Annotated in this window: 200 protein-coding genes, 4 tRNA genes and 3 pseudogenes (2 of these 207 cut by a window edge); 111 read left to right on the top strand and 96 right to left on the bottom strand. The window is 61.7% G+C overall.

Annotated features, from left to right (window positions below; all coding sequences use genetic code 11):
- The 11 genes from QCL51_RS01840 to QCL51_RS01790 all read left to right on the top strand — a co-directional run.
- Positions 1 to 1,781, top strand: the 3' portion of a protein-coding gene (locus QCL51_RS01840; RefSeq protein WP_135192458.1) for an LPS-assembly protein LptD. 1,021 nt of this gene lie to the left of the window's left edge; the window shows 1,781 of its 2,802 coding nt (coding positions 1,022-2,802); its start codon lies beyond the left edge, outside the window; the stop codon is at positions 1,779 to 1,781.
- Positions 1,756 to 3,081: a peptidylprolyl isomerase SurA gene (surA, locus tag QCL51_RS01835; protein WP_021782713.1), complete on the top strand. Its 1,326-nt coding sequence runs from the start codon at positions 1,756 to 1,758 to the stop codon at positions 3,079 to 3,081. Before QCL51_RS01840 ends, surA begins: the two co-directional genes overlap by 26 nt.
- Positions 3,078 to 4,067 (top strand): 4-hydroxythreonine-4-phosphate dehydrogenase PdxA, encoded by a 990-nt coding sequence (pdxA, locus tag QCL51_RS01830; RefSeq protein WP_003255557.1) that lies wholly within the window; start codon positions 3,078 to 3,080, stop codon positions 4,065 to 4,067. Before surA ends, pdxA begins: the two co-directional genes overlap by 4 nt.
- A complete protein-coding gene (gene rsmA / locus QCL51_RS01825) occupies positions 4,064 to 4,867 on the top strand; it encodes a 16S rRNA (adenine(1518)-N(6)/adenine(1519)-N(6))-dimethyltransferase RsmA (protein WP_003255558.1) in 804 nt (267 codons plus the stop codon). The genes pdxA and rsmA overlap by 4 nt, the downstream gene beginning before the upstream one ends.
- 140 nt (positions 4,868 to 5,007) lie before the next feature.
- Positions 5,008 to 5,388 carry a Co2+/Mg2+ efflux protein ApaG gene (gene apaG / locus QCL51_RS01820; RefSeq protein WP_021782712.1) on the top strand — a complete coding sequence of 127 codons (381 nt, stop codon included), beginning with the start codon at positions 5,008 to 5,010 and terminating at the stop codon, positions 5,386 to 5,388.
- Positions 5,388 to 6,254 carry a symmetrical bis(5'-nucleosyl)-tetraphosphatase gene (locus QCL51_RS01815; protein ID WP_274101405.1) on the top strand — a complete coding sequence of 289 codons (867 nt, stop codon included), beginning with the start codon at positions 5,388 to 5,390 and terminating at the stop codon, positions 6,252 to 6,254. Before apaG ends, QCL51_RS01815 begins: the two co-directional genes overlap by 1 nt.
- 14 nt (positions 6,255 to 6,268) lie before the next feature.
- Complete coding sequence (gene glpE / locus QCL51_RS01810; protein ID WP_010951742.1) at positions 6,269 to 6,601, top strand: thiosulfate sulfurtransferase GlpE; 333 nt, start codon at positions 6,269 to 6,271, stop codon at positions 6,599 to 6,601.
- 282 nt (positions 6,602 to 6,883) lie between these two features.
- Entirely contained in the window at positions 6,884 to 8,806 is a 1,923-nt protein-coding gene (locus tag QCL51_RS01805) for a PrkA family serine protein kinase (RefSeq protein WP_021782710.1), read from the top strand.
- Between the two features lie 155 nt (positions 8,807 to 8,961).
- The gene (locus tag QCL51_RS01800) at positions 8,962 to 10,233 is read left to right on the top strand and encodes a YeaH/YhbH family protein (RefSeq protein WP_021782709.1); all 1,272 of its coding nucleotides are present in this window, start codon (positions 8,962 to 8,964) and stop codon (positions 10,231 to 10,233) included.
- Positions 10,230 to 11,798: a SpoVR family protein gene (locus tag QCL51_RS01795; RefSeq protein ID WP_010951740.1), complete on the top strand. Its 1,569-nt coding sequence runs from the start codon at positions 10,230 to 10,232 to the stop codon at positions 11,796 to 11,798. Before QCL51_RS01800 ends, QCL51_RS01795 begins: the two co-directional genes overlap by 4 nt.
- 55 nt (positions 11,799 to 11,853) lie before the next feature.
- Entirely contained in the window at positions 11,854 to 12,960 is a 1,107-nt protein-coding gene (locus QCL51_RS01790) for a multifunctional CCA addition/repair protein (RefSeq protein ID WP_319298235.1), read from the top strand.
- A gap of 207 nt (positions 12,961 to 13,167) precedes the next feature.
- On the opposite strand, the gene folK is transcribed toward QCL51_RS01790, so the two are convergent.
- Positions 13,168 to 13,677 (bottom strand): 2-amino-4-hydroxy-6-hydroxymethyldihydropteridine diphosphokinase, encoded by a 510-nt coding sequence (gene folK / locus QCL51_RS01785; protein ID WP_209968398.1) that lies wholly within the window; start codon positions 13,675 to 13,677, stop codon positions 13,168 to 13,170.
- Positions 13,668 to 14,024 carry a dihydroneopterin aldolase gene (folB, locus tag QCL51_RS01780; protein WP_004576188.1) on the bottom strand — a complete coding sequence of 119 codons (357 nt, stop codon included), beginning with the start codon at positions 14,022 to 14,024 and terminating at the stop codon, positions 13,668 to 13,670. The genes folK and folB overlap by 10 nt, the downstream gene beginning before the upstream one ends.
- Before the next feature lie 74 nt (positions 14,025 to 14,098).
- On the opposite strand from folB, the gene plsY reads away from it, so the two are divergent.
- Positions 14,099 to 14,668 carry a glycerol-3-phosphate 1-O-acyltransferase PlsY gene (plsY, locus tag QCL51_RS01775; RefSeq protein ID WP_021782706.1) on the top strand — a complete coding sequence of 190 codons (570 nt, stop codon included), beginning with the start codon at positions 14,099 to 14,101 and terminating at the stop codon, positions 14,666 to 14,668.
- Between the two features lie 17 nt (positions 14,669 to 14,685).
- Here the strand turns inward: plsY and tsaD are convergent, their stop codons facing one another.
- Complete coding sequence (tsaD, locus tag QCL51_RS01770; RefSeq protein WP_021782705.1) at positions 14,686 to 15,711, bottom strand: tRNA (adenosine(37)-N6)-threonylcarbamoyltransferase complex transferase subunit TsaD; 1,026 nt, start codon at positions 15,709 to 15,711, stop codon at positions 14,686 to 14,688.
- A 204-nt stretch (positions 15,712 to 15,915) separates the two neighbouring features.
- Here tsaD and rpsU point away from each other — a divergent pair, with 204 nt between their 5' ends.
- From rpsU to QCL51_RS01740, 6 genes and pseudogenes are all read left to right on the top strand, one after another.
- Positions 15,916 to 16,131 carry a 30S ribosomal protein S21 gene (gene rpsU, locus QCL51_RS01765; protein ID WP_003255575.1) on the top strand — a complete coding sequence of 72 codons (216 nt, stop codon included), beginning with the start codon at positions 15,916 to 15,918 and terminating at the stop codon, positions 16,129 to 16,131.
- A gap of 301 nt (positions 16,132 to 16,432) precedes the next feature.
- Positions 16,433 to 18,415, top strand: coding sequence for a DNA primase (gene dnaG / locus QCL51_RS01760; protein WP_021782704.1), 1,983 nt, complete (start codon positions 16,433 to 16,435; stop codon positions 18,413 to 18,415).
- A gap of 67 nt (positions 18,416 to 18,482) precedes the next feature.
- Positions 18,483 to 20,333, top strand: a complete 1,851-nt coding sequence (gene rpoD / locus QCL51_RS01755; protein WP_021782703.1) for an RNA polymerase sigma factor RpoD — start codon at positions 18,483 to 18,485, stop codon at positions 20,331 to 20,333.
- A 127-nt stretch (positions 20,334 to 20,460) separates the two neighbouring features.
- Entirely contained in the window at positions 20,461 to 24,204 is a 3,744-nt protein-coding gene (locus tag QCL51_RS01750; protein WP_021782702.1) for a bifunctional diguanylate cyclase/phosphodiesterase, read from the top strand.
- A 16-nt stretch (positions 24,205 to 24,220) separates the two neighbouring features.
- Positions 24,221 to 24,297 (top strand) — tRNA-Ile (locus QCL51_RS01745).
- A gap of 57 nt (positions 24,298 to 24,354) precedes the next feature.
- Positions 24,355 to 24,459: pseudogene (locus QCL51_RS01740) on the top strand (integrase); the annotation flags it as partial.
- Positions 24,460 to 24,858: 399 nt separating this feature from the next.
- On the opposite strand, the gene QCL51_RS01735 reads toward QCL51_RS01740, so the two are convergent.
- Positions 24,859 to 25,413: a serine acetyltransferase gene (locus tag QCL51_RS01735; protein ID WP_021782701.1), complete on the bottom strand. Its 555-nt coding sequence runs from the start codon at positions 25,411 to 25,413 to the stop codon at positions 24,859 to 24,861.
- Between the two features lie 187 nt (positions 25,414 to 25,600).
- Between QCL51_RS01735 and QCL51_RS01730 the strand changes: the two genes are divergently transcribed.
- The 10 genes from QCL51_RS01730 (at position 25,601) to QCL51_RS01685 (ending at position 37,205) form a co-directional block, all read left to right on the top strand.
- On the top strand, positions 25,601 to 26,062 hold the full coding sequence (locus tag QCL51_RS01730; protein WP_021782700.1) for an Lrp/AsnC family transcriptional regulator: 462 nt from the start codon (positions 25,601 to 25,603) through the stop codon (positions 26,060 to 26,062).
- 876 nt (positions 26,063 to 26,938) lie between these two features.
- Complete coding sequence (locus QCL51_RS01725; RefSeq protein WP_003255585.1) at positions 26,939 to 28,621, top strand: NAD(P)/FAD-dependent oxidoreductase; 1,683 nt, start codon at positions 26,939 to 26,941, stop codon at positions 28,619 to 28,621.
- A 14-nt stretch (positions 28,622 to 28,635) separates the two neighbouring features.
- Entirely contained in the window at positions 28,636 to 29,430 is a 795-nt protein-coding gene (locus QCL51_RS01720; RefSeq protein WP_338444572.1) for a carbon-nitrogen hydrolase family protein, read from the top strand.
- 141 nt (positions 29,431 to 29,571) lie between these two features.
- Complete coding sequence (gene pqqF, locus QCL51_RS01715; RefSeq protein WP_135192456.1) at positions 29,572 to 31,872, top strand: pyrroloquinoline quinone biosynthesis protein PqqF; 2,301 nt, start codon at positions 29,572 to 29,574, stop codon at positions 31,870 to 31,872.
- Positions 31,873 to 32,031: 159 nt separating this feature from the next.
- The gene (gene pqqA / locus QCL51_RS01710) at positions 32,032 to 32,103 is read left to right on the top strand and encodes a pyrroloquinoline quinone precursor peptide PqqA (protein ID WP_003243383.1); all 72 of its coding nucleotides are present in this window, start codon (positions 32,032 to 32,034) and stop codon (positions 32,101 to 32,103) included.
- 79 nt (positions 32,104 to 32,182) lie between these two features.
- Complete coding sequence (gene pqqB, locus QCL51_RS01705) at positions 32,183 to 33,094, top strand: pyrroloquinoline quinone biosynthesis protein PqqB (protein WP_021782697.1); 912 nt, start codon at positions 32,183 to 32,185, stop codon at positions 33,092 to 33,094.
- 162 nt (positions 33,095 to 33,256) lie between these two features.
- Positions 33,257 to 34,012, top strand: coding sequence for a pyrroloquinoline-quinone synthase PqqC (gene pqqC, locus QCL51_RS01700; RefSeq protein ID WP_021782696.1), 756 nt, complete (start codon positions 33,257 to 33,259; stop codon positions 34,010 to 34,012).
- A complete protein-coding gene (pqqD, locus tag QCL51_RS01695) occupies positions 34,009 to 34,284 on the top strand; it encodes a pyrroloquinoline quinone biosynthesis peptide chaperone PqqD (protein ID WP_021782695.1) in 276 nt (91 codons plus the stop codon). The genes pqqC and pqqD overlap by 4 nt, the downstream gene beginning before the upstream one ends.
- A gap of 1 nt (position 34,285) precedes the next feature.
- Positions 34,286 to 35,416 (top strand): pyrroloquinoline quinone biosynthesis protein PqqE, encoded by a 1,131-nt coding sequence (gene pqqE, locus QCL51_RS01690; protein WP_172402798.1) that lies wholly within the window; start codon positions 34,286 to 34,288, stop codon positions 35,414 to 35,416.
- Positions 35,382 to 37,205 (top strand): S9 family peptidase, encoded by a 1,824-nt coding sequence (locus tag QCL51_RS01685; RefSeq protein WP_021782693.1) that lies wholly within the window; start codon positions 35,382 to 35,384, stop codon positions 37,203 to 37,205. Before pqqE ends, QCL51_RS01685 begins: the two co-directional genes overlap by 35 nt.
- 61 nt (positions 37,206 to 37,266) lie before the next feature.
- Here QCL51_RS01685 and QCL51_RS01680 read toward each other — a convergent pair whose 3' ends face one another.
- Complete coding sequence (locus QCL51_RS01680) at positions 37,267 to 37,425, bottom strand: YqaE/Pmp3 family membrane protein (protein ID WP_009681539.1); 159 nt, start codon at positions 37,423 to 37,425, stop codon at positions 37,267 to 37,269.
- 146 nt (positions 37,426 to 37,571) lie between these two features.
- Positions 37,572 to 38,852 carry an aminotransferase class III-fold pyridoxal phosphate-dependent enzyme gene (locus tag QCL51_RS01675; protein ID WP_021782692.1) on the bottom strand — a complete coding sequence of 427 codons (1,281 nt, stop codon included), beginning with the start codon at positions 38,850 to 38,852 and terminating at the stop codon, positions 37,572 to 37,574.
- Positions 38,853 to 39,062: 210 nt separating this feature from the next.
- Between QCL51_RS01675 and QCL51_RS01670 the strand changes: the two genes are divergently transcribed.
- Positions 39,063 to 39,986, top strand: a complete 924-nt coding sequence (locus QCL51_RS01670) for a LysR family transcriptional regulator (RefSeq protein ID WP_021782691.1) — start codon at positions 39,063 to 39,065, stop codon at positions 39,984 to 39,986.
- Positions 39,987 to 40,261: 275 nt separating this feature from the next.
- Here QCL51_RS01670 and QCL51_RS01665 read toward each other — a convergent pair whose 3' ends face one another.
- The 9 genes from QCL51_RS01665 to bioB form a co-directional block, all read right to left on the bottom strand.
- Positions 40,262 to 42,040 (bottom strand): acyl-CoA dehydrogenase C-terminal domain-containing protein, encoded by a 1,779-nt coding sequence (locus QCL51_RS01665; protein WP_021782690.1) that lies wholly within the window; start codon positions 42,038 to 42,040, stop codon positions 40,262 to 40,264.
- 124 nt (positions 42,041 to 42,164) lie between these two features.
- Positions 42,165 to 43,448 carry a GGDEF domain-containing protein gene (locus QCL51_RS01660; protein WP_021782689.1) on the bottom strand — a complete coding sequence of 428 codons (1,284 nt, stop codon included), beginning with the start codon at positions 43,446 to 43,448 and terminating at the stop codon, positions 42,165 to 42,167.
- A gap of 189 nt (positions 43,449 to 43,637) precedes the next feature.
- Positions 43,638 to 45,443, bottom strand: a complete 1,806-nt coding sequence (locus QCL51_RS01655) for a phenylacyl-CoA dehydrogenase (protein WP_010951720.1) — start codon at positions 45,441 to 45,443, stop codon at positions 43,638 to 43,640.
- Between the two features lie 287 nt (positions 45,444 to 45,730).
- Complete coding sequence (locus QCL51_RS01650; protein ID WP_103443372.1) at positions 45,731 to 46,027, bottom strand: pyrroloquinoline quinone biosynthesis protein PqqE; 297 nt, start codon at positions 46,025 to 46,027, stop codon at positions 45,731 to 45,733.
- A gap of 169 nt (positions 46,028 to 46,196) precedes the next feature.
- Positions 46,197 to 46,877: a dethiobiotin synthase gene (gene bioD / locus QCL51_RS01645; protein ID WP_003255605.1), complete on the bottom strand. Its 681-nt coding sequence runs from the start codon at positions 46,875 to 46,877 to the stop codon at positions 46,197 to 46,199.
- A gap of 10 nt (positions 46,878 to 46,887) precedes the next feature.
- The gene (gene bioC, locus QCL51_RS01640; RefSeq protein WP_021782687.1) at positions 46,888 to 47,706 is read right to left on the bottom strand and encodes a malonyl-ACP O-methyltransferase BioC; all 819 of its coding nucleotides are present in this window, start codon (positions 47,704 to 47,706) and stop codon (positions 46,888 to 46,890) included.
- Positions 47,699 to 48,430 (bottom strand): alpha/beta fold hydrolase, encoded by a 732-nt coding sequence (locus tag QCL51_RS01635; protein WP_021782686.1) that lies wholly within the window; start codon positions 48,428 to 48,430, stop codon positions 47,699 to 47,701. The genes bioC and QCL51_RS01635 overlap by 8 nt, the downstream gene beginning before the upstream one ends.
- A complete protein-coding gene (gene bioF, locus QCL51_RS01630) occupies positions 48,423 to 49,595 on the bottom strand; it encodes an 8-amino-7-oxononanoate synthase (RefSeq protein ID WP_135192455.1) in 1,173 nt (390 codons plus the stop codon). The genes QCL51_RS01635 and bioF overlap by 8 nt, the downstream gene beginning before the upstream one ends.
- A 1-nt stretch (position 49,596) precedes the next feature.
- Positions 49,597 to 50,655 (bottom strand): biotin synthase BioB, encoded by a 1,059-nt coding sequence (gene bioB, locus QCL51_RS01625; protein WP_014589423.1) that lies wholly within the window; start codon positions 50,653 to 50,655, stop codon positions 49,597 to 49,599.
- A gap of 89 nt (positions 50,656 to 50,744) precedes the next feature.
- On the opposite strand from bioB, the gene QCL51_RS01620 reads away from it, so the two are divergent.
- The 4 genes from QCL51_RS01620 (at position 50,745) to rarD (ending at position 54,318) form a co-directional block, all read left to right on the top strand.
- On the top strand, positions 50,745 to 51,476 hold the full coding sequence (locus tag QCL51_RS01620; RefSeq protein WP_028697299.1) for a ComF family protein: 732 nt from the start codon (positions 50,745 to 50,747) through the stop codon (positions 51,474 to 51,476).
- A 49-nt stretch (positions 51,477 to 51,525) separates the two neighbouring features.
- Complete coding sequence (locus QCL51_RS01615) at positions 51,526 to 52,290, top strand: TOBE domain-containing protein (RefSeq protein ID WP_021782683.1); 765 nt, start codon at positions 51,526 to 51,528, stop codon at positions 52,288 to 52,290.
- Between the two features lie 101 nt (positions 52,291 to 52,391).
- Positions 52,392 to 53,366, top strand: a complete 975-nt coding sequence (locus QCL51_RS01610; RefSeq protein ID WP_338444571.1) for a serine/threonine protein kinase — start codon at positions 52,392 to 52,394, stop codon at positions 53,364 to 53,366.
- 64 nt (positions 53,367 to 53,430) lie between these two features.
- Complete coding sequence (gene rarD, locus QCL51_RS01605) at positions 53,431 to 54,318, top strand: EamA family transporter RarD (RefSeq protein ID WP_053870463.1); 888 nt, start codon at positions 53,431 to 53,433, stop codon at positions 54,316 to 54,318.
- A gap of 224 nt (positions 54,319 to 54,542) precedes the next feature.
- Here the strand turns inward: rarD and QCL51_RS01600 are convergent, their stop codons facing one another.
- Complete coding sequence (locus tag QCL51_RS01600) at positions 54,543 to 55,061, bottom strand: ACT domain-containing protein (RefSeq protein ID WP_021782680.1); 519 nt, start codon at positions 55,059 to 55,061, stop codon at positions 54,543 to 54,545.
- Between the two features lie 440 nt (positions 55,062 to 55,501).
- Here QCL51_RS01600 and QCL51_RS01595 point away from each other — a divergent pair, with 440 nt between their 5' ends.
- The gene (locus QCL51_RS01595) at positions 55,502 to 57,679 is read left to right on the top strand and encodes a malate synthase G (RefSeq protein ID WP_021782679.1); all 2,178 of its coding nucleotides are present in this window, start codon (positions 55,502 to 55,504) and stop codon (positions 57,677 to 57,679) included.
- Between the two features lie 45 nt (positions 57,680 to 57,724).
- Here QCL51_RS01595 and QCL51_RS01590 read toward each other — a convergent pair whose 3' ends face one another.
- Complete coding sequence (locus tag QCL51_RS01590) at positions 57,725 to 58,270, bottom strand: response regulator (protein WP_021782678.1); 546 nt, start codon at positions 58,268 to 58,270, stop codon at positions 57,725 to 57,727.
- 116 nt (positions 58,271 to 58,386) lie between these two features.
- Here QCL51_RS01590 and QCL51_RS01585 point away from each other — a divergent pair, with 116 nt between their 5' ends.
- The 8 genes from QCL51_RS01585 to QCL51_RS01550 all read left to right on the top strand — a co-directional run bounded on the left by QCL51_RS01585 (position 58,387) and on the right by QCL51_RS01550 (position 69,760).
- Positions 58,387 to 60,324 (top strand): putative nucleotidyltransferase substrate binding domain-containing protein, encoded by a 1,938-nt coding sequence (locus QCL51_RS01585; protein ID WP_021782677.1) that lies wholly within the window; start codon positions 58,387 to 58,389, stop codon positions 60,322 to 60,324.
- Positions 60,321 to 61,031: a 3'-5' exonuclease gene (locus QCL51_RS01580; RefSeq protein WP_021782676.1), complete on the top strand. Its 711-nt coding sequence runs from the start codon at positions 60,321 to 60,323 to the stop codon at positions 61,029 to 61,031. The genes QCL51_RS01585 and QCL51_RS01580 overlap by 4 nt, the downstream gene beginning before the upstream one ends.
- 369 nt (positions 61,032 to 61,400) lie before the next feature.
- Positions 61,401 to 61,919: an RNA polymerase sigma factor gene (locus QCL51_RS01575; protein ID WP_010951704.1), complete on the top strand. Its 519-nt coding sequence runs from the start codon at positions 61,401 to 61,403 to the stop codon at positions 61,917 to 61,919.
- Positions 61,916 to 62,872: a FecR family protein gene (locus tag QCL51_RS01570; RefSeq protein ID WP_021782675.1), complete on the top strand. Its 957-nt coding sequence runs from the start codon at positions 61,916 to 61,918 to the stop codon at positions 62,870 to 62,872. Before QCL51_RS01575 ends, QCL51_RS01570 begins: the two co-directional genes overlap by 4 nt.
- Positions 62,873 to 63,123: 251 nt before the next feature.
- Positions 63,124 to 65,556, top strand: a complete 2,433-nt coding sequence (locus QCL51_RS01565; RefSeq protein ID WP_103463391.1) for a TonB-dependent siderophore receptor — start codon at positions 63,124 to 63,126, stop codon at positions 65,554 to 65,556.
- Between the two features lie 56 nt (positions 65,557 to 65,612).
- Positions 65,613 to 66,725: a PepSY-associated TM helix domain-containing protein gene (locus QCL51_RS01560; RefSeq protein WP_028697302.1), complete on the top strand. Its 1,113-nt coding sequence runs from the start codon at positions 65,613 to 65,615 to the stop codon at positions 66,723 to 66,725.
- On the top strand, positions 66,722 to 66,907 hold the full coding sequence (locus tag QCL51_RS01555; protein ID WP_011953272.1) for a hypothetical protein: 186 nt from the start codon (positions 66,722 to 66,724) through the stop codon (positions 66,905 to 66,907). Before QCL51_RS01560 ends, QCL51_RS01555 begins: the two co-directional genes overlap by 4 nt.
- Before the next feature lie 66 nt (positions 66,908 to 66,973).
- Positions 66,974 to 69,760, top strand: coding sequence for a DUF6543 domain-containing protein (locus QCL51_RS01550; protein WP_319298818.1), 2,787 nt, complete (start codon positions 66,974 to 66,976; stop codon positions 69,758 to 69,760).
- An 18-nt stretch (positions 69,761 to 69,778) separates the two neighbouring features.
- On the opposite strand, the gene QCL51_RS01545 is transcribed toward QCL51_RS01550, so the two are convergent.
- The 8 genes from QCL51_RS01545 to glnE all read right to left on the bottom strand — a co-directional run bounded on the left by QCL51_RS01545 (position 69,779) and on the right by glnE (position 79,875).
- Positions 69,779 to 71,221, bottom strand: a complete 1,443-nt coding sequence (locus QCL51_RS01545) for a lipopolysaccharide kinase InaA family protein (RefSeq protein WP_319298817.1) — start codon at positions 71,219 to 71,221, stop codon at positions 69,779 to 69,781.
- Positions 71,221 to 71,973 carry a lipopolysaccharide kinase InaA family protein gene (locus tag QCL51_RS01540; RefSeq protein ID WP_021782670.1) on the bottom strand — a complete coding sequence of 251 codons (753 nt, stop codon included), beginning with the start codon at positions 71,971 to 71,973 and terminating at the stop codon, positions 71,221 to 71,223. The genes QCL51_RS01545 and QCL51_RS01540 overlap by 1 nt, the downstream gene beginning before the upstream one ends.
- On the bottom strand, positions 71,970 to 72,704 hold the full coding sequence (locus tag QCL51_RS01535; protein ID WP_021782669.1) for a lipopolysaccharide kinase InaA family protein: 735 nt from the start codon (positions 72,702 to 72,704) through the stop codon (positions 71,970 to 71,972). Before QCL51_RS01535 ends, QCL51_RS01540 begins: the two co-directional genes overlap by 4 nt.
- Positions 72,704 to 73,510: a lipopolysaccharide core heptose(I) kinase RfaP gene (rfaP, locus tag QCL51_RS01530; RefSeq protein WP_103463394.1), complete on the bottom strand. Its 807-nt coding sequence runs from the start codon at positions 73,508 to 73,510 to the stop codon at positions 72,704 to 72,706. The genes QCL51_RS01535 and rfaP overlap by 1 nt, the downstream gene beginning before the upstream one ends.
- Positions 73,507 to 74,631: a glycosyltransferase family 4 protein gene (locus tag QCL51_RS01525; protein WP_003255647.1), complete on the bottom strand. Its 1,125-nt coding sequence runs from the start codon at positions 74,629 to 74,631 to the stop codon at positions 73,507 to 73,509. Before QCL51_RS01525 ends, rfaP begins: the two co-directional genes overlap by 4 nt.
- Positions 74,631 to 75,689 (bottom strand): lipopolysaccharide heptosyltransferase I, encoded by a 1,059-nt coding sequence (gene waaC / locus QCL51_RS01520; RefSeq protein ID WP_003255648.1) that lies wholly within the window; start codon positions 75,687 to 75,689, stop codon positions 74,631 to 74,633. Before waaC ends, QCL51_RS01525 begins: the two co-directional genes overlap by 1 nt.
- Positions 75,690 to 76,739 carry a lipopolysaccharide heptosyltransferase II gene (waaF, locus tag QCL51_RS01515; protein WP_021782668.1) on the bottom strand — a complete coding sequence of 350 codons (1,050 nt, stop codon included), beginning with the start codon at positions 76,737 to 76,739 and terminating at the stop codon, positions 75,690 to 75,692.
- Positions 76,740 to 76,941: 202 nt separating this feature from the next.
- Positions 76,942 to 79,875, bottom strand: a complete 2,934-nt coding sequence (gene glnE / locus QCL51_RS01510; protein WP_338444570.1) for a bifunctional [glutamate--ammonia ligase]-adenylyl-L-tyrosine phosphorylase/[glutamate--ammonia-ligase] adenylyltransferase — start codon at positions 79,873 to 79,875, stop codon at positions 76,942 to 76,944.
- A 383-nt stretch (positions 79,876 to 80,258) separates the two neighbouring features.
- Between glnE and aceE the strand changes: the two genes are divergently transcribed.
- Both aceE and aceF read left to right on the top strand, forming a co-directional pair.
- Complete coding sequence (gene aceE / locus QCL51_RS01505) at positions 80,259 to 82,904, top strand: pyruvate dehydrogenase (acetyl-transferring), homodimeric type (RefSeq protein ID WP_003255651.1); 2,646 nt, start codon at positions 80,259 to 80,261, stop codon at positions 82,902 to 82,904.
- Between the two features lie 13 nt (positions 82,905 to 82,917).
- Positions 82,918 to 84,561 carry a dihydrolipoyllysine-residue acetyltransferase gene (gene aceF / locus QCL51_RS01500; RefSeq protein ID WP_021782666.1) on the top strand — a complete coding sequence of 548 codons (1,644 nt, stop codon included), beginning with the start codon at positions 82,918 to 82,920 and terminating at the stop codon, positions 84,559 to 84,561.
- A gap of 170 nt (positions 84,562 to 84,731) precedes the next feature.
- On the opposite strand, the gene QCL51_RS01495 is transcribed toward aceF, so the two are convergent.
- A complete protein-coding gene (locus QCL51_RS01495; RefSeq protein WP_162149590.1) occupies positions 84,732 to 85,169 on the bottom strand; it encodes a hypothetical protein in 438 nt (145 codons plus the stop codon).
- Here QCL51_RS01495 and QCL51_RS01490 point away from each other — a divergent pair.
- The 3 genes from QCL51_RS01490 (at position 85,069) to QCL51_RS01480 (ending at position 89,223) form a co-directional block, all read left to right on the top strand.
- Positions 85,069 to 87,759 carry a GGDEF and EAL domain-containing protein gene (locus QCL51_RS01490; protein ID WP_021782664.1) on the top strand — a complete coding sequence of 897 codons (2,691 nt, stop codon included), beginning with the start codon at positions 85,069 to 85,071 and terminating at the stop codon, positions 87,757 to 87,759. The two genes, QCL51_RS01495 and QCL51_RS01490, sit on opposite strands and share 101 nt — an antisense overlap.
- A gap of 168 nt (positions 87,760 to 87,927) precedes the next feature.
- Positions 87,928 to 88,596 carry a peptide-methionine (S)-S-oxide reductase MsrA gene (gene msrA, locus QCL51_RS01485; RefSeq protein ID WP_010951691.1) on the top strand — a complete coding sequence of 223 codons (669 nt, stop codon included), beginning with the start codon at positions 87,928 to 87,930 and terminating at the stop codon, positions 88,594 to 88,596.
- 3 nt (positions 88,597 to 88,599) lie between these two features.
- Positions 88,600 to 89,223, top strand: coding sequence for a glutathione S-transferase (locus QCL51_RS01480; protein WP_053870405.1), 624 nt, complete (start codon positions 88,600 to 88,602; stop codon positions 89,221 to 89,223).
- A 149-nt stretch (positions 89,224 to 89,372) separates the two neighbouring features.
- On the opposite strand, the gene creD is transcribed toward QCL51_RS01480, so the two are convergent.
- The 4 genes from creD to QCL51_RS01460 form a co-directional block, all read right to left on the bottom strand.
- Positions 89,373 to 90,701 (bottom strand): cell envelope integrity protein CreD, encoded by a 1,329-nt coding sequence (creD, locus tag QCL51_RS01475; RefSeq protein ID WP_103443361.1) that lies wholly within the window; start codon positions 90,699 to 90,701, stop codon positions 89,373 to 89,375.
- A gap of 107 nt (positions 90,702 to 90,808) precedes the next feature.
- Positions 90,809 to 92,245: a two-component system sensor histidine kinase CreC gene (creC, locus tag QCL51_RS01470; protein ID WP_338444569.1), complete on the bottom strand. Its 1,437-nt coding sequence runs from the start codon at positions 92,243 to 92,245 to the stop codon at positions 90,809 to 90,811.
- The gene (gene creB / locus QCL51_RS01465; protein ID WP_011953261.1) at positions 92,245 to 92,925 is read right to left on the bottom strand and encodes a two-component system response regulator CreB; all 681 of its coding nucleotides are present in this window, start codon (positions 92,923 to 92,925) and stop codon (positions 92,245 to 92,247) included. The genes creC and creB overlap by 1 nt, the downstream gene beginning before the upstream one ends.
- A 147-nt stretch (positions 92,926 to 93,072) precedes the next feature.
- Positions 93,073 to 93,573 carry an ATP-dependent zinc protease gene (locus QCL51_RS01460; protein ID WP_021782660.1) on the bottom strand — a complete coding sequence of 167 codons (501 nt, stop codon included), beginning with the start codon at positions 93,571 to 93,573 and terminating at the stop codon, positions 93,073 to 93,075.
- A 181-nt stretch (positions 93,574 to 93,754) separates the two neighbouring features.
- Between QCL51_RS01460 and QCL51_RS01455 the strand changes: the two genes are divergently transcribed.
- Positions 93,755 to 94,642 (top strand): acyltransferase, encoded by an 888-nt coding sequence (locus QCL51_RS01455; protein ID WP_028697315.1) that lies wholly within the window; start codon positions 93,755 to 93,757, stop codon positions 94,640 to 94,642.
- 85 nt (positions 94,643 to 94,727) lie between these two features.
- Here QCL51_RS01455 and QCL51_RS01450 read toward each other — a convergent pair whose 3' ends face one another.
- Complete coding sequence (locus QCL51_RS01450) at positions 94,728 to 95,303, bottom strand: DUF2780 domain-containing protein (RefSeq protein WP_021782658.1); 576 nt, start codon at positions 95,301 to 95,303, stop codon at positions 94,728 to 94,730.
- Positions 95,304 to 95,646: 343 nt separating this feature from the next.
- Here QCL51_RS01450 and QCL51_RS01445 point away from each other — a divergent pair, with 343 nt between their 5' ends.
- Both QCL51_RS01445 and QCL51_RS01440 read left to right on the top strand, forming a co-directional pair.
- Positions 95,647 to 96,345: an RHS repeat-associated core domain-containing protein gene (locus tag QCL51_RS01445; RefSeq protein ID WP_080671096.1), complete on the top strand. Its 699-nt coding sequence runs from the start codon at positions 95,647 to 95,649 to the stop codon at positions 96,343 to 96,345.
- Positions 96,346 to 96,501: 156 nt separating this feature from the next.
- A complete protein-coding gene (locus QCL51_RS01440) occupies positions 96,502 to 97,431 on the top strand; it encodes an RHS repeat-associated core domain-containing protein (RefSeq protein ID WP_080671095.1) in 930 nt (309 codons plus the stop codon).
- A gap of 224 nt (positions 97,432 to 97,655) precedes the next feature.
- On the opposite strand, the gene fdhA is transcribed toward QCL51_RS01440, so the two are convergent.
- The 7 genes from fdhA to QCL51_RS01405 all read right to left on the bottom strand — a co-directional run bounded on the left by fdhA (position 97,656) and on the right by QCL51_RS01405 (position 106,714).
- A complete protein-coding gene (gene fdhA, locus QCL51_RS01435) occupies positions 97,656 to 98,855 on the bottom strand; it encodes a formaldehyde dehydrogenase, glutathione-independent (RefSeq protein WP_011953256.1) in 1,200 nt (399 codons plus the stop codon).
- Positions 98,856 to 99,160: 305 nt separating this feature from the next.
- A complete protein-coding gene (gene purU / locus QCL51_RS01430) occupies positions 99,161 to 100,018 on the bottom strand; it encodes a formyltetrahydrofolate deformylase (RefSeq protein ID WP_003255675.1) in 858 nt (285 codons plus the stop codon).
- A 12-nt stretch (positions 100,019 to 100,030) separates the two neighbouring features.
- Positions 100,031 to 100,663 carry a sarcosine oxidase subunit gamma family protein gene (gene soxG, locus QCL51_RS01425; RefSeq protein WP_014589391.1) on the bottom strand — a complete coding sequence of 211 codons (633 nt, stop codon included), beginning with the start codon at positions 100,661 to 100,663 and terminating at the stop codon, positions 100,031 to 100,033.
- Between the two features lie 170 nt (positions 100,664 to 100,833).
- On the bottom strand, positions 100,834 to 103,848 hold the full coding sequence (locus tag QCL51_RS01420; RefSeq protein WP_021782656.1) for a sarcosine oxidase subunit alpha: 3,015 nt from the start codon (positions 103,846 to 103,848) through the stop codon (positions 100,834 to 100,836).
- Positions 103,845 to 104,180, bottom strand: a complete 336-nt coding sequence (locus QCL51_RS01415; protein ID WP_003255679.1) for a sarcosine oxidase subunit delta — start codon at positions 104,178 to 104,180, stop codon at positions 103,845 to 103,847. The genes QCL51_RS01420 and QCL51_RS01415 overlap by 4 nt, the downstream gene beginning before the upstream one ends.
- A gap of 14 nt (positions 104,181 to 104,194) precedes the next feature.
- A complete protein-coding gene (locus tag QCL51_RS01410) occupies positions 104,195 to 105,445 on the bottom strand; it encodes a sarcosine oxidase subunit beta family protein (RefSeq protein WP_003255680.1) in 1,251 nt (416 codons plus the stop codon).
- Positions 105,446 to 105,460: 15 nt separating this feature from the next.
- A complete protein-coding gene (locus tag QCL51_RS01405) occupies positions 105,461 to 106,714 on the bottom strand; it encodes a serine hydroxymethyltransferase (RefSeq protein ID WP_021782655.1) in 1,254 nt (417 codons plus the stop codon).
- Positions 106,715 to 107,052: 338 nt separating this feature from the next.
- Between QCL51_RS01405 and QCL51_RS01400 the strand changes: the two genes are divergently transcribed.
- A complete protein-coding gene (locus QCL51_RS01400; RefSeq protein WP_021782654.1) occupies positions 107,053 to 108,093 on the top strand; it encodes a low specificity L-threonine aldolase in 1,041 nt (346 codons plus the stop codon).
- Between the two features lie 34 nt (positions 108,094 to 108,127).
- Here QCL51_RS01400 and mcpH read toward each other — a convergent pair whose 3' ends face one another.
- From mcpH to gbcB, 5 genes and pseudogenes are all read right to left on the bottom strand, one after another.
- Complete coding sequence (gene mcpH, locus QCL51_RS01395) at positions 108,128 to 110,065, bottom strand: methyl-accepting chemotaxis protein McpH (protein ID WP_021782653.1); 1,938 nt, start codon at positions 110,063 to 110,065, stop codon at positions 108,128 to 108,130.
- A gap of 180 nt (positions 110,066 to 110,245) precedes the next feature.
- Positions 110,246 to 110,548 carry a cell division protein ZapA gene (locus QCL51_RS01390; protein ID WP_003255684.1) on the bottom strand — a complete coding sequence of 101 codons (303 nt, stop codon included), beginning with the start codon at positions 110,546 to 110,548 and terminating at the stop codon, positions 110,246 to 110,248.
- Positions 110,545 to 110,775 carry a hypothetical protein gene (locus QCL51_RS01385; protein ID WP_003255686.1) on the bottom strand — a complete coding sequence of 77 codons (231 nt, stop codon included), beginning with the start codon at positions 110,773 to 110,775 and terminating at the stop codon, positions 110,545 to 110,547. Before QCL51_RS01385 ends, QCL51_RS01390 begins: the two co-directional genes overlap by 4 nt.
- Before the next feature lie 605 nt (positions 110,776 to 111,380).
- Positions 111,381 to 111,629: pseudogene (locus QCL51_RS01380) on the bottom strand (RHS repeat-associated core domain-containing protein); the annotation flags it as partial.
- 146 nt (positions 111,630 to 111,775) lie between these two features.
- Complete coding sequence (gene gbcB, locus QCL51_RS01375; RefSeq protein WP_021782652.1) at positions 111,776 to 112,876, bottom strand: glycine-betaine demethylase subunit GbcB; 1,101 nt, start codon at positions 112,874 to 112,876, stop codon at positions 111,776 to 111,778.
- Between the two features lie 295 nt (positions 112,877 to 113,171).
- Here gbcB and gbcA point away from each other — a divergent pair, with 295 nt between their 5' ends.
- Positions 113,172 to 114,464, top strand: coding sequence for a glycine-betaine demethylase subunit GbcA (gene gbcA, locus QCL51_RS01370; RefSeq protein WP_021782651.1), 1,293 nt, complete (start codon positions 113,172 to 113,174; stop codon positions 114,462 to 114,464).
- A gap of 873 nt (positions 114,465 to 115,337) precedes the next feature.
- Here the strand turns inward: gbcA and QCL51_RS01365 are convergent.
- From QCL51_RS01365 to QCL51_RS01335, 7 genes are all read right to left on the bottom strand, one after another.
- Complete coding sequence (locus QCL51_RS01365; RefSeq protein ID WP_016391483.1) at positions 115,338 to 116,534, bottom strand: IS256 family transposase; 1,197 nt, start codon at positions 116,532 to 116,534, stop codon at positions 115,338 to 115,340.
- Between the two features lie 558 nt (positions 116,535 to 117,092).
- A complete protein-coding gene (locus tag QCL51_RS01360) occupies positions 117,093 to 117,863 on the bottom strand; it encodes an electron transfer flavoprotein subunit beta (protein WP_003255694.1) in 771 nt (256 codons plus the stop codon).
- 10 nt (positions 117,864 to 117,873) lie between these two features.
- The gene (locus QCL51_RS01355; RefSeq protein ID WP_021782650.1) at positions 117,874 to 119,106 is read right to left on the bottom strand and encodes an electron transfer flavoprotein subunit alpha/FixB family protein; all 1,233 of its coding nucleotides are present in this window, start codon (positions 119,104 to 119,106) and stop codon (positions 117,874 to 117,876) included.
- Complete coding sequence (gene dgcB / locus QCL51_RS01350; RefSeq protein ID WP_021782649.1) at positions 119,106 to 121,058, bottom strand: dimethylglycine demethylation protein DgcB; 1,953 nt, start codon at positions 121,056 to 121,058, stop codon at positions 119,106 to 119,108. Before dgcB ends, QCL51_RS01355 begins: the two co-directional genes overlap by 1 nt.
- A gap of 179 nt (positions 121,059 to 121,237) precedes the next feature.
- On the bottom strand, positions 121,238 to 123,298 hold the full coding sequence (gene dgcA / locus QCL51_RS01345) for a dimethylglycine demethylation protein DgcA (RefSeq protein WP_003255697.1): 2,061 nt from the start codon (positions 123,296 to 123,298) through the stop codon (positions 121,238 to 121,240).
- 15 nt (positions 123,299 to 123,313) lie between these two features.
- Complete coding sequence (locus QCL51_RS01340) at positions 123,314 to 123,844, bottom strand: DUF5943 domain-containing protein (protein WP_021782648.1); 531 nt, start codon at positions 123,842 to 123,844, stop codon at positions 123,314 to 123,316.
- Positions 123,845 to 123,920: 76 nt separating this feature from the next.
- Positions 123,921 to 124,898: a dipeptidase gene (locus QCL51_RS01335; RefSeq protein ID WP_003255700.1), complete on the bottom strand. Its 978-nt coding sequence runs from the start codon at positions 124,896 to 124,898 to the stop codon at positions 123,921 to 123,923.
- A 285-nt stretch (positions 124,899 to 125,183) separates the two neighbouring features.
- Here QCL51_RS01335 and QCL51_RS01330 point away from each other — a divergent pair, with 285 nt between their 5' ends.
- From QCL51_RS01330 to QCL51_RS01320, 3 genes are all read left to right on the top strand, one after another.
- Complete coding sequence (locus QCL51_RS01330; protein WP_021782647.1) at positions 125,184 to 125,600, top strand: lysozyme inhibitor LprI family protein; 417 nt, start codon at positions 125,184 to 125,186, stop codon at positions 125,598 to 125,600.
- A 138-nt stretch (positions 125,601 to 125,738) separates the two neighbouring features.
- Complete coding sequence (locus QCL51_RS01325) at positions 125,739 to 126,431, top strand: hypothetical protein (RefSeq protein ID WP_003255705.1); 693 nt, start codon at positions 125,739 to 125,741, stop codon at positions 126,429 to 126,431.
- A 73-nt stretch (positions 126,432 to 126,504) separates the two neighbouring features.
- Complete coding sequence (locus QCL51_RS01320; protein ID WP_021782646.1) at positions 126,505 to 127,122, top strand: hypothetical protein; 618 nt, start codon at positions 126,505 to 126,507, stop codon at positions 127,120 to 127,122.
- Positions 127,123 to 127,125: 3 nt separating this feature from the next.
- Here the strand turns inward: QCL51_RS01320 and QCL51_RS01315 are convergent, their stop codons facing one another.
- A complete protein-coding gene (locus QCL51_RS01315) occupies positions 127,126 to 128,073 on the bottom strand; it encodes a GlxA family transcriptional regulator (RefSeq protein ID WP_021782645.1) in 948 nt (315 codons plus the stop codon).
- Positions 128,074 to 128,218: 145 nt separating this feature from the next.
- On the opposite strand from QCL51_RS01315, the gene choX reads away from it, so the two are divergent.
- The 4 genes from choX (at position 128,219) to QCL51_RS01295 (ending at position 131,780) form a co-directional block, all read left to right on the top strand.
- A complete protein-coding gene (gene choX / locus QCL51_RS01310; protein ID WP_021782644.1) occupies positions 128,219 to 129,163 on the top strand; it encodes a choline ABC transporter substrate-binding protein in 945 nt (314 codons plus the stop codon).
- 123 nt (positions 129,164 to 129,286) lie between these two features.
- Positions 129,287 to 130,171, top strand: a complete 885-nt coding sequence (locus QCL51_RS01305; protein WP_043202848.1) for a 3-keto-5-aminohexanoate cleavage protein — start codon at positions 129,287 to 129,289, stop codon at positions 130,169 to 130,171.
- 162 nt (positions 130,172 to 130,333) lie between these two features.
- On the top strand, positions 130,334 to 131,299 hold the full coding sequence (locus QCL51_RS01300) for an L-carnitine dehydrogenase (RefSeq protein WP_021782642.1): 966 nt from the start codon (positions 130,334 to 130,336) through the stop codon (positions 131,297 to 131,299).
- A gap of 10 nt (positions 131,300 to 131,309) precedes the next feature.
- Positions 131,310 to 131,780, top strand: a complete 471-nt coding sequence (locus QCL51_RS01295; RefSeq protein WP_021782641.1) for a thioesterase family protein — start codon at positions 131,310 to 131,312, stop codon at positions 131,778 to 131,780.
- Positions 131,781 to 131,999: 219 nt separating this feature from the next.
- Here QCL51_RS01295 and QCL51_RS01290 read toward each other — a convergent pair whose 3' ends face one another.
- The gene (locus QCL51_RS01290; protein ID WP_021782640.1) at positions 132,000 to 132,251 is read right to left on the bottom strand and encodes a hypothetical protein; all 252 of its coding nucleotides are present in this window, start codon (positions 132,249 to 132,251) and stop codon (positions 132,000 to 132,002) included.
- A 339-nt stretch (positions 132,252 to 132,590) separates the two neighbouring features.
- Here QCL51_RS01290 and QCL51_RS01285 point away from each other — a divergent pair, with 339 nt between their 5' ends.
- The gene (locus QCL51_RS01285) at positions 132,591 to 132,848 is read left to right on the top strand and encodes a hypothetical protein (protein WP_021782639.1); all 258 of its coding nucleotides are present in this window, start codon (positions 132,591 to 132,593) and stop codon (positions 132,846 to 132,848) included.
- 121 nt (positions 132,849 to 132,969) lie between these two features.
- Here the strand turns inward: QCL51_RS01285 and QCL51_RS01280 are convergent, their stop codons facing one another.
- Positions 132,970 to 134,076, bottom strand: coding sequence for a GlxA family transcriptional regulator (locus tag QCL51_RS01280; protein ID WP_021782638.1), 1,107 nt, complete (start codon positions 134,074 to 134,076; stop codon positions 132,970 to 132,972).
- Between the two features lie 494 nt (positions 134,077 to 134,570).
- Positions 134,571 to 135,947: an L-serine ammonia-lyase gene (locus tag QCL51_RS01275; RefSeq protein ID WP_019439081.1), complete on the bottom strand. Its 1,377-nt coding sequence runs from the start codon at positions 135,945 to 135,947 to the stop codon at positions 134,571 to 134,573.
- Between the two features lie 452 nt (positions 135,948 to 136,399).
- On the opposite strand from QCL51_RS01275, the gene QCL51_RS01270 reads away from it, so the two are divergent.
- The 3 genes from QCL51_RS01270 to choV all read left to right on the top strand — a co-directional run bounded on the left by QCL51_RS01270 (position 136,400) and on the right by choV (position 139,452).
- On the top strand, positions 136,400 to 137,347 hold the full coding sequence (locus tag QCL51_RS01270; RefSeq protein ID WP_021782637.1) for a choline ABC transporter substrate-binding protein: 948 nt from the start codon (positions 136,400 to 136,402) through the stop codon (positions 137,345 to 137,347).
- Positions 137,348 to 137,428: 81 nt separating this feature from the next.
- Positions 137,429 to 138,277 (top strand): choline ABC transporter permease subunit, encoded by an 849-nt coding sequence (gene choW / locus QCL51_RS01265; protein ID WP_172402799.1) that lies wholly within the window; start codon positions 137,429 to 137,431, stop codon positions 138,275 to 138,277.
- Positions 138,274 to 139,452 carry a choline ABC transporter ATP-binding protein gene (gene choV, locus QCL51_RS01260; protein ID WP_021782635.1) on the top strand — a complete coding sequence of 393 codons (1,179 nt, stop codon included), beginning with the start codon at positions 138,274 to 138,276 and terminating at the stop codon, positions 139,450 to 139,452. Before choW ends, choV begins: the two co-directional genes overlap by 4 nt.
- 117 nt (positions 139,453 to 139,569) lie before the next feature.
- Here choV and hisF read toward each other — a convergent pair whose 3' ends face one another.
- From hisF to QCL51_RS01230, 6 genes are all read right to left on the bottom strand, one after another.
- Complete coding sequence (hisF, locus tag QCL51_RS01255) at positions 139,570 to 140,340, bottom strand: imidazole glycerol phosphate synthase subunit HisF (protein WP_013970495.1); 771 nt, start codon at positions 140,338 to 140,340, stop codon at positions 139,570 to 139,572.
- Positions 140,341 to 140,350: 10 nt separating this feature from the next.
- Positions 140,351 to 141,088: a 1-(5-phosphoribosyl)-5-[(5-phosphoribosylamino)methylideneamino]imidazole-4-carboxamide isomerase gene (gene hisA, locus QCL51_RS01250; protein WP_003255731.1), complete on the bottom strand. Its 738-nt coding sequence runs from the start codon at positions 141,086 to 141,088 to the stop codon at positions 140,351 to 140,353.
- A 27-nt stretch (positions 141,089 to 141,115) separates the two neighbouring features.
- Positions 141,116 to 141,376: a DUF2164 domain-containing protein gene (locus QCL51_RS01245; RefSeq protein WP_021782634.1), complete on the bottom strand. Its 261-nt coding sequence runs from the start codon at positions 141,374 to 141,376 to the stop codon at positions 141,116 to 141,118.
- Positions 141,377 to 142,015 (bottom strand): imidazole glycerol phosphate synthase subunit HisH, encoded by a 639-nt coding sequence (gene hisH / locus QCL51_RS01240; protein ID WP_176683582.1) that lies wholly within the window; start codon positions 142,013 to 142,015, stop codon positions 141,377 to 141,379. It abuts the gene before it with no gap.
- Complete coding sequence (hisB, locus tag QCL51_RS01235; RefSeq protein ID WP_003255736.1) at positions 142,016 to 142,609, bottom strand: imidazoleglycerol-phosphate dehydratase HisB; 594 nt, start codon at positions 142,607 to 142,609, stop codon at positions 142,016 to 142,018.
- A 184-nt stretch (positions 142,610 to 142,793) separates the two neighbouring features.
- Positions 142,794 to 144,455 carry an OFA family MFS transporter gene (locus QCL51_RS01230; RefSeq protein ID WP_338444568.1) on the bottom strand — a complete coding sequence of 554 codons (1,662 nt, stop codon included), beginning with the start codon at positions 144,453 to 144,455 and terminating at the stop codon, positions 142,794 to 142,796.
- A gap of 268 nt (positions 144,456 to 144,723) precedes the next feature.
- Here QCL51_RS01230 and QCL51_RS01225 point away from each other — a divergent pair, with 268 nt between their 5' ends.
- The 6 genes from QCL51_RS01225 to QCL51_RS01200 all read left to right on the top strand — a co-directional run bounded on the left by QCL51_RS01225 (position 144,724) and on the right by QCL51_RS01200 (position 150,184).
- Positions 144,724 to 146,970: an AsmA family protein gene (locus tag QCL51_RS01225; protein WP_028697318.1), complete on the top strand. Its 2,247-nt coding sequence runs from the start codon at positions 144,724 to 144,726 to the stop codon at positions 146,968 to 146,970.
- Positions 146,967 to 148,034 (top strand): A/G-specific adenine glycosylase, encoded by a 1,068-nt coding sequence (gene mutY / locus QCL51_RS01220; protein ID WP_021782630.1) that lies wholly within the window; start codon positions 146,967 to 146,969, stop codon positions 148,032 to 148,034. The genes QCL51_RS01225 and mutY overlap by 4 nt, the downstream gene beginning before the upstream one ends.
- Complete coding sequence (locus QCL51_RS01215) at positions 148,031 to 148,303, top strand: oxidative damage protection protein (protein WP_003255742.1); 273 nt, start codon at positions 148,031 to 148,033, stop codon at positions 148,301 to 148,303. Before mutY ends, QCL51_RS01215 begins: the two co-directional genes overlap by 4 nt.
- 90 nt (positions 148,304 to 148,393) lie before the next feature.
- Positions 148,394 to 148,469, top strand: a tRNA-Phe gene (locus tag QCL51_RS01210).
- A 169-nt stretch (positions 148,470 to 148,638) separates the two neighbouring features.
- Positions 148,639 to 149,619 (top strand): polyphosphate kinase 2, encoded by a 981-nt coding sequence (gene ppk2, locus QCL51_RS01205; protein WP_021782629.1) that lies wholly within the window; start codon positions 148,639 to 148,641, stop codon positions 149,617 to 149,619.
- Positions 149,620 to 149,740: 121 nt separating this feature from the next.
- Positions 149,741 to 150,184: a hypothetical protein gene (locus tag QCL51_RS01200; protein ID WP_021782628.1), complete on the top strand. Its 444-nt coding sequence runs from the start codon at positions 149,741 to 149,743 to the stop codon at positions 150,182 to 150,184.
- 113 nt (positions 150,185 to 150,297) lie between these two features.
- Here the strand turns inward: QCL51_RS01200 and gabP are convergent, their stop codons facing one another.
- Positions 150,298 to 151,683 (bottom strand): GABA permease, encoded by a 1,386-nt coding sequence (gene gabP, locus QCL51_RS01195; protein WP_321141844.1) that lies wholly within the window; start codon positions 151,681 to 151,683, stop codon positions 150,298 to 150,300.
- Between the two features lie 631 nt (positions 151,684 to 152,314).
- Here gabP and QCL51_RS01190 point away from each other — a divergent pair.
- The 5 genes from QCL51_RS01190 (at position 152,315) to QCL51_RS01170 (ending at position 156,621) form a co-directional block, all read left to right on the top strand.
- Entirely contained in the window at positions 152,315 to 153,088 is a 774-nt protein-coding gene (locus QCL51_RS01190) for an ABC transporter ATP-binding protein (protein ID WP_003255746.1), read from the top strand.
- Between the two features lie 11 nt (positions 153,089 to 153,099).
- Positions 153,100 to 153,852: an ABC transporter substrate-binding protein gene (locus QCL51_RS01185; protein ID WP_021782626.1), complete on the top strand. Its 753-nt coding sequence runs from the start codon at positions 153,100 to 153,102 to the stop codon at positions 153,850 to 153,852.
- 54 nt (positions 153,853 to 153,906) lie between these two features.
- The gene (locus QCL51_RS01180) at positions 153,907 to 154,599 is read left to right on the top strand and encodes an ABC transporter permease (RefSeq protein ID WP_021782625.1); all 693 of its coding nucleotides are present in this window, start codon (positions 153,907 to 153,909) and stop codon (positions 154,597 to 154,599) included.
- Entirely contained in the window at positions 154,599 to 155,288 is a 690-nt protein-coding gene (locus QCL51_RS01175; protein WP_014589362.1) for an ABC transporter permease, read from the top strand. The genes QCL51_RS01180 and QCL51_RS01175 overlap by 1 nt, the downstream gene beginning before the upstream one ends.
- A gap of 127 nt (positions 155,289 to 155,415) precedes the next feature.
- Positions 155,416 to 156,621: a methyltransferase gene (locus tag QCL51_RS01170; protein WP_021782624.1), complete on the top strand. Its 1,206-nt coding sequence runs from the start codon at positions 155,416 to 155,418 to the stop codon at positions 156,619 to 156,621.
- Positions 156,622 to 156,914: 293 nt separating this feature from the next.
- Here the strand turns inward: QCL51_RS01170 and QCL51_RS01165 are convergent, their stop codons facing one another.
- On the bottom strand, positions 156,915 to 157,205 hold the full coding sequence (locus QCL51_RS01165; protein ID WP_021782623.1) for a DUF3077 domain-containing protein: 291 nt from the start codon (positions 157,203 to 157,205) through the stop codon (positions 156,915 to 156,917).
- A gap of 525 nt (positions 157,206 to 157,730) precedes the next feature.
- On the opposite strand from QCL51_RS01165, the gene QCL51_RS01160 reads away from it, so the two are divergent.
- The 3 genes from QCL51_RS01160 to QCL51_RS01150 all read left to right on the top strand — a co-directional run bounded on the left by QCL51_RS01160 (position 157,731) and on the right by QCL51_RS01150 (position 158,754).
- Positions 157,731 to 157,973 (top strand): hypothetical protein, encoded by a 243-nt coding sequence (locus tag QCL51_RS01160; protein ID WP_021782622.1) that lies wholly within the window; start codon positions 157,731 to 157,733, stop codon positions 157,971 to 157,973.
- 98 nt (positions 157,974 to 158,071) lie between these two features.
- Positions 158,072 to 158,147, top strand: a tRNA-Thr gene (locus tag QCL51_RS01155).
- A 283-nt stretch (positions 158,148 to 158,430) separates the two neighbouring features.
- Complete coding sequence (locus QCL51_RS01150; RefSeq protein ID WP_011953230.1) at positions 158,431 to 158,754, top strand: helix-turn-helix transcriptional regulator; 324 nt, start codon at positions 158,431 to 158,433, stop codon at positions 158,752 to 158,754.
- On the opposite strand, the gene QCL51_RS01145 is transcribed toward QCL51_RS01150, so the two are convergent.
- Positions 158,751 to 159,005, bottom strand: a complete 255-nt coding sequence (locus QCL51_RS01145; RefSeq protein ID WP_325950988.1) for a type II toxin-antitoxin system RelE/ParE family toxin — start codon at positions 159,003 to 159,005, stop codon at positions 158,751 to 158,753. The genes QCL51_RS01150 and QCL51_RS01145 overlap by 4 nt on opposite strands.
- A 163-nt stretch (positions 159,006 to 159,168) precedes the next feature.
- Between QCL51_RS01145 and QCL51_RS01140 the strand changes: the two are divergent.
- Positions 159,169 to 159,382 (top strand): annotated as a pseudogene (locus QCL51_RS01140) (integrase); the annotation flags it as partial.
- A 4-nt stretch (positions 159,383 to 159,386) separates the two neighbouring features.
- On the opposite strand, the gene QCL51_RS01135 reads toward QCL51_RS01140, so the two are convergent.
- Both QCL51_RS01135 and QCL51_RS01130 read right to left on the bottom strand, forming a co-directional pair.
- Positions 159,387 to 159,860, bottom strand: coding sequence for a transcriptional regulator (locus QCL51_RS01135; protein WP_021782620.1), 474 nt, complete (start codon positions 159,858 to 159,860; stop codon positions 159,387 to 159,389).
- A 41-nt stretch (positions 159,861 to 159,901) separates the two neighbouring features.
- On the bottom strand, positions 159,902 to 160,378 hold the full coding sequence (locus QCL51_RS01130) for a type II toxin-antitoxin system HigB family toxin (protein ID WP_230849509.1): 477 nt from the start codon (positions 160,376 to 160,378) through the stop codon (positions 159,902 to 159,904).
- A 58-nt stretch (positions 160,379 to 160,436) separates the two neighbouring features.
- Here QCL51_RS01130 and QCL51_RS01125 point away from each other — a divergent pair, with 58 nt between their 5' ends.
- Complete coding sequence (locus tag QCL51_RS01125; RefSeq protein WP_028697322.1) at positions 160,437 to 160,643, top strand: DUF3079 domain-containing protein; 207 nt, start codon at positions 160,437 to 160,439, stop codon at positions 160,641 to 160,643.
- A gap of 164 nt (positions 160,644 to 160,807) precedes the next feature.
- Here QCL51_RS01125 and QCL51_RS01120 read toward each other — a convergent pair whose 3' ends face one another.
- Positions 160,808 to 163,105: a TonB-dependent siderophore receptor gene (locus QCL51_RS01120; RefSeq protein ID WP_103443312.1), complete on the bottom strand. Its 2,298-nt coding sequence runs from the start codon at positions 163,103 to 163,105 to the stop codon at positions 160,808 to 160,810.
- Between the two features lie 140 nt (positions 163,106 to 163,245).
- On the opposite strand from QCL51_RS01120, the gene QCL51_RS01115 reads away from it, so the two are divergent.
- The 3 genes from QCL51_RS01115 (at position 163,246) to QCL51_RS01105 (ending at position 167,112) form a co-directional block, all read left to right on the top strand.
- Positions 163,246 to 163,965, top strand: coding sequence for a response regulator (locus tag QCL51_RS01115; protein WP_021782617.1), 720 nt, complete (start codon positions 163,246 to 163,248; stop codon positions 163,963 to 163,965).
- Between the two features lies 1 nt (position 163,966).
- Entirely contained in the window at positions 163,967 to 165,334 is a 1,368-nt protein-coding gene (locus QCL51_RS01110; RefSeq protein WP_338444559.1) for an ATP-binding protein, read from the top strand.
- 107 nt (positions 165,335 to 165,441) lie between these two features.
- Positions 165,442 to 167,112, top strand: a complete 1,671-nt coding sequence (locus tag QCL51_RS01105; RefSeq protein WP_021782615.1) for an FMN-binding glutamate synthase family protein — start codon at positions 165,442 to 165,444, stop codon at positions 167,110 to 167,112.
- Between the two features lie 151 nt (positions 167,113 to 167,263).
- Here QCL51_RS01105 and QCL51_RS01100 read toward each other — a convergent pair whose 3' ends face one another.
- The 3 genes from QCL51_RS01100 to aguA all read right to left on the bottom strand — a co-directional run bounded on the left by QCL51_RS01100 (position 167,264) and on the right by aguA (position 170,775).
- Positions 167,264 to 168,583, bottom strand: coding sequence for an OprD family porin (locus QCL51_RS01100; RefSeq protein ID WP_176683635.1), 1,320 nt, complete (start codon positions 168,581 to 168,583; stop codon positions 167,264 to 167,266).
- A gap of 695 nt (positions 168,584 to 169,278) precedes the next feature.
- Positions 169,279 to 169,476, bottom strand: a complete 198-nt coding sequence (locus QCL51_RS01095; protein ID WP_080671093.1) for a hypothetical protein — start codon at positions 169,474 to 169,476, stop codon at positions 169,279 to 169,281.
- Positions 169,477 to 169,668: 192 nt separating this feature from the next.
- The gene (gene aguA / locus QCL51_RS01090; RefSeq protein WP_021782613.1) at positions 169,669 to 170,775 is read right to left on the bottom strand and encodes an agmatine deiminase; all 1,107 of its coding nucleotides are present in this window, start codon (positions 170,773 to 170,775) and stop codon (positions 169,669 to 169,671) included.
- Positions 170,776 to 171,052: 277 nt separating this feature from the next.
- On the opposite strand from aguA, the gene rfbC reads away from it, so the two are divergent.
- From rfbC to QCL51_RS01070, 4 genes are read left to right on the top strand one after another with little or no spacing between them, the layout of a single operon-like run.
- Positions 171,053 to 171,598: a dTDP-4-dehydrorhamnose 3,5-epimerase gene (rfbC, locus tag QCL51_RS01085; RefSeq protein ID WP_021782612.1), complete on the top strand. Its 546-nt coding sequence runs from the start codon at positions 171,053 to 171,055 to the stop codon at positions 171,596 to 171,598.
- A gap of 42 nt (positions 171,599 to 171,640) precedes the next feature.
- Positions 171,641 to 173,455, top strand: coding sequence for an ATP-binding protein (locus tag QCL51_RS01080; RefSeq protein WP_021782611.1), 1,815 nt, complete (start codon positions 171,641 to 171,643; stop codon positions 173,453 to 173,455).
- Positions 173,452 to 174,858: a sigma-54 dependent transcriptional regulator gene (locus QCL51_RS01075; protein ID WP_103443309.1), complete on the top strand. Its 1,407-nt coding sequence runs from the start codon at positions 173,452 to 173,454 to the stop codon at positions 174,856 to 174,858. Before QCL51_RS01080 ends, QCL51_RS01075 begins: the two co-directional genes overlap by 4 nt.
- Positions 174,858 to 175,313, top strand: a complete 456-nt coding sequence (locus QCL51_RS01070; RefSeq protein WP_103443308.1) for a YiiD C-terminal domain-containing protein — start codon at positions 174,858 to 174,860, stop codon at positions 175,311 to 175,313. Before QCL51_RS01075 ends, QCL51_RS01070 begins: the two co-directional genes overlap by 1 nt.
- Before the next feature lie 160 nt (positions 175,314 to 175,473).
- Here the strand turns inward: QCL51_RS01070 and cysQ are convergent, their stop codons facing one another.
- Together cysQ and nudE are read right to left on the bottom strand one after the other, a co-directional pair.
- Positions 175,474 to 176,292 (bottom strand): 3'(2'),5'-bisphosphate nucleotidase CysQ, encoded by an 819-nt coding sequence (gene cysQ / locus QCL51_RS01065; protein WP_103443307.1) that lies wholly within the window; start codon positions 176,290 to 176,292, stop codon positions 175,474 to 175,476.
- Positions 176,289 to 176,855, bottom strand: a complete 567-nt coding sequence (gene nudE / locus QCL51_RS01060) for an ADP compounds hydrolase NudE (RefSeq protein ID WP_003255794.1) — start codon at positions 176,853 to 176,855, stop codon at positions 176,289 to 176,291. Before nudE ends, cysQ begins: the two co-directional genes overlap by 4 nt.
- A gap of 64 nt (positions 176,856 to 176,919) precedes the next feature.
- Here nudE and yrfG point away from each other — a divergent pair, with 64 nt between their 5' ends.
- Positions 176,920 to 177,582 carry a GMP/IMP nucleotidase gene (gene yrfG, locus QCL51_RS01055; protein ID WP_103443306.1) on the top strand — a complete coding sequence of 221 codons (663 nt, stop codon included), beginning with the start codon at positions 176,920 to 176,922 and terminating at the stop codon, positions 177,580 to 177,582.
- 99 nt (positions 177,583 to 177,681) lie between these two features.
- Here yrfG and lysM read toward each other — a convergent pair whose 3' ends face one another.
- Positions 177,682 to 178,122, bottom strand: a complete 441-nt coding sequence (lysM, locus tag QCL51_RS01050; protein WP_021782607.1) for a peptidoglycan-binding protein LysM — start codon at positions 178,120 to 178,122, stop codon at positions 177,682 to 177,684.
- A 173-nt stretch (positions 178,123 to 178,295) separates the two neighbouring features.
- Here lysM and fdhD point away from each other — a divergent pair, with 173 nt between their 5' ends.
- From fdhD to QCL51_RS01035, 3 genes are all read left to right on the top strand, one after another.
- Complete coding sequence (gene fdhD, locus QCL51_RS01045; protein ID WP_021782606.1) at positions 178,296 to 179,126, top strand: formate dehydrogenase accessory sulfurtransferase FdhD; 831 nt, start codon at positions 178,296 to 178,298, stop codon at positions 179,124 to 179,126.
- Between the two features lie 5 nt (positions 179,127 to 179,131).
- A complete protein-coding gene (locus QCL51_RS01040) occupies positions 179,132 to 181,477 on the top strand; it encodes an FdhF/YdeP family oxidoreductase (protein ID WP_021782605.1) in 2,346 nt (781 codons plus the stop codon).
- Positions 181,478 to 181,673: 196 nt separating this feature from the next.
- A complete protein-coding gene (locus QCL51_RS01035; RefSeq protein ID WP_274101471.1) occupies positions 181,674 to 182,153 on the top strand; it encodes a glycine zipper domain-containing protein in 480 nt (159 codons plus the stop codon).
- A 53-nt stretch (positions 182,154 to 182,206) separates the two neighbouring features.
- Here the strand turns inward: QCL51_RS01035 and QCL51_RS01030 are convergent, their stop codons facing one another.
- The 3 genes from QCL51_RS01030 to hslO form a co-directional block, all read right to left on the bottom strand.
- Positions 182,207 to 182,647, bottom strand: coding sequence for a thioesterase family protein (locus QCL51_RS01030; protein ID WP_176683646.1), 441 nt, complete (start codon positions 182,645 to 182,647; stop codon positions 182,207 to 182,209).
- Positions 182,648 to 182,801: 154 nt separating this feature from the next.
- Positions 182,802 to 184,343: a phosphoenolpyruvate carboxykinase gene (locus QCL51_RS01025; RefSeq protein WP_003255806.1), complete on the bottom strand. Its 1,542-nt coding sequence runs from the start codon at positions 184,341 to 184,343 to the stop codon at positions 182,802 to 182,804.
- A 179-nt stretch (positions 184,344 to 184,522) separates the two neighbouring features.
- Entirely contained in the window at positions 184,523 to 185,422 is a 900-nt protein-coding gene (hslO, locus tag QCL51_RS01020; RefSeq protein WP_021782602.1) for an Hsp33 family molecular chaperone HslO, read from the bottom strand.
- Between the two features lie 119 nt (positions 185,423 to 185,541).
- On the opposite strand from hslO, the gene QCL51_RS01015 reads away from it, so the two are divergent.
- A complete protein-coding gene (locus QCL51_RS01015; protein WP_021782601.1) occupies positions 185,542 to 186,336 on the top strand; it encodes a phosphatase PAP2 family protein in 795 nt (264 codons plus the stop codon).
- Between the two features lie 27 nt (positions 186,337 to 186,363).
- On the opposite strand, the gene QCL51_RS01010 is transcribed toward QCL51_RS01015, so the two are convergent.
- Positions 186,364 to 186,765, bottom strand: a complete 402-nt coding sequence (locus QCL51_RS01010) for a S4 domain-containing protein (RefSeq protein WP_338444554.1) — start codon at positions 186,763 to 186,765, stop codon at positions 186,364 to 186,366.
- 109 nt (positions 186,766 to 186,874) lie between these two features.
- Between QCL51_RS01010 and QCL51_RS01005 the strand changes: the two genes are divergently transcribed.
- The gene (locus tag QCL51_RS01005) at positions 186,875 to 187,357 is read left to right on the top strand and encodes an ATP-dependent zinc protease (protein ID WP_028697326.1); all 483 of its coding nucleotides are present in this window, start codon (positions 186,875 to 186,877) and stop codon (positions 187,355 to 187,357) included.
- Positions 187,354 to 188,259, top strand: a complete 906-nt coding sequence (gene rimK / locus QCL51_RS01000) for a 30S ribosomal protein S6--L-glutamate ligase (RefSeq protein WP_021782598.1) — start codon at positions 187,354 to 187,356, stop codon at positions 188,257 to 188,259. Before QCL51_RS01005 ends, rimK begins: the two co-directional genes overlap by 4 nt.
- 90 nt (positions 188,260 to 188,349) lie before the next feature.
- Here the strand turns inward: rimK and QCL51_RS00995 are convergent, their stop codons facing one another.
- Entirely contained in the window at positions 188,350 to 189,663 is a 1,314-nt protein-coding gene (locus QCL51_RS00995; protein WP_103443304.1) for an ATP-binding protein, read from the bottom strand.
- A gap of 13 nt (positions 189,664 to 189,676) precedes the next feature.
- On the bottom strand, positions 189,677 to 190,417 hold the full coding sequence (ompR, locus tag QCL51_RS00990; RefSeq protein ID WP_012270052.1) for a two-component system response regulator OmpR: 741 nt from the start codon (positions 190,415 to 190,417) through the stop codon (positions 189,677 to 189,679).
- Between the two features lie 217 nt (positions 190,418 to 190,634).
- Here ompR and QCL51_RS00985 point away from each other — a divergent pair, with 217 nt between their 5' ends.
- The 4 genes from QCL51_RS00985 (at position 190,635) to QCL51_RS00970 (ending at position 195,705) form a co-directional block, all read left to right on the top strand.
- Entirely contained in the window at positions 190,635 to 192,959 is a 2,325-nt protein-coding gene (locus QCL51_RS00985; RefSeq protein ID WP_338444551.1) for a Tex family protein, read from the top strand.
- Entirely contained in the window at positions 192,959 to 193,342 is a 384-nt protein-coding gene (locus tag QCL51_RS00980) for a PaaI family thioesterase (RefSeq protein ID WP_021782595.1), read from the top strand. The genes QCL51_RS00985 and QCL51_RS00980 overlap by 1 nt, the downstream gene beginning before the upstream one ends.
- Before the next feature lie 138 nt (positions 193,343 to 193,480).
- Positions 193,481 to 195,073 (top strand): glutamate--cysteine ligase, encoded by a 1,593-nt coding sequence (gene gshA / locus QCL51_RS00975; protein ID WP_103470266.1) that lies wholly within the window; start codon positions 193,481 to 193,483, stop codon positions 195,071 to 195,073.
- Positions 195,073 to 195,705, top strand: coding sequence for a TetR/AcrR family transcriptional regulator (locus QCL51_RS00970; protein WP_021782593.1), 633 nt, complete (start codon positions 195,073 to 195,075; stop codon positions 195,703 to 195,705). Before gshA ends, QCL51_RS00970 begins: the two co-directional genes overlap by 1 nt.
- Before the next feature lie 141 nt (positions 195,706 to 195,846).
- On the opposite strand, the gene QCL51_RS00965 is transcribed toward QCL51_RS00970, so the two are convergent.
- The 10 genes from QCL51_RS00965 to epsC all read right to left on the bottom strand — a co-directional run bounded on the left by QCL51_RS00965 (position 195,847) and on the right by epsC (position 206,605).
- The gene (locus QCL51_RS00965; protein ID WP_003255829.1) at positions 195,847 to 196,062 is read right to left on the bottom strand and encodes a molybdopterin-binding protein; all 216 of its coding nucleotides are present in this window, start codon (positions 196,060 to 196,062) and stop codon (positions 195,847 to 195,849) included.
- A gap of 27 nt (positions 196,063 to 196,089) precedes the next feature.
- Positions 196,090 to 196,902: an aliphatic sulfonates ABC transporter ATP-binding protein gene (gene ssuB / locus QCL51_RS00960; RefSeq protein WP_003255830.1), complete on the bottom strand. Its 813-nt coding sequence runs from the start codon at positions 196,900 to 196,902 to the stop codon at positions 196,090 to 196,092.
- On the bottom strand, positions 196,899 to 197,696 hold the full coding sequence (gene ssuC / locus QCL51_RS00955) for an aliphatic sulfonate ABC transporter permease SsuC (protein ID WP_003255831.1): 798 nt from the start codon (positions 197,694 to 197,696) through the stop codon (positions 196,899 to 196,901). The genes ssuB and ssuC overlap by 4 nt, the downstream gene beginning before the upstream one ends.
- A 10-nt stretch (positions 197,697 to 197,706) precedes the next feature.
- On the bottom strand, positions 197,707 to 198,855 hold the full coding sequence (ssuD, locus tag QCL51_RS00950; RefSeq protein WP_274118641.1) for an FMNH2-dependent alkanesulfonate monooxygenase: 1,149 nt from the start codon (positions 198,853 to 198,855) through the stop codon (positions 197,707 to 197,709).
- A gap of 59 nt (positions 198,856 to 198,914) precedes the next feature.
- Positions 198,915 to 199,880 carry a sulfonate ABC transporter substrate-binding protein gene (locus QCL51_RS00945; RefSeq protein ID WP_325949856.1) on the bottom strand — a complete coding sequence of 322 codons (966 nt, stop codon included), beginning with the start codon at positions 199,878 to 199,880 and terminating at the stop codon, positions 198,915 to 198,917.
- An 84-nt stretch (positions 199,881 to 199,964) separates the two neighbouring features.
- Positions 199,965 to 200,558 (bottom strand): NADPH-dependent FMN reductase, encoded by a 594-nt coding sequence (gene ssuE / locus QCL51_RS00940; RefSeq protein ID WP_084850419.1) that lies wholly within the window; start codon positions 200,556 to 200,558, stop codon positions 199,965 to 199,967.
- 219 nt (positions 200,559 to 200,777) lie between these two features.
- On the bottom strand, positions 200,778 to 201,416 hold the full coding sequence (locus QCL51_RS00935) for a peroxiredoxin (RefSeq protein ID WP_003255836.1): 639 nt from the start codon (positions 201,414 to 201,416) through the stop codon (positions 200,778 to 200,780).
- A gap of 165 nt (positions 201,417 to 201,581) precedes the next feature.
- Positions 201,582 to 202,913: an OprD family porin gene (locus QCL51_RS00930; RefSeq protein WP_021782587.1), complete on the bottom strand. Its 1,332-nt coding sequence runs from the start codon at positions 202,911 to 202,913 to the stop codon at positions 201,582 to 201,584.
- A gap of 484 nt (positions 202,914 to 203,397) precedes the next feature.
- Entirely contained in the window at positions 203,398 to 205,359 is a 1,962-nt protein-coding gene (betT, locus tag QCL51_RS00925) for a choline transporter BetT (RefSeq protein WP_172402802.1), read from the bottom strand.
- A 313-nt stretch (positions 205,360 to 205,672) separates the two neighbouring features.
- Positions 205,673 to 206,605 carry a serine O-acetyltransferase EpsC gene (gene epsC / locus QCL51_RS00920; RefSeq protein WP_021782585.1) on the bottom strand — a complete coding sequence of 311 codons (933 nt, stop codon included), beginning with the start codon at positions 206,603 to 206,605 and terminating at the stop codon, positions 205,673 to 205,675.
- 307 nt (positions 206,606 to 206,912) lie between these two features.
- Between epsC and tcyJ the strand changes: the two genes are divergently transcribed.
- From tcyJ to QCL51_RS00875, 9 genes are all read left to right on the top strand, one after another.
- Positions 206,913 to 207,707, top strand: a complete 795-nt coding sequence (gene tcyJ, locus QCL51_RS00915) for a cystine ABC transporter substrate-binding protein (RefSeq protein WP_021782584.1) — start codon at positions 206,913 to 206,915, stop codon at positions 207,705 to 207,707.
- The gene (gene tcyL / locus QCL51_RS00910; RefSeq protein WP_003255849.1) at positions 207,704 to 208,372 is read left to right on the top strand and encodes a cystine ABC transporter permease; all 669 of its coding nucleotides are present in this window, start codon (positions 207,704 to 207,706) and stop codon (positions 208,370 to 208,372) included. The genes tcyJ and tcyL overlap by 4 nt, the downstream gene beginning before the upstream one ends.
- 2 nt (positions 208,373 to 208,374) lie before the next feature.
- The gene (gene tcyN / locus QCL51_RS00905) at positions 208,375 to 209,133 is read left to right on the top strand and encodes an L-cystine ABC transporter ATP-binding protein TcyN (RefSeq protein ID WP_021782583.1); all 759 of its coding nucleotides are present in this window, start codon (positions 208,375 to 208,377) and stop codon (positions 209,131 to 209,133) included.
- A 317-nt stretch (positions 209,134 to 209,450) separates the two neighbouring features.
- Positions 209,451 to 210,692, top strand: coding sequence for an SfnB family sulfur acquisition oxidoreductase (locus QCL51_RS00900; protein ID WP_274118642.1), 1,242 nt, complete (start codon positions 209,451 to 209,453; stop codon positions 210,690 to 210,692).
- Between the two features lie 141 nt (positions 210,693 to 210,833).
- On the top strand, positions 210,834 to 212,015 hold the full coding sequence (locus QCL51_RS00895) for an SfnB family sulfur acquisition oxidoreductase (RefSeq protein ID WP_021782581.1): 1,182 nt from the start codon (positions 210,834 to 210,836) through the stop codon (positions 212,013 to 212,015).
- The gene (locus tag QCL51_RS00890; RefSeq protein ID WP_028697330.1) at positions 212,015 to 213,400 is read left to right on the top strand and encodes an LLM class flavin-dependent oxidoreductase; all 1,386 of its coding nucleotides are present in this window, start codon (positions 212,015 to 212,017) and stop codon (positions 213,398 to 213,400) included. Before QCL51_RS00895 ends, QCL51_RS00890 begins: the two co-directional genes overlap by 1 nt.
- On the top strand, positions 213,393 to 214,193 hold the full coding sequence (locus QCL51_RS00885; protein ID WP_103470269.1) for a MetQ/NlpA family ABC transporter substrate-binding protein: 801 nt from the start codon (positions 213,393 to 213,395) through the stop codon (positions 214,191 to 214,193). The genes QCL51_RS00890 and QCL51_RS00885 overlap by 8 nt, the downstream gene beginning before the upstream one ends.
- 1 nt (position 214,194) lies before the next feature.
- On the top strand, positions 214,195 to 215,304 hold the full coding sequence (locus QCL51_RS00880) for an ATP-binding cassette domain-containing protein (RefSeq protein ID WP_021782578.1): 1,110 nt from the start codon (positions 214,195 to 214,197) through the stop codon (positions 215,302 to 215,304).
- Positions 215,294 to 215,944, top strand: a complete 651-nt coding sequence (locus QCL51_RS00875) for a methionine ABC transporter permease (protein ID WP_021782577.1) — start codon at positions 215,294 to 215,296, stop codon at positions 215,942 to 215,944. Before QCL51_RS00880 ends, QCL51_RS00875 begins: the two co-directional genes overlap by 11 nt.
- Positions 215,945 to 216,228: 284 nt before the next feature.
- Here QCL51_RS00875 and dibA read toward each other — a convergent pair whose 3' ends face one another.
- The gene (dibA, locus tag QCL51_RS00870; protein WP_021782576.1) at positions 216,229 to 218,124 is read right to left on the bottom strand and encodes a phosphodiesterase DibA; all 1,896 of its coding nucleotides are present in this window, start codon (positions 218,122 to 218,124) and stop codon (positions 216,229 to 216,231) included.
- A 146-nt stretch (positions 218,125 to 218,270) separates the two neighbouring features.
- Here dibA and desA point away from each other — a divergent pair, with 146 nt between their 5' ends.
- Positions 218,271 to 219,455, top strand: coding sequence for a delta-9 fatty acid desaturase DesA (gene desA / locus QCL51_RS00865; protein WP_010951599.1), 1,185 nt, complete (start codon positions 218,271 to 218,273; stop codon positions 219,453 to 219,455).
- 99 nt (positions 219,456 to 219,554) lie between these two features.
- Complete coding sequence (locus QCL51_RS00860; RefSeq protein WP_103443295.1) at positions 219,555 to 220,583, top strand: sensor domain-containing diguanylate cyclase; 1,029 nt, start codon at positions 219,555 to 219,557, stop codon at positions 220,581 to 220,583.
- A 102-nt stretch (positions 220,584 to 220,685) separates the two neighbouring features.
- On the opposite strand, the gene QCL51_RS00855 is transcribed toward QCL51_RS00860, so the two are convergent.
- The 4 genes from QCL51_RS00855 to QCL51_RS00840 form a co-directional block, all read right to left on the bottom strand.
- Positions 220,686 to 221,945, bottom strand: coding sequence for a response regulator (locus QCL51_RS00855; protein ID WP_338444536.1), 1,260 nt, complete (start codon positions 221,943 to 221,945; stop codon positions 220,686 to 220,688).
- Positions 221,946 to 222,083: 138 nt separating this feature from the next.
- A complete protein-coding gene (gabT, locus tag QCL51_RS00850) occupies positions 222,084 to 223,361 on the bottom strand; it encodes a 4-aminobutyrate--2-oxoglutarate transaminase (protein WP_003255866.1) in 1,278 nt (425 codons plus the stop codon).
- Positions 223,362 to 223,543: 182 nt separating this feature from the next.
- Positions 223,544 to 224,986: an NADP-dependent succinate-semialdehyde dehydrogenase gene (gabD, locus tag QCL51_RS00845; protein ID WP_103443294.1), complete on the bottom strand. Its 1,443-nt coding sequence runs from the start codon at positions 224,984 to 224,986 to the stop codon at positions 223,544 to 223,546.
- Between the two features lie 167 nt (positions 224,987 to 225,153).
- Positions 225,154 to 225,429 (bottom strand): aryl-sulfate sulfotransferase, encoded by a 276-nt coding sequence (locus tag QCL51_RS00840; protein WP_258036306.1) that lies wholly within the window; start codon positions 225,427 to 225,429, stop codon positions 225,154 to 225,156.
- 24 nt (positions 225,430 to 225,453) lie between these two features.
- Between QCL51_RS00840 and QCL51_RS00835 the strand changes: the two genes are divergently transcribed.
- The 3 genes from QCL51_RS00835 to QCL51_RS00825 all read left to right on the top strand — a co-directional run bounded on the left by QCL51_RS00835 (position 225,454) and on the right by QCL51_RS00825 (position 228,029).
- Positions 225,454 to 225,530: transfer RNA gene (locus QCL51_RS00835), tRNA-Arg, on the top strand.
- 162 nt (positions 225,531 to 225,692) lie between these two features.
- Complete coding sequence (locus tag QCL51_RS00830) at positions 225,693 to 227,423, top strand: dipeptidase (RefSeq protein ID WP_338444532.1); 1,731 nt, start codon at positions 225,693 to 225,695, stop codon at positions 227,421 to 227,423.
- A gap of 168 nt (positions 227,424 to 227,591) precedes the next feature.
- Positions 227,592 to 228,029 carry a CBS domain-containing protein gene (locus tag QCL51_RS00825; RefSeq protein ID WP_021782571.1) on the top strand — a complete coding sequence of 146 codons (438 nt, stop codon included), beginning with the start codon at positions 227,592 to 227,594 and terminating at the stop codon, positions 228,027 to 228,029.
- Positions 228,030 to 228,035: 6 nt separating this feature from the next.
- Here QCL51_RS00825 and QCL51_RS00820 read toward each other — a convergent pair whose 3' ends face one another.
- The 3 genes from QCL51_RS00820 to QCL51_RS00810 all read right to left on the bottom strand — a co-directional run.
- The gene (locus QCL51_RS00820) at positions 228,036 to 228,674 is read right to left on the bottom strand and encodes a hypothetical protein (RefSeq protein WP_021782570.1); all 639 of its coding nucleotides are present in this window, start codon (positions 228,672 to 228,674) and stop codon (positions 228,036 to 228,038) included.
- 69 nt (positions 228,675 to 228,743) lie between these two features.
- Positions 228,744 to 228,986 carry a DUF2789 domain-containing protein gene (locus tag QCL51_RS00815; RefSeq protein WP_021782569.1) on the bottom strand — a complete coding sequence of 81 codons (243 nt, stop codon included), beginning with the start codon at positions 228,984 to 228,986 and terminating at the stop codon, positions 228,744 to 228,746.
- Positions 228,987 to 229,047: 61 nt separating this feature from the next.
- Positions 229,048 to 229,312, bottom strand: the 3' portion of a protein-coding gene (locus QCL51_RS00810; RefSeq protein WP_021782568.1) for a YbaK/EbsC family protein. 194 nt of this gene lie beyond the right edge of the window; the window shows 265 of its 459 coding nt (coding positions 195-459); its start codon lies beyond the right edge, outside the window; it ends in the stop codon at positions 229,048 to 229,050.

The raw sequence follows: 229,312 nt of genomic DNA, 5'->3' as shown, positions 1-229,312 counted from the left end.
CGCCAAACTACGACGCCACGTTGTACCCGCGTTACATGGCCAAGCGCGGCCTGCTGATGGAAGGCGAGTTCCGCTATCTGACGCCTTCCAGCGAAGGCCAGTTCGGCGGCGCCTACCTGAACGACAAGAACGACGACCGCAAAGACCAGACTGATTACAAAGATCAGCGCTGGATGGTCAACTGGCAGCACAAGGGCGGGCTGGACGAGCGCCTGATGGCCGAGGTGGACTACACCGACATCAGCGACCCGTTCTACTTCCAGGACCTGGAGTCCGACCAGATCGGTGTTGAGAGCAAAGACCTGCTGGACCAGCAGGGTGCGCTGACCTACCGTGGCAACGGCTACACCGCAAGGTTGAACGTGCATGCCTACGAAATGGCGACCATTTCGAAGATCACGCCGTACGACCGCCTGCCGCAGATTACCCTGAACGGTAAGCTGCCGTTCGAGCCGGGTGGCTTGAACTTCGGATATGAAACCGAAGCCGTTCGCTTTGATCGCGACCTGAAAAACGACTTCGTTCTGGACGAGGACGGTAACCCGGACTTCTCTGCCGGTGCAGCAGGCCGCCGTCTGGACGAGAACGTCAGCGGTATTGCCCGCGCCAACGGCAACCGCTTCAACGTTGCACCGTCGATCAGCCTGCCGATGGAAGCCAGCTACGGTTTCCTGACTCCGAAGCTGAAATACGCGTACACGCACTATGACCTGGACCTGGACAGCCAGGGCAAGGCCCAGGCCGTCACCCAGTCGGCCAATCCTGCGTACGGCAGCTACAACAGTTCGCTGAACCGGGACGTACCTATTTTCAGCGTGGACAGCGGCCTCTACTTCGACCGCAAGACATCGATGTTCGGTACCGACTACAAACAGACTCTCGAACCGCGCCTGTTCTACCTCTACGTCCCGTACAAAGACCAGAGGGACATCCCGCTCTTCGACTCGGGCGAAACGCTGTTCAGCTACGATTCGCTTTTCCGTGACAACCGCTTCAGCGGTACCGACCGTATCGGCGACGAGAACAAACTGTCGCTGGGCGTGACAACCCGCTGGATCGAAGAGAATGGCTTCGAGCGGCAGAACTTCAGCATCGGCCAGGCCTATTACTTCAAGGATCGCAAAGTCCAGTTGCCGGGTATCGACTACCGCACCCGCACCGACTCGCAGTCCGACGTGTCGCCGTACGCGCTGATGTACAACTACTACTTCAACCGCGACTGGCGCTTCAATTCGAACTACAACTGGGACCCGGACACCCGCAGCCCACGCTCGGGCGCCGCGATGTTCCACTACCAGCCTGAAGACAACCCGAACAAGGTGGTCAACCTCGGTTATCGCTACCGTAACGACACCATCGCCTATGACTCCGCGACCGGTACCTGGAAAGTGGGCGGCGGTGACTATGGCACCCCGGGCAGCCCTAACTACGTGAAGGACTACTACAAGATCCAGCAGCATGACTTCTCGGTCATCTGGCCGATCGTTCCACAGTGGAACGTTATCGCCCGCTGGCAGCATGACTACAACCGCAACCGCACCCTGGAAGCCATGGGCGGTTTCGAATACGACAACTGCTGCTGGAAGCTGCGCCTGATCAACCGTTACTGGATCGACTACGACGATTTCAGCCAGGCCCTTCCACAGAACGAAAAAGGCGACCACGGTGTCTTCCTTCAGATCGTCCTGAAAGGCCTCGGCGGCGTAGTTGGCAACAAGGTCGAGTCTTTCCTCGACCAAGGCATTCAAGGTTACCGTGAACGTGAAGACCAAGCTTATTGATCGTCTGCGCCCAGTGTTGCTGGGCGCCGCTTTGCTGAGTGGCGCGGTGCATGCCGCGGTGCAACCTCTTGATCGCGTGGTGGCTATCGTCGACAACGACGTGGTCATGCAAAGCCAACTGGAACAGCGTGTCCATGAAGTCCAGCGAACAATCGCCAAGCGCGGCGGCGGCGTACCGCCGACCAGCGCCCTGGAACCGCAGGTACTGGAACGCCTGATCGTCGAGAACCTGCAGTTGCAGATCGGCGAGCGCTCCGGCATCCGCATCACCGACGAAGAGCTGAACCAGGCCATTGGTACCATTGCCCAGCGCAATGGTATGTCGCTGGACCAGTTCCGCGCGGCGCTGGCCCATGACGGCCTGTCGTTCGACGACGCTCGCGAGCAGGTCAAGCGCGAGATGATCATCAGCCGCGTGCGCCAACGCCGCGTTGCCGAACGCATTCAGGTGTCCGAGCAGGAAGTGAAGAACTTCCTGGCCTCGGATCTGGGCAAGATGCAGATGTCGGAAGAGTACCGCCTGGCCAACATCCTCATCCCGACCCCGGAAGCCGCCAACTCGGACGATATCCAGAAAGCGGCCCGCAAGGTCGGTGACGTGTACCAGCAACTGCGCCAGGGCGCGGACTTCGGCCAGATGGCGATTGCCAATTCCGCCAGCGAAAACGCACTGGAAGGCGGCGAGATGGGCTGGCGTAAAGCCGGTCAGCTGCCACCTGACTTCGCCAAGATGCTCAGCAGCATGCCAGTGGGCGAAATTACCCAGCCTATTCGCATCCCCAACGGCTTCATCATCCTCAAGCTCGAGGAGAAGCGCGGTGGCAGCGAGAACGTGCTGCGTGACGAAGTGCATGTACGCCACATCCTGATCAAGCCAAGCGAGATCCGCAGCGAGGCGGCCACCAAGCAGCTGGCCGAGCGCCTGTACGAGAGGATCAAGAGCGGCGAAGACTTCGGCGAACTGGCCAAGAGCTTCTCGGAAGACCCGGGTTCGGCACTCAACGGTGGCGACCTCAACTGGGTCGACCCGAACAGCCTGGTACCGGAGTTCCGTGAACAGATGGCCAATGCCCAGCAAGGCGTAGTGACCAAACCGTTCAAGACCCAGTACGGCTGGCACGTTCTGGAAGTGCTGGGCCGCCGCGCCACCGACAGCACCGAGCAGGCTCGCGAACAGCAGGCACTGAGCGTACTGCGCAATCGCAAGTACGACGAAGAGCTGCAAACCTGGCTGCGCCAGATCCGCGACGAAGCCTACGTTGAAATCAAGCTGCCTGGCGCTGACCAGGCCGCCCAGTGAAGCCCCTGCGCTTCGCCGTCACCCCCGGCGAGCCGGCCGGCATAGGTCCCGACCTGTGCCTGCTGCTCGCCGCAGACGCCCAGCCTCACCCCCTGATCGCCATCACCAGCCGTGACCTGCTCGCCGAGCGGGCCACGCAGCTGGGGCTGGCCGTCAGCCTGCTGCCGGTAGCCCCGGGCCAATGGCCTGACCTCCCGGCACCCGCAGGTAGCCTGTACGTCTGGGATACCCCCTTGGCGGCCCCGGTGGTGCCAGGCCAGCTCGACAAGGCCAACGCAGCGTTCGTGCTGGAAACCCTGACCCGCGCCGGGCAAGGCTGCCTGGACGGGCACTTCGCCGGGATGATCACGGCCCCGGTGCACAAGGGTGTGATCAACGAAAGCGGTATCGCCTTTTCCGGGCATACCGAATTCCTTGCCGAACTGACCCGCACCGCACAAGTGGTAATGATGCTGGCCACCCGCGGCCTGCGCGTGGCCCTGGTGACCACGCACCTGCCACTGCGTGATGTTGCCGACGCTATCACTGCAGAGCGCGTCGAACGTGTAACCCGTATCCTGCATGCCGACATGCGCGACAAGTTTGGCATTGCCAACCCGCGTATCCTCGTGTGCGGCCTCAACCCGCACGCGGGCGAGGGCGGCCACCTGGGCCGCGAAGAAATCGACATCATCGAGCCGACCCTGGCCCGCCTGCGCACCGAAGGCATGGACCTGCGCGGGCCGCTGCCGGCCGATACCCTGTTTACCCCCAAATATCTGGAGCACTGCGATGCGGTGCTGGCGATGTACCACGACCAGGGCCTTCCCGTACTCAAGTACAAAGGCTTCGGCGCTGCAGTGAACGTGACCCTGGGCCTGCCGATCATCCGCACGTCGGTTGACCACGGCACCGCCCTGGACCTGGCCGGCACAGGCAAAGTCGACACCGGCAGCCTGCGCGTCGCACTGGAAACCGCCTACCAGATGGCCGAGAACCGACCATGAACGAGCAATACCAACACCGGGCGCGCAAGCGCTTCGGCCAGAACTTCCTGCACGACGCCGGTATCATCGACCGCATCCTGCGCGCCATCAACGCCAAGGCCGGCGAACACCTGCTGGAAATCGGCCCGGGCCAGGGCGCCCTGACCGAAGGCCTGCTGGGCAGTGGCGCACAGCTGGACGTGGTGGAGCTGGACAAAGACCTGGTGCCGATCCTGCAGCACAAGTTCGCCGATCGCAGCAACTTCCGCCTGCATCAGGGCGACGCCCTGAAGTTCGACTTCAACCAACTGGGCGTGCCGCCGCGCAGCCTCAAGGTGGTTGGCAACCTGCCCTACAACATCTCCACCCCGCTGATCTTCCACCTGCTCAGCCATGCTGGGTTGATCCGCGACATGCACTTCATGCTGCAGAAGGAAGTGGTCGAGCGCATGGCCGCCGGCCCTGGCGGTGGTGACTGGGGGCGCCTGTCGATCATGGTGCAGTACCACTGCCGCGTGGAGCACCTGTTCAATGTCGGCCCTGGTGCCTTCAACCCGCCGCCGAAAGTGGATTCGGCGATCGTCCGCCTGGTGCCGCACGAAGTGCTGCCGTTCCCGGCCAAGGACCACCTGCTGCTGGAGCGCGTCGTTCGCGAAGCGTTCAACCAGCGCCGCAAGACCCTGCGCAACACCATGAAAGGCCTGCTGGACAGCGCCGCCATCGAGGCTGCCGGCGTTGATGGCAGCCTGCGCCCTGAACAGCTCGACCTGGCAGCCTTCGTGCGCCTGGCTGACCAACTGGCTGATCAGCAACAAGCCTGATTTAGCCTGTACCGGCCTTATCGCGGTTAAACCCGCGAAGGGGCCGGCATAGTCAACACCCCAAGCCCGATCACTGCTGGCCCTCCCCCCTCCCAATGGCCTAGACTGCATTATTGCGTCAGTTCGCCCAAGGCCCTTGCATGTCCGACCCCCGCTATCAAATCGACGTCAGCGTCGTGACCCGCTACCTGAAAGAACAATCCGACCCCGAAAACAGTCGTTTCGCTTTCGCCTACACCATTACCGTGCAGAACAATGGCTCGCTCACGGCCAAGCTGCTATCGCGCCACTGGCTGATCACCAACGGTGACGGCGAGGTTGAGGAAGTACGCGGTGCCGGTGTGGTTGGCCAGCAACCCAACATCGACCCTGGCCAGAGCCATACTTACAGCAGTGGTGCCGTCATCAGCACCCGCGTTGGCACCATGCAGGGCAGCTACCAGATGTTCGCCGAAGACGGTAAGCGCTTCGACGCCGAGATTGCCCCCTTCCGCCTGGCAGTGCCCGGGGCGCTGCACTGATGGCTACCTACGCCGTCGGTGACCTGCAGGGCTGCCTGCAGCCACTCAAATGCCTGCTCGATCGCGTCAGTTTCAACCCCGCCGTCGACCGCCTGTGGCTGGTGGGCGACCTGGTCAACCGCGGCCCCGAGTCACTGGAAACCCTGCGCTTCCTGTACTCGATCCGTGATTCACTGGTCTGCGTGCTGGGCAACCATGACCTGCACCTGCTGGCCGCCTGGCACAACGTCGAGCGCCTCAAGAAAAGCGACACACTGCGCGAGATCATTGAAGCGCCGGACGCCGACCAGCTGCTCGACTGGCTACGCCAGCAAAAGCTGCTGCATTACGACGAGCCCCGCGGCATCGCCCTGGTTCACGCCGGCATACCGCCACAATGGACCCTTGGCAAAGCCCTGGAACTCGCCGCCGAGGTCGAGGAAGTGCTGCGTGACGACACCCGCCTGCAGCTGTACCTCGAAGGCATGTATGGCAACGAGCCGAACAAGTGGCGCAAGAACCTCGCCGGCGTCGAACGCCTACGGGTCATCACCAACTACTTCACCCGCATGCGCTTTTGCACTGCCGATGGCAAACTCGACCTCAAGAGCAAGGAAGGCCTGGGTAGCGCGCCCAAAGGCTACAAAGCCTGGTACGCGCACAAAGACCGCCGCTCACGCCACGTGAAGATCATCTTTGGCCATTGGGCCGCTCTGCAGGGTGAGGTCACCCAGCCCGACGTCATCGCCCTGGACACTGGCTGTGTATGGGGTGGAGCCATGACCCTGTACAACGTTGACAGCGGTGAATACCACCGCTGCGACTGCGCCGACGACGGCACCCTGCGCCAACCGGCACAACCCACTACACTCAACGACCACACCTGAAGGAAGTAGTACCCATGAGCGAATTCAAGCGCATCCCTCCTGAGCAGGCCTTGGAGCTTCGCAAGAAAGAAGGTGCGGTCGTGGTCGACATTCGCGACCCGCAGGCCTTTGCCGCCGGCCACATCACCGGCGCCCGGCACCTGGACAACCACTCGGTCGCCGATTTCATCCGCAACGCCGACCTCGACGCGCCAACCCTGGTGGTCTGCTATCACGGCAATTCCAGCCAAAGCGCTGCCGCCTACCTGGTAGGCCAAGGTTTCTCCGACGTTTACAGCGTGGACGGCGGCTTCGAACTGTGGCGCGCGACCTACCCGGCCGAGACCGCTCAGGGCAACGCTGAATAATTTTTTATTTTCCCCTGCAGCCCGTGCCCCGCGCGGGCTTGCGGCTTATCTGACGAACGGTCGTTCGTCACTTCTGCCTTTCTCGCCCCTTGATCTTGCAGATAACCAACTACGCTTAAGCTCAGGCCATCCAAAAAGGGGAGAGCCGGTACACCGGCGTGCGGGTCATCGGTAGCGTTACAGGGTGTTCTGGGGGGTATACAGCAATCGGCCAACCCGGTTGCATGCCAGCATCAGCTGACTGATCCGGCGTCGTCTCCACGTATCGAGCGAGGTGACGTCATGAGTATTTTTAGCCACTTCCAACAACGTTTCGAGTCTACGCGCCAGGAAGAACTCTCGCTGCAGGAGTACCTCGAGCTGTGCAAAGAGGATCGCAGTGCCTACGCATCGGCGGCCGAACGGCTGTTGCTGGCCATCGGTGAGCCAGAGCTGATCGACACCTCTACCAACTCCAGGCTGTCGCGCATCTTCTCCAACAAGGTTATCCGCCGCTATCCGGCCTTTGCCGACTTCCATGGCATGGAAGAGTGCATCGACCAGATCGTGTCGTACTTCCGCCACGCCGCCCAAGGCCTGGAAGAGAAGAAACAGATCCTCTATCTGCTGGGCCCGGTAGGCGGCGGCAAGTCCTCGCTGGCGGAAAAACTCAAGCAGCTGATGGAAAAGGTACCGTTCTACGCGATCAAGGGCTCGCCGGTATTCGAGTCACCTCTGGGCTTGTTCAATGCCACCGAAGATGGGGCCATTCTCGAGGAAGAGTTCGGTATCCCACGGCGCTACCTCAACACCATCATGTCGCCTTGGGCCACCAAGCGCCTGCAGGAATTTGGCGGTGACATCTCCAAGTTCAAGGTGGTGAAGCTGTACCCGTCGATTCTTAACCAGATCGCCATTGCCAAGACCGAACCCGGCGATGAAAACAACCAGGACATTTCTGCCCTGGTCGGCAAGGTCGATATCCGCAAACTTGAGGAATACCCACAGAACGACGCCGATGCTTATAGCTACTCGGGCGCGCTGTGCCGGGCCAACCAGGGCCTGATGGAATTCGTCGAAATGTTCAAGGCGCCGATCAAGGTCCTGCACCCCTTGCTCACCGCCACTCAGGAAGGCAACTACAACAGTACCGAAGGCCTTGGGGCGATCCCCTATACCGGTATTCTGTTGGCGCACTCCAACGAATCGGAGTGGCACACCTTCCGCAACAACAAGAACAACGAAGCGTTCATCGACAGGATCTATATCGTCAAGGTGCCGTACTGCCTGCGGGTCAGCGATGAAATCAAGATCTACGACAAGTTGCTGATCAACAGCTCGCTGTCCAAGGCCCACTGTGCGCCAGACACGCTCAAGATGTTGGCTCAGTTCACTGTGCTTTCGCGCCTGAAAGAGCCAGAGAACTCCAATATCTATTCCAAGATGCGCGTTTACGACGGGGAAAACCTCAAGGACACCGATCCAAAGGCCAAGTCGATTCAGGAATACCGGGACGCCGCGGGTGTCGACGAAGGCATGAACGGCCTCTCGACTCGCTTTGCCTTCAAGATCCTGTCCAAGGTGTTCAACTTCGACCCACACGAAATTGCCGCCAACCCGGTGCACCTGCTGTATGTGCTCGAACAGCAGATCGAACAGGAACAGTTCCCGGCTGAAGTGCGCGAACGCTATCTGCGCTACCTGAAGGAATACCTGGCGCCGCGCTACATCGAGTTTATCGGCAAGGAAATCCAGACCGCCTACCTCGAGTCCTACAGCGAATACGGCCAGAACATCTTCGACCGCTACGTGCTGTACGCAGACTTCTGGATCCAGGATCAGGAATACCGCGACCCGGAAACCGGCGAAATTCTTAACCGCATTGCGCTCAACGAAGAACTGGAGAAGATCGAGAAACCGGCAGGTATCAGCAACCCGAAAGACTTCCGCAACGAGATCGTCAACTTCGTACTGCGCGCACGCGCCAACAACAATGGCAAGAATCCAAGCTGGCTGAGTTATGAAAAGCTGCGGGTCGTGATCGAGAAGAAAATGTTCTCCAACACCGAAGACCTGCTGCCCGTCATCAGCTTCAACGCCAAGGCCAGCAAAGAGGACCAGAAGAAACACAACGACTTCGTCACCCGGATGGTGGAGCGTGGCTATACCGACAAACAGGTGCGCCTGCTGTCGGAATGGTACCTGCGGGTCAGGAAATCGCAATAAAGCGGCAAGCTACGAGCCGCAAGCTGCAAGCTGCCTGGCGTTGGCATTGCCGCCCGCGTCACAGCTTGCAGCGGCGGTGGCTGCTCTTTCTTGCAGCTTGAAGCTTGTGGCTTGCAGCTTGTGGGTTGCAGCTGCATCCAGTCACCGGAGGGACCATGAGCTACGTTATAGACCGACGCCTGAACGGCAAGAACAAGAGCACGGTCAACCGCCAGCGCTTCCTGCGGCGGTACCGCGAACATATCAAAAAGGCCGTCGAAGAGGCGGTGAGCCGCCGTTCCATCATGGATATGGAACACGGCGAGCAGATCAGTATTCCCGGACGCGACATCGACGAACCGGTCTTGCATCATGGTCGTGGGGGCAAACAGACCATCGTGCACCCTGGCAACAAAGAATTCACGGCAGGTGAACACATCCCACGGCCGCAAGGCGGTGGAGGTGGTGGCGGTCGCGGCAAGGCCGGCAATTCCGGCGAGGGCATGGACGAGTTCGTCTTCCAGATCACCCAGGAAGAATTTCTCGAATTCATGTTCGAGGACCTTGAGCTACCCAACCTGGTCAAACGTCACCTGACTGGCGCCGACACCTTCAAGACCGTTCGGGCCGGCATCGCCAACGAAGGCAACCCGTCACGCATCAACATCGTGCGCACCCTGCGCTCGGCCCATGCCCGGCGTATCGCCCTGACCGGCAGCAGCCGCGCCCTGCTGCGCGAAGCACAAAAGGAACTCGACCGCCTGCGGGTCGAAGAGCCGGACAATTTCACCGATATCCAGGAAATCGAACAGGAAATCGAGCGCCTGAAAGCGCGTATCAACCGCCTGCCCTTCCTCGACACCTTCGACCTCAAGTACAACCTGCTGGTCAAGCAACCCAACCCAAGCTCGAAGGCGGTGATGTTCTGCCTGATGGACGTATCCGGCTCGATGACCCAGGCCACCAAGGACATCGCAAAGCGCTTCTTCATCCTGCTGTACCTGTTCCTCAAGCGTAACTACGAGCGCATCGAAGTCGTTTTCATTCGCCACCACACCAGCGCCCGGGAAGTCGATGAAGAAGAGTTCTTCTACTCGCGGGAAACCGGCGGCACCATCGTTTCCAGTGCCCTCAAGCTGATGCAGGAGATCATGGCCGAGCGCTACCCGGCCAGCGACTGGAATATTTATGCCGCGCAAGCTTCCGATGGCGACAACTGGAACGACGACTCGCCGATCTGCCGCGACATCCTCTCCAAACAGATCATGCCGCATGTGCAGTACTACACTTACGTTGAGATCACCCCCCGTGAACACCAGGCGCTGTGGTATGAGTACGAGCGTATCGGCGATGCTTTCCCCGACACGTTCGCCCAACAGCAGCTGGTATCGGCCGGCGACATCTACCCGGTCTTCCGTGAACTCTTCCAGCGCAGGTTAGCCACATGACCGCCAGAGCACAGAGACGCCAACCCATTTCCACTGGGTCCGAGTGGACGTTCGAGCTGATCCAGACCTACGACCGGGAAATCAGCCGTCTGGCCGAGCGTTACGCCCTGGACACCTACCCCAACCAGATCGAGGTAATCACTGCCGAACAGATGATGGACGCCTACGCATCTGTCGGCATGCCGCTGGGCTACCACCACTGGTCCTACGGCAAGCAGTTCCTCAGCACGGAAAAGTCCTACAGCCGGGGCCAGATGGGCCTGGCCTACGAGATCGTGATCAACTCCGACCCTTGTATCGCTTACCTGATGGAAGAAAACACCATGTGCATGCAGGCACTGGTGATTGCCCACGCTTGCTACGGCCATAACAGCTTTTTCAAGGGCAATTACCTGTTCCGCACCTGGACTGACGCCAGTTCGATCATCGACTACCTGGTGTTCGCCAAGCAGTACATCGCCCAGTGCGAAGAGCGCCACGGTATTGATGCAGTGGAGGACCTGATCGACTCCTGCCATGCCCTGATGAACTACGGTGTCGACCGCTACAAGCGGCCCTATCCTATTTCTGCCGAAGAAGAGCGGCGCCGGCAACAGGAGCGCGAAGAGCATCTTCAGCGTCAGATCAACGACCTTTGGCGGACAATTCCGAAGAACGCCGAAAAGGGCAACGACCGCGATGAGGGGCGCTTCCCCGCCGAACCGCAGGAAAACATCCTGTATTTCATCGAAAAAAACGCCCCGCTGCTTGAACCCTGGCAACGTGAGGTAGTGCGCATCGTGCGCAAGATCGCCCAGTACTTCTACCCCCAGCGCCAGACCCAGGTGATGAACGAAGGTTGGGCAACCTTCTGGCACTACACCCTGATGAACGACCTGTACGACGAGGGGCTGATTACCGAAGGCTTCATGATGGAGTTCTTGCAGTCGCACACCAGCGTGGTGTTCCAGCCCGGCTTCGACAGCCCGTACTACAGCGGCATCAACCCCTACGCGCTGGGCTTTGCGATGTACACCGACATCCGCCGCATGTGCGAAAACCCCACCGAAGAAGATCGCCACTGGTTCCCCGAAATTGCCGGCAGCGACTGGCTTTCTACCATCAAGTTCGCCATGAGCAGCTTCAAGGACGAGAGCTTCATCCTGCAGTACCTGTCGCCCAAGGTGATGCGCGACCTCAAGTTGTTCAGCATCCTCGATGACGACCAGCGCGACGACCTGCTGGTGCCTGCCATCCATGATGAGGCCGGCTACCGGGTGATTCGGGAGCAACTGGCAGCGCAGTACAACCTGGGCAACCGTGAACCGAACGTACAGATCTGGAGCGTCGACCGCCGCGGAGACCGCTCACTGACCCTGCGACACCAGCAACACAACCGCAAACCGCTGGGGGACTCGACCGACGAAGTGCTCAAGCACCTGCATCGCCTGTGGGGCTTCGATATCCACCTGGAGACCGTGCAAGGCGAGCAAGTGATGAGTACTCACCACATGCCGCCGCGCGGCGAGCATAGCGAAAGCGCCGACTACGGCCGCATGGACCTGGCCGTTATCCACCACCTCTGATGCAACTCCATGACCGCCGACGGGTTATCCTGTCGGCAGTTATGGAGAGCTGCACATGCACATCTACAAAGTTGGCGGCGCCGTGCGCGACCGCCTGCTCGGCCGCCCTGTCAGCGATATCGACTGGCTGGTGGTGGGCGCCACAGTCGAAGAAATGCTCGCCAAGGGCTATCGGCCGGTGGGCGCCGATTTCCCGGTGTTCCTGCACCCGAAAACCGGCGAGGAATACGCCCTGGCGCGCACCGAGCGCAAGAGTGGGCGAGGCTACGGCGGGTTCACTTTTCACGCCAGCCCCGACGTAACCCTGGAAGAGGACCTGATCCGTCGCGACCTGACCATAAATGCGATGGCCGAGGATGAAGCCGGCACGCTATACGACCCCTACCAAGGCAAGAAAGATCTGGATCAACGCCTGCTACGCCATGTTTCCCCGGCATTCGCCGAAGATCCTCTACGCGTGCTGCGTGTTGCCCGCTTTGCTGCCCGCTATGCGCCACTGGGTTTCCGGGTTGCCGATGAAACCTTGACGCTGATGCGCCAGATCAGCGCCTCGGGCGAACTGCAGGCACTCACTGCTGAGCGCAGCTGGAAGGAAATCGAGCGCGCGCTGATGGAAGTGCAACCACAGGTATTCTTCAAGGTGCTGAGCGCGTGCGGGGCCCTGCAGGAGCTGCTGCCTGAGCTCGATGACGGCTCCCGGACACTGTCGGCGCTGGAGCAGGCGGCGGCGCACGAACAACCGCTGCACGTGCGCTGGGCCTGCCTGTTGCGCGGGCTGGCACCGACATCGATCAAAACCGTCAACCAGCGCCTGAAGGCACCGCGTGAATGCCAGGAACTGGCCATGCTGACAGGGGAGTGCCTGGCGCAGGGCAATCAGGCGCTCGACCTGCCGGCCACGGCACTGCTGGAGCTGTTGCAGAAGTTCGATGTCTACCGACGGCCGCAGCGGTTCGAGGATTTTGTGGTCGTTTGCGAAATGGCGGCGTTGGGCGATGGCGAGCAGGGTTATCCACAGGCCGATTACCTGCGAGGCGCAGCAGCGGCGGCGCGAGCGGTGGATGTGAAGCCGTTGGTGCAAGCCGGGCTGACGGGTCAGGTACTGGGCGAAGCACTCAAAGGTGAACGGCTGAAAGCACTCGAGGCTTACCAGCGCGGCTAGACCTACCGGCCTCTTCGCGGCTGAAGCCGCTGTAGGAGCGGGTTCACCCGCGAAAGGGCCGGGCCTGCTGGCCAATTTCCGACCGCTGTTCACCGTCGCAGCCACCACCGTATTCGCGGGTAAACTCGCTCCTACAGGGGGCACACATCAGAGGTTGGGCACAGGCCGTGTAGGGGCGGGTTTACCCGCGAAGAGGCCGATACAGGCTTAAGCGGGCGTCAACTGCAACCCGCGCCACTCAAAGGCGACTGGGGCGAGTACCTGATCGATCTGCGCTTCCTGCCACAGCTGCGCCATGCGCTTGCCCACCCCTGGATGCACCAGGTCGGGCGCCAGCAACGAAAGCGGCCACAGCACAAAGGCGTTCTTCAGGATCTCGGCCCGGGGCAGTACCAGCCCATCGAAGGTACCGTGCAAATCGCCATACATCAGCACGTCGATATCCAGCGGCAACCCTTTGCGGTCCGGTGCATAGCGGCCATTGTCGGCCTCGATGAACTTCAGCCGGCGGTCCAGCTCGATCAACGGCAACGCGGTTTGCCCGGTCACCACGAAGTTGATGAACGGCCCGCTCTTGATGCCCACCGCCTGGCTTTCGAAAGCCGGCGAACAGCGCATGTCGGTCAGGATGCCAGCCAACGCATCGAGCCCGGCGCACAAATGCGCCTCACGGTCGATATTGCTGCCCAGGCCCAGGTAAACCGTGCTCAAAGACATCCGCGCTCGATCTCCACGCCTACACCACCACGGGCCGCCGGCACCGCGCCCGGCTTGGTCAGCTTCAACCGCACCCAGGGGATGTGGAACTCGTCCATCAAGGTGGCCACCAGGCGCTCGGCAAATGTTTCAACCAGCTCGAAACGGGCCTGTTCGGCAAACGCCTGGATGCGCGCCGACACACTGGCATAGTCCAGCGCCAGGTTCAGGTCGTCTCCGGCGGCAGCCGGGCGGTTGTCCCAGGCAAAGCTAAGGTCCAGGCGCAAGCACTGGCGAATATCCCGCTCCCAGTCATAGGCACCGATGACGGTATCGACTTCCAGGCCTTCGATGAACACTCTGTCCAAGCACTTCTCTCCACAGCACGACAAGGGCGACTGGCGCCGTTAGAATCAGGGCGTCCTCGCCCGGAATAGTTAGCATGTTTTGGTTACTGGCGTTGCTCGCCTACCTGCTCGGCTCGCTGTCCTTCGCCATTGTTCTCAGCCGCCTTTCGGGCAGCCCGGACCCGCGTTCCAGCGGTTCAGGCAATGCCGGCGCCACCAACATGCTACGCCTGGCAGGCCGTAAACTGGCGATCCTGACCCTGCTTGGCGACCTGTGCAAGGGCCTTTTGCCGGTATTGCTCGCCCGCGCTGCCGGGCTGGACCTGCACGCGCAGGCCTGGGTGGGCATATGCGCGGTGCTGGGCCACCTGTTCCCCCTGTACTTCCGCTTCAAGGGCGGCAAGGGTGTGGCGACGGCTGCCGGCATGCTCATGGGCCTGTATTTCCCGGCCGCGCTGCTGGCCATCGGCGCCTGGCTGCTGACCTTCTACCTCACGCGCACCAGCTCACTGGCGGCACTGATTGCCACGCCACTCACCCTGCCATTGCTGGCCTGGCGCGAGCCCGAGGCCCTGCTGCCGATCAGCGTACTGACTTTGATGATCGTGTGGCGCCACCGCAACAACCTGCGCGACTTGTTTGCAGGGCGCGAACGGCACTTCTGAACCTTCGACGCCCTACCTTACAGCGGCGGCAACTGCTCCATCGGCCAGCGTGCCTGCACGCTGATCGCCAGGTCTTGCTGCTGCCCGGCCAACAGGCGCTGGCAACCGGCGTAGGCGATCATCGCACCATTGTCGGTACAGAATTGTGGGCGCGCGTAGTACACGTTGCCCTTGATGCTACCGAGCATGTCCTCCAGGGACGCGCGCAGGGCCTTGTTGGCACTCACGCCACCCGCGATGACCAGGCGCTTGAGGCCGGTCTGCTTGAGCGCCCGCTTGCACTTGATGGTCAAAGTCTCCACCACCGCCTGCTGGAATGCCAGAGACAGGTCGCAACGGGTTTGCTCACTGTCGTCGCCAGCATTCTTGCATTGCTGCCAGGTGTTCAGGGCGAAGGTCTTGAGGCCACTGAAGCTGAATTCCAGGCCTGGCCGATCGGTCATTGGCCGCGGGAACACGAAGCGCCCGGCCACACCCTGTTCGGCCAGACGCGCGATTTCCGGACCACCGGGATAATTGAGGCCGATCAGCTTGGCGGTCTTGTCGAACGCTTCACCGGCAGCGTCGTCCAGGCTCTCGCCCAACAGTTCGTACTGACCGATGCCATCGACCCGGACCAGCTGGGTATGGCCACCGGAAACCAACAAAGCGACGAACGGAAACTCGGGCGGGTTTTCTTCCAGCATGGGCGCCAGCAGGTGGCCTTCCATGTGGTGCACGCCGATCGCCGGGATGTCCCAGGCAAAGGCCAGCGCCTGGGCGCAGGAAGCGCCCACCAGCAAGGCGCCGACCAGGCCGGGGCCCGCGGTGTAGGCGATGGCGTCGATTTCGGTGGCAACGCAGCCTGCCTCGTCCAGCACCTGGCGGATGAGCGGCAGCATGCGCTTGACGTGATCACGCGAGGCAAGCTCGGGCACCACGCCACCGAAGACGCGGTGCAGGTCGATCTGGCTGAACAGTGCGTCGGCCAACAAACCGCGTTCACTGTCGTATAATGCGACGCCAGTTTCGTCGCAGGATGTTTCCAATCCCAGTACTAGCATGGGCTCGTCCCTTGTGGGGGCTGAATTCGAAGCCGCGCATGATAGTCCCCGTGTCGGGTGCCGACCAGCGGTTTTCGATCAGAGGCTTTGCATTCCGGCTTGCTAAGGGTTAACATCCGCAACCCTTGAAAACCGACGTTCTCCAGCACACCTTTGTTTTGCCAGGAGCACGTCTACCCCGGTAATGAATTAAGGTAGCCCTGGATGCCAGCCGTCAAAGTTAAAGAGAACGAACCCTTCGACGTAGCTCTGCGTCGTTTCAAGCGCTCCTGCGAAAAAGCCGGTGTACTGGCTGAAGTTCGTAGCCGCGAGTTTTACGAGAAGCCGACCGCAGAGCGTAAGCGCAAAGCAGCTGCTGCTGTTAAGCGTCACGCCAAGAAAGTTCAGCGCGAACAGCGCCGCGCCGTTCGTCTGTACTAATACAGGCGTTCAACGCAAAGCTTCTGCCCTGCCCGGCTAACCCCCGGGCGATGGCAGTGGTCGCTTCAAACTTGAGCAGCTAGCTCAAGGCCCTGCACAAGCTTCATGCGGACTGCACATGGGCAACCTGCCTGAAACGTCAGAGCTGGTCCTCCTTGCTGTATGACCAGACGTGCACGTCCGACTGACGAGCCCTTAGGGGCTGGCGACGAGCACATTCCCTCGCACTTCCCCAAGCAGCACTCGCCCCATTCGGCGCGTGAGCGATTAGACTTGCCAGTTGCCAGATTACGAGACTGCCATGGCCGGGCTGATTCCCCAGAGTTTCATTGACGACCTGATCAACCGCCTCGACATCGTCGACGTGGTAAGTTCGCGCGTCCAGCTGAAAAAAACCGGCAAGAACTACTCCGCCTGCTGCCCGTTCCACAAAGAAAAAACACCGTCCTTCACGGTCAGCCCCGACAAGCAGTTCTACTACTGCTTCGGCTGTGGCGCCGGTGGCAACGCCTTGGGCTTTGTCATGGACCACGACAACCTGGACTTCCCCCAGGCCGTCGAGGAACTGGCCCGCGCCGCCGGCATGGAAGTGCCCCGCGAGCAAGGCCGCCGCGACCAGAAGCCGCGCCAGCCAACTGACTCGCCACTGTACCCGCTACTGGACGCCGCCTCGGAGTTTTACCGCCAGGCTCTGCGCAGCCACCCGTCACGCAAGGCAGCGGTGGACTACCTCAAGGGCCGCGGCCTGTCCGGGGAAATTGCCCGCGACTTCGGCCTGGGCTTTGCCCCACCCGGCTGGGACAACCTGCTCAAGCACCTGGGTGCCGACACCCTGCAGCAGAAGGTGATGATCGATGCCGGCCTGCTGATCGAGAACGCCGAGAGCGGCAAGCGCTACGACCGCTTCCGCGACCGGGTAATGTTCCCGATACGTGACAGCCGCGGGCGCATCATCGCCTTCGGTGGCCGGGTGCTCGGCGACGACAAGCCCAAGTACCTGAACTCCCCGGAAACACCTGTGTTCCACAAGGGGCAGGAACTGTACGGGCTGTACGAGGCGCGCAAGCACAACCGCAACCTTGACGAGATCATCGTCGTCGAGGGCTACATGGACGTCATTGCCCTGGCCCAGCAAGGTCTGCGCAATGCCGTGGCCACCCTTGGCACCGCCACCAGCGAAGAGCACCTCAAGCGCCTGTTCCGCGTGGTGCCCAGCGTGCTGTTCTGTTTTGACGGCGACCAGGCCGGGCGAAAGGCGGCCTGGCGCGCACTGGAATCGACATTGTCGAACCTGCAGGACGGCCGTCGCGCGCGCTTCCTGTTCCTGCCCGAAGGCGAAGACCCGGACAGCCTGGTGCGCGCCGAAGGTACCGACGCTTTCATGGCCCGTATCAACCAGCACGCCCAACCGCTGGCCGACTACTTCTTCGAGCAACTTGGCGTCGAGGCCGACCCGCGCTCGCTGGAAGGCAAGGCGCATATGGCGACCTTGGCCGCACCGTTGATCGAAAAGATCCCCGGCGCCAACCTGCGTCAGCTGATGCGCAACCGCCTGAAGGAAATCACCGGCCTCGACCCTCAGCAGGTCGAGCAGCTGGCGCAACAAGCCCCGGCGGCCAGCAGCATGCCGGACTATGACCCTGGCTACGACTACGACGCCATGGCCAGCTACACCCCCGACTACGGCGACATGCCGCAGCACGATTTTGCCCCCGTTCATCAGGAGCAGGCGTGGAAACCCAGCAAGGGTGGCAGCAAGAAGCCGTGGAGCGACAAACCCTGGGACAAGAACCGCAAGGGCGGCAAGCCCTGGCAACAACGCGACGAAGCACCTCCGCGCGTGCCAGCACCGGTCGAGCCACCGACCCTGGCCGCCCTGCGCACCTTGCTGCACCACCCGCTGCTGGCCGGCAAGGTGGAAGATGCCAGCCACTTCGCCGACGAAGAGCACCTGTACAGCCAACTGCTGGTGGCGTTGATCGAAGCCGCGCAGAAAAATCCTGGGCTAAGCTCAATGCAGTTGATCGCACGTTGGCACGGCACCGAACAAGGCCGCCTGCTGCGGGCCCTGGCGGAAAAGGAATGGCTTATCGTAGCCGACAACCTTGAACAACAGTTTTTCGACACTATAACTAGCTTGTCCGCCCGCCAACGCGAGCGCAGCCTGGAACAACTGCTCAGGAAATCACGTCAAAGCGAATTGACCAGCGAGGAAAAAAACCAGCTCCTCGCCCTGCTGAGCCGAAATGTTCCCGCACAAACGCCGACCTCATCTGGCGCGTGAGGCCCATGCTCGGGTATAATCCTCGGCTTGTTTTTTGCCCGCCAAGACCTTCAGTGGATAGGGTGTTATGTCCGGAAAAGCGCAACAGCAGTCTCGTATCAAAGAGTTGATCACCCGCGGTCGTGAGCAGGGCTACCTGACTTACGCGGAGGTCAACGACCACCTGCCTGAGGATATTTCAGATCCGGAACAGGTGGAAGACATCATCCGCATGATCAACGACATGGGGATCAACGTATTCGAGAGTGCTCCGGATGCGGATGCCCTTCTGTTGGCGGAAGCCGACACCGATGAAGCCGCGGCCGAAGAAGCCGCTGCTGCGTTGGCGGCAGTTGAAACCGATATCGGCCGCACGACCGACCCGGTGCGCATGTATATGCGCGAAATGGGTACTGTCGAGCTGCTGACCCGCGAAGGCGAGATCGAAATCGCCAAGCGTATCGAGGAAGGCATTCGCGAAGTCATGGGCGCTATCGCCCACTTCCCGGGCACTGTCGACTACATTCTCGGCGAATATGACCGCGTCACCACCGAGGGTGGCCGCCTGTCGGACGTTCTCAGCGGTTACATCGACCCTGACGACAACATTGCCGCGCCAACCGAAGAAGTGCCGATCCCGGGCGCCAAGGCCGCTGCGGCGAAGGAAGAGTCCGACGACGACGAAGAAGAATCCGAAAGCGGTGACGACGAGGAAGAGGCCGAAAGCGGCCCGGACCCGGTAGTCGCGGCCCAGCGCTTCGGTGCGGTATCCGATCAGCTTCAGGTAACCTCCAAGGTCCTGAAGAAGAATGGTCGTAGCCACAAGGAAAGCATCGAGGCCCTGCAGGCCCTGGCCGACCTGTTCATGCCGATCAAGCTGGTACCGAAGCAGTTCGAGGTACTGGTCGAGCGTGTACGTGACGCCCTGAGCCGTCTGCGACAGCAAGAACGCGCCATCATGCAGTTGTGCGTACGTGACGCCCGCATGCCGCGAGCCGACTTCCTGCGCATGTTCCCAAGCAACGAAACCGACCAGACCTGGAGCGGTGACCTGGCCAAGCGCAACACCAAGTGGGCTGCCGCCCTGGGTGAAAAGAACGCTGCCATCGTCGCTTGCCAGCAGAAGCTGATCGACCTTGAGACCGAAACCGGCCTGACCGTTGCCGAGATCAAGGAAATCAACCGTCGCATGTCGATCGGTGAAGCCAAGGCCCGCCGCGCCAAGAAAGAAATGGTCGAGGCGAACCTGCGTCTGGTGATTTCCATCGCCAAGAAGTACACCAACCGTGGCCTGCAGTTCCTCGATCTGATCCAGGAAGGCAACATCGGCTTGATGAAAGCGGTGGACAAGTTCGAATACCGTCGCGGCTACAAGTTCTCGACCTATGCCACCTGGTGGATCCGTCAGGCGATCACCCGTTCGATCGCCGACCAGGCACGCACCATCCGGATTCCGGTGCACATGATCGAGACGATCAACAAGCTCAACCGTATTTCCCGCCAAATGCTGCAGGAAATGGGTCGTGAACCGACGCCGGAAGAGCTGGGCGAGCGCATGGAAATGCCTGAGGACAAGATCCGCAAGGTACTGAAGATCGCCAAAGAGCCGATCTCCATGGAAACCCCGATCGGTGACGACGAAGATTCGCACCTGGGCGACTTCATCGAGGACTCGACCATGCAGTCCCCGATCGACGTGGCCACGGTCGAAAGCCTCAAGGAAGCCACCCGTGACGTGCTCTCGGGCCTGACTGCACGCGAAGCCAAGGTGCTGCGCATGCGTTTCGGTATCGACATGAACACCGACCACACCCTCGAAGAGGTGGGCAAGCAGTTTGACGTAACGCGTGAGCGGATCCGTCAGATCGAAGCGAAGGCGTTGCGCAAACTGCGCCACCCGACCCGCAGCGAGCACCTGCGCTCCTTCCTCGACGAGTGATGACAAAACCCCGGCCCAGGCCGGGGTTTTTCTTTAGTGGCCCGCCACATAAAGCCCCCCTTCCGTTGCACGCCTGCAGCAATGCCCGTCTACACTCGACTTCAGACCACCTGAGTGCGAGGCTGCCATGTCCTTGAAGCCGGCCATTCTGTTGCTGATCCTGATTCTGTGGAACACAACGGCCGGCGCCCTGACCCTGACAGACGAGGAGAAAACCTGGCTGGCTGCCCACCCGCAGCTCAACCTGGGCGTAGACGCCTCTTGGCCACCGTTCGAGTTTCGCGACCAGGAGGGCCGTTACCAGGGATTGGCCGCCGACTACATTGCCATGATCCAGCAGCGCCTGGGTGTGACGTTCAAACCGGTCGAGCCCAGCAGTTGGACCGAGGTGCTGGCGCAGGCGCGGGAAAGCCGTATCGACCTGCTGCCCGGCATCATGTCCACCCCGGAACGCCAGGGCTTCCTGGCCTTCACTCGCCCGTACCTCGACTTCCCCATTGTCATCCTCGCGCACAAAGGCGGCGCACAACCGCGAAAGCTGGCTGACCTGTACGGCTTGAAAATCGCCGTAGTAGAAAACTACGCCCCGCACGAGTTGCTGCGTACCCACCACCCGGACCTCAACCTGGTTGCCCTGCCAAACGTCAGCTCCACGCTGCAAGCACTGGCGACCGACCAGGTGGATGCCGTGGTCGGTGACCTCGCTTCCAGTATCTGGAGCCTGCGCCAACTCAAGCTCGAAGGCCTCTACGTCAGCGGCGAAACGCCCTACCGTTATCAGCTGGCGATGGCCGTCCCCCGCGACAAGAGCGTGCTGGTCGGCATTCTCGATAAAGTGATGGCCGACATGAGCAGCAGCGAAATCAGCCAGATCCAGCAGCACTGGGTGGGCAATGTAGTCGACCAGCGGATGTTCTGGTCCGACCTGCTGGTGTATGGCCTGCCAGCGGTGCTGTTGCTGATGGCTGTGCTGGCAGTGGTCATTCGCATCAACCGCCGACTCAGCTCGGAAATTTCCCGGCGCATCGCCCTGGAGCAAGAGCTGCGCAGCAGCGAATACCACTATCGCGGCCTGGTCGAGAGCCTGTCAGCCATCGCCTGGGAAGCCGATGCCAACGACTTCACCTACAGCTACGTTTCACCCCATGCCGAAGACCTGCTCGGCTACCCATTGAGTGACTGGCTCAGGCCCGGTTTCTGGCGCAGCATCCTGCATCCGGAGGACGCGCTCTGGGCACAGGCCTACTGCGACAGCGAGACCGCAGCGGGGCGCGACCACAGCCTGGACTACCGAGTGATCCGGGCTGATGGCCAGCCCCTCTGGGTACGCAACATCGTCAGCATGATCGAACACGGCCACCAGCCCGTGATGCGCGGGCTGATGATCGACATCAGCGAAACCAAGCGCACTGAGGACGCCCTGCGCCTGTCCGAACAGAAGTTCGCCTCGGTATTCCAGCAGTGTCCCGATATATTGCTGATCGCGCGCCACAGCGATGGCTGCCTGCTGGAGGTGAACGAGGCTTTCGAAGAGCAGATCGGCCTGCCGCCAGACCAGGTCATTGGCCGCACCGCCACCGACCTTGGCCTTTGGGGCGTAGAAGGCAGTGGCCCGCTCCTGCTTGAAAGGTTGCACCAAGGTGGTATCCGCAACCTGGAAATGAGCTTCCGCCGCAGCAACGGCCAACTGTTCACCGGCCTGACTTCGGCCGAAACCTTCGAACTGGACGGCACACCCGCGCTAGTTGTGGCAGTACGCGACATCAGCCAGCTGAAGGAGACCCAGCAGCAGCTGCAAACTTCAGAAGAAAAGTTCGCAAAGGCCTTCCACGCCTCGCCCGACGGCCTGCTGCTATCGCGCCAGAGCGACGGGTTGCTGCTGGAGGTGAACGAGGGCTTCTGTCGCCTCACCGGCTACGCCCTCAACCCAACCATCGACCAGACCTCGCTAGACCTGGGTATCTGGGTCGACCTCAACGAGCGCAAACACCTGGTTGACCAGCTCAACCGCGACGGCTTCGTGCGCGACTTCACCTGCCATATCCGTCGCAGCGACGGGCAGATCCGCCTTTGCGAGCTGTCCGCCCGCCCCCTGCCGATTACCGGCGTCGACTGCATGCTGACCATCGCCCGCGACATCACCGAGCGTCACCTGATGCAAGAAAAACTGCAGCTGGCCGCCACCGTGTTCGAGAACACCGCCGAAGGCGTGCTGATCACCGACATTGACCAGCGCATCAGTGCCGTCAACCGCGCCTTCAGCGAGATCACCGGCTACAGCGAGATCGAGGCCCTCGGCCAGACTCCGCGCCTGCTCGCCTCGGGCCAGCACGACAGCGCTTTCTATCTGGCCATGTGGCACCAGCTTACAGACGAGGGCCACTGGCAGGGCGAAATCTACAACAAGCGCAAGAACGGCGAGCTTTACCCAAGCTGGCTGACCATCAGCGCCGTGCGCAACAGCGACCGCGAGGTCACTCACTTCGTGGCGGTTTTTGCTGACATCTCCAGCATCAAGCACGCCCAGGCCAAACTCGACTATCAGGCCCACCACGACCCGCTGACCGGCCTGCCCAATCGCACCCTGTTCGAAAACCGGCTACAGGGTGTGCTCACCTGCGCGCAAGTGTCCAACCGCCAGGGCGCAGTGCTGTTCCTGGACCTCGACCGCTTCAAGCATATCAACGACAGCCTTGGCCACCCGGTCGGCGACCTGCTGCTCAAGGGCATCGCCCAGCGCCTGAAAGAACAGGTACGCGACGTTGACACCGTAGCCCGCCTGGGTGGCGACGAATTCATCATTCTGCTGCCCGGCCTGCACAAGCCCAGTGACGCCAGCACTATCGCCAACAAGCTATTGGCCTGCTTCAACGCACCGTTCCAGGCCGGCGAGCACGAGTTTTTCACCAGCGCCAGCATCGGCATCAGTCTTTACCCACAGGATGGCACTGACGTCTCCACACTGATCCGCAACGCCGACGCTGCCATGTACCGCTCCAAAGCCAAAGGCCGCAACCGCGTCGAAGCCTACACCCGCGACCTCACCGCCCAGGCCAGCGAGCGCATCGCCCTGGAGCATGAGCTGCGCCGGGCCGTCGAACGCAACGAAATGAGCCTGTGCTTCCAGCCCAAGCTCAGCCTGAAGACCCAGAGCCTGGTGGGTGCCGAAGCGCTGATCCGCTGGAGCCACCCGACCTTTGGTGAGGTACCGCCGGAACACTTCATCCACCTGGCGGAAGAGAACGGCACCATCCTGCAGCTCGGCGACTGGGTACTGGAGCAAGCCTGCCGGCAGATGCAGGCCTGGAAGCAGCACTATGAACCCTTCGGCCCGCTGTCGATCAACCTTGCCGGCGCCCAGCTGCGCCACCCACACCTGGCACGGCGCATCGAACAACTGCTCAAGCACTACCAGCTGAGGGCCGGTGACCTGCAGCTGGAAATCACCGAGAACTTCATCATGAGCCAGGCAGAAGAGGCCCTGGCCGTGCTGTACCAGTTGAAGAAACTCGGCGTACAGCTAGCCATCGACGATTTTGGCACCGGCTATTCGTCGCTGAGCTACCTGAAGCGCCTGCCGCTGGACATCCTCAAGATCGACAAGTCCTTCATCCGCGGCCTGCCCGACGACCCACACGACGCCGCCATCGCCCGGGCGATCATTGCCCTGGGCCGCAGCATGCAGTTGACCATTATTGCCGAAGGCGTGGAGAACCAGGCCCAGCAGCGTTTTCTGGCGGCCGAGGGCTGCGAGCAGATCCAGGGCTACATCGTCAGCCTCCCTCTACCGCCAGAGGAATTCGCGGCCGCGTTTCTTCGCATAGCACTATCGGATCTTTCAGATGGCACAGGTGCGAAACCCTCGTTATAATCCGCCCACTTACTGAGGGCCTATAGCTCAGTTGGTTAGAGCAGAGGACTCATAATCCTTTGGTCCACGGTTCGAGTCCGTGTGGGCCCACCAGCTTACAAGCCGCGCATTGCGCGGCTTTTTCATGCCCGCAAGAAATAAATGTTCGGGGGCGTGTACATCCAGCGCAGCGGCGCCGGCCGCATGACCTTGGAAGTAGCGCTGAAACGGTATCTCAGCGAAATCAGCCCACCAAGAAGCCGATCACCCAGCACGCCGATAATCGCGGAAAGGTGCCCTATCGATACTTCAAGCCAAACACCCTAGCTTGAGGATCAGACAATGAGCCGAATAGGCGCCATTATCAGCTCACAAAATGAGCCGAATATGCTCGCTAATCGGCTCACAGATGAGCAAGCCCATGAATGAACCTGGGCCTGCCCCGTGACAACGGACGCCAGGAAGCTGGCTACAGAGCCAACTGCCTCAAGCCTTTGCGTATTCGTTCGGCGCGCTTATCACTTGCGCGGCGCCTGGGGATAAACGAAGAAGGCCGCACCACTGCACGATCCAGTCCATCGGGCGATGGCCATCAACCATGGGCAAACCCATAAGAACCCTCCCAGCCTGCTCCACCACCCCCTCTGCCAACGTCCACAAATGTACCGCTGTTGGTTAACCCCCTCCAGGACGCATCTCGACCTGCCGTGGGTTGTAGAAGGTCATGCCAGGCGGAATATCCCGCGTAACCAACGACATCGCGCCAATCACCACGTCATCGCCAATGTCGATGCGATCAGCAACGATGCAACTGTTGGCCCCCATGCTCACGTTGTCGCCAATGCGCAGTGCGTACTCCTGCAACCCCAGGGTCTTGATGCCGATCGAGCAGTTCTGCCGGATGAAGAAGTTGCGCCCGATGCTTACATGCCGGGTAACCACCACCCCCGGCAGGTGTGCGATGCGCAGGCCGGGGGCGATCTGGGCGCCGATGTCGATGTCCACCCCATACTTGAGGTTGAGCCGCTGCTGCATGCGCCTGGCGTGGCGCCGGGCCAGGCCGCCGCGGGCGTCGAGGTACTGGGCCAAGCGATAGGCGAAAAGGAAACGCAGTTTGTTGTCCTTGCGTGCGCGGCGCAGCACGTTGAACAGCAGGCTGATAGGGCGTCCGGGTCTTTTCTTGTTGGAGACTTCCAGTCGCCAGCATTCGAGCAGGTGGTCGAGGTTCACGCTGAGATTTCCGTGGGACTAGCGCTTCATCATGCCGAATTAGTGCCGAAGACGCAGCCTTCGGACATGCACGGCCCTTCTCACCCAAAGTGCCAAGCCGACGCCGTCAACGGTGATCGACTGCACCTGGCCTTGCCCTGATTGGCACAGGCTGGCTAGGCTAGCGGGCCAACCGTAGAGACTCGCCATGTCGGATTCCCGCTCCATCACGCTGGATGAAATCGATCGCCAGCTGATCGCCCTGCTGCAGATCAACGCCCGCGAAAGCGTCGCCACCCTCGCCCGCCAGTTGGGTATCGCCCGCACCACCGTCAATTCGCGCCTGGAGCGGCTGGAGAAAAACAAGGTTATCTCCGGCTATGGCGTACGCCTGGGCCAGGGTGTGATAGGCGGTGGGCTGCAAGCGTACGTGGGGATCAAGGTGCAGCCACGCTCCGGCAAGGACGTGGTGCGGCGCCTGAGTGCCATGGGCCAGGTGCAGCAGTTGTGTGCGGTAAGCGGCGAGTTCGACTATGTGGCCTGGTTGCGTACGGACTCGCCTGAACAACTGGACCAATTACTCGACCAGATCGGCAGTGTCGACGGGGTGGAGAAGACCACCACGTCGATCATTCTCAGCAGCAAGGTGGACCGCGGTCAGCCGCTCTGATCAATCAGGCCTCCTGCTCGTCGAAGGGCTTGTCTTGAGCTTTGGGGGGGCTGTGAGATCGCGCGGCGCATCGCGAGCTGCGCTCGCTCCTACGTTTGTTTCAGGCCAGTGACGCCTGTGACAGCCGCGCGCGACCGCCTTGTTTGTACGACGCGATATCGCGCCATGCGCCAAGGGGATCGCGCGCAATTCCCCCAGGAATAACTGGCCCGAAACAAACGTAGGAGCGAGCGCAGCTCGCGATGCGCCGCGCGGGCGGCGCTCGATCTCACAGGCGACGCACCTCTACCGCCATACAGGCGGCGCTCGATCTCACAGGCGACGCACCTCTACCGCCATAAAGGCGGCGCTCGGTCTCCCAGGCGGCGCACCTCTACCGCCATACCCTCAAGGCTACACCGCCTGGCATAACGTTGCGCAATGGCCGGGTGTGTTTGCCTTGGGTTTTATGGTGTTGCAGAAATCGAGCGCCGCCCGCGCGGCGCATCGCGAGCTGCGCTCGCTCCTACGTTTGTTTCGGGCCAATTATTCCTGAGGGAATTGCGCGCGATCCCCTCGGTGCATGGCGCGATATCGCGTCGTACAAACAAGGCGGTCGCGCGCGCCTGTCACAGGCGTACCTGGCCCGAAACAAACGTAGGAGCGAGCGCAGCTCGCGATGCGCCGCGCGGGCGGCGCTCGATCTCACAGCCCCCCAAAGCCCAAGACAAGCACGTCGTCATAAACAACCTCACTATTATAATTTCGACGAAATAAACTACATTAAGACAACACTCTAAACCTTAATAACGAACACCCCACGCCCTAAAATGACCTCCAGGCATCTCCTATACTCAGGCTCCGCTCCTCGCGCAGCCTCTCTGGCAAGGTCATTTCATGAACAAGAAGAACCGCCACCCCGCCGACGGCAAGAAGCCGATCACCATTTTCGGCCCGGACTTCCCTTTTGCTTTCGACGACTGGCTGGAACACCCGGCAGGCCTGGGCAGCATTCCAGCTGAGCGCCATGGGGAAGAGGTAGCCATTGTCGGTGCCGGTATCGCCGGCCTGGTAGCGGCCTACGAGCTAATGAAGCTGGGCCTCAAGCCGGTGGTGTACGAGGCGTCCAAGCTAGGCGGCCGGCTGCGCTCGCAAGCCTTCAATGGCACTGACGGGATCGTTGCCGAGCTGGGTGGCATGCGCTTCCCGGTGTCGTCCACCGCCTTCTACCACTACGTCGACAAGCTGGGCCTGGAAACCAAGCCCTTCCCCAACCCGCTGACCCCGGCCTCGGGCAGCACAGTTATCGACCTGGAAGGCCAGACCTACTACGCCGAGAAACCCACCGACCTGCCACAACTGTTTCATGAGGTAGCCGACGCCTGGGCCGATGCGCTGGAGAGCGGCGCCCAGTTCGCCGATATCCAGCAGGCCATCCGCGACCGTGATGTACCGCGCCTGAAGGAACTCTGGAACAAGCTGGTGCCGCTGTGGGACGACCGCACCTTCTACGACTTCGTCGCCACCTCGCGCTCGTTCGCCAAGCTGAGCTTCCAGCACCGCGAAGTGTTCGGTCAGGTCGGTTTCGGCACCGGCGGTTGGGACTCGGACTTCCCCAACTCGATGCTGGAAATCTTCCGCGTGGTGATGACCAACTGCGACGACCATCAGCACCTGGTGGTCGGGGGCGTGGAACAAGTGCCACAAGGCATCTGGCGCCACGTACCGGAACGCTGCGTGCATTGGCCGGAGGGCACCAGCCTGAGCACGCTGCATGGCGGCGCACCACGTACCGGGGTCAAGCGCATTGCCCGCGCCGCCGATGGCCGCCTGGCGGTCACCGACAACTGGGGCGATACCCGCCACTACAGCGCAGTACTCGCCACCTGCCAGACCTGGTTGCTGACCACCCAGATCGACTGCGAGGAATCGCTGTTCTCGCAAAAGATGTGGATGGCCCTGGACCGTACCCGCTACATGCAGTCGTCGAAAACCTTCGTCATGGTCGACCGCCCGTTCTGGAAGGACAAGGACCCGGAAACCGGCCGTGACCTGTTGAGCATGACCCTCACCGACCGCCTCACCCGCGGCACTTACCTGTTCGACAACGGCAACGACAAGCCCGGGGTGATCTGCCTGTCGTACTCGTGGATGAGCGACGCGCTGAAGATGCTGCCGCACCCGGTGGAGAAGCGTGTACAACTGGCCCTGGATGCGCTGAAGAAGATCTACCCAAAGACCGATATCGCCGGCCATATCATCGGCGACCCGATCACGGTTTCCTGGGAGGCCGACCCGTACTTCCTCGGTGCCTTCAAAGGCGCGCTGCCGGGCCATTACCGCTACAACCAGCGCATGTATGCGCACTTCATGCAGCAGGACATGCCGGCGGAGCAGCGCGGTATCTTCATTGCCGGTGACGACGTGTCATGGACCCCCGCCTGGGTTGAAGGCGCGGTGCAGACGTCGCTGAATGCGGTGTGGGGTATCATGAACCACTTTGGTGGCCACACCCACCCCGACAACCCCGGCCCAGGCGATGTGTTCAACGAAATCGGCCCGATCGCCCTGGCGGATTGAGACAAGGAGGCACCATGCGCATCGCTCTGTACCAAGGTGCACCCAAGCCACTGGATGTGCCCGGCAGCCTGCAACGGCTGCGTCACCAGGCGCAGTTGGCAGCCGAACGCGGCGCGCAGTTGCTGGTTTGCCCGGAGATGTTCCTGACCGGCTACAACATCGGCCTGGCCCAGGTCGAGCGCCTGGCCGAGGCCGCCGATGGCCCGGCAGCCATGACCGTGGTGGAGATCGCCCAGGCGCACCGCATCGCCATTGTCTATGGCTACCCTGAGCGCGGCGATGACGGGGCGATCTACAACAGCGTGCAGTTGATCGATGCGCATGGCCGCAGCCTGAGCAATTACCGCAAGACCCACCTGTTCGGTGAACTGGACCGTTCGATGTTCAGCCCAGGCGCCGACTATTTCCCGGTGGTGGAACTGGAAGGCTGGAAGGTTGGCCTGCTGATCTGCTACGACATCGAGTTCCCGGAGAACGCCCGGCGCCTGGCGCTGGATGGCGCCGAGCTGATCCTGGTGCCGACGGCGAACATGACGCCGTACGACTTTACCTGCCAGGTGACTGTGAGAGCCCGGGCGCAGGAAAACCAGTGCTATCTGGTGTATGCCAACTACTGCGGTGCGGAAGACGAGATCCAGTATTGCGGGCAGAGCAGCATCATCGGCCCGGATGGCAGCTTGCTGGCCATGGCCGGGTGGGATGAGTGCCAGTTGTTGGCAGAGCTGGAACATGAGCGGGTGGTGCTGGGACGCACGGCGTTTCCCTACCTGACCGATTTGCGCCAGGAGCTGCACCTGCGTAAAGGCTGACAGGGGCCGCTATGCGGCCCATTCGCGGGCACGCCCGCTCCCACGGGATCTGCGCTGCCTTTCATACCGGCGCCATACCCCGCGAATAGGCCGAGCCTGCAAACAAATCGGTTAGCATGGAAAGCCGCCACCGGAGCCCCCATGTCTGACACCACTCGCCAACTCACCCTCGCCAACGGCTTGCAGTTGACCCTGCGCCACGCCCCGCGCCTCAAACGCTCGGCCGCCGCACTGCGGGTGCATGCGGGCAGCCACGACGCAGCTGCCAGATGGCCCGGTCTGGCGCACTTCCTCGAACACCTGTTCTTCCTCGGTACACCGCGCTTCCCGCTGGAAGACGGCCTGATGCGCTACGTACAAGCCGTGGGCGGACAGGTCAACGCCAGCACCCGCGAACGCGCCACCGACTTTTTCTTCGAGGTGCCACCCAACGCGCTCGATGGCGGTCTCGAGCGCCTGTGCCAAATGCTGTCAGAACCGGATCTGGGTATCGAACGCCAACGCCGTGAACGCGAAGTGATCCACGCCGAATTCATCGCCTGGTCGCGCAATCCATCAGCCCAACAGCAGTTCGCCCTGCTGCAGTCAGTCTCAGACAAGCATCCACTGGGCGCTTTTCATGCTGGCAATCGATACACCCTGGCCTTGCACGACGCAGCTTTCCAGCAAGCGCTTGCGGGCTTTCATCAGCGCTTCTACCAAGGCGGCCAGATCTGCTTGAGCCTTTGCGGGCCACAGCCGCTGGATGAACTTGAACGCCTTGCCCGGCAGCACGCCGAACTGTTCGCCGCAGGTGAGCGCGTGCCGCGAGCGCTGCCGCCGCCACTGCCCGCACTGGCTAACGCTCTGACCTTCACTCACCAAGGCCTCCCCAGCGGGGCCGAGCACGCCTTGGAACTGCTGATCGCTTACCTGGAGGACAGCCGCCCAGGTACCTGGCTGGGCGCGCTTCGCGAGCGTGGCTGGCTACAAAGCTTCACGGCCGAAAAGCTGTACGCGTTTGCCGGTCAGCTGCTGTGGCACCTTGACCTGAAGCTAAGTGCCGACGCTTGCCCGGACGAAACCTGCGCCCTGCTGCAAGGTTGGTTCAGGTTCATCCGCCAGGCCGACCGAGACCAGTTGAACCACCAATTCGGCTTGCTGCAGTGCAGCCGTGCGCAAAGTGCCAGCGCACTCGAACTGGCCCGCCGGGACAGCACAGGCCAGCCGTTCGCCAAGCTGGATGCCCAGGGGTTGCAGGCGCTTGGCGCCCTGCTGGAAAGCCTGCCAGGTAGCGACCATGGCAATTGGCAGCGCTTGCCAGTCGACCCATTGCTGAAGGCTGACCTGCGCCATGCCAAGGCGCAGCCGCTGCCGGCAGCGCTGAAGATCAGTGACCAGCTCCCGCCGGCGCGCCAATACGCTGCGCTGTACCTGCGCTGGCATGTACCTTCGCCTTTGCGCCAGCAGCTACAGCGTGTGCTGGAACTGGCCCTGGTACCACTGCAGGAACGCTGTGACCGCGCCTCCGTGCAACTGCAGTACAGCAGCGCCGGAGAATACTGGCAGTTGCGCTGCGCCGGCCTGCCAGCAGCAGTGCTGCGGGCAGTGGAACAAGCCTTGGCATTGATGCTCAAGCCACCTGCCAGTTGCTGGCTGCCCTGCACGGCGCAGCCCCCTGCCCTGATCCCCATCAGGGCCCTGCTCAAGCAACTGCCAGACGCGGTACGGGGTAGCCTGCCCGCAGCGGTGCCCGCCGACACGCTGAACCAGCAGCAACTCGACAGCCTGTGGCTGCACACCGAGTGGCATGGCATGGCTACTGGCTTCGAGGATACCGCGCTAAACGCCTTGGGCACTGCGCTGCAGCAGTGCCCTGGGCAAGGCTCGCGGCCTGCCCCCCTGCCTACATGGGCAAACCACCGCTGGCAGCATGCCCAAGTGCCAGGCAGCGAACATGCCCTGCTGCTGTTCTACCCGTTGCCTGCGGCCAAAGAAGCCGCAGGCCGTCTGTTAGCCCAGTTGCTGCAAGGACCGGTGTACCAACGCCTGCGGGTAGAATTGCAACTCGGCTATGCGGTGTTCAGCGCCTTTCGTCAGGTCGAGGGTGTTGGTGGGCTGCTGTTCGGCGTGCAGTCTCCCCACACCGGTCCGGCACAGGTGCTCAACCACCTGCTCGGCCTGCTGCGCCATGGCGTCACCCTTGACCCGGCCGCTCGCCAGGCATTGGCTGGGCAATTCGACGAGCCCGCCATGGCCAATGCCGATGTCGCCGAATGGGCGTGGCAGACACACTTGGCCACACAACCCGATAAGCTGGATGTGCTGCGCAGGTCTATCCTGACTACGCGGCAGACGGATCTGGACCACCTGCTGAGCGACCTGCTCGCCCCAGGTTTCGCTTGGCTATGTTTGGCCAACGCTGCCGCGCCAGACACTTCCTGGCAGGGTGAAAAACGATGATTATTACGCGAACTGCAACGGCGCTTCTCGAATAATTAACCTTCCGGTTCAAATTTTTCTTGTAAGATAGCGCAATCTCGGTTTCAGGGAACTGCCAGCGCATGGCGGTACCCAAGTAGTAGCTGAACAACCCAACCCTCATTCGGAAGGAGTAATTCCATGTGGACCAAACCTGCATACACTGACCTGCGTATCGGCTTCGAAGTTACCATGTACTTCGCTAACCGCTAAGCCAGGTTTAGGGTTTCACGCCTCGGCCTGCCGGGGCGTTTTCGTTTTTTCCGATCCGGTTTCTGCATAGAGAGTGGCCATGTACATCCAGGTTCTCGGCTCCGCCGCCGGTGGCGGGTTCCCGCAGTGGAACTGCAACTGCGTCAACTGCAAGGGCTACCGTGATGGCACCCTGCAAGCCACGGCGCGCACCCAGTCATCCATCGCCCTGTCCGACGACGGTGTGCACTGGATACTGTGCAATGCCTCGCCCGACATCCGCGCCCAACTGCAGGCCTTTGCGCCGATGCAGCCGGCCCGGGCCCTGCGCGACACCGGCATCAACGCCATCGTCCTGCTGGACAGCCAGATCGACCACACCACCGGCCTGCTCAGCCTGCGCGAAGGCTGCCCGCATCAGGTGTGGTGCACGGACATGGTCCACCAGGACCTGACCACCGGTTTCCCGCTGTTCAACATGCTCAGCCACTGGAACGGTGGCCTGCAGTGGAACCGTATCGAGCTGGAAGGCAGCTTCGTGATCGACGCCTGCCCCAACCTCAAGTTCACCCCCTTCCCCCTGCGCAGCGCCGCGCCGCCTTATTCGCCACACCGCTTCGACCCGCACCCGGGCGATAACCTTGGTTTGATGGTCGAAGACACCCGCACCGGCGGCAAGCTGTTCTACGCCCCGGGCCTGGGCCAGGTAGACGAAAAGCTGCTGGCGATGATGCACGGTGCCGACTGCCTGCTGGTCGACGGCACCCTGTGGGAAGACGACGAAATGCAGCGCCGCGGTGTCGGCACCCGCACCGGCCGCGAGATGGGCCACTTGGCGCAGAACGGCCCGGGCGGCATGCTCGAAGTGCTGGACGGTTTCCCGCGCCAGCGCAAAGTGCTTATCCACATCAACAACACCAACCCGATTCTCGATGAAAACTCCCCCGAGCGCGCCGAAGTCCTGCGCCGGGGCGTCGAAGTTGCCTTCGATGGCATGAGCATCGAGTTGTAAAACAGTCTGTGAGGCGAGACCAGACCCTGTGGGAGCGGGCACGCCCGCGAAAATGCCAACACGGTCTATGGCACCGGCTTCGCCGGTGTTCGCGGGCACGCCCGCTCCCACAAGGGAGAGAGATGTGCCAGGCCAGATAATCGTTCTACAGGAGCCAGCCGAATGAGCGACGCACTGCCAATGTCCCCTGCCGAGTTCGAGCAGGCCTTGCGCGCCAAGGGCGCCTATTATCACATCCATCACCCGTACCACGTGGCGATGTACCAAGGTCGCGCCACCCGCAAGCAGATCCAGGGCTGGGTGGCCAACCGCTTCTACTACCAGGTCAACATCCCGATGAAGGATGCTGCGATCCTGGCCAACTGCCCGGACCGCGAAGTGCGCCGCGAGTGGATCCAGCGCCTGCTCGACCACGATGGTGCGCCCGGCGAGGATGGCGGTATCGAAGCCTGGCTGCGCCTGGGCCAGGCTGTCGGGCTGGACCCGGACCAATTGCGCTCGCAAGAACTGGTATTGCCTGGCGTGCGCTTTGCCGTGGACGCCTACGTCAACTTCGCCCGCCGCGCCAGCTGGCAGGAAGCCGCCAGCAGCTCGCTGACCGAGCTGTTCGCCCCGCAAATCCACCAGTCACGTCTGGACAGCTGGCCACAGCACTACCCGTGGATCGACCCCGCCGGCTACGAGTATTTCCGTACCCGCCTGGGCCAGGCTCGACGCGATGTGGAACACGGCCTGGCGATTACCCTGCAGCACTACACCACCCGTGCGGGCCAGGAGCGTATGCTGGAGATACTGCAGTTCAAACTGGATATCCTGTGGAGCATGCTCGATGCCATGAGCATGGCCTACGAACTGAACCGCCCACCCTATCATTCCGTCACCCAGGAACGGGTGTGGCACAAGGGAATCACCCTATGAGTTTCGACCGTAACCAGGTACCGAACTGGCGCCCCGGCTATCGTTTCCAGTACGAGCCGGCGCAAAAGGGCCATGTGTTGCTGTACCCCGAAGGCATGATCAAGCTCAACGACAGCGCGAGCCTGATCGGTGGCCTGATCGACGGCCAGCGCGACGTGGCAGCAATTATCAGCGAACTCGAACAGCAATTCCCCGGTGTCCCGCAAGTGGCGGACGACATCGAGCAGTTCATGGAGGTGGCCCGTGCCGAACACTGGATCGTCCTCGCCTGAGTTGCCGCCTACCCCCGAGGTCGGCCTGCCGCTGTGGCTGCTGGCCGAACTCACCTACCGCTGCCCGCTGCAGTGCCCTTACTGCTCCAACCCGCTGGACTTCGCCGCCCAGGGCCAGGAGCTGAGCACCGAACAGTGGTTCAAGGTCATGGCTGAAGCGCGGGAAATGGGTGCCGCACAAATCGGCTTTTCCGGCGGTGAACCACTGGTACGCCAGGACCTTGCCCAGCTGATAGCAGAGGCCCGCCGCCTGGGTTACTACACCAACCTGATCACCTCGGGCATTGGCCTGACCGAGGCACGCATCGCCGAATTCAAGAAGGCTGGCCTGGACCATATCCAGATCAGCTTCCAGGCCAGCGACGAGCAGGTGAACAACCTGCTGGCTGGCTCGAAGAAGGCCTTTGCACAGAAGCTGGAAATGGCCCGCGCGGTGAAAGCCCATGGCTACCCGATGGTGCTCAACTTCGTCACTCATCGGCACAACATCGACAAGATCGACCGCATCATCGAGTTGTGCATTGCCCTGGAGGCCGACTTCGTCGAGCTCGCCACGTGCCAGTTCTATGGCTGGGCGCACCTCAACCGCCTGGGACTGCTGCCAACCCGCGCGCAGCTCGAGCGGGCCGAACGTATCACCAACGAATACAGGGACAAGCTCAAGGCCGAGGGCAACCCGTGCAAGCTTATTTTCGTTACCCCTGACTACTACGAAGAGCGTCCCAAGGCCTGTATGAACGGCTGGGGCAACCTGTTCCTCACCATCACCCCGGACGGCACCGCATTGCCCTGCCACGGCGCCCGCCAGCTGCCCGTGCAGTTCCCGAATGTACGCGACCACGACTTGCACCATATCTGGTATGAATCGTTCGGTTTCAACCGCTTCCGTGGCTATGAGTGGATGCGCGAACCTTGCCGCTCCTGCGACGAAAAAGAAAAGGACTTCGGCGGCTGTCGCTGCCAGGCCTTCATGCTCACCGGCGATGCCAGCAACGCCGACCCGGTGTGCGCCAAGTCGACCGAGCACGGCATCATTCTCAAGGCCCGCGAGGAGGCTGAAACCGCCCAGCTCGCGATCGAACAGATGACCTTCCGCAATGATCGAAACTCCCGTGTCATCGCCCGCGGCTGAATTCAGCGCGGCCCAGGCAGTTGCCGCCGGCACCGACTTTGCCGAACTCAAGGTCAGTGCCGACGGGCTGTTCTGGAACGAATTCCGCCCGGCCGACGGTGCTTGCCGTATCTGGCACTGGTTGCACTACCAAGCTCGCTGCCTGACCCCGGACGGCTTCAGCGTGCGCAGTCGGGTCTACGAATATGGTGGCGGCAGCTTCTGCCTGGGCGGCGACGGGCTGGTGTTCGTCAACGAAAAGGACCAGCAGGTCTACACCCAGCCGCTGGACGATCTGTTACCACGTGCACTGACCCAGGATGCCAGCTGCCGCTATGGCGATGTGCAGTGGCACGACGGCCAGGTGCTGGCCGTCGAAGAGCGCCATGCCGAACAGGTAGAGCATCGCCTGGTCGCTCTGGGTAACAGCAGCCGCGAAGTCCTCGCCGAGGGCGCCGACTTCTACGCCTCGCCTGCTGTCAGCGCCGATGGCCAGCGCCTGGCGTGGATCGAATGGGACCGCCCGGCACAGCCCTGGACCGTCACCCGGCTGATGTGCCGCGCGCGCGATGCCAGCGGCCACTGGGGGCCGGCGCAATGTGTAGCCGCCGCAGAAGAATCGTTGCAACAACCACGCTTCGATGCCCAAGGTCGGCTCTACTGCCTTTCCGACCGCAAGGGCTTCTGGCAACCCTGGGGTGAGGTCGATGGCCAATGGCAAGCGTTGCCCGCCGCATCGGCGGACCATGCTGCTGCGCCTTGGCAATTGGGGACCTGCACCTGGTTGCCACTGAGCCCGCAAAGCTACCTGGCCAGTTGGTTCGAAGACGGCTTCGGGCAATTGGGGCTGCGTGGTGAAGATGGCCGTATGGAACGTTTTGCCAGTGCCTACACACGCTTTCGCAGCCTGACCATGGACAGCGAACACCTGTATGCCATTGCAGCGTCGCCCATCAGCCCACCGGCAGTCATTGCCATTGACCGCAACAACCACGAAGTACGCGTGCTGGCCGGCGGTGCCGAAGTGCTGCCGGCAGGGAATATCAGCCTGCCGCAGCCGATCCACTACAACAGTGACGGCGAGCAGGCCCATGGTTTCTTCTACCCCCCAGCGCAGTCGCAAGGCGCCGCACCGCTGGTGGTATTCATCCACGGCGGGCCAACCTCAGCCTGCTATCCCGTGCTCGACCCGCGCATTCAGTATTGGACCCAGCGCGGCTTTGCCGTGGCCGACCTCAACTACCGGGGCAGCACCGGCTATGGCCGGGAGTACCGGCAGGCACTGCATCAGCGCTGGGGCAAAAGCGATGTGGCCGATGCCTGCGCGGTGGTCGAATACCTGGCGGCTCAGGGCTTGGTCGACAAACGCAAGGCATTCATCCGCGGCGGCAGCGCCGGGGGTTACACCACCCTGTGCGCCTTGGCGTTTCAAGACGTGTTCCGCGCCGGCGCCAGCCTGTACGGGGTCAGTGACCCGGTAGCCCTGGCCCGTGCCACCCACAAGTTCGAAGGCGATTACCTGGACTGGCTGATCGGCGACCCGCAGCGGGACGTTGAACGCTATCGCCAGCGCACGCCGTTGCTGCATGCAGAGCGAATCAAGGTACCGGTGATTTTCTTCCAGGGTGAGCTGGATGCGGTGGTGGTGCCGGAGCAGACACGCTCCATGTTGGCTGCGTTGCAGGCCAACGGGATCGACGCTGAAGGGCATTTTTATGCGGAGGAGCGGCATGGGTTCCGCAAGGCGGAGAACCTGGCGCATGCCTTGGAAGAAGAGTGGAAATTCTATTGCCGGGTGTTGGTGCAGTAGTTACAGGCGCCCCTGCAGGAGCAACCTTTCGCTGCTCCTGCAGGCGCGGGCTCAGCCTGTGTCACCGCTTGGCGATGATGTACACCGCATGCACGATCCCCGGAATGTACCCCAGCAGGGTCAGCAGGATATTCAGCCAGAACGCCCCGCCAAACCCGACCTGAAGGAACACCCCCAGCGGCGGCAGGATAATGGCGATGATAATGCGGATAAAGTCCATGCGAGTTTCTCCTGAAGGGTTACATCAAAGACTAGCTGCCAGCCGAAGAGGTTCCACAGGCAAAAAAAACGCCCCGGGCCGAATGAAACAGGCCAGGGGCGATGCGCAGGAACGCCAGACGGTTCGTTGAATTCTTTGGCAGGCCGCTACGCCGGCACTTCGCGGCGGGCCTGCTGCTGGGCATGCAGGCGGGCGAAAGCGCGCGCCAGGCGCAGCAGCATTTCGTCGATGTTGCCTTTGCTCACAGTCAGCGCCGGAGAAAAGCGCACCACATCCGTTTGCGGCGCGTTGAGCAGCAGGCCCTCGTGCAGGGCCGCAGCCACCAGCTCGCGGGCCAGGTTTTCTTTCAGTTGAAGGGCCCATAGCAGCCCGTGACCGCGCACTTCACCCTGACCATAGCGCCCGGTCAGGCGGCTCAGGCCTTCACGCAGGTGACGACCGTTGTCCTGAACCTGGGCCAGAAAGCCAGGTTCCAGCACGCTGTCCAGCACCGCCAGGCCGGCGGCGCACATCAGCGCGTTGCCATGGTGGCTGCCGTCCAGCTCACCAGGCTCGGCGCAGCATGCCTTGCCCCTGGCCAGCAAGGCGGCCAGTGGCACGCCGCCCCCCAGGCCCTTGCCCAAGGTGATGATGTCGGCGCGCACGCCATAGAGCTCCTCGGCCAGCAGCGCACCACAGCGACCAATACCGGTCTGCACCTCATCAAGGATCAGCAGGATGCCCAGTTCGCGGCAGAGCGTTTCCACGCCCTTGAGGTATTCCTGAGTAGCGGGAATAACGCCCGCCTCACCCTGTATCGGCTCGAGCATGATCGCCACGGTGCGTGAATCCACCTCGGCGTGCAGCGCCGCCAGGTCGTTGAACGGCACCTTGCTGAAACCCGGCAGGCCAGGTTCGCAGCGATTGCATGGTAACGGGTCGGATGCGGACAGCGCGCCCAGGCTACGGCCATGGCAGGCTTGGCTGGCAGTAATGATGTGATAGGCGCCATTGCGGTGCAGCTGGCCCCACTTACGCGCCAGCTTGATCGCCCCTTCACAGGCCTCTGCACCGCTGTTGAGCAGGTAGGCCTGGTCACTGCCGGTACTCTGACACAGCCGATTGACCAGCCCCAGCAGGCCACGGTTGTGAAAGCCCGAGCCCGGGTTGATCAACGCCTGAGCCTGGGCTCCCAACGCTTTGACCAGCACGCTGGGGCTGTGGCCCAAGCTGTTGACCGCGCCGCCTTGGGTGAAGTCCAGGTAGGCATGCCCTTCGTTGTCCCACAACCAGGAGCCCTGGCCACGCACGAATACCTGCGCCGCACGTTCGGCGCCGGGCATCAGGCGATCAAGCGACAGCTCGGATGCTTGCGGCACGATCACCGGCGCACGCTTGGGCTCGGCGGCGGCGGCAGAAGCCGAGCGGCGCAGGTTGAACAGGTTCATCAGGGCTCCAACCAATCACGGTAAAGGGCAGCCACGGTGCGGTCTTGATGCCGGCACTCGATATTTTGCCTTGCCTATCAAAAGTGTTTTTCATCCATGGTAACAATCGACCGAATCATCGCTGTAACCCTTTGGAATACGGCGATAGACTAGGCTTCAACAGGGTTTTCGACCATTTCGTTTTTCCAGCATTTTCGATAAGTATTACTTATGGATTTCCGCCAACTGCGTTATTTCGTCGCGGTGTACGAAGAAGGCCACGTAGGCCGTGCCGCCGAACGCCTGTCGCTGTCACAGCCGGCGCTTTCCCAGCAGATCCGCCAATTGGAGCACAGCCTCGACCTGAGCCTGTTCGAGCGCAGCAACAAACGCTTGCTGCCGACCTTGGCCGCCCACACCTTGTACAACCATGCCCTGCCGTTGCTCGACGGCCTGCAGCGTGCCCACGAAGCTATGCGCAACTTCAAGGGCCAGTCGCTGCGCACCTTGGCTATCGGTGTATTGCAGACCGTGCGGCCAAGCCTGATACCGCAGCTGCTTGAACGGCTGCGCAAGGCTCAACCCCACCTGGTCGTGCAGATTTACGAGTTGTCGGGGTTGGAGATCGAACGGCGCCTGCTCAACGGCAGCCTGGACATCGGCATCAGCTACTTGCCGCCGCGCCAGCCAGGTCTGCATGGCCTGCTGTTGTACGAAGATGAGCTGCAACTGGTCATACCCGATACCCACCCGCTGAAGGACTTCAAGAAGGTGTCCATCCGCCAGGCCGCCGAGTTGCCCATGCTGATGCTGGGCGAGGAGTTCCAGATCCGCCAGATCTGGCAGGCGCAGTTGGCCAGCCAGGGTCGACGGCCGCAGGTGCAGGCAGAGATGAACAATATGGCAGGGATTCTCGATAGCCTCGCGCACACGGCGCTGGCTACCATTCTGCCGGGGCGCGCCAAGGAGGCCGCCGAAGATGATCAGGGGCTGCTGTGGAAGCCGCTCAGCGAGCCGCGCGTGCCGCTGAAGGTTGGCCTGGTCTTCCGCGATGCCCAGCGCCAGCAGGCGTCCGTAGAGCTGCTGCGCACGTTGCTGGAGGAAGAGACGGACGCTCGTCTGTTGGGGGCATCACCGCTGGATGTGCTGGCCTGAAAAACACGCACGCAAAGAAAACCCCGCCGAAGCGGGGTTTTCCAGACTGTTTCCCTGTGACATCCGTATCGCCCCGCCATCCTGGCAGGTGTTCCTTCGTCGTCGTCCTTGATCTGTCCTTTGCGCTTCCTGCGCAACGTCCATGTGGTAAAGATTAACCGTGGATCCAATCTTAGAACAGTGGTGAAAAGTCACCACGTCGTGTAGGAAAAAGCTTACACGGGAGATTCATACCCAGATATCTGGGGAATCGGGCCACTGGGTAGCCCTCAATATCAGAACTGCTCGGCATCCAGCAGGTAAAGCGACTCACTCCCCGCCTTCACCGAAGCCACCAGCGAATCCACCCGTGGCAGCAACCGTGCAAAATAGAACCGCGCCGTACCCAGCTTGCCCGAATAGAACGCCGCATCCCCATCGCCCGCCTGCGCCGCCCGCGCCATCAGTGCCCACATATAGCCATAGGCAACATAGCCGAAGGCATGCAGGTACTCGACCGAAGCCGCGCCAATTTCATTCGGGTTGCCCTTGGCCTGCTGCAATACCCACTCGGTCAACCCATCGAGCTGATCGAGCGAAGCACGCAATGGCTTGGTGAATTCGTCCAGTTCGCTGCCTGCATGAGTAATGAACTGGCGAATCTCATCAGAGAACAGCTTGTAGTATGCCCCGCCGCTGGCCACCACTTTACGGCCCATCAGGTCGAGGGCCTGGATGCCATTGGTCCCCTCGTAGATTTGGGTAATGCGCACATCGCGCACCAACTGCTCCTGCCCCCACTCACGAATATAACCATGCCCGCCAAATACCTGCTGGCCATGCACTGCGCACTCCAGGCCCAGGTCGGTGAGGAAGGCCTTGGCCACCGGCGTCAGCAGTGCCACCAGCTCTTCGCTGCGTTTGCGCACGCTGGCGTCTTCGCTGTACTTGGCACTGTCCAGTTGCATGGCCACGTAAGTGGAGAACGCGCGGCCACCTTCGATCAGTGCCTTCATGGTCAACAGCATGCGACGCACGTCCGGGTGGACGATGATCGGATCGGCAGCCTTGTCCTTGGCTTGCGGGCCAGTCGGGGCACGGCTCTGCAGGCGATCGCGGGCGTACTCCACGGCGTTCTGATAGGAGCGCTCGGCTGACGCCAGGCCTTGAATGCCTACACCCAGGCGCTCGTAGTTCATCATGGTGAACATGGCCGCCAGGCCCTTGTTCGGCTCACCGACGATATAGCCGACTGCTTCGTCGAAGTTCATCACACAAGTAGCCGAGGCCTGGATGCCCATTTTGTGCTCGATCGAGCCGCAAGTGGCCGGGTTCCGCGCACCGAGGCTACCGTCTTCATTGACCAGGAACTTTGGCACCAGGAACAGCGAAATACCTTTCGGCCCCGCCGGTGCATCCGGCAACTTGGCCAGTACCAGATGGATGATGTTCTCGGTCAGGTCGTGTTCGCCACCGGTGATGAAGATCTTGGTGCCGCTGACCTTGTAGCTGCCGTCAGCCTGGGGCTCGGCCTTGGTGCGGATGATGCCCAGGTCGGTGCCGGCATGCGGCTCGGTCAGGCACATGGAGCCGGCCCAAACGCCGGCATACATGTTCGGAAGGTATTTTTCCTTCAAGGCCTCGCTGGCGTGGGCGTTGATCGACAGACAGGCGCCAGCGGTCAGCATCGGGTACAGGCCGAAGGCCAGGCTGGACGCGTTGACCATTTCCTCGACCTGGGCCGAGATGGCCTTGGGCATACCCATGCCGCCGAACAGCGGGTCACCGCCCACGCCCACCCAGCCGCCTTCGGCGTAGGTGTTGTAGGCCTCGATGAAACCGGCTGGGGTGCGTACTACGCCGTTGTCCCAGTGGCAGCCCTCTTCGTCGGCAGCGCGGCTGAGCGGCGCAATGGTCTTGGCGGTAACCTTGCCGGCTTCTTCCAGCACGGCCATGGCCGTGTCGGCATCGACGACCTCCGCCAGCCCGGGCAACTGCGTCCACTGCTCGGCCACGTTGAAGACTTCATTCAGTACGAAGCGCATGTCGCGCAGGGGCGCTTTATAGTCAGCCATGACAACCTCTCGCTAGTCGGGTCGGGGCGGTCTCGGGGAACCGCGACACTGGGGTTACTGGCAGTGTAACCGAACAACTTTTGCGAGACATAGGGTCATCAATCGACTATATAGTCTCGCACGGTCACGCTGTACGCACTGCCCCACGCGGCGATTGTCGCCCATGCACCATGACACAATTGCGCCCCGCACCTTTGGCGCTGTAAAGCGCCTGGTCGGCGGATTTCAGCACCGCCTCGGGGTTGCGATGATCCGCCTGGCGCTCGGCCACGCCGATACTGATGGTGACCGAAACCGTGCCGCCGCCGCTGCCAGCGCGGCGCTGGCGCCCGGCGGTATCGTCCTGCGGGCGGTTGTGCTGGTCGCGCAGGTGCATCACGTAATTAGCGATTACTTCACGCACGGCCTCCACATGCGGCACGCACTCCTCGGCGGTCTTGCCGGCGAACACCAAAGCGAACTCTTCCCCACCATAACGGTAAGCGCGACCACCGCCGGTGACCTTGGACAAGCGGCTGGCGACCAACCGCAACACCTGGTCACCGACATCGTGGCCGTGGGTGTCGTTGAATTTCTTGAAATGGTCGACATCGGTCATGGCGATGACATAGTTGCGCCCCAGGCGCTGCATGCGCTCGTTCAGCGCACGGCGCCCCGGCAGGCCAGTCAGCTCGTCACGGAAAGCCATCTGATAAGCCTCGTGCGCCACTGCTGCGGCGATCATCAGCATTACCTGGCTGCACATGATGTTCAGGGTAAACGGCAGGATGAAGGTTTGCGGCAGCATCCAGAAAATGCCCAGCAGGCCGATCAACTGCGCGGCGTGCAGCGGCCGGGGTGCACGCAGGTACTGCACCACCAGCAGAATGAATACACCAAGGAACAGTGGGTAGACCATCTGGATCAGGCTCATCCAGTGACCATGCAAAGCCGGCCAGCGGATCTCCGCCAACCAGGTCAGCAACGCCTCGGGGTAGCTTTGCTGGAGGGCCACCGCCACGCTGCCCACGGCAAACAGCACAGCACCGCGGGCGACCAGGTCCTGCAGCAGGTGCGTACGCTCCTGCCAGGCGCCATACAGCCCGAACAGCGCCGGCAGCAGCAGGCAGACCAGGTGGAAGATCACCGCTGCGTCCTCACGCACGCGGCCATGGTCACGATAGAAGTCGGTCTGGGTATCGAGCAGGAAGTAGGCGATGTACACCGTCAGCATCAGAAACAGCTCACGCTGGCGGCGGTAGACCGCGCAGTAAGCGCCGCCCAGCAGTAGAACCAAGGTAGGCAGGACATTGAACAGCGATGTGAAAAAGACGCTGAGGTCTCTCACATAGGCTGCGGCGAGCCCTGCCAGCAACAAGAACAGCGACGGCAGGAAGTGGCTTGCGCGAACAGCGTTAAGACGAAACAAGGGTAATCTCCAACCCGGCAGATCAATAATGGCATTGTGCCCTCACTTCATCGGCAGTGCACTGGAACAGTTGAATTTGCGGTTGGATTTACCAGCTTCCGGTCTCCTGCAAGGGGCCGCGCTGAACCCGAAGACGTAAAAAACCCGCCTACCGGTCAGGGCAGGCGGGTTTTGAGTACAGCGCCAGTATCAGTACGACAGGCCGAAGTGCTCTTCGTCCATCGCCATCAGGTTGTTGGCACCCGACAACATGGTCGCCACATGGGTACGGGTACGCGGCAGAATACGCTGGAAGTAGAAGCGGGCAGTCTGCAACTTGGCGGTATAGAACGCCTCTTCGCTGGTGCCAGCTGCCAGTTTCTCAGCGGCCAGGCGGGCGATGTCGGCCCAGAAGTAGGCCAAGCAAGCATAGCCGGAGTACATCAGGTAATCGACCGAAGCCGCACCCACTTCTTCACGGTCCTTCATGGCAGCCATGCCCACTTTCATGGTCAGCTCGCCCCACTCCTTGTTGATGGCCGCCAGCGGTTCGACGAACTCCTTGACCGCTTCGTTACCTTCCTGCGCCTGGCAGAACTTATGCACGATCTTGGTGAAGCCCTTCAGTGCTTCGCCCTGAGTCATAAGCACTTTACGACCGAGCAAGTCGAGGGCCTGAATTCCGGTAGTGCCTTCGTACAGCATGGAGATGCGGCTGTCGCGCACGTTCTGCTCCATGCCCCATTCGGCGATGAAGCCATGGCCACCGTAGATCTGCACGCCGTGGTTGGCGGCTTCGAAACCGACTTCGGTCATGAATGCCTTGGCGATCGGGGTCAGGAACGCCAGCAGGGCATCGGCCTTCTTGCGCTCTTCTTCGTCCTGGCTGTACTTGACGATGTCCACCTGCTTGGCGGTGAAGTACACCATCGCGCGGTTGCCTTCGGCGAAGGCCTTCATGGTCAGCAGCATGCGACGCACGTCCGGGTGGACGATGATCGGGTCGGCAGCCTTGTCCGGCGCTTTCGGGCCGGTCAGGGAACGCATTTGCAGGCGCTCACGGGCGTACTTCAGGCCACCCTGGAACGCCACTTCGGCGTGGGCCAGGCCTTGCAGTGCGGTCCCCAGGCGAGCAGTGTTCATGAAGGTGAACATGCAGTTCAGGCCTTTGTTGGCCGGGCCGATCAGGTAGCCGGTGGCAGCATCGAAGTTCATGACGCAGGTAGCGTTACCGTGGATGCCCATCTTGTGTTCGATCGAGCCGCAGCTAACGCCGTTGCGCTCACCCACGCCACCCTCGGCGTTGGGCAGGAACTTCGGCACGATAAACAGCGAAATACCCTTGGTACCGGCCGGTGCGTCCGGCAGGCGGGCCAGAACGATATGGACGATGTTGTCGGCCATGTCGTGTTCGCCGGCCGAAATGAAGATTTTGGTGCCCGACACCTTGTAGCTGCCGTCGGCCTGTGGCTCGGCCTTGGTGCGCAGCATGCCCAGGTCGGTGCCGCAGTGCGGTTCGGTCAGGCACATGGTGCCGGTCCACTCGCCAGACACCAGCTTGGTCAGGTAGGTGTGCTGCTGCTCGGCAGTGCCATGCGCAGAAATAGTGTTCATCGCGCCATGCGACAGGCCTGGGTACATGCCCCACGACCAGTTCGAACCACCGACCATTTCGCTCAGGGCCAGGCCCAGCGACTCTGGCAGGCCTTGGCCGCCGTGCTCGACGTCATGTGCCAGGCTAGGCCAGCCGCCTTCGACGAACTGCTGGTAGGCTTCCTTGAAGCCGGTTGGGGTTTTCACCCCCGATTCGCTCCAGGTGCAGCCTTCCTGGTCACCCACGCGGTTCAGCGGCGACAACACCTGCTCACAGAACTTCGCGCCTTCTTCAAGGATCGCGTCGACCATGTCGGGCGTGGCGTCCTGGCAGCCCGGCAGGCTCTGATAGTGCGCCTCATAGCCAAGCAGCTCGTCGCGAACGAAGCGGATATCACGCAAGGGGGCTTTGTAGTCAGGCATTGCGATGAACCTCTAGGTGAGTTCTGTGGGGTGACCCGCGCTTGGCGGAAGCCTATCAAACAGTTGTTTGAAACTTACGTTTAGCTCAGCTTTCTGTCAAGGATGGACTATGGTGCCATTTCCGCCACGAAAAATGGCAAATACGCCAACGCTCGGCAAAACACCTGTAGGAGCGGGCTCGCCCGCGAATGCTTCCAACCAAACCAAACTGTTGTCTGATCGGACGCATTCGCGGGCAAGCCCGCTCCTACAAGGGCAGGCGTTGAAATAGGGGATGACGCAAGTGTTCAGGCGTAGGTGTCGATGAACCGGCCAAGCATTTCGTCGGATGCCTTAGCGACCTTTGCGCCGAGTTCGACTTCGGTCTTGCCCACCGCCTGTTGCACGACACTGGTGGCCATGTCCATCTGCTGGCTGCGGTCGACCGCGCGCAGGCGTTCGGCCTGAAAATCGCTGGACTGGCTAGTGGCGGTGCGTTCGGCAGTGGTGTTGGCGATCTGGCTGGCGGCTTGATCGACGCGGTTCTGCCCGGTCTGGATTGCGCTCAGGCCCGCGTAGTAGGCGGAGCTACCGGTGATTTCCATGTCAGGACTCCATTGACGCTGGATGACGAACAGCCCCAATTAAAGCAGGCTGGGCGCGAAAAGGCCCGTTTAAATCCCTAATGGCTCAATGCCAGTTGATAGGCCTTGGGTATTCCTGCACTGGCCTCTTCGCGGGCAACCCCCGCAAGGAGGCCGGGCCGGCAACATACTAATCCAGCAAATCCAGCTGCAGATGCTCAGCCACCATGTCGGCACTGGCCTGCTTGAGCTTGGGCACCCGCCCCAGACATGGCGCCGGCAAGCGCTCTGCAAGGCTGGCCAGGTTCTCTTCCAGGCGCGAGGTACGCGGCTCGATGATGTTTGCCACCCAACCCGCCAACTGCAGCCCATCACGCTCGATCGCCTCGGCACTAAGCAAGGCATGGCTGATGCAACCCAAGCGCACGCCTACCACCAGAATCACCGGCAACCGCAGGGCAACGGCAAGGTCGGACAGGTTCTCCAGGCCCGACAGCGGTACGCGCCAGCCACCGGCTCCCTCAATCAGGGTGAAGTCGGCATTTTGTTGCAGCACATTGCGCATCGCCGCGAGCAGTTCTGGCACGGCCAGCGTCACCCCTGCCTCGCGCGCCGCCACATGCGGGGCAATAGCAGGCTCGAAGGCAAACGGATTGACCTGCTCATAGGGCAGCTTGACCGTGCTTTCGTCGATCAGCGCCAGGGCATCACTATTGCGCAAGCCTTTCGGCGTCATCGTACAGCCCGAGGCAACCGGCTTGGCACCCAGCGTGCTCATGCCCTGCAAACGTGCCGCATGCAACAGGCCGGCGGCAATGGTGGTCTTGCCGACATCGGTATCGGTACCAGCAATGAAAAAGGCCTGGCTCATCGTGCTCCCCTTACGCCTGTGGTTTGCGCAACACACCATAGACCACTTGATAGGTGGCTGGCAGCCCTGCGGGCTGGCGAAATGCCTCATAGGCCTGCAGCAGGCCCTGCATTCGCGCCCGGCCGGTGAGACCGGAAGGTCGCCCAGGGTTCAGATTGTGCGCCCCCAACGCCTTCAGTTCGTGGGTCAGGCTGCGCACATCCGGGTAGTGCAGCACATGCGGGCACCGCTCCAGCTCAAGCTGTTCAAAACCGCTGGCTGCGCACAGGCGCTGATAGTCCTCGAAACGGCGGAAGCGGTTTACATGCACCAGACCATCCACCGCCTGCCAGCTGGCGCGCAGTTCGTCGAGGGTGCCCACGCACAGGCTGCTGAAGGCCAGTACACCGCCTGGGCGCAGCACCCGCTGCGCCTCGGCCAGCACACTGGCGAACTGATCGCACCACTGCACCGCCAGGCTGGAAAACACCAGGTCGACGCTGCCATCGCGCAGCGGCAAACGCTCGGCGTCGCCAACCACGTGATACTGCGCCCCGCCCTTCACATGACGGGCGTGCAGCAACATGCCTTCGGCAATATCCACCGCCACGCCACAGGCCTGGGTGAAACGCTCGGCCAGCATGCGGCTGAAATGGCCGGTGCCGCTGCCCAGGTCCAGCCAGTGTGACGGCTGCAGGCCTGCCGGTAACTGCTCCAGCAGGCTCAGACCTACAGCGCGCTGAAGGGCCGCCACGCTGTCGTAGCTGGCCGCGGCGCGGGAGAACGAGGCCGCCACCTGGCGCTTGTCGGGCAATGCGCCGGGCAGGGTCGGACGGGAAAGGTCAGTCATCGCCACTCTCATGCAGGAAACTCTTGATGCCCGCCGCCAGCTCCTGCGGGTACTCCAGCAGGAACGCGTGGGAACTGTCTTCGACCAGGCCCACTTCCACATCGGGCAACAGCTCGCTCAAGGCCTTTGCCGCCTCTGCCGGCACTAGCGCATCGCTGCCGGCAAACAGATGCAGCTGCGGGCCTCCATAGGCTTGCAAAGCTTCGCGGGTGTCCAGCTTGGCCAGCACTTCAAGGCCAGTGGCCAGGTACAACGGGTCGGTATCCGGCACGCCGACACCCAGTTGGCGCAACAGGGTACGCGGCTGCAGGGCGCCGTCGCTGCACAAGGTACGGAAGCGCTTGAGGGTGACCTGGGTATGGCTGCGGCAGCCGTCGAGGAAGGTGCCGAAGGTGTCTTCGGCCATGCCGTGCGGCCAGTCTGGCCGGGCCAGGAAGCTGGGGTTGCTGGCCAAGGTCAGCAGCCCGCAGCAGTGGTCGCCACGCTTGTGCGCCAGCGCGCTGGCCAACATGCCACCCAGTGACCAGCCACCCAGCCAGGCATTGCTGGGCAGCTTGCGGTCCAGATGGTCGATCCAGGCCTGCACATCGCTGTGGGGCAGTTCTGGCAGGGGCATCAGCTCTACCTGCAGGCGGGCGTCCTGGGCCCGCAGGCTAGCGGCCAGCGGCTCCAGCGCAGCAGTTCCCAAGCCCCAGCCAGGCAACAGAACAAGTCGATTACGCATCGGCGTTCTCCAACTGTGGATAACACTCGGCCAATGCATTCAACAATAGCTGCACCTGCGCCTCGCTGTGCGCGGCGCTCAAGGTCACCCGCAGGCGTGCGCTGCCAGCCGGCACGGTGGGTGGGCGGATGGCCGTCACCAGCAAGCCGCGCTCACGCAGCAGGCGTGACAGACGCAACGCCTTCGCACTGTCGCCGATCACGATAGGCTGGATTGGCGTCGGGCTGTCCATCAACTGCAGCCCCATCTGCTGCGCGCCTTTTCTGAACTGGCGAATCAAGGCTGCCAGATGCTCACGACGCCAGGTTTCACGGCGCAGCAGCTCCAGGCTCTTGAGTGTGGCGCAGGCCAGCGCCGGTGGCTGGCTGGTGGTGTAGATGTAGGGGCGGGCGAACTGCACCAGCGCCTCGATCAGCTCTTCGCTGCCAGCAACAAAGGCGCCCGCAGTGCCGCAAGCCTTGCCCAGCGTGCCGATCAGCACCGGTACGTCATCTACGCCCAGGCCAAAGTGTTCGACGATACCGCCGCCCTGTGCGCCCAAGGTACCCAGGCCATGGGCATCGTCAACCATCAACCATGCGCCGCGGGCACGGGCGACATCGGCCAGCGCCGGCAGGTCGGCCAGGTCACCGTCCATGCTGAACACGCCATCGGTCACCACCAGGGTATTGCCGACCGCCTTGTCCAGGCGGCTGGCCAGGCTGGCCGGGTCGTTGTGCAGGTAGCGGTTGAAGCGGGCACCACTGAGCAGCCCGCCATCCAGCAGCGACGCATGGTTCAGGCGGTCTTGCAGCACCGTGTCGCCCTGCCCCACCAGCGCGGTGATGGCGCCCAGATTGGCCATGTAGCCGGTGGAGAACAACAGCGCGCGCGGGCGCCCGGTGAGTTCAGCCAGTGCCTCTTCAACCTGATGGTGCGGTGCGCTGTGGCCAACCACCAGGTGCGAGGCACCACCCCCCACCCCCCAGCGCTCGGCGCCGGCCTGCCAGGCGGCGATCACTTCGGGGTGGTTGGCCAGGCCCAGGTAGTCATTGCTGCAGAAGGCCAGCAACCGCTGGCCGTCGACCACCACTTCCGGCCCCTGCGGGCTTTCCAGCAATGGCCGCTGCCGATACAGGTCTGCTGCGCGCCGTTCGGCCAGGCGCGCAGCCAGATCGAAAGCCATGTCAGGCTGTCGCGGCGTCGTAGAACATCTCGCTGCTGCGCTGCTCGACCAGCGCTTGCTCGATGGCTGCCTGATGCACTTCGTCAGCGTGCTCTTCACGCGCTTCGGGCTTGATACCCAGGCGTGCGAACAGCTGCATGTCCTTGTCGGCCTGGGGGTTGGCGGTGGTCAGCAGTTTTTCGCCGTAGAAGATCGAGTTGGCGCCCGCCATGAAGGCCAGGGCCTGCATCTGCTCGTTCATCTGCTCGCGGCCGGCGGACAGACGCACGTGAGACTTGGGCATGAGGATACGGGCCACGGCCAGCATACGGATAAAGTCGAACGGGTCGACGTCCTCTTCCTCAGCCAGCGGCGTGCCGGCTACCTTGACCAGCATATTGATCGGCACCGACTCCGGGTGCTCCGGCAGGTTGGCCAGCTGGATCAGCAGGCCGGCACGGTCGTCCAGCGACTCACCCATGCCCAGAATGCCACCAGAGCAGATTTTCATCCCGGCATCGCGCACGTAGGCCAGGGTCTGCAGGCGCTCGCTGTAGGTACGCGTGGTGATGATGCTGCCGTAGAACTCCGGGGAGGTGTCGAGGTTGTGGTTGTAGTAGTCCAGGCCAGCCTGGGCCAGGGCTTTGGTCTGCTCCTGGTCGAGCTTGCCGAGGGTCATGCAGGTTTCCAGGCCCATGGCCTTGACGCCTTTGACCATCTCCAGCACGTAGGGCATGTCTTTGGCCGACGGGTGCTTCCACGCCGCCCCCATGCAGAAACGGGTAGAACCGATGGCTTTGGCGCGGGCAGCTTCTTCCAGCACCTTCTGCACTTCCATCAGCTTCTGTTTTTCCAGCCCGGTGTTGTAGTGGCCGGACTGCGGACAATATTTGCAATCTTCCGGGCAGGCACCGGTCTTGATCGACAGCAAGGTCGAAACCTGCACGCGGTTGGGGTCGAAATGCGCGCGGTGCACGGTCTGCGCCTGGAACAGCAAGTCATTGAACGGTTGCTGGAACAGCGCCTTGACCTCGGCCAGGGACCAGTCGTGACGTGTTGTTGCAGTTGTGCTGGCGCTCATCGGCGTTTCCTTGTTTAGGCTGTAGCTGGCGCCGGGACAGGAAAGCCCGCCAGCGCATCACGGATAGCTCGCATAGTCATGGAAGGCCTATGAACTGTCAACTGTACTGGAAGCGACTGGTTTACAAGTGCTCACTTATTGATCAGCAGTGTTTGTTATGCGATGAGCCTGCCGAGCAGCACTACCCGCTGTGCATCACCTGCGAACAGGCGCTGCCCTGGCTGGGTGATCAGTGCCGGCATTGCGCCCTGCCCTTGCCCATGGCCGGCCTGACCTGCGCCGTTTGCGGCCGCGGCTTGCCGGCCTTCGATCAGGTCATTGCCCTGTGGCAGTTCGGCTTTCCGGTGGACACGTTGATCAGCCGCTTCAAGCACAATCGCCAATGGCCTTTGGGGCGCCTGATGGCTGAGCTACTCGGGCAGGGGCTGCTGTATCGCTATGCCGAAGGGCTGCCCCGCCCTGACCTGCTGTTGCCTGTGCCTTTGGCCAGGCGTCGACTGCGCGAGCGGGGGTTCAACCAGGCGGGGATGCTTGGGCGGTGGTTGTCGTCGCACGTCGGGGTAACATGCAACGAGCGTTTGCTGGTGCGAACACGCGAAACACCGGCACAGCAACATCTGGGCGCCAAGGCACGACGGCGCAATTTGCGCCAGGCATTTGCGGTAACGGGCGAGCTGGAAGGCAAGCATGTCGCCATCGTCGATGATGTGTTGACCACCGGTGCTACTGCGCAGGCTATTGCCCTGACACTGCGCAAGGCAGGTGCACGGCGGGTGGATGTGTATTGCCTGGCACGTACGCCAAAACCGGGGTATGTATGACCTGGCGCGACCTGCCCATTTGTAAAGCACCCTTGTATACGGAATACCCATGTCCCTACCCCCCCTTCTCACCCAGCACATCGCCCGCCGCCCACAGCGCATCGCGCTGCTGCAACACATTGCCGAACAAGGCTCGATCACCCGCGCCGCCAAGGCAGCGGGTATCAGCTACAAGGCGGCCTGGGATGCCATCGACGAGCTCAACAATCTGGCCAGCCAGCCCTTGGTCAAGCGCAGCACCGGTGGCCGTGGTGGCGGCGGTGCGCACTTGTCGCCGGAAGGCGAACGGGTGCTGCGCCTGTACCAACGGCTGCAGGCCCTGCAGGCACAAATCCTCGAAGCCGCCGAAGAATCCGGCGACCTCGACCTGCTCGGGCGCCTGATGCTGCGCACCAGTGCGCGCAACCAGTTGCAGGGCCAGGTCAGCGGCCTGCGCCCAGAAGGCCGGTATGACCGCGTCAGCCTGGCATTGAGCGGCGGGCTGGAGATCGATGCGCTGATCACCCACGACAGCACTGCGCGGCTGGAGCTGACAGCCGGAACGATGGTGGTGGCGCTGCTAAAGGCCGGGTGGGTGCGGTTGCTGGCGCAAGAGGAAGAAGCCGAGGAGGGCAGCAACTGTTTGAGCGCGACGGTGGAAGAAGTGCTGGCCGAGGAGGACGGCCCCAGCGAGGTCAGGCTGGCGCTGGGTAATGGGCAGACGTTGTGTGCCATTGCAGAGGCGCAGTGGTTGGCTGGGCAGCAGGTGGCGGCCGGCAGTTCGGTGCGGGTGCAGTTCCATCCGTCCTATGTGCTGATCGGGATACCGGCTTAGCCTCGCCACGCGGTGGGCGGATTGCGGGCATGCCTGTGAAGAAGCCGGCACAGGCATAACGCGCTACCATGGCCCCACGCCGCTTACCCTCCGGAGCCACCATGTCCCACCCCTTCGACACCCTCACCCCCGACCTGGTCCTGGACGCAGTGGAAAGCCTGGGCTTTCTTAGTGATGCGCGGGTGCTGGCGCTGAACAGCTACGAAAACCGCGTGTACCAGGTGGGAATCGAAGACGCGCAGCCGCTGATTGCCAAGTTCTACCGCCCAGGCCGCTGGAGCGATGCAGCCATCCTTGAAGAACACGCCTTCACGGCCGAGCTCGCCGACTGCGAAGTCCCGGTGGTTGCGCCCATGCAGCACGATGACCGCACCTTGTTCGAGCACCAGGGCTTCCGCTTCACGCTGTTCCCCCGTCGCGGCGGCCACGCCCCCGAGCCTGGCAACCTCGACCAGTTGTATCGCCTGGGCCAACTGCTCGGTCGCATGCATGCCGTGGGCGCCAGCAAACCGTTCAAGCACCGCGAGGCACTGGCTGTGGACAACTTTGGCCACGCCTCACTGAATACCTTGCTGGAAGGTAATTTTGTCCCGCGTGAACTGTTGCCGGCGTTCGAGTCCGTGGCACGCGACCTGCTCAAGCGGGTGGAGGACATCTACGCTCGCACACCACACCAGCTCATCCGCCTGCACGGCGACCTGCACCCCGGCAACCTGATGCACCGTGACGAGGTGTACCACGTGGTGGACCTCGACGATTGCCGCATGGGCCCAACGGTGCAAGACCTGTGGATGATGTTGGCCGGCAACCGCGAGGAGCGCCTGGGGCAACTGGCCGAGCTGATCGACGGCTACAACGAGTTCCACGACTTCGACCCGCGCGAGCTGGCCCTGATCGAGCCCCTGCGCGCCCTGCGCCAGCTGCACTATAGCGCCTGGCTGGCAAGGCGCTGGGACGACCCGGCGTTCCCGCCCAGCTTCCCTTGGTTCGGCCAGCCACGCTACTGGGGCGACCAGATTCTCGCCTTGCGCGAACAAATGGCTGCGCTGGATGAAGCACCGCTGAAATTGTTCTAGAAGCGCGCCCACCTCTGTCTACAATAGGCGTCGCTTTATTTAGCAACCTAAGCAAGGATTCTGCATGCACGCCGCAAACCCGCGCCGCGGGTACATACTGGGCTTGAGCGCCTACATCATCTGGGGCCTTTTCCCCATCTACTTCAAGGCAATCCAGAGCGTCCCGGCGGTGGAGATCATTGTCCACCGGGTGCTCTGGTCAGCACTGTTCGGCTCGCTACTGCTCCTGGTGTGGAAACACCCCGGCTGGTGGCGCGAACTGCGCAACAACCCGCGCCGGCTGGGCATCCTGGCACTGAGCGGGGCACTGATCGCCGGTAACTGGCTGACCTACGTGTGGTCGGTAAACAACGGTCGTATGCTCGAGGCCAGCCTGGGCTATTACATAAACCCGCTGATCAACGTACTGCTGGGCATGCTCATTCTTGGTGAGCGCCTGCGCCGCCTGCAATGGCTGGCGGTGGGCATGGCCGCCGTGGGTGTGGCGCAGCAGGTGTGGCAAGTGGGCAGCCTGCCATGGGTATCACTGGTGCTGGCGTTGAGCTTCGGCTTCTATGGACTGATCCGTAAGCAGGCGCCGGTAGCAGCACTGCCGGGCCTGGTGGTGGAGACCTGGATGCTGGTACCGCTGGCCCTTGGCTGGCTGCTGCTGCACCCGTCAGCGATGAGTGCCCAGGGCGCGTTCTATACCAGCAGCGAGGCGCTGTGGCTGATGGCGGCGGGGCCGGTAACGCTGGTGCCGCTGGTATGCTTCAACGCCGCCGCGCGACACCTGCCGTACACCACGCTGGGCTTCCTGCAGTACCTGGCACCGACTTTGGTGCTGTTGCAGGCCGTACTGCTGTTCGATGAGCATTTGTCGTCGAGCACCTTGGTGGCCTTCATGTTCATCTGGGCAGGTTTGGCGATTTACAGCGTGGATGCATGGCTGAGCTTGCGCAAACGTAGCTGATCAGAAAACGATCAAAACTCTGCAGGCCATGTAACTATTGGCCTGCAGAAACATCTCCATAGGTTATCCACACCCTCGTCCCCGTGCTTTGTGCACAAGCTGCTGATAATTGGGTGTTTTTTGAGCAAAGCTCTGCAAGGCACGTGATGCCTGGGCTGGAGAGGTACGCCCCCAGGTTATCCACAGGGCCTTCCCCGTGATATCGGGATAACCTCCGGCCAGGATCAATCCTCCGGCCGCAACTGCAACTCCACCATCAAATCATCCGCCAGACTCTCCAGCTTCTGCTGCAATTCATCCAGCGAAAGGGCCAGCGGCAACGCCAGCAACGCATCGGCATGAAACAACGGCTCACTGCTCATTGGCGCGGGCCGCACTTCGGTAGTGAACCGCTCCAGATTCACCCCAAGGTCCGCCAACAAACGGGTAATGTCCCGCACGATCCCCGGCCGGTCATTACCCACCAGCTCCATGGCAATTGGCTTCCAGGTGCACGAGGGCTCGATCCCGCTCTCGGCAATCAGCACGCGAATGTCATACCTGGCCAGCCCCTGCAACGAGGCCACAAGCTCGGCGTAATTCTCTGCCGGCACCGCCACCCGCAGAATGCCAGCAAACTGCCCGGCCATACGCGACATGCGGCTTTCCAGCCAGTTACCACTGTGGTCGGCGATGCACTGGGCAATACGTTCGACCTGGCCGGCCTTGTCAGGGGCAATTACAGTCAGTACAAGATGATCCACAAGCCCTTCCTCGTGTCGGACCGCGCCGGGCGGCAGAAAATCGGGGGATCGAATCAGTATAGGCAAGGCGCGGCAACCTGCCGCAGGGCAATCTGCACGGCTAATCGTGTACTGTTTCAAGATTTATCTGGAACAATCCACCTGTTTTTTGCGAACATACCCACTCCCAGCGTGACCATACGCGACCATCGGGTCGCATAACGGCGCTTTTAGTCTGATTTTGCCCCGCCTACTGCTTCATGTAGTATCCCGTGGCGCGGACTACAAAACGTCGTTTGGATGTCTGCCAAGGCGCCTGTGAAAATACGCACACTGTCTGCCAGCCTGTCTGGCCGGCCGCACCCAGCCGCCCCGAAGGGGCATGCACTGGTGCCGTGTTTAGAGAAGCGCTACAGGCTTAATACAGAAGAGCGAAATAGCTGAGCAGAGTGAGGCAAGCAATGACTGGATACGTTCAAGTCGGTGGCCTTCAGGTCGCCAAGGTCCTGTACGACTTCGTGAACAACGAAGCCATCCCCGGGACCGGCATCGTCGCCGAGCAGTTCTGGGCGGGTGCAGAGAAGATCATCAATGACCTCGCTCCAAAGAACAAAGCCCTGCTCGCCAAGCGCGACGAGCTGCAAGCCAAGATCGACGCCTGGCACCAGGCACGCAAAGGCCAGGCCCACGACGCCGTAGCCTACAAAGCATTCCTCCAGGAAATCGGCTACCTGCTGCCACAAGCCGACGATTTCCAGGCCACCACCCAGAACGTGGACGAAGAAATCGCCCACATGGCCGGCCCACAACTGGTCGTGCCGGTGATGAACGCCCGCTTCGCCCTGAACGCCGCCAACGCTCGCTGGGGTTCGCTGTACGACGCCCTGTACGGCACCGACGCCATCAGCGATGAAGGCGGTGCCGAAAAAGGCCAGGGTTACAACAAGGTGCGCGGCGACAAGGTCATCGCCTTCGCCCGCGCCTTCCTCGACGAAGCCGCGCCACTGGCAGCCGGCTCGCACGTTGACTCCACGGGCTACCGTATCGAAGGCGGCAAACTGGTTGTTGCCCTGAAAGGCGGCAGCAACACTGGCCTGCGCGACGATGCGCAACTTATCGGCTTCCACGGCGACGCCGCGGCACCCACTGCCGTGCTGCTCAAGCACAACGGCCTGCACTTCGAAATCCAGGTCGATGCCAGCACCCCGGTCGGCAGCACCGACGCCGCTGGTGTCAAAGACATCCTGATGGAATCGGCACTGACCACCATCATGGACTGCGAAGACTCGGTTGCAGCCGTAGACGCTGACGACAAGGTCATCGTCTACCGCAACTGGCTGGGCCTGATGAAAGGCGACCTGGCCGAAAGCGTGAGCAAGGGTGGCAAAACCTTCACCCGCACCATGAACCCGGACCGTGAGTACGCGGCGCCTAACGGCGGCAGCGTGACCCTGCACGGTCGTTCGTTGCTGTTCGTGCGCAACGTTGGCCACCTGATGACCAACCCGGCGATCCTCGATGCCCAAGGCAACGAAATCCCCGAAGGTATCCAGGACGGGCTGTTCACCAACCTGATCGCCCTGCACAACCTCAAAGGCAACACCACCCGCAAGAATACCCGCAGCGGCAGCGTGTACATCGTCAAGCCGAAGATGCACGGCCCTGAGGAAGTGGCCTTCGCCGCAGAGATCTTCAGCCAGGTCGAAGACTTGCTGGGCATGCCGCGCAACACCGTCAAGGTCGGCATCATGGACGAGGAGCGCCGTACCACGGTCAACCTCAAGTCCTGCATCAAGGCAGCCGCCGAGCGCGTGGCGTTCATCAACACCGGTTTCCTTGACCGCACTGGCGATGAAATCCACACCTCGATGGAAGCCGGCGCCGTGGTGCGCAAAGGTGCCATGAAGAACGAGAAGTGGATCGGCGCCTACGAAAACAACAACGTCGACGTTGGCCTGGCCACCGGCCTGCAAGGCCGGGCGCAGATCGGCAAAGGCATGTGGGCCATGCCTGACCTGATGGCAGCCATGCTCGAGCAGAAGATCGCCCACCCGCTGGCCGGTGCCAACACCGCCTGGGTGCCGTCGCCAACTGCCGCCACCCTGCACGCCCTGCACTACCACAAGGTGGACGTACAGGCGCGCCAGCGTGAACTGGCTTCACGTACCCCGGCGTCGGTGGACGACATTCTGGCCATTCCGCTGGCTGCGGACACCAACTGGTCGGCCGAAGAGATCCGCAACGAGCTGGACAACAACGCCCAGGGCATCCTCGGCTACGTGGTGCGCTGGATCGACCAGGGCGTGGGTTGCTCGAAGGTGCCGGACATCAACAACGTCGGCCTGATGGAAGACCGTGCCACCCTGCGCATCTCCGCCCAGCTGCTGGCCAACTGGCTGCGCCACGGCGTGGTCAGCCAGGAACAGGTGCTGGAAAGCCTCAAGCGCATGGCCGTGGTGGTCGATCAGCAGAACGCTGGCGACGCCCTGTACCGTCCGATGGCGCCGAACTTCGACGACAACGTGGCGTTCCAGGCGGCAGTGGAGCTGGTGGTGGAAGGTGGCAAGCAGCCGAACGGTTATACCGAGCCGGTACTGCACCGCCGTCGCCGCGAGTTCAAGGCCCGTAACGGGTTGTAAGTAACATCTGCGCCAAGGGGGCCGTTTTGCGGCCCCCACTGCGCATCAATCCATTTTCAATTCTCTCTTCACCAGCTCCAACAGCTTGCCCAAATCCACCGGCTTGAGCAGGAAATCCACCACGCCCAGGTGCATCACATCCACTGCTTCTTCCACATCGGTGTCGCCCGACACCACAATGATCGACAACGCCGCCCGCTCCGACGCGCGAATTGTCCTGATCAAGTCCAGCCCACTTTCAGGCTGCATGCGCAAATCGGTAATCATCAACCCGATACGCTTCTGGTAGTGCAGGTACAACCTGGCTTCCTCGGCCCCATCCGCCCCAACCGCATCGATGCCCCGGCTTTTCAGGTACAGAATCAGCGCCTCCCGGTTAACCGCGTTGTCATCCACCACAAGCACCAACGGCCTGGCAGCCACAGGCGCACTCTGGTTTATCACGGCCAAGGCCTCGCGCTCGGCGTCGCTCAGGATGTCGGTGTGCTCGGGCATGCTTGTCTCGTCAAAATAATTCCGCTTCAGCATTAGGACCGCAGTACTTGCGTAACCCGTTTCTCCTTTCGTCGGGTCTCTGACAGGGGCGCTCATAGACTTACGTCCAATGGGCACCACCTCGCCGCAAGCCGACCATGGAGGCAGAGAACAACATGGCCGGTACCTATATATAGATATATATAGTTCGGCATAGCGATACGGTCAGTTTCATGAGTAAAAAGGACGCCTACAGCCAGGCGGGCAAGACGGCAGTACTGCAAAACATCCAGGGCACATTGCAGTTCCTGCAGCGCTTTCCGCCGTTCAACCAGATGGAGCACAGCCACCTGGCCTTCTTGGTCGAGCAGTGCCAGCTGCGCTTCTACGCCTGCGGTGAAAGCATCGTCAAACCTGCTGACGGGCCGGTCGAGCACTTCTACATCGTCAAGCAGGGCCGCGTGGTTGGCGAGCGCCAGCATCTGGCCAAACCGGGTGTCGAGACCACGTTCGAGATCACCAGCGGCGAGTGCTTCCCGCTGGCAGCCCTGCTGGGTGAGCGGGCAACCCGCACCGAGCACCTGGCCGGTGAAGACACCTTCTGCCTGCAACTGAACAAGGCCGCATTCATCCGCGTGTTCTCGATGTCTGAAGTGTTTCGGGATTTTGCCCTGCGCGGTGTCAGCAGCCTGCTTGATCAGGTCAATCAGCAAGTACGCCAGCGCGCTGTGGAAACCCTCGGCACCCAGTACTCGCTGAACACCCCCCTGGGTGAACTGGCCATGCGTCACCCGGTGGTGTGCAGCGCCGATACGCCCCTGCGCGAAGCCGTGCGGCTGATGCACGAGCAGCAGGTGGGCAGCATCGTGGTGGTCGACCCGCAACGCTACCCCATCGGTATTTTCACCTTGCGCGACCTGCGCCAGGTGGTGGCAGCAACAGATGCCGACCTGGGCGCCGCCATCGACCGGCACATGACAGCCAAACCGTTCTACCTCCCACCCCAGGCCAGTGCCTTCGATGCCGCCATGGCCATGACCGAGCGGCATATTGCCCATGTATGTCTGGTAGAAAACGGACGCCTGTGCGGGGTGGTATCCGAGCGCGACCTGTTCTCACTGCAACGGGTCGATCTGGTTCACCTGGCGCGCACCATACGCCATGCGCCACGCCTGGATACGCTGGTCTCGCTGCGCGGTGAAATCAGCCAGCTGGTGGAACGCATGCTGGCCCATGGCGCATCGTCGACGCAGATCACCCAGATCATTACCTTGCTCAACGACCATACCGTGTGCCGGGTCATCGAACTGGCCCTGGCCGAACGTGGCGACCCGGGCGTGCCATTCAGCTGGCTGTGCTTTGGCAGCGAGGGGCGACGCGAGCAGACCCTGCACACCGACCAGGACAACGGCATCCTCTTCGAAGCGGTCGACAGCGCCGAGGCCGACGCCATCCGCGCTCGCCTGTTGCCGCTGGCGCAATACATCAACCAGTGCCTGGCCCAGTGCGGTTTCACCCTGTGCATGGGTAACGTCATGGCCGGCAACCCCGAACTGTGCCTGTCGCGCAGCGAGTGGGCGCGGCGCTTTGCCGGGTTTGTTCGCGAAGCCAGCCCGGAGAACCTGCTGGGTTCGAGCATCTACTTCGACCTGCGGGTGGTGTGGGGTGACGAGCAAGGTTGCGAGCAACTGCGCCAAGGCCTGCTGGCACAGGTAGCCGACAACCGCATCTTCCAGCGCATGATGGCTGACAACGCCCTGCGCCAACGCCCTCCGGTGGGACGGTTGCGCGAGTTCGTGCTGACACGCCAGGGCAACGACAAGGCGGCGACCCTCGACCTCAAGGTCCAGGGGCTGACGCCCTTCGTCGATGGTGCCCGTTTGCTGGCCCTGGCCAATGGCATAGGTGCCTGCAATACCTTGGAGCGCCTGCGCCAACTGGTGGCCAAGGGCGTGATCGAGCCATTGGACGGCGCCGCCTATGAAGAGGCCTACCACTTCATCCAGCAAACCCGCATGCAGCAGCACCAGCGCCAGATACGCGACAACCTGCCCTATTCCAACCGGGTCGACCCGGACAGCCTCAACCACCTTGACCGCCGCATCCTGCGCGAGTCCCTGCGCCAGGCCCAACGCTTGCAAAGCAGCCTGGCCTTGCGGTACCAGTTGTGAGCCTGTTTACCTGGCTGCGCCCCAGCGCGCCCGAACTGGACCACACCACACGCCAGCGCCTGGCCCGATTGCCCAAGCCCGTGCCGCTGGGGGTATGTACCCTGCGCGAGCAGCGCTGGGTGGTGCTGGACCTGGAGACCAGCGGGCTCAACCCCAACCGTGATCAGGTGCTGTCGATCGGGGCGGTGGCCATCGAAGACGGTGCCATCGACTTTGCCCAGCAGTTCGAACGCACGCTGCACCGGCCTTTGCAGAAGACCAACGCCAGCGTACTGATCCACGGCTTGGGCCCTAGCGCCCTGGCTGCCGGTTGCGACCCGGCCGAGGCCCTGCTGGATTTGCTCGATTTCATTGGCGACAGCCCGGTGCTGGCGTTTCACGCGCCATTCGACCAGCGCATGCTGGCGCGTGCGCTGAAGGAGAGCCTGGGTTACCGCTTGCAGTCGCCGTTCCTCGATATTGCCGAACTGGCGCCGATGCTCAACCCCGACACAGTGCTGCGCGAGGCCGGGCTGGATGACTGGGTAGCGCGGTTTGGCTTGCAGGTTGAAGAGCGCCACCACGCCAGCGCCGATGCCCAGGTGACCGCAGAACTGGCGCTGATCCTGTTCAGCCAGGCCAGACGCCAGCAGTTGGACAGCCCGCTGCAGCTGGAGCAACGGTTGCGCGGGTGGCGACGGCGCAAGATGCAGAATCACGGTTTGTAGAGGCGGGATGTGCAGCGCCGCCCGCGCGGCGCGCATCGCGAGCTGCGCTCGCTCCTACGTTTGTTTCGGGCCAATCATTCCTGTGGGATATGCACGCGAACGCTTTGGCGCATGGCTCGATATCGCGTCGTACGAACAAGGCGATCGCGCGCGCCTGGCACAGGCGTTACTGGCCCGAAACAAACGTAGGAGCGAGCGCAGCTCGCGATGCGCGCCGCGCGGGCGGCGCTGGATCTCACTGGCGCCACACAACTCAAACCAAGCCCCATGATGGCAATCCGATAAGCGTCCATTGCACCACCCTCTCCCCTCTGCCACAATCGCGAATAATTATCGTTAGTTAATGCATTCGTTCCGGGGGGACGCTGCTTGTCTTCTGCACAGAGCCCACACGCCGATCTGGTCGGTGCGCTGTACCGCGACCACCGCGGCTGGCTGCTCGCCTGGCTGCAACGCAGCATGGCCTGCCGCCAACGTGCTGAAGACCTGAGCCAGGACACCTTCGTGCGCCTGCTCGGTCGTGAGCAACTGGACACACCCCGCGAACCCCGCGCGTTTCTGGCCGCCGTGGCCAAAGGGCTGATGTTCGACCACTTCCGCCGCGCCGCGCTGGAACAAGCCTACCTGGCCGAGCTGGCATTGATCCCTGAAGCCGAACAGCCCTCGCCAGAAATGCAGCACCTGATCCTTGAAGATCTCAAAGCCATCGACCGCCTGCTCGGCAAGCTGTCGAGCAAGGCTCGCGCGGCGTTTCTGCACAGCCGTCTGGACGGCATGGGCCATGCCGAGATTGCCGAGCGCCTTGGTGTTTCGGTATCACGGGTGCGCCAGTACATCGCCCAAGGCATGCGCCAGTGCTACGTAGCCCTGTACGGGGAGCCGACGTGAGCAACGTCCCAGTTTCGTCTCGGGTTCTGGAAGCCGCGATTGCCTGGAAACTCAGCCTCGGCGACAGCAGCGGCACGCCTGATGAACGCAATGAATTCATGCGCTGGCATGCCGCCAGCGAAGAGCACGCGCGTGCCTGGCGCCAGCTCGGCGCCATGGAACAGCGCGTTAGCGCGGCGGCTGGCCCGGCACGCCAGGCGCTGCTGCAATCGCGCGCCAGCCTGCGGCGGCGCATTGGCAAGGTTGGCGGCGGGCTGGCCGGCACGTTTCTGCTCGGGGCGCTGCTGGCATGGGTCGGCGCGCCGTCACTGGCACCCAGCTACTGGCTGGCCGACCAGCGCACCGCCACGGGTGAATTGCGTACCTTGCGCCTGGAAGACGGCACACTGCTCAGCCTGAACACCCACACCGCCGTGGACATCGACTATGCCGGCGCACAACGGGTGATCGTGCTGCACCAGGGCGAAATCTCGGTCGAAACCGGCCACCAGGACCCACGCCCGCTGCTGGTCCGCACTGAAGACGGTCGCTTGCGGCCACTGGGCACGCGCTTCCTGGTGCGCCGCGAAGTCGGCGGTACGCGCCTGGAAGTGCTGCAAGCCTCGGTCGCCGCCATGCCGCATGACAGCGGCGACGAACAGGTGCTGCACGAAGGCCAGCAAGTGTTGATGAACGCCAACGGCCTCGGCCAGGTTGGCACGGTGCCCGCCGGTGCCGGTGCCTGGACCCGCGGCATGCTGGTGGTCGACAACGTACGCCTGGCCGACCTGCTCGCCACATTGGGCCAGTACCGCAGCGGCTACCTCGGGGTGGATGCCAAGGTCGCCGACCTGCGCGTGACCGGTAGCTTCCCGCTGACCAACACCGACCTGGCGCTCGCCTCGCTGGTGCCGGCGTTGCCGGTGAAGATCGAGCGGCATACCCAGTGGTGGGTGAACGTCACTTCCAAATAGGCCGGGCCTGCTGGCCAATCTCCACCAGCCGTTCACCGCTGCCGCCGCCACCGTATTCGCGGGTAAACCCGCTCCTGCGCGGTGGTGGACACACATCGGGGTGGTCGTAGGAGCGGGTTCACCCGCGAAGTGGGCGGTGCTGGCAAAACCTCTTTTAAATAATTCTCAATATTTTTCAGATTCACCCTGTCACTTTTCAGATCTCGCTCGGCAAGGAAGCAGCAAGCACTTACCCGTCGAGGAACCGCCGCATGTCCCGTGCCGTTGATCATATCCTGCGCCCCAGCCTGGTGGCCCTGGCCATCGGCCTGGCTGCCCCGCTGACCAGCCCTGCCTTGTTCGCCGCCGAGCAATCCACGTCGCGCGCCTACAATCTGCCAAGCGCGCCACTGGCCACCACTCTCAACCAGATCGCCAGCCAGGCCAGCATTGCCTTGGCCATCGACCCGGCACTGGTCAGCGGCCGTACCTCGGCCCCGGTCAGCGGCCAATACGACGGCCTGGGCGCCCTGCAAGCCGCCCTGAGCGGTACCGGCCTGCAGTTGCAGCAAAGCAGTGCGGGCAGCTACAGCCTGGTGGCCGTGCCGGATGGCACCCTGGCCTTGCCGGAAACCACAGTCAATGCCACCAGCGCCAGCGAAAGCGCCTGGGGCCCGGTTGAAGGCTACGTGGCTTCACGCACCGCTGCTGGCACCAAGACTGACACGGCGCTTGTGGAAGTCCCCCGCTCCATCTCTGTTGCCACCCGCGAGCAAATGAAAGACCGCGGTGTACACAGCCTGGATGATGCAGTGCGTTACATGCCAGGTATCGTCTCCGCCAGCTTCGGCAGCGATACGCGCTATGACTGGATGCGCGTGCGCGGCTTCGAGCCAACGCAGTTCCTGGATGGGCTGCCGCTGCCACGCGGCGTGTATGCCAACCCGAAAGCCGAAACCTGGAACCTCGACCGCCTCGCCCTGCTGCGCGGCCCGGCCTCTTCGATCTACGGCCAGACCCCACCTGGTGGCCTGCTGGACATGGTCAGCCGCCGTCCGCAAGCCGAAAGCGCTCACGAAATCGAGCTTCAATACGGCAGCGACAACCATCGCCAGATCAACTTCGCCAGCACCGGCAAGATCGACGATGAAGGTCGCTTTCTCTATGGCGTCAGTGGCGTTATCCGTGACAGTGGCACCCAGATTGACCACATCGACAACAAGCGCTACAACATCGCCCCAAGCCTGACCTGGAACATTGACGAAGACACGACGCTGACCTTCCTCACCCAGTTCACCCGTGACGATACCGGTGCCACCAGCCAGTTCCGGCCCATCCAGGGCACCAAGATCGACATGCCATTCGGCAAGATCTCACACCACAAGAACCTGGGTGACCCGGATTACGAGTTCTACGACCGCACGTACTACGCGCTGGGTTACGCCTTCGAACACCGCATCAATGACGTCTGGCAGTTCCGCCAGAACCTGCGCTACACCAAGTCGGACCTGTCGTTCCAGACCATCACCCCTGGCAGTTACAACAAGAGCTCGCCGCCGGTGCAGGACGATGGCACTGTCAGCCGCATGTCCACCAACACTGATGAAGACATCAGCCAGTTTGCGGTGGACAACAACTTCCAGGCGGACTTCGCTACCGGGGACATCGACCACACGCTGTTGATCGGCCTGGACCACCAGCGCATCAACACCAACTACCTGTCGATCTTCGACTTCAACGTGCCGGACAGCAACGTCAACAACCCGGTCTACGGGCTGCCGATCACTCGCCCGGATCGCTCGACCGCGTTTTATGACTACAACCAGAAAACCCGTCAGACCGGCCTGTACGTGCAGGACCAGATGGCGCTTGGTAACTGGCGCCTGACCCTGGGCGGTCGTGAAGACTGGGTGCATACCGGCACCAAGTTCTTCAACCAGGGCGATGCCACCAATACCCAGCGGGACAAAAAGTTCAGCGGCAACGCAGCCATCAGCTACGTGTTCGACTCGGGCTTCGTGCCGTACCTGTCCTATGCCGAGTCTTTCCAGCCGTCCAGCAATGCCAGTGTGTCGGCCTCGGACTCGTTCAAGCCCACCGAAGGCAAACAGTGGGAGCTGGGCGTGAAGTATCAGCCGCCGGGGTCCAACACCCTGTTGTCGGCAGCCGTGTACGACCTGACTCAGAAAAATGTCTCGGTCACCAACACGGTCGGTGGTGTGACCATCACCAGCCAGACCGGTGAAGTGAAAGTCCGCGGCCTTGAGCTGGAAGCGGTTTCCGATGTGACCGACAACCTGAAGGTGATTGCCGCCTACACCCTGGCCAAGTCCGAGGTGCAGGATGGCGATTTCAAAGGTAACCGCCTGCAACTGATGCCTAACCAGCAAGCGTCCATCTGGGGCGACTATACCTGGCACTCGGGCGTGCTCGACGGCTTCGGCATCGGCCTGGGCGCGCGTTATACCGGTAATACCTACGGTGACCAAGGCAATACCTACCTGGGCAAGGCCAAGGCCTACACCGTCTTCGACGGGTCGGTGCATTACGACCTCGGTCGCCTGAACGGCAGCCTGAAGGGCGCGTCGGTAGCGGTCACCGCCACCAACCTGCTGAACAAGGATTACCTCTCTACTTGTGACGCGTACTACTGCTACTACGGCGATGAGCGCAGCGTTGTCGCCAGCGCCACTTACAAGTTCTGAGTGAGCTGGGGCCGCCTTGCGGCCCCGGGTTCCAACCGACAACAATCGGTACCGTGATGAAAAGCCCCACCATCCGCCGCTGGTCCTTGATCCACACCTGGAGCAGCCTGGTCTGTACCCTGTTTCTGCTGTTGCTGGCAGTCACCGGCCTGCCGCTGATCTTCCACCACGAACTCGAACACCTGCTAGGCGACGCCCCTGAACTGCGTGAAATGCCGGCAGGCACCCCGCACCTCGACCTGCAGCAACTGGTGCTCAAGGCCGAACAACATCGCCCCGGCGAGGTCATGCAGTACTTCGGCTACGATGAAGACGAACCCAACGGCGTGGTCGCCATTACCGCCGCCACCGCCGGCACCGACCCCAACCTGTCGCACACCTTCATGCTCGATGCTCGCACCGGCGAGGCGGTGGCCATGCCGGCTGCCAACGGCGGTTTCATGATGGTGATGCTGCGCCTGCATGTGGACATGTTCGCAGGCTTGCCGGGCAAACTGCTGCTGGCCTTCATGGGCGTATTGTTCATTGTCGCCATCGTCTCCGGCACCGTGCTCTATGCACCATTCATGCGCCGCCTGGAGTTCGGCACCGTACGCCACAAAAAATCCCGCCGCCTGCGCTGGCTCGACCTGCACAACCTGATCGGCGTGGTCACCCTGGCCTGGGCATTGACGGTAAGCGTGACCGGGGTAATCAGCGCCCTGTCCGACCTGGTCATCGCGGCCTGGCGCAACGACAGCCTGGCTGCGATGGTTGCCCCCTACCGCGACGCCCCGCCGCTCGTCGAGCGCGCCCCAGCCACTCGCCTGCTGGACATTGCCGAACAGGCCGCGCCGGGCATGCGCCCGGACTTCATCGCGTTTCCAGGCACGCGTTTCTCCAGCGAGCACCACTATGCGGTGTTCATGAACGGTGCCACTCACCTGAGTTCGCACCTGTTCACGCCGGTACTGATCGATGCTCGCACCCTTGCAGTGACTGCGGTAGGCGACCGTCCCTGGTACATGGATGCCATGGGCCTGTCGCAGCCACTGCATTTCGGCGATTACGGCGGGCGACCGATGCAGATCCTCTGGGCGTTACTGGACGTGCTGACAATCATCGTGCTCGGTAGCGGCCTCTACCTGTGGTGGGGCAAGCTGCGCAAACCCAGGGAGGCGCGCGCATGAGCCACAGGTCGCAAGCCACTGCACGCCTCTTCGCCTGGCCAGCGTTGATTGCCCTGCTTGGCTTCCTGGGCCTGTTCGCTGCGCTGCTCGGCGACGGTGGCTGGGACGTTCTGGCATGGGCCGGCCTGGGCCTGCCGGCCCTGCTGAGCCTGCGCGGGCTGCTCTGGCGTCGGGGGCGCTAGCCCGCTACCACCACGCAACCGCAGCTATTGCCAAGCATGGGGTTTCCTCAACCAAGGATCCGCCCCATGCGCCCCCTCGAACAACTGGAACAGATCGACCGACAGATCGGTGACCTGCTCGACGGCCTCCCGACCCTCGACCTTCAACACCCCATCAACCCCGACACGCGCACCTGGCTGCACGGCGAACTGGCCAGCTTCTGGACCACGGCCGATGAGCAAGGCGAAACCCCCAGACAAAAACTGCTGGCACTGCGCAAGGCGCTGATGCTGACCGAGGTTGAGTTGCGCCTGGGCGACCAGACCTTGGCCAACGGGTCGGCCGAGCAACTGCGGGCCTGCCTGGAACAACCGCTACCCTCGCAGCGCAGGCATCTTCCACTGGCCAGCAGGCCACAGGTGTATCGCGTGCTGCTGGAAGGCATAAGACCCAACTGGCGCAGCTACCTGCCAGGCACACTGATCATCGTTGCCGGTACCACCGAAGGCCCTATGCTCACGCCTCAGGATGCCGCAGGCGCTGCCTTGCTGTGCAGCCTGTCACAAGGCATCGAGGCCTTCGACTCCCTTGCCGCACTGCACCTGGAGCTTTGCGAGCGTCTGGAAGACCCACTCCAGAGCAGACCGCTGCTGCATCTGTACACTGACACGCAAGCGGACCGCGCTCGCCGGTCGCAGCGCCTGCGCTATGACTGGTACGCCGACAGCCTGCTGGAGGCCCAGATCGACAGCGTTGTAGAAGCCCAACGCCAACGCCTGAGTGACACCGGCTTGTGGAGCAACGACTCACCCGACCAGCACACCCGAATACATAAAGCGCTGGCGCTATGGCACGAAGTCGGCGCCAAACCCATCCTGCAAACACGCTACTCCCAATTGCTTGAGAAGAACCTGCCCAACTGGCTGCGCAATACACCTGCGCAAGGCCTGAGCCATATGATGCAGGCAATGCAAACGCTGGTAGCAATCGCCGAGCAGGCTGCTGCCCCGGGAGTACTGAGCCTTAACGACTTCAAACAACGCAATAGCCTGCTGGCCTGGGCCAACGCACGCCTTCGCGAGCGCCTGAGCCATGACCTGGGGTACGACACAGATCCTCGCGAGATCAAAATCATCGTCGTGCGCGCCCGCCGCACGGGCGCCATCATGCATCCCTTCGCCCTCTCGTCCTATGTCACCTATGTAGGCATGCGACGCGTGGGCCACGAGATGGTGGAAATGGTCGAGGAAATCAACACGCTCGAAGAGATCGCCCTCAAGAACTTGCCGTGGTTCGACACCGACTACTGGCTGACTGCCCGGGTGATCCACGCCCACGACAAAGCCATGCCCGCCGGGCTCACGCCGCAGTATGTCAAGCACATGGTCCGGGAACTGAACGTGGGTGACAGCTACGCAAAGTACCTGCACACCCAACTGATCAGTTCCAGAGCGGGCAAATGGCGCCTGACTGCGCACAGCAAGGTCAACCGTGCACGCATGCACGCTGAAGCAGTCAAGGCGCGCTACGCCGGGCACTTTGGCGAAGACCCTTTCGAACATGGTTACAACTGGGTGCGCGCAGTGCTGGACCAACCACACAATGCCTTGCGCGCGCCGGTAGCAGGCTACCCGGTCACTGTTCGGCAGCTGAACATCATGGGTCATACCTTGCAGGGCGTGCTTCTGCTCAACAGCATCCCTTACAAGTCTCCGGCATGCGTGCTGTACACCCCGGATGCCCCGGACCGCAGGGCCTGGCGCCGGTTTCGCACGACCCGCGAACTGCTTCGCACATTGCGCCAACAGCCCACGTTGAGAGCATACGTAGCCCAGCGCCTGCCATTGCTGCCTGCCGCCACGGTGCAGCGGTTGCTGGACAAGGGGCGCCTGAGCACGCATTTGACCACGCCCGAGGTCAAAGACGACCTTTTCTTCGACTACTACATGGCCGAGGCCCGGGCGCTGATCGCCCAGGCCGATGCCGACAGCATGACGACCAGCGAAGTGAATGCGGAGTCGGTCATGGCGTTGAGCTGGCGCTTGCTGGACTTCATCAGCCTGCTGCTGCCGAACCGTGCGCTGCTGGTGCTGTCGATCGGCCGCATGGCAATCGATATCTGGGACGGCGCCGAGGCCTTCAAGCAAGAGGATGTCGAAGGGGTGATGCGGCATGCCTATCAGGCGCTTAGCCACCTCAACGATGCCGGTACCAGCTTTCTGGGTTCCAGAGTGCTACGCCGATCCCTGCGCGGGATCCCCAAACAACCGCCACTGCCGCTGCCCGCACGCCTCCAGGTACAACCGGGCAGCAGCAGCCTGCGCTATCGCATAGACGGTATCTACGGTGAAGGTGTCTACGAGCAAAGCTCGGCGTTTGGTGGGCAATCGCTGTACTTCGTCAAGGACAACGACAACCGCTATTACCGGGTCAGCTTCGACGGCTACCGCTGGCGAGCCATTGACCCTGACCAGCCAGATGCCTATCTGCAGCAACCGCTCAAGCGCAAAGCCGACGGGCAGTGGGTCATCGACTCACCGGTGCTCTGGTACGACGGGCTGCCCGACCTGAAGCAATTACTGCAGGACTGCTATCTACAAACGCCTGTGGCCGGCCTGCCGGTAAACACCGAACAAGGGCTTTTTCAGGCTGACGATCAGCTGTACCTGGCGCTCAAGGACGGGCAGTTGCCTGTGCGCCGCCACTTGCTGCCGGATCATTACCACTTGCAGATTGCCGTTGCCAGCAACGCCGGTGTGGTGCCGTGGGCGGTGCTGCGCCACGAAAACGGCCAGTGGCTGATACGCGTTCGCCAGGCAGGGCGCAGCAGTGACTGGCTGACACTGCCAGATCAACCACCGCCGGCCCACTGACAGCCGGAACCGGCGGCCTCAGTCGACCAGTTTTGGCAACAGCCGGTCCAGCCGCTGATACAAGGCACTGCCATTGGGCCAGTTGCGCAGCAGCCGTGCCCGGTCACGGGCATAGGCCGGTGCGAAGCTGAGCTGGGTGGCATGCTGGCACATGGCATCAAGGTCGATCAGCGACCACTGGCCGTTGTGCCAGAACAGGTTATGGCCTTTGAAGTCGCCGTGGCTGATGCGCTCGCGAATCAGTTGCTGCATCACGTGCACCAAGGCATCCACCTGCTCCTCGGGCGCATCGCCGCTTTCGACGTAGGGCGCGAAGCATGCCGTCAGGTCCGGGCCGTCGACATACTCGGTGACCAGGTAGGCACGGCTGCGCAGGCCCAGCACCCGCTGTTCCAGCACCGCGAGGGGGCGTGGCGTGGCGATGTCGAGGAACTCCAGGCGGTGGCCTTCAATCCAGGAATGCCAGGCCCGGCTCGGGCGCCAGAAGCGCTTGAACCAATGCGCGGTGTTCTTGATGTTGTAGCGCTTGATCACCAACTGGCGACCATTGACCTCGATGCGCGCCACGCTGGCAGCGCCACCGGTCTTGTACAAATGGCCCTTGTCGATCAGCGTATCGGCCTGCTCCAGTACAGGCTGCATGGCCTCGACCTCACTGCGGCGGATCGCTTGCAAGCCCGAGAGGGTGCGCTGGACGCTGAACAGGCTGCACTCGCGGCCAGCCTTGTCCAGATAGTCCTTCTGGCGCCAGTTGCGCACCTTGTCCACCTGCTTCTGCAGGGCTTCCAGCGGCAACGCATGCTCGGCGTTGGCCAACAGGTAATGTACCAGCAGCTCTTCTATGAACGGCTCCAGGCGCTTGGGCAACTGGGCGAAGAATACCCCGAGGTTTTCCAGCACGCGTGGACGCGACAACTGCTGACCGGGTGTTTCCGCCCTTATGCCCGCACCATCGATCAGATACAGCTTGCCGGCATGGCGCAGCAGGTTGTCCAGGTGCAGGTCTTCCTGCCAAAGGCCTTGGGCGTGCATGTGCGCCACAGCCGTGAGCGCTTCGCCCAGTACCAGGTGCTGCTCGTCCGCCAACACTGGCAGGTTTTCCACTGCGGCCCAGGCATCGGCCAGGCTTTGGGCACCATCAAGGAACTCGAACAGCAGCCAGCCGCCCTCGCCTTCCTTGAGGCCGTCGGCCAGTAGCTTCGGCGTGGTCAGGCCTTGTTCGGCCAGCAATTTCACACCCTGCAGTTCGCGCTGGAAATGCCGTGCGGCGTTACCACCGACCAGCAACTTTGCCAGCACCGGTGTACCACGCCAGACACCAGCGCCCACATAACGCTGGCCCGGCAACACGCGCAGCAGGCTGAGCAATTGCAAGTCGGCGCTGCCGGCGGCATCAACCAACGTGATGCTCAGGGGCAGCGATGGGCTGCGCCCGGCATCCTTCAATTCAGACAAACGCATCAGCGGGCCTCTTTTTCACGACGGCGTTGCGTCAACCGTTGCAGCCAGGTATCGACCAGCGCGCCGTCGGCGGGCTGCCCCAGGTAGGTAGCCAGCAAAGTACGTACATCCTGCACGCTCCACGCCTGGGCGCGGCGCAGCAGTGGCTCCAGGTCCTTGAGACGGTCACGCATGCCGAGCAACAGGGGACGGGTCTTTTCCAGGTCGATCAGTTGCGCATCCCAGCCGTCGCGCCGTTGGCGCAAGAAAATGTGCTTGGGGTAGAAGCAGCCATGCACCTGCCCGGCACTGTGCAGGGTACGCGCCAGCTGGCCGCAGGCCTGCAGGATGCCGGTGCGCTCGGCCTCACCCAACCGCGGCCATTGCGCCAGCAGGCTTTCGAGGTCGGCCCATTCGTCCAGAGCGCGGGTCATCAGGATGGCCCGGTGCTTGCCACCCTGCTTGCGCTCGCCATAGAACACCGCCTGCAATGCCGGAATGCGCAGCTTCTGGTAGCGACTGATGTTGCGGAATTCGCGGGCGAAGGTGGGCTCGCCGAACGGCCGGTGCAAGGTCCGGGTCAGGTAGTCGCTCTGGCGCTTGAGGTAGTAGCCCTTGCCTTCGAGTTCCAGACGGAAGACGCTGCTCCAGCCACCGCGACCGGTGTTGGGTTCGTCCACTGCATCAAGTTGCAGCGCCCACAGCGCCTCGAAATCGTCCAGGCCATGGCGCTTGAGCAGCGCGAGGTCCGCGCTGGCCAGGTAATCGGTCATTCCCTTCCCTCGAAAAAGCCCAGTACCCGACGAATGCGCTTCTTGTCACGCACATTCAGCCGGTCACGGCCACGGTATTGCAGGTAGAAGCGCAGGCGCTGGGTAGCTGACAGGTGGTATTTGGCCACTTTGTCCAGGCATGCCAGGTCTTTGATCATCCGGTGGCGCCACATGAATCCGCGCCAGAAGTCGCCGGTGGGGCAGTCGATGAAGAATAGCGTGCCCTGGTCATCGACCAGCAGGTTGCGCCACTTCAAATCGTTATGGGCGAAGCGGTGCTCGTGCATGACCCGGGTATGGCGCGCCAGTTGACGGCTGATATGGTCGACCCAGGTGCGGTCGGCCAAGCGCGGATCGTTTTGTTCGGCCAGGGCCGACAGGTCTTCGGTGCGCGGCAGTTCACGGGTGATCATCGCGCCACGGCCAAAGGCCAGGCCGTTGCGCTCCAGGCCCCAGGCCACTACTTCGGCGGTGGGGATACCCCATTTTGCGAATTGCTTGAGGTTTTGCCATTCGGCCTTGATGCGTGGCCGCCCCAGGTACCGTCGCATGTGCTTGCCGGCCCCGGTGTAGCGCTTGACGTAGTAGTTGATCCCGTCACGTTCGATGCGTACCACCTCACTGAGCGGGTCGCGGGTCAGGCGTTCGCCCTGGAGGGCAAATACCGCATCAAGGCTGCCGAAGTCCGCCGCCAGGTGTTCGTAACCCGGCGCCAGTGTCCAACTCGCCATCAGAGTGCATCCCCATAGCGTTGCTTGCGATCGTAGAGTTTCTGAGCCTTGCGCTCCAACCAGGCGAGCAGCGCGGCTTCGTCCTTCAGCACCTGCCGCAGCGGACGCTGGAAGTAACCGCGCAGGAAGCGCAGCTTGTCGCGTTGGGTCAGCCCAATGTCCAGGGCCGAAAAGTACAGCGCAGCCAGGTCCTTGTCGCGCCAGCGGCGGCTGATTCTGGCACGGGTTTGCGCGCGGTGCAGGTCGATCACCGACAGTTTGAAGTCATCTGCCGTCACCGGTCGGTCGGTGTGCAGCAGAAAATGGCAGATGTAGCAATCGCGGTGGTTGACCCCGGCGCGGTGCATCCCGCCAGTCATCTTCGCCACCTCGGCGATCAGTGCACGCTTCAGGCGCGGCTCAGGCGGCTGCTTGACCCAGTCGATGCTGAAGTCTTCCAGGCTGATGGTCGGCGCCAGCTCTTCAGTGATGATGAACGAGTGCTGCGCGGCCGGGTTGCTGCCGCGCTCGCCATAGGCGACTGCGGTCATGGTAGGCACACCCACCTCATGCAGGCGCTGGATGGCCTGCCACTCCTGGCCGGCACCGAGCACCGGCAGCTTGGCGGTGAACAGGTTCTTGAAGATCTCGCCCCAGCCGATGCCACGGTGGATCTTGACGAAAAAGCCCTCGCCAGCCACTTCGGTGCGCAGCGTGCGGCGCCCTTCCAGCTCGCGATAGACCTCGCCTTGCAGCGCCTCCACGGCGTCGAAGGCATCACGCCCGGCCCACAGGCGTTTGAAGGGTTCGGCCAATATCAGCTTCATGCGGTTTTTTGCCCCAGGATCACGTCGGCAGCATGCTGCGGCATGCTGTACAGATCGGCGCTATCAGCAAATGCCAGGCCATTGCGCGACCAGCTGGCACGCGCCTGCGGGTCTTCGAGCATGCGCTGCAGATAGCCGTTGAGCTGATCTTGTTCGAACGGCTCGTCCAGCACCAGGCCGCTGTCGGCCTCGGCAATGTAGTGGGCATAACCGCACACCTTGGACACCAGCACCGGCAAGCCGGCGACCAACGCTTCGAGCAGCACCGTACCGGTATTCTCGTTGTACGCCGGGTGAATCAGCAGGTCGGCGCCCAGCAGGAAGCGCGGGATGTCGCTACGGCCCTTGAGGAACTGCACCTGGTCGCCCAGACCCAGGGTAGCGCTTTGCAGCTGGAATACCTTGGGGTCGTCCTGGCCGATCACCATCAGCCTGGTGCGTTTGCGCAGGGCTGACGGCAGCGCGGCCAGTGCCTTGAGGCTGCGGTCCACGCCTTTGGTCTTGAAGCCTGAGCCAATCTGCACCAGCAGCAGGTCGTCATCCCCAAGATTGAATTCCTTGCGGAACTCGGCGCGGATCTCGGCGGCATTGGCCGGCGCACGGCGATCCTGGGAAATACCTGGCGGCAGCAGGTGGAAGCGTTCTACCGGGGTGCCGTAATGCTTGATGAACAGCGGCTGCTGCACTTCGGAAATCATCAGCACTTCGGTATGGGCGTCCTTGGCAAACACCGCACGCTCGTACTCGGCAAAGTGCCGGTAGCGGCCCCAGCGGCGGTACAGGCCACCGCGCAGGGTCTGCGCCTTGTCCTCGAAGCAGCCGTCGGCGGCGTAGTACACGTCCAGCCCCGGCATCTTGTTGAAGCCGATCAGGCGGTCGACCGGGCGCTTGGCCAGGTCGGCGGCCATCCAGGCGCTGAGCTTCTCGTTGCGGCGGTGGTTGAAGATCGCCTTCACCGGCGCCACCAGCACTTCGAAGCCCGGCGGAATGTCACCCTCCCAGATCAGCGTATACACACGGATCTGGTGGCCCCGCTTCTGGCATTCCAGGGCAATGCGCATGAAATCGCGCTGCAGCCCGCCGAAGGGGAAATATTTGTAAAGCACGAAAGCCAGTTGCATCAACGGACATCCTCAGCCAGCAGCAACGCGCTCAAGCGGCTCGCCACATGCTCGGGATTCAGGCGAGTGAAGCACAGTGGCCACTCGCGTTTCAGATCGAACCGGGCCAGGTCATCGGCGCTCGGTTTGTAGGTGCACTTCTTCTGCAGGCAGGGAGCGCAAGGCCAGTCACTGGCCTGGTGAATCTGGGTCCGTCCGTAGGCGCCGGTCAGGCCCGGGTTGGTAGGGCCAAACAGCGAAAGGGTAGGCACATCGAGTGCCGCCGCCAGGTGGCCAAGGCCGGTATCGACCGCCACGCAGGCCTTTGCCGCCGCCAGAACACGAGCGACGCCGGCAAGGTTCAATTTGGGGAGCACCTGACAGTTGTTCAAGCCTTGGGCAATTCGCTCGGCCCGCGCCTTCTCAGCCGGATTACCCCAAGGCAGGCGCACTTCCAGCTTGCGCCGGCCCATGCGCTCGGCCAGTTCGCGCCAGTAGGCTTCGGGCCAATGCTTGGTCGCCCAGGTGGTGCCATGCAGGAACACCACATAGGGCGCAGCCGGGGGCAGTTGCAGGCGGTCGAGGTCCAGGCCGTAGTTGCCGATGCCTTCTGGCAGGTCATAGGCCAGGGCCATGGCAAACAGTTGGCGTACCCGCTCCACCGCGTGCTGGCCGGTAGCAACCGACAGAGGCCGGTCGTAGAAGCGGCTGGCCCAGCCTTCGCGCGCCGAGTAGCGGTCCAGGCCGGCTACGGGTGCCTTCACGTAACGGGTCAACCAGGCCGACTTGACCAGGCCCTGGGCGTCGATCACAAGGTCGTACTTGCGCTCGCGCACGCGCTGCTTGAACGCCTTCCACTCGCCACTCTTGATGGTTTGCCAGAGGTTCTTGCGCCAGCGACGGATCGCCACCGGGATGACCTGGTCGACCGCGGGGTGCCAACTGGGGATTTCGGCGAAGCCTTCTTCTACCACCCAATCGAAACGGATGCCGGGAATGGCATGGGCGGCATCGGTAAGCGCCGGCAGGGTGTGGATGACATCCCCCAGCGACGAGGTCTTGATGATCAGTACCCGCACTTAGTCGACCTCGGCCACGGTATCAATCAGGTCCGGTCCGCTGAGGCTGTGCAGGGCGGCGATCACTTTGCCCGGTTCCAGCAGCCGCAGGCAATTGTAATGGCCGAAGCGACAAGTGCGGTCAAAGCACGGGCTGCACTCGATACCGGTGCGCACCACTTCCACCTGTTCGGCCAGCGGCGGGGTGAAGCCGGGTGAAGTCGAGCCGTACACCGCCACCAATGGACGGTTCAGCGCCGCGGCCACGTGCATCAGGCCGGAGTCGTTGGACACCACTGCATGGGCGCAGGACATCAGGTCGATGGCCTCGGCCAGCGAGGTCTCACCGGCCAGGTTGTACGACTCTTCACGGATCCCCGGAATCAGCCGGTCGCGGATCTGCTCACCGACCGGGTGATCGTTCTTCGAGCCGAACAGCCACACTTGCCAGCCTTGGCGAATCATCGCATCGGCCACAGCGGCATAGTGCTCTGCCGGCCAGCGCTTGGCTTCGCCAAACTCGGCGCCAGGGCACAGCGCCAGTACCGGACGATCCAGTTCCAGACCAAACTTAGCCAGGGCGGCGTCACGGCTTTGCGCTTCGATCTGCAGGTTGGGGCGCGGGTATGGCTGCGGCAGCTCGGCGCCGGGTGCGTAAGCCAGGGCCATGAAGCGCTCGATCATCAGCGGGTAGCGGGCCTTGTCCAGCTTGCGCACATCGTTCAGCAGGCCGAAGCGCATTTCACCACGCCAGCCGGTGCGTTTTGGAATGCCTGCAAAAAAGGGCACCAGCGCCGACTTGAGCGAGTTGGGCAGGAGGATGGCCTGGTCGTACTGGCCGGCCAGGGACTTGCCGATGCGCCGCCGCGTGGCCAGCTCCAGCGCACCGTGGCCGAGCGGGAAGCTCAAGGCCTGACGCACTTCAGGCATGCGTTCGAGGATCGGCCGGCTCCATTCAGGAGCCAGCACGTCGATCACGCAGTCGGGGTGCTGCTGTTTCAGGCACTGGAACAGGGTTTGCGCCATCACCATGTCGCCGACCCAGCTGGGGCCAATGATCAGTATTCTCATGCTTAGTCCAGAAACGCTCGGGGAGGCTACAGGCTGCGGTACAGCCTGGCCTCCCCTCTTTATATTCAGGCTATGTGGCGGACAGTGTACCACTCACATGGCCTATTCGCGGGCAAGCCCGCTGCCACAGGGATTGCACACTGCTCAGGGCCTGCGCAGTACCTGTGGGTGCGGGCTTGCCCACGAATAAGCCAACACGGTATCAGCTTAAACCCAACTCACCCCAGATCCGCCGCACTTCACGGCGTTCATCGGCAAACTGTGCCGCATCGATCACCCCGGCCTGCTTCTGCAGCGCCTGGCGGTGGGAGGCCGAGCGGAACGCCTTGTACACTTCACGCAACAGCACCGCGTCACTGGCCGGCATCAAGTTCGCCTGCTCCAGCTCTTCCAGAATGCGGATGTTATCGGTCCATCGAAGTATGGCCGGATGGTCATGGGACCAGGCCAAAGCGGCGTATTGCACCATAAATTCGATATCGACGATACCGCCGGCATCCTGCTTGATATCGAAGGGTACACCGGCGTCGAAGGCGTTCGCCGCGGTACCGGCAGCCGTAGCCTTGGTACCGAGGTTGTCACGCATCTTGGCGCGCATTTCACTCACCTCGTCGCGCAGTTTTTCCAGGTCGCGCGCCTGGCCCAGAACCTTGGCGCGCACACCTTCGAACGCCGCACCCACCTGCTTGCAACCCACCAGCACGCGGGCTCGCACCAGCGCCTGGTGTTCCCAGGTCCAGGCTTCGTTCTGCTGGTAGCGCTCGAAGGCGCCCAGCGAGCTGACCAGCAGGCCCGAGGCGCCGGACGGGCGCAGGCGCATATCCACGTCGTACAGTTGGCCCGAGTTGGTCTGGGTGGTCAGCAAGTGGATGATGCGCTGCCCCAGACGCGTGAAGAACTGCGCACTGTCGATAGGCTTCGCACCGTCGGTTTCCGCCTGCGGATCGCCATCATGGATGAAGACCAGGTCCAGGTCCGAACCGTGGCCTAGCTCCAGGCCGCCCATCTTGCCGTAACCGATGATGATGAAACCTGGGTCGCACAGGCTGCCGTCGCTGCGCTTGGGTTGGCCGTGGCGGGCCACGGTCTGGCGCCAGGCCAGGGCCAGCACCTGGTCGAGGATGGCTTCAGCCAGCCAGGTCAGGTAATCGCTGACTTTCATCAACGGCAGATTGCCGCTGATTTCCGAGGCAGCCACGCGCAGGCTGTGGGCCAGCTTGAAATGGCGCAGCGCCTCCATCTGCTGCTCCAGGTCGTCCTCGGGGATGCGCGTCAGGCGCTCGCGCAGCTCGCTGGCCAGTTCTGGCGCCAAGGGCGGGCTGAACAAGCGGCCCTCATTGAGCAGTTCGTCGAGCAGCAACGGGTAAAGGGCAATCTGCTCGGCAATCCACGGGCTGGCGGCGCACAGCGTCAGCAAACGGCGCAAGGCACCGGGGTTTTCGGTCAGCAGTACCAGGTAGGCAGAACGCCTTGCCACAGCCTCGACCAATGGCAGCACCCGCTCAAGCACCAGGTCAGGGTTGTCATGCTCCACCGCCTGGGCCAGCAGCCGTGGGATGAATGCGTCAAGTCGCTCACGGCCGATGCGCTGCATCGAGCGCAACTGCGGGCTGGAACGCAGCCCGGCCAGGCGCCTCAAGGCTTCGGCGGGTTGCTTGAAGCCAGCCTCTTGCAATTGCCGGCCAGCGGCTTCTTCATCCTGCGCCTGCTCCCACAACGGCGACCACTCGCCACCCACCACCAGTTCGCCTTCACCGTCTTCATCATCCGGGTCGGCAATGACCTGGCGGAAATGCCAGTCTATGCGGCCACGCCAGTACATCAACTGGTCATGGAAGCTCTGCCAGTCGGCAAAGCCGAGCATGTAGGCCACTCGTGCCTGATCGGTTTCACCTTCCGGCAACATTTGCGTCTGGCGGTCGGCGATGGCCTGGATGGCGTGCTCGGTATAGCGCAGGAACTCATAGCCCTCGCGCAGCTCGACCACCACCGCCGGCGGCAGGTAGCCTTGGCCTTCCAGGGTGGCCAGCACCTTGAGCAACGGCCGCTGCTGCAGGCTGAGGTCACGCCCGCCGTGGATCAGCTGGAAGGCCTGGGCGATGAACTCCACTTCGCGAATACCACCGGCACCCAGCTTGATGTTCTCGGCCATGCCCTTGCGCCGCACTTCCTGTTGGATCAGCTGCTTCATGGTGCGCAACGCTTCGATTGCGGAAAAATCCAGGTAGCGGCGGTACACGAACGGGCGCAGCATTTCCTGCAACTGCGCGCCGGCCGCCTGATCGCCGGCCACCACTCGCGCCTTGATCATCGCGTAACGTTCCCAATCGCGGCCCTGGTCCTGGTAGTACTGCTCCAGTGCATTGAAGCTGAGCACCAGGGCACCCGCCGAACCATAGGGACGCAGGCGCATGTCAACGCGGAACACAAAGCCGTCGACAGTAACCGGGTCCAGCGCCTTGATCAGCCTTTGGCCCAGGCGCGTGAAGAACTCCTGGTTGTCCAGCGAGCGCTTCACCCCTTCGGTTTCACCGCCCTCGGGGAAACCGAAGATCAGGTCGATGTCCGACGACAGGTTAAGCTCTACCGCTCCCAGCTTGCCCATGCCCAGCACCACCATGTGCTGCGGCTGGCCGCTGCGGTTGCCGATGGGCGTCCCGAATTGCTGGCAATGGCGCGGGTACAGCCATTGGTAGGCTTCGTCGATGGCCGCATCGGCAAGGTCCGACAGGTCCCGGCAGGTTTCGCCAAGTTCCGCCTGACGGGTAATGTCGCGCCAGATAATGCGCAACTGCTGGCGGTTGCGCGCGCGGCGCAGATTGCGCGCCAGTTCGTCCTCGCTCTGTGCTGCCTGGGCCGTTGCGGCGATTTGCCCGCGCAGCTCACCCGGGGCGTAACGCCGCTCCAGCTCGCCACTGGCCAGCAGGGCAAACAGCATGGCGGGCTCGCGCTGGGCCAGGCTGAGCACGAATTCACTGGCAGCAGCCACTTGGTCGAACTGCTGCCGGTGCAGGGGGCTCCAGGCCTGCAGGTCGAGTTCGGGGTGGCCGGCCACGGCATCGCTGATGAACTGCTGGTTGCGAGTGACCAGCGGCTGCAAGGTGGCAGGCAGATCGGAGGGCAAAGGTAGGCGCATGGTCTATCCTTGATCGGCGTGAAATAGAGGGGAGAAAGCGGCCAAGGGGAAGCCGGACCACGGTTGGACTGTCGTACAAAAGTTGGAAATAGCTGAAAAAAACGAAATTTTGGCAACAAACATCAAGAACCACCCGTTCGCGACACAATGCCAACCAACATGAACGTTTTTCCTCACAAGCCAAGGTGCGACCAAACGTCGCACAAATGTAGTTTTACTACTACTCGTGTCGTGTAAAAGCATGAAATGCGAAAGCAAATGTAGTAAAACTACAACGCGCCGGAAGACACCCCGGTAATCCAAGAATTCACGACGTCTGCCCATAAGGCCAGTCGCAATCTCAGGCAATCGATTCTGGTTGCCTTTCCGCCCTGGAGCAAGCCATGCAAGACCTCGATCCAATCGAAACCCAGGAATGGCTGGATGCCCTGGAGTCGGTCCTCGACAAAGAAGGCGAAGACCGCGCTCATTACCTGATGACCCGTATGGGCGAGCTGGCCACCCGTAGTGGCTCCCAGCTGCCGTATGCGATCACCACGCCATACCGCAACACCATCCCTGTCACCCACGAAGCACGCATGCCTGGCGACCTGTTCATGGAACGCCGCATTCGCTCGATGGTGCGTTGGAACGCGCTGGCCATGGTCATGCGTACCAACCTGAAAGACTCGGACCTGGGCGGACACATCTCTAGCTTCGCCTCCAGTGCCACCCTGTACGACATCGGCTTCAACTACTTCTTCCAGGCCCCTACCGAAGAACACGGCGGCGACCTGGTCTTCTTCCAGGGCCACGCTTCGCCTGGCGTCTACGCCCGTGCCTTCATGGAAGGCCGTATCAGCGAAGACCAGATGAACAACTTCCGTCAGGAAGTGGACGGCAACGGCCTGTCTTCGTACCCGCACCCATGGTTGATGCCTGACTTCTGGCAGTTCCCGACCGTTTCGATGGGTCTGGGCCCAATCCAGGCGATCTACCAGGCACGCTTCATGAAGTACCTGGAAGCCCGTGGCTTCATCCCGGCCGGCAAGCAGAAGGTCTGGTGCTTCATGGGCGACGGTGAGTGCGACGAGCCGGAATCCCTGGGTGCAATCGCCCTGGCCGGCCGCGAGAAGCTGGACAACCTGATCTTCGTCATCAACTGCAACCTGCAGCGCCTCGACGGCCCGGTTCGCGGCAACGGCAAGATCATCCAGGAACTCGAAGGCGTGTTCCGTGGCGGTGGCTGGAACGTCAACAAAGTCGTCTGGGGCCGTTTCTGGGACCCACTGCTGGCGAAGGACACCAACGGTGCCCTGCAGCGCCGCATGGACGAAGTCATCGACGGCGAATACCAGAACTACAAAGCCAAAGACGGCGCGTACGTTCGCGAGCACTTCTTCAACACCCCGGAACTCAAGGCCATGGTCGAAGACCTGTCCGACGAAGAGATCTGGAAGCTCAACCGTGGCGGTCACGACCCGTACAAGGTCTACGCGGCGTATCACCAGGCTGTGAACCACAAAGAGCAGCCGACCGTCATCCTGGCCAAGACCATCAAGGGTTACGGCACCGGTGCTGGCGAAGCCAAGAACACCGCGCACAACACCAAGAAGGTCGACGTCGACAGCCTGCGTCACTTCCGTGACCGCTTCGACATCCCGGTCAAGGATGCCGACCTGGAGAACCTGCCGTTCTTCAAGCCGGAAGAAGGTTCTGCCGAAGCCAAGTACCTGGCCGAGCGCCGCGCAGCCCTGGGTGGCTTCGTACCGCAGCGCCGTGCCAAGAGCTTCAGCGTGCCGACCCCGCCACTGGAAACGCTGAAAGCGATCCTGGACGGCTCGGGCGACCGCGAAATCTCCACCACCATGGCCTTCGTGCGTATTCTGGCGCAGCTGGTCAAGGACAAGGACATTGGCCAGCGCATCGTTCCGATCATCCCGGACGAAGCCCGTACCTTCGGTATGGAAGGCATGTTCCGCCAGTTGGGCATCTACTCGTCGGTCGGCCAGCTCTACGAGCCAGTCGATAAAGACCAGGTGATGTTCTACCGCGAAGACAAGAAGGGCCAGATCCTCGAGGAAGGCATCAACGAAGCCGGCGCCATGTCGTCGTTCATCGCTGCCGGTACCTCGTACAGCTGCCACAACCAGCCGATGCTGCCGTTCTACATCTTCTACTCGATGTTCGGTTTCCAGCGTATTGGCGACCTGGCCTGGGCCGCTGGCGACAGCCGCACCCGTGGTTTCCTGATCGGCGGTACCGCCGGCCGTACCACCCTCAACGGTGAAGGCCTGCAGCACGAAGACGGTCACAGCCACATGATGGCGGGCACCATCCCGAACTGCCGCACCTACGATCCGACCTACGGCTACGAGCTGGCGGTGATCATCCAGGACGGCATGAAGAAGATGACCGAAGAGCAACAGGACATCTTCTACTACATCACCGTGATGAACGAATCCTACCAGCAGCCAGCCATGCCGGCCGGTGTCGAGGAAGGCATCATCAAGGGCATGTACCTGCTGGAAGAGGACACCCGCGAAGCCGCACACCACGTACAGCTGATGGGCTCCGGCACCATCCTGCGCGAAGTCCGCGAAGCCGCGAAGATCCTGCGTGAAGAGTTCAACGTCGGTGCCGACGTGTGGAGCGTCACCAGCTTCAACGAACTGCGTCGCGACGGCCTGGCCGTGGAACGCGCCAACCGCCTGAAGCCTGGCCAGAAGCCACAGCAGACCTACGTCGAGCAGTGCCTGAACGGTCGCAAAGGCCCGGTCATCGCCTCTACCGACTACATGAAGCTGTTCGCCGAGCAGATTCGCCAGTGGGTACCGAGCAAAGAGTTCAAAGTCCTGGGTACCGACGGTTACGGTCGCAGCGACAGCCGCAAGAAGCTGCGTCACTTCTTCGAAGTCGACCGCCACTTCGTGGTGCTGGCTGCCCTGGAAGCCCTGGCTGACCGTGGCGAGATCGAACCCAAGGTTGTTGCAGACGCTATCGTCAAGTTCGGTATCGACCCGGACAAGCGCAACCCACTGGACTGCTGAGGAGTATTTTTAAGTGAGCGAACTCATTCGCGTACCTGACATCGGCAGCGGTGAAGGTGAAATCATCGAGCTGTTCGTCAAGGTCGGTGACCGTATCGAGGCTGACCAGAGCCTGCTGACCCTGGAGTCCGACAAGGCCTCCATGGAAATCCCGGCGCCCAAGGCCGGCGTCATCAAGGAGCTGAAGGTCAAGCTGGGCGACCGCCTGAAAGAAGGCGACGAGCTGCTGGTCCTGGAAGCCGAGGGCGCCGCTGCTGCGGCCCCTGAGGCGCCGGCTGCTGCCGCTCCTGCTCAGGCAGCTGCGCCGGCTCCGGCCGCCGAAGCCGCCCCTGCTCCGGCTGCAGCTCCGGCTGCTGCCAGCGTGCAGGACATCCACGTGCCGGACATCGGTTCGTCGGGCAAAGCCAAGATCATCGAAGTGCTGGTCAAAGTCGGCGACACCGTCGAAGCTGACCAGTCGCTGATTACCCTGGAGTCCGACAAGGCCTCCATGGAAATCCCGTCGCCGGCTGCTGGCGTGGTTGAAGAAGTTCTGTGCAAGCTGGAAGACGAAGTCGGCACTGGCGACCTGATCTTCAAGCTCAAGGTTGCTGGCGCTGCGCCTGCTGCAGCGGCTCCAGCTGCTGCTGCCCCGGCCAAGGCTGAGGCTGAGGCTGCTCCGGCTGCCGCACCCGCTCCAGCTGCTGCCCCGGCCGCTGCCGCTGCACCGGTTGCTACCGCACCGGCCGCTGGCAGCAATGCCAAGGTTCACGCTGGCCCGGCGGTTCGCCAGCTGGCCCGTGAATTTGGTGTCGACCTGGGCGCTGTTGCCGCCACCGGTCCGCATGGCCGCATCCTGAAAGAAGACGTGCAGGTATACGTCAAGGCGATGATGCAGAAGGCCAAGGAAGCCCCGGCCGCCGCTGGCGCAACCGGCGGCGCCGGCATCCCGCCGATCCCTGCCGTGGACTTCAGCAAGTTCGGTGAAGTGGAAGAAGTGGCCCTGACCCGCCTGATGCAGGTCGGTGCTGCCAACCTGCACCGCAGCTGGTTGAACGTGCCGCACGTCACCCAGTTCGACTCCGCTGACATCACCGAGCTGGAAGCCTTCCGCGTTGCGCAGAAGGCCGTGGCCGAGAAGGCTGGGGTGAAGCTGACCGTGCTGCCACTGCTGCTCAAGGCCTGCGCCTTCCTGCTCAAGGAACTGCCGGACTTCAACAGCTCGCTGGCGCCAAGCGGCAAGGCCATCATCCGCAAGAAGTATGTGCACATCGGCTTCGCCGTGGACACTCCGGACGGCCTGCTGGTCCCTGTGATCAAGAACGTCGACCAGAAGAGCCTGCTGCAACTGGCTGCCGAAGCCGCTGCACTGGCTGAGAAGGCGCGCACCAAGAAGCTGTCGGCCGACGAGATGCAAGGCGCTTGCTTCACCATCTCCAGCCTCGGCCACATTGGCGGCACCGGCTTCACGCCGATCGTCAATGCGCCGGAAGTGGCTATTCTGGGCGTCTCCAAGGCGACCATGCAGCCAGTCTGGGATGGCAAGGCTTTCCAGCCAAAGCTGATGCTGCCGCTGTCGCTGTCCTACGATCACCGTGTGATCAACGGCGCTGCCGCCGCGCGCTTCACCAAGCGCCTGGGCGACGTGCTGGGCGATATCCGCACCATGCTGCTGTAAGGCAGCACACTGCCCCTCCTTGCGAGGGGCAGTTCCCTTTTCGAGCTGCCACGCTCGTACCTCAACCCCGTCGATTGGCGGGGCTTTTTTTGTCCGCCGATAGGGTTTTGCCGCCTGGGAGACCGAGCGCCGCCCGCGCGGCGCATCGCGAGCTACGCTCGCTCCTACGTTTATTTCGGGCCAATTTTCCTGTGGGACTTGCGCGCGATCGCCTTGATACATGGCGCGATATAGCGTCGTACTAACACGGCGGTCGCGTGCGCCTGCCACAGGCTGTACTGGCCCGAAACAAACGTAGGAGCGAGCGTAGCTCGCGATGCGCCGCGCGGGCGGCGCTCGATCTCCCAGGCGGCAAAAATCCCAAGGCGATCTAAGTTTTCCGCCCCACCCGCCGATAACCTGTCCACAGCATCAAGCATGGCCGCTTGCCAGCCCTCGGGACATGATGCAACCTTGCCAAATTCGCCGCAGCCAAAAGGCAGCGTTCCCTCTTCAAGCGAGTCTTCGATGAAAAGCCAACCCGATGCCGCCAGCCGTGTGGCGGCCGAGGTCGTGACGCAATTACCCGTGCCCTCGCGGCTCGGCATGTTGCGTTTCGAACGGCTCAACGAAGCCACCTGGGCCATGCTCTACCTTGACCCGGCCTGTGAGCGCCAGTTCGGCATGCAACCCGGCGAGCTGTGCGCCCTGATTGACGCGCCCTACGCCAGCCTGATGGAACCCGAAGCACGCTACCGGCTGCACGACGAAATCCAGTTGCAACTGGCCCAGCGCGGCTACTACCGCGTGCGCTACACCCTGCACACGCCGAACACCTCGCTGCGCCTGCTGGAGGCGGGTGAAGCCTACAAGCAACACAACCGCCAACTGTTGCGCGGCTACCTGAGCGTGCTCGACGATCAGCAGGAAGATAGCGGCGAACTTGGCGCCAGCGACCTGGAGTCACGCAACAACCGCCTGCAGCTGGCCCTGCAACAGAACCAGCGTACGCAGCAAGAACAGCTGGAGCACCTGGAGCGCGTACGCGGCCAGCAGGACCTTATCCTGCGCCTTGCCCGCCAGCGTTACAGCGCGGGCAACTCGCTGTTCGAAGCGGCCCAGCTGATTACCCAGAGCGCCTGCGAAATCTACAAGGTCGACAGCGCCAGCATCTGGCACCTGGAAGACCAACGCCTGGAACCGATCATCGCCTGGTACCGCGACGCGCAAGAGCACCGCCAGCCCGAAGCTATCGATGCCAGCCGCTTCCCGGACTACCTGGATGCACTGCACGCAAGCCGCGCCATCGACGCTCACAACGCCGGCCACGACCCGCGCACCCGCGCCCTGGCGCAAAGCATGCGCCCGGAAAACAAGGCCATGCTCGACGCCAGCATCCGTGTCGATGGCCAGGTGATTGGCGTGTTGTGCCTGGAGCAAACCGGCCAGCCACGGGCCTGGCAGTCGGACGAGATTGCCTTTGCCGGCGAGCTGGCCGACCAGTTTGCCCAAGTGATCACAAACCACAAACGGCGTGCCGCGGCCAGCGCCCTGCACCTGTTCCAGCGTGCGGTCGAGCAGAGCGCCAGCGCCTTCCTGCTGGTGAATCGCGACGGCCGGGTGGAGTACGTCAACCCCAGCTTCACCGCCATCACCCAGTACAGTACCGACGAAGTGCAGGGCCGTCAGCTGGGTGAGCTACCGGCACTGGAGAACCTCAGCGAACTGCTGTTCGACTCGCCGTCGAGCCTGGCCATGGGCAACAGTTGGCAGGGCGAGTTCAAGAGCCGGCGCAAGAACCTGGAGCCGTACTGGGGCCAGTTGTCGATCTCCAAGGTATACGGTGACAACCGTGAGCTGACCCACTACATCGGCATCTACGAAGACGTCACCCAGACCAAGCTGGCCCAGCAACGCATCGAACGCCTGGCTTACACCGACAACCTCACCAACCTGGGCAACCGCCCGGCGTTCATCCGCAGCCTGGACGAGCGCTTCGCCCGCGATGGCGAAAGCTCGATGTGCCTGCTGCTGGTGGACATCGACAACTTCAAGCGCATCAACGACAGCCTTGGCCACCAGACCGGCGATAAGCTGCTGATCAGCCTGGCCAGGCGTCTACGCAACAGCCTGCACAGCGGTGGCATCCTGGCGCGCTTTGCCAGTAACGAGTTCGCCGTGCTGCTCGACGACACCAGCCTTGAAGATGGCCAAGGCGTTGCCCAGCAGTTGCTGTGTACCCTCGACAAGCCGATGTTCGTCGACAACCAGCTGATCAACGTCACCGCCTCGGTAGGCCTGGCCTGTGCACCGTTGCACGGCGTCGACCCGGCCAGCCTGATGAAGAATGCCGGCCTTGCATTGCACAAGGCCAAGGCCAACGGTAAACACCAGGTACAGGTGTTTACCGAAGTGCTCAATGCCGAAGCCAGCTACAAGCTGTTCGTCGAGAACAACCTGCGCCGTGCCCTGACCCAGAACGAACTGGAAGTGTTCTACCAGCCCAAGCTGTGCCTGCGCAGCGGTCGCCTGCTGGGCCTGGAAGCGCTGCTGCGCTGGAACCACCCCGAACGCGGCATGATCCGCCCGGACCAGTTCATCAGCGTGGCCGAGGAAACCGGCCTGATCATCCCTATCGGCAAATGGGTGGTGCGCCAGGCGTGCTGCATGAGCCAGCAACTGCGCAAGGCCGGCCTGGGCAACCTGCATGTAGCCATCAACCTGTCGCCCAAACAGTTCTCCGACCCGGACCTGGTAGCGTCGATCAGCACCATCCTCAAGGAAGAAGCCCTGCCCCCGCACCTGCTCGAGCTGGAGTTGACCGAAGGCCTGCTGCTGGAAGCCAGCGAAGACACCCACCGCCAGCTCGACGAGCTGAAGGCCCTGGGCCTGACCTTGGCCATGGACGACTTCGGCACCGGTTACTCGTCGCTGAGCTACCTGAAGAAGTTTCCGATCGACATCCTCAAGATCGATCGCAGCTTCATCAACGAGATCCCCGACAACCAGGACGACATGGAAATCACCTCGGCGGTGGTGGCCATGGCCCACAACCTGAAGCTGAAGGTGGTGGCCGAAGGGATCGAGACGCCGGAGCAACTGGCGTTCCTGCGCCGCCACCGCTGCGACGTGGGCCAGGGCTACCTGTTCGACCGACCGATTCCCGGGCGCGAACTGGCCGAGCGGCTGAAGCGCTATCCGCGTGGCCCGGTGGCCTGACAGCTGCGTAATCCTCGGGCACTATAGAAGCCATTCGGGCCCTTTCGCGGGCATGCCCGCTCCCACAGAAACACCACAACCTTTGAAACCTGTGCTGTACCTGTGGGAGCGGGCATGCCCGAGAAGGCCCAAACCCCTACCCCACTGAATAAACACAGAGGAACGGCCATGGTCCTGCGTTCGGAAATCCTGGTGAACAAAAACGTCATGCCAACTGCGGAACAGGCCCTGCCTGGCCGCGACACGCCAATGAGCCTGCCCGAGTTCCACTATGTCTTCAAAGACACCCCGCTGCTCGGCCCGTTCTTCGAAGGCGCAATCGACTTCGCCATCTTCGGCCTGGGTTGCTTCTGGGGCGCGGAGCGCCGCTTCTGGCAGCGTGAAGGTGTGGTCAGCACCGTGGTCGGCTACGCCGGCGGCTTCACCCCGCACCCTACCTACGAAGAAGTCTGCTCGGGCCTGACTGGCCACACCGAAGTGGTGCTGGTGGTGTTCGACAAGGACAAGGTCAGCTACCGCGAACTGCTGGCAATGTTCTGGGAGCTGCACAACCCCACCCAAGGCATGCGCCAGGGCAACGACATCGGCACCCAGTACCGCTCGGCCATCTACTGCACCAGCCCGGAACAGCTGGAACAGGCCAAGGCCAGCCGCGATGCCTTCCAGGCCGAGCTGAGCAAGGCCGGCTTCGGTGAGATCACCACCGAAATCGACCAGGCACCGACCGTCTATTTCGCCGAGGCCTACCACCAGCAGTACCTGGCCAAGAACCCGGACGGCTATTGCGGCATCGGCGGCACCGGCGTGTGCCTGCCACCCAGCCTGCAAGGTAACTGACGCATGAGCACGATGACCCTGTTCCACTCGCCGTTGTCGCCTTTCGTGCGCAAGGTCATGGTGGTGTTGCACGAGACCGGCCAGCTTGAGCGTGTGCAGTTGCAGCCGGTGAACATCAGCCCGGTGAGCGGCGACCCGCAGCTCAACCTGGACAACCCGATCGGCAAGATCCCGGCCCTGCGCCTGGAAGACGGCACCGTGCTGCACGACAGCCGGGTGATCTGCGAGTACCTCGACCTGCAGCACGTTGGCCTGCCGCTGCTGCCGCGTGAAGGTTCGGCGCGCTGGCGGCGCATGACCTTGGTATCGCAGGCCGATGCGATCATGGATGCGGCGGTGTCGAGCCGTTATGAGAGCTTCCTGCGGCCAGAAGACAAGCGCTGGGAGGGCTGGCTGCAGGCGCAGGGTGACAAGATCCGCCGGAGCCTGGCCAACCTGGAGCAGGAGCACTTGCCGGAGCTGATGTCCGGCTTCGACCTGGCGGCGATTGGCGTGGCCTGTGCGCTGGGCTATCTGGATCTGCGTCAGCCCGGGTTTGGCTGGCGTGAGCGCCAGCCTGGGTTGGCGGCGTGGTATGCCGAGGTGGTCAAGCGGCCGTCGATGGTCGCTACAGCGCCAGTGGCCTGACAGGGCCCCTTCGCGGGCAAGCCCGCTCCACAGGTAGTGTGCGCCGTACCTGTGGGAGCGGGCTTGCCCGCGAAAGCTTCACCTAGGTATCACAGGAAACAACAGCTCGATCCTGAGCGCCAACCAGCGCCCGATCTCTCTATCCTCCCTCATGCTGCCCTCCCCACACGCGCCCAGTCCAGCCGCCGGGTCAGCACCATGAACACCCCAAGCAAGCCGAAACACAACAGCGACCCCATCAGCAGGGCATAGTCTTCGGCACTCAGCAGCCCGAAGAGCAGCGCGTACAACGCCGCCAAACCCGCTGCAAAACCCACCCCTCGCCACAGGCTGCGTAAAACATGACTCAGGTAGAAGCCGATCAGCAGCACACAGCCCGAAGCCGACAGCCCATACGCCAGACCAAAGCCAATGTGCTCGGACAACGACAGCAGCAGCAGATAGAAGAACGCCAGCGCCACGCCCACCAGGATGTACTGCACGGGGTGCACACTCAGGTTCTTCATTACTTCGAACAGGAAGAAGCCGGCAAAGGTCAGGGCAATGAACAACAACGCGTATTTGATCGCCCGCTCGCTTTTCAGGTACTGGTCCACCGGGTCTATAAAACTCACGCCAAAGCTGCGCTCACTGAAATCCGTACACTGCCCGGCGATAGCGCACTGGCGTATGGCATCCTCAAGGTTGGTGGCAAAGAACGAGGTTTGCCAATGGGCACTGAAGCCTTGAGCATCGATTTCGCGGCGGTTGGGCAAGTAGTTGCCGACGAAGCTCGGGTGCGGCCAGTTGGCGCGCATGTCCACGCTGCTGGTACGGCCCACGGGGACCACGTGCAACTGGCCGGTACCTTGCAGCGCCAGGTCAAAGCCATAGCTGAACGCTCGCGCCTGTAGCCCGTCCAGCCCCGGCAGGCTGGCGTGCACGCCGCCACGCATCCAGTCGAGCTGGGTGCCGGCCTCGAACGGCACTTTTTGCTCATCCATGCTCAGCTCCAGACCACTATCGATACCACGGATATCACTGATGCCCACCACCAGGAACGGCGTGTCGAAGCGGTAGTCGTCAAAGTCCTTGTCGATCCCCCAATGCGCCGGGAGCTTGAAGCGGCCGCTGATACGGCCTTTGGTGTGAAACAACCGGGCCTGGTAGATGCCGCGGGCGCGCAGTTCGGTGTCCACACCCAGGTCGGCGTCGAAGGTTTCCGGCAGGAAGTACAGGTGGCCGGCGATGGTGCTGGTTTCCTGGGTACGCTCACCGTCCTTTTCGATCCAGCGGCGCTGGTACTTGCGGTACGGCACCACCAGCAGCGGGCCGCTGAGTTGCTGGTCGAAGCTGGTGCTCTGGGCAATATCGCGCAGCACGCCGTCGCGCATGGCCTGGCGTTCGTCGATCAGGCCGTTGATCAGCAGTAGCGGGATGAGCAACAGCAACATCAGCATGGCGATCATGCCGAGTTTGAAACCGAGGGTCTTGTTCATGTGGCCTCCTGTGGCAGTGGGCGCAGTGTCTGCGCCTTGCGTGGAGGCTTTGTGGAGAGACTGTGTGATTTGAGTGTATTTGGGGCTGCTGTGCAGCCCCGGCTGTCTCAGCTGATGCGCCGAACCGGCAGCCACAACCGCACGCGCACCCCGCCATCGACGTTGTCCACCGCCAATGCCCCGCCATGCAACTGCATCACCTCGGCCACGAAGTTCAGCCCCAGCCCGGTGCTCTTGCGCCCGCTCCCGGGTCGCGGCAGCGAGTAGAACCGCTCGCTGACCCGCCCGATGGCGTAGGCCGGTATCGCTTGCCCCTGGTTGAACAAGCTCAACGCCACCCGTTCGCCATCGCGCTCTAGGTCGAACAGCAGCGTGCCCCCTTCCGGGGTGAAGTCCAGTGCGTTGTCGAGCAGGTTGGCCAACGCCTGGCGCATCAGAAACGGATCGCAGAGCAAGCGCAAAGTGGCAGGCACCCGCTGACGTACCTGCAAACGGGCGCCTTCGATACGCGCTGCATGGGCCAGCAGCAACTCATCGACCAACGCCGCCAGCGCCACCTGCTGCTCGTCCTCCAGCGCCTGCATCTGCTCGACCCTGGCCAGGTTGAGCAGCCGCTCGATCATCTGCTGCAACCGCTCGCTCTCGCGCTCGATATTGCCGGCGAAGCGCGCCCGCTGATCAGCGGGCATGTCCTCGGCCTGCAACAGCTCCGAAGCACCACGGATGGCCGCCAGCGGGCTTTTCAGCTCGTGAGTCAGGGTGTGCACGTAGCGCTCGACATAGGCCTTGCCTTCCAGTTGGGTGCGCATGCGCTCCACTGCCTGTGCCAGGTTCGCCAGCTCGCCGCCCTTGTAATGCGGAAGCTCCGCACGTTCCCCTTCGCTGACCGCCTGCGCATAACCTGCCAACTTGCGCAGCGAGCGCGCAAGCCACCACGACAGAGCCGCACCGATCAGCAAGCCCAGGCCGATCAGCCCTAGCCCCAGGCTGAGCAGGCGCCGCTCGGAGCGGTCGATGTAGGGTTGCAATGAGCTATTGGGCTTGGCGACGGTGACAACGCCGATGATCTTGCCGTTGTCGATGATCGGCGCGCCAACGTGCATCACCGAGGTGCTTTCGTCGTTGGGGTCGCTGCGGGTGGAGCGGGCGCCATACTGGCCACGCAGGGTCAGCAGCACGTCATTCCACTGCGAGTAATCCTTGCCCAGGGCCTCGCCACTGGAGTCCAGCAACACGATGCCCTTGGCGTCAGTGACATAGATGCGGTGGCTGACCTGGTTCTTGGCCAGCCCCCAGATCTGTGCGCCCGGGCTGCGCGAGCCGTAGGCCTCGAGCACCTCGGGCAGGCGGCCCTGGTTCAGGGTGCCGGCCTTGACGTCATCCCGCAGGATTTCTGCCAGCAGGTTGGCAGTGTCTACCAAGGTTTCTTCGGAGGATTGGCGCACCACCGGACGAATCTGTTCGCGTACGGTATTGAGCAAGAAGTAACCGGCCAAACCGACGAACAGGAAGTACACCAGAAAGATGCGAATACCCAAGCGCATCAGGCGTGCTCCGGGCTATAGCTGTAACCGAGGCCGCGATGGGTCTGGATCGGCTCGGCATCACCCGCTACCTGGCGCAGCTTGGCGCGCAGGCTCTTGATATGGCTGTCGATGGTGCGCTCATAGCCCACATCTGAGGCCACGCCCAAAGCGTCGAGCAGCTGTTCGCGGCTGAACACCCGTTGCGGTTGTTCGAGCAGGCATTGCAGCAAGCGGAACTCATGCCGGGTCAGCGTGAGCGGCTGGCTGCGGTAGGTGATCTGCATGCGCAAGGTGTCGAGGTGGAACAAGGTGGTTTCGCCGACAACCTCGGCCCTCGGGGCCATGCGTTTGAGGATCGCCCGAACGCGCGCTGCCACTTCACGAGGGCTGAAAGGTTTTACTACGTAGTCGTCGGCACCGATTTCCAGGCCCACGACGCGGTCGATTTCACCGTCCCGGGCGCTGAGAAACATCACCGGCACCTCGGTGAACCGGCGCAGCTGGCGACAGGTTTCGAAGCCACTGATGTCGGGCAGGCCGATGTCGAGGATGACCAGGTCGGCCGGGCGCTGGCGCTGCTGGTCGAGGGCGGCACTGCCCAGGGTTACCCATTCGGTGCTGTGACCGTCGGCCTGCAGGGCGTAGACCAGGGTGTCGGCGATGGCGGCTTCGTCTTCGACGATGAGGATATGAGGCATGGCGTCCGGCCTTGCGGTTTTGAAGGTTGGCACATCTCAGTGTAGGAGCGGGCTTGCCCGCGAACACCGGCGAAGCCGGTGCCTGACAGCACATTATGTGTGTTCGCGGGCAAGCACGCTCCTACATTGTATGGCGCACGCTTCAGATCAACAGCCTGGCTTGCCAGCAGTGAACTTCTTCGCCGGGTTTACCGCCGCCTTGAACTCGCGCAGTGCCTTGGAACCGACCAGCAGCGGGTAGTTGAAGTTGCTGCGGTCCACCAGATTCACCTCCACGGTACGCTTCACATCCCCCAGGCACAGCTCCAGGTCGACCACCGGGCGCTTGGAGACCTCTGGCGCATCCCCTTCGTCCTCTTCATCGGCACGGCCCTTGATCTTGCTGATGCGCGAGACCTTGTGCTCGTAAACCTTGCCGTCCGAGTCCTTGGTCGCCAGGCGGAAGCGCACCCACTCGTCGCCATCGCGGGTGAACAGCTCGATATCCTTGGCCGACAGCGACGCGGTGAAGGCGCCGGTGTCCATCTTGGCTTTCAGGGTTTCGCCCAGTTCAGGCAGGGCAATGTTCTCGTAACGGCCGTATATAGTGGGTTCGGCTGCCATTACCGGCAGCGCCAACAACGACAACAGGGCAAGCAGTGGTTTCACAGGCAGGCTTCCTTGAAAGGGTCAGTGCTTAGACTGCACTGGCAAGAGAGGTTCGCTTACACAAGACTAAACAACATAACGTGAAACATTTGTTCCCGCCGCCGGGCATTGGACATTTGGCGTAGGCCACCGCCCTGCTTATCATTGCCAACCGTTTATCTCCCACAACAAGAGTCTCTTTATGCGTCGCCTGCTGACCGGCATTCTCACTACCACCCTGCTGCTGCTCAATACCGTGGTATTGATCTGCCCGCTGCTGGTCTTCGCCCTGCTCAAGCTGGTGTTGCCAGGCCGTGGCCGCGACTACGCGTCGTGGGCGGTGATGTGGGTGGCCGAAACCTGGTCGGAAATCGACAAAGCCATCTTCGCCCTGTGCATCCCTACCCAGTGGGACATCCGCGGTGTGGAAAACCTGCGCAAGGACACCTCGTACCTGGCCGTGAGCAACCACCAGACCTGGGTCGACATCCCGGCGCTGATCGAAAGCCTCAACCGCCGTACACCGTTCTTCAAGTTCTTCCTGAAAAAGGAGCTGATCTGGGTGCCGTTGCTGGGCCTGGCCTGGTGGGGGCTGGATTACCCGTTCATGAAGCGCTACAGCAAGGCGTTTCTGGAAAAGCACCCAGAGCTCAAGGGCAAGGACCTGGAAATCACCAAGGCGGCCTGCGAGCTGTTCAAGCGCCAGCCAGTGACCGTGGTCAACTACCTGGAAGGCACCCGGTTTACTGAAGCCAAGCGCCAGGAGCAGCAGTCGCCGTATCGCTACCTGCTCAAGCCCAAGGCAGGTGGTGTGGCGTTTGTGCTCGCGGCATTGGGCGAGCAGTTAGATGCCCTGCTGGATGTGACCATCGTGTACCCCGGCAACAAGGCGCCGGGGTTTTGGGAATTGCTCAATGGCAGCATCAGCCGGGTGATTATCGACATTCAGGTGCGGGAGCTGGACCCGGCGTTGTGGGCGGGGGATTACGAGAATGATCCCGAGTTTCGGCAGATGGTGCAGGCCTGGGTCAACCAGTTGTGGGTGGCCAAGGATCAGCGGATCGAGCAGCTACGGCAGGAAATGAGCTGATAATTTTCAAGTGTCTGCCCGGGCCTCTTCGCGGGCACCCTGCGAAGAGGCCCGGGCAGACTGCGCAAGAATCCTCACCCGACCTTCAGACCGAGGGCTGAGCCAATGGCGCCGGTGTGGTCCACAAACTCCCCAGATTCTGCAACAACGCCCCGGCAACCCCCTGCTGCCCCAGATACTGCAGCAGCAACGGCGCAAACTGCCCGATCATCCCGGTATCCATGCCTAGCGCCTTGAACGCATTGTCCAGGTCGCTACGGTTTTCCACGTTGTTGCCCAGTGCGTTGCTCAACGCCGACTGGCTCTCGCTGCTCTTGCCCAGCAAATCACCCAACCCACTTAACCCGCCCAGCGCATTTGCACCGGCCAGCAGGTCCAGCCCTGGCACCGCCTTGGTCAGTTGCCCATAGTCATCGCTGCTAAGGTTGTTGCGTGCCAGCCCCAGCATGGCTCCTGCTCCGCCTACCGCCTGTTCGGGGGTGATGTTCAGCTGGCTGCCCAGGGTGTTGAGCAGATTGGCCTGCGCTTCCGGTGCCTGTACCTGGCCTTGCTGTTGCTGGTTCTGCATGGCGGACACGGCGTTGGCGGCGTCGCTGAGGTTGAAGGCGAACACCGGGCTTGCGGCCAGGGTCATCAGGGTTGCCAGGGTGAAAGCTTTCATTGGAAGAAGACCTCATAGGCCGGGATGGCCCGCGAAAGTAAACTTTAGACCCGACGTTCGAGACTTGGTTCCAGCGGGCGATACCTGACAAAATTGCTAGTTGTCACTGCCTTTAGGGAAGAGCACAGTAACAGCACATTATCCAAATACCAGGATATCGCAAGTGCCCTCTCTTTTCGAATGAATACGTTACTAGAACTAAGCAGTCGTAGGCGAGACGTCGCCACTGATGTCCCACGCCAGTTAAACGTTTCCTGTAACATGCCCATAATAAACGTTCATCGCCCTTACCACCCTAGCCCACTCAGGGAACGCGAGATTTCAGATCGACGAGGCCAACTCAATGAGAAGAATTAGAGCATTTACTTATTCCCCCTACGGCCAGTCTGCGACGTTAATATCGGGGCGACCATCGATCGGCTTCAACGGCGAGTTCTTTGACGCTGTGACCACCACCTATCCGCTAGGCAATGGACATCGCTTGTACAGCCCAAAGCTTATGCGATTCCTTTCACCAGACGAGTTAAGCCCATTCTCAGAGGGTGGTATCAACACATACATGTACTGTAACGGCGACCCCATAGGGAAAATTGATCCTTCAGGGCGAATTCCTATCCTCATTATCATCAAGCCACTTAATAGCCTATACAAAGGCATTAAGAATCGATTTTTTGGCCGCACACCAAAATCTAAACGCCCCCCACAACCCCCTCGAGGAACGCCAACTAAAAGCAAAAACATACAGGACGAAAACTCCAACAACAATCCGTTCATTCGTGCATACGAACAAAAGCAAGCCAGCAGTGACAGATGGTGGCTATACAATGAGCATTTATCTGACATTGAAAAAGCCAAAAACACTGACCTAACCAAAGTTCCCCAAGATGTACTTGATCGCGCGATTAATAACTTCAATCACAGACAAGCAGAGATCGATAGGCTCACCCGAGAGTATAATCTACCACCTTTCCGACGGCACGCTCCTCATTCTTCCCCAGACCTGTCGAGCAATGCCGTCGCCCCCATTCGAAGTAGGCCGTAGCATACCGCAAGCAGTTGCTACCCATCAAAATGGAGCGGGTGAGGCTGTGGAAGATTTTGGTCGCACTCATCGAGCCACACTATCCAAAGCGATCGCCCGAACTATACATTGACCTGAAACTTATAAGCAAAATACCCCAGAATGGATAATGTATAAATGAGAGAATATTTTTACCAAAATCGACAGCTACACACCCTAAAATCAGCTCTCGATATCCGTAGCATCTTTCGTGCTGCCGGCCTGTCACTTGCGGAGCATAGTGACAAGGCCGCTAACCTGCTAGAGACGGATAAGAGCGGAACCGTGATGGGAGCTTTGAGCTTATCCGACCAAAGCGTATACGCATATATGAGCTATGGACACTGCCTCAAGATACCTTCCGACCATTCGATGGTCGGTTTCGACGGCCAGTTAATCGACCCCGTCTTACGGGCCTATCTTTTGGGTAACGGATATCGTGCATTCTCTCCCATTTTTATGCGTTTCTCTTCTCCCGACTCACATAGTCCATTTGGAACTGGCGGCATTAATAGCTACTGTTATTGTCTAGACGACCCCATTAATAGAACCGATACCTCGGGACACGCCTCAACGAAATTTGCCATGCTACCAAGATCCATAAACAAGGCATGGCGCAAGGCTAGAGAAAACGGTTGGGAAAGTATATTAACTAACCCAAACATCATTTCAAAGATTCAACCCACCCTACCCAGCAAAGATGTTGTAAGCCTCGCGCACGCATCAAAAAAAATACACACCGCCGTCAGCATAGAATCTAACAAAATAGCCAACAGCAAAATCTCGATTGATAATGTACTACAAACTAGAGATATGCAATTCGAAGGCACACTACCGAGTTCAGTATCGACGCGACGAAATGATGTTATCCTGCACGCAATCAACCAAACTGAAACCTTGCAAGACAATTTTTTGAGATTGAATGAAGCGCCCACAGACTTGGGTACCGGACGTAGGCATGCAATCGTAGTCCGCCCTGGCCGGCGCAGGCCAACTTTGTCTAGCCATAGCAGCACCGACAGCATTTTTGATGAAAACGGGGATATTCGCGGCAACCCTAGAAACTAACTTAGCTATGTGCATTACTACAAACCATTTTCTGCAGTAAGGTAGCCCCTGCGACTATACAGAATGGATAGCAGCGCACCTCTTTCACCCATCGCACGTAACCTCACCCACCGGAACAACGGAACTTGCTCGGCTCTAGGTTGGAGCTTCGTGGGCTTTGAGATCAGTTATTCAGCCTTGAAAAAGCCCCTCAAATTGAGGGGCTCTTGTCAGGCAACTGCTTTTTACGCCGCGCCCCACATCTTGTGCGGGTCGATCACAAACTTCTTAGGCACACCCGCATCAAACTCGCCATACCCTTCCGGCGCCTGATCCAGGTTGATCACCTGCACACCCACCACTTCAGCAATGTTGATGCGGTCCCACATGATCGCCTGCATCAGCTGGCGGTTGTACTTCATGGTCGGGGTCTGGCCGGTGTGGAAGCTGTGCGATTTCGCCCAGCCCAGGCCGAAGCGGATGCTCAGTGCCCCGATCTTGGCAGCGGCATCGACCGCGCCCGGGTCCTCGGTCACGTACAGGCCCGGGATACCGATGTTGCCGGCTACGCGGGTCACTTGCATCAGCGAGTTCAGCACGGTGGCCGGGGCCTCGTGCTTGGCACCTTCATGGCCGTGGCCACGGGCCTCGAAGCCTACGGCGTCGACAGCGCAGTCCACTTCCGGCTCGCCGAGGATGTCGACGATCTGCTCGTGCAGCGGGGTGTCCTTGGACAGGTCGACCACTTCGAAGCCCTGCGACTTGGCGTGGGCCAGGCGGGCCGGGTTGAGGTCACCGACGATTACGCAGGCGGCGCCCAGCAAGCGCGCCGAGGCAGCGGCGGCCAGGCCGACCGGGCCAGCACCGGCAACGTAGACAGTGCTGCCTGGGCCAACGCCAGCAGTCACGGCACCGTGATAGCCGGTGGGCAGGATGTCGGACAGGCAAGTCAGGTCACGGATCTTTTCCATGGCCTTGTCGCGCTCAGGCAGCTTCAGCAGGTTGAAGTCGGCGTATGGCACCAGCACGTATTCGGCCTGGCCGCCGGTCCAGTCGCCCATGTCGACGTAGCCGTAGGCACCGCCGGCGCGCGCCGGGTTGACGGTGAGGCAGACACCGGTGTGCATCTCTTTGCAGGAACGGCAGCGGCCGCAAGCGACGTTGAACGGGACCGATACCAGGTCGCCGATCTGCATGCGCTCGACATCGCGGCCCTTCTCGACGATTTCACCGGTGATTTCGTGGCCCAGGACCAGGCCGACCTGGGCAGTGGTGCGGCCACGGACCATGTGCTGGTCAGAACCGCAGATGTTGGTGGAGACCACCTTCAGGATGACGCCGTGTTCGATTTTCTTGCCGCGCGGGTCCTGCATTTTCGGGTAGTCGATGTGTTGCACTTCGACCTTGCCGGCGCCGAGATATACCACTCCACGATTGCCAGACATTGCTTGTACCTCGCTTGATTATTATTTATGCAGCGTTGGTTGAAGCGCCGCCATCCGTGGGCGGCATGTACTACTGGAATGCAGGGAATTGTGGGCCGGATGGGGCCGGACGCACTGACTGGAAGCGACAGGGAGATGCCTTTTCGCGGCAGGGCTGTCGTCGGAGGATATGAGGGAGATACCGAGGCGCATAACTGCACTGGCCTCTTCGTGGACAAGCCCGCTCCCGCAAGGACTGTGCTGGGCCCGAAGGCGGCGCAGTACCTGTGGGAGCGGGCTTGCCCGCGAAGAGGCCAGAACAGGTGTTAGAGAACCACAGTCCGGTTGGCGTTCAGGAACACCCGCCGCTCGATGTGATAACCCACCGCCCGCGCCAATGTCAGGCATTCGATATCCCGCCCTTTGGCAATCAGGTCTTCGGGATAGTGGCTGTGATCCACCACCTCGACACCCTGGGCAATGATCGGCCCTTCATCCAGGTCGTTGTTGATGTAGTGCGCCGTGGCACCGACCATTTTCACACCCTTGTTGTAGGCCTGGTGATAAGGCTTGGCGCCTTTGAAGCCCGGCAACAGCGAGTGGTGAATATTGATCGCCCAACCATCCAGACGGCGGCAAAGCTCGGGCGACAGTACCTGCATATAGCGGGCAAGAATAACCAGCTCAGCACCGGTCTCCTCGATCACCTGCAGCACCTTGCGCTCTTGCCCGGGCTTGTCCTTGGGGTCGAGTGCGAAGTGGTAATAAGGAATCTTGTGCCAATGCGCCAAGGGTTCGAGGTCCGGATGGTTCGACACCACGGCCACCACATCCATACCCAATTGGCCAATGCGCTGGCGATACAGCAGGTCATTCAGGCAATGGTCAGCCTTGGACACCATGATCACCACCTTGGGGCGGTGGTTGGGCGCGGTCAGCTCGAAGGCCATGCCGAACGCTTCGCTGCGCTCGGCGAGGCCGGCCCGGAAGCCCGCCTCGTCGAAATCGTCCGGCTGACGGAACTCGACGCGAATGAAGAAGCGCCCCGACTGCCGGTCATCGAAGGAGTGGTGCTCCGTCACGTAGCAGCGCTGCTCGAAGAGGTAACGCGTCACCACGTCGACGGTACCGAGCATGCTCGGGCAGTCGGCGGTGAGAATCCAGGTATCCGGTGCCCGACTCATGTTCTGGTCTCCTTAAGCTTCGATGCTCAAGCCGTATTCGGCAGAAGCGTCCTGCAGCCACAGCCACCAGTAGTCGGCAAAGCTGCGGCGAATCACCAGCTCCCAGGTGTCTTCTGCAGTGCGGCGGATCACCAACTGGGACTTGGCGAACACGGTGCCCACAGCCTTGCCCACCGGGAAGTTGTTCGGGTGAACATCATAGCTGGTGGACTTCATCAGCACGTCGCGCACGTTCGGGCCGCGCAGTTCCAGCAGGCTTTGCCCGCCACTGACATTGACTACCTGAATGTGCTGGCCTTCAAGGGCCGCGCGCAGCTTTTGCTCGACTGCCAGCTCCTGACCGCCGGGTACGATCAGCAACCACTCGTCGGGGCCGACCCATTGCAGCGACATATCCTTGTTGGCGACCACGGTCAGCGCCACTGGCAGCTCCAGGCCAAGGGCCTTGTGCACGCCGGCGGCGAATTCCGGGTTGTGGCCATCACCGCGCAGGGTGAGGTGGCCGAGGAACTTGCGTTCACGCAGGGTCACGCCTGCGTTCTTGCGGCCTTTGCCTACCAGGCTGGCCAGGTCGGCATGGTGCAGTGGCGACTGGGCTTTGGCCTCGGCGCCGGGGTTTTGCTGGAAGACGTTGATAGCGCTCATTTCTTACCTGCCTTGAATTCTGGATTCGACCACGATGCCTGCGGGAGACGGCCATCCTGTGGGAGCGGGCATGCCCGCGAATGCGATGTTGAATTCACCGCCCTCTTCGCGGGTACGCCCGCTCCCACAGAGACCTCATTCCACGCCTGACACCGGTTGGACCGGGGGCCTTAGACGTTCTGCCGCTCACCCTTCGGATCGAAGAACACCGAAGACACGATTTCCGCCTCGATCACGCTGCCATCCGCCTGCGGCGAGTAGACACGCTCGCCCATGCGCTTGAGGCCGCCTTTGACCACACCCATGGCGAACGAGTAGCCCAGGGAGTTGGACGCGTAGCTGGAGGTGACGTGGCCGACCATGTCCATCGGGATTGGCTGTTTCGGGTCGAACACCAGTTGGGCGCCTTCCGGCAGCCACTTGGTTGGGTCGACCGGCTTCAGGCCCACCAGCTGCTTGCGGTTCTCACGTACGCAGTCTTCGCGGTTCATGCCACGCAGGCCGATCCACGAGAACGGCTTGTTGCGGCCAACGCACCAGCTCATGTTCAGGTCGTCCGGGTTCATCGAACCATCGGTGTCCTGGCCCACGATGATGAAGCCCTTCTCTGCACGCAGTACGTGCATGGTCTCGGTGCCGTACGGGGTCAGGTTGTACTTCTTGCCGGCCTCGATGATCTGTTCCAGCACGCCCATCGCGTAGTTGGCCTGCACGTTCACTTCGTACGACAGCTCGCCGGTGAACGAGATACGGAACACACGGGCCGGCACGCCACCGACGTTGCCTTCCTTCCAGGTCATGAACGGGAAGGCTTCCTTGTCCATGTCGATGTCGGTCAGCTCGCTCAGCAGCTTGCGGCTGTTAGGGCCGGACAGGGTCATGGTGGCCCAGTGGTCAGTGACCGAAGTGAAATACACCTTCAGCTCTGGCCACTCGGTCTGGTGATACAGCTCCATCCACTGCAGCACGCGGGCAGCGCCGCCGGTGGTGGTGGTCATGATGAAGTGGTTGTCGCCGACGCAGGCGGTTACGCCGTCGTCGAAGACCATGCCGTCTTCCTTGCACATCAGGCCGTAGCGGGCCTTGCCCACGTCGAGCTTGGTCCAGGCGTTGGTGTAGATGCGGTTGAGGAATTCGCGCGCGTCCGGGCCCTGGATGTCGATCTTGCCCAGGGTCGAGGCGTCCAGCAGGCCGACGCTGTCGCGCACTGCCTTGCATTCACGCGTGACGGCAGCATGGATGTCTTCGCCGGCTTTCGGGAAGTACCACGGGCGCTTCCACTGGCCGACGTCTTCGAACTCGGCGCCGTTCTTCACGTGCCAGGCATGCAGGGCAGTGAAGCGCACGGGCTCGAACAGGTGACCACAGTGACGGCCCGCTACCGCGCCGAAAGTGACCGGCGTGTAGTTGGGGCGGAACATGGTGGTACCCATTTCCGGGATGGTGATGCCGATCGAACGGGCGGCGATGGCCAGGCCGTTGATGTTGCCCAGTTTGCCCTGGTCGGTACCGAAGCCCAGCGCGGTGTAGCGCTTGACGTGCTCGACCGACTCGAAGCCTTCACGGGTGGCCAGTTCGATACCGGCTGCGGTCACGTCGTTCTGCTGGTCGACGAACTGCTTCGGCCCCTTGGTGCCTTTGTCGTGCGGCACCAGGAACAGTGCCACAGTGGCCTCTTCCTTGCGCGCCACGGTTTTTGGCAGGGTGCCGACAGTGGCCTTGAAACCGGCCTCAGTGGCTGCGCGGACGCCGCCTTCGAAGCCATCGGCAATCACATCGCCCAAGGCATACACGCCGTTGATACCACCGACGCACTCACGCTTCTGCGGCGCATCGCCCGGCACAAAGCCAAGGATATCGTCACGCCATACCGGGCGACCGCCCAGGTGCGAAGCCAGGTGCACGATCGGGCTGTAACCGCCCGAGGACGCGATCAGGTCGCACTCGAGGACTTCGCCTGGGCTGGTGACTTTGTGCGCCTGCACATCGATGGCCGCCACACGGGCACCGGTGACGTGCTTGCTGCCTTTGGCCTCGACCACGGCGCTGGAGGTGAGGATGCGAATGCCTTTGGCACGCGCTTCTTCAACCAGCGAACCACGTGGGTTGTGGCGGGCGTCGGCAATGGCGACCACTTGCAGGCCTGCGTCGTGCCAGTCCAGCGCGGCGCGATAGGCGTGGTCGTTGTTGGTCGACAGTACCAGCTTGCGACCCGGGGCCACGCCATAGCGGCGAACATAGGTGGAAACAGCACCGGCCAGCATGTTGCCCGGCACGTCGTTGTTGCCGTACACCAGCGGGCGCTCGTGGGCGCCGGCAGCCAGTACCACACGCTTGGCGCGAACGCGGTGCACGCGGTGGCGAACCTGGCCGATCGGGGCGCGATCGCCGAGGTGGTCGGTGAGGCGCTCGTGAATGGTCAGGAAGTTATGGTCGTGGTAGCCGTTGACCGTGGCACGTGGCAGCAGGGTCACTTCTGGCAGGCTTTCCAGCTCTTTGACCACTGCGTTGACCCAGTCGGCGGCAGGCTTGCCGTCGAGGGTTTCGCGGGTGTCGAGCAGGCTGCCGCCGAACTCTTCCTGCTCGTCAGCCAGGATCACGCGGGCACCGCTGCGCGCAGCGGCCAATGCCGCAGCCAGGCCAGCAGGGCCGGCGCCGACGATCAGCACGTCGCAGTGCCGGTTCATGTAGTCGTAGCTGTCAGGATCGTTCTGCAGCGGTGCACGGCCCAGGCCGGCGGCTTTACGGATGTACTTCTCGTAAGTCATCCAGAACGATTTGGGGTACATGAAGGTTTTGTAGTAGAAGCCCGGCGGCATCATGCTGCCGCCAACCTTGCCGAGGATGCCCATGACGTCGTTGTTGACGTTCGGCCAGCCGTTGGTGCTGGTGGCGACAAGACCTGCGTACAGCGCCTGCTGGGTGGCACGCACGTTGGGGATCTGGGTAGCTTCGCTGGAGCCGATCTGCAGGATGGCGTTCGGCTCTTCGGTACCGGCGGCGATGATGCCGCGCGGGCGCGAGTACTTGAAGCTACGGCCGACAATGTCGACGCCGTTGGCCAGCAACGCGGCGGCCAGGCTGTCACCGGCATAACCCTGGTAGGTCTTGCCGTTGAAGGTGAAGTTCAGGACCTTGCTGCGGTCGATACGGCCGCCGCTGGCGAGGCGATAGGTCTGGCTCATACTTTTTCCCCTTGGCCTTTGACGGTCGACGTGGCGCTGGCGGCTTTGCCATTGGCGGTCACTTGCGGCTTCTCGCCAATCTTGTAGGTTTCCAGAATTTCGTAGGTCACGGTGTCACGGGTGACGTTGAAGTACTGGCGGCAGCCGGCAACGTGGTCCCACAGTTCATGGTGAATACCGCGTGGGTTGTCACGGTAGAACATGTAGGTACCCCACTCCTCGTCGGAGCAGGCGTTAGGGTCCAGCGGGCGGGCGATGTGTGCCTGGCCAGAGGCGTGGAACTCTTCTTCGGAGCGCAGCTCGCCGCAGTGGGGACAGAAAATATGCAACATGACGGTGTCTCCGGTTAGTGGGCGACGGCGGCGGCGCCGTGTTCGTCGATCAGTGCGCCGTTGTAGAAACGGTCCATGGAGAACGGCGCGGCCAGTGGGTGCATTTCGCCCTTGGCCAGGCTCGCGGCGAAGACGTTGCCCGAACCGGGGGTCGCCTTGAAGCCGCCAGTACCCCAACCGCAGTTGAAGAACATGTTCTTGACCGGGGTTTTGGTGATGATCGGGCAGGCGTCCGGCGAGGTGTCTACGATGCCGCCCCACTGGCGGTTCATGCGAACACGCGAAAGGTTGGGGAACATCTCGACGATGGCCTGCAGGGTGTGCTCGATCACCGGGTACGAACCGCGCTGGCCGTAGCCGACCCAGCCGTCGATACCGGCACCGATCACCAGGTCGCCTTTGTCGGACTGGCTGATGTAGCCGTGCACGGCGTTGGACATGATCACGCTGTCGATGATCGGCTTGATCGGCTCGGATACCAGCGCTTGGAGCGGGTGCGATTCCAGCGGCAGGCGGAAGCCGGCCAGCTTGGCCATGTGCCCGGAGTTACCGGCGGTGACCACGCCGACGCGCTTGGCGCCGATGAAGCCTTTGTTGGTTTCCACACCGATGACCGCGCCGTTTTCCTTGCGGAAGCCGATCACTTCGGTTTGCTGGATCAGGTCGACACCCAAGGCGTCGGCAGCGCGGGCGAAGCCCCAGGCCACGGCATCGTGACGGGCAACGCCGCCACGGCGCTGTACGGTGGCGCCGAGGATCGGGTAGCGGGTGTTCTTGGAGCAGTCCAGGTACGGGATTTCGGCCGCAACCTGGGCAGTATTCAGCAGCTCGCCATCCACGCCGTTGAGGCGGTTGGCGCTGACCCGACGCTCGGAGTCACGCATGTCCTGCAGGGTGTGACACAGGTTGTAAACACCGCGCTGGGAGAACATCACGTTGTAGTTGAGGTCCTGGGACAGGCCCTCCCACAGCTTCATGGCGTGCTCGTACAGGTGCGCCGACTCGTCCCACAGGTAGTTGGAACGCACGATGGTGGTGTTACGGGCGGTGTTGCCGCCGCCCAGGTAGCCCTTCTCGATCACGGCAACGTTGGTGATGCCGTGCTCTTTGGCCAGGTAGTAGGCCGTGGCCAGGCCATGGCCGCCACCACCGACAATAACCACGTCGTAAACCTTTTTAGGGGTTGGCGTGCGCCACATCCGCTGCCAGTTTTCGTGGTGGCTGAGGGAGTGCTTGAAAAGGCCGAAGCCCGAGTAACGTTGCATGGTGTGTGACTCCACTCAGCGGTAGACAGGGAAATCTGCGCACAGGGCCGCGACGTTCTTCGCCACATCGGCTTCGACGTCTGCGTCACCGAGGTTGTCGAGGATGTCGCAAATCCAGCCAGCCAATGCCACACACTGAGCGACCTTGAAGCCGCGGGTGGTGACGGCCGGGGTGCCGATACGCAGACCCGAAGTGACGAACGGCGACTGCGGGTCGTTCGGCACGGCGTTCTTGTTGACGGTGATATGCGCACGACCCAGGGCGGCGTCGGCATCTTTGCCAGTCAGGCCCTGACGGATCAGGCTGACCAGGAACAGGTGGTTGTCGGTACCACCGGAAACCACATCGTAGCCACGGTCGATGAACACCTTGGCCATGGCCTGGGCGTTTTCGATCACTTGCTGCTGGTAGGCCTTGAATTCAGGCTCCAGCGCTTCCTTGAAGCACACCGCCTTGGCAGCGATCACGTGCATCAGCGGGCCACCCTGGGCGCCCGGGAATACAGCGGCGTTCAGCTTTTTCTCGATCTCTTCGTTCGACTTGGCCAGGATCAGGCCGCCACGTGGACCGCGCAGGGTCTTGTGGGTAGTGGTGGTGACCACGTCGGCGAACGGGATCGGGTTCGGGTACAGGCCAGCGGCAACCAGGCCGGCAACGTGGGCCATGTCGACGAACAGCAGTGCGCCCACTTTGTCGGCGATGGCGCGGAAGCGTGGGAAGTCGAGGGTCTTGGAGTAGGCCGAGAAACCGGCAACGATCATTTTCGGCTTGTGCTCGACCGCCAGGCGCTCGACTTCATCATAGTCGATCAGGCCGGTGTTGGTGTCGATGCCGTACTGGACAGCGTTGTACAGTTTGCCCGAGGAGGACACTTTGGCGCCGTGGGTCAGGTGACCACCGTGGGCCAGGCTCATGCCCAGGATGGTGTCACCGGCTTGCAGCAGGGCCAGGTAGACCGCGCCGTTGGCCGACGAGCCGGAGTGCGGCTGGACGTTTGCGTAGTCGGCACCGAACAGCTGCTTGGCGCGCTCGATAGCCAGGGCCTCTACCTTGTCTACGTGCTCGCAGCCACCGTAGTAACGCTTGCCCGGGTAGCCTTCGGCGTACTTGTTGGTCAGGCCGCTGCCTTGGGCCTGCATGACGCGCTTGCTGGTGTAGTTCTCCGAGGCGATCAGCTCGATGTGATCTTCCTGGCGCTGTTCTTCGGCATTCATCGCCGCCAGCAGTGCATCGTCGTAACCCTGGATCTGGTCTTGCTTGCTGAACATTGTGTATCTCCCGGCAGCGATCATTTTTTGTCGTGGGGCACTGTGGCCCTTTGTGGCGATGTTATGACTGGTGGGGTCGGGTCAGATGCCTGCGCACGCCTTGCAATGGCGCGTTTACGACATTCGCTGTTGTGCTGTTTGTGCTGGCCCTTTCGCGGGTGAACCCGCTCCCACAGGTACGGTCGCGCTCTGAAGGCTTGCGGCGCCCTGTGGGAGCGGGTTCACCCGCGAAAGGGCCAGCCCGGACAACACAGAAATCAGCCGATGCACGGGTTGTATAGGCAAGTGCTGAATCGATGGTTTAGAGTGCTGTTCTGCGTCGTTCACAGGACCGTGCCATGACAGACAAGAGCCAACAATTCGCCAGCGACAACTATTCCGGCATCTGCCCCGAAGCCTGGGCGGCGATGGAAAAAGCCAACCGCGGCCACGACCGCGCCTACGGCGACGACCAGTGGACCGAGCGTGCATCGGAGTACTTCCGCAATCTGTTCGAAACCGACTGCGAAGTGTTCTTCGCTTTCAACGGTACCGCGGCCAACTCCCTGGCCCTGGCGTCGCTGTGCCAGAGCTACCACAGCGTGATCTGCTCCGAGACCGCCCACGTCGAAACCGACGAATGCGGTGCGCCGGAGTTTTTCTCCAACGGCTCCAAGCTGCTGACAGCGGCCAGCGTCAACGGCAAGCTGACGCCACAGTCGATCCGCGAAGTGGCGCTCAAACGCCAGGATATCCATTACCCCAAGCCGCGCGTGGTGACCATTACCCAGGCCACGGAAGTGGGCACGGTGTACCGCCCAGACGAGCTGAAGGCGATCAGCGCCACCTGCAAGGAGCTGGGCCTGAACCTGCACATGGACGGCGCACGCTTTACCAACGCCTGTGCTTTCCTGGGCTGCAGCCCGGCCGAACTGACCTGGAAGGCCGGTGTGGATGTGCTGTGCTTTGGCGGCACCAAGAACGGCATGGCGGTGGGCGAGGCGATTCTGTTCTTCAACCGCCAGTTGGCCGAAGACTTCGATTATCGCTGCAAGCAAGCCGGGCAACTGGCGTCGAAAATGCGCTTCTTGTCGGCGCCATGGGTCGGGCTGCTGGAAGATGGCGCCTGGTTACGCCATGGAAACCACGCCAATCATTGCGCGCAGCTGCTGGCATCGTTGGTCAGTGGCCTGCCGGGGGTAGAGCTGATGTTCCCGGTGGAGGCCAACGGGGTGTTCCTGCAGATGCCGGAGCACGCCATCGAGGCGCTGCGGGGCAAGGGCTGGCGCTTCTATACCTTTATCGGCAGCGGTGGCGCGCGCTTCATGTGCTCGTGGGATACCGAAGAAGCGCGGGTGCGTGAGCTGGCCGCGGATATCCGCACGATCATTGGTGGCTGAGCGAGTGCTGGGGCCGCCTTGCGGCCCCGGCGATCTAAAGCCTGAACCCACCCATCTGCCGCGCCAGGTCATCAGCCAACCCACGCAACGCCTGGCACTCCTCGCGGCACCCTTGCACCTCCGCCGCCGTCTCACGCGCCAAATCGGAAATCCCCTGCACCGTCCGGTTGATTTCCTCGGTCACCGCCGACTGCTCCTCGGTAGCCGTGGCCACTTGGTGATTCATGTCACTGATGTGCTCTACCTGGTCGGTAATCGCGCTCAGCGATGCCCCGGTGCGCTGGCTCGATTCCACGCCGCTGCCGGTAGCCTGCTGCCCTGCCTGCATTGAACTCACCGCCGAACCTGCCCCCAGCTTCAGGCGCTGGATCATCTGCTGCACTTCATCGGTGGACAGCTGTGTGCGCCGGGCCAGCGTACGTACTTCATCGGCCACCACAGCGAACCCGCGCCCCATCTCCCCTGCCCGCGCGGCCTCGATGGCAGCGTTCAGCGCGAGCAGGTTGGTCTGCTCGGAAATGCTGCGGATTACCGCGAGCACTTCATCGACCGAGGCGACTTCGTCAGCCAGTTGGCTGACCGCATCGGCCGCCTTGCCGATGTCACCCGACATGCCCTCGATGCCACGAATGGATCGTTGCACCACCTCGCGCGCCTGCAACGCCTCGTCTCGTGCCGACTGCGACGCCTGGGCCGCATCGCCGGCATTACGGGCGATGTCCTGCACGGTCAGGCCCATCTCGTGTACAGCAGTGGCGACCATTTCGGTCATCTCCTGCTGGCGCCCGGAGCGCTCGGCAGTGTTGTCCACCACCTGGGTTACCTGCTCCACGGCCCGCCGCAGCCGCTCGGAGGTACTCAACACCTCGCCGATCAGGCTGCGCTGGCTGTCCAGAAAGCGGTTGAAACCACGGGCCAGGTCACCCAGCTCATCCTGGCGCGAATCGTCCAGACGGTGGCTGAGATCCCCCGCTCCACCGCCAATCTGAACCAATGCAGCGGTAACGCGGCGGATCGGCCGCACCAGGCCTCGCGCCAGCAGTACCACCAACAGCAGTGACACCAACGCTACGGCGCCACCGATCAGGCTGGTCAGCCAGACGGCCTGATGCATTTGCGCGTAAATTTCCGACTCTGGCACTTCGGCCACAAGGGTCCAGTTGAGGTCGCGCAAGGGCAAGCCCAGCGCCAGGTAGCGCTCACCGTCACGGCTGAAGCGGCTGCTACGCAGGCTCGCGCCTCCGGTCATGACACCTTTGGCTGCGTCCGCGCCAAGCTGCTCGGCAAGCTGGCGCTTGCCACTGAAGGCACCATCGGGATGCACCTGGATCAAACCATCGTTGCGCACCAGAAACACTTTGCCGTGCTCGCCAAAGCTGAAATCGTGGATCAGCTTCGACAACTCGGTCATGCGCAGGCCCATGCCGGCCACACCCACCAGCTTGCCTTCCTTTTCCACACGATAATCGATGAACAGTGCCAGCTCGCCGGTGGCACCATCGATGTCGATGTTGATGAACCGCTCGGCGCCGCTGTCGATGTAACCGTAAAACCAATTGTCCTTGGGGTTGCTGCGGCTGAGGGTACGGTCCAGGCCCTTCTCGCTGTAGTAGTGGCCGGTTTCGGTCGAGGCGAACAGCGCAGTAAAAGCGTGGTTGCGCTGTTTGGCGGCGGCCAGGTATTCGATGAATTGGGGTGCCTGCGCGGGATCTTCACCGGCAGCAAGCCAGTCGCGCAGCAGAGTATTACCGGCAATGTCCGCGGCAGCGACCAACGGTTGCCCCAGCATGCGCTCGATGTCGTTGCGGATGGCCTCGACGCTGGCGGGCAGGGCAGTGTCGACCAGGTAGCGGTCGGTGAGACGGTTGAGCGCCACGGTGAAGATAATGACCACCACCAGGATGCTCGCCAGCAAGGCAGCGCCCATGCTGGTGATCAATTGCAACTGGATGCTCTTACGCCAGATACGCATGCCCCTACTCCCCGCACATTATTGTTCTGCGGAAAGTGTATACACTTGCGTATCCAGTTAATCCAGTGATCTGAAGCAATCAGATGCACCCCGCAGGAGCGGATTTACCCGCGAACGCGATGTTGAAGCCACTGACGCATTCGCGGGTAAACCCGCTCCTAGAGGGGAAAGTGTGCGGTCTTATTGCTCTGCAATGGTCCGCACGATGGCATCCACCGTGGCGTCGATCTGCGCTTGAGTACGCGCAAGGGTCTGCTGATGCTCTTTCTGCAGTTCAACCTGTTTGGAGCACAGGTTAAGGGCAGCCAGCACCAGCAGTTTGTCACCGATCAAGGTCGGGTACTGACGCTTGGTCTCGTTAAGGGCTTTGTTGAGCATCCGTACCGCCTGGGCCAGGGTTTCTTCCTGGCCTTCGGGCGCCTTGATCGAATAGTCGATGCCGAGAATCGACACGACATTGATCGGCTGCTCCTGCAGTCTCATGCGCCAACAACGCCCGCGCTGGCACGCTCGACCAGGGCCTGGATGCGTGCTGCGGTAGCGCCGTTCTTCTCTTCCTGCTCCATCAGCGACAGTTGCAGGGTTTCGTTCTCTTCCTTGGCCTGGGCCAGTTCCTGGCCAAGGGCGGTGTTCTGCTCGATGAGTTGAGCGTTTTTCTGCATCAGGTCGCTGACCAGTTGCTCGATTTGATTCAGGGAAGCTTCCAGCATGGGTCTATCTCAGGTTGTTGCGAGGGGCACACACGATAAAGAAAAGTGCGCCCTATCGCCATTAAATATCGGATTCATAAGGTGTCGAACCCGCAGATTGACAGGATAACCGGCACCTTGTTCCGACCTGAGTCAACCGCCGGTCAGGAAAAAGATAGCTACCTCACAAACTTCGCCCGAGGTACGGGCATGGGGCGGGGGGGCATTGCTGAGGAACTGAAGCCGCTTTGCAGCCCCACCGGTCCGACCGACTTACTGGCTTGCGAGTCAATTTGAGGATTACCGGCAAATGGGCCAACAAACGGCGAAAATTCGGCACCAGCCAGATCCATCACATAAGGTCCTGAGGCAGGGATCAAATGATCAACATGCTTCTTCAGAGCCTTACCGACCGAAACGACTTTAACGCTGAACCTCACGACGCTGCCAACAGCAGCCAACTCTTTGGCACCGGGTACTCCGTAAGAGGCCATGGCGCCGCCGATGCCGGCCAACCATGTAGCGCCCTCGCCCAACGTCTTCAACCGATCGCGGCCAGAAAAAAATGCTTTGATTCGCGATCCAAACCATACAACTCGTTTAGCCAGCACCCAGAGGCTGGACGTTCCACTTGGATCATGCCTGTTGAGCGGGTCTCCCAGGCAGTAGGCATAAGCGTTGATGCCACCTTTGGAAAACGGGCTTAGTTGGTCTGCAGACAAAAATCGCCTCAAGGTTGGGCTATATGCTCTTCTGCCATTGCCAAGCAGATAATTGCCAGTGGGGGCGTCGCGCAGCTCTCCATTGAATGCGAGTAGAGAAGCATGATTGCCAAATTGCGCGCCGTAGGGATCATATGGCGCTGAGCGGCACATACTCACGGCAAGCGAATTGCTTTGGTTCATACAGTCATCCAGAGTGGTTTCAGGCAACCTTACTCGGCCACCAGGCACTCTGAAACTGGCAAAAATGCCAGTCCTGCAATAGAACAGGGCTGCGCAAGCAGCCCCGATATCTCGAATCAGTAATCGATCCGCACATCCCCTTTCGGCACGCTGCAGCACGACAGGATGTAGCCCTCGGCTTCGTCTTCTTCGGTAATCCCGCCGTTGTGCTCCATCTCCACCTCGCCGCCCAGCTTGAGCACCTTGCAGGTGCCGCAGATACCCATGCCGCAGGCTTTCGGAATCATCAGACCAACCTTGGCTGCCGCCGCGTGCACGGTCTCGCCCGGGGCGATGCGGATGCTCTTTTCGCTACCGATGAACTCCACCAGATTAAGGTCGGACGCATCCAGCTCCGGTGCATCGGCCGCCTGCTCGGCGTGCTCCACGGCATCGGCCTTGGCTTCTGCCGGCGTCGCGCCGAACGATTCCTCATGGTAATTCGCCATGTCGAAACCGACCGCTTCGAGCAGGCGCTTGACCGCTGTCATGTACGGCGTCGGGCCGCAGCAGAACACCACGCGCTCCATGTAGTCCGGCGCGATCAGCTCCATCAGCCGCTGGTTCAGGTAACCGCGGTACCCCGCCCACGGCTCGCCCAGGCCATGCTTTTCGCAAATGATGTGCAGGCTGAAGTTGGGGATGCGCGAAGCCATCTGCTCCAGCTCGCGGTGGTAGATGATGTCCTTCGGCGAACGGGCGCTGTGCACGAACACCATGTCGACATTGGCGTTGGTGTCGTAGAACCAGCGCGCCATGGACATCACCGGAGTAATGCCCACACCGCCCGACAGGTACAGCACCTTGCCCGACGGGAAGTCGATGGCATTGAACAGGCCCACAGGGCCGTGCACCGGCAGCTCGAGGCCTTCGTGCATGGTGTCGTGCAGGAAGTTGGACACCAGGCCGCCCGGCACGCGCTTGACGGTGATCGAGAAGCTGTAGGGCACTGACGGCGAACTGGAGATAGTGTAGGACCGCATCACGGGCTTGCCTTCGATCTCCAGCTCCAGGGTGACGAACTGCCCCGGCTTGAAGAAGAACATGATCGGCTGGTCGGCCATGAAGCAGAAGGTGCGCACGTCCCAGGTCTCCTGGATGACCTTGACGCAGCGCACAATGTGGCGGCCGTTGGCCCAGGTCTGGGTAGTGACCGGATTGAGGAAGGTATCGGACATGTTCTTCTCCAGCGGCCGACTATGGCCCTTTTCATGGCTGCGATAATGCGCAAGCTGAAGACGACGTACATTCCTGCCTGCGACATCGACGTGCTTATCGCGACCAGCCCCGTGGCACAAGGGCTGGCGCGTCGTTATTCAAATCGGCCATGTCGCCCATGGATACGGTTCGCGGCGTCTTCGGACGCACACTCCACGGCAAAAGAACTAGCTGTTTTATCTGAAGCAGCCTTGCGGCACCACAACAACGATTAGCCACCTTTTGCCGGCCGCATACGGCCCCGAGGAATACACGATGGACGTCACCGCAACCCTGAGCCTGGGCGATCCACTTGAACCTGCACGCAAGGCCACCGCCGAGATGTTGCAGACCCGCGAGCGCACCTACTCGCTACCCCAGCCTTTCTACACCGACGAGCGTCTGTTCCAGATCGACATGCAGGAAATCTTCCATAAAGAATGGTTGATCGCCGGCATGACCTGCGAGATCCCGGCCAAGGGCAACTACATCACCCTGCAGATCGGCAAGAACCCGATCATTGTGGTGCGCGGTGCCGAAGGCAAGGTACATGCGTTCCACAACGTCTGCCGCCACCGCGGTTCGCGCCTGTGCGTCAGCGAGAAAGGCAAGGTGGCCAAACTGGTGTGCCCATATCACCAGTGGACTTACGAGCTGGACGGCCGCCTGCTGTTCGCCGGCACCGAGATGGGTGCTGACTTCGATATGAACCAGTATGGCCTCAAGCCGGTGAACGTGAAGGTTGCCGGGGGCTACATCTTCATCAGCCTGGCGGAAAACCCGCCTGCCATCGACGAGTTCCTGGCCACCCTGGACCATTACATGGAACCGTACGACATGGAGAACACCAAGGTGGCGGTGCAAACCACCTTGATGGAAAAGGCAAACTGGAAGCTGGTGCTGGAAAACAACCGCGAGTGCTACCACTGCAACGGTTCGCACCCGGAATTGCTGCAAACCCTGCTGGAGTGGGACGACACCAACGACCCGCGCGCCAGCCAGGAATTCAAGGACCACGTGGCCGCCTCCGCTGCAGCCTGGGAAGCCGAGAAGATCCCTTACCTGCACAAGAGCCACGGCCTGCGTAACCGTATCGTGCGCATGCCGCTGCTCAAGGGCACCGTGTCGATGACCATGGACGGCAAGCAGGCCTGCCAGAAGCTGATGGGTCGCATCAAGAACCCGGACCTTGGCTCGATGCGCATCCTGCACCTGCCGCACTCGTGGAACCACTGCATGGGCGACCACATGATCGTGTTCACCGTGTGGCCGATCAGCGCCCAGGAAACCATGGTCACCACCAAGTGGCTGGTGCACAAGGATGCCGTGGAAGGCGTGGACTACAACCCAGAGAACATGCGCAAGGTGTGGGACGCCACCAACGACCAGGACCGTCGTCTGGCCGAAGAGAACCAGCGTGGAATCAACTCCACCGCGTACCAGCCTGGCCCGTATTCGAAGACTTACGAGTTTGGTGTGGTGAACTTCATTGACTGGTACAGCGGGCGGATGCTGAACAACCTGGGAGCAGAGCCGGCGGCTTATCTGAAAGAAGTGCAGGCGCAATAAGCGACTGCACTGAGGTGTGGAGGGGCTGAAACATGGCCCCTCCAATTCACCTCGAAGGTCGTCTTTGTCTAAGCATCATCGTATCGTTCTGAAAAGCCCATGAATCCGAAGCCCTCTCTAAGGGACTTGCTCGGCCCACTTCATGAGCAGGACGGTTGACTACAGATTGCCGCACCGGCAGACCACGCTGAAGTGAGCTCTGTACGCCTTCCAAAGCAATTTCCGGAGCAACCTCAGCCGGGACTCCGCCTGTCAATAAATCGAAATTTTTCCCGACCTGACTTAGAGGACTGCTTCTTGGGCCAAGTGCAGCGTTGATAGCGCGTGCGCCAGTGCCGTCAGGCTTATCATCGCCCCGGCGTTCGCCCCCAAAATTGCACCCTCCACTCCTGCAAATTGCGCCGCAGCGCTTCCCAAGCTCAAGAGTGAACCGAATGTACTCATTCACGCAGTGTTAAGCCCCAGACGATCGGTAGGAGGCCCCAGGAAGTTGTACCCCAAGGTCGGCCCATTCGACGCCATCCCCAAGCCTCGTGAAGTTACTGGATCCCGATACTGTCCACAAAAAGCCAGCCCAGGAGCCAGAGCTGCGTGATAACGCCGTAAGGCTTATAAGCACGGGGGTCGCAAACTGACGCCATGAGTTACGCACAAACATGAAGCCCTGTGGACACGATTATGGCTGGCTGGAGTTTTGCGGACTGGCAACAATGCCAGGCAGGGCGCTGATCATTATTTGATCATATTAGCCAAGCCCTCATTAGCACTGGGCTACAGCGGGGTTCATACACCTTGTCCACAGAGACACCAACAGACGATCGTGTCCCAGGAAGTGGTGTAACTCATCATGGCTCTGGCCACTGAGTTTGCCGTTTAGTTGATCACGGCCGACAGCTTGGCCTGTGGATTATCGCTGACTGCCTCAAAGGCCTCCAACTGCATGTAACGCCGTTGCAGGCACCACTCGTCGTTCTGCTCCAGCAGCATCGCGCCTACCAGCCGTGTGATTGCAGGATCGTTGGGAAAGATGCCCACGACGTCGGTGCGGCGTTTGATCTCCGCGTTAAGCCGCTCCAGTGGGTTGGTGCTGTGTAATTGCTGTCGGTGCGCTTTTGGAAACGCCATGTGAGCCAGCACTTCATCCTCGCAGCCGTCCATGAGTGTCGCGATCTTGGGGTATTTTTCGCGTAGCTGATCAGCGACCAAACGCCATTGCTGATGGCATTCGGCACGGCTGTCCTGGGCGAAGACCGTGCGCAGTAGGGCCGCCACCATGGTGCGCTGACCTTTGCCGACGTGGGCCATGGCATTACGCATGAAATGCACACGGCAGCGCTGCCAAGTCGCGTTGAAGACCTTGGATACAGCTGCTTTCAGGCCTTCGTGGGCGTCGGAGATGACCAGCTTCACGCCCCGCAAGCCACGTCGCATGAGGCTGCGCAGGAAGTCTGTCCAGAACGGCTCAGCCTCTGACGGCCCAACCCGCATGCCCAGGACTTCGCGGCCACCGTCGGTGTTCACGGCCACGGCGATTATTACGGCGACCGAGACGATGCGTCCGGCCTCCCGCACCTTGACGTAGGTGGCATCGATCCAGAGATAGGGCCAGTCGCCCTCCAGCGGGCGGTCAAGGAAGGCGTGAACGCGCTCATCGATCTCACCAGCTAGCCGTGAGACCTGGCTTTTGGAGATGCCGGTCATGCCCATGGCTTTGACCAGCTCGTCCACTGAGCGTGTTGAAACGCCTTGGATGTAGGCCTCCTGGATGACTGCCGCCATGGCTTTCTCAGCGGTGCGTCGAGGTTCAAGGAAACCAGGGAAATAGCTGCCTTGGCGCAGCTTGGGAATCTTAAGGTCGACGTCGCCTGCGCGGGTTTGCCAAAGACGATCGCGGTAGCCATTACGGCTATTTGTCCGGTCTGGGCTTTTGACATCGAAGCCCGCGCCGCACAGGCCTTCGACGTCGAACTCCATCATGCGCTGGGCAACGAACTGGATCATTTGCTTGAGCAGATCAGCGTCTGCCCCTTTCTCAACCAACTCGGTCAATGCGATAGTGGGCTTGGTCATCGTGGTTTCTCTGGTGAGTGTTTGGTCTTCGCAAACTCAACGTTAGCCAAGAACCACGATGACCATCCTCTTTCGCCCGCAGGGCGCCTTCGGCTGGTTCAGTTACACCACTTCCCGGGACACGATCCCAACAGACTTTGTGAGCAACCGATGAATTGTGTGGAACCGGGTTGTGGATAAGCGGTTCAAAGAGCTGATTATCAGGGATCGAGCAAGATTCAAACGGGATTGATCATTTTTTGAACAAACCTATCAACACCTTTAACTACGCAGCCTGCAGCCGTAACCGAACAGATTATCCACAGACCGGCCAACAGGGATTGTGGGCAAAATCAGGAAAATGCTGAGATACACGCATGCAAAGACTGGAAGAGTGCCTGAACGTTTTTTGATCAAAAACCTGGAGAGCACGTCACAAAAGGCCTGTAGACATGCACAAACACTTTATCCACACCTTGGCGAACAGTTTTGGTGGGCAAAAGCGCTCGGTCAATGCTGAGTATTGAATGAGGGAGCGGCCTTGCCGGGACGCTCCCATAAAGAGACCTCTAGCCCTGCTCAGCGCAGGACACCCTCTTCCACCAGCAGCTTGAGGATGGCCTCAGCGCCTTCCTGCGGCGAAACGTCCTTCAGCACCTTGCCACCACCGCCGCTGGCCTTGGCGGTTGCCGCCTTCATGCGATCGGCGCCACTCTTGGCCTTGATCACCTTCAAGCGCTTGGGCCGTGGGCGGGCCGGTTGCAACTCGGCTTCAGCCAACAGCTCATCTTCGACAATGGCCACGTTACGCGCCGCCAATACCCCCCGGCGCGCAGGTCCAAAAGCGCTCTGGCGCGGCTTGGGCGCAGCGTTATCCACAGTCGCCAGCAATGGCAGACGTACCTTCAGCCGACGCCGCTGACCTCGCGGCAAAGCCTGCAACACCTGCGCGGTGCCGTTGTCGATCGACTCCACCTCAGCCAACCCGACAATCAGCGGCCAGCCGAGCTTTTCGGCCAGCAGGAACGGCAACATACCCGAACCCTCGCCAGTCTCGGCCTGGCTGCCGGTCAGCACCAGCTGGGCACCGGCGTCGCGCAGATAATCACCCAGCACGCCCAGCACATCGGCACCGGCCGGTTGCTCCAGCACGTCGAGGTGGTCCAGGCCCATGCCCAGGTAAGCGCGCAAGGCCTCTTCCTGTGGATCGCCCGCATGCACCACCTGCAAGTTATCCCCAGCCAGCTGCAAACCCAGCTCCACGGCGCGGGCATCCTGCTCGGCGCGGCGGGCGCGGCCGGAGCTGGGGTGGGCACCAATGGAAACTAGGCTGATCACTTTCGTACTCATGCTCGTGCCCTTATGCCGCGTCGCGCTGGCCGCCGCTGCGGAAGTTTTCCACAGCCTCGATCAACGCCTTGAGAATCGCCGAGCTGTCGCCAATCACCGACAGGTCAGCCCGTTTGATCATGTCGCAGCCCGGATCCATGTTGATCGCCACCACCTTGTCGCAGGCACCGATACCCTGCAGGTGCTGGATCGCGCCCGAGATACCCACAGCCACGTAGACACGCGCGGTAACCCAGGTGCCGGTGGCCCCCACTTGGCGGTTGCGCGGCATGAAGCCGTCGTCCACTGCCACCCGCGAGGCACCTTCGGTAGCGCCGAGGGCTGCAGTGGCCTTGTGGTACAGGTCCCAGTCCTTGACACCGTTGCCGCCCGAGACGATGAACTCGGCTTCGGCCATGGCAATGGTGGCCGGGTCGACGGCCACCGAGCCAAGGTCTTCGATGCGCGGCAGGCTGCGCACCACACTTGTGGACAACTCCACCGGCAGCGCTTCGTGACGAGTCTCGCTGACCGGCTCGGCGCACTCGGCTGCCGCCAGGATCAGGCGCGGCACGGCGCGTTGCAGGTCTTGCTGGCCGGCACCGGCGCGGCCGATGCACTGGCCGTCCTTGACCTGCCATACCCGCGTTGCCGGGCGCTCGCCCAGCGCTGCGCCCAGGCGCCGACCCAGTTCACCGCCACCGGTGCGGCTGTCGGGCAGCAACCAGTGGCGCGGCGTGAACTGGTTATCCACAGTCCGCAGGCCTTGCACCAGTTGCTCCGGTGCATAACCTTCAAAGGCCTCGCCTTCGATAACCAGCAGGCGGTCGACACCGGCTGTGGAAAAGTTGCTTTCCTTGTGCTCGTTGAACACCACTGCCAGCACCGCCCCGTCGCTGCCGGCCAGGCTGTGGGCCAGGCCGAGCAGGTCGCGGTCGTGGCTGCTCAGGCGGCCACCAACCATGTCCGGCACGACGGCAATGTAGAACGCCGGCTCCGGCACCTGGTGCAGTGGCAACTTGACCTCGACCGCCGCCGTGCGTCGCCCGCCCGCACCGGTGCCCTGCTGGGCGCCGCTGCGGTCGATACGCTTGATGCCGGCCGGGCCGACAAAGCCCGCGGCAATCGCATGCGGATTCTTGCGGATGATGCCGTTAGGCCCCATCCAGCTGGTCTGCTGCGTCTGCATCGCGGCATGCAGCGGGTGCAGACGGTTACGGGCGATCCACTCGGCGCGTGGATCGCGGCGGATAATGTCGCTCATCAGTGCACCTCCGCAGGTTCACGTTTAGCCGTTTGCGGCTTTGGGACAGTGGAGCCGTCCTCCTCGATCAGCACGTCGGCTACCAGTTCAGCCAAGTCCTTGATCTGCGGGCGCGGTTCGACCACGCCTTCAAGCATGGCAGTGCACTGCGGGCAACCCACAGCTACCAGCTCGGCCTCGGTTTCACGGATGTCGTCCATGCGCATATCGGGAATACGCTGCTTGCCAGGGATATCAGTGATCGGCGCACCGCCGCCACCACCGCAGCAACGGGAACGGAAGCCCGAGCGCTGCATCTCGCGCACTTCGATACCCAGCGCCTTGAGCACTTCGCGCGGGGCTTCGTACTCGCCGTTGTAGCGGCCCAGGTAGCACGGATCGTGGTAGGTGACGCTACCACCCTTGTGCTGGCCGAGGTTGAGCTTCTTGGCCGCGATCAGTTCGGCGATGTAGGTGCTGTGGTGCTGCACCTGGTAATCACCGCCCAGGGCGCCGTATTCGTTCTTCAGCACATGGAAGCTGTGCGGATCGCAGGTGACGATGCGCTGGAACTTGTACTTGGCCAGGGTCTGGATGTTGCGTTTGGCCAGTTGCTGGAAGGTAGCCTCATCGCCCAGACGGCGCGCCACGTCGCCGCTGTCGCGCTCTTCCAGGCCGAGTACGGCGAAGTCCACGCCCGAGGCTTTCAACACTTTGACAAACGAACGCAAAGTGCGCTGGTTACGCATGTCGAAGGCACCATCGCCAACCCAGAACAACACTTCGGTCGCTTTGACTTCAGACAGCAGTTGCAGGTTAAGGTCGGCAGCCCAGTTCATGCGCCCGCCGGGGGCGAAGCCGCCAGGGTTGTCGGTAGCGATCAGGTTGTCCAGCACCTCGGCGCCCTTGTTCGGGGTAGCGCCCTTTTCCAGGGTGAGGTGGCGGCGCATGTCGACGATGGCATCGACGTGCTCGATCATCATCGGGCACTCCTCGACGCAGGCACGGCAGGTGGTGCAGGACCACAGCGTTTCGGCGTCGACCAGGCCATTGACGATCGGCTGATGCGGATTGCCGCCGTGTTCGCCGATCGGTTTGCCAGGGTACGGGCTACCGGCAAATTGCGCGTCCGTGCCACCGGCAAGGCCGATGACCATGTCCTGAATGAGTTTTTTCGGGTTCAGCGGCTGGCCAGCGGCAAAGGCCGGGCACATGGCTTCACATTTACCGCACTGCACGCAGGCATCGAAGCCCAGCAGCTGGTTCCAGGTGAAGTCCACCGGTTTTTCCACCCCCAGGGGGGCGTTCGGGTCTTCCAGATCCAGCGGCTTTAGGCCGGTGGAGCGGCCGCCGCCGAAGCGATCGGCACGGCGGTGCCAGGCCAGGTGCAAGGCACCGGCGAAGGCGTGCTTCATCGGGCCGCCCCAGGTCATGCCAAAGAACAGCTCCGATACACCCCACAGCACGCCCAGGCCCAGAATGGCGACCATCACCCAGCCACCGGTGTTGGCCGGCAGGATACCGGCGACCGGCAGGGTGGCAATGAAGAAGCTCACGGCGAACGCCAGCAAACTCTTCGGCAGGCGCATCCACGGGCCCTTGGACAGGCGAGAGGGCGGGTTGAGGCGGCGTTTGAAGACAAAGATGGCGCCGGTGAACATGATCACCGTGGCTACCAGCAGTGCATAGCCGAGGATCTTGCTCTGCAGGCCAAAACCATGCACCAGAATCGCCAGGGCAGCGGACAGCACAAAGCCGCCCGCAGTGGCCACGTGGGTCTTGGACATGTATTTGTCGCGCTCAACCACGTGGTGCAGGTCCACCAGGTAGCGGCGCGGCATGGCCAGCAGGCCGCCGATCAGGTTGACCTTGGACGGCCGGCCACGGCGCCACATGCGTACCCGGCGCAAGGCACCGAGCACTGCCAGGCCAAGGGCAGCGAACAGCAGAATGGGTAGAAGGGTGTTCAACATGGGAGACTCCCCACAAACAGCTGGATTCTTGCGCCGACCAGAGGGCGAGACTGGCCCCATGTAGGAGCGGGTCCACCCGCGAATGCATCCGGTCAGGCAACAGTGTTGTCAGTGCTGACGCATTCGCGGGTGAACCCGCTCCTACAGGGATCGCGCCCGATGGCGGCGACTGTTAACGATCAGAAGTCCTTGCAGAGGCGCAAGGCGTCGTAGATCGCCGCATGCACGTTGCGCTGGGCCACGCAGTCGCCGATGCGGTACAGCAGGTAGCCTTCGCCCGGCTGGCTCAGGATCGGCTGTGGCTTGATGGCGAACAGCGCCTCCACGTCGATCTGGCCCTTGTTGCGCGAACCTTCCTTGAGCGCGTAGTACAGCTCTTCGTCAGGGCGCACGCCGTTCTCGACCACTACCTGATCGACCACGCGCTCTTCCTTGGCGCCGGTGTATTCGTTCTCCAGTACCGCCACCAGCTTGTCGCCTTCGCGGTAGACCTTTTCCAGCATCATGTCGCCGGTCATGATCACTTCTTTGGGGTACATGCTGCGGTAGTAGGTGGGGAAGGTGGTACCACCCATGGCCACGCCTGGCTTGATGTCGTCGGTGACGATCTCGACCTGGCTGCCTTTGTCGGCGATGAAGTCGGCTACCGACATACCGGTGAATTCGCAGATGGTGTCGTACACCAGCACGTTCTTGCCCGGCGCTACCTTGCCATCGAGCACATCCCAGCTGCTGACCACCAGCCCTTCAGCAGCGCCCCAGTGCTCGTTCTGCTCCAGGAACGAGTGCCCACCTACCGCCAGCACGATGACGTCCGGGCGCAGGTCCTGAATGGCGGCCACATCAGCGGCAGTGCCCAGGCGCAAGTCGACTTTCAGACGAGCCAGTTCAAGCTGGTACCAGCGGGTGATACCGGCAATCTGGTCACGCTGCGGTGCCTTGGCGGCGATGGTGATCTGCCCGCCGATCTGGTCCCTCTTCTCGAACAGGGTCACGTCGTGGCCGCGTTCAGCCGCCACGCGGGCAGCTTCCATCCCGGCAGGGCCTGCGCCAACCACCACCACCTTGCGCTTGACGCCAGTGGTCTTCTCGATGATGTGCGGCACACCCATGTATTCACGGGAAGTCGCGGCGTTCTGGATGCACAGCACATCCAGGCCCTGGTACTGGCGGTCGATGCAGTAGTTGGCACCGACACACTGCTTGATCTGGTCGATCTGGCCCATCTTGATCTTGGCGATCAGGTGCGGGTCTGCCATGTGCGCACGGGTCATGCCGACCATGTCCACGTAGCCGCCTTCAAGGATGCGTGTGGCCTGGTTCGGGTCTTTGATGTTCTGCGCGTGCAGCACCGGGACCTTGACCACTTCCTTGATACCGGCCGCCAGGTGCAGGAACGGCTCCGGCGGGTAGCTCATGTTGGGGATGACGTTGGCCAGGGTGTTGTGAGTATCGCAACCCGAACCGACCACACCGATGAAGTCGAGCATGCCGGTGGCGTCGTAGTAGGCGGCGATCTGCTTCATGTCTTCGTGGCTGAGGCCATCGGGATGGAACTCGTCACCACAGATACGCATGCCCACGCAGAAGTCGTCACCCACTTCGGCACGCACGGCTTTCAGCACTTCCAGGCCGAATTTCATGCGGCCTTCAAAGGTGCCGCCCCATTCGTCGGTACGCTTGTTGACCCGCGGGCTCCAGAACTGGTCGATCATGTGCTGGTGCACCGCCGACAATTCCACGCCGTCCAGGCCACCCTCTTTGGCGCGACGCGCAGCCTGCGCGTAGTTGCCGATTACCCGCCAGATCTCCTCCACCTCGATGGTTTTGCAGGTGGCGCGGTGCACAGGTTCGCGAATGCCCGATGGCGACATCAGCGTCGGCCAGTTGAAGCCGTCCCAACGCGAGCGACGGCCCATGTGGGTAATCTGGATCATGATCTTGGCGCCATGCTTGTGCATGGCGTCGGCAAGATTCTGGAAGTGCGGGATGATGCGGTCGGTCGACAAGTTGACCGATGCCCACCACTCCTGCGGGCTGTCGATGGCCACCACCGACGAGCCGCCACAGATGGCCAGGCCGATGCCGCCCTTGGCCTTCTCTTCGTAGTACTTCACATAGCGGTCGGTCGTCATGCCGCCGTCAGTGGCGTAGACCTCGGCGTGCGCAGTGCTGAGCACACGGTTGCGGATGGTCAGTTTGCCGATCTGGATCGGCTGGAACATTGCTTCGAATGCCATGACGCTATCTCCGGCTTACAACGGCTTTGTAATGAACAGGCCATCTTCGTGGCCTTCTTCCGACCCGCCATAGACCTGCTCGGCCACGGTGCGGATCTTGCTGCCGCGGGCAGCGAGAATCTGGTCCATCGCGCCAGCGAACCAGCCGGTGAACATGTAGTCGACCTTGCGGCCGCACTTGCCATAGACGTACACGAATGCAGAGTGCTTGAGCTTGACGCTGCAGGTACCTTTATCCAGGTCGATATCCTGGATCTCGAACAGGCCCCAGCCACGCTGGCTCAGACGCTTCATGTAGTGCTCGAACACCGCTACGCCTTCCAGGCCATGGCACTCGGCCTCTTTTTCACACCAGTGCCAAGCGGACTTGTAGCCAGCCTTGTAGAGGATTTCGGCATAGGCGTCGGCGCCCAGCACTTCCTCGATGCCCATATGGTTATTGACGAAGAAATGCCGAGGCACATACAGCATCGGCAAGGCGTCGCTGGTCCAGACACCGGTCTCGCTGTCGACTTCGATTGGCAATTGCGGGGCGATTTTGGCCATGGAAACTCAACTCCATAAAAATTTTTTGTGGGTGCCCCGGCGTTGCTGGCAGGGGCTATCAGGCTTGGAGAGCGGCTTACTCGCCCCAGACATCCTTGAGGACGTTTACCCAGTTCTCGCCCATGATCTTGCGTACCACACGCTCGGAGTGGCCGCGCTTGAGCAAGGTCTCGGTGAGGTTGGGGAATTCGCCGACAGTGCGAATGCCCAGTGGGTTGATGATCTTGCCGAAGTTGGTCAGACGGCGGGCGTAGCCCTTGTCATGGGTCAGGTATTCGAAGAAGTCCTGGCCGTGACCCTGGGTGAAGTCGGTACCGATACCGATGGCGTCTTCACCGACGATATTCATGGTGTATTCGATGGCTTCGGCGTAGTCATCGATGGTCGAGTCAATGCCTTTGGCCAGGAACGGCGCGAACATGGTGACGCCAACGAAACCGCCGTGATCGGCGATGAATTTCAGCTCTTCGTCCGACTTGTTGCGCGGGTGCTCTTTCAGGCCCGAGGGCAGGCAGTGCGAGTAGCACACCGGCTTTTTCGATTCGAGGATGACTTCTTCGGAAGTCTTGGAACCGACGTGGGACAGGTCGCACATGATGCCGACACGGTTCATCTCGGCAACGATCTCGCGGCCGAAGCCGGACAGCCCGCCATCACGCTCGTAGCAGCCGGTGCCAACCAGGTTCTGGGTGTTGTAGCACATCTGCACGATGCCCACGCCCAGCTGCTTGAACACGTCCACATAAGCGATCTGGTCCTCGAACGCATGGGCGTTCTGGAAGCCGAAGAGGATGCCGGTCTTGCCCAGCTCCTTGGCCTTGCGGATGTCGGCGGTGGTGCGCACCGGCATCACCAGGTCGCTGTTGTCGCGGATCAGTTTCTGGCTGGACGCGATGTTGTCGACGGTAGCCTTGAACCCTTCCCAGACCGACACCGTGCAGTTGGCCGCAGTGAGACCGCCTTTGCGCATGTCTTCGAACAGCTCGCGGTTCCATTTGGCGATGATCAGGCCATCGATGACGATGCTGTCGGCGTGTAATTCGGCTGGGCTCATCAGGCTGTCCCCTTTTATAGAGTTGGGTCGCGCCAAACCTTCTGCCGGCGCTTTGAGGCCAGCATATGCCTGTGCCCCGAGGCGCCCCGGTGCAAAAACGACAGGGGGTTTGCCGAAAGCGTCAATGCGCGACATGAGCACGTCTGGCGCGTCTTTCGGCGATGAGAGGCAGTCTCGATAACGCCATTTGCGACCGCTGCATGAACATTTGGTCAGGGAGCTACCACCTGGCCTCAGGCTGAGCGAGAATCCCTGCGATTCGACAGCCTGTTGAGGAGAAAGCGGATGAAATCAATGGCATGGCTGGTGCTGCTGGCCATCGTGAGCGGGGCCCAGGCCGGCGAGGAAGAAAGCACACCTTGCGACAATGTGGAGACCGACCAGCAGACCTTCGCCTGCGCAGCATTCAACAAGCAGATCGCCGAGCGTGAGCTGCAGTCGGCCTACGACGACCTGGTCGCGCGCATGCGTGATCAGTTTGGCGACGAGGCCGGCCTGATGTCGCGATTAGAGGCAGCCGAGCAAGTCTGGAGCCAACTGCGCGATGCAGACTGCAAGGTCGAAACCCATGCTGAACAACCAGGCAGCAAGGCCTACCAGATCGCCTGGAACAGCTGCATTGCACAGCACAGCGATGAGCGAGCGGAGTACTTGCGCAGCCTGGGCCTGCAAAACGGTGACGAGCTGGCACCCGAAGATTGATCAGTACGCGCGAGTGAACGATCAACTCCAGAGGAACAACATGCCGCTGATGTCCCCTGCGTAATTACTCGATAGTGCCCTCAGACCACGTGCTCACCATGTGTGTCTTGGAACTCACAACTATCAAGGAATTACAAAGTGGCTGACATCAAAGTTGAAATGGAAAAAATCCGCAAAGAGGGTCAAGAGCGCGTAGCCGCTACCGGCCAGACCATCTGCGTCTTCGCTGACAATGTCCCTGCCAACATTGCAGAAGACATCCTGGCCGGCATGCGCTTGATGACCGAACTGGCCAACAAGAAGTTCGACAAGGAAACCCAGCAGCGCGAGTGGTACAACTTCTACAACGATGGCCTGATCAAGTTCGGCTGGACCATGACGGGTGCAGCACATGCCGAAGATGCCATTGATGAGGACAACCTGACCTTGGCAGAGCTGATCACCAAGTCCGTCACCATCAGTGTCTCTGCGGACCCTCGTCGCGCCGCCTGCGCCAGGCGTGTTCTGCAAATTGTCGTGCAGAAACCGGAAGTCAAGGCGCATCTGGAAAAGCACAGCCACAGCGAATCCGGCAAATCGAGCAACTTCGTGGTCGCCCAGTGCGAAATGACGCCACAAGGCCTGCCGGCGATGCACATGACCAGCTTCCAGGCCAGCTACGACTCGAAAGTCGAGCGTGAAGGCGCCCTGACCCGCAAGGTCGACAAAACCTCTACCCGCGTCTATCGCGCGTCGCAGCAGGGCACGTTCAGCGTTCGTCACTTCGACGCTGCACGTGATCTTGTGAACGAGAAGATCAAAGGCGACATCGCCGCGTTTCTCGCTATCTGATTAGCGAGGCCGGGTACCAGAGCGCGCTGGTACCCGGTTCTGGTCATATGCATCCATCGAGGAGCAATGCCACATGGGCGATACAAGCCTGGACACCCGAATATTCGAGGAGCGGCTAAGAATCAAGCCTGCGCCCTGGCTGACACTCGAGACATGGGAAGATTTGCAGCTATGCCTGCGTTATTCACAAGCGATGGCCAATGAAAAATACTCGATGGAGACCCAGCCTCAGCAATGGTTCGCTGTCGCTCTCGCCACCTTGCAATCATTGAAATTCACCTTGTTCGAACATACACATAAAACCATTGTGTATGAGCCGCACCTGCTTGCATTGAGCGATGTGTACAGTGGCTATCTACCCCCGCCCCGCGAGAAAGGGCCTTGGTTCAAGAGCCTTGAAGAAAATGTTCAAGCCGCTCTGCAGTCGGCAGGTACGCATACTTTCACCGTAATGAACGCCTCTTCACATCTAAGCATCGAAATGGACCATGAAGGGGACCAGGTTCCGGTTGCGATCCTGTTTTACACCTACTGCATTACCGACCCGGTCGAGCCCACCAGAAAGTTGAACCTGATATTCGACCATCTGGGTGCACGCTTCAATGCAGCGGGTTTTGCCTCGCTTCGCAAGGATCTGCAAGCAAGGAATCGTGAAAAACTGAGGGCGATTCTCGAGCGCGAGCTGGATTGAAGCTCACTTTGTACCCCCAGGCCGACGCTCCTCCCGCGGGCACCTTCCAAACCTGAGCTTGTAGCGCCGCGTGAAATACGATGGCAGTTCAAAGCCACAGGCAAGGCTGACTTCAGTCACCGACATGTCGGTCTGGGCCAGCAGCTGGCGCGCCTTGTCCAGCCGTAACGCGAGATAGAAACTGCTCGGTGTGGCATCAAGGTGCATGCGAAACAAACGCTCCAATTGACGCCTTGTTACCCTGATCGCGGCAGCCAGATCCAGCGTGCTCAGTGGTGGCTCTATGTGTTTTTCCATTTCGCCGATGGCATGGATCAGCTTCTTGTTGCTGATGCCATAACGCGCACCGATCTGCATGCGCTGGTGGTCCTGGCGCTGACGGATGCGACCCAGCACGAACTGCTCGGACACCTTGACCGCCAGTTCGCTGCCGTGAGACTGGGCAATCAGGTGCAGCATCAAATCGATCGAGGCCGTTCCGCCGGCACAGGTGATGCGGCTGCGGTCAATCTCGAACAGCTCTTGGGTGGCCTGAAGGCCTGGATAGCGTTCCTTGAATGCCTCAAGCGCCTCCCAATGCAATGTCGCCCGGTAGCCCTCGAGCAGCCCTGCCTCGGCCAGCACCATCGCGCCCGTGTCGATACCACCGAGCATGACAGCTTCGTGGTTGAGCCGGCGCAGCGCATGCAGCAGTTTGGGTGCGACATTGGCCAGTGGCTCGAAGCCCGCAACCACCAGCAGGATGTTGGCCGGCTCCCCCTCCCCCAAGGCGGCATCGGCATTGATCGACATGCCATTGCTCGCCAGCACCGCCTCACCATCCAGGCTTAGCACCTGCCACCGGTACAACTGCCCACCAAAACGATTGGCCACCCGCAGTGGCTCCACCGCCGAAATGAACCCCATGGCGGAAAACCCGGGCACCAACAGAAAGGCTATCGTCTCCATCATCCCCTCCTCCACAGAAAACTGGTCGCCCAGGTGCTAATTCCTGTCGCTAGCGTGCGCTTGGGCAAGGTAGCGCCAGCGTAGCGTATTCACACGGTCCGCAGAGGCCGCCCTCAATAACAATACGCACTGCCGATGGAGAGCCACCATGCACAGCTTGATCCGCCGCAGCCTGTTGTCACTTGCCCTGAGCAGCATCGTTGCCACCCCGCTTTTCGCCGCCGAGCCCGCCGTCTGCAAAAACGTGCGCCTTGGTGTGGTCAACTGGACCGACGTCATTGCCACCAGCGCCATGGCCCAGGTGCTGCTCGACGGCCTGGGGTACCAGACCAAACAGACCAGTGCCTCGCAACAGATCATCTTCGCCGGCATCCGCGACAAGCGCCTGGACATGTTCCTGGGGTACTGGAACCCGATCATGACTCAGACCATTACCCCGTTCATCGATGCCAACCAGGTCAAAGTGCTGGACAAGCCAAGCCTGGAAGACGCGCGCGCCACCTTGGCCGTGCCGAAATACCTCTACGACAAGGGCCTGAAGACCTTCGCCGACATCCACAAGTTCGAGAAAGAGCTGGGCGGCAAGATCTATGGCATTGAACCGGGTTCCGGCGCCAACACCCAGATCAAGGCAATGATCACCAAGAACCAGTTCGACCTGGGCAAGTTCCAGCTGGTCGAGTCCAGCGAGGCCGGCATGCTCGCCGCCGTCGACCGTGCGGTGCGGCGCAAGGAGGCCGTGGTGTTCTTCGGCTGGGCGCCGCACCCGATGAACGTGAACATCGACATGGCCTACCTGGGTGACAGCCGGGATGCGCTCGGCCCTGACGAAGGCCGTGCGACGGTGTGGACAGTGACGGCGCCGGACTACGCCGAACGCTGCCCCAATGCCCACCGCCTGCTGGCCAACCTGAAGTTCAGCGCCGAGGACGAGAGCCGCATGATGCAGCCACTGCTCGACCACAAGGACGCGCTGGAATCGGCCCGCCAGTGGCTCAAGGACCACCCCGAGGACAAGGCGCGCTGGCTTGAGGGTGTGACCACCTTCGATGGCAAGCCGGCTGCTGACAACCTCAAGCTTACCGCCAACTGACAGGGCCCTTTCGCGGGCAAGCCCGCTCCCACAGGTACGCCGCCACACTCGGGATCACATTGATCCTGTGGGAGCGGGCATGCCCGCGAAAAAGCCAACACCGACATCACAAGGAACTGCACCATGAACCACGACGTCATCATCACCTGCGCCCTTACCGGCGCAGGCGACACCGCCTCGAAAAGCCACCTGGTCCCGGTTACCCCCAAGCAGATCGCCGAAGCCGCCGTGGAAGCCGCCAAAGCAGGTGCCACCGTGGTCCACTGCCACGTCCGCGACCCGCAGACCGGCCGTTTCAGCCGCGATGTGGCGCTGTACCGCGAAGTCATGGAGCGTATCCGCGAAGCCGACGTGGACATCATCGTCAACCTCACCGCCGGCATGGGCGGCGACCTGGAAATCGGCCCGGGTGAAACGCCGCTGGAGTTCGGCCCGGGCACCGACCTGATCGGCCCGCTGGAGCGCCTGGCCCATGTCGAAGCACTGTTGCCGGAAATCTGCACCCTCGATTGCGGCACCCTCAACTTTGGTGACGGCAACTCAATCTACGTGTCCACCCCGGCCCAACTGCGCGCCGGTGCCAAGCGCATTACCGAACTGGGGGTGAAGGCCGAGCTGGAAATCTTCGACACCGGCCACCTGTGGTTCGCCAAGCAAATGATGAAGGAAGGCCTGCTTGAAGATCCGTTGTTCCAGCTGTGCCTGGGCATCCCGTGGGGCGCACCGGCCGACACCACCACCATGAAGGCCATGGTCGACAACCTGCCTGCCAACGTCACCTGGGCCGGCTTCGGCATCGGCCGCATGCAGATGCCTATGGCTGCTCAGGCTGTGTTGCTCGGCGGCAATGTGCGGGTAGGTCTGGAGGACAACCTGTATCTGGACCGTGGCGTGCTGGCCAGCAATGGCCAACTGGTGGAACGCGCAAGCGAGATCATCACCCGCATGGGTGGCCGCGTGCTCAGCCCGGCAGAAGGCCGGGAAAAAATGAACCTCAAGCGCCGCTGATCCAACGATCGCAAATGCACCGAAGACCCTGTGGGAGCTGGCGTGCCCGCGAAGCAGGCAACGCGATGGATGGCACCGGCCGCGCCGGTGTTCGCGGGCATGCCCGCTCCCACAGGGTTAGGCAGTAACCCTGATGACTGTGTTTTACCCTGAGGACTAGCTATGCCCTTTATCACTGAAATCAAAACCTTCGCCGCCCTGGGTAGCGGCGTGATCGGCAGCGGCTGGGTTGCCCGCGCCCTTGCCCATGGCCTGGACGTGGTGGCCTGGGACCCGGCGCCCGGCGCCGAACAGGCACTGCGCAAACGGATCGCCAACGCCTGGCCGGCGCTAGAAAAACAGGGCCTGGCACCCGGCGCATCGCAAGACCGCCTGAAGTTCGTGGCGACCATCGAGGAATGCGTACGTAACGCCGATTTCATCCAGGAAAGCGCACCAGAGCGCCTGGACCTCAAGCTCGACCTGCACGCCAAAATCAGCGCCGCAGCCAAGCCTGACGCAATCATCGGTTCAAGCACTTCGGGCCTGCTGCCCAGCGAGTTCTACGAGTCGTCCACTCACCCTGAACGCTGCGTCGTCGGCCACCCGTTCAACCCGGTGTACCTGCTGCCGCTGGTCGAGATCGTCGGCGGCAGCCGCACCTCACCCGAGGCCATTGAAGCTGCCAAAACCATCTACACCGCACTCGGCATGCGCCCGCTGCATGTGCGCAAGGAAGTGCCAGGCTTCATCGCCGACCGCCTGCTCGAGGCGCTATGGCGCGAGGCTCTGCACCTGGTCAACGACGGGGTTGCCACCACGGGCGAAATCGACGACGCGATCCGTTTCGGCGCAGGCTTGCGCTGGTCGTTCATGGGCACGTTTCTGACCTATACCCTGGCCGGTGGCGATGCCGGCATGCGCCACTTCATGTCACAGTTCGGCCCTGCCCTGAAGCTGCCCTGGACGTACCTGCCAGCACCGGAACTGACCGACAAGCTGATCGACGATGTGGTGAGCGGCACCGCTGAGCAACAGGGCGAGCGCAGCATCGCTGCACTGGAGCGCTACCGTGACGACACCTTGCTGGCGGTACTGGAAGCGGTGAAGTCCAGCAAGGCCAGCCACGGCATGTCGTTCGGCGATTAAGGAGACCAAGATGCCTGCTTTGATCACTTACCGCACCACGGTCCAGGAGGACTGGGTCGATTACAACGGGCACCTGCGCGATGCCTTCTACCTGCTGATCTTCAGCTACGCGACCGACGCCCTGATGGAGCGCATTGGCCTGGACGCCGACAGCCGTGGGCAAAGCGGAAATTCGCTGTTCACGCTGGAGGCGCACATCAATTATCTGCACGAGGTGAAGCTGGGCACCGAGGTGTGGGTGCAGACGCAGATCATCGGGTTCGACCACAAGCGTCTTCACGTGTATCACAGCCTGCACCGGGCAGGGTTCGACGACGTCCTGGCGGCTAGCGAGCAGATGTTACTGCACGTGGACCTGGCGGGGCCGCAGTCAGCGCCTTTTGGGCACACCACTGTTTACCAATTGAACCACTTGGCAGAGCAACAGGAGGGGGCGCCGGCGCCGCAATACATCGGGCGCACCTTAAAACTTCCTTCTTGAATGACCAGGGAGCCGGCGCCAAGGTCTCCATAGATACGAAGCACCCTGGCGCCTTCACTCGCAACAATCAGACAGTACAGAAGCGGACAACCATAGCGAACGCTCTATATACTGGCCCGGTCAGTCTTCTTGTAAATCTGAACACTTCTGGTTTACCACCGCCAAAATGTACATCCGTGGTTATGCCCCAGAAAAGTTATTTTTCCGCCTAACAGCTCTTTACCATGTAAAAATGTTGACGGACATAACTTGCTCGGGGTAATCCACTGTCGAAGTCTTTACCTCAGCCCGCACGGGATCGACATAATTATCCTTGCTAACACTTTCAAGTGCTTCACGGCGCTGATCAGATTTAATCTGAAATAGCGTGCCGGCTAAACCTTCGAGATAATTCGAATGCTCCGAGGCTGTACACCCTGCAAAAATAAACACAGCACCTAACAAGCCAAACTTTAATTTTTCCCGGTCCATGTTCATGCTCCAGATATCGGAGCCTTACTCGTCCACGGACATCGATTCCCAAAAACCAATATAAATAACAGTTGCAAAAAAAATAACCCCGGAAAGCCGTGAGCTACCGGGGCCAAGAGCGAGCAACATCCACTGTGCGTGAGCGAGGGTGACCAAACCCTCTGTACCGTGAATGGCTTCAGTGTGCGTGCTTGCCTGGTAGGGGATTTAGTCGTAAACGACCTGTTCTTAGCCAAAGCAGCCATGGCGACATTCTGTCCTTGCGAGGCTGTCGCGCACGTCACAGAATCGGTCGTAAATCACAGCAGCACTCTCTTAGCGATAAAAGGGACAACAGCCATGATGCATGCGGATTTGATTGATCAGGACGACCTCGCCGGCCACTTGCGCGCGCGCGGTTTCGATATTCCTGCCGGAGCCAGTGCCGAACAGGCTTGTGAAGCGGTGGTTCGCGGGCTGAACGAGCCCAATGCGCGAGCGCTGAAGGGGATGGTGGAGCAGATGTACACCGGTAGTGCGACGATCCTACCTGCGGTGCGCCAGGCCATCGACAAGCAACTGTTGCCGGCATTGGCGCAGTTCAACAAACGCGCGTAATTCATTTACCCAGGACCGGCCTCTTCGCGGAACATGCCCGCCCCCACAGGTCACCGCTGGCTCAAGCTCAGCGGGTGTGACCTGTGGGAGCGGGCGTGCCCGCGAAGAGGCCGGCGCGGTCTCAGAGCCTTACACTGGCAAATGTCGACTCGTTGCGCGCCTGGCTAAGGGCCGCCATCGGCCCGCTGTGCGGCGACAGGGTCATGGCCTGCGGAATCGGCATCATGGCCACCTGCTGCGCGGTGTTGGAGCCCACACGCTCGTCACGCGGCGGAATGCCAAAGTACTCGCGATAGCACTTGGAGAAGTGCGGGGTCGACACGAATCCGCACACCGATGCCACTTCGATGATCGACATTGGCGTCTGCTTCAGCAGCTGCCGCGCACGGATCAGGCGCAACTTCAGGTAGTAGCGCGACGGCGAGCAGTGCAGGTACTTCTGGAACAGGCGCTCAAGCTGGCGTCGCGAAACCGATACATACACCGCCAGTTCGTCCAGGTCGATCGGCTCCTCCAGATTGGCCTCCATCAACGCGACGATTTCCTGCAACTTCGGCTGGTTGGTGCCAAGCATGTGTTTGAGCGGCACACGCTGGTGGTCCTGCTCGTTGCGAATACGCTCGTAGACGAACATCTCGGAAATCGCCGCCGACAGCTCACGGCCGTGATCACGGCTGATCAGGTGCAGCATCATGTCCAGCGGCGCGGTACCACCGGAGCTGGTGAAGCGGTTGCGGTCAAGGGTGAACAGGCGGGTGCTCATGTTCACCCGCGGGAAGGCTTCCTGCATTGCGGCCAGGCATTCCCAGTGCACGCTGCAATCGAAGCCGTCGAGCAGGCCAGCGCAGGCCAGTGCCCAACTGCCGGTGCACACGGCACCCAACCTGCGCGACTGACGGGCCTGGGCTTGCAACCAGGTGACGTGTTCACGGGTGACGGAACGCTGGATGCCAACACCACCACAGACAATCACGGTGTCGATGGGCGGAGCATTGCTGATTGCCGCATCCGGTGTGATTTGCAGACCATCGCTGGCCCACACCTGACCGCCATCGATCGTCAGCGTGTGCCACCGATACAGCTCACGGCCAGACAGCTGGTTGGCCATGCGCAGCGGCTCGACCGCCGATGCCAGGGAAATCAGGGTGAAATTGTCCAATAGAAGAAACCCGATGGACTGGGGTGTTGTGCGGTTCTGGGTTGGATTCCCGGAGTTGTACGACGTCATCGCGATTTCTCCTCACACAAATGCAGGGTGTGCCTCAGGCGGGCACTTACTTCTTGTTATGACCCCTCGGTCATTTTCCGGGGGTAGGCTTGCCAATCTCAACGCAAACGCCGTGCCTAAACTTGAACGGCCATCCAAAAAAACCTGAAAACGACGCCTTTATTGGGCATTTCAAGTACTTGCATCGTGTTGGCCAGTCGTCCAAAACAGGCGAGCTAGCGCGTTGCCTGTAACGGTTGAGCAGTTTAGTGACACGCGCCGCGTGGGTTTCCCAGAAGCGACACCTTTAAGTGTCACCGACAACCCTCACACTGATCGCGACATCCGACGATCGGTAGCGTGGCGCCGCACCATAAAGAGGCATAGGCGGTTGTGTTGCACCTGCATCAGCCTCAAGGGCCTCTTCGCGGGCAAGCCCGCTCCTACAGGGATTTGCACAGTTCCTGTAGGAGCGGGCTTGCCCGCGAAGACGCCCTGGAGGTCAGATCAGCAAATCAGCACTCGATAGCGCTGACCGCCAGGCCACCGCGCGAGGTCTCTTTGTACTTGTCGTGCATATCGGCCCCGGTATCGCGCATGGTGCGGATTACCTGATCGAGGGAAATGAAGTGCTCACCATCACCGCGTAACGCCATCTGCACCGCGTTGATGGCCTTCACCGCAGCAATCGCGTTGCGCTCGATGCAGGGCACTTGCACCAACCCGCCAACCGGGTCGCAGGTCAGGCCAAGGTTATGTTCCAGGGCAATTTCAGCGGCGTTCTCAACCTGTGCGGGAGTGGCGCCGAGTACTTCGGCAAGGCCTGCTGCGGCCATCGCGCAGGCCGAGCCGACTTCCCCCTGGCAACCTACTTCGGCACCAGAGATCGAGGCGTTCTTCTTGCACAGGATGCCCACGGCGGCGGCGGCCAGGAAGTAATCGACAACGCTGGACTCATCAACCTCATCACTGAAACGCATGTAGTAATGCAGCACCGCCGGGATGATGCCCGCCGCGCCGTTGGTTGGTGCGGTCACCATGCGCCCGCCGGCGGCGTTTTCTTCATTGACCGCCAAGGCGAACAGGTTGACCCATTCCATGGCGCTCATGGTCGAGCCGATCACGTTGGGCTTGCCGATTTCCTGCAGGCTGCGGTGCAGCTTGGCGGCGCGGCGGCGCACGTTCAGCCCGCCCGGTAGCGTGCCCTCGTACTTGAGGCCGTTGTTGACGCATTCCTGCATGGCTTCCCAGAGCTTGTGCAGGCCAGCGCGGATGTCTTCCTCGCTGCGCCAGACCTTCTCGTTGGCCATCATCAATTGCGACACGCTGAGGTCGTTTTGCTTGCACAGGCGCAGCAGTTCGGCGGCGCTGTTGAAGTCGTACGGCAACACCGTCTGGTCAGCATCCAGCACACCGCTGGCGGCTTGGGCTGCATCGACTACAAAGCCGCCACCCACCGAGTAATAGGTGTCGCGGTGCAACTCGCCCTGCTCGCCTTCGGCAATCAGGGTCATGGCGTTGGGGTGATACGGCAGGTTCTCGTCCAGCAGCAGCATGTCGCGGGCCCAGACGAACTCGATGGGCAAGCGGCTATCCAACTGCAGGGTGTTGGTTTCGCGCAGGTCGGCGATACGCGGCACGATCTGGGTCGGGTCAATGGCGTCAGGCCACTCGCCCATCAGGCCCATGATGGTGGCGTTGTCGGTGCCATGACCAATACCGGTGGCCGACAGCGAGCCATACAGGCGCACTTCGATCCGTTTTACACGTTCCAGCTCGCCGCGTTCGCGCAGGCCCTGAACGAACAGGGCGCCAGCACGCATGGGGCCGACGGTGTGGGAGCTGGAGGGCCCGACACCGATCTTGAACAGGTCGAACACGCTGATGGCCATTGTCGAATCACCTCTTGCTGGGCTTGTCTCTGCGCGCCATGCGCAGGGCGGAGTAGCTGCTAGGCTCAAACAGCGGGCCGCCTTGAATGCCAGCATCATCGGGCTTTTACCGCCCACCTCGCCGTCTGCAACCGACGTACTTTTGTCCAGCAGCGCCGCGCTGTTTTTAACGAGGAACTGCGCCCACCACGCCGTTTTCCAGCGGCCTGGTGACGCAAAAATGCGTGTGAGGAGGTGGAAAAATCCATAAGCGACATCGCCCATACTGGATACGACCCGTTCCGTACTGGATACGACCCCACCAGTAGGCGATTGCCCGGCGCTGGAGGATTATCGAAAGCGACTCGTAAAGCACGGCCACGCATCCTGCCCTCTGCAGGCCTGGTCGACCGGACCCTCAGAAAGCCCGGCGACCCACGCGAACCCGAAGACAATATCTCAGGAGTCCATCCATGAAAGGTTCACCCTCGCTGTTGCTGGTTGCGTTGCTGTCCGCGCCATTGCTGGCCCAGGCAGCCGAACCCGAGCAGTGTCAGACTGTACGCTTCTCCGATGTCGGCTGGACCGACATCACAGTCACGACCGCGACCACCAGCGTTGTGCTCGAAGCACTGGGTTACAAGACCCACACCACCATGATCTCGGTACCGGTGACCTACAAGTCGCTGGCCACCGGCAAGGACCTGGACGTGTTTCTCGGCAACTGGATGCCGACCATGGAGAACGACATCAAGCAATACCGCGACGCCGGCACGGTAGAAACCGTGCGCGCCAACCTGGAAAACGCCAAGTACACCCTGGCAGTCCCCCAGGCGCTGTATGACAAGGGCCTGAAAGATTTCAGCGACATTCCCAAGTTCAAGAAAGAACTGAACGGCAAGATCTACGGCATCGAACCGGGTAACGACGGCAACCGCACCATCCAGAGCATGATCGACAAGAACGCCTTTGGCTTGAAGGACGCCGGTTTCAAGATCGTGCAGTCCAGCGAGGCGGGCATGCTGTCGCAGGTTGATCGCGCGCAGAAACGCGGCGAGGCAATGGTGTTCCTGGGCTGGGAGCCACACCCGATGAACACTCGCTTCAAGATGCAGTACCTGACCGGCGGGGACGAATTCTTCGGCCCCGACTTCGGCAAGGCCACCGTGCTGACCAACACCCGCAAGGGGTATACGCAGGAATGCAGCAACGTTGGCCAACTGCTTAAAAACCTGTCGTTCGAGCTCAAGGATGAAAGCACCATGATGGGCTATGTCCTGGACGACAAGATGAAACCCGAAGCCGCCGCCAGAAAATGGATCAAGGACAACCCAGGCAAGCTGGATGCCTGGCTGGCCGGCGTAACTACCGTTGATGGCAAACCCGGCCTGGAGGCGGCCAAGGCCAAGCTTACGCAATAACGAACTACGCAGTAGCGCTACCTCGGGGCAGGACCGTGCCTGCTCCGGGTTGATTTCAATCTATGCAGGTGGAAGCTCGCTATCATGCTTATCGATCAGAAAATACCCTTGGGCCAGTACATCGCGTCGTTCGTCGAATGGCTGACCCAGCATGGCGCGAATTACTTCGACGCCATCGCGCAAGGCCTGGAGTTCATGATCTACGGGGTTACCAGTATCCTTACCTGGTTCAACCCGCTCGTTCTCATCGCCCTGTTCGCCGCCCTGGCGCACCTGATCCAGCGCAAGTGGGCGCTTACCGCGTTCGTTGCCCTGTCGTTCCTGCTGATCCTCAACCTGGGTTACTGGCAGGAAACCATGGAAACCCTGGCGCAGGTCACCTTCGCCACGGTGGTATGTGTGTTGATCGGCGTACCACTGGGCATCCTCGCCGCGCACAAACCGATGTTCTATACCGCCATGCGCCCGGTGCTCGACCTGATGCAGACGGTGCCCACCTTCGTCTACCTGATCCCTACCCTGACCCTGTTCGGCCTGGGCGTGGTACCGGGGCTGATCTCCACCGTGGTGTTCGCCATCGCAGCGCCCATTCGCCTGACCTACCTGGGCATCTGCGACGTGCCGCAAGAGTTGATGGACGCCGGCAAGGCCTTTGGCTGCTCGCGTCGGCAACTGCTTACCCGTATCGAACTTCCGCACGCGATGCCAAGCATCGCCGCCGGTGTCACTCAATGCATCATGCTGTCGCTGTCGATGGTGGTAATTGCCGCCCTGGTCGGCGCTGACGGCCTGGGCAAACCTGTGGTCAACGCACTGAACACCGCCGATATCTCCCTGGGCTTCGAAGCGGGCCTGGCGATCGTGCTGCTGGCAATCATGCTCGACCGTATCTGCAAGCAACCGGAACTGCCGGTAAGGGGTGAGGCATGAGCATCATTCGTTTCGAAGACGTCGACGTCATCTTCTCCAACAAGCCGCGCGAGGCACTGTCGCTGCTGGACCAAGGCCAGACCCGCGAGCAGATCCTCAAGCAGACCGGCCTGGTGGTGGGTGTCGAAAAGGCCAACCTCGATATCAACAAAGGCGAGATCTGCGTGCTGATGGGCTTGTCCGGCTCGGGCAAGTCGAGCCTGCTGCGCTGCATCAACGGCCTCAACACCGTCAGCCGCGGCAAGTTGTTCGTCGAACATGAAGGCAGGCACATCGACATTGCCAACTGCTCCGCGGCCGAACTGAAGATGATGCGCACCAAGCGCATTGCCATGGTGTTCCAGAAGTTTGCCCTGATGCCCTGGCTGACGGTGCGCGAGAACATCAGCTTTGGCCTGGAGATGCAGGGTCGTCCGGAAAAGGAACGGCGCAAGCTGGTCGACGAGAAGCTTGAGCTGGTGGGCCTGACCCAGTGGCGCAACAAGAAGCCGGATGAGCTTTCTGGCGGCATGCAACAGCGCGTGGGCCTGGCCCGGGCGCTGGCGATGGATGCCGACATCTTGCTGATGGACGAACCGTTCTCGGCGCTGGATCCCCTGATCCGCCAGGGCCTGCAAGATGAGCTGCTTGGCCTGCAGGCCAAGCTGAGCAAAACCATCGTGTTCGTCAGCCACGACCTGGACGAAGCGCTGAAACTGGGTACCCGCATTGCGATCATGAAAGACGGGCGGATCATCCAGTACAGCAAACCGGAGGAGATCGTGCTGAACCCGGCCGACGAATACGTGCGCACCTTCGTCGCCCATACCAACCCGCTGAACGTGCTGTGCGGCCGCAGCCTGATGCGCAGCCTGGACAACTGCAAACGGGTCAATGGCTCGGTGTGCCTGGACCCAGGTATCGACTCGTGGCTGGACCTTGGCGAAGGCGGCGCGCTAAAGCGTGCACGCCAGGGCCAGAACGGTCTGGACATGCAGAAATGGGCACCGGGGCAAGATGTGGAGTTGCTGGAGCGCAGGCCGACTGTGGTGCACGCCGATATTGGCATGCGTGACGCACTGCAGATTCGTTATCAGACCGGCAACAAGCTGGTGCTGCAGGATAACGACAAGGTGGTGGGGATTCTCGGGGATACCGAGCTTTACCACGCGCTGCTCGGCAAGAACCTCGGTTGAGGCAATTGGGGCCGCTTCGCGGCCCTTCGCGGGCACGCCCGCTCCCACAGGTTTGCTGAGATCTCTGTGGGAGCGGGCGTGCCCGCGAAGGGCTGCAAAGCAGCCCCGATCAATGGATCAGCGAACGACAATCCCGCGCGAAGCCATGTAGGCCTTGGCCTCCGGCACTGTGTACTCGCCAAAGTGGAAGATGCTGGCCGCCAGCACCGCGCTGGCGTGCCCTTCCAGAATGCCGTCTGCCAGGTGCTGCAGGTTACCCACGCCCCCCGAGGCAATCACCGGAATGCCCAGCGCATCACTGATAGCGCGGGTGACCCCCAGGTCGAAGCCATTCTTCATGCCGTCCTGGTCCATGCTGGTCAGCAGGATCTCGCCAGCGCCCAGGCCTTCCATCTTCTTCGCCCACTCGACTGCATCCAGCCCGGTCGGCTTGCGCCCGCCGTGAGTGAAAATCTCCCAACGCGGCTCTTCACCTGGCCCGGACACTTTCTTGGCATCGATGGCGACAACGATGCACTGCGAACCGAAACGGTCCGCCGCCTCGCCGACAAACTCCGGGTTGAACACCGCGGCGGTGTTGATCGAGACCTTGTCGGCACCGGCGTTGAGCAGGTTGCGGATGTCCTGCACGGTACGCACGCCACCGCCGACCGTCAGCGGGATGAACACCTGGCTGGCCATGCGCTCGACGGTATGCAGCGTGGTGTCGCGGCCATCGACGCTGGCGGTGATGTCGAGAAAGGTGATTTCGTCGGCACCTTGCTCGTCGTATCGACGGGCGATTTCCACCGGGTCGCCGGCGTCACGGATGTTCTCGAACTTGACGCCCTTGACCACCCGGCCGTTGTCCACGTCCAGGCAAGGGATAATGCGCTTGGCCAGTGCCATGGTTCAGTCCTCAGCCTTGGTAGTTGTCACAGAAGGCCTGGGCCTCAGCGACATCCAGGGTGCCTTCGTAGATGGCACGGCCAGTGATGGCGCCGATGATGCCCGGGGCCTTGGCGTCCAGCAGGGCCTTGATGTCGCCCAGGTTGTGAATGCCACCCGAGGCGATCACCGGGATACGGGTGGCTTCAGCCAGTGCCTTGGTGAAGGGCACGTTGCAGCCCTGCATCATGCCGTCCTTTGCAATGTCGGTGTAGACGATCGCCGAGACGCCATCGGCCTCGAAACGCTTGGCCAGGTCGATGACCTGCACCGAGCTGACTTCGGCCCAACCGTCGGTGGCGACGAAACCGTCCTTGGCGTCCAGGCCGACGATGACCTTGCCCGGGAAGGCTTTGCACGCTTCAGCGACGAACTCGGGCTGCTTGACTGCCTTGGTGCCGATGATCACGTAGCTGACGCCAGCCTTGACGTAGTGTTCGATGGTTTCCAGCGAACGGATACCGCCGCCGATCTGGATCGGCAGGTTCGGGTAGCGCTTGGCGATGGCGGTAACCACTTCACCATTGACCGGCTGGCCTTCGAAGGCGCCGTTGAGGTCGACCAGGTGCAGGCGGCGGCAGCCACCCTCGACCCACTTGGCGGCCATGCTCACCGGGTCGTCGGAAAATACCGTAGAGTCTTCCATGCGGCCCTGGCGCAGGCGCACGCAAGCACCGTCCTTCAGATCGATAGCGGGGATAATCAGCATCTTGGGAACCTGTCTATTTGTTGGGTTTCAGGGCTTCTCGAGTGCCCACAGGTCGCTTTCGATGCTCTCGAACCGCTCCTTGAGGTGCAGCTGAACATCGGCAATCGCCCTGTTGTAGTAATGGGGTGCAATCTCTTTGCTGAACAGCTCGAGGACCTCGGCCACCTCGAATGACCCCAACTGCAGCTCGAAGCGGTCTTCGAGGAAGCGCTTCAAGGTATCGAGCGCTTCGCGCTCCTGTTCGGGGGCAAGGGTGATGCTCGGGGCCTTGGTCTTCGACCTGCTCATTTACCAGCGCCCGTCCCAGGCGATGAAGTTCTGCAGCAACTGCAGGCCATGGGTATGGCTCTTCTCCGGGTGGAACTGCACGGCAAAACGCGAACCGTCGGCCAGCGCTGCGGCGAAGTCGACGCCATAGTGACCGCGCCCCACCACCTGGCCTGGTTTGCCGGCATTGATGTAGTAGCTGTGCACGAAGTAGAAACGTGCGCGGTCAGGGATGTCGTGCCACAGCGGGTGATCGATGGTCTGGGCGACTTCGTTCCAGCCCATGTGCGGCACCTTAAGGTGCTCGCCGTCTTCTTGCAGGTCTTTGCCGAAAAAGCGCACCTGGCCAGGGAACAGGCCGATGCAGTCGACGCCGGTGTTTTCCTCACTGTGTTCGAGCAGCGCCTGCATACCGACGCAGATGCCAAGGAACGGGCGGTCCTGGCTGACTTCGCGCACCAGGCTGTCGAAGCCAAGGCGGCGGATCTCGGCCATGCAGTCGCGAATCGCGCCCACGCCCGGGAACACCACACGGTCGGCCTCGCGGATCACTGAGGCATCGCTGGTAACCAGCACTTTACCGGCACCTACGTGCTCAAGCGCCTTGGCCACCGAGTGCAGGTTACCCATGCCATAGTCGATTACGGCTACCGTTTGCATTTACAGGCACCCTTTGGTGGAAGGCATCTGCCCGGCCATACGCTCGTCGAGAGTGATGGCCATGCGCAGGGCGCGGCCGAAAGCCTTGAATACGGTTTCGATCTGGTGGTGGGTGTTGTGACCACGCAGGTTATCGATGTGCAGGGTTACCAGGGCATGGTTGACGAAGCCCTGGAAAAACTCCTGGAACAGGTCGACATCGAAGCCACCAACGCTGGCACGGGTATACGGCACGTGCATCTGCAGGCCTGGGCGGCCAGAGAAGTCGATGACCACGCGTGACAGCGCTTCGTCCAGCGGCACGTAGGCGTGGCCGTAGCGGAAGATACCTTTCTTGTCACCGATGGCTTGGGCGAATGCCATGCCCAGGGTGATGCCGACGTCTTCGACGGTATGGTGATCGTCGATATGCGTGTCACCCTTGCACTCGATATCCAGATCGATCAGCCCATGGCGGGCGATCTGGTCCAGCATGTGTTCAAGGAAGGGCACACCGATATCGAATCGGGCCTTGCCACTGCCATCGAGGTTGATCGAGCACTTGACCTGGGTTTCCAGGGTATTGCGCTCGACGGAAGCCTTACGTTCAACCATCACCAGCTCCGCAAAATCATTGGGCGAAAAGGGTTTCATTATAGGCCCAGAACGCGCCAGCTTGAAACGCGGATGACATATGGCAAAGCCAGGATCTACACGGACTGAATACCGCTACAGGTCTATACAACCACAACGGCCCGCTCCTGCATCTGCGAAAGGGGCGCAACGCGCCCCCTGCTGATCAATGGAACAGCACAGCGGTCTTCTGCAAGGTCACCCAGACACCCCAGGCCAACGGCACAACCACCACCGCCCACGCCAGCAGCACCAGTGGCAGGCTGCCTGGCGCCGCTTTCCACTCCAGCGACCGCGCCCCATCGGCGCCCTTGTCATGGCTCAACGCGCGCTCGGCCGTCAGTTCGGCATCACTCATGAAGTGCTTGTCGGCCACCGGACGCACCAGCATGTTGCAGATAAAGCCCAGCACCAGCAGACCCGCGAGGATGTACAAGGTCATGTCATAAGCCGCCGCCCGCTCCACGCCCGCCGCCAGTTGATACTCGCGCAGGTAGGTGATCAGCACCGGCCCCAGCAACCCGGCTGCCGCCCAAGCGGTCAGCAGGCGGCCATGAATGGCACCCACCATCTGCGTGCCGAACAGGTCGGCCAGGTAGGCCGGCACCGTTGCAAAGCCACCGCCATACATCGACAGAATGATGCAGAACGCGGCCACGAAAAGTGCCACGTTGCCCAGGTGCCCCATGTTCGGTACCAGGCTGTACAAGCCCACACCCAAAGCGAAGAAGGCAAAGTAGGTGTTCTTGCGGCCGATGTAGTCGGAGAACGATGCCCAGAAGAACCGGCCGCCAATGTTGAACAGGCTCAGCAGGCCGGTAAAGCCGGCGGCGATCGCGGCAATTTGCGCCAACTGCGCAGTGCTCAGCTGGCTGAAGGTCAGTTCGTTGCCCAGTAATTTACCGGCGAACACTTCCTGCAGCAGCGGCGAAGCCATACCGATAATGCCGATGCCCGCCGACACGTTCAGGCACAGCACCAGCCAGATCAGCGCGAACTGCGGGGTCTTCCAGGCCACACTGACGTGCACGTGACGGTCGGTGACCATGGCGTTACTGGCATTCTTCAACGGCGCAGCCCAGCCTTCAGGCTTCCAGCCGGTCGGTGGTACGCGATACGCCAAGGCGCCAGCGGTCATGAACACGAAGTAGATCGCCGCCATGGCGACAAAGCTCTGCCATACCCCAACTTCGTGCTCATTGCCAAAATGCCCCATAAGCGCGGTGGCCAGCGGTGCCCCTACCATGGCCCCGCCGCCAAAGCCCATGATCGCCATACCGGTGGCCATGCCGCGTTTGTCCGGGAACCACTTGATCAAGGTCGACACCGGCGAGATGTAGCCCAGGCCCAGGCCGATACCGCCGATCACGCCGGAGCCAAGCCACATCAGCCACAGCTGATGGGTTTTCACACCTATCGCCGAAAGCAGCATGCCACCGCACCAGCACAACGCCGACACCAGGCCAGCCTTGCGCGGGCCGGCGTGCTCCAGCCAGCCGCCCAGCACCGCCGCCGAGCAGCCGAGGAATACGAAGAACAGGGTGTAGATCCAGCTCAGCATCGAGATTGGCCAGTCGCATTCGGCGCTGAACATTCGGGCCATGAAGCCCATGTCTGCTGCACAGGCGACGGGGGCGGTGATCCCAAGGGCTTGCGACAAAGGCAGCCAGAATACCGAGAAGCCGTAGGCCATACCGATGCACAGGTGAATAGCCAGGGCGGCTGGCGGAACCAGCCAGCGGTTGAAGCCTGGGCGGGCGATTATGCGTTCCTTCGACAGGAAACCTGGCGCACTGGCCGAGGTTCCCGTCGCGACAGTACTGGTCATGGATCTGATCCTTGTTATTGGGAAGGTGCTCGCGAAGCGGCGCAAGGGTAGCAGCATCAAGCAGGATGAAAGCAATCTGCCATCGTTCAATTCTGCCCGACTGAAACGGTCATGGTTCCGGCACAAGCTCAATATTAAGCTGTCGAAAGCCGTACCATCTGATACAGGCGTAGGAATTTCCTACATCTCTAGTCGTACAAGCAGGGGGAACCGCTACAGCGTTATACTCTGCCGCCTGAACTCACTAACGGACTAAAAGGACTCGCCCATGAAAGCGTTCGGCAAAATCCTGGGACTGGGGCTTCTCGGGTTACTGCTGATCATCGTGGCGCTGGGCTTCGCCCTGACCCACCTCTTTGATCCCAACGACTACAAAGACGAGATTCGCCAGTTGGCACGCGACAAGGCTCACATCGAACTGACCCTCAACGGTGACATCGGCTGGAGCCTGTTCCCGTGGCTGGGCCTGGAGCTGCACGAAGCCAGCATCGCTACCTTGAACAAACCCAAGGAGCCGTTCGCCGATCTGCAGATGCTTGGCCTTTCAGTCCGTGTGCTGCCGCTGCTGCGTCGCGAAGTACAAATGAGCGACGTACGTGTCGAAGGCCTGAACCTGACCCTGACGCGCGACGAACAGGGCCATGGCAACTGGGAGGACATCGGCAAGCCGCTGCCCGCGGAGAATGGCGCAAGTACCAATGCACCGGCACAGGCACCTGCCGAGCAGAAGCCTGCGACCGTCGACAGCAACGAGCGCGCCATCAAGCTGGACATCGACAGCCTGACCGTGAACAACGCCCGCGTGCAGTACACCGATGCCAAGACCGGTCACAGCTACAGCGCCGAGAGCATCCAGCTGAGCACCGGCCCGGTCCATGAAGGCGCAAACATCCCGCTCAAGGCCAGCGCCTTCATCAGCGCCAGCCAGCCGAACATCAAGGCCCGTACCGAACTGGCCGGCGAATTGCGCTTCGACCGCAAGCTCAAGCGCTACAACTTCGAAGACATGCGCCTGTCGGGCGAGACCTCGGGTGAGCCAACTGGCGGCAAGACCGTGACTTTCGCCGCCCAAGGCCAACTGCTGGTCGACCTGGCCGCCAATGTCGCCACGTGGAACGGCCTGAAAGTTTCGGCCAACCAACTGCGCGCCCTCGGTGAGCTGAACCTGCGTGATCTGGACAAGGCACCCCAGCTGAGCGGCGGCCTGTCCATCGCCCAGTTCAACCTGCGCACCTTCCTTGAAAGCATCGGCCGCCCGCTGCCGGCCACCAACGACCCGGCCGCCTTCGCCAAACTGGAACTGGTAACTCGCCTGAAGGGCACGCCTGACAGCCTGGCCCTGGAAGACCTGGCGGTGAAGCTGGACGACAGCACCTTCAGCGGCCGCGTGGCCGTCGAAGATTTCGCCAGACAGGCCCTGCGCCTGCAGCTTAAGGGCGACACCTTCGACGCCGACCGCTACCTGCCGGCCAAGAGCGAAGAGGCCAAGGGCGCCACCGCTGCGCGCCAGGCCGAGGTCAAGCAACAAGAGGCCAGCGCCGTAGCCAGTGCCGGCTCCACACCACTGCCCAGTGCCCCGACACAAGTGGCATGGAGCGACGACAAGCTGCTGCCGGTCGACCGTTTGCGCGCCCTCGATCTGCAGGCCGACCTGGCCTTCGGCTCGTTGACCCTGGATAAGCTGCCGATCGAAAACGCCCAGCTAAAGGCCGTTGGCCAAGGCGGCCTGCTGACCCTGCAAACCCTGCGCGGAGAGCTGTACAACGGCACCTTCGAAGCCAAGGGCACGGTCGACGTGCGCCCTGCCGTGCCGCAGCTGGGTGTGAACACCAACATCCAGCGGGTGCCGGTGGAGCACTTCATCAAGGCCGAAGGCAAGGAACAGACGCCACCAGTCAAGGGCCTGCTGACCCTGACCAGTGATCTGACAGCCACCGGTAACAGCCAGAAGGCACTGGTCGACACCCTGAACGGCAGCGCAAACTTCGCCATCAACGATGGCGTGCTGGTCAATGCCAACCTGGAACAGCAACTGTGCCAGGCCATCGCCACGCTCAATCGCAAGACGCTGAGCAGCGAACCACGCGGCAAGGACACCCCGTTCCAGGAACTGCGCGGCAGCCTGGTCATACGCAATGGCGTCGCCAGCAACCCGGACCTCAAGGCGCGCATCCCGGGCCTGACCGTCAACGGCCATGGTGACCTCGACCTGCGCGTGCTGGGCATGGACTACAACATCGGCGTAATCGTCGAAGGCGACCAGCGTGCCATGCCAGACCCGGCCTGCCAGGTCAACGAACGTTATGTGGGTGTTGAAGTCCCCCTACGCTGCCGTGGCCCGCTGGAACTCGGCGCAAAGGCCTGCCGCCTGGACCAGAACGGCCTGGGCAAGGTTGCCGCCAAACTGGCCGGCAACCGCCTGAAAGACAAGATCGATGAAAAGCTTGATGAAAAACTTGGAGACAAAGTGAGCCCGGAACTGAAAGACGCGCTCAAGGGGCTGTTCAAGCGATGAGCCCCGAGCAGTTCTCCAGCGCTGTGCTGGACTGGTATGACGAGCACGGCCGGCACGACCTGCCCTGGCAACAGGGCATCACCCCGTACCGCGTGTGGGTGTCGGAAATCATGTTGCAGCAGACCCAGGTCAGCACCGTGCTCAACTACTTCGACCGCTTCATGCAAGCCCTGCCAACCGTGCAAGCCCTGGCCGAGGCACCGGAGGACGAAGTGCTGCACCTGTGGACGGGCCTGGGCTACTACACCCGCGCACGCAACCTGCAAAAGGCCGCCAAGGTCGTCGTCGAGCAACATGGCGGCGAATTCCCGCGCAGTGTCGAGCAGCTTACCGAGCTGCCCGGCATCGGCCGCTCCACTGCCGGCGCCATCGCCAGCATCAGCATGGGCATCCGCGCACCGATCCTCGACGGCAACGTCAAGCGCGTGCTGGCACGCTACACCGCCCAGGCGGGCTACCCAGGCGAACCCAAGGTTGCCAACCAGCTATGGGCCACTGCCGAGCGTTTCACCCCGCAACAACGCGCCAACCACTACACCCAGGCGATGATGGACATGGGCGCCACGCTGTGCACGCGCAGCAAGCCCAGCTGCCTGATCTGCCCGTTGCAGCGTGGCTGCGAAGCGCACCTGCACGGCGAAGAAACCCGCTACCCCGAGCCCAAACCGCGCAAGGCGCTGCCGCAACGGCGCACACTGATGCCTCTGCTGGCCAACCACGAAGGCGCCATCCTGCTTTACCGACGTCCTTCCAGCGGCCTGTGGGGTGGTTTGTGGAGCCTCCCGGAACTGGACGACATCACCCAGCTCGACGACCTGGCCTATCAGCACGGCCTGCGCCTGGCTGGCCGCCACGCCATGGACGGCCTGACCCATACCTTCAGCCACTTCCAGCTGGCGATCGAACCCTGGCTAGTACGCGTCGACCCGGTCGGCGAGCACGTGGCCGAGGCCGACTGGCTCTGGTATAACCTCGCCACCCCGCCGCGTCTGGGCCTCGCCGCCCCGGTGAAAAAGCTGCTTGAACGCGCGACCGACGAACTGATTGCAGGAGACGCCCGATGACCCGCACCGTGATGTGCCGCAAGTACCAAGAAGAACTACCAGGCCTGGAACGCCCGCCCTACCCCGGCGCCAAGGGCCAGGACATCTTCGAACACATCTCGCAGAAAGCCTGGGCCGACTGGCAGAAGCACCAGACCATGCTGATCAACGAAAAGCGCCTGAACATGATGAACGCCGAGGACCGCAAATTCCTCCAGGCCGAAATGGACAAGTTTTTCGCCGGCGAAGAATACGCCCAGGCCGAAGGCTACGTTCCACCGGCCGAATGACCCCAAAAATCGTAAGCGACGGAATTAATTTAAAATTTTTTCAAAAAGTCGTTGACGAGCGGTCCGGAAATCTATTTAATTCACCTCGTCGCCCAGATAGCTCAGTCGGTAGAGCAGAGGATTGAAAATCCTCGTGTCGGCGGTTCGACTCCGTCTCTGGGCACCACCTTCAAGCTTCTGGTGGTTGCAAAGTTACCCGAAGCGACAACAAGAAACCCGCCTAGTGCGGGTTTTTTGTTGTCTGTAATTTTTCTCATTGATCAGCATCAAATAGCCATTATTCGCTCACCTTCATAATCGAATACGGACATCCGCATCGACCAGCAAGGACCTCCATGAGCGAAGAATCACCCCTCCTGCTCCCCTCCCCCAGCGAATCCGCACTCACACCGATCCGCACCCGCCGCCCACGCCAGCGCAAGCCGGAGCCGACAATAACCAGCATCAGCCAGCAACCCGCAGCGCTGGAGGTTGCCACCGCCCCCAAGGGCAGCAACGAAGACAGCACCTCGGCGCGCCTGCCGGCCAACTACCCTTACCGTACCCGCCTGCGACGCCAGGACTACGATAAGGCCAAGCATGCGTTACAGATCGAGCTACTGAAGGTACAGAGCTGGGTGAAGGAAACCGGCCAGCGGGTGGTGATCCTGTTCGAAGGGCGCGATGCCGCAGGCAAGGGCGGCACCATCAAGCGCTTCATGGAGCACCTCAACCCACGCGGTGCGCGCATCGTCGCTCTGGAGAAGCCTTCCGAGCAGGAGAAAGGCCAGTGGTACTTCCAGCGCTACATCCAGCACCTGCCCACGGAGGGTGAAATGGTGTTCTTCGACCGTTCCTGGTACAACCGGGCCGGAGTCGAGAAGGTGATGGATTTTTGCACGCCACTGCAGTACCTGGAATTCATGCGTCAGACGCCAGACTTGGAGCGCATGCTGTGCAACAGTGGCATCCTGCTGTTCAAGTACTGGTTTTCGGTGAACCGCGAAGAGCAGCTGCGCCGTTTCATTTCGCGCCGGGACGACCCGCTCAAGCATTGGAAGCTGTCACCCATCGACATCAAGTCGCTAGACAAGTGGGAGGACTACACCTCGGCCAAGGAGGCGATGTTCTTCCATACCGATACAGCCGATGCGCCGTGGACGGTGATCAAATCAGATGACAAGAAGCGGGCGCGGATCAACTGCATCCGGCATTTCCTGCATTCGCTGGACTACCCGGGTAAAGACCCTCGGGTGGCGTATGCACCCGACCCTCTGCTGGTAGGCCGAGCTTCACGCGGCTTCGAAGAAGATGAGACTCCGCAGCCAGCCACCTGAACGCTCGGCATGCCTACCATCCCACAGACCTCTCCACTGCAGCGCTCGGGAGCACTGCTTGGGTTTATCGGGCAATTGCGCTTCAATACGCGCACTTTCAGACACACCCAAGGATTTGCCCATGGCCACCCCTACCAAGCAACAGAAACGCGCCAAGCGCGCCGCCAGCAAGGCCAAGCAGAACCGCATGGTACGCAGCGGCCAAGCGGTCAAGGCCAGCGCCGGCGACAGCGCCAGCGTCGAGCAGGTGTACAACAAGGCCATGGAGTCGGGCAGCTACGACGCGATGTTCAACAAGATGAAGGAAGCCCAGGAAGGCGGCCTGGTGCCAATGATCTCGGTGTTCCTGGTGGACCCGCTACTCGCCCTCGTGCTCAAGGGGCACAAGGAAGAACACGCCACCGACTACATCGTGCTGGTGTTCAACGCCTACCGCAAATGGCTGGACGGCGCTGACGAAGAGACCACCATGGCCTGGCTGGAGAGTGATGAATTCCAGGAAGCCTATATCGCAGCTTCCGAACTCGTGGCCAAGCAGCAGCAACAGCAGAAGCAGTTTGGCTGACAGGCCTGTGGTGAACCTGTGAGAGCGGGCTTGCCCGCGAAAGGGCCATCACAGGCGACAGAAAAGGCCGCACCCTTCACAGGGCGCGGCCTTTTCATTTAAGCCAGCGCGGATCAGCTGTCCAGCGCCACCCGCCCGGCAGCCTCGCGCTTGCGATGAACCAGCAAGCCCGCCGCCACCACACCAATACTCAGCAGCGCAGTCGCAATGATCTCTACACGGTGATCCTCACGCAGCGCCATGACTACCAGAATGGCAACGATGAAGGCAATGGTCGCCCAGGTCAGCCCCGGGAACAGCCACATCTTGAAGGTGATCTTTTCGCCACGGGCTTCACGCTGGGCGCGCATGCGCAGTTGCGACACGGCGATCACCAGATACACCAGCAGCGCAATGGCGCCAGAGCTGGCCAGCAGGAACTCAAATACCTGGGCCGGTGCCACGAAGTTGGCGAACACGCAGAGAAACGCCGCCGCAGTGGACAGCAGTACCGCCACGTGCGGGGTCGCCGCCTTGGTGGTGCGCTGGGCGATGGCCGGAGCGTCGCCACGCTTGCTCAGCGAGAACAACATGCGCGAAGAAGTGTATAGCGCCGAGTTCAGGCAGCTGGTTACTGCAACAAGCACGACGATGTCGACGATCAGCTTGGCGTTCGGCACACCGATACGGCTCAGCACGGTCTGGTAGGAGCCAGCCTCGGCCAGGGCCGGGTCGTTCCACGGCACCAGGGCCACGACCAGGAAGATCGACACCAGGTAGAACAGGCAGATACGCCAGATTACCGAGTTTGTGGCACGGCTGATCTGCTTGCCCGGGTCCTTCGACTCGGCAGCGGCGATGGTGACGATTTCAGTACCCATGAACGAGAACATGGTGGTCAGCATCGCGGCCAGCACTGCGCCCAGACCGTTGGGCATGAAGCCCTGGGTATCGAACAGGTGGCTGGCACCGCTCACCTGGCTATTCGGTACAAAGCCGAACAAAGCAGCACAGCCCACGGCGATGAAGCCGATGATCGCCAGCACTTTGAGCAAGGCAAACCAGAACTCGAACTCACCGTAGTTCTTCACGCTGCACAGGTTGGTAAGTGTCAGTGCCAGGGTAATGATGAGGGAGAACGCCCACAGATCAACTGCGGGGAACCAGGCATGCAGAATGGCCGCGGCCGCGTTGGCCTCCAGCGGAATCACCAGCACCCAGAACCACCAGTACAGCCAGCCAATGGTGAAACCGGCCCAGCGCCCGATGGCGCGGTCGGCATACGTAGAGAACGAACCGGTGTCAGGCGAGGCGACTGCCATTTCACCCAGCATACGCATGACCAGCACGACCAGCGTACCAGCGGCAGCGTAAGCCAGCAGCACGGCAGGGCCGGCAGCTGCGATGGCGTGGCCGGAGCCTACGAACAGGCCGGCACCGATGACGCCAGCGATGGACAGCATGGTTACATGCCGTTGTTTGAGCCCCTGAGCGAGGTCATTGGAATTGTTACCGCTCATTGAAACTACCTTTGTAAGGAGTGGACCACGCCGACTGCGGATACAGAGCGCGCCAGGGGTTGACCTAGGCGTCGCTGCAATCGGCGGTTTCCTACTGGCAATAAGCGCGCCAGGTGCTGAATACATTCATCAGAAAACTCTGCAGGCCTTTTAGGATGCGGCCCGGAGGGCTTTCGGCCATTCCTTGACCGAAAGGGCACCAAATAGGCGGATTACTGAAATACCCACTTACAAATGCACCAAAGGTGCTCCTCGGTAACACCTTTGCACCACTGCAATGCCGAGAAGTGCAACCCATGGGTACAACCTTATGACCCCAACGAAGCATTCGCGGGGTAACCCGCTCCCACAGGTAAAAGGTAGGGTTTACCCCTCCAATGGGCCAAAACAGCTTCCATGAGCCGGCCAAAGCTGGCACCATCGCGCCTTTTTTCATCAAGGCTCTGGTGCTGGGCGACACCTTCGCGGACATCTGCGCGACGTTACGCTGTAGCGATGCGACAAACTGCCCCACCAGCGCCCCCAGTCCCCGGCGACCCTGTTGGCCGTCATAATGCCGCTATGCTAGCTTGGCGCACGCCAGGAAGGCCGCCAACAGCTGGGAACGCACCCGAACACATGAGGACCGCACATGGCTCAGGCCACGCCCGCGCTGGAAATCCGCAATTTGCACAAACGCTACGGCGAGCAGGAAATTCTCAAGGGCATTTCGCTGACCGCTCGCGACGGTGACGTGATCTCCATCCTGGGGTCGTCCGGCTCCGGCAAGTCCACCCTGCTGCGCTGCATCAACCTGCTCGAGAACCCGCACCAAGGCGAAATCCTGGTCGCCGGTGAAGCCCTCAAGCTCAAGGCCGCCAAGAATGGCGACCTGATTGCAGCCGACAACCGCCAGATCAATCGCCTGCGCAGTGAAATCGGCTTTGTCTTCCAGAATTTCAACCTGTGGCCACACATGTCGATCCTCGACAACATCATCGAGGCGCCACGCCGCGTGCTCGGCCAAAGCAAGGCCGAGGCCATCGAAGCCGCCGAAGCGCTGCTGAACAAGGTCGGCATCTACGACAAACGCCACAGCTACCCCGCCCAGCTTTCCGGTGGCCAGCAACAGCGCGCCGCCATTGCCCGTACCCTGGCCATGAAGCCTAAAGTGATCCTGTTCGACGAGCCCACTTCGGCCCTCGATCCGGAAATGGTCCAGGAAGTGCTTAACGTTATCCGCGCATTGGCCGAAGAAGGCCGTACCATGCTGCTGGTGACGCACGAGATGAGCTTTGCCCGCCATGTGTCCAGTGAAGTCGTCTTCCTGCACCAGGGCCTGGTCGAAGAGCAGGGATCGCCGCAGCAGGTCTTCGAAAACCCGACCTCGGCGCGTTGCAAGCAATTCATGTCCAGCCACCGCTAACGGAGCAATACATGCACACCTACAAGAAGTTTCTCCTGGCAGCTGCTGCCACGCTGGTGATGTCGGCAAACGCCATGGCCGCAGAAAAACTGCGCATGGGCATCGAAGCCGCCTACCCACCGTTCAACAACAAGGATGCCAGCGGTAACGTGGTTGGCTTCGACAAAGACATCGGCGACGCCCTGTGCGCCAAGATGAAAGTCGAGTGCTCGGTCGTTACCTCCGACTGGGACGGCATCATCCCGGCCCTTAACGCCAAGAAGTTCGACTTCCTGGTGTCGTCGCTGTCGATCACCGACGAGCGCAAGCAGGCTGTGGACTTCACCGATCCGTACTACTCCAACAAGCTGCAGTTCATCGCGCCGAAAAACGTCGACTTCAAGACCGACAAAGCGTCGCTGAAGGGCAAGGTCATCGGCACCCAGCGCGCCACCCTGGCCGGCACCTACCTTGAAGACAACTACCCGGATGTCGATATCAAACTTTACGACACCCAGGAAAACGCCTACCTCGACCTGGTCTCCGGTCGTATCGACGGCATCCTGGCCGACAAGTACGTGCAGTACGAGTGGCTGAAAAGCAAAGACGGCTCGAACTTCGAGTTCAAGGGTGAGCCGGTGATGGACAGCGACAAGATCGGCATTGCCGTGCGCAAAGGTGACACCAAGCTGCGCGACGACCTGAACAAAGCCCTGGCAGAAATCAAAGCCGACGGTACGTACAAGAAAATCAACGACAAGTACTTCCCGTTCAGCATCGAATGATCCGCCCTGACCGGCGCGCCCTTGCGGCGCGCCAGTCCCTAAAATGACCTGCCCATGAATATCGACCTGCACGGATTCGGTCCGGCCATGATGGCCGGCACCCTGATGACCGTAAAACTGGCGCTTTGCGCCTTGCTGCTGGGGCTGGTCCTGGGCCTGCTCGGCGCCCTGGCCAAGACCTCTCCGCTCAAGCCGCTGCAATGGCTTGGCGGCTTCTACTCGACCCTGGTTCGCGGCGTGCCCGAACTGCTGTGGGTGCTGCTTATCTATTTCGGTACCGTCGGGCTCATGAGCAGCCTCGGCGAAGCCCTGAACATGCCCGGCCTTGAGCTCAGCGCCTTTGCCGCGGGCGTGATCGCCCTGGGCCTGTGCTTTGGTGCCTACGCCACCGAAGTGTTCCGTGGCGCCATCCTGGCGATCCCCAAAGGCCACCGTGAAGCTGGCCTAGCGCTGGGCCTGTCCAAGGGCCGCATCCTCTCGCGGATCATCCTGCCGCAGATGTGGCGCATCGCCCTGCCCGGCCTTGGCAACCTGTTCATGATCCTGATGAAGGACACCGCCCTGGTGTCGGTAATCGGCCTCGAAGAAATCATGCGCCACGCACAAATCGGCGTGACCGTGACCAAAGAGCCGTTCACTTTCTACATGGTTGCAGCCTGCATCTACCTGGGCCTGACCGTCATTGCCATGACCGGTATGCATTTCATGGAAAAACGCGCCGCTCGCGGCTTTGCGAGGGCTGAATAATGAATTGGGAAGTCATCTTCAAATGGCTGCCACGCCTGGCCGAGGGTGCGGTCCTTACTCTGGAACTGGTGGCCATTGCCGTGGTTGCCGGGTTGATCCTGGCCATCCCGCTGGGCATCGCCCGTTCCTCGCGCCACTGGTACGTGCGCGCCGTGCCGTTCAGCTACATCTTCTTCTTCCGCGGCACGCCACTGCTGGTGCAACTGTTCCTGGTCTATTACGGCCTGGCGCAATTCGATGCAGTTCGTTCCAGCTCGCTGTGGCCGTACCTGCGCGACCCGTTCTGGTGCACGGTGCTGACCATGACCCTGCACACCGCCGCGTACATCGCCGAGATCCTGCGCGGCGCACTGCAGTCGATCCCCAAAGGTGAGATCGAAGCGGCGCGGGCGCTGGGCATGTCGCGGGGCAAGGCGCTGTTCTACATCATGCTGCCACGCGCCGCACGCATCGGCCTGCCGGCGTACAGCAACGAAGTGATCCTGATGCTCAAGGCCAGTGCCCTGGCCAGTACCGTGACCCTGCTGGAGCTGACCGGCATGGCCCGTACCATCATTGCCCGCACCTACCTGCCGGTGGAAATCTTCTTCGCTGCAGGCGTGTTCTACCTGGTGATCTCGTTCATGCTGGTGCAAGGTTTCAAGCTGCTGGAGCGCTGGTTGCGCGTGGATGCGTGCCAAGGGCGCTGACATCTCCTGGCCTTCTTCGCGGGCACGCCCGCTCCCACAAGTACTGCACAGTGCTTAGCCTGTGCACTATACCTGTGGGAGCGGGCGCGCCCGCGAAGAGGCCCCGAAAACCAACACATGTCTACCCATGCCCAACCACCTCCACAGCCACCACCTAAGCACCCGCTTCCAGGCCCTCGACCAGTTCCTGATCGAGCACCAACGGCTGTGGAAACCCCGCCCCTTCACCACCCTGCAACTGGCCTGGGAAACCACCCACCCAGCGCTTGCCGCCCACCTGCGCCAATGTTCACTGGCAGACGCCGAAGCCGACAGCGCCACTGACCGCTTGCCTGCCCCATTCCCGCAACTGGCCGAGCAAGCCCGACAGCTCGTTACGCTCGGCAGCCTTCCGCAAACCGACCTGCCACCTGCCGCCCACCGCCTGGACGTCGCCGTCCCCGGCCGCAAATGGCAGCAGATCGAAGCCTTCGCCAGCCACCTGGCATTCCGTGCCCGGCCCCACCACTGGCTGGACTGGTGCTCTGGCAAAGGCCACCTCGGCCGCCGCCTGCTACAACCCGGCCAGCAGTTGACCTGCCTGGAGTACGACGCAGAACTGGTCACCGCAGGCCAGGCCCTGAGCACGCACCATCACCTACCGGCACAGCACGTACACCAGGACGTGATGGCCACAGACAGCGCTCGCCACCTGGCTGACGATAAAAGCGTGGTTGCCCTGCATGCCTGTGGCGATTTGCATGTACGCCTGATGCAACTGGCCAGCCAGCAAGGTTGCCGGCAACTGGCCGTAGCCCCCTGCTGCTACAACCGCATCGCCGTGCAGCAATACCAGGCGTTATCCACAGCCGCGCAGGCGTCGAGCCTGCAGCTGTCGCTGGACGACCTGGGCCTGCCCTTGAGCGAAACCGTCACTGCCGGCGCCCGCGTGCGGCGCCAGCGCGACACCTCGATGGCCCGGCGCCTGGGCTTCGACCTGCTGCAACGCCAGCAGCGCCAGACCGATGAATACCTGCCGACGCCTTCCCTGCCGGTGGCCTGGCTGGAGAAACCCTTCGAACAATACTGCCGTGACTTGGCTGAACTGAAGCAATTGCCAGTGAGCGGCAATCCGGACTGGGCAATGCTGGAAGCTGCGGGCTGGCAACGCCTGGCCGAGGTTCGGAACCTGGAGCGCGTACGCAACCTGTTCCGTCGGCCACTGGAGCTGTGGCTGGTACTCGATCGCGCCCTGTTCCTCGAAGAACAAGGCTATGACGTGCGCCTGGGCCTGTTTTGCGATTACCCACTGACCCCGCGCAACCTGCTCATTCTCGCGGAACGCGACGGTTAGCCGCAGCACAACCTGTGGATAAGTCTGTGAACAAGCTTGTGATTACCTGTTGGATCCAAGCGCTATTTCAAGCGCTTGGCTTATTCCCGCTTGCAGCTGCAACCCAGTAAAAACAGGCGTTTGCGCAAAGACCAGCGGCGTAGCGATCCGGCATGCCTTTCGCTCAGGCCCCTGATGCCACTTGTGCATAAAGATTTCTTGTGGTTAGCGCAAGCGCTGTTTGCACGGTCGCTTGTGGGAGCGGCCCTTGCGTCGCTAAAGGGCTGCAAAGCAGCCCCGGCGGTCTGACTTTTTCAATTCGCCTTACCCTTGGCGATCTCGATATCGTTCATCAGCGCCTTGGCCATGTCGCACAGGTAATCGGCTGCACCCAGGAATTTATGGTCGTCCTCCATATCCCCCTCGCGCACCAGGTGCTTGATGTAACCCATCAGGATCGAGACATGCTCGTAGGCAGCATCGATGGGGACGCCGGGCTCTACGCGTAGCAGATTGAGGGACGGGTTACCGGCTGCGAGGAAGGTTTCCACGCCTGCGGTTGTGATTGGTTTGGGGCTGTTGGGATCAGAATCGATCGTTTTCACTTTTCAAACTCCCTAGTTCAAAAGGAGTTGCCGTGTTCATTCTTTCTCACGGAACAAAGGCGGCAACCGTGCACGAGGTGAGAAACCGAGTGAACGTAGGAAGCTCGGCCAGACCAAGGTCTGCCCGCGCACAGTCGCCATTACGCAGCCGATACGTTCAAAGTCGGGTTCTCACACCAGGTCGCCAGAGCGACCCGAAAACGGTATCCGTGAGCCACTTCCCCGACAACAGCGTTACTTCGGCGGCGCGCGTAGGATACTTCCGAAGCATCCAAACCCTGAAGCTTTTGACCCCATGGTTCAGAATTGCCTTACACAGATAACCCGGCTTACCCGGCCCCCTGTAGGAGCGGGTTCACCCGCGAAGAGGCCATGCCAGGCAACACAAGGCTAATGCTCCACCGCCGCAACGGTGTATCATCCACCCCCCAAATCATTAAAAAGTGACGTCGCGCGCTGCCCGCCAGCCCCGCGGCCTTCTGGCGTTGCGCCAGAACCGACAATGGACCAACGGACCTGACCATCGTGACCCGAGCCAAACTCCTCGCCCTGTTGACCTTCGCCCTGACCGGCTGTGCCGGCGGCACCTCGCCCAACCCCAGCAGCAACCTGGACTGGAACCACCCCGGCATGCAACTGGGCGGCGACAACGGCCTGCCCCTGCGCACCGAAAGCCCCTGCCGCAAGCGCGGCTGCGACAACGACAAGCTGTTCTTCAACCCGGGCAAAAGCGAGCCTAGCGTCACCACCATGCACCGCGGCTGGTAGGAAAATTCTTCTTTTGGGCCGGTGACTTAGGTCTTTTGCGAACATTCGCAAGGAAGTGGTTTACAGGCGCCAAACGATCGCTATAATGACGCCCCATTGCCGGTATAGCTCAGATGGTAGAGCAACTGACTTGTAATCAGTAGGTCCCGGGTTCGATTCCTGGTGCCGGCACCATACGCAGTATCAAGAAAGGCTCACCGAAAGGTGGGCCTTTTTTGTTTTCCCCCCCGCAGCCCCCAATCCCCTGCCTTACAGATGCCCTGAAGCCACCGCGATCAGTGTAGGAGCTGGCTTGCCTGCGATGGGCTGCGCAGCAGCCCCCCCCAAGCAGATGCAATTCTCTGATCACAGCCCAGCTCAAAAACAGACACACCCTCCAACACAAACGCTTTGACTCGCCAACCAATCCCCACTACGACTTATCGCAAATTTTAGATATTTCTGCCGAGGCAAGCCGATGGCGCTTCAATTCCACGAAAGCCCTTTCCACGCCACCCACGACGCAGATACCGCCAGCAAAATGGCCTTGAAAATGGACTTGTCCATTTTCATCACTGACTGCATCAAAAAAATGGGCCTCAAACAGCATGATGCCGCAGCCAAGCTGAACGTCACCCAATCCCGCATATCCGAGCTTGCAAATGGCAAGATCGAGAAATTCACCTTGGACGCCATGATGGACATGCTGGACAAGCTCGGCTTTCGCACAACCCTGACCCTGCCCTCGAACGATGCCGGTTCACCGCCCCAGATCGTGATCACCCAAACGCCTGGCAGCTAAACCCTGTATCCCATTTTTCTCAGTTCTTGCTTCAACTCCTTCATCCGCTGTTCGGCGACCTGCATCGCGTGCCGGTCGGACCTGTTGGTCGTTTTTACGAACGAATGCAACACGACGACCATGTCTGCAAATTTGGCCACATACACACATCGGAATGCAGGGCTGCCGTTGATGATGAGCTCAATCGCACCCGCCCCTACCGACTCGGTCAACGACTTGATCGGCCGCTCTGGGTCCTGGCCATACTGGATGCGTCGCAGCCACGGCGAGATGCAGTATTGGTGAAGGCATGGATGCCAAGAGGAGCGAATCTAGCGCAGTGGCTTGCAGTTGGCGGAATTAGAAATGTTTCGCGGTATACCCTGAAATATCGTGTTTCTCTCGCCCGCTGAAATCAGTTCGACCTCATTTGGGGCCGGCTACATTCACGTTGTACCCCGCCGCATGCAGTGGCCTTGCTTGGGCAGATCTACGCGATCACTGGCAAATTCGACTTGGTGTTCGCGGGGGTTGCCGCACTCAGGACGATGGCTACGACACCAAGGCGGACATCTGCGGCCACGGGTTCCGAGCCATGGCATGCAGTGCGCTGGTCGACCCTGGGTTGTGGTCGGAGACGGCTATCGAGCCTGTCAAATCACCCCATGCATGAAGAACTCAACCGGTACGCTGAAAAACTCAGCAAAGCCCTTTATCTGGGCAACCGTCATCTTCCGCTTGTTGTTCAGAATCTCGGATACCGCGCTCTGGGTCGCTATCGCCGACAGGTCCTTCTGCTTCACGCCCCTGTCCGACAGCAGAAAGGCCAACGCTTCGGCCTGGCTCGCGAACGGCACCAATACAGACTCACTCTCATACTCGTAGACGCGGTCCGCTACCATCTCGGCAAAGCGTGCCGCAGCGTGGCCTTCGCTGTCCGCATGGGAGTAGAGCTCGTCGATCAATGCCATGCGTGCCTCAAGCTCGGCATCGTCCTTGATGGGGTCATGGCAGGCGGCTAGAAGCTGGGCCATGGTTGCCATCTGAGTGTTCAGGCCATCGAGCATGGGTGAAATATTAGCGATGAAGGCATCTAGTCCATTGGCTTCGATTTTATCCCGCTTCATGTTGTCACCTGTCGAATTGAAATATCGCGCGGCCCAGGTTGCTACCTGATATCGCTTCTGCACCATTTGTCGTACTCGGCGTGCGACAGAATGGCCTTGATGTAGAGAGTGCCCGTTCGCGCATTGAGCCACGCGATCAGGCGGCATTCGTTTTTCTTGATATCGAACACGTAGATATCAAGCGGCCCTTTGCGGCTGGCGGGCCTAAGTTTTGAGTGGGGGATGCGATCAACATTCCAGCCAGACACAGTGACCCACGTCTGCCTTAACTGTTCAAAAGATTCAAACCGCAGCGTCGCCCTGTCGAAGGTCGTCAGCCACAGGCTTAGGGGCGCTTTCCACTGGCCGTGGGCTTCAATCGCCTTGGTTACCGCCGCTTTCGTTATGACCCGCATTGTGTTGTCCCGGCGCACCAACATAGGGTGGAAAATATCTCTTATCCAGATATCTGTCAACCAGATATCTGGATGCGCGATGTACGGTGACCTGGCGATCGCCAATGGATTGATGCCCGTCAAACGACGGGCTGGGCGAGGAGTTTACGTTCAGAACAGGCAGCCCTGAGGGAGGATGAACATGGCCAAGAGATTCCCCACAAACCCTCGCCACCCCGAGCGTATCTGCTGGGGTTGCGACCTGTACTGCCCTGCCAAGGCGCTAGCCTGTGGCAATGGCGCAGACCGGACCATGCATCCGGTGGAGCTTTTTGGCGAGGATTGGGATAGCTTCGAGGGCCAGTTGGAGAAGCCGGTTGATCCAAGGCAAGCGGCAGAGCCCAGGTAAGAAAGGGCCGCTTGGCGGCCCAGCGCAGGCCTTGAACCCAGCGCTGGTTCCGTGTGCGGGCGTGCCCGCGACGCTGGCGATGCGGTTGCAGGCACCGGCTGCGCCGGTGTTCGCGGGTGAACCCGCTCCTACAGGTACAGCGCCAGGCCTTGTGGAAGAGCTGATCAGAACGCGGTGCTTACCGTCAACGACAGGTTACGCGGGTCACCATAAATCGCCCCGGCATAGAACCCGTACTGGCTGTAGTAGTGCTTGTCGAACAGGTTGTTGGCGTTGAGGCTGACGCTGGTCTCATCGGTCAACTGGTACTTGGCCATGGCATTCCAGATGGCATAACCGGACCAGTTCACGTCAGTGGCACCATTGCTCACACCGTTGGTGGGCTGGCCAGCCGGGCTGGAGATGGCGCGGATGTTGCTCTGCGCAGTCACGCCGGCGCCCAGGGTCAGGCGATCGAGCGGGCCGCTCAGGCGGTAGGTGGTGGAGGCCTTGAACAAGTGCGACGGGTCGCTGCGGCCGTCGCTGTCGACGCGACGGAAGTGCAGGTAGGTGTAGCCGGCGTAGACGTTCCAGTTGGGGGTCAGGGCGCCTGCGACTTCCAGGTCGATACCGTCGGTTTCCTGCCCGGAACCGGCCTTGTAGGCGCTGCCGCCGGTCGGGGTGGTCAGGTCGCCGTCCAGCACGGCCTTGTTTTCCTGCTTGGTGCGGAAGTACGCCGCCGAGGCGTTCAGGCGGCCATCGAACCACTCACCCTTGATACCGGTTTCGTAGCTCTGCCCACGAATCGGTTCGACCTTGCTGCCGCTGCTGGTTTCAGAGGTTTGCGGGGTAAAGATGTCGGTGTAGCTGGCGTATACCGAGTAGTTGTCATTGAGGTCATACACCGCGCCCAGGTAGGGGGTGACGATGCCGTTTTCTTCCTGGCTGCTGCGCTCGCCGGCCACACTGCGGGTGACCGAGGAATAGTTGCTGGTGCGCACGCCAACGATCACCGACAACGGGTCGGTGATGCTCAGGCGGGTGGCGGCGTACATGCCTTGCAGGCGGGTGGTGGTCTTGCTGTGAAGGCCGGTGCGCGAGGCGATGAGGTCGTAGTCGTCATCCACGCCATTGTGCCAGTCGGTCACCGGGAAGCCGTTGTTGGCGCGGAACTGGCAACCCAGTGCAGGCGCGCTGGCCATGCCGTCGCCGACCATGGTGCAGGTGTACTGGGGCGACCAGCCGACGGTGCGGCTGTCGTTGTAGCCGACCATGGCCTGGTGAGTGCGGCCGAACAGCTGGAACGGGCCGGACAGGTCGATCTGCGCCGACTGCTGGGTGGTGTCGCTGGAGCTGTGCAAACCATTCAGTACGGCGCCGCTGCCGTCCTGGTCCCAATAGCCGCCGTAGCTGCCGCGCCCTGCCGAGTTTACCTTGGCAAGGCCCCGGTGGTTCAGGGCTTCGGTGGTGGCCTGGGCGGCTTTCAGGTCCAGGGTCCAGTCGTTGTCGAAGCGGTGCTCTAGCGAACCGAACGCAGTGCGGGTGGTGTATTCGCCAAAGCTCCAGCTGGGCACCAGGTTGGTGCTGCGCGGCAAGTCGGTCTTGCTGCCGTCGCGGTACCAGATCGGGATGTTCGCGCCCCAGCCGCCGCCCACAACCTTGTTGTACTCATACTGATAACCGGCGCCCAGGGTGGTGGCGTCGTCCAGGTCGAACTCGAAATTGGCCAAGGCGGCGCGGGAGCGCTCGGACTGGTTGTCGCGGAAGGAGTTGGCATCCTGCTGGGTCATCACAAAACGCGAACGCAGGCGGCCATCTTCGGACAGAGGCAGGTTCAAGTCAGCCCCCAGACGACGCTTGTCCCAACTGCCGTAAGTGGCATAAGCACTGCCGCCGAAGGTTTTGGTCGGTGCCTTGCGGATCAGATTGACGGTGGCCGAGGGGTCGCCGGTGCCGCCCAGCAGGCCGTTGGCACCGCGCACGATGTCGATGCGTTCATACAGGTCCATGTTCAGCGCATTGCCGCTGCCACTGAAATCGGAACCGCCCTGGGTCTGCAGGCCATCGACCTTCCAGTTGCTGATCGAGTAACCACGCGCGCGGTAGTCGGTACGCCCACCCACCTCGGACTTGTTGGCCGTTACGCCTGGGGTGGTTCCCAGTGCCTGCTCGATGGTGTGGATGTCGCGGTCATCCATCTGCTGGCGGGTGATGGTGGTAACCGATTGCGGCGTCTGCCGTGGTGTCAGTGCCAGGCCTGTAGAGCTACGGGTGCTCTCGACCGTGTAGCCCAACTGGCCGGCCTCGTCGGCAGGCAGTAATGCGCTGTCTTCGATCTGCGTGGCGTCCAGTACAAGGGGTTTGCCGTCGGCAGCCATTGCCCCACCGCTGATGGCGACGGCAACGCAGAAGGCCAGCGGCTTTAGGCGACTGCCACTTTGACTGAAGGGGGTGAACGCTGTCGGGATGCTCTTGGGATTCATTTGGGAAGGCTTCGTATTTGCAGATGATTTTTTGTTAGGATTCTAGGGATCAGCCCTCCGGGCTCCAGCCCCGACATGTACGGGGATGTAATTGAACGTAACGAGCGCCACCGGCCCTCACCTAACAGGTGTTTTTCTGCATGAGCACGACCCTGCTGGTTGTCGATGATGACGACGAGATCCGCGAACTTCTTTGTGATTACCTGACCGATGCCGGCTACAACGTGCTGGCCGCAGCCGACGGTGAACAGATGCGCGACCAGCTGGCCAGGCACAAAGTTGAGCTGGTGGTGCTCGACCTGATGTTGCCGGGTGAGGACGGCCTTAGTCTGTGCAGGCAGTTGCAGGCCACACCCGGGTTGGCGGTGATCATGCTGTCAGCCAAGGGCAGCACGCTGGACCGCATCATCGGCCTTGAAGTGGGTGCCGACGACTATCTGGCCAAGCCCTTTGAACCACGCGAACTGATCGCCCGGATCAAAGCCGTACTGCGTCGTCCGCAACGCCTAGGCACCTGTGCCGAAGAACCCGTGGTGGACGCCCAGCTGTTCGCAGGCTTTCGTCTGGAACACGTCAAGCGCCTGCTCACCCGCCCGGATGGCGAGACCCTGACCCTGCCGCGCTCCGACTACCGCGTGCTGCGCGAACTGCTGGAAGCCAACAACCGTGTGGTCTCCCGTGACCAACTGACCCGCAGCGCGTTCGGCCGCGACCACCTGCCCGACGACCGTTCGGTGGACATGTGCGTCAGCCGCCTGCGCCAGCAACTGCGCCGGGCACCGGCGGGGGCCGCGCAAATCCTGACCATCCGCAACGAAGGCTACCTGCTGAGTATCGCCAGCCTCACGGCCGGGGCCTGACATGCGCTGGTTTCACCGGCTGTGGCCACGCACCTTGTTTGGTCAACTGCTGTTGATCATGGTCAGTGGCACGCTGGTGATCCAGTTGATGTCGAGCAGCATCTGGTTCGATGTGCGTTTCGCCCAGGCGCTAGAGGTGCCCGTGCGACTGGTTGCTGCACGCAGCGCCCCCCTGATTGCCCAGATCGACTGCCACGGCGGTACATTGCAGGCGCCAGCCCACTACCAGCTTCGCTGCGTCGAAAGCCTGCCTGGGCAAGAGCATGACGAGCGCCCTGGGCGCAGGCGGGTCGAGCTGTTGCTGCAGCAGGCCCTGAAGTACGAACTGGGGCATGCCCAGGACGTGCGCCTTATGAACGTGCAACTCACCGACGAACTGGGCCAACCGATCGTCTGGCGCAGCCTGTTCGGCCTGCGCACGGCCCAGGCGCATATCCAGTTCGCGCTGCCGCTGGCCGATGGGCACTGGCTGACCATTGCGGGCCAGGAACTGCAGGGCTGGAGCGGCGAGTCGGCCTGGGTGCTGATCAGCGATTACCTGCTGCGGGTGTATGCGCTGCGTATTGTCGCCGTGTTGCTGGTGTGCCTGATTGCCGTGCGCCTGTGCCTGCGCCCGTTGCATCGCCTGGCCGATGCTGCGCGCGGGCTGGGCAGTAACCTCGAACAGCCTCCCCTGGCACTGGATGGGCCGGAAGAAGTACGCCAGGCGGCGCAGGCGTTCAACGCGATGCAGCAGCGGCTGATTGCCATGGTCAACGACAAGGCCTACTTCCTGGCCGCCGTGTCCCACGACCTGCGTACCCCACTGACCCGCATGCGCCTGCGACTGGAGCGCTTACCCGATGACGAACACCGCCAGCGCCTGCAGCAGAACATCACGCAGATGGACGATATGATCGGTCAGGTTCTGGATTACCTGCGTGCCGGAGAGCAGCAGAACTTGCAGCAGGTGGACCTGGACCGGCTGGTGACGCGCCAGTGTGCGGACCTGGCGACTGACCAGGAACCACTGCCGGTGCACGGCCGGGTGAACAGCTTGCGGGGGGATGCCCTGCTGCTGCAGCGCTGTCTTCAGAACTTGTTGGTCAATGCGTTGCGTTATGCCAAGGATGTTTCCGTCACGCTGGAGCGAACGACCACAGGGGTGTTCATCCACATCGACGACCGCGGGCCGGGGATTGCGCCAGCGCTGCTGACGACCATTACCGACCCGTTCGTGCGCGGTGAGGGGTCGCGTAACCAGGCATCCGGGGGATATGGGCTGGGGCTGAGCATTGCCCAGCGGATCGCCACCAGCCATGGGGGTGAGCTGATGCTGGCGAACCGAGCGGGCGGCGGGTTACGGGTCAGCCTGCAGCTCCCCGTCTAAAGGCTGATCCAGGGGCCGGCGTGTAACAGTCTTTTACCGATTACCCAGGTTTTCCGTCCCCTGTGTTTGCCTATCCTATGCCCGGTCATCCTGCCTGCGATGGACCCATGAAACACTCTCTTCCCAGCCGCTACGCCTGCTTCGTACTCTGCCTTGTCTTCACCTTCGCCAGCCTGCCCCTGCTGTCCCAGCATGCCTGGCTGTGGCCGGTAACGCTGATCACCGCGCTGCTCAGCCTGGTCGGCCTTAATGACCTGCGTCAAAGCCACCATGCGGTGCGACGCAACTACCCGATCCTGGGCAATATCCGTTACCTGATCGAAACCATCCGCCCGGAAATCCGCCAGTACCTGATCGAAGGTGACGACGACAAGCTGCCGTTCTCCCGTTCGCAACGCTCGCTGGTCTACGCCCGCGCCAAGAACGAAAGCGCCGAGAAAGCGTTCGGCACACTCAACGACGCCTACAAACCTGGTTTCGAGTTCATCAGCCATTCCATGCTACCGGTGGCCACGCCGGACCCTGCCTCGTTCCGCATTGCCATCGGCGGGCCGCAATGCCGAATGCCCTACTCGGCCTCGATCTTCAACATCTCGGCGATGAGTTTCGGCGCCCTCAGCGCCAACGCCATCGCTGCACTCAACCGCGGCGCGCGCATGGGCCGGTTTGCCCATGACACTGGCGAAGGCAGCATCAGTCCGTACCACCGTGAACACGGCGGCGACCTGATCTGGGAAATTGGCAGCGGCTACTTCGGCTGCCGCACCGAGGACGGTCGTTTCGATCCACAGCGCTTCGCCGAACAGGCCCGTTCGGCACAGGTGAAGATGATCGAGATCAAGCTCAGCCAGGGCGCCAAGCCTGGCCACGGCGGCATTTTACCGGGGCACAAGGTCAGCCCCGAAATTGCCGAGACCCGTGGCGTACGCGCCGGCGAGGACTGCATCTCGCCGGCGGCGCACAGCGCATTCCGCACACCAGTGGAGTTGCTGCATTTCGTAGCCAGCCTGCGCGAGCTTTCAGGCGGCAAGCCCGTGGGCTTCAAGTTCTGCCTGGGCCACCCCTGGGAGTTCATGGGCATTGCCAAGGCTATGCTCGCCACCGGCATCACTCCTGACTTCATCGTTGTCGACGGCAAGGAAGGCGGCACCGGCGCGGCACCTCGCGAGTTCAGCGACAACATGGGCGTGCCAATGCGCGAAGGCCTGATGTTCGTGCACAACACGTTGGTCGGCCTGAACCTGCGCTCCAGCATCCGCATTGGTGCGGCGGGCAAGATCGTCAGCGCCTTCGACATTGCCAGCGTTTTGGCCATCGGCGCTGACTGGGTCAACTCGGCACGCGGTTTCATGTTTGCCATTGGCTGCATTCAGTCGCAGAGCTGCCACACCAACAAGTGCCCGACCGGCGTGGCCACCCAAGACCCTCTGCGCCAGCGTGCCCTGGTGGTGCCAGACAAAGCCGAGCGGGTGGCCAGCTTCCACCGCAACACACTGCACGCGCTGGCCGAGATGTTGGCTGCCGCAGGCCTGGAGCACCCTTCGGAGCTCAGGCCCAAGCACCTGGCACGGCGCATCAGCCCCAGCGAAATCGGGTTGTTTTCAGACTTGCACACATTCCTAAAGCCGGGCGAGCTACTCAGTGGCTCGATCGAAAGCGAGTTTTATGCACGGATGTGGCGGATGGCGCGTAGCGACAGCTTTGCACCGGAGACGGGGGACACTGCAACACGAACTGTGGCATCAAGACTGCGCCACGAAGAGACTGAACCTGCATGACAAACATGACTGGGGCTGCCCTGCAGCCCTTCGCGGGCGTGCCCGCTCCCACAATTTGCAGCGCCATCGAAGGCGGCGCTTTACCTGTGGGAGCGGGCAAGCCCGCGAAGGGCCGCAGCGCGGCCCCAGCTTTCATGCAAAGAACTGCGGATCAGAAGATGCTGATCGGGTACTCGACGAATACGCGGACTTCGTTGCCGTCGTCGTTGTAACCGTTCTGCTGCACGGCGTTGTTGGTACGCAAGAACGAGCTACGCAGTTTGATGGACAGGTCCTTGGCCGGGCCGTCCTGCACCACGTAACGGATCTGGTTGAAGATCTCGCGCTCTTTACCTTCGCCGAAGCCTTGCGGGTTGGCGACGTTACGGGTGTTGATGTTGTCACCCACCACGTAGGCCAGCTTGTAGGTCAGGCCCGGAATGCCATAGGCACCGAAGTCCAGGCCGTAGCCCAGCTGCCAGGAGCGCTCGTCTTCGGCGTTGAAGTCGGACCAGTACGAGTTGGCCAGGTAGATGGTGGAACCACCGTCACCCACGCCACCGGCGTTCTGGTAGAAGCCGTAGTTGTAGCCCGTGCTGCCGGTGCTGCGCTGGTGAGCGAGGGTGAACGAGTGCGCACCGTACGCATAGGTGGCTGCAAGGCTCCAGATGGTGTTGGAGTCGCCGTTCAGGCCTGCGGCTTTTACGTACTTGTTGTTGATATCCGACTTGTAGCCGTTGAAGTCCAGGGTCAGGGACTGGTCGCTGGCGATCGGGAAGACGTAGTTCAAGCCCAGGTAGTGCTTCTTCATAACGTCTTCGTTGTCGGCGGTGTACAGCGAAGCGGTGAAGTTGTCGGTGAACTTGTAGCTGGCACCGAAGACGTTGATCGACTTCAGGCCACCACCATCACGGCGCTCGGCGCTCTTGCGCGCTTCCTGGGTGAAGCGACCAGCGTTCAGTTCCAGACCCTGGATCTCTTTGGAGGTGATCAGGGTACCGGTGAAGCTTTCTGGCAACAGACGTGCATCGTCGTACTGCAGCACTGGCAGTGCTGGCATCTGGTCACCGTACTTAAGCACGGTGTTGGAAATGCGGAATTTCACTGCAGCACCACCACGGGCCAGGTTGTGCGGCGAACTGGCGTTGCCTTCGGCATTGGTGGTTTCGTGCGGTTTGAAGAAGTCGACGCCGCCGCCACCGTTGTGACCTTTGCCGCCATCTAGGCGCACGGCGTACAGGCCAAATGCGTCAACACCGACGCCAACGGTGCCCTGGGTGAAGCCGGAGGAGAAGTTGGCAATGAACGCCTGGCCCCATTCGATCTGGTCGTCGGTGCCATGCTTCTTGTCACGGTTGATGTAGGCGTTACGCAGAAGGACGTTGGCGTGGCTGTCCTCAATGAAGCCCTTGCTGTCAGCCTGGTCATTGGCCTGAGCCTGGGTCGCGGCGATCATCGCCAGGGCGACCAGGCTGATCCTGGTTTTCAACATGTTGTTTTCCTTATTTCTTAATCAAAAACGCGCTGCAATATGACGCCAGGAACCAACGCCCCTTCGTAGGTTCGACGCTATGCGGATCCAGCCGGGCGGGCCTACCGGTAAGCTCACGGCGGCCCTCGGCAGCAGCCTGGCCAATACCATGGCCAGCAGGCGTTGGCCGAATCCTAGCCGCGCGCGATTACAAATGTCAAAAAGTCGTGAAATGCAGGTTTATATGACCAAAATTACCGGCCTATCTGGTGCATTTCCATGCAAGCTTGCGCTATCAGCAGATAATTTATCTTGTGTGGGAAATTGCCTTTTGATCGAACGGACAATTTCCTGAGGGCAGGGTCAGCAAGTCTCCGGAGCAAGATCGCCGCTCGACCATCGAAGCGCAGGCCGGCAGCACAATGGTCCGATGACGGTGTCCGACGGAGTATCGGACCCATGACTGGGATGATCGGGGGTATTGAGCAACATTGCCGACAAGACCTATTACAGCTCGGCGACCGGCGCGGCGCAGTTTGAAGTGGGGGGCCGCGTAGCCTGATAGTGACAGGTAGCTACAGCTTCTGATGTTTGTTGGCTGTACCTGCCTCTTCGCGGGCACGCCCGCTCCCACATGATCACCACATGTTTCAAAACCTGTGAAATATCTGTGGGAGCGGGCATGCCCGCGAAGAGGCAGGTACAGCTGCAATCAATCAGTGCCACACCGCCATCAGCGCCTGCATCTCTGCTTCGCTGATCAAACCTTGGGGGTATCGCCCGGCAAGCAGACGTCGTGGGTCGGTCGTCCTGACCCTGATGCTTCCATGGTGTTTCAACCACTTCGCCACAAGCCTGAGCGATTGGCGATCAACTGCCGATGGGCGCAAAGCCGACTCACTTGCTGCGTTCATGTCTACACGTACTCCCTGGCCCGTGAGTGGCTAATTTACGTAGTTATTGTTACAGATCCGAGGCGCGGCCTGGCCGTGCAACCTCGCTATCTGTTTGAAAAACAATACAAAACGTATGCCAGCTCGGCCTCCGGGCGTCGCCCGCGCAAAAAAAGGCCCGTCATACGACGGGCCTCTTTATTCATCACGCGTTCAGCGCTTGATCGGCGCCGGCTGCTGTTGGGTCAGGCAGTGAATGTTGCCGCCACCCAAAAGCAGCTCGCGGCCCGGGATCATCACCACCTCGTGGTCGGGGAAGATCCTTGCCAGGATCGCTCTGGCTTCGGCATCTGCCGGGTCGTCGAAGCTTGGGGCAATGATGCCACCGTTGACGATCAGGAAGTTCACGTACGAACCCGCCAGACGCACCGAAGGGTCACGTTCCTGGCTGCCGGCGACCTGGTCGACACCGGCGCACTCTTCGGCAGTGGCGAACAGCGGGCCCGGGATCGGCATCTTGTGCACGATGAACTCGCGGCCCTTGGCGTCGCGGGTGTTCTTCAGCACATCCATGGCCGCGTGGCAGCGCGCATAGTTGGGGTCGTTGGAATCATCGGTCCAGGCCAGTAACACTTCACCCGGGCGCACGTAACAGCAGAAATTGTCGACATGGCCGTCGGTTTCGTCGTTGTACAAGCCATCCGGCAGCCACACCACGGTGTCGACTGCCAAGTGATCGCGCAGCACCGCTTCGATCTGCTCGCGGCTCAGGTGCGGGTTGCGGTTGCGATTGAGCAGGCATTCCTCAGTGGTGATCACGGTGCCTTCACCGTCTACGTGGATCGAACCACCTTCAAGCACAAAGCCTTCGGTCTGGTAGCGCTGGCAGCGCTCCATTTCCAGCACCTTGGCGGCCAGTTCCTCGTCGCGGTTCCAGGGTGCGTACAGGCCACCATCAAAGCCGCCCCAGGCATTGAAGCCCCAATCTACACCGCGCACTTCGCCATGGTCGTTGATGACGAAGGTCGGGCCGGTGTCACGCACCCACGCATCGTCGTTGCTGATTTCAACCACACGAATGTTCGGCTGGTCGAGTTGGCGTCGAGCGTTTTCGTACTGGCCGGCGGAGACTGCGACGGTCACAGGTTCGAAACGGGCAATGGCCTTGGCCAGGGTTACGTGGGCAGCCTGCGCCGGCTTGCCGCCCAGGCGCCAGTTGTCCGGGCGCTCCGGCCAGACCATCCATACCTGAGTTTGCGGGGCCCACTCGGCGGGCATGTGGAAACCATCGGCACGGGGCGTGGAGTTGAGGGTTTTCATGGGTGACCTCTGTGATGGCCCTGAGCCGGGTGTGCTGGGGCGTTTGTCAATTTATAACCGATATATATCGATATTTAAAGCCTGGAATCCTAAGAATTTGCTGCCTCATGGCGAACTTAAATCGATAACAATCGGCAATCGTTAGGGCTGGTCTGGTTAAAGGAACTGCCTGCCGTCTACCATAGCCATCCCTTATGCATCCTGTTACAGCTACGCGCGGAAATTTCCGGCAAGGCCGACTAGGGTCAATACTTGAGCGACGGGCCAGCGAGCCGCTATGAACATCATCCCTACAGCAATACCTGAAGTACTGATCATCGAGCCAAAGGTGTTCGCTGACAGCCGTGGTTTCTTCTTCGAGGCATTCAATGCCCGTGAGTTCTCACAGCAAACCGGCGTGAACGTGGAGTTCGTTCAGGACAACCACTCGCGCTCCATCAAGGGCGTGCTCCGTGGGCTGCACTACCAGGTGGCAAACACCCAGGGCAAGCTGGTGCGCGTGGTGCACGGGGAAATCCGCGATATCGCCGTGGACGTGCGCAAAAGCTCGCCAACATTCGGCAAATGGGTCGCGGTGCACCTGTCGGCCGACAACCATCGCCAGCTGTGGATTCCACCTGGCTTCGCCCACGGTTTTGCGGTGATGAGTGAATCGGCCGAGTTCCTCTACAAGACCACCGACTACTACAACCCGGGTGCTGACCGCTGTATCCGCTGGGACGACCCCCAGCTGGACATCGACTGGGGGCTGCAGCAGCCACCGCTGTTATCGGACAAGGACAAGGTGGGCCTGACATTGGCAGAGGCGGAACTGCTGCCTTAACTAGCGCATAATTGCGTCAGACTTTTCTGGCGCATTTACGTGATGATTGCAAAACCCACGCCCCCACGCCGTCCCCGCTGGCGCAGCCTGGCCCTGCTGGCGCTGAGCCTGGCTCCATTGCTGTGGCCCCTGCATCACTTGGCCGAGCGCTATTACCAGGATGAGCTGGCCTCGCAGAACCGCCAGACACTCGACCTGTATGTCGCCAACCTGCTCGGCACCCTGCACCGCTACGAGACCTTGCCGCAAATTCTCGGCGACCTACCGGCGCTGCGTGGCGTGCTGGCCGACCCGTTCCGCCTGGAAGCGGTGACCAACGCCAACCGCCTGCTCAAGGACATCGTGCAACAGACCGGTGCCGAGGTGATGTACCTGATGGACGTCAGCGGCAACACTTTGGCCGCCTCGAACTGGGACAAGCACGACACCTTCGTCGGGCGAAACTTCGCCTTCCGCCCCTACTTCAACGAAGCCATGGCCGGCCATCTGGGCCGCTTCTTCGGCCAGGGCACCACCTCGGCCAAGCGCGGCTACTTCTTTGCCGCGGCCGTGCGGGACCGCGAGCGGATCGTCGGTGTGCTGGTGGTCAAGGTCGATCTCGACCACACCGAAACCCTGTGGGGCCGTACACCCGAGCAGCTGTTGCTGACCGATCACAATGGCGTGGTCATCCTGACGTCGCGGCCCGACTGGCGCTTCCGTGCTACCCGCACGCTGACCGACGCCGAGCGCCAGGCCATCATCGCCATCCAGCCCTATCCGACCCAGGCCCCACAGCCACTGGTTCTCAACCCGCAGGCCTGGATCACACAGACCCGCGACATCAAGGAAACCGGCTGGCAAGTCAGCATCCTCGCCCCGCGCACGCTGGTTGATCGCTCGGTGCAGACGGTAATGGCCATAGGTGCCGGTACGCTGTTGGTACTGATGCTGCTGGCCGGTCTGGTGATGCAACGGCGGCGCCATTACATCGACCGCATCGACTTCGAAGCCCGTGGCCGCCAGGAACTGGAAAAGCGCGTGGCCGAACGTACCGCCGACCTTGAAGGCCTGAACACCCGCCTGAAAAATGCCGTGCTGGAGCGCGAAAACGCTCAGCAGGAGGCAGTGCGTGCGCAGGACGAACTGGTGCAGGCCGGCAAGCTGTCGGTGCTCGGCACCATGTCGGCCAGTATCAGCCATGAGCTGAACCAGCCTCTGGCCGCCATCCGCAGCTACGCGGAGAACGCCGAGATCCTGCTCGACCACCAACGTACCGAAGACGCCCGCGGCAACCTCAAGCTGATCGGCGAACTGACAGGGCGCATGGCCTCGATCATTGCCCACTTGCGTGCCTTCGCCCGTCGTGACCGCCATGCCCCAGAGAGCGTGGCCCTGCAGCCGGCCCTGGACGATGCCCTGGCGCTGCTGGCCAAGCGCCGCCGGGCGATGGCCGTAGAGCTGATACGCGACCTGCCGGAAGCTACCTTGTGGGTACAGGCCGGCGAGACCCGCTTGCGCCAAGTGCTAGGCAACCTGCTGGCCAATGCCCTCGACGCCCTGACCGAAAAAGCCAATCCGCGCCGCCTGTGGCTAAGTGCCGAGCAGCGTGATGACTGCGTCTACCTGTACATCCGTGACAATGGCCCCGGTTTCAGCCGCCAGGCTCTGGAGCATGCCAAGGAGCCGTTCTTCACCACCAAGACCCGTACACAGGGCCTGGGCCTGGGCCTGGCCATCTGTGAAAGCCTGATGCGCGCCCTGGGCGGTGAACTGCTGCTGGCCAACCACCCGGAAGGTGGCGCAATGCTGACCCTCCAGCTGCGTGTGGCCGCGTCTGGCGCTACTTTGCCCAATTCGGAGGACCCCTCGGCATGACCACCGAGACACTGATCGACAGCCGAGCCCAGGTCATCCTGGTGGACGATGACCCCCACCTGCGCCAAGCCTTGAGCCAGACCCTGGACCTGGCCGGGCTCAAGGTAGTCGCCCTGGCCGAAGCTCAAGGCCTGGCCGAGCGTATCGAGGCCGACTGGCCAGGCGTGGTGGTCAGCGACATCCGCATGCCGGGCATCGATGGCCTGCAGTTGCTGGAACAACTGCACGGCCGTGACAGCGAGCTGCCGGTGCTGCTGATTACCGGCCATGGCGATGTGCCGCTGGCGGTGCAGGCGATGCGCGCCGGGGCTTATGACTTCCTGGAAAAACCCTTTGCCACAGACGCCCTGCTCGACAGCGTACGCCGCGCCCTGGCCTTGCGCCGGCTGGTGCTGGACAACCGTAGCCTGCGTCTGGCTCTGAGCGACCGCCAGCAACTGGCAACCCGCCTGGTCGGCCATTCACCGGCCATGCTGCGCCTGCGCGAGCAGATCGGCGCCTTGGCCGGCACCCGTGCCGATGTGTTGATTCTGGGTGAGACCGGCGCTGGCAAAGAGGTGGTGGCTCGCGCCCTTCACGACCTGTCCAGTCGCAGCGAAGGGCCGTTCGTGGCGATCAACGCCGGCGCGCTGGCCGAGTCGGTGGTCGAGAGCGAGCTGTTCGGCCACGAGCCCGGTGCGTTTACCGGCGCGCAGAAGCGCCGTATCGGCAAGTTCGAATTTGCCAACGGCGGCACGCTGTTCCTCGACGAAATCGAGAGCATGAGCCTGGATGTGCAAGTGAAGTTGCTGCGCATGCTGCAGGAGCGGGTTGTCGAACGCCTGGGCGGCAACCAGTTGATCCCGCTGGATATCCGCATCATAGCCGCCACCAAGGAAGACCTGCGTCAGTCTGCCGACCAAGGGCGATTCCGCGCGGACCTGTATTACCGCCTGAACGTGGCGCCGCTGCGTATTCCGCCACTGCGCGAACGCGGGGACGACATATTGGTGTTGTTCCAGCATTTCGCCGATGCTGCCAGCCAACGCCATGGCCTGTCGCCGCATGCGCTGCAGCCAGCGCAACGCGCCCTGCTGCTGCGTCATGACTGGCCAGGTAACGTCCGCGAGCTACAGAACGCCGCCGAGCGTTTCGCCCTTGGCCTGGAACTGGCACTGGATGGCCAGGCACCCTCGGCAGCAGCACCGGCAGCTCCCATGCTGAGCGGCAACCTCAGCGAGCAGGTCGAGCAGTTCGAACGTTCGCTGATCGCTGCCGAACTGGCCCAGCCACACAGCTCCATGCGGAGCCTGGCCGAAGCACTGGGTATCCCCCGCAAAACCCTGCATGACAAGCTGCGCAAGCACGGCTTGAACTTCGACGGCGGTAGCGGCGGGCATGATGATCAAGAGGACAACCGTTAATGAGCACCGATAGTCAGTACCTGCAGTCCGTACTGCACAGCGACATCCCCCTGACCCGCGAAATGGGCCTGGAAGTGATCGATTGGCAGCAGCACACCCTGCGCCTGCAACTGCCGCTGGCGGCCAACGTCAACCACAAAAGCACCATGTTCGGTGGCAGCCTGTACTGCGCAGCAGTGCTGGTGGGTTGGGGCTGGCTGCACCTGCGCCTGCGTGAGCTGGGGATCGATGACGGGCACATCGTTATCCAGGAAGGGCAGATCAGCTACCCGTTGCCAGTGACCGGTACGGCAGTGGCGCGTTGTGCAGCGCCCGACGAAAAGACCTGGGAGCGATTCCTGGCCCTGTACCAGCGGCGTGGGCGGGCACGGTTGACGTTGGAGACCACGGTGAGCAATGACGGCAGTGACGAGCCGGCGGTGAGGTTCAGCGGCCAGTACGTCTTGCACCGCTAGCCCAGCAGCCGCTGAAAGCAACCGCGCTGCACAAACCCCAAAGGCTGGCGCAAAACCTGTTGGAGCGGGCAGGCCCGCGAACACCGGCGAAGCCGGTGCCCCGCACCGCGGTGCATGCTTCCCGGGCTCGCCCGCTCCCACAGGGTAGGGTGAGACTCCGTCAAATCAGGTTCAGGAAGGCCTGGCGCCATGCAGCATTGGCGGGCAATGCCAGGAAATACGGGTTAAGCAACGACTCGCGCGGCGGATACCGGAATGGCAAGCCATCCAGCCCGATCACCTCGCCGCAGGCCCCTTCCACCACGCCCTGCGCCGCTGCAGTATCCCACTGCGAAGTCGGCGCCAGGCGCGGATAACAATCGGCGCTGCCCTCGGCCAACAGGCAGAACTTCAACGAGCTGCCGATATTTGCCAGCTCCAGCTCTCCCACCGCAGCCCCAAGCCCGGACAACAGCGCTTCCTGTTCCGCGCTGGAGTGCCGACGGCTGGCAACCACGGTAAAACGCTCGCCCTCCGGTGGTGCGATGCGTACCTGGATCGGTTGGGCGGCCTCGCCAGCATCAGCACGCCAGGCACCCAGGCCGCGCCCACCGAAGTAGCAGCGCCCATTGGTCGGCATCGACACTACGCCAAACACCACTTCGCCGTTCTCGACCAGGGCGATGTTGACTGTGAATTCCTCACTGCCAGCAATGAACTCCTTGGTGCCATCCAGCGGGTCGACCAGCCACCAGCGGCTCCAGCGTTGGCGCTCGGCCAGCGGAATATTGCAGTCCTCTTCGGACAGCACCGGAATCTGTGGCGCCAGCGCCAGCAGGCCATCGGCAATTACCCGGTGTGCCGCCAGGTCGGCGGCGGTAACCGGCGAATCGTCGGCCTTGCTGGTCACCGCGACATCGGCGCGCCAGAATGGCAGGATTGCCTCGCCTGCCGTCAGCGCCAGCTTGACCACTTCGTGCATCAGTTGCAGGTCGTTCATAGCTCCAGCAGCCCCCGCTGAATCAGCAGGTCACGGGCCAGGTACAGCGCCGCCAAGGCGCGCCCCTCGGTGAACTGCGGATGCATGGCCAAGGCCGACAATTCACGCAGGTTGACCTTGTCGACCCGCATCGGCTCGGGCTCATCGCCTTCCAGGCGCTCTTCGTACAGGTCGCTGGCCAGCACCACCTGAATCTTCTGGCTCATGTAGCCCGGTGACAACGACAGTTCCGTCAGGTGCTCCAACTGGCGCGCGCCAAAACCGGCTTCTTCCTTGAGCTCCCGGTCGGCTGCCGCCAGCACGTCTTCGCCCGGCTCGATCAGGCCCTTGGGCAACGACAGCTCGTATTCATCCGTGCCCCCGCAGTATTCCTCCACCAGCACGGCGTGCTCGGCGTCGAGCATGGCCACGATCATCACCGCGCCGTAGCCGTTACCCCGGCCCACCAGGCGCTCATAGGTGCGCTCGGCGCCATTGCTGAAGCGCAACTGTACGGCTTCGACGCGGAACAGCCGGCTGCTGGCGACAATTTCGCGGCTGAGTACGGTGGGTTTCTGGCGCATGGGGCGGCTCCTTGGCGTGAACGGGTTACTATACCGTGGCTTGCCGACTGATCGAGAGTTTCCCATGCCTGTTCTTCCCTGGTCTGCCATCGATACCGTCCTGCTGGACATGGATGGCACCCTGCTCGACCTGCATTACGACAACCGCTTCTGGCTGGACCACCTGCCTCAGCGCTATGCCGAGCTGCACGGTGTAAGCCGGGCCATGGCGGAAATGGAGCTGCAACCGCTGTTCGAACGCAATGCCGGCACATTGAACTGGTACTGCCTGGACTTCTGGAGCCGCGAGCTACGCCTGCCCATTCGCGAGCTGAAGCGGGAAATTGCCGACCTGATTGCCCTGCGCCCGGATGCCGATACCTTCCTGGCGGCGATTCGCCAGGCCGGCAAGCGTGTAGTGATGATCACCAATGCCCACCGAGACTCGCTGTCGCTGAAGCTGGAACGGGTGGAGCTGGCACCGTACTTCGAGCGGCTGATCAGCTCGCATGACTATGGCTACCCGAAAGAAAGCCCGCAGTTCTGGGATGCCTTGCAGGCGGATATCGGCTTCGAGCCGGGGCGCAGCCTGTTCATCGACGACACGCTGGCGATTCTGCGCAGTGCACGGCGTTTTGGTGTGGGGCACTTGCTGGCGGTGCGCCAGCCCGATAGCCAGGCACAACCACGAGATACCGAAGAGTTTGCAGCGGTCGAGGATTACCGGGCGTTACTGGAAGGCCTGTGAGGCCCCATTCGCGGGCATGCCCGCTTCCCACATTCACTGCTGGCGCTGTAGCTGTGGGAGCGGGCGCGCCCGCGAAGAGGCCTGCACAGACTTTAGCGATCAGTCAGGAATACGCAGCACCTGCCCTGGATAGATCTTGTCCGGGTGCTTGAGCATCGGCTTGTTGGCCTCGAAAATCTTGTTGTACTGGCCGGCATTGCCATACACGACCATGGCAATGGCTGAAAGTGTGTCGCCCGATTTCACAGTGACGAACCTTGCCGCCTGGACTATCGGCCCGGTCACGGTGATCTGGTCCTCGACACTGGCCACGCCACTGATGTTGCCTGCCGCCAGAATGATCTTCTCCTTCTCTTCCTGGCTGGCCACTTCACCCTTGAGGATGATCTTGTCTCCTTCTACAGTGGCGCTAATGTTCGGGTTGCCCAGGCCGACAGCTTCCACGTGTTTCTTAAGCTGCTCTTCGGCATTGGCGTTGCCAGGGGTCAGCAGGTCGATCAACTTCTCGCCGGCTTCCTTCACGAAACTGAACAGGCTCATTGCGCTCTCCTTGTTGACGAAACCTCGGACACAGGAGTCTAGGCCAGCTTTACCACTCTCGCCCTGTGCGACCAATCGACGCGGTCTATCAAGGCATAGACCCTAGCGATTAGACGCCGCCGGCCCGCACGCCTAGGCTTGTGCTATCAGAAAGCCGCCGGTATTCAGCCCCGATGAACAGCAAGCCTCCGGTCTGCGCGGCCTCATCGCCTTTGTCCATGCCAGCCGCCAGCAACACCTACGATTACGTCCAGCTCAGCGATGCCAAACGCGACAGCACCCCGCTGGCCGAGGAAGTGGCCCTGGCCATTGTCTATAACGGCCTCAACCAGGCGGTGATGCTGGTAAGCCCTACCGATCTGGAAGACTTCGCCGTCGGTTTCAGTGTCGGCAGCGGCATTGTCGAAGGCACCGCAGAAATCTACGACCTCAAGCTTTCCGGCAGCGGCGCGGCAATGTACGCCGACCTGGAGATTTCCAGCCGGGCGTTCTGGAACCTGAAAAACCAGCGCCGCCAACTGGCCGGCACCAGTGGTTGCGGCCTGTGCGGGGTCGAAGCCCTGGAGCAGGCGCTGCCAGATCTGGCCGTGTTACCGGGTGCGCCCCTGCCCCCGGCCCAGTGGCTGGTCGGCCTGCGCGAGCGCATCGACGCCTTCCAGCCACTGGGCCAGCATTGCGGCGCCGTGCATGCAGCACTGTTCATGGACCGCCAAGGCGAACTGCTGCTTGGCCGCGAAGACATCGGCCGGCACAACGCCCTCGACAAACTGATCGGCGCCCTGCTGCGACAGCGCATCGACAGCCAGGGCGGCCTGGCGATCGTCACCAGTCGCTGCAGCCTGGAGCTGATCCAGAAGGTGCTGCGTGCCGGCATCCAGACCCTGGTCAGCCTGTCTGCGCCCACCGGCCTTGCCCTGCAATGGGCGCGCAAACACAACCTCAACCTTATCCACTTGCCCAAGCACAGTGCACCGCGGGTCTACAGCCCAGCGGCGGAGTCGTAACAGTCGTGACCTCGTACCAACCTCTTCCGAACAACGCCCCAACCTCCCCCCCTCGCTACAAGCCCTACCACGGCCCCGCCGGCGGTTGGGGCGCACTGCGTAGCGTGGCCAAGGCCTGGGTCGGCAGCGATAACGCGCTGAAGAACATTCGCGCCCTGCTCAAGACCAACCAGAGCGGCGGTTTCGACTGCCCCGGCTGCGCCTGGGGTGATTCGCCAGAAAGCGGCATGGTCAAGTTCTGCGAGAACGGCGCCAAGGCGGTGAACTGGGAAGCTACCAAGCGCCGTGTCGATGCTGCCTTTTTTGCCCGTTACAGTGTCACCTCGCTGCTGCAGCAGAGCGACTATTGGCTGGAGTACCAAGGGCGCCTGACCGAACCGATGGTCTACGACGCATCAAGCGACCGTTACCTGCCGATCAGCTGGGATGCCGCCTTCGCCCTGATCGCCCGCGAGCTGAACAAGCTGGCCAACCCTGACCAGGCCGAGTTCTATACCTCGGGACGTGCCAGCAACGAAGCGGCATACCTGTACCAACTGTTCGTGCGCGCCTACGGCACCAACAACTTCCCTGACTGCTCGAACATGTGCCATGAGGCCAGCGGCGTGGCATTGGGGCAAAGCGTCGGGGTCGGCAAGGGCACTGTCACCTTCGACGACTTCGAGCACGCCGACTCCATTTTTGTCTGGGGCCAGAACCCCGGCACCAACCATCCGCGCATGCTCGACCCATTGCGCGATGCGGTAAAACGTGGCGCCCAGGTGGTGTGCATCAACCCGCTCAAGGAGCGTGGTCTGGAGCGCTTCCAGCACCCCCAGAACCCACTGGAAATGCTGACCAACAGTGACCGCCCGACCAACACCGCTTTCTTCCGCCCAGCCCTGGGTGGCGACATGGCGATGCTGCGCGGCATGGCCAAGTTCGTCCTGCAATGGGAACGTGAAGCCCAGGCCAACGGCGAACCGGCCGTGTTCGATCACGCCTTCATCGCCGAACATGGCCATGGTGTCGACGAGTACCTGGCCGTGGTGGACGCCACGCCGTGGTCGCACATCCAGGCACAGTCCGGCCTCACCTTGGCCGACATCGAACTGGCCGCACGCATGTACTGCCGGGGCAAGCGGGTGATCATGTGCTGGGCGATGGGCATCACCCAACACCGTCATTCGGTGCCGACCATTCAGGAAATCGTCAACCTGCAGATGCTGCGCGGCAACATCGGCGCGCCCGGGGCCGGCCTGTGCCCGGTGCGCGGCCACAGCAACGTGCAGGGCGACCGCACCATGGGCATCAACGAGCGCCCGCCAGAGGCGCTGCTGGATGCCATCGAAAAGCGCTTTGGTTTCCCCGTGCCGCGGCGCAATGGCCACAATACCGTCGAAGCCATTCACGCGATGCTCGATGGCCGGGCCAAGGTTTTCATCGGTCTGGGCGGCAACTTCGCCCAGGCCACACCCGACACTGAGCGTACCGCCCAGGCGCTGCGCAACTGCGAGCTGACCGTGCACATCAGCACCAAGCTCAACCGTAGCCACCTGGTCCATGGCAAGCAGGCACTGATCCTGCCGTGCCTGGGCCGCACCGACATCGACCTGCAGGCCGACGGGCCGCAGGCAGTCACGGTGGAAGACTCGTTCAGCATGGTCCACGCCTCCAACGGCCAACTCAAGCCGCTGTCGACGCAAATGCGCTCGGAGCCTGCGGTGATCGCCGGCATTGCCGCCGCCACGCTGGGCAAACAACCGGTGGACTGGCACTGGCTGGTGGCCGACTACGACCGTATCCGCGACCTGATCGGCGATACCATTGCCGGATTCAGCGGCTTTAATCAGCGCCTGCGTCACCCGGGGGGCTTCTATCTGGGCAACAGCGCGGCCAGCCGCGAATGGGAAACCAGCACCGGCCGCGCCAACTTCAAGGCCAACCTGCTGCCCGACACGCTGCTTGACGAACGCGTACGCGCCAGCGGCCAGTTGCCAGACCTGATCATGCAGTCGATGCGCTCGCACGATCAGTACAACACCACTATCTACGGCCTGGACGACCGCTACCGCGGCGTGCGCGGCCAGCGCGAGGTGCTGTTCGCCAACGAAGCCGACATCATCCGCCTGGGCTTCCAGCCGGGACAGAAGGTCGACATCGTTTCGTTGTGGGGGGATGAGCATGTGCGCCGGGTGCAAGGCTTTACCCTGCTGGCCTTCGACATCCCTGCCGGGCAGGCGGCGGCGTATTACCCGGAGGTGAACCCGCTGGTGCCGCTGGAGAGCATTGGCGTTGGTAGCCATACGCCAACATCGAAGTTCATTGCCATCAAGCTGGAGCGCGCGCGCGACGACGGGCGCATCCTGTAAAAATGAAAAAAGCCCTGTTCCGTGGCGGCTCAGGGCTTTGTCATAAGGGTCTCAGACAGCCTGAAAACGATAAAGTTTCATAGTAAATACAGCTAGTTAGAGAATTGTGTACAACTCGTGTTACTCGTCGGATTTCCGTTGCCAGCCACGCCTCTTAGCCTCAAATTCGCCTCGTCATCCCTATGAGGCTCTCTCGATGAAGAAGTACTCCTCGATTCTGTTGTTGTCTTTCAGCTTGCTCAGCGGCGTTGCCATGGCAGGCGGCACCACCGAGGCCGGCATTGGCGGCGCACTGGGTGGGGTACTGGGTTCTGTCGTGGGCCAGTCCATTGGCGGTAGCACAGGTGGCGCGATCGGCGCAGGCCTGGGCGGCGCAGCCGGCAGTGCGGTAGGTGCCGACAAGCACCAGCGCGGTGAAGCAGCCATCGGTGGCGCATTGGGCGCCGCTGGCGGTAACGTGGTCGGCCGCTCTGTCGGCGGCACCACTGGTAGCTACATTGGCGCAGCAGCCGGCGGTGGCGCCGGTGGTGCACTGGGTAACTACATGGGCAACAAGGCCGACGAAGACGAGCGCCATGAGAATCGCCGCTACCGTCGCGACTACGACGGCCGTCGTCACTGGGACCGTGGCCACCACTACGGCCACCGCAAGCACAAGCGCCACTGGCGCGACTAACGCCTGAGGGCCCTGCCCCGGCAACAAAACCCCGCCCCTGCCAGCGGGGTTTTTTATGCCTGTCGCTCCAGCACAAGGCCGGACAGGATCACCTGCAGCGCCTCTGGCAACGCCACAGGCCGGCCGCTGGCGCGCTCGATGAACACCTGCACCACCGTGCCTGCCGCGCACGCGTCCGGCTCGCCCGGACGGTACAGCGCCAGCCGGTACTCAACCGTGCTGCCCGCCAGGCGCGTCACTCCCAGCCCCACCTCCAACAAGTCCGGGAAGCCCGGCAGCGCGTAAAAATCCGCAGCCGAACTGACCACGAAGGCGGCCAGTTCACCGTGTCGCAGATCCAGTTCGGCCTGCTCGACGAGAAATGCCTGTATCGCGGTTTCGAAGAAGCCGTGCACCGTTGCACCGGCGATGTGGCCGTTCAGGTCGTTGTCCTGGGGGCGGGTGAGGATCGGGTGGAAGTGGGAGAAGGCAGTGCGCTGAGGGGCTTCGGTCATCTGGCTGACTCTTGTCTTCGCAATGGATGCTGACAGTGAAACAGAAAAACCTGACTTTCGCTGCTTATGCGGGCCCCTTCGTGGGCAAACCGCTCCTGCAAACTACAAAAAAGCCGCCCTCTGGGGCGGCTTTCTCGTTGCGGCTGAGCTCAGCTTACAGCTGCGGGCCAGCGGCTTTGATGGCGTCGGAAACTTCGAACTTCTTGAAGTTTTCGATGAACAGCTTGGCCAGGCCTTTGGCAGCCTCGTCGTAGGCCGCTTTGTCAGCCCAGTTGGTGCGCGGGTTGAGCAGTTCGGTTTCAACGCCCGGAACGGCCTTCGGCACGTCCAGGTTGATGATGTCCAGGTGCTCAGTTTCGGCACCGACCAGTGCGCCGCTCTGGATCGCAGCGATCACGGCACGGGTGGTGGGGATGCTGAAGCGCTTGCCAACGCCGTAGCCACCACCAGTCCAGCCGGTGTTGACCAGGTAGACCTTGGAGTTGAAACCGTTGATGCGCTTGATCAGCAGCTCGGCGTACTCGCCAGCCGGACGCGGGAAGAACGGTGCGCCGAAGCAGGTGGAGAAGGTCGACTTGATGCCGCCGCCCGAGCCCATTTCAGTGGAACCGACCAGCGCGGTGTAACCGGACAGGAAGTGGTAGGCCGCCTGCTCGTTGTTCAGGATCGACACCGGTGGCAGAACACCTGTCAGGTCGCAGGTGAGGAAGATCACTGCGTTAGGCTCGCCGCCCAGGTTCGCTTCCGAACGCTTGGCAACGTGCTCCAGCGGGTAGGCCGCACGGCTGTTCTGGGTCAGGCTGACATCGGTGTAGTCAGCGTGCTTGTTGGCGTCGAGAACGACGTTTTCCAGTACTGCGCCGTGCTTGATGGCTTTCCAGATGACCGGTTCGTTCTTCTCGGACAGGTCGATGCACTTGGCGTAGCAGCCGCCTTCCATGTTGAAGACAACGCCTTCGCCCCAACCGTGCTCGTCGTCACCGATCAGGTAACGGCTTTCGTCAGCTGAAAGGGTGGTCTTGCCAGTGCCGGACAGGCCGAAGAACAAGGTCACATCGCCTTCTTCGCCGATGTTGGCCGCGCAGTGCATAGGCAGTACGTCGGCAGCCGGCAGCAGGAAGTTTTGCACCGAGAACATGGCTTTCTTCATTTCACCGGCGTAGCGCATGCCAGCGATCAGCACTTTCTTCTGGGCGAAGTTGATGATCACGCAACCATCGGAGTTGGTGCCATCACGCTCTGGTTCGCACACGAAGTTGGCGACGTTGAGGATCTGCCACTGGTCGCGGCCAGCCGGGTTGAACTGCTCCGGGTTGATGAACAGGCAACGACCGAACAGGTTCTGCCAGGCAGTCTGGGTGGTCATCTTCACCGGCAGGTAGTGCTCGGCTGCAGCCCCTACGTGAACATAGGAAACGAAGTGATCCTGTGCGTTGTTGAACGCCTCGACGCGAGCCCACAGGGCATCGAACTTGTCAGCCGGGAACTTGCGGTTGATCGGGCCCCAGGAAATGGCGTCTTGGGTGGAAGGTTCTTCGACGATGAAACGGTCAGCCGGCGAACGGCCAGTACGGTGACCAGTCTCCACGACCAGTGCGCCAGTATCGGCTAGTACGCCTTCACCGCGTTGCAGCGCTTCTTTTACCAGCTCATCGACGCTCAGGTCGGTGTACACGGTGTTGTTGGCTTGCGTCATGAGATACCCCATCCGGCCCGAGGCCGAGTGCTCCAAACGTTTTGTAGTTGTCTTGAAAAAACTACTACAGCGAAAAAAGTGGCCGGATTATGCCAGAAACGCCCAAAAAAAGTAGGCCCCTCCTGTCAGAACTGCGCTTTTGCGCAATTCGGCAGGAGATTGTCCTGTGCTTTAACGTTTCAGTGACGAGTTTCTGAGGCCACGTCAGTGCCGCCACCCGCAAACAGTTGCGCCACGTCGCTGGCATCGAAGAAGTAGCGCTCGTTGCAGAACTGGCAATCGATCTCTACCGTCCCGCCACACTCTTCGACCAGCGCCTTGGCGTCGTGCTCGCCCAGACTGACCAGCGCATTGCCGGAGCGTTCCCGCGAACAACTGCAATTGAAGCGCAGCGGCTGGATATCGAACAGGCGCACGGCATCTTCGTGGTACAGGCGGTGCAGCAGGGTTTCGTTGCCCTCTGTCCACTCTTCGGACTTGAGCGTCTTGGCCAGGGCCACTACGTGCTGCCAGCTGTCTTCGCGTTCTTCATCATCCGGCTGGCGATCACGCGGCAGTTGCTGCAGCAATAGCCCACGTGCCTTGCCGCCTTCGGCATTGAGCCAGAAACGGGTATTGAGCTGCTGTGACTGAACGAAGTAGTTGGTGAAACATTCCGACAGGTTGGCGCCATCGAGGTCGACGGTCCCCTGGTAGCGCTGGCCCTTGACCGGGTCGATGGTCAGGGTCAGGTGGCCGTCGGGCATCAGCTGCGACAGGGTGGCACCGGCCGGAATTTGGTCCGCTTCATAGCGGGCCATGCCGCGGATTTCGCGGTCGCTGGAACACTCCACCATCAGCAGCGGAATCGGCCCAGCCGAACGCGCCTGCAGAATCAGCAGGCCATCGAACTTCATCGCCCCCACCAGCAAGGCGGTGGCGGCCATCAACTCACCGAGCAGCACCTTGACCGGCTGGGGGTACTCATGACGCGCCAACACTGCGGCGTAGCTGTCATCGAGAGACACCCACTCGCCGCGCACATCGCGCTCGTCGAAGATGAAACGTTGGGTGAAATCGGTATCAGGCAATTCGCTCATAGGTTTTGGCTATCTGAAAATGATGACAAAATGGTTACAAGGGTTATCGCGAACCTGCGAGAGCCCATGACAGAGCGCTCACACGGCGCTCCGATTTCTGTTTGCAATAGAGGTATTTTATGGACAATCGACCACTGTTCCAAGCAAGGTGGTCCTGGGGGCCGCTGGCAGCCTGTACGCTGCTTCCCATCGCTCTACTGTGTTTCTGGTTATGGCCCATTGGCCAGATCCTGTGCCTGACTTTCGACGAATGGCTATTCCGCAGCCTGAACGCGCCGCTGGCCGATAACACCACCTGGCGCTACATCTGGACCATCGGCAGCCTGCGCCCGTTCGACATCGTCGTCGGCCTGATCCTGCTGGCTGTGCTCATTCGTGGTGACTGGGTGTTCAAGGCCGCTCAGGTTCGCCAGGCATTTTTCGGCTTTCTGGTCACGCTACTCCTCTTAGTGGTGATTCGCGCGCTGTTTTCCAAGTGGGTGGATGCAGCCGGGTGGCAACACAAGAGCCCATCGATGATCTTCGACGACGTCGTGCACCTGAGTGACTATTACCCGAACCTGGAGGCTGCCTGGGAACTCAAGGACCGTTCCAGCAAGAGTTTCCCGGGTGATCACGCCTCGGTGCTGCTGATCTGGGCGCTGTTCATGAGCGTGTTCAGCCGCGGCCTTTTGCAGTACCTGGTTGTCTGGGGGTTGGCGCTGCTGTTCATGCTGCCGCGCCTGGTAGCAGGTGCCCACTGGGGGCAGGACGACTACATCGGCGGCTTGCTGATGGCGGTGCTGGCGCTGGGCTGGAGCTACTACACGCCGCTGGCGGCCAAAGGCAGCGAGGCGTTGATGCGCTGGACAGCGCCGTTGTTCAAGCTGCTGTCCACGCTACCGCTGGTCGGGCGAATGGCGGTGCTCCGTTAGGTGCCTGGGGCTGCACGGCAGCCCCATTCAATCGTAACTTCCATGCAGCTGGTGGATCTGCCGACGCTGCTTCTTGGTCGGCCGGCCATCGGTGGTCACACCCATGGCCCCGGCCTTACGCATCTCAGCGGCCTGTTCACGGCGACGCACACTTTCTTCGGCTTCCTCGTACAACGTCTGCGCCTCCGGGGCACCACGACGCACCATCGACAGCGCCTTCACCACCACGGTGCGCTCATCGAACCCGGTACGCAGTACGAACTCGTCGCCCACCCGCGGCTCCTTGCCTGGCTTGCAACGCTCGCCCCGGCAATGCACCTTGCCACTCTCGATCGCCGCCTTGGCCAGCGCTCGGGTCTTGTAGAAGCGCGCCGCCCACAGCCATTTGTCCAGGCGAACCTTGTCGTCGTCTTCGGCTTTTTGTGCCATCCCGTTACCTCGGATTCTGTCTTTCATCGAACTGTACTACCTTCACATACGGATGCAAAAAGTCCCCGCCGTGCTTAAAGTTCACCACCTCATTCGCAGGGTGCGCTTCGTGAAGACATTTGACCATTTGACTGTGATCGGCCTGCGCGAGTGGGTCGCCTTGCCTGACCTCGGCGTGGCCGGGCTGCGCGCCAAGATCGACACCGGTGCCAGCACGTCGAGCCTGCATGCCACCGAGGTGGAACCCTTCGAGCGCGACGGCCAGCCCTGGGTTCGCTTCACTGCGCACCTGGGCTCGGTGGTGCAGTTGCGTCACCGCCGGTGCGAGGCACCGCTGGTGACCATGAAGACCATCAAGAGCTCCAACGGCCACGCCCAGACTCGCTACGTCATCCGCACGTCATTGGCGCTGGGTGATGGTGTGTGGGAGGTGGAGTTCACCCTGGCCTGCCGCAAGAGCATGCGCTACCGCCTGTTGCTTGGCTCCAAGGCCTTGATACACGGCCAGCTGGTGGTCAACCCCGGCCTGAAGTACGTACAAGACAAACCGGCCTTCCCGGCCACCCTTTCCCCTGTCACAGGTGCTGCATGAAGATCGCTGTGCTGTCGCGCAATCCGCGTCTGTATTCCACCCGCCGCCTGGTCGAAGCCGGTACCCAGCGTGGCCACGAAATGGTGGTGATCGATACCCTGCGGGCCTACATGAACATTGCCAGCCACAAGCCGCAGATCCACTACCGTGGCAAGCCGCTGGAAGGCTTCGATGCAGTGATCCCGCGCATAGGTGCTTCGGTTACGTTCTATGGCTGCGCGGTGCTGCGCCAGTTCGAAATGATGGGCGTATACCCGCTCAACGAGTCGGTCGCCATTGCCCGCTCGCGCGACAAGCTGCGCTCGTTGCAGCTGTTGTCGCGGCGCGGCATCGGCCTGCCGATCACTGGTTTCGCCCACTCGCCGGACGACATCCCCGACCTGATCCAGATGGTCAACGGTGCCCCGCTGGTGATCAAGGTACTGGAAGGCACCCAGGGCATTGGCGTGGTGTTGTGCGAAACCCCCCAGGCGGCCGAGTCGGTGATCGAAGCGTTCATGGGCCTCAAGCAGGACATCATGGTTCAGGAGTACATCAAGGAAGCCGGTGGCGCAGATATTCGATGCTTCGTGGTAGGCGATAAGGTAATTGCCTCAATGAAGCGTCAGGCAAAGCCGGGCGAGTTCCGCTCCAACCTGCATCGGGGTGGCGTCGCCAGCCTGATAAAAATCACCCCTGAAGAGCGCATCACCGCCATTCGGGCGGCCAAGGTGATGGGCTTGAGCGTGGCGGGTGTGGATATCCTGCGTTCCAACCACGGGCCGTTGGTGATGGAGGTAAACTCGTCGCCGGGGCTGGAGGGCATTGAAGTCACCACCGGCAAGAACGTCGCCGGGATGATCATCGAGCACCTGGAGAAGAATGGCGGGCCCAATCAGACCCGGACCAAGGGCAAAGGCTGATTCAAGCCTATACCGGCCTCTTCGCGGCTGAAGCCCCACAGGTACTGCACAAACCCTGTAGGGCTTTAGTCGCGAAGAGGCCGGTGAGCCTTACACAGCATTACGCGGCAGCAGCAGCCCCAGCGGCAACCTGACCCGCGCCTCGATCCCGCCGCCAGACCTGTTGCGCAACTCCACATTCCCGCCATGTTGCGCAGCAATCCGCTTGACGATCGCCAGCCCCAGCCCGGTGCCCTTGCCACCCCGCGCCCGGTCACCACGAATGAACGGGTTGAAGATGGTTTCCAGTTCCGACTCGTCGATACCGGTGCCGCGGTCCAGCACGCTGAGCACCACATACGGCGCACTCTCGTCACCCGACACATAGGCAGCCACCTCGACCCCCTTGCCAGCATGGTGCAGGGCGTTGCCGATCAGGTTGCCCAGCATGCGCTTGAGCGAAACCCGGCGCAGCGGGAACGGTGGAATCGGCTCCAGGCACAGGCGCACGCGCTCTTCTGGCTGGTTGTACGGAGCCACCACCTCACGCACCAGATCAGCAAGGTCGACCTCTTCCACCGGCTCGTCACGGCCATCGCGGATGAAGGCCAGGAACTGGTCGAGGATCGCGTCCATGTCCTCGATATCGCGAACCATGTCATCGCTCAGCTCGTTGTCGCTGTTCAGCAACGACAGCGACAGGCGCAGCCGCGTCAGTGGTGTGCGCAAGTCGTGGGAAACCCCGGCCAGCATCAGCTCGCGCTCACGCCCGGCCTGCTCGACATCCTCGGCCATCTGGTTGAACGCCTTGTACACCTCGGTCATCTCGCTGGGAGTATCGCTGATCGGCAGGCGCACACTGCGCCCCTGGCCAAGCTGGCGGGCGGCGAACACCAGGCGCTTGAGCGGCTGGTTCAACTGGCGCACAAAAATCCACGCCGAGGCGGTGGACAACAAACCAATGGCCAGGAACCAGCCCAGCACGTTCCAGATCTTCTGCCCGCGCAATGGGTGCGGGTACAGCGGCACCTTCAGCCAACCTGGGCCAAGGCTTGGCGCATTGACCCACAACGCCGGAGGCGCATGAATGCGCAACCGCACCTCGGTGTCTTCACCCAACTCGGCCTGCATCTGCCGTTGGTAGATTTCACTGTAAGGCCAATGCTGCTCACCTTCGGGCACACCCGAGCCGGTCACCCGGATAAGGCCTGCCGCCTCGGCGATCTTGTCGCGGTTTTCTTCGTCAGCGGCCCAATAGGCACGTAAGGTCAGCGCTACACCATGGCTGTACTGACGGTCGACCAGCACGTCCTCGTTCATCAGCAGGTAGACCAGGGTCAGCGCCTTGGAGAACAGAACGACGATCAACACCAGCCACAGGGTGCGGGCGAAGAAACTTTGCGGAAACCAGAGCGGTGTTTTCATCGACGTCCAGGCATCATTTTCCGGCGTTTCCGTCCGGTACGAACACGTAGCCCACGCCCCAGACGGTCTGGATGTAACGCGGCTTGGACGGGTCCGGCTCGATCATGCGACGCAGGCGCGAAATCTGCACGTCGATGGAGCGCTCCAGCGCATCCCATTCGCGGCCGCGCGCCAGGTTCATCAGTTTGTCGCGGGTCAACGGCTCGCGGGCGTGCATCACCAGGGCCTTGAGCACAGCGAACTCACCAGTGGTAAGCATGTGCACTTCGTCGCCACGCTTGAGCTCGCGAGTGGCCAGCGACAGCTCATAGTCACCGAAGGTGACCGACTCGTCTTCGCTGCCCGGCGCTCCCGGCACGCTCGGCGCCTGGCGGCGCAGCACAGCCTTGACCCGGGCCATCAGTTCGTCCGGGTTGAACGGTTTGCCCAGGTAGTCGTCGGCGCCCAGCTCCAGGCCCTTGATGCGGCTGAGCTCGTCGCCCTTGGCGGTCAGCATGATGATCGGGATCTGGTTGTTCTGCTGGCGCAGGCGCTTGCACGCGGACAGGCCGTCCTCACCTGGCAACATCAGGTCGAGCACCACCAGGTTGAACACCTCGCGCTGCAGCAGGCGGTCCATCTGCTCGGTGTTGGGCACTGCACGGGCACGGTAGCCCTTGCTGGTGAAGAAACGTTCCAGCAGGCTGCTCAGCCCCGGATCGTCGTCGACGATGAGAATCTTGTCACCTTCAGCGGTGTTTGGCGTGCCGGTCATGAATAACTCCTCTGATATCGCCGCGCATTATGGCGTAGCCATTGCTGCACGTTGCGTGAGCATTGTTAGCAGATTTTTCCCCCGGCGCCAGTTCCGGCTGGCCGGGCGCCATCACCGCAAGCCGTTTGCGATGGGTATAATGCGCGGCTTTCATCCAGCGCCGCCGGGCAAAAGGCCCACAGGCGACCCCCGTATTCACAAATGTCAGGTGGTTTACATGGACAGCATCAACAGCCGTATCGCCGAGGAACTGGGCGTACGCCCGCAGCAGGTCGAGGCGGCCGTGAGCCTGTTGGACGAAGGCTCGACCGTGCCCTTCATCGCCCGCTATCGCAAGGAAGTGACCGGTAGCCTTGACGACACTCAGTTGCGCCACCTGGAAGAGCGCCTGCGTTACCTGCGCGAACTCGACGAGCGCCGCGCCAGCATCCTTTCCAGCATCGAGGAACAGGGCAAGCTGACCCCGGAACTGGCCCGCGAGATCAAGCTGGCCGACACCAAGACCCGCCTCGAAGACCTGTACCTGCCGTACAAGCAGAAGCGCCGCACCAAGGGCCAGATCGCCCTGGAAGCCGGCCTTGGCGAACTGGCCGATGGCCTGTTCAACGACCCGACCCTGGCCCCGGAAAGCGAAGCCGCACGCTTCGTCAACGCCGAAAAGGGCGTGGCCGACGTCAAGGCCGCGCTGGAAGGCGCCAAGTACATCCTGATGGAGCGCTTTGCCGAAGACGCCGCCCTGCTCGACAAGCTGCGCAGCTACCTCAAGCAGGAGGCCGTGCTCAGCGCCCGCGTCGTGGCTGGCAAGGAAGAAGAAGGTGCCAAGTTCCGCGACTACTTCGCTCATGACGAGCTGCTGCGTACTGCGCCGTCGCACCGTGCCCTGGCGATCTTCCGCGGGCGCAACGAAGGCGTGTTGAGCGTCTCGCTGAAGGTAGGCGAAGAACTGCCCGGCACCCTGCACCCGTGCGAGCTGATGATCGGCAACCAAGTCGGTATCGAAAACCGCAGCCGACCGGCCGACAAGTGGCTGGGTGAAGTGGTGCGCTGGACCTGGAAGGTCAAGCTGTACACCCACCTGGAAACCGATCTGTTCGGCGAGCTGCGCGACAATGCCGAAGGCGAGGCGATCAACGTGTTCGCCCACAACCTGCACGACCTGTTGCTGGCCGCACCGGCCGGCCCGCGCGCCACCCTGGGCTTCGACCCGGGCCTGCGCACCGGCTGCAAGATCGCCGTGGTCGACGCAACCGGCAAGCTGCTGGACCACACCACGGTCTACCCGCACGCGCCGAAGAACGACTGGGACCGCACCATTTCCATCATGGCCGCACTGTGCGCCAAACACTCGGTGGAACTGATCGCCATCGGCAACGGCACCGCCAGCCGCGAAAGCGACAAGCTGGTGGCCGAGCTGGTCAAGAAATATCCAGCCCTGAAAATCACCAAGATCATGGTCTCCGAAGCCGGTGCTTCGGTGTACTCGGCATCGGAACTGGCCGCCCGCGAGTTCCCGGACCTGGACGTGTCGATACGCGGCGCCGTGTCGATCGCCCGTCGCCTGCAGGATCCGCTGGCCGAACTGGTGAAGATCGACCCGAAATCCATTGGTGTCGGCCAGTACCAGCACGACGTCTCCCAGCTGAAACTGGCACGTGGCCTGGACGCGGTAGTCGAGGACTGTGTGAACGCCGTGGGCGTGGACGTGAACACCGCTTCGGTGGCGCTGCTGACACGCATCTCCGGCCTCAATGCCACGCTGGCACAGAACATCGTCGCCCACCGCGATGCCAATGGTCCGTTTGCCACCCGTGCAGCGCTGAAAAAGGTCAGCCGCCTGGGTGAGAAAACCTTCGAGCAGGCCGCCGGCTTCCTGCGCGTGATGAACGGCGACAACCCGCTGGACGCCTCTGCGGTGCACCCTGAGGCTTACCCGCTGGTGCAGCGCATTGCCGCCGATACCGACCGCGACATCCGCTCGCTGATTGGTGACAGCAGCTTCCTCAAGCGCCTGGACCCGAAAAAGTTCACCGACGAGACCTTCGGCCTGCCAACCGTCACCGACATTCTGCAAGAGCTGGACAAGCCCGGCCGCGACCCACGTCCGGAATTCAAGACCGCCACCTTCCAGGACGGCGTCGAAGACCTCAAGGACCTGGAACCGGGCATGATCCTCGAAGGCGTGGTGACCAACGTTACCAACTTCGGTGCCTTCGTCGACATCGGTGTGCACCAGGACGGCCTGGTGCATATCTCGGCGCTGTCGGAGAAGTTCGTCAAAGACCCGCGTGAAGCGGTCAAGGCCGGCGATGTGGTCAAGGTGAAGGTCATGGAAGTGGACATCCCGCGCAAGCGCGTCGGCCTGTCCATGCGCATGAGCGACACCCCGGGCGAGAAGGTCGAAGGCAACCGCGGTGGCAACCGTGGCAATGGCGGCAATCGCCAGCAGCAGGCACCGCGTCAGCGCGAAACCGCCACTGCCGCCCCGGCCAACAACGCCATGGCAGCCCTGTTCGCCAACGCAAAGCAGTTGAAGAAGAAGTAATGGACGTACCACGTGAATACGTCGAAAGCGCCTTCAGCCAGCTTCTGGGCTGCCGCCTGCAACACCTGGACACCGGTGTTGCCGAGGTAGCCCTGGCGCTCGAGCCACATTTGCGCAACCGTGGCCAGAAGCTGCACGGCGGGGCGATCTTCAGCCTGGTGGATATCGCCATGGGCCTGGCCTGCTCGGCCAGCCATGGCTTTGACCAGCAAAGCGTCACCATCGAGTGCAAGATCAACTACATGCGTGCCGTCAGCGACGGCGAAGTGCTGTGTACCGCCCGCGTGCTGCACGCCGGGCGGCGCACGCTGGTGGTCGACGCCGACGTAGTCCAGGGCGACAAGCTGGTGGCCAAAGCGCAAGGAACCTTCGCGGTTCTCTAGCTCACCAAGCAGTATCTGCGGTATTTTCAGCAGTGCGCTGGCACTGCTGGAACCGCGTAAACCAGGCGACAACGCCAGTTCCTTTCTTCCTACCCTTGTAGACCGTTATCTCTACCCCCATATTGGGGCGACTGACGCGTGAAGGAATACATCTTGAGCGACCTCCTCAACCGCCGCCTGAGCCTGCTCGGCGCCAATCTCCCCCTGCTCAAGCAGTGCCTGCACGGTATTGAGCGCGAATGCCTGCGCGTGACCGACGAAGGTCGCCTGGCCCAGACCCCGCATCCGGAAGCTCTGGGATCGGCGCTGACCAACGAGCAGATCACCACCGATTATTCAGAGTCGCTGCTGGAGTTCATCACCCCGGCGCTGGCCGACCCGGCCAAGGTGCTCGAAAGCCTCGAAGAGACCCACCGTTTCGTCTACAGCAAGCTGGGCGACGAATACCTGTGGAGCCCGTCGATGCCGTGCACGCTGCCGGCCGAGGAGGACATCCCGATCGCCGAGTACGGCAGCTCGAACATCGGCAAGCTCAAACACGTCTACCGCAAGGGCCTGGCCCTGCGTTACGGCCGTACCATGCAGTGTATTGCCGGTATCCATTACAACTTCTCGCTGCCCGAAGCGCTTTGGCCATTGCTGCGCGAAGACGAAGGCAGTACGGAAAATGACCGCGACTACCAGTCGTCGGCCTACATCGCGCTGATTCGTAACTTCCGCCGCTACAGCTGGCTGCTGATGTACCTGTTCGGCGCCTCGCCGGCACTGGACAAAGGCTTCCTGCGTGGCCGCCCGCACCAGCTTGAAGAGCTGGATGCCGAAACCCTGTTCCTGCCCTACGCCACCAGCCTGCGCATGAGCGACCTGGGTTACCAGAGCAACGCCCAGGCCGGTCTTACGCCCTGCTACAACAACCTGGCCAGCTACACCGACAGCCTGCGCAAGGCCGTTGGCACGCCCTACCCGCCGTACGTTGAAGTCGGCACGCATGTGGATGGCGAGTGGGTTCAGCTGAACACCAATATTCTGCAGATCGAAAACGAGTACTACTCGAACATTCGCCCCAAGCGGGTCACCTACTCCGGCGAACGGCCGATCCAGGCCCTGACTTCGCGCGGTGTGCAGTATGTGGAAGTGCGTTGCCTGGACATCAATCCGTTCCTGCCGGTTGGTATCGACCTGACCGAGGCGCGCTTCCTCGACGCATTCCTGCTGTTCTGCGCGCTGGAAGACAGCCCGCAACTGGACAACGGCGAATGCGGCCAGTGCACCAGCAACTTCCTGACTGTGGTCAAGGAAGGTCGTCGTCCGGGCCTGGAGTTGCACCGCAATGGCCAGCCGATCAGCCTGAAGGACTGGGCCAGCGAGCTGATCGAGCGTATCCGCGAGTTGGCCAACCTGCTCGATCAGGCGCAGGGCTCTGATGAGCACGCCAAGGCCCTGGATGCCCAGCAGGCCAAGGTCGACGACACCTCACTGACCCCATCGGCCCAGGTGCTGGCACGCATGACCGAGCATGACGAGAGCTTCGTCCAGTTCTCGCTGCGCCAGAGCCGTGTACACGCCGAGACTTTCCGCGAACAACCACTGAGCAACGAAAAACAGCAGGAATTCGAGACGCTGGCCCGCGAGTCGCTCGCCAGGCAGTCCGAGCTGGAACAGGAAGAAGTCGGCGACTTCGACCTGTTCGTCGGTGCCTACCAGGCCAGCATCCTGGCAATCAGCAGTTGATGAACCGCACCACCACCCCGCGCAAACCGCGTGCCAGCAGCCAGGCCAGGATCGAGGCGATCCTGGCGGCTGCGCGTGAGCTGTTGGCCGAGCAAGGGGTGGCGGCGCTTTCTATCTACAGCGTGGCCGAGCGGGCGCAGATTCCACCGTCGTCGGTGTATCACTTCTTCGCCAGTGTGCCGGCCTTGCTGGAGGCGCTTACTGCGGATGTACACCGGGCGTTTCGCGAAGCCCTGAGCGCACCGATCGACAGCAGCGCGTTCAGCACCTGGCACGAGCTGTCACGGCTGATCGAAGAACGCATGCTTGATATCTATAACGAGGATGCGGCAGCGCGGCAGTTGATCCTGGCGCAGCATGGCCTGAGCGAGGTGGTGCAGGCCGACCGGCAGCACGACATGGAACTGGGCAACTTGATGCACAAGTTGTTCGACCAGCATTTTCACCTGCCGGTGATGCCACTGGATGTGGATGTGTTTGCCCTGGGCATGGAATTGAGCGACCGGGTGTATGCACGGTCGGTGCAGTTGCACGAGGCGATCACCCCGCGCATGGCCGAGGAAGGCAAGCGTGTATTCGAGGCGTATCTGGGGTTGTATCTGCCGCCGTTTCTGGCCAAGCGTTCCAGCTGAGAAATCTGGGGCCGCTTGGCGGCCCTTCGCGGGCACGCCCGCTCCCACAGAGCCCGCGCATACCCTGGAGCTTGCGAAGTACCTGTGGGAGCGGGCGTGCCCGCGAAGGCTGCAAAGCAGCCCCATTATCGAGCAGCAGCATCACAGCTTGGCAATAGACACTTCAGTCGACTTTACGAAGGCAATCACTTCGCTGCCCACCTGCAGCTCCAGCTCACGCACGGAACGGGTGGTAATCACCGAAGTGACGATACCCGAAGCCGTCTGCACGTCGATTTCCGACAGTACCGGGCCTTCGAGGATTTCTTTCACAGTACCTTTGAACTGGTTGCGAACATTGATGGCTTTGATAGTCATGGTTTGCTTCCTTTTGGCTTTTGGGATTCAGTGCGCCCAGCGCAGTTGCGTGGGCAAAGGGGCTACAGGATCCGGCTCGGGCGCAGTGCCCGGGGTGGACAGAACACGGTTGAGCACTTCGCTTTCCAGCGCGGCCAGACGGTGCGAACCACGCGCCCGGGGCCGTGCCAGGTCAACAGTGAGGTCGAGCCCGACCTCGCCGTCCTCAATCAGGATCACCCGGTCAGCCACGGCAACCGCCTCGCTGACGTCGTGGGTGACCAGCAGCACAGTGAAGCCGTGCTGACGCCACAGGCGTTCGATCAGTTGCTGCATCTCGATGCGGGTCAATGCATCCAGCGCCCCCAGTGGCTCGTCCAGCAGCAGCAGACGGGGCTGGTGAATCAAGGCTCGGGCCAAAGCCACGCGCTGCTTCTGGCCTCCCGAGAGCGCTGCCGGCCATTCGTTGGCGCGGTCGGCCAGGCCAACCGCATCCAAGGCCTCCAGCGCACGCTGTCGCCAGTCACCAGACAGCCCAAGGCCAACGTTGTCGATCACCTTCTTCCACGGCAGCAGCCGCGCGTCCTGGAACATCAGGCGGGTTTCTTCACGGGCCTCTTCCAGCGGCGCGGCACCAGCCAGTAGTTGCCCGGCGGTGGGCTGGTCCAGCCCGGCCAGCAGCCGCAGCAAAGTGCTCTTGCCGCAGCCGCTGCGGCCGACAATGGCCACGAACTGGCCGGCCGGAATGTGCAGGTCGATACCCTTCAGAACTTCGCGTTGACCAAAAGTCTTGCGCAGGCCCTTGGAGGCCAGCGGGGTGCCACGCAGCAGGCGTGGTGGCTGTTCCTTGAGCACGGTCATGCGCCCTCCTTCCTGGCAACTTGATAGGCCGGGTGCCAGCGCAACCACACGCGCTCCAGGCCCCGGGCCGCAAGGTCGGCAAGCTTGCCGAGTACGGCATACAGGACGATGGCCAGCACTACCACGTCGGTTTGAAGAAATTCGCGAGCATTCATTGCCAGGTAACCGATGCCAGCGTTGGCCGAAATGGTTTCGGCAACAATCAGCGTCAGCCACATGAAGCCCAAGGCGAAACGCACGCCCACCAGGATCGAAGGCAGCGCCCCCGGCAGGATCACCTGGCGGAACAGGCCGAAGCCGGACAAGCCGTAACTGCGCGCCATTTCCACCAACGCTGGGTCAACGTTGCGAATGCCGTGGTAGGTGTTCAGGTAGATCGGGAACAACGTGCCCAGCGCGACCAGAAAGATCTTTGCCGACTCGTCGATACCGAACCACAGAATCACCAGCGGTATGAGCGCAAGGTGCGGCACGTTGCGGATCATCTGTACCGAGCTGTCGAGCAGACGTTCACCCCAATTCGACAAGCCGGTGATGAAGCCCAGTACCAGGCCGATGCTGCCGCCGATGACAAAGCCCAGGCCTGCACGCCAACCGCTGATGGCCAGGTGGGTCCAGATTTCGCCGCTGCGCACCAGCTCGACGCCAGCGCTTACCACTGCGCTAGGTGCCGGCAGGATACGCGTCGACAGCCAGCCAGCGCTGACGGCCAACTGCCATATTGCCAACAGCAGCACCGGCAGCGCCCACGGCGCCAGGCGCTGGGTCAGGTTGGAGGAAGTTGCACGACTCATGGCCAGGCCCTCAGCTCTGCGACACAGATTTGGGCAGGATGTCGTTTGCCACCATCTCGCCGAACGGGCTTACGTAGCCGCCGGCCTGCGGGTGCTCAGGGCGTTGCACATCGAGGTGCGGGAACAGCAGTTCAGCCACGCGATAAGACTCTTCCAGGTGTGGATAACCCGAGAAGATGAAGGTATCGATACCCAAGTCGGCATATTCCTTAACCCGTGCTGCCACGGTGGGGCCATCGCCCACCAGTGCGGTGCCCGCCCCGCCACGTACCAGGCCAACACCTGCCCACAGGTTGGGGCTGACCTCCAGGTTGTCGCGGTTGCCGCCGTGCAGGGCAGCCATGCGTTGCTGGCCCACCGAATCGAAACGCGCCAGCGAGGCCTGGGCGCGGGAGATGGTGTCATCGTCCAGGTGCGAGATCAGGCGCTCGGCGGCGGCCCAAGCCTCTTCGTTGGTTTCCCGCACGATCACATGCAGGCGAATACCGAAGCGGACTTCGCGCCCCTGAGCCGCTGCTTTTTCGCGCACCTGAGCAATCTTCTCGGCAACGGCTGCCGGTGGCTCGCCCCAGGTCAGGTACAGCTCGACCTGTTCGGCCGCCAGGTCCTGAGCGGCCTCGGAGGAGCCGCCGAAATACAGCGGTGGGCGTGGTTGCTGAATCGGCGGGTAGAGCAGCTTGGCGCCCTTTACCTGGATGTGCTTACCGTCGTAATCGACGTTTTCCCCTTCCAGCACCTTGCGCCAGATACGAGTGAACTCGACCGAAGCTTCGTAGCGCGCCTGGTGGTTCAGGTGCAGGCCGTCACCCGCCAGCTCGTCCGGGTCACCACCGGTCACCAGGTTGAATAGCGCACGGCCATTGGACAAGCGATCGAGGGTGGCTGCCTGGCGTGCTGCCACGGTCGGCGAAATGATGCCCGGGCGCAGGGCTACCAGGAACTTCAGGCGCTGGGTCACGGGGATCAGCGACGCGGCCACCAGCCAGGAGTCCTCGCAGGAGCGCCCGGTCGGGATCAGCACCCCACCAAAACCAAGGCGATCGGCGGCCTGCGCGATCTGCTGCAGGTAACCGTGGTCGACCGCACGTGCGCCTTCGGAAGTGCCCAGGTACTTGCCGTCACCGTGGGTTGGGAGGAACCAGAAAATGTTAAGGCTCATTGGAGTCGTCTCCTCAAGGGTGGCTCTAGCCGGAGCGACGCCCCGGCACAGGCAGTCAATCAAGGCGCGCTAGCGACCTTGGCCGGGGGTGTCCAGATCACGTCCTTGATGCTCAGCGGCTTGGGTATCAGCTTGAGCGCCTGGAAGGTGTCAGCGATCCTCTGTTGCGCGGCCACCACCTCTGGGGTCAGCGGCGCAGCGCCGTAGCCTTGGCGTTTGACTGAGGTGAGGGTGATGTCGGCAGGCAGGCCGAGCAGTGGGGCAACCTGCTCGGTCACCACCTGCGGGTTGGCCTGGGACCATTCACCCACAGCGCGCACTTCCTCGATCACGGTGTTGATCACCGCTGGATGCTGTGTCGCATAGTTGCGGGTGGCGAGGTAGAACTGGTGGTTGTCGACCAGGCCCTTGCCGTCACGCAGGGTGCGCGCTTGCAGCTGCTGCTCGGCGGCGGCCTGGTACGGGTCCCAGATCACCCAGGCATCCACGCTGCCGCGCTCGAAGGCGGCGCGGGCGTCGGCAGGAGGAAGGTAGACAGGCTGGATGTCGCTGTACTTGAGGCCGGCGTCTTCCAGGGCGCGGACCAGCAGGTAGTGCACGTTGGAGCCTTTGTTGAGGACGACCTTTTTGCCCTTGAGGTCCTTCACCGACTGGATCGACGAGCCCTTGGGCAGCAGGATTGCTTCGCTGTGCGGCGCTGGCGGCTCGTAGGCGACATAGAGCAGGTCGGCGCCAGCGGCCTGAGCGAACACAGGCGGGGTCTCACCGGTTACGCCGAAATCGATGGAGCCGACGTTCAGCCCTTCAAGCAACTGCGGGCCGCCGGGAAATTCGGTCCATTGCACCTGTACTCCCTGCTCGGCCAGGCGCTTCTCCAGCGTGCCCTTGGCCTTGAGCAGCACCAAGGTGCCGTATTTCTGGTAACCGATACGCAGGCTCTCGGCCTGGGCTTGGGTAATGGCGCCGAAGGACACAGCCGCCGCAAACAGGGCGACCAGACCACGACGCAAGAAGACTGTGCGCATGGCGCTCTCCTGTGCGAATGGGGTTCGGGTTGCACCTGCTTGCCTCGTTAACGGGCGAGTAAGGTGGTGAAGCGGGTAATGCCGTTAGATGCTCCAGCGAGCGCTGATCAGACGTTCATTCAGTACGCCGGGCGCCACGGGGTTCGGCCGACGGGTCAAGGCCGCGTGGAAGGTTTCCAGCGAGTCCTGCAGGCGCTCTTCCAGCGCCTGTACCAATTGGGCGGGCTTTGTACCTTCTGCGTAAGCCACCTGGCTATCGTCGGCAAAGATCCCTTGCAGGGTCTCTTGTGCCTTGAGTGCCGACAGCACCGGCTTCAATGCGTAATCCACCGCCAGCATGTGGGCGATGCTGCCGCCAGTGGCGATTGGCAACACGATCTTGTGGGTCAGTGCGCGTTCGGGCAGCAGGTCGAGCAATGTCTTCAGTGCACCGGCAAACGATGCTTTGTAGACAGGGGTAGAAACGATCAGGCCATCCGCCTGGGCCACCAACTGCTGGAAGTGTTGCACTTGGGGGCTATCGAAACGGGCATGCAACAGGTCTTCGGCGGGGAAGTCACGCACCTGGAAGGTCACCACTTCAACGCCACGGTCCTGCAGCCACTGGCGCGAACGCTCGAGCAGCACGCCGGAGCGTGAACGGAGACTTGGGCTACCACCGATTGAGACGACCAGCATTGCTGCGCTTCCTTGTGTTCTGTTGGAGGTAACATTAACAGCCGCTTCATATATCTAGAAATCATATTTATTCATTTATTTATTCCATTATTGTCTTTGTCCGCGAGAGCCTCTTCGCGGGCGCGCCCGCTCTCACAGTTTTTTTACAGGCATAAAAAAGGGCCGTCGAAACGGCCCGAAAATCCCTGCTTGGCTAAGAGCAATGCAACGAGGAATCCATTAACGATTGGGCTGAGGGGTCAGGCGCAGATAGGGTTTGACCGCCCGGTAACCTTTGGGGAAGCGCTGCTTGATCTCCTCCTCATCCTTGAGCGAAGGCACGATCACCACCTCGTCGCCGTCCTGCCAGTTACCTGGTGTGGCAACCTTGTGGTTGTCGGTCAGCTGCAGCGAGTCGATCACCCGCAGAATTTCGTTGAAGTTGCGCCCGGTACTGGCCGGATAGGTGATGGTCAGGCGCACCTTCTTGTTCGGATCGATGATGAACAGCGAGCGCACGGTCAGGGTGTCGCTGGCGTTCGGGTGGATCAGGTCGTACAGGTCGGACACTTTGCGGTCGGCGTCGGCGATGATCGGGAAGTTGACCACGGTATTCTGTGTTTCGTTGATGTCATCAATCCACTTGTGATGCGAGTCGACCGGGTCCACCGACAGGGCGATGGCCTTGACCCCGCGCTTGGCAAATTCGTCCTTGAGCTTGGCGGTCAGGCCCAACTCGGTGGTGCACACCGGGGTGAAGTCGGCCGGGTGGGAGAACAGCACCCCCCAGCTGTTGCCCAGCCACTCGTGGAAGCGGATCTTGCCTTCGCTGGAATCCTGTTCGAAATCGGGGGCGATATCGCCGAGTTTGAGGCTCATGGGCTGCGGCTCCTGGGCTGGGTTCTGTACCTTAGGGATTCAATGTGCCTGCAATCGACCAAGAACAAAAGGAATAAATAACAATTTATTTATAACCAAAATTCATAAAAATCTGCAGACATGAAAAAGCCTCGCATCAGGCGAGGCTTCTTGTTCAGCTACGGCTTACAGGAAGTTGTAAGTGTAGTTGAAGATCAGGCGGGTCTGGTCCTGGTCAGCCAGCGAGCTGGTGCCGGTTCCACGGTAGACGCCGTGACGCAGGCTGGCGCCCAGGCCCTTGAAGGTGCCGTCCTGGATAACGTAGTCGACACGGGCGTCACGTTCCCACTCGCTGAAGTGGCCGCCGCCAACGGCGTTTTTGCCATCTTCACCTTTCAGGTAGGAAACCGACGCTTTCAGGCCCGGCACGCCCAGGCGAGCGAAGTCGTAGGCGTACTGACCGAAGGTGGTGTTTTCACCAGCCTTGGCGAACTGGTTGATCATGCTGTCGGTGAACAGGTAGAAGCTGGAGCCGCCGGCGCCTTCCGGACGGTTGTTGCCATCGCGGACCGAGCCCTGGTTCAGCCAGACAAAGCCACCGTCGTCGCTGACTTGTTGATGGCCCAACATCAGCGAATGACCACCCAAGGTGTACGTGAACATTGCGGACCAGGTCTTGTTATCGACCTTGCCGTCATTTTTCTCGTAACCGCCGTTGTTATTGAAGTTATACGCTCCTGGTCCGCCGTTCTTGCCATCGCTGCTGCTATCGAAGTAGCGCAGGTCGGTTTTGAAGGACTGATCATCAGCAATCTTGAAAACGTGGGTCGCACCCAGGAAGTGCTGTTTGTAGAAGTCCTTCAGGTTCGAGTAGTAGTACTGCAGCGTCAAGTCAGGGGTGAGCTTGTAGTCCAGACCGCCGTAGATGAACTTGTTGCTATCGGCAGTGGCGCCGTTGACCGAAAGGCCGGTACGGTTGCTCGAAGCACGGCCCATGGCATGGGTCAGTTGACCGGCGTTGATGGTCAGGTTGTCGATTTCCTTCGACTGGATAGTGCCACCCTCGAAGGTCTGCGGCAGGAGGCGGCCATCGTTGGAGACCAGAATCGGCAGGTTCGGCGCCAGAGCGCTACCATAGTGAACTTCGGTCTTCGAGAAACGCGCCTTGGCGTTACCACCCACGCGGGCCCACTGGCTTACAGCCGAGCGGTCGGTGTCACTTGGGAAGAAGGAGCTGTTGTCAGGGTGTTTGCCGCGGCCGCCATCCAGATGAATACCCCACAGGGCCTGGACGTCTACACCGAAACCAACGGTGCCTTCAGTGAAACCGGACAGGTAGTCGAGCTTGAAGCCCTGACCCGATTCGCGGTTGTCAGCCCCGCCGTCACGGTTGTCATTGTTGAAGTACATGGTGCGCGAGCTGAGCGACAGCTTGCTGTCCTCAACGAAACCGGCAGCGCCTGCTTGTTGGGCGAGAACCCCCAGTGCCACGGCCAGAGCCAGGCTGGACTTGTACATGTTTTGCTCCTCTACGTTCTAATTTTTGTGTATCTCTGGCGGAGGGGTCTGATGCCCCGCTCACCGGGATGGGCGATTTAGTCCCAAAGCGTGACCATTAAGTCAATCGTTTCTAAACGTTTCGCGACTTTGGTCTAAGACGCCACCTGCGCTACAGGATAATGACAATCCTATAAAACCAAAATGACCGTTTTATGAATTTGTAAGATTTTTACGGAATATGTTAGAAATTTTTACTTCCGGTCACTATAGAATCGCAACGAATAATATCTTTTAGCTATAAGCAAACGTTTGCTTATAGCCTAATGAGTTTCGTTCTTGATTAGCGCGGGAGTGGCTGACCTACGGAGGCGATCCCCTGTAGGCCAGCGGCATTGCGACGTGGAATGCGGGATGGGTTGACCGCGACGCACGACAGCCCTGCAGCATGGACCTGCATGTGCAGCCTTGTGCTGTGAATGGGCCGCAGAGCGGCCCCGTCGGTCTAGCGGACCAAATGCAGGTACTGCATGTGCCGCTCGTACTGGTCGAGGATGTCGTTGATGATCTGCTCTTTGCTATAGCCCACCAGGTCATAGTTCTGGCTGCCTTCGCTCAGGTGCACCTCCGCCCGGTAATAGCGACGGTTCTTCAACTCCTGCGTACCCAGCCCCCCCAAGGCGAACGATGGCGTGAAATAGCCACGCATCTGCACCTGGTAAATGAACGGCTGTTCCTCGCCATGGCCAATCTTCAGGCTGACGTTGTCATGGCTAGGGTCGTCCTGGGTGATCAGTACCAGGCCTTTCTGCTCGAACACTTCACGCACATCGGCAATCGCAGGGCGCACCACATCATCCATGAAGCGGTACACCTCATCACGCGACGGGAAGTGCACCGCCTGGCTCAGGCGATGGCGCCAGCCGCCACGCCCCCGGCGTGACTGGGCGAACGGGGCCAGCGAGTGCATCTGCGCGATCTGCCGTTGCGACTCCAGGTAGAACGCCTTGTGCAGCCCCCACATCATGCACAGCAGAATCAGCGAGAACGGCAGCGAAGTCAGTACCACTGCCGACTTCAGCGAATCGATGCTGCCAGCGAACAACAGCGCACTGGTGATCAGCGCAGTCATCGCCCCCCAGAAGATACGCAGCCAGTTCGGCCCATCCTCATCAGCTCCCCCACCCTTGGCCGACAAGGTCGACAGCACCACGGTACCCGAGTCGGCCGAGGTGACGAAGAACACGAAGCTGATGAACACCGTGGTGGCGATTACCGCCTTGCTCCAGGGGTAGGTTTCCAGCAGCAGGTACAGGCTCATCGACGGGTTATCCAACGCCGATTGGCCCAGCGCGGTCATGCCGTGGTTGATCACCTGGTCCAGGGCGCTGTTGCCGAAGATAGACATCCACGCCAGGGTGAAGCCCAGCGGGATCAGCAACACGCCAAAGACGAACTCGCGAATGGTGCGGCCCCGGGAAATGCGGGCGATGAACAGGCCCACGAACGGCGCCCAGGCAATCCACCAGGCCCAGTAGAACACGGTCCAGCCGCCCAGCCAGCCACGATTCTCACCATAGGCATACACGTCGAAGCTTTTGCGCGGCAACGCCCCCAGGTAGTCGCCCAGGTTCTGGATCAGCGTGTTGAACAGGTGCTGGGTAGGCCCGGCAAACAGCACGAACAGCAGCAGCGCACAGGCCAGGAACAGGTTGATATCGCTCATCACCCGCACGCCCTTCTCCACCCCGGCCACGGCGACGGCCACAGCCGCGCCCATCATCAGGGTGATGAGGATCACCTGCACCCACTGGCTGTGGCTGATGCCGAACAGGTAGTCCAGACCGGCGTTCAGATGCAGCACCCCAAAGCCCATGTCGGCACCCAGGCCGAACACCGTGGCGATGATGCCGAAGCCGTCCACCGCATAGCCGATCGGGCCGTTGATGCGCTTGCCAATCAACGGGTACAGCGCCGAACGCAGGGCCAGTGGCAGGTTGTGCCGGTAGGCGAAATAGGCCAATGCCATGCCGACGAAGGCGAACACGCCCCAGCCATGCAGGCCCCAGTGCAGGAACAAGATCTGCATCGCCTGGCGCCCGGCCTCGACCGTGCCTGCTTCGCCTTGGGGCGGTTGCAGCATGTGGGTGAGCGGTTCGGAGACACAGAAGAAGAACAGCGTGATGCTGATGCCGGCGGCGAACAGCATGCCGGCCCACGACAGGTAGCTGAACTCGGGTTCGTCGTGGTCGGCACCGAGTTTGATCTTGCCGTAGCCAGACAAGGCGGTGACCACCACGAAGACCAGGTACAGCGTCATCGCCAGCATGTAATACCAGCCGACCGTGTTGGCCGCCCAGTTCTGCGCCGCCAGCAACCAGTCACCTGCGGCTTGCGGATTGGAGATGACTACCAGGCCAAAGATGAGGATGAAACTTGCCGCAAAGTAGAACACCGGGGGGTTCATGCGGATCTTGCCATTGGAAAGGGAAGGGTTCGGTGCACTCATCGGGCGTGCACCTCGTCGAATGACGTGAGGTTCGGAATGAACGGGTTCAGCAAAGGAATCCTCCTGTTGAACACCGGCAGCGGACCAGCGTTTTTTCATTGAACAAGCGTTCAAGTTAAACATGGATCGGATTTCAATGCGAATTGGGGCGCTGATTGGGTCGTCCTGTTCCGGTCTCTTCGCGGGGTAAACCCGCATCTACATTTGGTACGTTCCGTGTAGGCGCGGGCTTGTCCGCGAAGAGGCCGGCACAGGCAATTTCAATGCGGGATCAGTTCTTGTCCTGGCAATCCAGCTGCAGGTTGGCCTGAGTAATGTTGCTTTCAGCCGGCACACTGCGAGTCAGCCACACATTACCGCCAATGGTCGAACCCTTGCCGATGGTGATACGCCCCAGCACCGTGGCCCCTGCATAGATCACCACATCGTCCTCGACGATCGGGTGACGCGGCAGGCCTTTGTGCAGAGTCCCCGACTCATCGCTGGGGAAACGCTTGGCACCCAGAGTCACCGCCTGGTAGATGCGCACGCGCTCGCCGATGATCGCGGTTTCACCAATGACCACACCAGTGCCGTGATCAATGAAGAAGCTCGGGCCGATCTGCGCCCCCGGGTGGATGTCGATGCCGGTGGCCGAATGCGCCAGCTCCGAACTGATCCGCGCCAGCAACGGCAGGCCGGCTTGGTACAGGTGGTGCGCCAGCCGGTGGTGGATGATCGCCAGGATGCCCGGGTAGCACAGCAGCACTTCATCGACGCTGCGCGCAGCCGGGTCGCCGTGGTAGGCGGCCAGTACATCGGTGTCGAGCAGTACGCGCAGTTCCGGCAGCGCAGCGGCAAAGCCCTGGATCAGGCTCAGCGCACGGGCGTCGACGCCAGCCAGCTCAGCCTTGCTCTGTCGTGCCGCATAGCGAAGTTCAAGACGAGCCTGGGCCAGCAAGGCGGTCAGCGCGGCATCCAGGGTATGGCCGACGTAGAAGTCTTCACTTTCTTCGCGCAGGTCGACTGGTCCCAGCCGCATGGGGAACAGCGCGCCGCAAAGTTGTTCCAGAATCTGTCGCATCGCTTCGCGCGACGGCAGCTCGCGCCCGCCCTGCTCACCGATGCTGCGGCCATTACGGGTGCGCCATTGCTCACGGGCGCCGCGCAGGCCAGTGACAATGCTCTGCAACTGCCAATGCGCGGATGAAGGTTGTTCGCTCACGGGATTCTCCTGCCGTATAGGCCATCTGATTTTGTTGCCAGGCCCGCGAAAAGGCCGAACCTGCCTGCTGCAATCCACTTTACGGCAAATCCGAGGCTTGGAAAAAACAACGCTTTATTCCATCCTGCACTAAGTCAGGCATAAGCCGCGATGACGGAGTGGGTATCGTCGCCTACCCTCAAAGCAGCCAGCACCTGGCGCAAATCAAAAAAGGAATATTAAAGTTATTTTTTAGTATTTCCCGGCCTAATCAGCCAACCCTATAGTCGCCACCTCACTACCTAGACAACAAGCGCGGGGCTCTGAAATGTCGAAATTCGCCAAACCGCTACTCAACGCCAGCCTGGCCCTCCTGCTGGGTGCCGGCCTGCTCAGCCAGGCGTTCGCCGGCGAGCAATTGAAGACCATCCAGGAAAAAGGCGTCATCAACGTCGGCCTAGAGGGCACCTACCCGCCATTCAGCTTCCAGGACGAAAACGGCAAACTGACCGGCTTCGAAGTGGAACTGTCCGAGCTGCTGGCCAAGGAGCTGGGGGTCAAGGCCAAGATCCAGCCGACCAAGTGGGACGGCATCCTCGCCGCGCTGGAATCCAAGCGCCTGGATGTAGTGGTCAATCAGGTGACCATTTCCGAAGAGCGCAAGAAAAAGTACGACTTCTCAGAGCCCTACACTGTCTCCGGCATCCAGGCACTGATCCTGAAGAAGAAAGCCGAGCAGCTGAACATCAAGGGCGCACAGGACCTGGCCGGTAAAAAGGTCGGCGTAGGCCTTGGCACCAATTACGAGCAGTGGGTGAAAAAGGACGTGCCGCAAGCCGATGTGCGCACCTATGAGGACGACCCAAGCAAGTTCGCCGACTTGCGCAACGGCCGTATCGACGCCATTCTGATCGACCGCCTGGCCGCGCTGGAATACGCGCAAAAAGCCAAGGACACCGAACTTGCCGGCGATGCCTTCTCGCGCCTGGAAAGCGGCGTGGCCATGCGCAAGGGTGAGCCGGAACTGTTGGCAGCCATCAACAAGGCCATCGACAAGCTCAAAGCTGATGGCACGCTGGCCAAGCTGTCCGAGAAGTACTTCGGTGCCGATGTCACCAAATGATCGCTGAAAGCCTGCAACTCGTTGTCGACTCCGCGCCCTTCCTGCTGAAGGGCGCGGGTTATACAGTGCTGCTCAGTGTCGGCGGCATGTTCTTCGGTCTGGTGCTGGGCTTTGCCCTGGCGCTGATGCGGCTGTCGAAGATCCTGCCGCTGAACTGGCTGGCGCGGGTCTACGTGTCGTTCTTCCGCGGCACGCCGCTGCTGGTGCAGCTGTTCGTCATCTATTTCGGCATGCCGCAAATCGGCATCGAGCTCGACCCGATCCCCGCTTCGCTGATCGGCCTGTCGCTGAACATGGCGGCCTACATCTGCGAGATCCTGCGCGCAGCCATTTCCTCGATCGACCGCGGCCAGTGGGAAGCAGCCGCCAGCATCGGCATGACCCGCGTGCAAGCCATGCGCCGGGCGATCCTGCCGCAGGCCTTGCGCACCGCGTTGCCTCCGTTGGGCAACAGCTTCATCTCGCTGGTAAAGGACACCGCCTTGGCCGCCACCATCCAGGTGCCCGAGCTGTTCCGCCAAGCCCAGTTGATTACTGCGCGCACGTTCGAAGTGTTCACCATGTACGTGGCGGTCGCGGTCATCTACTGGGTGCTGTGCAGCATCCTTGCGCACTTCCAGAACCGCATGGAAGCGCGGGTCAACCAGCATGACCAGGAGCATTGAGCATGATTGAAGTCAAAGGCCTGACCAAGCGGTTCAAGGGCCAGACCGTGCTCAACGGTATCGACCTGACCGTGCAGCCCGGTGAAGTAGTGGCCATCATCGGCCCCAGTGGTTCGGGCAAAACCACGTTCCTGCGCTGCCTGAACCTGCTGGAAACCCCCGATGCCGGGCAGATCCAGATCGGCGCCATCAGCATCGATGCCAACCGCCCTTTGGGCGGGCAGCAGAGTGCGATTCGCCGTTTGCGCCAGCAGGCCGGGTTCGTGTTCCAGAACTTCAACCTGTTCCCCCACCGCACCGCCCTGGAGAACGTGATCGAGGGGCCGGTGGTCGTCAAGAAAACGCCTCGCGAGCAGGCCATCGAGCTTGGCCGGCGCCTGCTGGCCAAAGTCGGCCTGGCGGGCAAGGAAGACGCCTACCCACGGCGCCTATCCGGCGGCCAGCAGCAACGGGTGGCCATCGCCCGCGCCCTGGCCATGGAACCGGAGGTAATCCTGTTCGACGAGCCGACCTCCGCGCTGGACCCGGAGCTGGTCGGTGAAGTATTGGCGACCATCCGCGGCCTGGCCGAAGAAAAGCGCACCATGATCATCGTCACCCACGAGATGAGCTTTGCCCGGGATGTGGCGAACCGGGTGATCTTCTTCGACAAGGGCGTGATCGTGGAGCAGGGCGAGGCCAAGGCGCTGTTTGCAGCGCCGAAGGAAGAGCGCACGCGGCAGTTCCTGCGCAAGTTCCTCGGGACTGCGGCCTCCGAGTAAACCTGTTCCGGCCCTTTCGCGGGTAAACCCGCTCCTACAGTGAATGCACAGATCTTGAGGCATCTGTAGGAGCGGGTTTACCCGCGAAGAGGCCGGCACGCCCGTAATAAATCCCCCCTTCTATAAATATTCCAAAAAGTTAGTTCATAAAATTTTTATAAATCATTAGGGTATATAAACCGGACCACCGGACCAGCACACGTCTGTCGCGATCAGCTGTAGCGACATAACTATTTTGTGAGGTCAGGAATGGTCAGGATCACAATCACCCCAGTGCGTAACGCCAGGGCATTGAGTGCAGCCAAGGAGCGGCACTGATGCCCAGCCAAGCCAACACCCAATCCCATAGCGATCTGGACAGCTCGCCCCCGCTGCTGCCGGCCAAGGTACTGCGCAACGACGCCGAAGCCCTGCAAGCGGCCCGCGAACTGGCCGAGGTCGCCCGTGAGCAAGCGGCCCGTCGCGACCAGCAACGCAAACTGCCCTGGGCCGAAATCGAACTGTTTACCCGCAGCGGTCTGGGCAGCATCAGCGTACCCAAGGCCTACGGTGGCCCCGACGTGTCGTTCGAAACCGTCGCCGAGGTGTTCCGCCTGATCAGCGCCGCCGACCCCGCCCTGGGGCAGATCCCGCAGAACCAGTTCGGCATGCTGCAACTGCTGCGCCTGACGGCCAGCGAGGCGCAACAAGCGCTGATCTTCCGCAGCGTGCTCGACGGCTGGCGCATCGGCAACGCCGGGCCTGAGCGCAGCACCAAAGACACCCTTACCCTCAAGGCCCGAATCACGCCCGCCGGCGACAGCTATAGCTTAAGCGGCGAGAAGTTCTACTCCACCGGTGCCTTGTTCGCCCATTGGGTGACGGTAAAGGCCCTCGACGACGAAGGCCGCCAGCGCCTGGCATTCGTGCGCCGGGGAAGCCCGGGGTTGCGTATTGTCGATGACTGGTCCGGGTTCGGCCAGCGCACCACCGCCAGTGGTACCGTGCTGCTGGACCAAGTGCCGGTTGACGCGGAACTGGTGATCGACAACTGGCGCCAGCGCGATATCCCCAACATTCAGGGCGCCGCTTCGCAGCTGATCCAGGCGGCGATCGACGCCGGCATCGCCGAAGCGGCTATCGATGATGCGATCACGTTCGTGCGCGAAAAGTCCCGCCCGTGGATTGAAGCCAACGTCGACCGTGCCAGTGACGACCCTTATGTAATTGCCGACATCGGCCGCCTGAAACTCGAGCTGCACGCCGCCGAAGCGCTGCTGCGCAAAGCTGCTCGGGTACTCGACGAAGTCAATGCTGCGCCTATCGACGCAGCCAGCGCGGCACGGGCCTCGATTGCAGTGGCCGAGGCCAAGGTGCTGACCACCGAAATTGCCCTGCAGGCCAGCGAGAAGCTGTTCGAGCTGGCCGGCAGCCGCGCCACCCTTGCCGAGTTCAACCTCGACCGCCACTGGCGAAATGCCCGGGTGCACACCCTGCACGACCCGGTGCGCTGGAAGTACCACGCGGTCGGCGCTTACCACCTTAACGGCACCCTGCCTGCACGGCATTCCTGGATCTGATTTGCTGCCTTTGGGGCTGCTGCGCAGCCCTTCGCGGGCTTGCCCGCTCCCACAGGATTGCCACCGCCTGAACTGGCATCACTACACCTGTGGGAGCGGGCAAGCCCGCGAAGGGCCGCAAAGTGGCCCCCGGAGAACTCCATGACAATCGCTATCATCACTAGCGACGCCCAAGCTCTGGCCGTCGCCGAAGACATCGCCCAGCAACTGCGCCGCGACAGCGCCTTGCGCGACCGCGAGCGCCGCTTGCCGCTCGCCGAACTCGAGCTGTTCACCCGCTCCGGCCTGTGGGCCATCAGCGTGCCCAAAGCCTTCGGCGGTGCCGGCGTGTCCAACGTCACCCTGGTCAAGGTCATCGCCCGTATCGCGCAGGCCGACGGTTCGCTCGGACAGATTCCGCAGAATCATTTCTACGGTCTGGAAGTGCTGCGGATAAACGGCAGCCCCGAACAGAAGCAGCGCCTGTACGCCGAGGTACTGGCCGGCCGCCGTTTCGGCAATGCCCTGGCCGAGCTGGGCACCAAGACCGCCCACGAGCGCACCACCCGCCTGAGCCGTGACGGCGACGGTTTCCGCATCAACGGGCGCAAGTTCTATTCCACAGGCGCCATCTATGCCCAGCGCATTCCAACCTCGGTCGTGGATGAACAAGGCATACAACAGTTGGCCTTCGTCCCGGCCGACAGCCAGGGCCTGCAGGTGATCGACGACTGGAGCGGCTTCGGCCAGCGCACCACCGGCAGCGGTTCGGTGGTGTTCGACAACGTGTACGTCAGCGCAGCCGACGTGGTGCCGTTCCAGAGCGCCTTCGAGCGCCCCACCCCGGTCGGCCCGCTGGCGCAGATCCTCCATGCCGCCATCGATACTGGCATTGCCCGCGCCGCCTATGAAGATGCCCTGCACTTCGTGCGCACCCGCAGCCGTCCGTGGGTCGACTCCGGCCTGGACAACGCCACGGATGACCCGCTGACGCTGAAAAGCTTCGGCCATCTGGCGATCCGCTTGCATGCGGCCGAAGCCCTGCTGGAGCGCGCCGGCGAATACCTCGACCGCGCCCGCGACGACAGCACTGCCGACAACGTGGCCGCCGCCTCCATTGCCGTGGCCGAAGCACGTGCCATCAGCACCGAAATTTCCCTCGCAGCCGGTACCACCCTGTTCGAACTGGGCGGCAGCCAGGCAACATTGGCCGAACACAACCTCGACCGCCACTGGCGCAACGCTCGCGTGCACACCCTGCACGACCCGGTGCGCTGGAAGTACCACGCCATCGGCAACTACTACCTCAACGATGCCAACCCGCCGCGCCGGGGGACCATCTGATGGCCAAGCAGATTCTGCTCAATGCCTTCAACATGAACTGCATCGGGCACATCAACCACGGTCTGTGGACCCACCCACGGGACACTTCAACCCAGTACAAGACCCTGGACTACTGGACCAACCTGGCACGCCTGCTGGAGCGCGGTCTGTTCGACGGGCTTTTCATTGCCGACATCGTCGGTACCTACGACATCTATGGCCAGTCACTGGACGTCACCCTCAAGGAGTCGATCCAGTTGCCGGTCAACGACCCGCTGCTGCTGGTCTCCGCCATGGCTGCGGTCACTCGTCACCTGGGTTTTGGCCTTACCGCCAACCTCACCTACGAGGCGCCGTACCTGTTCGCCCGACGACTTTCCACACTCGACCACCTGAGCAATGGCCGGGTGGGCTGGAACATCGTTACCGGCTACCTCGACAGCGCCGCCCGGGCCATGGGGCTGGCGCAGCAACCGGCGCATGATCGCCGCTACGACCAGGCCGATGAATACCTGCAGGTGTTGTACAAGCTGCTGGAAGGCAGCTGGGCCGATGACGCAGTGGTCGCCGACCGCCAGCATCGCGTCTATGCCACGCCCGACAAGGTGCGCAAGGTTCAGCACCAGGGCGAGTTCTACAAGGTCGAAGGCTACCACCTGTGCGAGCCCTCACCGCAGCGCACCCCGGTGCTGTTCCAGGCCGGCAGCTCGCCGCGTGGCCTGGCCTTCGCCGGCAACCATGCCGAATGCGTGTTCATCAGTGGCCAGGACAAGGCAGCCACCCGCGCCCAGGTCGACAAGGTTCGCGCGGCCGCCCAGGCCGCCGGCCGCTACCCGCAGGCGGTCAAGGTGTTCATGGGCATCACGGTGATCGTCGCGGCCACCGAGCAACTGGCCCAGGCCAAACATGCCGAGTACCTGCGCCACGCCAGCGCCGAAGCGGGGGTCGCGCACTTCGCCGCGTCCACGGGCATCGACTTCGCCGCCTATGAACTGGACCAACCCATTGCCTTCAGCCAGGGCAACGCCATCCAGTCAGCCACGCGCCAGTTGCAAGACAGCGCCTGGACCCGCCGGCGCCTGTTGCAGCAGCACGCCCTGGGCGGCCGCTACGTAACCTTGGTCGGCGCGCCTGAACAGGTGGCCAAGCAGTTGATCGCGTGGATCGATGAAACCGGCCTGGACGGTTTCAACCTGACCCGCACCGTCACCCCGGAGAGCTTCGAGGACTTCATCGAGCTGGTCATCCCGCAACTTCAGCAGCGTGGCCGCTACAAGACGGCCTACACCGAAGGCACCCTGCGCGAAAAACTGTTCCATACCGACCACCCGCACTTACCCGCCGACCACCCTGGCTCGGCTTACCGCTTTATCCCTGCCTCGACTGGAGCGCTGCACCATGCTTGAGAAACTGTTCCGGCCCGTCGCGGCCATTGCCATCTCCCTCGGCCTGTGCGCCGGTGCCCTTGCTGCCGAGCCGTTGAAGATCGGCACCACCTCGGCCTTTGCCATTCCGCTGGAAGCCGCGGTGGAAGAAGCCCACAAGCGAGGCCTGGAAGTGAAGCTGGTCGAGTTCAGCGACTGGATTGCGCCCAATGTCAGCCTCAACAGCGGCGACATCGACGTGAACTACTTCCAGCACATCCCGTTCCTGGAAAACGCCAAGGCTGCTGCAGGCTTCAACCTCGTGCCTTACGCCCCGGGCATCATCAACAACGTTGGCCTGTACTCGAAAAAGTACAAAAGCTTTGCTGAGCTGCCCGAAGGCGCCAGCGTGGCCATCGCCAACGACCCGATCAACAGCGGCCGTGGTCTGCTGCTGCTGGCCAAGGCCGGGTTGATCACCCTGAAGCCAGGCGTTGGCTACAAGGCCACCGAGGACGACATCGTCGCCAACCCGAAAAGGCTGAAGATCCTTCAGGTCGAAGCGGTGCAACTGGTACGTGCCTACGACGACGCCGACCTGGTGCAGGGTTACCCGGCCTACATCCGCTTGGCCAACACTTTCGATGCCACCTCGGCATTGCTGTTCGACGGGCTGGAAAACAAGGAATACGTGATCCAGTTCGTCATTCGCCCGCAAAGCAAGGACGACCCACGCCTGGCCAAGTTCGTCGACATCTACCAGCATTCGCCAGTGGTGCGCGCTGCGTTGAACAAAGCTCACGGCAAGCTCTACCAAGCCGCCTGGGAAGGCTGACATGAGCCAGGCCAGCGCGCTCAGAGCGCCCACACCCCAAGCACTGCCGCCATTGGCCAGGGAACAGGCCCTGCGCCCCGAGATCAATGAAGCCCACGTGCGCTTCATCGGCCTGGGCAAGACCTACCCGGGCCAGGCGCAACCGGCCTTGCAAGGCATCGACTTGAACATCCGCCATGGCGAGATCTTCGGCATCATCGGCCGCAGCGGCGCCGGTAAGTCATCACTGCTGCGCACCATCAACCGCCTGGAGCAACCCAGCCAGGGCCGCGTATTGATCGACCAGGTGGATATCGCGCCTTTCGATGAGGACCAGCTTGTGGCCCTGCGCCGGCGCATCGGCATGATCTTCCAGCACTTCAACCTGATGTCGGCCAAGACCGTGTGGCAGAACGTCGAGTTGCCGTTGAAAGTCGCCGGCGTGGCAAAAGCCGAACGCCAGCACAAGGTGCGCGAGTTGCTGGAACTGGTCGGCCTGCAGGAAAAACATCACGTGTACCCGGCGCAACTGTCCGGCGGGCAGAAACAGCGCGTGGGCATTGCCCGGGCACTGGTGCACACCCCCGAGATCCTGCTGTGCGACGAGGCCACCTCGGCGCTGGACCCGGAAACCACCGCCTCGATCCTGGAGCTGCTGCGCGATATCAACCAGCGCCTGGGCCTGACCATCGTGCTGATCACCCACGAAATGGCAGTGATTCGCGACATCTGCCACCGGGTAGTGGTGCTGGAACGCGGCGCAGTGGTCGAGCAGGGCGAGGTCTGGCGGGTGTTTGGTTCACCCCGTCACGAGGTCACCCGCACCCTGCTCGCCCCTTTGCAGGCCAAGCTACCTGCCGCACTGCAAGCCAGCCTCCAGGCCAGCGCGGCGGGCCGCAACAGCGCCGTGGTGCTGAAACTGACCGTGCTTGGCGAGCCAGAGCTGTCTGCCCTGTTCAACGACCTGGGCGGGCGTGTGCGTCTGCTGCAGGGCGGCGTGGAAACCATCGGCGAACATGCCTTGGGGCAACTCATCCTCTCGGTGCAACACTCGCCGCACGACACCCATCAATTGCTGGAACGTGCCCGCCGTTGGGCCGAAAACGTGGAGGTATTGGGCCATGTGGTTTGATCGCCTGCTGGAAGGCTTGCTTGATACGCTGCTGATGGTTGGGGTTTCGTCACTGATCGCCCTGCTGGTGGGTGTACCCATGGCGGTACTGCTGGTCACCAGCGACAAGGGTGGGATCTTCGAGGCGCCGCTGCTGAACCGGGTGCTGGGCGCCTTCGTCAACCTGTTCCGCTCGATTCCGTTTCTGATCCTGATGGTTGCGCTGATTCCTTTCACCCGCCTGGTGGTGGGTACCACTTATGGCGTGTGGGCGGCAGTGGTGCCGCTGACCATTGCCGCCACACCGTTCTTTGCGCGGATTGCCGAGGTGAGCCTGCGTGAAGTCGACCATGGCCTGGTGGAAGCCGCACAGGCCATGGGCTGCCGGCGCTGGCACATCGTCTGGCATGTACTGTTGCCCGAGGCGCTGCCGGGGATCGTCGGGGGCTTCACCATTACCTTGGTGACCTTGATCAACTCGTCGGCGATGGCCGGGGCGATTGGTGCCGGCGGGCTGGGGGATATCGCCTATCGGTATGGCTACCAGCGTTTCGACAGTCAGATCATGCTGACCGTGATCGCCATGCTGGTAGCGTTAGTGGCGTTGATCCAGTTGGGCGGGGACCGCCTGGCGAAGGGTTTGAACAAGCGATGCGCATGACCTGGGAAATTTATTGGGGCGTAAATCCAGCGCCGCCCGCGCGGCACATCGCGAGCTGCGCTCGCTCCTACGTTTGTTTCGGGCCAGTTATGCCTGTGACAGGCGCGCGCGACCGCCTTGTTTGTACGACACGATATCGCGGCATGCGCCAAGGGGTGGGGCGCGCGCAAATCCCGCAGGAATGATTGGCCCGCAACAAACGTAGGAGCGAGCGCAGCTCGCGATGTGCCGCGCGGGCGGCGCTCGGTCTCAAAGGCGCTGCACGACTCGCGCCATACATACCCTCAATCCCAGCGCAGATCCTCAGCCGGCACCGGCCGCCCGAACCAGTACCCTTGCCCCAGCTGGCACTCCTCCTGCAACAGGAAGGTGGCCTGTTCCGCCTGCTCGATGCCCTCGGCATGCACCTGCATACCCATGCTGCGGGCCAAGGCAATGATCACCCGCACAATTGCGATGTCATCCTCATCCACTGGCAACCCAGCTACAAACCCTTGGTCGATTTTCAACTTCTGCACCGGCAAACGCTTGAGCCGCAGCAGTGATGAATACCCGGTGCCAAAGTCGTCGATGGCCAAGGTCACCCCCAGCTCGCGCAAACGGTGCAGTTGCTCAAGCGCCACCTCAGGGTCTTCCATCACCGCGCTTTCGGTCACTTCAAGCTCCAGCAAGGCCGGGGCCAGGCCGGTGTCGTGCAGCACTTCGGCTACCTGTTGATAAAGTTCGTGCTGGCCAAACAGCCGGCTGGAGATGTTCACCCCCACAAATGCCAGCTGCCGGCCTTCAGCCTGCCACTGCACCATTTGCCGGCAGGCCTGGCGCAGCACCCAGGTATCGATCTCGGCAATCAGGCCGGTGCGCTCGGCAATCGGGATGAACTCACCCGGCGGTACCAGGCCGCGCCTGGGGTGCTGCCAGCGCACCAGCGTCTCGACCCCGACCTGTCGGCCTGATGCCAGGTCGTGTACCGGCTGGAAGTACACCCTCAGTTCATCCTGCTCCAGGGCCCGACGCAATTCAGCGGCGGTCTCGACCCGATGCTGTGCATGGGCGGTCAGCTCTTCGGTGTACAGGGCATAGCAGGCCCGCCCGTTGCTTTTGGCCTTGTACAACGCCGAGTCGGCATTGCGCAGTAACTGCTCGGCACCCAAGGCATCGCTGGGGTACAGGCTGATTCCGACACTGGCGCTGATGAACAGGCGATTGCCCTCGAACTGAAACGGCTCACGCATGCGCTCGATGATGCACTGCGCCAGCTTGCCCGCCTGGCCGACCTGTTGGCAGTTCTCGGCCAGCACGCCGAACTCGTCGCCGCCCAGGCGCGCCAGGGTCATACCGTTACCCAACACCTCGCCCAGACGCTCGCCCACCAGCTTCAACAACTGGTCGCCAATGGTATGGCCCAGGCCGTCGTTTATGCTCTGGAAATGATCCAGGTCCAGCAGCAACAAGGCGCAACCGCGCTTGTTGGCCTGCGCCGCCGCCAATGCCTGCTCTACCCGGTCGGTAAACAGCAGGCGGTTGGGCAGGCCGGTCAACGGGTCGTGGTGGGCCAGGTAGGCAAGTTCCTGTTCCGAATGCTTGATGGCGCTGATATCACTGAACACCGCCACGTAATGACTGAGCTCACCTTCGTCATCGCGAATGGCGCAAATGGTCTGCCACTGCGGGTAGATTTCACCGCTTTTGCGCCGGTTCCAGATTTCACCGCTCCACTCGCCCTTCTCGGCCAGGGTGGCGAAAACCTCCTGGTAGAAGGCCAGGCCATGGTGGCCGGACTTGAACTTGTTCGGGCGCTGGCCGATAACCTCATCCTGCTGGTAGCCGGTGATGCGCATGAAGGCACGATTGACGTGCACGATAAGGCCCTGGCGGTCGGTCACCAGCACACCTTCGAGGGTACTGTCGAACACCGCGGCAGCCATGCGCAGCCGTTCACGGTCTTCACAACGCAAACGTGCGCCATGGCCGATGAAGTTGAGCAGGCGCACGCGCGACACATAGATCAGCACGGCACTGAGCAGCACCCAGACCACCACATTGATCTGCCGCCCCACGGTCAGTGCCAAGGGGTCGTCAGTCATGCTGTGCAGCATCATCTCCGCCAGCGCAAGCCAGAGGATCGAGAGCACCACATACAGCGCAGCCATGCGCAAGGCGTCGCGAACGGAAACAGACATGTCGGGTGGGAAAGGCCATCAAAAAGGAGTGGGCATTATAAAGGCTGAAACATGTCGTGACCTCCTATCTCAACGGTTGACTGGTTTTATTTCCCCGCCAAGGGATAATCAGCCCTTCCCCCTGCATTTCGAGGGTATTTGCACCTATGTGGTATAACGGCCTGCTCGACCTGTCGGCCTGGCAACTGGTCGGCATCACTCTGTTGATGACCCACGTGACCATTGTCAGCGTCACGGTCTACCTGCATCGCTACTCCGCGCACCGGGCCCTGGAGCTCAACGGCGCGCTCAAGCACTTCTTCCGCTTCTGGCTGTGGCTGACCACGGCGCAGAACACCCGCGAGTGGACCGCCGTCCACCGCAAGCACCACGCCAAGTGCGAAACCCCCGACGACCCGCACAGCCCGGTATACAAGGGCCTGGGCACAGTGCTGCGCAAAGGTGCCGAGCTGTACCGTGAAGAGGCGCGCAACCCCGAAACCCTGCGCATTTATGGCAAGAACTGCCCGGATGACTGGATCGAGCGCAACCTGTACTCGCGTTACAAACTGGGCGGTATCGCACTGATGGCGGTGATCGACCTGCTGCTGTTCGGCACCATAGGCATCACCATCTGGGCGGTGCAGATGATGTGGATTCCGTTCTGGGCCGCCGGTGTGGTCAACGGCCTGGGCCATGCCCTGGGCTATCGCAACTTCGAATGCCGCGACGCAGCCACAAACCTGGTGCCATGGGGCATCGTCATCGGCGGTGAAGAACTGCACAATAACCATCACACCTACCCCAACTCGGCCAAGCTCTCGGTCAAGCGCTGGGAGTTCGACATGGGCTGGGCGTGGATCCGCCTGTTCTGCCTGCTGCGTCTGGCCAAGGTGCAGCGCGTAGCGCCCATCGCCCATCGGGTGGCCGGCAAGGCCAGCCTGGACATGGACACCGCCATGGCCATCTTGAACAACCGTTTCCAGATCATGGCCCAGTACCGCAAGCTGGTGATCGGCCCGCTGGTGAAACAGGAACTGGCCCGCGTCGACGCCTCGGTGCGTCACCGCTTCCGCCGTGCCAAACGGCTGCTCTCGCGCGAAACCAGCCTGCTGGAAGATCGCCACCACGTGCGCATCGAGTCCATGCTCGCGCACAGCCAGGCACTGAAAACCATCTATGAAAAGCGCCTGGCCCTGCAGCAGATCTGGGCGCGCACCAGCGCCAACGGCCACGACATGCTGGCGGCCATGAAAGACTGGGTACACGAGGCTGAAACCAGCGGCATCCAGGCACTGCGCGACTTCGCAGCACAACTCAAGACTTACTCGCTACGCCCGACCGGCGCCTGACCGCCGTTGATCGGCACGCCTCTCAGCGGGGCGTGCCGTTCGGAACTTAGCCCCGACCTCTCCACTCGAATCTGGAATATCGCCTGCGTGGCGGGCCGGATGCTGGCCGCACGCCTTCACGTTGAGACCTGCTCCGTGCACATGGCCAAGAACATTCCAACGATATTTCCGGGTACCCCACCTCCCGAAGCCGCCCAGACCTTGCTGGCGTTACTCCACGCCCAAGGCGAGGTTGCCCGCCTGAGTGAGCGCGATCAGCTGTTCAGCTCGTTGCTCGACAGCGTCAATGCAGTGCTTTGGGCCTTCGACTGGGGAACCCGTCAGGTGCTGTACGTCAGCCCAGCCTACGAGCGCATCTTCGGCCGCCCGGTCAGCCTGGTGCTGGCTGACTACAACGAATGGCGTGACAGCATCTACCCCGACGACCTCGAATTCGCCGAACGTAGCCTGGCCCAGGTCCTGCTCAAGGGTGCGGTGGAAGACCGCGAGTACCGCATCCTCAATGCCGACGGACAAATACGCTGGCTGAGCGACAAGTGCTACATCAACCAGCAGCACGATAGTGATCGGGTAATCATTGTCGGTATCGCCGAAGACATCACCGAGAAGAAGCAGCTTGAAGGCGAACTGCAGCGCCTGGCCACCACCGACGTGCTGACCCAGAGCAGTAACCGCAGGCACTTCTTCGAATGTGCTCAGCAAGCCTTCGACAGTGCTCGCGAGGACGGTACACCGCTGGCTTTCCTGCTGCTGGATATCGACGACTTCAAACGCATCAACGACAGCTATGGCCACCAGGAAGGCGACCAGGTGCTGCAACACATCGCCGACAGCGGCAAGGCCGTGCTACGCCGGGGCGACCTGTTCGGGCGCATTGGCGGCGAAGAATTTGCTGCGGTGTTTCCGGGCTGCAACGCTCAGGTCGCGGAGCAGATTGCCGAGCGCTTGCAGCGGCAGATTCAGCACTTGAGCTTTAGCCATGGGCAGCAGACGTACGGGGTGACTGTGAGTCAGGGGCTGACCGGGCTGACCGATGAGGATGTGACGCTGGACAGCCTCTATGCGCGGGCAGATGCGGCAATGTACAGGGCCAAGCGGCAGGGCAAGAATCAGATAGTCCGCGGCTGATCAGGCGGCAGGGGCACCGGCTTTGGCCGGTATTCGCGGGCCCGGCGCCACACCTGTGGGAGCGGGCAAGCCCGCGAAGGGTCGCAATGCGGCCCCCGAATCTCAGCTGGAAACCTCGGCCCCAGCCACCGGCGGTTCTTCCTGTGGCTTTACTTCCGGGCTCTCCACTTTGCGCAACCGCCTAAGCTCCGGCAGGCCAAGCTTGAGCAGGCGCGCCGTCTTGCCGCTGGCCACCTTCTCCAGCCCCTGCTCAGCCGGCAGCCGCGACAACTGCCCAGCCAGGTTCATGGCCAGGATCTCCAGCGAGTAAACTCCACCACCCAACTGGTAGATCGCAGCGATCAACTCGCGCAGTGCCAGCGGCAGACGCCAGCGAGTACGCAGCGCCGAGCCGAATGCCGCACCAAACTCCTCCAGCGATTGCTGCACATTGCGCTCGTTCAGGTCTCCCCCGGCCAGCCGCCACTCCTGCAGGCAGCGCAACACCGCCAGGTCGCCCAGGCAATGCAGCAAGCCCGCGCAATAACAACGCCCCTCGTCCAGTTCGAGCATGCGCGCCAAGGTGCGGCCATATTCGGCAGTGTGCAGTGACAGGTCCCAGTAACGGGCTGCGTGCTCTGCCAACAGGGGGTCGCTGAGGCGTGCGCTGCGCTTGAGGGTCATGCCCAGGATCAGGTTCATGCTTTGGGTACTGCCAAGCTTGTTCAGGGCCTGCAGCAACGTCTGCACCGGGGCTTCACGGTGCAATGCCGCACTATTGGCGGCAGCAATCAGTACCGCCGTGACTTGCGGGTCGTTACACACCTCCTCTTCGAGCGCCCTGAGGTTCAGGCCTTGGGGATTGAGCGCCCGTTTGATCGCCAGCTGCACATCTGCCAGCAGCGGCCCGCCATCGGCGCTAGCGCGGCGCTGTTCAAGGTAGGCCGGCAGGCTGGCACCCGCCTGCAATGCCGGTACCGGGCAGGCAATCTGCTCGCCAACGGCCAGCAGCAACTCTTCCAGGCGTTTGCGCAGGTTATCCAGATTCAACGGCTTGCTCAGGTAAGCAGTGGGGTGCAGGGGCAGCGCTTCACGCACACTGGCGCTGTCATTGCGGTTACTCATGAGAATGAACGGTACCCCTGGCCCTTTGGCGCGCACCTTGCGCAGCAGGTCGAGGCCATCGACACCGGCCAGCTCACGGGCGGCGATGATCAGGTCAGGCTTGTTGGACAAGGCACTGAGTGCCTGCGAGCCGTCAGTGCATACCTGCAGGCGGGCATCACAACGTACGCTGAGCAGCATCTCGCTGAGTAAATCCCGTACCCAAGGATCGCCTTCGACAATCAGTACGCTTGGTGGGGTGGGGGCTGCAGCACTCATCGCCAACTACTCCTGAATACCCTGACACACAGTCCGTCGCAGCTTCCAAAGCGAGTCCTCCGACAACCATAGCGCTACATGGCTTTTCTGGGCATAAAAAAAACCCGCCTGGGCGGGTTTTTTCTGGAGCACGTCACATCAGGCGATTTCAGCGAAGCACTCTTCGATGATGGCCAGGCCTTTGTCCAGCAGCGCGTCTTCGGCGGTCAGCGGAACAAGGATACGCAGGACGTTGCCGTAGGTACCGCAAGACAGCAGGATCAGACCCTTTTCGCGGGCCTTGGCGACAACCTGGCCAACAGCAGCAGCGTTCGGGGTGTGAGTGCCTTTCTCGAAGACTTCGACGGCGATCATCGAGCCCAGACCACGGACGTCGCCGATGATCGGGTACTTCTTCTGGATTTCGCGCAGGCCGGCGGTCAGGCGCTCACCCACAGCCTTGCTGCGGTCCAGCAGTTTTTCTTCTTCGAACACTTCGATCACGGCCAGGGCCGCGGCGCAAGCGATCGGCGAGCCGGCGTAGGTGCCGCCCAGGCCGCCTGGAGCGATGGCATCCATGTACTCGGCCTTGCCGCACACACCGGCCAGCGGGAAGCCGCCAGCGATGGACTTGGCAAAGGTGGTCAGATCAGGCGCAACGCCCATCTGTTCCATGGCGAAGAAGGTGCCGGTACGGCCAGCGCCAGTTTGTACTTCGTCGGCGATCAGCAGGATGCCGTGCTGGTCGCACAGGGCGCGCAGGCGTTTCATCAGCTCTTTCGGCGCTGGCAGGAAACCGCCTTCGCCTTGTACTGGCTCGAGGATGATCGCGGCGATGTCGCGCGGCTCGGCGTCGTTCTTGAAGATGCGCTCGACCGAGGCAATGGCGTCGTCAACGCTGATACCGTGCAGTTCGCTCGGGAACAGGGCGCGGAAGATACCGCCTGGCATCAGGCCCATGCCAGCGGAGTACGGCACGACCTTGCCGGTCAGGCCCAGGGTCATCATGGTACGGCCGTGATAACCGCCGGTGAAGGCGATGACGCCAGCGCGGCCAGTGGCAGCACGGGCGATCTTGACGGCGTTTTCAACGGCCTCGGAGCCGGTGGTGACCAGCAGGGTCTTCTTGTCGAAGTCGCCTGGGACCAGCTTGTTGATCTTTTCGCACAGCTCTACGTAGGGTTCGTAAGCCAGCACCTGGAAGCAGGTGTGGCTGACCTTGGTCAGCTGCTCTTGCACGGCTGCAACCACTTTCGGGTGCAGGTGGCCGGTGTTCAGTACTGCGATGCCGCCGGCGAAGTCGATCAGTTCGCGGCCTTCAACGTCGATCACGGTCGAGTTCTTCGCGGTGTCGACGAAGATCGGGTGGATCTGGCCGACGCCACGTGGGACGGCAGCTACACGACGTTGCATCAAGGATTCGTTGGTTTTGCTCATAATGCCCTCATTGCGCCGACAGGAATGGCGCTTTTATTCGGGGGTGGCTGGGAGTGCTCGCGAACAGTATTCGTTGATCGACTGTCGTGAGCGCCCTGGCCACCAGGTACTGCAATGTAAAAAAGGCCAGCGAGACGTCGCTCTCGCGCCCCGCTGGCAGAGGTAAAGCCTTTACCGTGCGATCAGACGCTGATGCACAGGTATTTGATTTCGAGGTAGTCCTCGATACCGTACTTGGAACCTTCGCGGCCCAGGCCCGAGGCCTTGATACCACCGAACGGCGCCACTTCGTTGGAAATCAGGCCGGTGTTGATACCCACCATGCCGTATTCCAGGGCTTCGGCGACACGGAACACACGGCTCATGTCACGGGCGTAGAAGTACGAGGCCAGGCCGAACTCGGTGTCGTTGGACATGGCGATGACTTCGGCTTCGTCTTTGAAGCGGAACAGCGGCGCCAGTGGGCCGAAAGTCTCTTCCTTGGCGACAGCAGCGGTCTTCGGTACGTCTACCAGGATGGTCGGTTCGAAGAAGTTGCCTTCGATCAGCTTGCCACCGGACAGCACTTTGGCGCCTTTGCTGACGGCGTCCTCGATGTGCTCCTGGACCTTGGCGACAGCCTTGCCGTCGATCAGCGGGCCAGTGGTGGTGCCGTCTTCCAGGCCGTTACCGATCTTCAGCTTGGCAACTGCAGCGGCCAGCTTCTGGGCGAACGCGTCGTAGACGCCGTCCTGCACGTAGATACGGTTGGCGCAAACGCAAGTCTGGCCGTTGTTGCGGTACTTGGAGATGATCGCGCCCTCGACCGCCTTGTCCAGGTCGGCGTCGTCGAACACGATGAACGGGGCGTTGCCACCCAGCTCCAGGGAAACCTTCTTGATGTCCTTGGCGCATTCTTCCATCAGCTGGCGACCGATTTCGGTCGAGCCGGTGAAGGACAGCTTGCGTACCAGGGAGTTGCCGGTCAGTTCGCCGCCAACTTCGCCGGCGCTGCCGGTAACCACGCTCAGCACGCCTGCCGGGATGCCGGCACGGTGGGCCAGCTCAACCAGGGCCAGAGCGGAGTATGGGGTTTGCGAAGCAGGCTTGAGCACCATGGTGCAGCCAGCGGCCAGGGCCGGGCCGGCTTTACGGGTGATCATGGCGGCCGGGAAGTTCCACGGGGTGATGGCCGCGGTAACGCCGATTGGCTGCTTGATGACAATCAGGCGCTTGTCTGGCTGGTGGCCCGGGATGGTGTCACCGTAGATGCGCTTGGCTTCTTCGGCGAACCACTCGATGAACGAGGCAGCGTAGGCGATTTCGCCCTTGGCTTCGGCCAGCGGCTTGCCCTGTTCGGTGGTCATCAGGCGAGCCAGGTCGTCCTGGTTCTCGATCATCAGTTCGAACCAGCGACGCAGCTTGGCCGAACGCTCTTTCGCAGTCAGGGCACGCCAGGCCGGCAGGGCCTTGTCAGCGGCTTCGATGGCGCGGCGGGTTTCCGCGGTGCCCATCTTCGGCACGGTACCGATGACTTCGCCGGTGGCCGGGTTGGTCACCTTGATGGTCTGGCCGTTGTCCGCATCCAGCCACTCACCATTGATATAGGCTTGCTGGCGGAACAACTGAGCGTCTTTGAGCTGCATGTCGGCTTCCCGAATTGTTGATTGTTGAAAAGCGCCCAAGGCAGGGCATCGAGCGTTTGAAATCTCAAACGAATGCTAAGCGGCTGCTGGGGTGTTGGACAATAGGCTGTTCGAAAAAAAGAACGAATGGTTGAACAGCCCATCTGAAATCACCCGCAGAATGGCCGCTAAAGGGTAGACGATGCTGCGGCCGGACTCGGGGCGAAGCCAAAATTCGTTTCACTGCTGGTCACGGTCAGTTTCCACACGCCCTGACGTCGGGCTGAAACGATGATGCTGTCGTCATCGGCAGAGTAATCGACGGCATTAACGTGGATCCAGTTACGGCCGGTATTACCCCGGCCGACAGTTCGATCGGTATTGTCGTGTATCCGGCCCCAGGTATCTGCACAGCCAACACGGTAAAAACAGCTACAGATCAAGGCGATGGACGTCAACGACACAGATGGGTATCATGCGTGCGCGTTGCACTCGTAGCTCAGCTGGATAGAGTACTGCCCTCCGAAGGCAGGGGTCGTGGGTTCGAATCCCGCCGAGTGCGCCATATCAAGAAAGCCCTGGGCCTGAGCCCGGGGCTTTTTCGTTTGTGCGCCATGTCACCTTTCTGGTACTCCCGTGCCACGGGTCATTGATGTTAGCGTGGGCGTCTTCCCGTTCTCTGAACGGGTAACCCATAACAATGATTGGCGAAGGAATGCGCACAACCATGCAGTTGAAAAAACTCACCGCCACCACCCTGTTGCTGGCCAGCATCGGCCTGTTCACCCAGTCTGCCCAGGCCAACCTCACCCAGCAGCAGTCCGCAGCTATCGTCAAAGCCTTCGACGGCAGCGACCCAAGCGACTTCAAGCAATTCCTCGGCAAGCTCAAAGGCAGCGACCTGGGCAAGGCCGACAACCTCGAGGCAACCGTCGACGCCTACCTGGCCAACAAGCCATTGGCCGCCGGGCAACAAGACGAGATCAACCGCCTGCTCGGCCTGTATACCCGCATCAAGTATGGCAAGGCCGCTACCGAAACCCTGCGTGAACTGGTAGCCATCCGCACCTTCAATGTCGAGGGTACGCCGCAGTACGAAAACCCTGAATTCCTCAAGATCGCCGACAGGATCAAGGCATTGGCCGATAGCTTCGGCCTGGCCTTCCGCAACATCGACAACCGGGTATACGAGATCTCGCTTGGCAGCGGGAAGGAAGTGATCGGCATCCATGCCCACGCTGACGTAGTGCCGGTCAACCCGGACAACTGGAAGCTGGCCGATGGTACGCGCCTGGACCCGTTCAAGGTCACCCTGGTGGGTGACCGCATGTACGGCCGCGGCACCGAAGACGACAAGAACGGCATCGTGGTGGCGATGTACGCGCTGAAAGTGGCCAAGGACGAAAACCTGCCGCTCGCCCGGCAGTTCAAGCTGCTGATCGACACCACCGAAGAAACCAGCGGTGATGCCATTCCCTATTACTTCGAGCGCAACCCTACGCCCGACTACAACCTGGCCCTCGACGGCGGCTACCCGGTAGTAATTGCCGAGAAAGGCTACGGCACGGTCATGGCCAGCTTCAACAAGCGCCCGGCCAGCGGCAAGGGTGCCGAGATCGTCAACCTGACCGGTGGCCTGGCGACCAACCAGATCCCGACAACTTCGGTTGCGACCCTGATTTCTGACAACCCGGCACAGCTGGCCAAGCACCTGCAGCAAGCCGGCGCCAGATATGTGAAGCAGCATGGAAGCGACTTCAGCATCGACGCCAAGGCCGACGGCAAGCAAGTCTTGCTCACCGTGACCGGTGTTTCCGCACACTCTTCGGAGCCGGAATCCGGCATCAACCCGGTGGCGCGTATGCTCGACTTCATCAATGGTCTCGGCCAGCAGGTGTCGCTCAAGCACAACCACTTTACCGACGCTGCCCGCTATGCCGCCGACAACTGGGGCCTGGACTACCTGGGCAACAAGCTCGGCGTGGCCTTCAAGGACCCGTTCATGGGCCCGCTGACCACTTCGCTGACCTTTGTCGGAGTGGATGACAAAGGCTTGAAGCTGGCGGTAAACCTGCGCATTCCCAAGGGGAAGCCGATCGCCACGATCAAGGACGAACTGGCAGAGAAACTGGGCAAATGGACCCGGGAAAGCAACACCTCGGTGGCGTTCGATTACAGCCTGGACGAACCGATGTACCGTAACCCTGAAGGCGAATGGGTCCAGGCTCTGCTCGCCGTGGCCACCGAGAACCTGGGTATGAAGCATGAGTTCGGTACCTCGGCCGGCGCGACTTCGGTGCACGATCTTCCCAACGGTGTGCAATTTGGCCTGGCGATGCCAGACGTGAAGTACACCGGGCACAACGACAACGAGTTCAAGACCGTGGAACAGTTCATGTTGGACCTGCAGATAGTGAGCGAGATGGTGGCGCGGATCGGGCAGATGCCGAAGCTTTGATGGGCATTACGGCCTCTTCGCGGCTTTAGCCGCGAAAAGGCCGCTGCAAGCGAACAGCAATGACGTTTTTCAATCGGCTCCATGCCGTTTCCTGCATTGCCGTGCAGAGCGCCGTACCGGATGCTTTAGTTACTCCGAGACAGTGCTTTTTTATCCGCAGAGGCCCGTATGAAGACCGTCGAACAAATCCTCAAGACCAAGTCCCAGCACCAGACCGTCTACACCATCGGCCCGGATGACTCGGTGCTCGACGCCCTGAAACTGCTGGCGGAGAAAAACATCGGTGCGCTGCCTGTAGTCGAGGGCAGCCAGGTAGTGGGTATCGTCAGTGAACGGGACTATGCGCGCAAACTGGTCCTCAAGGGCCGCTCTTCCGCCGCCACCCCGGTACGCGAAATCATGAGTGCACCGGTGGTCACCGTGGAACCCAAGCAAAAGCTCGACTTCTGCATGAACCTGATGACCGACCGCCACCTGCGTCACCTGCCGGTGGTCGACAACGGCAGATTGCTCGGCCTGCTGTCTATCGGTGACCTGGTCAAGGAAACCATCGCCGAACAGGCCAGCCTGATCAAGCAGATGGAGCAGTACATCCGCGGCGAATGACGCGCCTCAATGGTAGGCGCGCTCCAACTCGTCCAGTTGATGGTCGAAGCTACGCAAGCGCGCCGACCAGGTGTACACCAACACTTCCAGGTCGCGGTTGAGCACTGCCGTATTGCCGTGGCCGCTGTGCGTGGGCTCGCCGAGGTCAAGCTGGTAGCGTTCACGGGCCATCGCCTGGGCCACGCTGGACAGGTCGCGAGCGTTGGCCAGCCAGTGGTGATGGCGGTCATGGATTTCGCGGTCGAGCACCCGGCACTGGCGCTTCAACGCATCCAGGCTCTGCTCCAGCGGTGTGCCTCTGAGCTCGCCCATGACCTCTTCGAAGGTACGCCCCGAATGCCAGTAGCTGCCCCAGAAATAGCGGTCGAAAACCGTCTCGACGCGGCGTAGTGCAACCTTGGTGTTCCAGATGGTCAGCAACGTTCGCCCCTGCACCACTTCGCGCTTGTTCAGGCGCAGTTGCTGCCAGGCGATCCATGTCAGCGCCACCAGTGCAACCGCCACAGTGACTGCGGCAGCGGCATACAGGAAATGCACCGCCTGGGTCATCTGTTGCGTCTGCCTGATGCCATAGAAGTAACTGGCCGTCAGGGTGCCCAGGATCGTCACGGAACACCAGAAGCCTGGTGCGTAGGGATCTTTCATCGCGCTATCCCCTTATTGTTTTCCTGAGCATAGCAACGGCCGATCACTCGTCAGGTGCCACTCGGCGCTTTATTTTCGGGGGCGGCGCAATGCTTCGTTGAGTTGATCGAAGGGCACAGCCCAATCGGAATCTTCAATGATGCTGTCCTTGAGAAATGCACGCTGAGAGTCGTTCCAGAATGGCGCATCCACCAGCTTGATTTCGTTCTTCAGCGGGGAATGGCTGGTGATGAACTGATCGATACTCTTGGGATCGTCGGGCAAGCCCAGCTGCTTGAACAGCTCGGCAAAGGGATGGATCAGCGCTTCCATGGTTCCTCCTGAGCGCCAGGCAAGCCGTCCACGACGCCCGCCTGGCATTGGTTTGAAAACATCAGCACAGCTCGCACACTTCGGCGTGCGGCACCAGTTTCATGTACTGCTCCATGCTCATGTGAATCAGGTGATCGTGGTCACCCGCCTCCAGGTAGACATCGCCTTGGCGGGTAAGACTCGGGTCGAGCAGCATTTTTATCTGGTAAGCATCGCCAAGGGCCGGCACAGCACCGCGTTCGCAGTCATTGAACAGGCTCGGCAGACCGCTTTCACGGGTCAGATGCCAGGCCCCGGACATGCGCACCTTGTCCAGGTCCAGATGC

Origin of the sequence: Pseudomonas sp. LTR0, assembly GCF_036630035.1 — a bacterium.
Taxonomy (GTDB): domain Bacteria; phylum Pseudomonadota; class Gammaproteobacteria; order Pseudomonadales; family Pseudomonadaceae; genus Aquipseudomonas; species Aquipseudomonas putida_Y.
Note: the sequence above shows the minus strand (reverse complement) of the source record. Positions and strands in the feature narration are given on the sequence as shown.

What these genes read in the sequence shown, in the direction of transcription:
- ssuD (WP_274118641.1), bottom strand. Translation starts at nt 198,855, where the DNA reads ATGAGCCTTAACATTTTCTGGTTCCTCCCAACCCACGGTGACGGCAAG.
- QCL51_RS00970 (WP_021782593.1), top strand. Translation starts at nt 195,073, where the DNA reads ATGAACCGCACCACCACCCCGCGCAAACCGCGTGCCAGCAGCCAGGCC.
- gabT (WP_003255866.1), bottom strand. Translation starts at nt 223,361, where the DNA reads ATGAGCAAAACCAACGAATCCTTGATGCAACGTCGTGTAGCTGCCGTC.
- QCL51_RS01320 (WP_021782646.1), top strand. Translation starts at nt 126,505, where the DNA reads ATGGGCGATACAAGCCTGGACACCCGAATATTCGAGGAGCGGCTAAGA.
- QCL51_RS01100 (WP_176683635.1), bottom strand. Translation starts at nt 168,583, where the DNA reads ATGTTGAAAACCAGGATCAGCCTGGTCGCCCTGGCGATGATCGCCGCG.
- QCL51_RS01070 (WP_103443308.1), top strand. Translation starts at nt 174,858, where the DNA reads ATGAGCACCGATAGTCAGTACCTGCAGTCCGTACTGCACAGCGACATC.
- QCL51_RS01550 (WP_319298818.1), top strand. Translation starts at nt 66,974, where the DNA reads ATGCGCCCCCTCGAACAACTGGAACAGATCGACCGACAGATCGGTGAC.
- QCL51_RS01595 (WP_021782679.1), top strand. Translation starts at nt 55,502, where the DNA reads ATGACTGGATACGTTCAAGTCGGTGGCCTTCAGGTCGCCAAGGTCCTG.
- QCL51_RS00945 (WP_325949856.1), bottom strand. Translation starts at nt 199,880, where the DNA reads ATGCGCACAGTCTTCTTGCGTCGTGGTCTGGTCGCCCTGTTTGCGGCG.
- soxG (WP_014589391.1), bottom strand. Translation starts at nt 100,663, where the DNA reads ATGAGCGCTATCAACGTCTTCCAGCAAAACCCCGGCGCCGAGGCCAAA.
- QCL51_RS01115 (WP_021782617.1), top strand. Translation starts at nt 163,246, where the DNA reads ATGAGCACGACCCTGCTGGTTGTCGATGATGACGACGAGATCCGCGAA.
- QCL51_RS00815 (WP_021782569.1), bottom strand. Translation starts at nt 228,986, where the DNA reads ATGGAAGCGCTGATCCATCCCTTTGCCGAGCTGTTCAAGCAGCTGGGC.
- QCL51_RS01190 (WP_003255746.1), top strand. Translation starts at nt 152,315, where the DNA reads ATGGCTCAGGCCACGCCCGCGCTGGAAATCCGCAATTTGCACAAACGC.
- QCL51_RS01110 (WP_338444559.1), top strand. Translation starts at nt 163,967, where the DNA reads ATGCGCTGGTTTCACCGGCTGTGGCCACGCACCTTGTTTGGTCAACTG.
- QCL51_RS01565 (WP_103463391.1), top strand. Translation starts at nt 63,124, where the DNA reads ATGTCCCGTGCCGTTGATCATATCCTGCGCCCCAGCCTGGTGGCCCTG.
- QCL51_RS01650 (WP_103443372.1), bottom strand. Translation starts at nt 46,027, where the DNA reads ATGGAAATCACCGGTAGCTCCGCCTACTACGCGGGCCTGAGCGCAATC.
- QCL51_RS01150 (WP_011953230.1), top strand. Translation starts at nt 158,431, where the DNA reads ATGGCGCTTCAATTCCACGAAAGCCCTTTCCACGCCACCCACGACGCA.
- QCL51_RS01230 (WP_338444568.1), bottom strand. Translation starts at nt 144,455, where the DNA reads ATGACCAGTACTGTCGCGACGGGAACCTCGGCCAGTGCGCCAGGTTTC.
- QCL51_RS01095 (WP_080671093.1), bottom strand. Translation starts at nt 169,476, where the DNA reads ATGAACGCAGCAAGTGAGTCGGCTTTGCGCCCATCGGCAGTTGATCGC.
- QCL51_RS01215 (WP_003255742.1), top strand. Translation starts at nt 148,031, where the DNA reads ATGACCCGCACCGTGATGTGCCGCAAGTACCAAGAAGAACTACCAGGC.
- hisB (WP_003255736.1), bottom strand. Translation starts at nt 142,609, where the DNA reads ATGGTTGAACGTAAGGCTTCCGTCGAGCGCAATACCCTGGAAACCCAG.
- rpoD (WP_021782703.1), top strand. Translation starts at nt 18,483, where the DNA reads ATGTCCGGAAAAGCGCAACAGCAGTCTCGTATCAAAGAGTTGATCACC.
- QCL51_RS01385 (WP_003255686.1), bottom strand. Translation starts at nt 110,775, where the DNA reads ATGCTGGAAGCTTCCCTGAATCAAATCGAGCAACTGGTCAGCGACCTG.
- QCL51_RS01480 (WP_053870405.1), top strand. Translation starts at nt 88,600, where the DNA reads ATGAGCACGATGACCCTGTTCCACTCGCCGTTGTCGCCTTTCGTGCGC.
- QCL51_RS01185 (WP_021782626.1), top strand. Translation starts at nt 153,100, where the DNA reads ATGCACACCTACAAGAAGTTTCTCCTGGCAGCTGCTGCCACGCTGGTG.
- creB (WP_011953261.1), bottom strand. Translation starts at nt 92,925, where the DNA reads ATGCCTCATATCCTCATCGTCGAAGACGAAGCCGCCATCGCCGACACC.
- mcpH (WP_021782653.1), bottom strand. Translation starts at nt 110,065, where the DNA reads ATGCGTATCTGGCGTAAGAGCATCCAGTTGCAATTGATCACCAGCATG.
- QCL51_RS01275 (WP_019439081.1), bottom strand. Translation starts at nt 135,947, where the DNA reads ATGGCCATCAGCGTGTTCGACCTGTTCAAGATCGGTGTCGGGCCCTCC.
- QCL51_RS01400 (WP_021782654.1), top strand. Translation starts at nt 107,053, where the DNA reads ATGACAGACAAGAGCCAACAATTCGCCAGCGACAACTATTCCGGCATC.
- lysM (WP_021782607.1), bottom strand. Translation starts at nt 178,122, where the DNA reads ATGAGCCTGTTCAGTTTCGTGAAGGAAGCCGGCGAGAAGTTGATCGAC.
- QCL51_RS01795 (WP_010951740.1), top strand. Translation starts at nt 10,230, where the DNA reads ATGACCGCCAGAGCACAGAGACGCCAACCCATTTCCACTGGGTCCGAG.
- QCL51_RS00855 (WP_338444536.1), bottom strand. Translation starts at nt 221,945, where the DNA reads ATGAGTGCTGCAGCCCCCACCCCACCAAGCGTACTGATTGTCGAAGGC.
- cysQ (WP_103443307.1), bottom strand. Translation starts at nt 176,292, where the DNA reads ATGAACGACCTGCAACTGATGCACGAAGTGGTCAAGCTGGCGCTGACG.
- QCL51_RS01340 (WP_021782648.1), bottom strand. Translation starts at nt 123,844, where the DNA reads ATGGCCAAAATCGCCCCGCAATTGCCAATCGAAGTCGACAGCGAGACC.
- QCL51_RS01805 (WP_021782710.1), top strand. Translation starts at nt 6,884, where the DNA reads ATGAGTATTTTTAGCCACTTCCAACAACGTTTCGAGTCTACGCGCCAG.
- QCL51_RS01415 (WP_003255679.1), bottom strand. Translation starts at nt 104,180, where the DNA reads ATGTTGCATATTTTCTGTCCCCACTGCGGCGAGCTGCGCTCCGAAGAA.
- choV (WP_021782635.1), top strand. Translation starts at nt 138,274, where the DNA reads ATGAGCATCATTCGTTTCGAAGACGTCGACGTCATCTTCTCCAACAAG.
- QCL51_RS00935 (WP_003255836.1), bottom strand. Translation starts at nt 201,416, where the DNA reads ATGAGCCTCAAACTCGGCGATATCGCCCCCGATTTCGAACAGGATTCC.
- yrfG (WP_103443306.1), top strand. Translation starts at nt 176,920, where the DNA reads ATGCCTGTTCTTCCCTGGTCTGCCATCGATACCGTCCTGCTGGACATG.
- QCL51_RS01125 (WP_028697322.1), top strand. Translation starts at nt 160,437, where the DNA reads ATGGCCAAGAGATTCCCCACAAACCCTCGCCACCCCGAGCGTATCTGC.
- QCL51_RS01680 (WP_009681539.1), bottom strand. Translation starts at nt 37,425, where the DNA reads ATGGACTTTATCCGCATTATCATCGCCATTATCCTGCCGCCGCTGGGG.
- QCL51_RS01270 (WP_021782637.1), top strand. Translation starts at nt 136,400, where the DNA reads ATGAAAGGTTCACCCTCGCTGTTGCTGGTTGCGTTGCTGTCCGCGCCA.
- QCL51_RS01315 (WP_021782645.1), bottom strand. Translation starts at nt 128,073, where the DNA reads ATGATGGAGACGATAGCCTTTCTGTTGGTGCCCGGGTTTTCCGCCATG.
- bioC (WP_021782687.1), bottom strand. Translation starts at nt 47,706, where the DNA reads ATGACTGACCTTTCCCGTCCGACCCTGCCCGGCGCATTGCCCGACAAG.
- pqqB (WP_021782697.1), top strand. Translation starts at nt 32,183, where the DNA reads ATGTACATCCAGGTTCTCGGCTCCGCCGCCGGTGGCGGGTTCCCGCAG.
- QCL51_RS01175 (WP_014589362.1), top strand. Translation starts at nt 154,599, where the DNA reads ATGAATTGGGAAGTCATCTTCAAATGGCTGCCACGCCTGGCCGAGGGT.
- dgcB (WP_021782649.1), bottom strand. Translation starts at nt 121,058, where the DNA reads ATGTTGAACACCCTTCTACCCATTCTGCTGTTCGCTGCCCTTGGCCTG.
- mutY (WP_021782630.1), top strand. Translation starts at nt 146,967, where the DNA reads ATGAGCCCCGAGCAGTTCTCCAGCGCTGTGCTGGACTGGTATGACGAG.
- dnaG (WP_021782704.1), top strand. Translation starts at nt 16,433, where the DNA reads ATGGCCGGGCTGATTCCCCAGAGTTTCATTGACGACCTGATCAACCGC.
- QCL51_RS01790 (WP_319298235.1), top strand. Translation starts at nt 11,854, where the DNA reads ATGCACATCTACAAAGTTGGCGGCGCCGTGCGCGACCGCCTGCTCGGC.
- desA (WP_010951599.1), top strand. Translation starts at nt 218,271, where the DNA reads ATGTGGTATAACGGCCTGCTCGACCTGTCGGCCTGGCAACTGGTCGGC.
- betT (WP_172402802.1), bottom strand. Translation starts at nt 205,359, where the DNA reads ATGAACCCCCCGGTGTTCTACTTTGCGGCAAGTTTCATCCTCATCTTT.
- QCL51_RS00880 (WP_021782578.1), top strand. Translation starts at nt 214,195, where the DNA reads ATGAGCCAGGCCAGCGCGCTCAGAGCGCCCACACCCCAAGCACTGCCG.
- QCL51_RS01525 (WP_003255647.1), bottom strand. Translation starts at nt 74,631, where the DNA reads ATGCAACTGGCTTTCGTGCTTTACAAATATTTCCCCTTCGGCGGGCTG.
- gabD (WP_103443294.1), bottom strand. Translation starts at nt 224,986, where the DNA reads ATGCAGCTCAAAGACGCTCAGTTGTTCCGCCAGCAAGCCTATATCAAT.
- ssuC (WP_003255831.1), bottom strand. Translation starts at nt 197,696, where the DNA reads ATGAGTCGTGCAACTTCCTCCAACCTGACCCAGCGCCTGGCGCCGTGG.
- folK (WP_209968398.1), bottom strand. Translation starts at nt 13,677, where the DNA reads ATGTCTTTGAGCACGGTTTACCTGGGCCTGGGCAGCAATATCGACCGT.
- QCL51_RS01720 (WP_338444572.1), top strand. Translation starts at nt 28,636, where the DNA reads ATGCGCATCGCTCTGTACCAAGGTGCACCCAAGCCACTGGATGTGCCC.
- QCL51_RS01590 (WP_021782678.1), bottom strand. Translation starts at nt 58,270, where the DNA reads ATGAGCGCCCCTGTCAGAGACCCGACGAAAGGAGAAACGGGTTACGCA.
- glnE (WP_338444570.1), bottom strand. Translation starts at nt 79,875, where the DNA reads ATGCGCCTACCTTTGCCCTCCGATCTGCCTGCCACCTTGCAGCCGCTG.
- QCL51_RS01170 (WP_021782624.1), top strand. Translation starts at nt 155,416, where the DNA reads ATGCCCAACCACCTCCACAGCCACCACCTAAGCACCCGCTTCCAGGCC.
- QCL51_RS01365 (WP_016391483.1), bottom strand. Translation starts at nt 116,534, where the DNA reads ATGACCAAGCCCACTATCGCATTGACCGAGTTGGTTGAGAAAGGGGCA.
- QCL51_RS01360 (WP_003255694.1), bottom strand. Translation starts at nt 117,863, where the DNA reads ATGAGTACGAAAGTGATCAGCCTAGTTTCCATTGGTGCCCACCCCAGC.
- QCL51_RS01655 (WP_010951720.1), bottom strand. Translation starts at nt 45,443, where the DNA reads ATGCCTGACTACAAAGCCCCCTTGCGTGATATCCGCTTCGTTCGCGAC.
- nudE (WP_003255794.1), bottom strand. Translation starts at nt 176,855, where the DNA reads ATGCGCCAGAAACCCACCGTACTCAGCCGCGAAATTGTCGCCAGCAGC.
- fdhA (WP_011953256.1), bottom strand. Translation starts at nt 98,855, where the DNA reads ATGTCTGGCAATCGTGGAGTGGTATATCTCGGCGCCGGCAAGGTCGAA.
- QCL51_RS01010 (WP_338444554.1), bottom strand. Translation starts at nt 186,765, where the DNA reads ATGGCACAAAAAGCCGAAGACGACGACAAGGTTCGCCTGGACAAATGG.
- QCL51_RS00965 (WP_003255829.1), bottom strand. Translation starts at nt 196,062, where the DNA reads ATGACTATCAAAGCCATCAATGTTCGCAACCAGTTCAAAGGTACTGTG.
- QCL51_RS01545 (WP_319298817.1), bottom strand. Translation starts at nt 71,221, where the DNA reads ATGCGTTTGTCTGAATTGAAGGATGCCGGGCGCAGCCCATCGCTGCCC.
- QCL51_RS01025 (WP_003255806.1), bottom strand. Translation starts at nt 184,343, where the DNA reads ATGACGCAAGCCAACAACACCGTGTACACCGACCTGAGCGTCGATGAG.
- QCL51_RS00980 (WP_021782595.1), top strand. Translation starts at nt 192,959, where the DNA reads ATGGACGTACCACGTGAATACGTCGAAAGCGCCTTCAGCCAGCTTCTG.
- hisA (WP_003255731.1), bottom strand. Translation starts at nt 141,088, where the DNA reads ATGCTGATTATCCCCGCTATCGATCTGAAGGACGGTGCTTGCGTGCGC.
- QCL51_RS01555 (WP_011953272.1), top strand. Translation starts at nt 66,722, where the DNA reads ATGAGCCACAGGTCGCAAGCCACTGCACGCCTCTTCGCCTGGCCAGCG.
- purU (WP_003255675.1), bottom strand. Translation starts at nt 100,018, where the DNA reads ATGAGTCGGGCACCGGATACCTGGATTCTCACCGCCGACTGCCCGAGC.
- QCL51_RS01540 (WP_021782670.1), bottom strand. Translation starts at nt 71,973, where the DNA reads ATGACCGATTACCTGGCCAGCGCGGACCTCGCGCTGCTCAAGCGCCAT.
- aguA (WP_021782613.1), bottom strand. Translation starts at nt 170,775, where the DNA reads ATGAAAACCCTCAACTCCACGCCCCGTGCCGATGGTTTCCACATGCCC.
- QCL51_RS00890 (WP_028697330.1), top strand. Translation starts at nt 212,015, where the DNA reads ATGGCCAAGCAGATTCTGCTCAATGCCTTCAACATGAACTGCATCGGG.
- QCL51_RS01685 (WP_021782693.1), top strand. Translation starts at nt 35,382, where the DNA reads ATGATCGAAACTCCCGTGTCATCGCCCGCGGCTGAATTCAGCGCGGCC.
- ssuE (WP_084850419.1), bottom strand. Translation starts at nt 200,558, where the DNA reads ATGCTGGTCGTCTCAATCGGTGGTAGCCCAAGTCTCCGTTCACGCTCC.
- tcyN (WP_021782583.1), top strand. Translation starts at nt 208,375, where the DNA reads ATGATTGAAGTCAAAGGCCTGACCAAGCGGTTCAAGGGCCAGACCGTG.
- QCL51_RS01330 (WP_021782647.1), top strand. Translation starts at nt 125,184, where the DNA reads ATGAAATCAATGGCATGGCTGGTGCTGCTGGCCATCGTGAGCGGGGCC.
- QCL51_RS01355 (WP_021782650.1), bottom strand. Translation starts at nt 119,106, where the DNA reads ATGAGCGACATTATCCGCCGCGATCCACGCGCCGAGTGGATCGCCCGT.
- bioD (WP_003255605.1), bottom strand. Translation starts at nt 46,877, where the DNA reads ATGAGCCAGGCCTTTTTCATTGCTGGTACCGATACCGATGTCGGCAAG.
- QCL51_RS01290 (WP_021782640.1), bottom strand. Translation starts at nt 132,251, where the DNA reads ATGGACCGGGAAAAATTAAAGTTTGGCTTGTTAGGTGCTGTGTTTATT.
- tsaD (WP_021782705.1), bottom strand. Translation starts at nt 15,711, where the DNA reads ATGCTAGTACTGGGATTGGAAACATCCTGCGACGAAACTGGCGTCGCA.
- QCL51_RS01665 (WP_021782690.1), bottom strand. Translation starts at nt 42,040, where the DNA reads ATGGCTGACTATAAAGCGCCCCTGCGCGACATGCGCTTCGTACTGAAT.
- msrA (WP_010951691.1), top strand. Translation starts at nt 87,928, where the DNA reads ATGGTCCTGCGTTCGGAAATCCTGGTGAACAAAAACGTCATGCCAACT.
- rfbC (WP_021782612.1), top strand. Translation starts at nt 171,053, where the DNA reads ATGAACATCATCCCTACAGCAATACCTGAAGTACTGATCATCGAGCCA.
- QCL51_RS01800 (WP_021782709.1), top strand. Translation starts at nt 8,962, where the DNA reads ATGAGCTACGTTATAGACCGACGCCTGAACGGCAAGAACAAGAGCACG.
- QCL51_RS00825 (WP_021782571.1), top strand. Translation starts at nt 227,592, where the DNA reads ATGAAGACCGTCGAACAAATCCTCAAGACCAAGTCCCAGCACCAGACC.
- dibA (WP_021782576.1), bottom strand. Translation starts at nt 218,124, where the DNA reads ATGTCTGTTTCCGTTCGCGACGCCTTGCGCATGGCTGCGCTGTATGTG.
- QCL51_RS01450 (WP_021782658.1), bottom strand. Translation starts at nt 95,303, where the DNA reads ATGAAAGCTTTCACCCTGGCAACCCTGATGACCCTGGCCGCAAGCCCG.
- QCL51_RS00900 (WP_274118642.1), top strand. Translation starts at nt 209,451, where the DNA reads ATGCCCAGCCAAGCCAACACCCAATCCCATAGCGATCTGGACAGCTCG.
- QCL51_RS01615 (WP_021782683.1), top strand. Translation starts at nt 51,526, where the DNA reads ATGTCCCTACCCCCCCTTCTCACCCAGCACATCGCCCGCCGCCCACAG.
- QCL51_RS01620 (WP_028697299.1), top strand. Translation starts at nt 50,745, where the DNA reads ATGAACTGTCAACTGTACTGGAAGCGACTGGTTTACAAGTGCTCACTT.
- QCL51_RS01225 (WP_028697318.1), top strand. Translation starts at nt 144,724, where the DNA reads ATGAAAGCGTTCGGCAAAATCCTGGGACTGGGGCTTCTCGGGTTACTG.
- QCL51_RS01585 (WP_021782677.1), top strand. Translation starts at nt 58,387, where the DNA reads ATGAGTAAAAAGGACGCCTACAGCCAGGCGGGCAAGACGGCAGTACTG.
- gbcA (WP_021782651.1), top strand. Translation starts at nt 113,172, where the DNA reads ATGGACGTCACCGCAACCCTGAGCCTGGGCGATCCACTTGAACCTGCA.
- hslO (WP_021782602.1), bottom strand. Translation starts at nt 185,422, where the DNA reads ATGAGCGAATTGCCTGATACCGATTTCACCCAACGTTTCATCTTCGAC.
- QCL51_RS00830 (WP_338444532.1), top strand. Translation starts at nt 225,693, where the DNA reads ATGCAGTTGAAAAAACTCACCGCCACCACCCTGTTGCTGGCCAGCATC.
- QCL51_RS01455 (WP_028697315.1), top strand. Translation starts at nt 93,755, where the DNA reads ATGCGTCGCCTGCTGACCGGCATTCTCACTACCACCCTGCTGCTGCTC.
- QCL51_RS01440 (WP_080671095.1), top strand. Translation starts at nt 96,502, where the DNA reads ATGAGAGAATATTTTTACCAAAATCGACAGCTACACACCCTAAAATCA.
- QCL51_RS01560 (WP_028697302.1), top strand. Translation starts at nt 65,613, where the DNA reads ATGAAAAGCCCCACCATCCGCCGCTGGTCCTTGATCCACACCTGGAGC.
- waaF (WP_021782668.1), bottom strand. Translation starts at nt 76,739, where the DNA reads ATGAGAATACTGATCATTGGCCCCAGCTGGGTCGGCGACATGGTGATG.
- QCL51_RS01335 (WP_003255700.1), bottom strand. Translation starts at nt 124,898, where the DNA reads ATGAGCCCAGCCGAATTACACGCCGACAGCATCGTCATCGATGGCCTG.
- QCL51_RS01750 (WP_021782702.1), top strand. Translation starts at nt 20,461, where the DNA reads ATGTCCTTGAAGCCGGCCATTCTGTTGCTGATCCTGATTCTGTGGAAC.
- QCL51_RS00895 (WP_021782581.1), top strand. Translation starts at nt 210,834, where the DNA reads ATGACAATCGCTATCATCACTAGCGACGCCCAAGCTCTGGCCGTCGCC.
- pqqD (WP_021782695.1), top strand. Translation starts at nt 34,009, where the DNA reads ATGAGTTTCGACCGTAACCAGGTACCGAACTGGCGCCCCGGCTATCGT.
- QCL51_RS01285 (WP_021782639.1), top strand. Translation starts at nt 132,591, where the DNA reads ATGATGCATGCGGATTTGATTGATCAGGACGACCTCGCCGGCCACTTG.
- hisH (WP_176683582.1), bottom strand. Translation starts at nt 142,015, where the DNA reads ATGCAAACGGTAGCCGTAATCGACTATGGCATGGGTAACCTGCACTCG.
- pqqF (WP_135192456.1), top strand. Translation starts at nt 29,572, where the DNA reads ATGTCTGACACCACTCGCCAACTCACCCTCGCCAACGGCTTGCAGTTG.
- QCL51_RS01305 (WP_043202848.1), top strand. Translation starts at nt 129,287, where the DNA reads ATGAACCACGACGTCATCATCACCTGCGCCCTTACCGGCGCAGGCGAC.
- glpE (WP_010951742.1), top strand. Translation starts at nt 6,269, where the DNA reads ATGAGCGAATTCAAGCGCATCCCTCCTGAGCAGGCCTTGGAGCTTCGC.
- ppk2 (WP_021782629.1), top strand. Translation starts at nt 148,639, where the DNA reads ATGAGCGAAGAATCACCCCTCCTGCTCCCCTCCCCCAGCGAATCCGCA.
- creC (WP_338444569.1), bottom strand. Translation starts at nt 92,245, where the DNA reads ATGCGCTTGGGTATTCGCATCTTTCTGGTGTACTTCCTGTTCGTCGGT.
- ssuB (WP_003255830.1), bottom strand. Translation starts at nt 196,902, where the DNA reads ATGACCGTGCTCAAGGAACAGCCACCACGCCTGCTGCGTGGCACCCCG.
- QCL51_RS01035 (WP_274101471.1), top strand. Translation starts at nt 181,674, where the DNA reads ATGAAGAAGTACTCCTCGATTCTGTTGTTGTCTTTCAGCTTGCTCAGC.
- creD (WP_103443361.1), bottom strand. Translation starts at nt 90,701, where the DNA reads ATGAACAAGACCCTCGGTTTCAAACTCGGCATGATCGCCATGCTGATG.
- bioF (WP_135192455.1), bottom strand. Translation starts at nt 49,595, where the DNA reads ATGGCTTTCGATCTGGCTGCGCGCCTGGCCGAACGGCGCGCAGCAGAC.
- QCL51_RS00875 (WP_021782577.1), top strand. Translation starts at nt 215,294, where the DNA reads ATGTGGTTTGATCGCCTGCTGGAAGGCTTGCTTGATACGCTGCTGATG.
- QCL51_RS00860 (WP_103443295.1), top strand. Translation starts at nt 219,555, where the DNA reads ATGCTGGCCGCACGCCTTCACGTTGAGACCTGCTCCGTGCACATGGCC.
- tcyL (WP_003255849.1), top strand. Translation starts at nt 207,704, where the DNA reads ATGATCGCTGAAAGCCTGCAACTCGTTGTCGACTCCGCGCCCTTCCTG.
- QCL51_RS01280 (WP_021782638.1), bottom strand. Translation starts at nt 134,076, where the DNA reads ATGACGTCGTACAACTCCGGGAATCCAACCCAGAACCGCACAACACCC.
- QCL51_RS01135 (WP_021782620.1), bottom strand. Translation starts at nt 159,860, where the DNA reads ATGAAGCGGGATAAAATCGAAGCCAATGGACTAGATGCCTTCATCGCT.
- QCL51_RS01200 (WP_021782628.1), top strand. Translation starts at nt 149,741, where the DNA reads ATGGCCACCCCTACCAAGCAACAGAAACGCGCCAAGCGCGCCGCCAGC.
- QCL51_RS01180 (WP_021782625.1), top strand. Translation starts at nt 153,907, where the DNA reads ATGAATATCGACCTGCACGGATTCGGTCCGGCCATGATGGCCGGCACC.
- QCL51_RS01635 (WP_021782686.1), bottom strand. Translation starts at nt 48,430, where the DNA reads ATGCGTAATCGACTTGTTCTGTTGCCTGGCTGGGGCTTGGGAACTGCT.
- QCL51_RS01445 (WP_080671096.1), top strand. Translation starts at nt 95,647, where the DNA reads ATGAGAAGAATTAGAGCATTTACTTATTCCCCCTACGGCCAGTCTGCG.
- choX (WP_021782644.1), top strand. Translation starts at nt 128,219, where the DNA reads ATGCACAGCTTGATCCGCCGCAGCCTGTTGTCACTTGCCCTGAGCAGC.
- rsmA (WP_003255558.1), top strand. Translation starts at nt 4,064, where the DNA reads ATGAACGAGCAATACCAACACCGGGCGCGCAAGCGCTTCGGCCAGAAC.
- QCL51_RS00885 (WP_103470269.1), top strand. Translation starts at nt 213,393, where the DNA reads ATGCTTGAGAAACTGTTCCGGCCCGTCGCGGCCATTGCCATCTCCCTC.
- plsY (WP_021782706.1), top strand. Translation starts at nt 14,099, where the DNA reads ATGTTTTGGTTACTGGCGTTGCTCGCCTACCTGCTCGGCTCGCTGTCC.
- QCL51_RS01390 (WP_003255684.1), bottom strand. Translation starts at nt 110,548, where the DNA reads ATGAGACTGCAGGAGCAGCCGATCAATGTCGTGTCGATTCTCGGCATC.
- QCL51_RS01295 (WP_021782641.1), top strand. Translation starts at nt 131,310, where the DNA reads ATGCCTGCTTTGATCACTTACCGCACCACGGTCCAGGAGGACTGGGTC.
- gbcB (WP_021782652.1), bottom strand. Translation starts at nt 112,876, where the DNA reads ATGTCCGATACCTTCCTCAATCCGGTCACTACCCAGACCTGGGCCAAC.
- QCL51_RS01730 (WP_021782700.1), top strand. Translation starts at nt 25,601, where the DNA reads ATGTCGGATTCCCGCTCCATCACGCTGGATGAAATCGATCGCCAGCTG.
- rfaP (WP_103463394.1), bottom strand. Translation starts at nt 73,510, where the DNA reads ATGAAGCTGATATTGGCCGAACCCTTCAAACGCCTGTGGGCCGGGCGT.
- QCL51_RS01410 (WP_003255680.1), bottom strand. Translation starts at nt 105,445, where the DNA reads ATGCAACGTTACTCGGGCTTCGGCCTTTTCAAGCACTCCCTCAGCCAC.
- QCL51_RS01120 (WP_103443312.1), bottom strand. Translation starts at nt 163,105, where the DNA reads ATGAATCCCAAGAGCATCCCGACAGCGTTCACCCCCTTCAGTCAAAGT.
- QCL51_RS01405 (WP_021782655.1), bottom strand. Translation starts at nt 106,714, where the DNA reads ATGTTCAGCAAGCAAGACCAGATCCAGGGTTACGACGATGCACTGCTG.
- QCL51_RS01075 (WP_103443309.1), top strand. Translation starts at nt 173,452, where the DNA reads ATGACCACCGAGACACTGATCGACAGCCGAGCCCAGGTCATCCTGGTG.
- tcyJ (WP_021782584.1), top strand. Translation starts at nt 206,913, where the DNA reads ATGTCGAAATTCGCCAAACCGCTACTCAACGCCAGCCTGGCCCTCCTG.
- apaG (WP_021782712.1), top strand. Translation starts at nt 5,008, where the DNA reads ATGTCCGACCCCCGCTATCAAATCGACGTCAGCGTCGTGACCCGCTAC.
- ompR (WP_012270052.1), bottom strand. Translation starts at nt 190,417, where the DNA reads ATGACCGGCACGCCAAACACCGCTGAAGGTGACAAGATTCTCATCGTC.
- QCL51_RS01245 (WP_021782634.1), bottom strand. Translation starts at nt 141,376, where the DNA reads ATGAGCAGGTCGAAGACCAAGGCCCCGAGCATCACCCTTGCCCCCGAA.
- dgcA (WP_003255697.1), bottom strand. Translation starts at nt 123,298, where the DNA reads ATGGCATTCGAAGCAATGTTCCAGCCGATCCAGATCGGCAAACTGACC.
- pqqC (WP_021782696.1), top strand. Translation starts at nt 33,257, where the DNA reads ATGAGCGACGCACTGCCAATGTCCCCTGCCGAGTTCGAGCAGGCCTTG.
- bioB (WP_014589423.1), bottom strand. Translation starts at nt 50,655, where the DNA reads ATGAGCGCCAGCACAACTGCAACAACACGTCACGACTGGTCCCTGGCC.
- rpsU (WP_003255575.1), top strand. Translation starts at nt 15,916, where the DNA reads ATGCCAGCCGTCAAAGTTAAAGAGAACGAACCCTTCGACGTAGCTCTG.
- QCL51_RS00985 (WP_338444551.1), top strand. Translation starts at nt 190,635, where the DNA reads ATGGACAGCATCAACAGCCGTATCGCCGAGGAACTGGGCGTACGCCCG.
- QCL51_RS01105 (WP_021782615.1), top strand. Translation starts at nt 165,442, where the DNA reads ATGAAACACTCTCTTCCCAGCCGCTACGCCTGCTTCGTACTCTGCCTT.
- QCL51_RS01420 (WP_021782656.1), bottom strand. Translation starts at nt 103,848, where the DNA reads ATGAGCCAGACCTATCGCCTCGCCAGCGGCGGCCGTATCGACCGCAGC.
- QCL51_RS01675 (WP_021782692.1), bottom strand. Translation starts at nt 38,852, where the DNA reads ATGAACCTGTTCAACCTGCGCCGCTCGGCTTCTGCCGCCGCCGCCGAG.
- QCL51_RS01670 (WP_021782691.1), top strand. Translation starts at nt 39,063, where the DNA reads ATGGATTTCCGCCAACTGCGTTATTTCGTCGCGGTGTACGAAGAAGGC.
- gabP (WP_321141844.1), bottom strand. Translation starts at nt 151,683, where the DNA reads ATGAGCGGTAACAATTCCAATGACCTCGCTCAGGGGCTCAAACAACGG.
- QCL51_RS01610 (WP_338444571.1), top strand. Translation starts at nt 52,392, where the DNA reads ATGTCCCACCCCTTCGACACCCTCACCCCCGACCTGGTCCTGGACGCA.
- QCL51_RS00820 (WP_021782570.1), bottom strand. Translation starts at nt 228,674, where the DNA reads ATGAAAGATCCCTACGCACCAGGCTTCTGGTGTTCCGTGACGATCCTG.
- rarD (WP_053870463.1), top strand. Translation starts at nt 53,431, where the DNA reads ATGCACGCCGCAAACCCGCGCCGCGGGTACATACTGGGCTTGAGCGCC.
- QCL51_RS01015 (WP_021782601.1), top strand. Translation starts at nt 185,542, where the DNA reads ATGGACAATCGACCACTGTTCCAAGCAAGGTGGTCCTGGGGGCCGCTG.
- QCL51_RS01815 (WP_274101405.1), top strand. Translation starts at nt 5,388, where the DNA reads ATGGCTACCTACGCCGTCGGTGACCTGCAGGGCTGCCTGCAGCCACTC.
- QCL51_RS01080 (WP_021782611.1), top strand. Translation starts at nt 171,641, where the DNA reads ATGATTGCAAAACCCACGCCCCCACGCCGTCCCCGCTGGCGCAGCCTG.
- hisF (WP_013970495.1), bottom strand. Translation starts at nt 140,340, where the DNA reads ATGGCACTGGCCAAGCGCATTATCCCTTGCCTGGACGTGGACAACGGC.
- QCL51_RS01725 (WP_003255585.1), top strand. Translation starts at nt 26,939, where the DNA reads ATGAACAAGAAGAACCGCCACCCCGCCGACGGCAAGAAGCCGATCACC.
- QCL51_RS01490 (WP_021782664.1), top strand. Translation starts at nt 85,069, where the DNA reads ATGAAAAGCCAACCCGATGCCGCCAGCCGTGTGGCGGCCGAGGTCGTG.
- fdhD (WP_021782606.1), top strand. Translation starts at nt 178,296, where the DNA reads ATGAACAGCAAGCCTCCGGTCTGCGCGGCCTCATCGCCTTTGTCCATG.
- QCL51_RS00930 (WP_021782587.1), bottom strand. Translation starts at nt 202,913, where the DNA reads ATGTACAAGTCCAGCCTGGCTCTGGCCGTGGCACTGGGGGTTCTCGCC.
- aceE (WP_003255651.1), top strand. Translation starts at nt 80,259, where the DNA reads ATGCAAGACCTCGATCCAATCGAAACCCAGGAATGGCTGGATGCCCTG.
- QCL51_RS01300 (WP_021782642.1), top strand. Translation starts at nt 130,334, where the DNA reads ATGCCCTTTATCACTGAAATCAAAACCTTCGCCGCCCTGGGTAGCGGC.
- rimK (WP_021782598.1), top strand. Translation starts at nt 187,354, where the DNA reads ATGAAGATCGCTGTGCTGTCGCGCAATCCGCGTCTGTATTCCACCCGC.
- QCL51_RS00995 (WP_103443304.1), bottom strand. Translation starts at nt 189,663, where the DNA reads ATGAAAACACCGCTCTGGTTTCCGCAAAGTTTCTTCGCCCGCACCCTG.
- QCL51_RS01535 (WP_021782669.1), bottom strand. Translation starts at nt 72,704, where the DNA reads ATGGCGAGTTGGACACTGGCGCCGGGTTACGAACACCTGGCGGCGGAC.
- QCL51_RS01030 (WP_176683646.1), bottom strand. Translation starts at nt 182,647, where the DNA reads ATGACCGAAGCCCCTCAGCGCACTGCCTTCTCCCACTTCCACCCGATC.